General features: G+C 65.9%; 209 protein-coding genes and 7 tRNA genes (2 of these 216 running past the window's edge). 135 read left to right on the plus strand and 81 right to left on the minus strand.

From position 1 onward, the window contains the following. The 5 genes from AC24R4_RS21775 to AC24R4_RS21795 form a co-directional block, all read left to right on the plus strand. Positions 1–1,218: the 3' portion of a DNA topoisomerase IV subunit B gene (locus tag AC24R4_RS21775; protein WP_400394467.1), read on the plus strand. It extends 777 nt beyond the left edge of the window; the window shows 1,218 of its 1,995 coding nt (coding positions 778–1,995); its start codon lies off the left edge, out of view; its stop codon occupies positions 1,216–1,218. Positions 1,219–1,244: 26 nt separating this feature from the next. Next, positions 1,245–2,054, plus strand: a complete 810-nt coding sequence (locus AC24R4_RS21780) for a lytic transglycosylase domain-containing protein (RefSeq protein ID WP_400394466.1) — start codon at positions 1,245–1,247, stop codon at positions 2,052–2,054. A gap of 129 nt (positions 2,055–2,183) precedes the next feature. Further along, positions 2,184–4,514, plus strand: a complete 2,331-nt coding sequence (parC, locus tag AC24R4_RS21785) for a DNA topoisomerase IV subunit A (protein ID WP_400394465.1) — start codon at positions 2,184–2,186, stop codon at positions 4,512–4,514. 332 nt (positions 4,515–4,846) lie between these two features. After that, positions 4,847–5,425, plus strand: a complete 579-nt coding sequence (locus AC24R4_RS21790; RefSeq protein ID WP_400393439.1) for a chromate transporter — start codon at positions 4,847–4,849, stop codon at positions 5,423–5,425. Continuing rightward, entirely contained in the window at positions 5,425–5,955 is a 531-nt protein-coding gene (locus AC24R4_RS21795; protein ID WP_092594577.1) for a chromate transporter, read from the plus strand. The genes AC24R4_RS21790 and AC24R4_RS21795 overlap by 1 nt, the downstream gene beginning before the upstream one ends. Positions 5,956–6,027: 72 nt before the next feature. Here AC24R4_RS21795 and AC24R4_RS21800 read toward each other — a convergent pair whose 3' ends face one another. The 7 genes from AC24R4_RS21800 to AC24R4_RS21830 all read right to left on the minus strand — a co-directional run bounded on the left by AC24R4_RS21800 (position 6,028) and on the right by AC24R4_RS21830 (position 11,531). After that, the gene (locus AC24R4_RS21800) at positions 6,028–6,672 is read right to left on the minus strand and encodes a glutathione S-transferase family protein (RefSeq protein ID WP_400393441.1); all 645 of its coding nucleotides are present in this window, start codon (positions 6,670–6,672) and stop codon (positions 6,028–6,030) included. A gap of 38 nt (positions 6,673–6,710) precedes the next feature. Then, the gene (locus AC24R4_RS21805) at positions 6,711–7,898 is read right to left on the minus strand and encodes an aminotransferase-like domain-containing protein (RefSeq protein ID WP_400393437.1); all 1,188 of its coding nucleotides are present in this window, start codon (positions 7,896–7,898) and stop codon (positions 6,711–6,713) included. Between the two features lie 113 nt (positions 7,899–8,011). Beyond that, positions 8,012–8,464: a RidA family protein gene (locus AC24R4_RS21810; RefSeq protein ID WP_153945478.1), complete on the minus strand. Its 453-nt coding sequence runs from the start codon at positions 8,462–8,464 to the stop codon at positions 8,012–8,014. Between the two features lie 13 nt (positions 8,465–8,477). Next, positions 8,478–9,449: a DMT family transporter gene (locus AC24R4_RS21815; protein WP_400393435.1), complete on the minus strand. Its 972-nt coding sequence runs from the start codon at positions 9,447–9,449 to the stop codon at positions 8,478–8,480. Between the two features lie 16 nt (positions 9,450–9,465). Continuing rightward, positions 9,466–10,107, minus strand: a complete 642-nt coding sequence (locus tag AC24R4_RS21820) for a LysE family translocator (RefSeq protein WP_400393433.1) — start codon at positions 10,105–10,107, stop codon at positions 9,466–9,468. Next, complete coding sequence (locus AC24R4_RS21825; protein ID WP_400393431.1) at positions 10,104–10,820, minus strand: alanyl-tRNA editing protein; 717 nt, start codon at positions 10,818–10,820, stop codon at positions 10,104–10,106. The genes AC24R4_RS21820 and AC24R4_RS21825 overlap by 4 nt, the downstream gene beginning before the upstream one ends. 33 nt (positions 10,821–10,853) lie before the next feature. After that, a complete protein-coding gene (locus tag AC24R4_RS21830; protein ID WP_400393429.1) occupies positions 10,854–11,531 on the minus strand; it encodes a VOC family protein in 678 nt (225 codons plus the stop codon). Positions 11,532–11,615: 84 nt separating this feature from the next. Here AC24R4_RS21830 and AC24R4_RS21835 point away from each other — a divergent pair, with 84 nt between their 5' ends. From AC24R4_RS21835 to AC24R4_RS21845, 3 genes are all read left to right on the plus strand, one after another. Further along, the gene (locus AC24R4_RS21835) at positions 11,616–13,157 is read left to right on the plus strand and encodes an aminotransferase-like domain-containing protein (protein ID WP_400393427.1); all 1,542 of its coding nucleotides are present in this window, start codon (positions 11,616–11,618) and stop codon (positions 13,155–13,157) included. A gap of 118 nt (positions 13,158–13,275) precedes the next feature. Continuing rightward, entirely contained in the window at positions 13,276–15,177 is a 1,902-nt protein-coding gene (htpG, locus tag AC24R4_RS21840) for a molecular chaperone HtpG (RefSeq protein WP_400393425.1), read from the plus strand. Positions 15,178–15,356: 179 nt separating this feature from the next. Then, positions 15,357–15,851, plus strand: coding sequence for a DNA-deoxyinosine glycosylase (locus tag AC24R4_RS21845; RefSeq protein ID WP_487523972.1), 495 nt, complete (start codon positions 15,357–15,359; stop codon positions 15,849–15,851). Positions 15,852–15,863: 12 nt separating this feature from the next. Here the strand turns inward: AC24R4_RS21845 and AC24R4_RS21850 are convergent, their stop codons facing one another. The 3 genes from AC24R4_RS21850 to AC24R4_RS21860 all read right to left on the minus strand — a co-directional run bounded on the left by AC24R4_RS21850 (position 15,864) and on the right by AC24R4_RS21860 (position 18,012). Next, the gene (locus AC24R4_RS21850) at positions 15,864–16,949 is read right to left on the minus strand and encodes an SRPBCC domain-containing protein (protein ID WP_400396742.1); all 1,086 of its coding nucleotides are present in this window, start codon (positions 16,947–16,949) and stop codon (positions 15,864–15,866) included. Further along, entirely contained in the window at positions 16,946–17,311 is a 366-nt protein-coding gene (locus AC24R4_RS21855) for an ArsR/SmtB family transcription factor (RefSeq protein WP_400396745.1), read from the minus strand. Before AC24R4_RS21855 ends, AC24R4_RS21850 begins: the two co-directional genes overlap by 4 nt. 191 nt (positions 17,312–17,502) lie before the next feature. Further along, complete coding sequence (locus tag AC24R4_RS21860) at positions 17,503–18,012, minus strand: hypothetical protein (protein ID WP_487523608.1); 510 nt, start codon at positions 18,010–18,012, stop codon at positions 17,503–17,505. Positions 18,013–18,159: 147 nt separating this feature from the next. Between AC24R4_RS21860 and AC24R4_RS21865 the strand changes: the two genes are divergently transcribed. Next, positions 18,160–18,933, plus strand: a complete 774-nt coding sequence (locus tag AC24R4_RS21865) for a tetratricopeptide repeat protein (protein WP_400395872.1) — start codon at positions 18,160–18,162, stop codon at positions 18,931–18,933. Positions 18,934–18,962: 29 nt separating this feature from the next. Continuing rightward, a complete protein-coding gene (locus tag AC24R4_RS21870; RefSeq protein ID WP_400395871.1) occupies positions 18,963–19,844 on the plus strand; it encodes a class I SAM-dependent methyltransferase in 882 nt (293 codons plus the stop codon). Between the two features lie 136 nt (positions 19,845–19,980). Here AC24R4_RS21870 and AC24R4_RS21875 read toward each other — a convergent pair whose 3' ends face one another. After that, a complete protein-coding gene (locus AC24R4_RS21875; protein ID WP_400395869.1) occupies positions 19,981–21,567 on the minus strand; it encodes an ABC transporter substrate-binding protein in 1,587 nt (528 codons plus the stop codon). A gap of 124 nt (positions 21,568–21,691) precedes the next feature. Here AC24R4_RS21875 and trmB point away from each other — a divergent pair, with 124 nt between their 5' ends. Then, on the plus strand, positions 21,692–22,363 hold the full coding sequence (gene trmB, locus AC24R4_RS21880) for a tRNA (guanine(46)-N(7))-methyltransferase TrmB (RefSeq protein WP_487523609.1): 672 nt from the start codon (positions 21,692–21,694) through the stop codon (positions 22,361–22,363). A gap of 47 nt (positions 22,364–22,410) precedes the next feature. Here trmB and AC24R4_RS21885 read toward each other — a convergent pair whose 3' ends face one another. The 6 genes from AC24R4_RS21885 to AC24R4_RS21910 form a co-directional block, all read right to left on the minus strand. After that, positions 22,411–23,613: a DUF2863 family protein gene (locus AC24R4_RS21885; protein ID WP_400391633.1), complete on the minus strand. Its 1,203-nt coding sequence runs from the start codon at positions 23,611–23,613 to the stop codon at positions 22,411–22,413. 86 nt (positions 23,614–23,699) lie between these two features. Further along, a complete protein-coding gene (locus AC24R4_RS21890; protein ID WP_400391630.1) occupies positions 23,700–23,834 on the minus strand; it encodes a hypothetical protein in 135 nt (44 codons plus the stop codon). Between the two features lie 253 nt (positions 23,835–24,087). Continuing rightward, positions 24,088–26,793, minus strand: a complete 2,706-nt coding sequence (gene acnA, locus AC24R4_RS21895) for an aconitate hydratase AcnA (protein ID WP_400391627.1) — start codon at positions 26,791–26,793, stop codon at positions 24,088–24,090. A gap of 200 nt (positions 26,794–26,993) precedes the next feature. Further along, entirely contained in the window at positions 26,994–27,545 is a 552-nt protein-coding gene (locus AC24R4_RS21900; protein ID WP_092594312.1) for a hypothetical protein, read from the minus strand. Between the two features lie 237 nt (positions 27,546–27,782). Further along, positions 27,783–28,763 carry an HpcH/HpaI aldolase/citrate lyase family protein gene (locus AC24R4_RS21905; protein ID WP_400391625.1) on the minus strand — a complete coding sequence of 327 codons (981 nt, stop codon included), beginning with the start codon at positions 28,761–28,763 and terminating at the stop codon, positions 27,783–27,785. 129 nt (positions 28,764–28,892) lie between these two features. Continuing rightward, on the minus strand, positions 28,893–29,876 hold the full coding sequence (locus AC24R4_RS21910; RefSeq protein ID WP_061959458.1) for a malate dehydrogenase: 984 nt from the start codon (positions 29,874–29,876) through the stop codon (positions 28,893–28,895). Between the two features lie 413 nt (positions 29,877–30,289). On the opposite strand from AC24R4_RS21910, the gene AC24R4_RS21915 reads away from it, so the two are divergent. From AC24R4_RS21915 to purF, 28 genes are all read left to right on the plus strand, one after another. Beyond that, positions 30,290–31,135, plus strand: coding sequence for a GntR family transcriptional regulator (locus AC24R4_RS21915; RefSeq protein WP_153945462.1), 846 nt, complete (start codon positions 30,290–30,292; stop codon positions 31,133–31,135). A gap of 372 nt (positions 31,136–31,507) precedes the next feature. Next, positions 31,508–31,918: a succinate dehydrogenase, cytochrome b556 subunit gene (sdhC, locus tag AC24R4_RS21920; protein ID WP_400391620.1), complete on the plus strand. Its 411-nt coding sequence runs from the start codon at positions 31,508–31,510 to the stop codon at positions 31,916–31,918. Between the two features lie 10 nt (positions 31,919–31,928). Beyond that, a complete protein-coding gene (sdhD, locus tag AC24R4_RS21925) occupies positions 31,929–32,294 on the plus strand; it encodes a succinate dehydrogenase, hydrophobic membrane anchor protein (RefSeq protein ID WP_066733321.1) in 366 nt (121 codons plus the stop codon). A 3-nt stretch (positions 32,295–32,297) separates the two neighbouring features. Then, entirely contained in the window at positions 32,298–34,076 is a 1,779-nt protein-coding gene (sdhA, locus tag AC24R4_RS21930) for a succinate dehydrogenase flavoprotein subunit (protein ID WP_092594308.1), read from the plus strand. Positions 34,077–34,110: 34 nt separating this feature from the next. Then, a complete protein-coding gene (locus AC24R4_RS21935) occupies positions 34,111–34,812 on the plus strand; it encodes a succinate dehydrogenase iron-sulfur subunit (RefSeq protein ID WP_092594307.1) in 702 nt (233 codons plus the stop codon). 142 nt (positions 34,813–34,954) lie between these two features. Then, the gene (locus AC24R4_RS21940; RefSeq protein WP_400391615.1) at positions 34,955–35,236 is read left to right on the plus strand and encodes an FAD assembly factor SdhE; all 282 of its coding nucleotides are present in this window, start codon (positions 34,955–34,957) and stop codon (positions 35,234–35,236) included. 42 nt (positions 35,237–35,278) lie between these two features. Next, entirely contained in the window at positions 35,279–36,580 is a 1,302-nt protein-coding gene (gene gltA / locus AC24R4_RS21945) for a citrate synthase (protein ID WP_153945460.1), read from the plus strand. A 591-nt stretch (positions 36,581–37,171) separates the two neighbouring features. After that, the gene (locus AC24R4_RS21950) at positions 37,172–38,299 is read left to right on the plus strand and encodes a branched-chain amino acid ABC transporter substrate-binding protein (RefSeq protein ID WP_400391612.1); all 1,128 of its coding nucleotides are present in this window, start codon (positions 37,172–37,174) and stop codon (positions 38,297–38,299) included. Positions 38,300–38,437: 138 nt separating this feature from the next. Then, positions 38,438–39,364: a high-affinity branched-chain amino acid ABC transporter permease LivH gene (livH, locus tag AC24R4_RS21955; protein WP_092594303.1), complete on the plus strand. Its 927-nt coding sequence runs from the start codon at positions 38,438–38,440 to the stop codon at positions 39,362–39,364. Between the two features lie 12 nt (positions 39,365–39,376). Continuing rightward, on the plus strand, positions 39,377–40,651 hold the full coding sequence (locus AC24R4_RS21960; protein WP_400391608.1) for a high-affinity branched-chain amino acid ABC transporter permease LivM: 1,275 nt from the start codon (positions 39,377–39,379) through the stop codon (positions 40,649–40,651). After that, positions 40,648–41,415, plus strand: coding sequence for a high-affinity branched-chain amino acid ABC transporter ATP-binding protein LivG (gene livG, locus AC24R4_RS21965; protein ID WP_153945457.1), 768 nt, complete (start codon positions 40,648–40,650; stop codon positions 41,413–41,415). Before AC24R4_RS21960 ends, livG begins: the two co-directional genes overlap by 4 nt. Next, positions 41,415–42,116 (plus strand): ABC transporter ATP-binding protein, encoded by a 702-nt coding sequence (locus AC24R4_RS21970; protein ID WP_400391605.1) that lies wholly within the window; start codon positions 41,415–41,417, stop codon positions 42,114–42,116. The genes livG and AC24R4_RS21970 overlap by 1 nt, the downstream gene beginning before the upstream one ends. A gap of 305 nt (positions 42,117–42,421) precedes the next feature. After that, positions 42,422–43,831, plus strand: a complete 1,410-nt coding sequence (leuC, locus tag AC24R4_RS21975) for a 3-isopropylmalate dehydratase large subunit (RefSeq protein WP_400391602.1) — start codon at positions 42,422–42,424, stop codon at positions 43,829–43,831. Between the two features lie 50 nt (positions 43,832–43,881). Then, a complete protein-coding gene (locus tag AC24R4_RS21980; protein ID WP_153945455.1) occupies positions 43,882–44,013 on the plus strand; it encodes an entericidin A/B family lipoprotein in 132 nt (43 codons plus the stop codon). A 9-nt stretch (positions 44,014–44,022) separates the two neighbouring features. Further along, positions 44,023–44,673 carry a 3-isopropylmalate dehydratase small subunit gene (gene leuD, locus AC24R4_RS21985; RefSeq protein WP_400391599.1) on the plus strand — a complete coding sequence of 217 codons (651 nt, stop codon included), beginning with the start codon at positions 44,023–44,025 and terminating at the stop codon, positions 44,671–44,673. A gap of 36 nt (positions 44,674–44,709) precedes the next feature. Beyond that, the gene (gene leuB, locus AC24R4_RS21990; RefSeq protein WP_400391596.1) at positions 44,710–45,777 is read left to right on the plus strand and encodes a 3-isopropylmalate dehydrogenase; all 1,068 of its coding nucleotides are present in this window, start codon (positions 44,710–44,712) and stop codon (positions 45,775–45,777) included. A 442-nt stretch (positions 45,778–46,219) separates the two neighbouring features. Then, positions 46,220–47,356 (plus strand): aspartate-semialdehyde dehydrogenase, encoded by a 1,137-nt coding sequence (gene asd / locus AC24R4_RS21995; RefSeq protein WP_400396066.1) that lies wholly within the window; start codon positions 46,220–46,222, stop codon positions 47,354–47,356. Between the two features lie 304 nt (positions 47,357–47,660). After that, positions 47,661–50,474 carry a motility hub landmark protein FimV gene (locus tag AC24R4_RS22000; RefSeq protein ID WP_487523610.1) on the plus strand — a complete coding sequence of 938 codons (2,814 nt, stop codon included), beginning with the start codon at positions 47,661–47,663 and terminating at the stop codon, positions 50,472–50,474. A gap of 143 nt (positions 50,475–50,617) precedes the next feature. Next, positions 50,618–51,448, plus strand: a complete 831-nt coding sequence (gene truA, locus AC24R4_RS22005) for a tRNA pseudouridine(38-40) synthase TruA (protein ID WP_400392612.1) — start codon at positions 50,618–50,620, stop codon at positions 51,446–51,448. Next, positions 51,426–52,148: a phosphoribosylanthranilate isomerase gene (locus AC24R4_RS22010; RefSeq protein WP_400392615.1), complete on the plus strand. Its 723-nt coding sequence runs from the start codon at positions 51,426–51,428 to the stop codon at positions 52,146–52,148. Before truA ends, AC24R4_RS22010 begins: the two co-directional genes overlap by 23 nt. A 119-nt stretch (positions 52,149–52,267) precedes the next feature. Continuing rightward, positions 52,268–53,461 carry a tryptophan synthase subunit beta gene (gene trpB, locus AC24R4_RS22015; protein ID WP_092594295.1) on the plus strand — a complete coding sequence of 398 codons (1,194 nt, stop codon included), beginning with the start codon at positions 52,268–52,270 and terminating at the stop codon, positions 53,459–53,461. Further along, the gene (locus AC24R4_RS22020; RefSeq protein ID WP_400392618.1) at positions 53,461–54,408 is read left to right on the plus strand and encodes a DNA-methyltransferase; all 948 of its coding nucleotides are present in this window, start codon (positions 53,461–53,463) and stop codon (positions 54,406–54,408) included. Before trpB ends, AC24R4_RS22020 begins: the two co-directional genes overlap by 1 nt. 17 nt (positions 54,409–54,425) lie before the next feature. Then, positions 54,426–55,223 (plus strand): tryptophan synthase subunit alpha, encoded by a 798-nt coding sequence (gene trpA / locus AC24R4_RS22025; protein WP_400392621.1) that lies wholly within the window; start codon positions 54,426–54,428, stop codon positions 55,221–55,223. A gap of 215 nt (positions 55,224–55,438) precedes the next feature. Continuing rightward, entirely contained in the window at positions 55,439–56,311 is an 873-nt protein-coding gene (gene accD, locus AC24R4_RS22030; RefSeq protein ID WP_400392624.1) for an acetyl-CoA carboxylase, carboxyltransferase subunit beta, read from the plus strand. 78 nt (positions 56,312–56,389) lie between these two features. After that, a complete protein-coding gene (gene folC, locus AC24R4_RS22035) occupies positions 56,390–57,700 on the plus strand; it encodes a bifunctional tetrahydrofolate synthase/dihydrofolate synthase (RefSeq protein ID WP_400392626.1) in 1,311 nt (436 codons plus the stop codon). A 73-nt stretch (positions 57,701–57,773) separates the two neighbouring features. After that, on the plus strand, positions 57,774–58,505 hold the full coding sequence (locus tag AC24R4_RS22040; RefSeq protein WP_400392629.1) for an SPOR domain-containing protein: 732 nt from the start codon (positions 57,774–57,776) through the stop codon (positions 58,503–58,505). A 95-nt stretch (positions 58,506–58,600) separates the two neighbouring features. Then, positions 58,601–59,098, plus strand: coding sequence for a CvpA family protein (locus tag AC24R4_RS22045; protein ID WP_400392632.1), 498 nt, complete (start codon positions 58,601–58,603; stop codon positions 59,096–59,098). A 117-nt stretch (positions 59,099–59,215) separates the two neighbouring features. Continuing rightward, positions 59,216–60,748: an amidophosphoribosyltransferase gene (gene purF / locus AC24R4_RS22050; RefSeq protein WP_400392635.1), complete on the plus strand. Its 1,533-nt coding sequence runs from the start codon at positions 59,216–59,218 to the stop codon at positions 60,746–60,748. 60 nt (positions 60,749–60,808) lie between these two features. Here the strand turns inward: purF and AC24R4_RS22055 are convergent, their stop codons facing one another. Together AC24R4_RS22055 and nodI are read right to left on the minus strand one after the other, a co-directional pair. Beyond that, positions 60,809–61,663 (minus strand): ABC transporter permease, encoded by an 855-nt coding sequence (locus tag AC24R4_RS22055; RefSeq protein WP_400392641.1) that lies wholly within the window; start codon positions 61,661–61,663, stop codon positions 60,809–60,811. Positions 61,664–61,679: 16 nt separating this feature from the next. Beyond that, positions 61,680–62,573 (minus strand): nodulation factor ABC transporter ATP-binding protein NodI, encoded by an 894-nt coding sequence (gene nodI, locus AC24R4_RS22060; RefSeq protein ID WP_400392644.1) that lies wholly within the window; start codon positions 62,571–62,573, stop codon positions 61,680–61,682. Between the two features lie 195 nt (positions 62,574–62,768). On the opposite strand from nodI, the gene AC24R4_RS22065 reads away from it, so the two are divergent. Beyond that, positions 62,769–63,386 carry a LysE family translocator gene (locus tag AC24R4_RS22065; protein WP_400392638.1) on the plus strand — a complete coding sequence of 206 codons (618 nt, stop codon included), beginning with the start codon at positions 62,769–62,771 and terminating at the stop codon, positions 63,384–63,386. Positions 63,387–63,479: 93 nt separating this feature from the next. Here AC24R4_RS22065 and rpsU read toward each other — a convergent pair whose 3' ends face one another. From rpsU to fdxA, 6 genes are all read right to left on the minus strand, one after another. Then, positions 63,480–63,692, minus strand: coding sequence for a 30S ribosomal protein S21 (rpsU, locus tag AC24R4_RS22070; protein ID WP_066731027.1), 213 nt, complete (start codon positions 63,690–63,692; stop codon positions 63,480–63,482). Positions 63,693–64,043: 351 nt separating this feature from the next. Continuing rightward, the gene (locus tag AC24R4_RS22075; protein WP_487523612.1) at positions 64,044–64,658 is read right to left on the minus strand and encodes a LysE family translocator; all 615 of its coding nucleotides are present in this window, start codon (positions 64,656–64,658) and stop codon (positions 64,044–64,046) included. Between the two features lie 25 nt (positions 64,659–64,683). Beyond that, complete coding sequence (locus AC24R4_RS22080; RefSeq protein WP_487523613.1) at positions 64,684–65,523, minus strand: AraC family transcriptional regulator; 840 nt, start codon at positions 65,521–65,523, stop codon at positions 64,684–64,686. Positions 65,524–65,695: 172 nt separating this feature from the next. Beyond that, positions 65,696–65,771: transfer RNA gene (locus AC24R4_RS22085), tRNA-Asn, on the minus strand. Between the two features lie 242 nt (positions 65,772–66,013). Then, the gene (locus AC24R4_RS22090; protein ID WP_092594285.1) at positions 66,014–67,117 is read right to left on the minus strand and encodes an NAD(P)/FAD-dependent oxidoreductase; all 1,104 of its coding nucleotides are present in this window, start codon (positions 67,115–67,117) and stop codon (positions 66,014–66,016) included. A gap of 138 nt (positions 67,118–67,255) precedes the next feature. Next, positions 67,256–67,579, minus strand: a complete 324-nt coding sequence (gene fdxA / locus AC24R4_RS22095; protein ID WP_066731019.1) for a ferredoxin FdxA — start codon at positions 67,577–67,579, stop codon at positions 67,256–67,258. A 503-nt stretch (positions 67,580–68,082) separates the two neighbouring features. On the opposite strand from fdxA, the gene AC24R4_RS22100 reads away from it, so the two are divergent. The 6 genes from AC24R4_RS22100 to AC24R4_RS22125 all read left to right on the plus strand — a co-directional run bounded on the left by AC24R4_RS22100 (position 68,083) and on the right by AC24R4_RS22125 (position 74,631). Beyond that, positions 68,083–68,568, plus strand: a complete 486-nt coding sequence (locus AC24R4_RS22100) for a hypothetical protein (protein ID WP_487523614.1) — start codon at positions 68,083–68,085, stop codon at positions 68,566–68,568. 92 nt (positions 68,569–68,660) lie between these two features. Further along, positions 68,661–69,839, plus strand: coding sequence for a nicotinate phosphoribosyltransferase (pncB, locus tag AC24R4_RS22105; RefSeq protein ID WP_487523615.1), 1,179 nt, complete (start codon positions 68,661–68,663; stop codon positions 69,837–69,839). Between the two features lie 69 nt (positions 69,840–69,908). Next, entirely contained in the window at positions 69,909–70,595 is a 687-nt protein-coding gene (locus AC24R4_RS22110; protein WP_487523616.1) for a LutC/YkgG family protein, read from the plus strand. A gap of 206 nt (positions 70,596–70,801) precedes the next feature. Next, on the plus strand, positions 70,802–72,232 hold the full coding sequence (locus AC24R4_RS22115) for a sodium:proton antiporter (protein WP_400396163.1): 1,431 nt from the start codon (positions 70,802–70,804) through the stop codon (positions 72,230–72,232). A 5-nt stretch (positions 72,233–72,237) separates the two neighbouring features. Then, complete coding sequence (locus AC24R4_RS22120; protein ID WP_487523617.1) at positions 72,238–73,233, plus strand: 2-hydroxyacid dehydrogenase; 996 nt, start codon at positions 72,238–72,240, stop codon at positions 73,231–73,233. Between the two features lie 30 nt (positions 73,234–73,263). Further along, a complete protein-coding gene (locus tag AC24R4_RS22125) occupies positions 73,264–74,631 on the plus strand; it encodes a DNA recombination protein RmuC (RefSeq protein WP_487523618.1) in 1,368 nt (455 codons plus the stop codon). A 35-nt stretch (positions 74,632–74,666) separates the two neighbouring features. On the opposite strand, the gene AC24R4_RS22130 is transcribed toward AC24R4_RS22125, so the two are convergent. The 5 genes from AC24R4_RS22130 to AC24R4_RS22150 all read right to left on the minus strand — a co-directional run bounded on the left by AC24R4_RS22130 (position 74,667) and on the right by AC24R4_RS22150 (position 81,696). After that, positions 74,667–74,948: a hypothetical protein gene (locus AC24R4_RS22130; protein WP_092594280.1), complete on the minus strand. Its 282-nt coding sequence runs from the start codon at positions 74,946–74,948 to the stop codon at positions 74,667–74,669. Between the two features lie 276 nt (positions 74,949–75,224). Beyond that, a complete protein-coding gene (moeA, locus tag AC24R4_RS22135) occupies positions 75,225–76,511 on the minus strand; it encodes a molybdopterin molybdotransferase MoeA (RefSeq protein ID WP_487523619.1) in 1,287 nt (428 codons plus the stop codon). 54 nt (positions 76,512–76,565) lie between these two features. After that, positions 76,566–77,177, minus strand: coding sequence for a molybdenum cofactor guanylyltransferase MobA (gene mobA, locus AC24R4_RS22140; protein ID WP_400396182.1), 612 nt, complete (start codon positions 77,175–77,177; stop codon positions 76,566–76,568). Beyond that, positions 77,177–78,301 (minus strand): GTP 3',8-cyclase MoaA, encoded by a 1,125-nt coding sequence (gene moaA, locus AC24R4_RS22145; protein ID WP_400396180.1) that lies wholly within the window; start codon positions 78,299–78,301, stop codon positions 77,177–77,179. Before moaA ends, mobA begins: the two co-directional genes overlap by 1 nt. A gap of 251 nt (positions 78,302–78,552) precedes the next feature. Next, positions 78,553–81,696: an Rne/Rng family ribonuclease gene (locus AC24R4_RS22150; protein WP_487523620.1), complete on the minus strand. Its 3,144-nt coding sequence runs from the start codon at positions 81,694–81,696 to the stop codon at positions 78,553–78,555. A gap of 988 nt (positions 81,697–82,684) precedes the next feature. Between AC24R4_RS22150 and AC24R4_RS22155 the strand changes: the two genes are divergently transcribed. From AC24R4_RS22155 to AC24R4_RS22170, 4 genes are read left to right on the plus strand one after another with little or no spacing between them, the layout of a single operon-like run. Beyond that, entirely contained in the window at positions 82,685–83,683 is a 999-nt protein-coding gene (locus tag AC24R4_RS22155) for an RluA family pseudouridine synthase (protein WP_400394534.1), read from the plus strand. Between the two features lie 60 nt (positions 83,684–83,743). Continuing rightward, positions 83,744–84,403, plus strand: a complete 660-nt coding sequence (locus tag AC24R4_RS22160; protein ID WP_400394529.1) for an HAD-IA family hydrolase — start codon at positions 83,744–83,746, stop codon at positions 84,401–84,403. Continuing rightward, positions 84,396–84,779, plus strand: coding sequence for a Rieske (2Fe-2S) protein (locus tag AC24R4_RS22165; protein WP_400394531.1), 384 nt, complete (start codon positions 84,396–84,398; stop codon positions 84,777–84,779). Before AC24R4_RS22160 ends, AC24R4_RS22165 begins: the two co-directional genes overlap by 8 nt. Positions 84,780–84,818: 39 nt before the next feature. Continuing rightward, positions 84,819–85,979, plus strand: coding sequence for a S49 family peptidase (locus tag AC24R4_RS22170; RefSeq protein ID WP_400394532.1), 1,161 nt, complete (start codon positions 84,819–84,821; stop codon positions 85,977–85,979). A gap of 121 nt (positions 85,980–86,100) precedes the next feature. On the opposite strand, the gene AC24R4_RS22175 is transcribed toward AC24R4_RS22170, so the two are convergent. Together AC24R4_RS22175 and AC24R4_RS22180 are read right to left on the minus strand one after the other, a co-directional pair. Continuing rightward, positions 86,101–86,832, minus strand: a complete 732-nt coding sequence (locus AC24R4_RS22175) for an SAM-dependent methyltransferase (RefSeq protein ID WP_487523621.1) — start codon at positions 86,830–86,832, stop codon at positions 86,101–86,103. 3 nt (positions 86,833–86,835) lie between these two features. After that, on the minus strand, positions 86,836–87,435 hold the full coding sequence (locus tag AC24R4_RS22180) for a Maf-like protein (protein WP_400397081.1): 600 nt from the start codon (positions 87,433–87,435) through the stop codon (positions 86,836–86,838). A 156-nt stretch (positions 87,436–87,591) separates the two neighbouring features. Here AC24R4_RS22180 and AC24R4_RS22185 point away from each other — a divergent pair, with 156 nt between their 5' ends. From AC24R4_RS22185 to nagZ, 21 genes are all read left to right on the plus strand, one after another. Continuing rightward, positions 87,592–88,209 (plus strand): DUF177 domain-containing protein, encoded by a 618-nt coding sequence (locus AC24R4_RS22185; protein WP_487523622.1) that lies wholly within the window; start codon positions 87,592–87,594, stop codon positions 88,207–88,209. Between the two features lie 121 nt (positions 88,210–88,330). After that, positions 88,331–88,510: a 50S ribosomal protein L32 gene (gene rpmF, locus AC24R4_RS22190; RefSeq protein WP_008644820.1), complete on the plus strand. Its 180-nt coding sequence runs from the start codon at positions 88,331–88,333 to the stop codon at positions 88,508–88,510. 192 nt (positions 88,511–88,702) lie between these two features. Continuing rightward, on the plus strand, positions 88,703–89,782 hold the full coding sequence (gene plsX, locus AC24R4_RS22195; protein ID WP_153945421.1) for a phosphate acyltransferase PlsX: 1,080 nt from the start codon (positions 88,703–88,705) through the stop codon (positions 89,780–89,782). A 90-nt stretch (positions 89,783–89,872) separates the two neighbouring features. Beyond that, the gene (locus AC24R4_RS22200; RefSeq protein WP_400393875.1) at positions 89,873–90,853 is read left to right on the plus strand and encodes a beta-ketoacyl-ACP synthase III; all 981 of its coding nucleotides are present in this window, start codon (positions 89,873–89,875) and stop codon (positions 90,851–90,853) included. A 69-nt stretch (positions 90,854–90,922) separates the two neighbouring features. Continuing rightward, positions 90,923–91,858, plus strand: coding sequence for an ACP S-malonyltransferase (fabD, locus tag AC24R4_RS22205; protein ID WP_153945419.1), 936 nt, complete (start codon positions 90,923–90,925; stop codon positions 91,856–91,858). Between the two features lie 20 nt (positions 91,859–91,878). Continuing rightward, positions 91,879–92,628: a 3-oxoacyl-ACP reductase FabG gene (gene fabG, locus AC24R4_RS22210; RefSeq protein ID WP_066730987.1), complete on the plus strand. Its 750-nt coding sequence runs from the start codon at positions 91,879–91,881 to the stop codon at positions 92,626–92,628. Between the two features lie 170 nt (positions 92,629–92,798). Next, positions 92,799–93,038 carry an acyl carrier protein gene (gene acpP / locus AC24R4_RS22215; protein ID WP_008644813.1) on the plus strand — a complete coding sequence of 80 codons (240 nt, stop codon included), beginning with the start codon at positions 92,799–92,801 and terminating at the stop codon, positions 93,036–93,038. A gap of 205 nt (positions 93,039–93,243) precedes the next feature. Next, entirely contained in the window at positions 93,244–94,476 is a 1,233-nt protein-coding gene (fabF, locus tag AC24R4_RS22220) for a beta-ketoacyl-ACP synthase II (protein WP_400393877.1), read from the plus strand. Between the two features lie 273 nt (positions 94,477–94,749). Further along, positions 94,750–95,349, plus strand: coding sequence for an RNA polymerase sigma factor RpoE (gene rpoE / locus AC24R4_RS22225; RefSeq protein WP_092594264.1), 600 nt, complete (start codon positions 94,750–94,752; stop codon positions 95,347–95,349). Between the two features lie 106 nt (positions 95,350–95,455). Next, on the plus strand, positions 95,456–96,112 hold the full coding sequence (locus tag AC24R4_RS22230; protein ID WP_153945708.1) for a sigma-E factor negative regulatory protein: 657 nt from the start codon (positions 95,456–95,458) through the stop codon (positions 96,110–96,112). Between the two features lie 8 nt (positions 96,113–96,120). Then, positions 96,121–97,200 (plus strand): MucB/RseB C-terminal domain-containing protein, encoded by a 1,080-nt coding sequence (locus AC24R4_RS22235; RefSeq protein WP_487523623.1) that lies wholly within the window; start codon positions 96,121–96,123, stop codon positions 97,198–97,200. Between the two features lie 133 nt (positions 97,201–97,333). Then, positions 97,334–98,827 (plus strand): DegQ family serine endoprotease, encoded by a 1,494-nt coding sequence (locus AC24R4_RS22240; protein WP_487523624.1) that lies wholly within the window; start codon positions 97,334–97,336, stop codon positions 98,825–98,827. A gap of 303 nt (positions 98,828–99,130) precedes the next feature. Beyond that, positions 99,131–100,924 carry a translation elongation factor 4 gene (gene lepA / locus AC24R4_RS22245; protein ID WP_400393644.1) on the plus strand — a complete coding sequence of 598 codons (1,794 nt, stop codon included), beginning with the start codon at positions 99,131–99,133 and terminating at the stop codon, positions 100,922–100,924. A 64-nt stretch (positions 100,925–100,988) separates the two neighbouring features. Beyond that, positions 100,989–101,888 (plus strand): signal peptidase I, encoded by a 900-nt coding sequence (gene lepB / locus AC24R4_RS22250; RefSeq protein WP_400393646.1) that lies wholly within the window; start codon positions 100,989–100,991, stop codon positions 101,886–101,888. Between the two features lie 132 nt (positions 101,889–102,020). Beyond that, entirely contained in the window at positions 102,021–102,332 is a 312-nt protein-coding gene (locus tag AC24R4_RS22255) for a DUF4845 domain-containing protein (RefSeq protein WP_400393659.1), read from the plus strand. Between the two features lie 4 nt (positions 102,333–102,336). After that, positions 102,337–103,107 carry a ribonuclease III gene (gene rnc, locus AC24R4_RS22260; RefSeq protein ID WP_092594258.1) on the plus strand — a complete coding sequence of 257 codons (771 nt, stop codon included), beginning with the start codon at positions 102,337–102,339 and terminating at the stop codon, positions 103,105–103,107. Continuing rightward, positions 103,104–104,042, plus strand: a complete 939-nt coding sequence (era, locus tag AC24R4_RS22265; RefSeq protein ID WP_153945413.1) for a GTPase Era — start codon at positions 103,104–103,106, stop codon at positions 104,040–104,042. Before rnc ends, era begins: the two co-directional genes overlap by 4 nt. Positions 104,043–104,047: 5 nt before the next feature. Further along, entirely contained in the window at positions 104,048–104,929 is an 882-nt protein-coding gene (recO, locus tag AC24R4_RS22270; RefSeq protein WP_400393648.1) for a DNA repair protein RecO, read from the plus strand. Between the two features lie 27 nt (positions 104,930–104,956). Next, entirely contained in the window at positions 104,957–105,739 is a 783-nt protein-coding gene (pdxJ, locus tag AC24R4_RS22275) for a pyridoxine 5'-phosphate synthase (protein WP_400393650.1), read from the plus strand. Beyond that, complete coding sequence (gene acpS, locus AC24R4_RS22280) at positions 105,736–106,164, plus strand: holo-ACP synthase (protein ID WP_400393651.1); 429 nt, start codon at positions 105,736–105,738, stop codon at positions 106,162–106,164. Before pdxJ ends, acpS begins: the two co-directional genes overlap by 4 nt. A gap of 6 nt (positions 106,165–106,170) precedes the next feature. Then, complete coding sequence (nagZ, locus tag AC24R4_RS22285) at positions 106,171–107,220, plus strand: beta-N-acetylhexosaminidase (protein WP_400393653.1); 1,050 nt, start codon at positions 106,171–106,173, stop codon at positions 107,218–107,220. 84 nt (positions 107,221–107,304) lie between these two features. Here nagZ and efp read toward each other — a convergent pair whose 3' ends face one another. Together efp and earP are read right to left on the minus strand one after the other, a co-directional pair. Continuing rightward, positions 107,305–107,865, minus strand: coding sequence for an elongation factor P (efp, locus tag AC24R4_RS22290; RefSeq protein ID WP_400393655.1), 561 nt, complete (start codon positions 107,863–107,865; stop codon positions 107,305–107,307). Positions 107,866–107,999: 134 nt separating this feature from the next. Next, a complete protein-coding gene (gene earP / locus AC24R4_RS22295) occupies positions 108,000–109,151 on the minus strand; it encodes an elongation factor P maturation arginine rhamnosyltransferase EarP (protein WP_487523625.1) in 1,152 nt (383 codons plus the stop codon). A 177-nt stretch (positions 109,152–109,328) separates the two neighbouring features. On the opposite strand from earP, the gene uvrC reads away from it, so the two are divergent. The 6 genes from uvrC to AC24R4_RS22325 all read left to right on the plus strand — a co-directional run bounded on the left by uvrC (position 109,329) and on the right by AC24R4_RS22325 (position 114,384). Next, positions 109,329–111,407 (plus strand): excinuclease ABC subunit UvrC, encoded by a 2,079-nt coding sequence (gene uvrC, locus AC24R4_RS22300; RefSeq protein WP_400395637.1) that lies wholly within the window; start codon positions 109,329–109,331, stop codon positions 111,405–111,407. Between the two features lie 137 nt (positions 111,408–111,544). Then, positions 111,545–112,144, plus strand: a complete 600-nt coding sequence (pgsA, locus tag AC24R4_RS22305; protein WP_066730959.1) for a CDP-diacylglycerol--glycerol-3-phosphate 3-phosphatidyltransferase — start codon at positions 111,545–111,547, stop codon at positions 112,142–112,144. A 179-nt stretch (positions 112,145–112,323) separates the two neighbouring features. Continuing rightward, positions 112,324–112,399 (plus strand) — tRNA-Gly (locus tag AC24R4_RS22310). Between the two features lie 91 nt (positions 112,400–112,490). Then, positions 112,491–112,566, plus strand: a tRNA-Gly gene (locus AC24R4_RS22315). 113 nt (positions 112,567–112,679) lie between these two features. After that, positions 112,680–112,753: transfer RNA gene (locus AC24R4_RS22320), tRNA-Cys, on the plus strand. A 386-nt stretch (positions 112,754–113,139) separates the two neighbouring features. After that, positions 113,140–114,384: a cation:proton antiporter domain-containing protein gene (locus tag AC24R4_RS22325; RefSeq protein WP_400396289.1), complete on the plus strand. Its 1,245-nt coding sequence runs from the start codon at positions 113,140–113,142 to the stop codon at positions 114,382–114,384. Here the strand turns inward: AC24R4_RS22325 and AC24R4_RS22330 are convergent. Then, positions 114,372–115,301 (minus strand): LysR family transcriptional regulator, encoded by a 930-nt coding sequence (locus AC24R4_RS22330; RefSeq protein WP_400396290.1) that lies wholly within the window; start codon positions 115,299–115,301, stop codon positions 114,372–114,374. The genes AC24R4_RS22325 and AC24R4_RS22330 overlap by 13 nt on opposite strands. Before the next feature lie 103 nt (positions 115,302–115,404). Here AC24R4_RS22330 and AC24R4_RS22335 point away from each other — a divergent pair, with 103 nt between their 5' ends. After that, on the plus strand, positions 115,405–116,496 hold the full coding sequence (locus tag AC24R4_RS22335; protein WP_487523626.1) for a YeiH family protein: 1,092 nt from the start codon (positions 115,405–115,407) through the stop codon (positions 116,494–116,496). Between the two features lie 42 nt (positions 116,497–116,538). On the opposite strand, the gene AC24R4_RS22340 is transcribed toward AC24R4_RS22335, so the two are convergent. After that, a tRNA-Leu gene (locus AC24R4_RS22340) sits at positions 116,539–116,625 on the minus strand. A 181-nt stretch (positions 116,626–116,806) separates the two neighbouring features. Here AC24R4_RS22340 and AC24R4_RS22345 point away from each other — a divergent pair. From AC24R4_RS22345 to AC24R4_RS22360, 4 genes are all read left to right on the plus strand, one after another. Further along, positions 116,807–117,151 (plus strand): hypothetical protein, encoded by a 345-nt coding sequence (locus AC24R4_RS22345; RefSeq protein ID WP_400397241.1) that lies wholly within the window; start codon positions 116,807–116,809, stop codon positions 117,149–117,151. Between the two features lie 83 nt (positions 117,152–117,234). Further along, positions 117,235–117,360: a hypothetical protein gene (locus tag AC24R4_RS22350; protein WP_487523627.1), complete on the plus strand. Its 126-nt coding sequence runs from the start codon at positions 117,235–117,237 to the stop codon at positions 117,358–117,360. Positions 117,361–117,468: 108 nt separating this feature from the next. Continuing rightward, entirely contained in the window at positions 117,469–117,735 is a 267-nt protein-coding gene (locus tag AC24R4_RS22355; RefSeq protein WP_153945404.1) for a hypothetical protein, read from the plus strand. A 214-nt stretch (positions 117,736–117,949) separates the two neighbouring features. Further along, complete coding sequence (locus AC24R4_RS22360; protein ID WP_066730950.1) at positions 117,950–118,357, plus strand: heme-binding protein; 408 nt, start codon at positions 117,950–117,952, stop codon at positions 118,355–118,357. Positions 118,358–118,598: 241 nt separating this feature from the next. Here the strand turns inward: AC24R4_RS22360 and AC24R4_RS22365 are convergent, their stop codons facing one another. The 4 genes from AC24R4_RS22365 to AC24R4_RS22380 all read right to left on the minus strand — a co-directional run bounded on the left by AC24R4_RS22365 (position 118,599) and on the right by AC24R4_RS22380 (position 121,123). Beyond that, complete coding sequence (locus tag AC24R4_RS22365) at positions 118,599–118,958, minus strand: hemin uptake protein HemP (protein ID WP_400396769.1); 360 nt, start codon at positions 118,956–118,958, stop codon at positions 118,599–118,601. A gap of 281 nt (positions 118,959–119,239) precedes the next feature. Continuing rightward, positions 119,240–119,653: an ExbD/TolR family protein gene (locus AC24R4_RS22370; RefSeq protein WP_400396772.1), complete on the minus strand. Its 414-nt coding sequence runs from the start codon at positions 119,651–119,653 to the stop codon at positions 119,240–119,242. Positions 119,654–119,684: 31 nt separating this feature from the next. Continuing rightward, a complete protein-coding gene (locus AC24R4_RS22375) occupies positions 119,685–120,416 on the minus strand; it encodes a MotA/TolQ/ExbB proton channel family protein (protein ID WP_400396775.1) in 732 nt (243 codons plus the stop codon). Between the two features lie 50 nt (positions 120,417–120,466). Next, on the minus strand, positions 120,467–121,123 hold the full coding sequence (locus AC24R4_RS22380; protein ID WP_487523628.1) for an energy transducer TonB: 657 nt from the start codon (positions 121,121–121,123) through the stop codon (positions 120,467–120,469). A 454-nt stretch (positions 121,124–121,577) separates the two neighbouring features. On the opposite strand from AC24R4_RS22380, the gene AC24R4_RS22385 reads away from it, so the two are divergent. Continuing rightward, positions 121,578–123,893, plus strand: coding sequence for an AAA family ATPase (locus AC24R4_RS22385; RefSeq protein ID WP_400395888.1), 2,316 nt, complete (start codon positions 121,578–121,580; stop codon positions 123,891–123,893). Here the strand turns inward: AC24R4_RS22385 and murI are convergent. The 3 genes from murI to AC24R4_RS22400 all read right to left on the minus strand — a co-directional run bounded on the left by murI (position 123,887) and on the right by AC24R4_RS22400 (position 127,038). Continuing rightward, entirely contained in the window at positions 123,887–124,711 is an 825-nt protein-coding gene (murI, locus tag AC24R4_RS22390; RefSeq protein ID WP_487523629.1) for a glutamate racemase, read from the minus strand. The two genes, AC24R4_RS22385 and murI, sit on opposite strands and share 7 nt — an antisense overlap. A gap of 73 nt (positions 124,712–124,784) precedes the next feature. Next, the gene (locus tag AC24R4_RS22395; RefSeq protein WP_153945398.1) at positions 124,785–126,308 is read right to left on the minus strand and encodes a fumarate hydratase; all 1,524 of its coding nucleotides are present in this window, start codon (positions 126,306–126,308) and stop codon (positions 124,785–124,787) included. A 142-nt stretch (positions 126,309–126,450) separates the two neighbouring features. Continuing rightward, a complete protein-coding gene (locus AC24R4_RS22400) occupies positions 126,451–127,038 on the minus strand; it encodes a TIGR00645 family protein (RefSeq protein ID WP_400394377.1) in 588 nt (195 codons plus the stop codon). A gap of 374 nt (positions 127,039–127,412) precedes the next feature. On the opposite strand from AC24R4_RS22400, the gene acs reads away from it, so the two are divergent. From acs to AC24R4_RS22415, 3 genes are all read left to right on the plus strand, one after another. After that, a complete protein-coding gene (gene acs, locus AC24R4_RS22405; protein WP_400394379.1) occupies positions 127,413–129,395 on the plus strand; it encodes an acetate--CoA ligase in 1,983 nt (660 codons plus the stop codon). Positions 129,396–129,512: 117 nt separating this feature from the next. Further along, a complete protein-coding gene (locus tag AC24R4_RS22410; protein ID WP_400394381.1) occupies positions 129,513–131,564 on the plus strand; it encodes a VC_2705 family sodium/solute symporter in 2,052 nt (683 codons plus the stop codon). Positions 131,565–131,701: 137 nt separating this feature from the next. Further along, positions 131,702–132,607 (plus strand): hypothetical protein, encoded by a 906-nt coding sequence (locus AC24R4_RS22415; RefSeq protein WP_487523630.1) that lies wholly within the window; start codon positions 131,702–131,704, stop codon positions 132,605–132,607. A 197-nt stretch (positions 132,608–132,804) separates the two neighbouring features. Here AC24R4_RS22415 and AC24R4_RS22420 read toward each other — a convergent pair. Together AC24R4_RS22420 and AC24R4_RS22425 are read right to left on the minus strand one after the other, a co-directional pair. Then, positions 132,805–132,895: transfer RNA gene (locus AC24R4_RS22420), tRNA-Ser, on the minus strand. Positions 132,896–133,058: 163 nt separating this feature from the next. Further along, the gene (locus AC24R4_RS22425; RefSeq protein ID WP_487523631.1) at positions 133,059–134,036 is read right to left on the minus strand and encodes a hypothetical protein; all 978 of its coding nucleotides are present in this window, start codon (positions 134,034–134,036) and stop codon (positions 133,059–133,061) included. Between the two features lie 100 nt (positions 134,037–134,136). Between AC24R4_RS22425 and AC24R4_RS22430 the strand changes: the two genes are divergently transcribed. Then, the gene (locus AC24R4_RS22430) at positions 134,137–134,292 is read left to right on the plus strand and encodes a hypothetical protein (RefSeq protein WP_487523632.1); all 156 of its coding nucleotides are present in this window, start codon (positions 134,137–134,139) and stop codon (positions 134,290–134,292) included. Between the two features lie 53 nt (positions 134,293–134,345). Here the strand turns inward: AC24R4_RS22430 and AC24R4_RS22435 are convergent, their stop codons facing one another. The 13 genes from AC24R4_RS22435 to bcsB all read right to left on the minus strand — a co-directional run bounded on the left by AC24R4_RS22435 (position 134,346) and on the right by bcsB (position 151,983). Next, positions 134,346–135,062 carry a GGDEF domain-containing protein gene (locus AC24R4_RS22435; RefSeq protein ID WP_400392267.1) on the minus strand — a complete coding sequence of 239 codons (717 nt, stop codon included), beginning with the start codon at positions 135,060–135,062 and terminating at the stop codon, positions 134,346–134,348. Between the two features lie 32 nt (positions 135,063–135,094). Further along, the gene (locus AC24R4_RS22440; RefSeq protein WP_066735760.1) at positions 135,095–135,484 is read right to left on the minus strand and encodes a DUF1987 domain-containing protein; all 390 of its coding nucleotides are present in this window, start codon (positions 135,482–135,484) and stop codon (positions 135,095–135,097) included. Positions 135,485–135,509: 25 nt separating this feature from the next. Further along, on the minus strand, positions 135,510–136,082 hold the full coding sequence (locus AC24R4_RS22445) for a SiaB family protein kinase (RefSeq protein ID WP_400392239.1): 573 nt from the start codon (positions 136,080–136,082) through the stop codon (positions 135,510–135,512). Positions 136,083–136,112: 30 nt separating this feature from the next. Beyond that, a complete protein-coding gene (locus AC24R4_RS22450) occupies positions 136,113–137,360 on the minus strand; it encodes a SpoIIE family protein phosphatase (protein ID WP_400392241.1) in 1,248 nt (415 codons plus the stop codon). Positions 137,361–137,509: 149 nt separating this feature from the next. Continuing rightward, a complete protein-coding gene (gene bcsR / locus AC24R4_RS22455; protein WP_400392244.1) occupies positions 137,510–137,758 on the minus strand; it encodes a BcsR/BcsP family cellulose biosynthesis protein in 249 nt (82 codons plus the stop codon). Further along, positions 137,755–139,311, minus strand: coding sequence for a cellulose biosynthesis protein BcsG (bcsG, locus tag AC24R4_RS22460; protein ID WP_400392246.1), 1,557 nt, complete (start codon positions 139,309–139,311; stop codon positions 137,755–137,757). The genes bcsR and bcsG overlap by 4 nt, the downstream gene beginning before the upstream one ends. Before the next feature lie 10 nt (positions 139,312–139,321). Further along, entirely contained in the window at positions 139,322–141,907 is a 2,586-nt protein-coding gene (gene bcsA, locus AC24R4_RS22465; protein ID WP_400392249.1) for a UDP-forming cellulose synthase catalytic subunit, read from the minus strand. Beyond that, positions 141,904–142,722: a cellulose biosynthesis protein BcsQ gene (gene bcsQ / locus AC24R4_RS22470; RefSeq protein ID WP_400392252.1), complete on the minus strand. Its 819-nt coding sequence runs from the start codon at positions 142,720–142,722 to the stop codon at positions 141,904–141,906. The genes bcsA and bcsQ overlap by 4 nt, the downstream gene beginning before the upstream one ends. Then, on the minus strand, positions 142,719–142,916 hold the full coding sequence (locus AC24R4_RS22475) for a hypothetical protein (protein ID WP_400392254.1): 198 nt from the start codon (positions 142,914–142,916) through the stop codon (positions 142,719–142,721). The genes bcsQ and AC24R4_RS22475 overlap by 4 nt, the downstream gene beginning before the upstream one ends. Before the next feature lie 2 nt (positions 142,917–142,918). After that, positions 142,919–144,754: a cellulose biosynthesis protein BcsE gene (bcsE, locus tag AC24R4_RS22480; protein WP_487523633.1), complete on the minus strand. Its 1,836-nt coding sequence runs from the start codon at positions 144,752–144,754 to the stop codon at positions 142,919–142,921. An 8-nt stretch (positions 144,755–144,762) separates the two neighbouring features. Continuing rightward, positions 144,763–148,557, minus strand: a complete 3,795-nt coding sequence (locus AC24R4_RS22485; protein WP_400392259.1) for a cellulose synthase subunit BcsC-related outer membrane protein — start codon at positions 148,555–148,557, stop codon at positions 144,763–144,765. Further along, positions 148,539–149,717: a cellulose synthase complex periplasmic endoglucanase BcsZ gene (gene bcsZ / locus AC24R4_RS22490; RefSeq protein ID WP_400392262.1), complete on the minus strand. Its 1,179-nt coding sequence runs from the start codon at positions 149,715–149,717 to the stop codon at positions 148,539–148,541. The genes AC24R4_RS22485 and bcsZ overlap by 19 nt, the downstream gene beginning before the upstream one ends. Position 149,718: 1 nt before the next feature. Further along, a complete protein-coding gene (gene bcsB / locus AC24R4_RS22495; RefSeq protein WP_487523973.1) occupies positions 149,719–151,983 on the minus strand; it encodes a cellulose biosynthesis cyclic di-GMP-binding regulatory protein BcsB in 2,265 nt (754 codons plus the stop codon). Between the two features lie 333 nt (positions 151,984–152,316). Here bcsB and AC24R4_RS22500 point away from each other — a divergent pair, with 333 nt between their 5' ends. Then, positions 152,317–153,165 carry a D-amino acid aminotransferase gene (locus AC24R4_RS22500; RefSeq protein ID WP_487523634.1) on the plus strand — a complete coding sequence of 283 codons (849 nt, stop codon included), beginning with the start codon at positions 152,317–152,319 and terminating at the stop codon, positions 153,163–153,165. 71 nt (positions 153,166–153,236) lie between these two features. After that, on the plus strand, positions 153,237–153,512 hold the full coding sequence (locus AC24R4_RS22505) for a hypothetical protein (protein WP_400397459.1): 276 nt from the start codon (positions 153,237–153,239) through the stop codon (positions 153,510–153,512). A gap of 18 nt (positions 153,513–153,530) precedes the next feature. Here the strand turns inward: AC24R4_RS22505 and AC24R4_RS22510 are convergent, their stop codons facing one another. From AC24R4_RS22510 to yfiR, 4 genes are all read right to left on the minus strand, one after another. Then, positions 153,531–156,077: an EAL domain-containing protein gene (locus tag AC24R4_RS22510; protein ID WP_487523635.1), complete on the minus strand. Its 2,547-nt coding sequence runs from the start codon at positions 156,075–156,077 to the stop codon at positions 153,531–153,533. 226 nt (positions 156,078–156,303) lie between these two features. Then, positions 156,304–156,825 carry an outer membrane lipoprotein YfiB gene (gene yfiB, locus AC24R4_RS22515; RefSeq protein ID WP_487523636.1) on the minus strand — a complete coding sequence of 174 codons (522 nt, stop codon included), beginning with the start codon at positions 156,823–156,825 and terminating at the stop codon, positions 156,304–156,306. Positions 156,826–156,840: 15 nt separating this feature from the next. Continuing rightward, positions 156,841–158,160, minus strand: a complete 1,320-nt coding sequence (gene dgcN, locus AC24R4_RS22520) for a diguanylate cyclase DgcN/YfiN (protein ID WP_400396897.1) — start codon at positions 158,158–158,160, stop codon at positions 156,841–156,843. After that, complete coding sequence (gene yfiR / locus AC24R4_RS22525; RefSeq protein WP_487523637.1) at positions 158,157–158,615, minus strand: regulatory sequestration protein YfiR; 459 nt, start codon at positions 158,613–158,615, stop codon at positions 158,157–158,159. The genes dgcN and yfiR overlap by 4 nt, the downstream gene beginning before the upstream one ends. Positions 158,616–159,053: 438 nt before the next feature. Here yfiR and AC24R4_RS22530 point away from each other — a divergent pair, with 438 nt between their 5' ends. The 3 genes from AC24R4_RS22530 (at position 159,054) to AC24R4_RS22540 (ending at position 160,195) form a co-directional block, all read left to right on the plus strand. Then, positions 159,054–159,257 (plus strand): hypothetical protein, encoded by a 204-nt coding sequence (locus AC24R4_RS22530; protein WP_092594216.1) that lies wholly within the window; start codon positions 159,054–159,056, stop codon positions 159,255–159,257. A gap of 166 nt (positions 159,258–159,423) precedes the next feature. Further along, positions 159,424–159,867 carry a hypothetical protein gene (locus AC24R4_RS22535; RefSeq protein ID WP_400392815.1) on the plus strand — a complete coding sequence of 148 codons (444 nt, stop codon included), beginning with the start codon at positions 159,424–159,426 and terminating at the stop codon, positions 159,865–159,867. Between the two features lie 103 nt (positions 159,868–159,970). Beyond that, on the plus strand, positions 159,971–160,195 hold the full coding sequence (locus AC24R4_RS22540) for a hypothetical protein (RefSeq protein ID WP_400392817.1): 225 nt from the start codon (positions 159,971–159,973) through the stop codon (positions 160,193–160,195). Positions 160,196–160,253: 58 nt separating this feature from the next. Here the strand turns inward: AC24R4_RS22540 and AC24R4_RS22545 are convergent, their stop codons facing one another. The 3 genes from AC24R4_RS22545 to glpK all read right to left on the minus strand — a co-directional run bounded on the left by AC24R4_RS22545 (position 160,254) and on the right by glpK (position 163,907). After that, on the minus strand, positions 160,254–160,637 hold the full coding sequence (locus AC24R4_RS22545; RefSeq protein ID WP_194946436.1) for a hypothetical protein: 384 nt from the start codon (positions 160,635–160,637) through the stop codon (positions 160,254–160,256). Between the two features lie 109 nt (positions 160,638–160,746). Then, a complete protein-coding gene (locus AC24R4_RS22550; RefSeq protein ID WP_153945377.1) occupies positions 160,747–162,351 on the minus strand; it encodes a glycerol-3-phosphate dehydrogenase/oxidase in 1,605 nt (534 codons plus the stop codon). Between the two features lie 20 nt (positions 162,352–162,371). Further along, the gene (glpK, locus tag AC24R4_RS22555; RefSeq protein WP_487523638.1) at positions 162,372–163,907 is read right to left on the minus strand and encodes a glycerol kinase GlpK; all 1,536 of its coding nucleotides are present in this window, start codon (positions 163,905–163,907) and stop codon (positions 162,372–162,374) included. Positions 163,908–163,940: 33 nt separating this feature from the next. Between glpK and AC24R4_RS22560 the strand changes: the two genes are divergently transcribed. Together AC24R4_RS22560 and purU are read left to right on the plus strand one after the other, a co-directional pair. Then, on the plus strand, positions 163,941–164,762 hold the full coding sequence (locus tag AC24R4_RS22560) for an NUDIX hydrolase (protein ID WP_400392821.1): 822 nt from the start codon (positions 163,941–163,943) through the stop codon (positions 164,760–164,762). Between the two features lie 47 nt (positions 164,763–164,809). Beyond that, positions 164,810–165,676, plus strand: a complete 867-nt coding sequence (purU, locus tag AC24R4_RS22565) for a formyltetrahydrofolate deformylase (protein WP_400392823.1) — start codon at positions 164,810–164,812, stop codon at positions 165,674–165,676. A gap of 84 nt (positions 165,677–165,760) precedes the next feature. On the opposite strand, the gene AC24R4_RS22570 is transcribed toward purU, so the two are convergent. Continuing rightward, positions 165,761–166,531, minus strand: coding sequence for a DeoR/GlpR family DNA-binding transcription regulator (locus tag AC24R4_RS22570; RefSeq protein ID WP_194946428.1), 771 nt, complete (start codon positions 166,529–166,531; stop codon positions 165,761–165,763). Between the two features lie 158 nt (positions 166,532–166,689). Between AC24R4_RS22570 and AC24R4_RS22575 the strand changes: the two genes are divergently transcribed. The 7 genes from AC24R4_RS22575 to AC24R4_RS22605 all read left to right on the plus strand — a co-directional run bounded on the left by AC24R4_RS22575 (position 166,690) and on the right by AC24R4_RS22605 (position 174,267). Next, positions 166,690–167,808: an ABC transporter ATP-binding protein gene (locus tag AC24R4_RS22575; protein WP_400392825.1), complete on the plus strand. Its 1,119-nt coding sequence runs from the start codon at positions 166,690–166,692 to the stop codon at positions 167,806–167,808. Position 167,809: 1 nt separating this feature from the next. Next, complete coding sequence (locus AC24R4_RS22580) at positions 167,810–168,910, plus strand: ABC transporter ATP-binding protein (RefSeq protein ID WP_400392827.1); 1,101 nt, start codon at positions 167,810–167,812, stop codon at positions 168,908–168,910. Continuing rightward, entirely contained in the window at positions 168,907–169,791 is an 885-nt protein-coding gene (locus tag AC24R4_RS22585) for a carbohydrate ABC transporter permease (RefSeq protein ID WP_400392829.1), read from the plus strand. The genes AC24R4_RS22580 and AC24R4_RS22585 overlap by 4 nt, the downstream gene beginning before the upstream one ends. Next, positions 169,784–170,614: a carbohydrate ABC transporter permease gene (locus AC24R4_RS22590; protein WP_153945369.1), complete on the plus strand. Its 831-nt coding sequence runs from the start codon at positions 169,784–169,786 to the stop codon at positions 170,612–170,614. Before AC24R4_RS22585 ends, AC24R4_RS22590 begins: the two co-directional genes overlap by 8 nt. 10 nt (positions 170,615–170,624) lie before the next feature. Further along, positions 170,625–170,933 (plus strand): DUF2160 domain-containing protein, encoded by a 309-nt coding sequence (locus tag AC24R4_RS22595; protein WP_153945368.1) that lies wholly within the window; start codon positions 170,625–170,627, stop codon positions 170,931–170,933. 140 nt (positions 170,934–171,073) lie between these two features. Continuing rightward, positions 171,074–172,804 (plus strand): ABC transporter substrate-binding protein, encoded by a 1,731-nt coding sequence (locus tag AC24R4_RS22600; protein ID WP_249641110.1) that lies wholly within the window; start codon positions 171,074–171,076, stop codon positions 172,802–172,804. A gap of 182 nt (positions 172,805–172,986) precedes the next feature. Continuing rightward, positions 172,987–174,267: an AAA family ATPase gene (locus AC24R4_RS22605; protein WP_487523639.1), complete on the plus strand. Its 1,281-nt coding sequence runs from the start codon at positions 172,987–172,989 to the stop codon at positions 174,265–174,267. On the opposite strand, the gene AC24R4_RS22610 is transcribed toward AC24R4_RS22605, so the two are convergent. Together AC24R4_RS22610 and AC24R4_RS22615 are read right to left on the minus strand one after the other, a co-directional pair. Continuing rightward, positions 174,216–176,180, minus strand: a complete 1,965-nt coding sequence (locus tag AC24R4_RS22610; RefSeq protein WP_487523640.1) for a sensor domain-containing diguanylate cyclase — start codon at positions 176,178–176,180, stop codon at positions 174,216–174,218. The two genes, AC24R4_RS22605 and AC24R4_RS22610, sit on opposite strands and share 52 nt — an antisense overlap. Positions 176,181–176,443: 263 nt before the next feature. Next, positions 176,444–177,304 carry a LysR family transcriptional regulator gene (locus AC24R4_RS22615; protein ID WP_400396176.1) on the minus strand — a complete coding sequence of 287 codons (861 nt, stop codon included), beginning with the start codon at positions 177,302–177,304 and terminating at the stop codon, positions 176,444–176,446. Positions 177,305–177,392: 88 nt separating this feature from the next. On the opposite strand from AC24R4_RS22615, the gene AC24R4_RS22620 reads away from it, so the two are divergent. Together AC24R4_RS22620 and waaC are read left to right on the plus strand one after the other, a co-directional pair. Next, a complete protein-coding gene (locus AC24R4_RS22620) occupies positions 177,393–178,010 on the plus strand; it encodes a cysteine hydrolase family protein (RefSeq protein WP_400396177.1) in 618 nt (205 codons plus the stop codon). A gap of 163 nt (positions 178,011–178,173) precedes the next feature. Continuing rightward, positions 178,174–179,190, plus strand: coding sequence for a lipopolysaccharide heptosyltransferase I (gene waaC, locus AC24R4_RS22625; RefSeq protein WP_400396179.1), 1,017 nt, complete (start codon positions 178,174–178,176; stop codon positions 179,188–179,190). Here the strand turns inward: waaC and AC24R4_RS22630 are convergent. The 6 genes from AC24R4_RS22630 to AC24R4_RS22655 form a co-directional block, all read right to left on the minus strand. Then, a complete protein-coding gene (locus tag AC24R4_RS22630; protein ID WP_487523974.1) occupies positions 179,163–179,840 on the minus strand; it encodes a hypothetical protein in 678 nt (225 codons plus the stop codon). The two genes, waaC and AC24R4_RS22630, sit on opposite strands and share 28 nt — an antisense overlap. A gap of 147 nt (positions 179,841–179,987) precedes the next feature. Then, on the minus strand, positions 179,988–181,190 hold the full coding sequence (locus tag AC24R4_RS22635) for a c-type cytochrome (protein ID WP_487523641.1): 1,203 nt from the start codon (positions 181,188–181,190) through the stop codon (positions 179,988–179,990). A gap of 21 nt (positions 181,191–181,211) precedes the next feature. Beyond that, a complete protein-coding gene (locus AC24R4_RS22640) occupies positions 181,212–181,994 on the minus strand; it encodes an ABC transporter ATP-binding protein (RefSeq protein ID WP_400394060.1) in 783 nt (260 codons plus the stop codon). Continuing rightward, positions 181,988–183,052: an ABC transporter permease gene (locus tag AC24R4_RS22645; protein ID WP_400394062.1), complete on the minus strand. Its 1,065-nt coding sequence runs from the start codon at positions 183,050–183,052 to the stop codon at positions 181,988–181,990. The genes AC24R4_RS22640 and AC24R4_RS22645 overlap by 7 nt, the downstream gene beginning before the upstream one ends. A 15-nt stretch (positions 183,053–183,067) precedes the next feature. Then, on the minus strand, positions 183,068–184,081 hold the full coding sequence (locus AC24R4_RS22650; protein WP_400394064.1) for an ABC transporter substrate-binding protein: 1,014 nt from the start codon (positions 184,079–184,081) through the stop codon (positions 183,068–183,070). A gap of 36 nt (positions 184,082–184,117) precedes the next feature. Beyond that, on the minus strand, positions 184,118–185,209 hold the full coding sequence (locus AC24R4_RS22655) for an LLM class flavin-dependent oxidoreductase (protein ID WP_400394066.1): 1,092 nt from the start codon (positions 185,207–185,209) through the stop codon (positions 184,118–184,120). Between the two features lie 210 nt (positions 185,210–185,419). Between AC24R4_RS22655 and AC24R4_RS22660 the strand changes: the two genes are divergently transcribed. The 5 genes from AC24R4_RS22660 (at position 185,420) to AC24R4_RS22680 (ending at position 189,929) form a co-directional block, all read left to right on the plus strand. After that, positions 185,420–186,628: an acyl-CoA dehydrogenase family protein gene (locus AC24R4_RS22660; protein ID WP_400394068.1), complete on the plus strand. Its 1,209-nt coding sequence runs from the start codon at positions 185,420–185,422 to the stop codon at positions 186,626–186,628. A gap of 87 nt (positions 186,629–186,715) precedes the next feature. Continuing rightward, on the plus strand, positions 186,716–187,336 hold the full coding sequence (locus AC24R4_RS22665; RefSeq protein WP_400394070.1) for a cysteine dioxygenase family protein: 621 nt from the start codon (positions 186,716–186,718) through the stop codon (positions 187,334–187,336). After that, entirely contained in the window at positions 187,333–188,934 is a 1,602-nt protein-coding gene (locus tag AC24R4_RS22670; RefSeq protein ID WP_400394072.1) for a rhodanese-related sulfurtransferase, read from the plus strand. The genes AC24R4_RS22665 and AC24R4_RS22670 overlap by 4 nt, the downstream gene beginning before the upstream one ends. Before the next feature lie 181 nt (positions 188,935–189,115). Then, a complete protein-coding gene (locus tag AC24R4_RS22675; protein ID WP_487523642.1) occupies positions 189,116–189,730 on the plus strand; it encodes a DUF6932 family protein in 615 nt (204 codons plus the stop codon). Next, positions 189,723–189,929 carry a hypothetical protein gene (locus AC24R4_RS22680; protein WP_487523643.1) on the plus strand — a complete coding sequence of 69 codons (207 nt, stop codon included), beginning with the start codon at positions 189,723–189,725 and terminating at the stop codon, positions 189,927–189,929. The genes AC24R4_RS22675 and AC24R4_RS22680 overlap by 8 nt, the downstream gene beginning before the upstream one ends. 76 nt (positions 189,930–190,005) lie before the next feature. Here AC24R4_RS22680 and AC24R4_RS22685 read toward each other — a convergent pair whose 3' ends face one another. Then, on the minus strand, positions 190,006–190,236 hold the full coding sequence (locus tag AC24R4_RS22685; protein WP_487523644.1) for a hypothetical protein: 231 nt from the start codon (positions 190,234–190,236) through the stop codon (positions 190,006–190,008). 305 nt (positions 190,237–190,541) lie between these two features. Here AC24R4_RS22685 and AC24R4_RS22690 point away from each other — a divergent pair, with 305 nt between their 5' ends. Continuing rightward, on the plus strand, positions 190,542–191,336 hold the full coding sequence (locus tag AC24R4_RS22690; RefSeq protein WP_487523975.1) for an AadA family aminoglycoside 3''-O-nucleotidyltransferase: 795 nt from the start codon (positions 190,542–190,544) through the stop codon (positions 191,334–191,336). 67 nt (positions 191,337–191,403) lie between these two features. Here AC24R4_RS22690 and AC24R4_RS22695 read toward each other — a convergent pair. The 4 genes from AC24R4_RS22695 to AC24R4_RS22710 all read right to left on the minus strand — a co-directional run bounded on the left by AC24R4_RS22695 (position 191,404) and on the right by AC24R4_RS22710 (position 193,643). Next, positions 191,404–191,478: transfer RNA gene (locus AC24R4_RS22695), tRNA-Val, on the minus strand. Between the two features lie 116 nt (positions 191,479–191,594). Further along, on the minus strand, positions 191,595–192,332 hold the full coding sequence (gene dnaQ, locus AC24R4_RS22700; protein ID WP_400394988.1) for a DNA polymerase III subunit epsilon: 738 nt from the start codon (positions 192,330–192,332) through the stop codon (positions 191,595–191,597). A 49-nt stretch (positions 192,333–192,381) separates the two neighbouring features. Beyond that, the gene (gene rnhA, locus AC24R4_RS22705; RefSeq protein ID WP_153945351.1) at positions 192,382–192,819 is read right to left on the minus strand and encodes a ribonuclease HI; all 438 of its coding nucleotides are present in this window, start codon (positions 192,817–192,819) and stop codon (positions 192,382–192,384) included. 23 nt (positions 192,820–192,842) lie between these two features. Beyond that, positions 192,843–193,643, minus strand: coding sequence for a class I SAM-dependent methyltransferase (locus tag AC24R4_RS22710; protein ID WP_400394990.1), 801 nt, complete (start codon positions 193,641–193,643; stop codon positions 192,843–192,845). Between the two features lie 10 nt (positions 193,644–193,653). Here AC24R4_RS22710 and gloB point away from each other — a divergent pair, with 10 nt between their 5' ends. The 15 genes from gloB to AC24R4_RS22785 all read left to right on the plus strand — a co-directional run bounded on the left by gloB (position 193,654) and on the right by AC24R4_RS22785 (position 213,350). Continuing rightward, positions 193,654–194,454: a hydroxyacylglutathione hydrolase gene (gene gloB / locus AC24R4_RS22715; RefSeq protein WP_400394991.1), complete on the plus strand. Its 801-nt coding sequence runs from the start codon at positions 193,654–193,656 to the stop codon at positions 194,452–194,454. 179 nt (positions 194,455–194,633) lie between these two features. Beyond that, entirely contained in the window at positions 194,634–196,346 is a 1,713-nt protein-coding gene (locus AC24R4_RS22720; protein ID WP_487523645.1) for a transglycosylase SLT domain-containing protein, read from the plus strand. Positions 196,347–196,588: 242 nt separating this feature from the next. Then, entirely contained in the window at positions 196,589–198,511 is a 1,923-nt protein-coding gene (locus tag AC24R4_RS22725; RefSeq protein ID WP_400395305.1) for a propionate--CoA ligase, read from the plus strand. A 176-nt stretch (positions 198,512–198,687) separates the two neighbouring features. Then, the gene (locus AC24R4_RS22730; RefSeq protein ID WP_400395304.1) at positions 198,688–201,063 is read left to right on the plus strand and encodes a bifunctional salicylyl-CoA 5-hydroxylase/oxidoreductase; all 2,376 of its coding nucleotides are present in this window, start codon (positions 198,688–198,690) and stop codon (positions 201,061–201,063) included. 2 nt (positions 201,064–201,065) lie between these two features. Beyond that, positions 201,066–201,860, plus strand: coding sequence for an SDR family NAD(P)-dependent oxidoreductase (locus AC24R4_RS22735; protein ID WP_487523646.1), 795 nt, complete (start codon positions 201,066–201,068; stop codon positions 201,858–201,860). A 91-nt stretch (positions 201,861–201,951) separates the two neighbouring features. Beyond that, a complete protein-coding gene (locus tag AC24R4_RS22740; protein ID WP_400391261.1) occupies positions 201,952–202,803 on the plus strand; it encodes an enoyl-CoA hydratase family protein in 852 nt (283 codons plus the stop codon). A gap of 9 nt (positions 202,804–202,812) precedes the next feature. After that, complete coding sequence (locus AC24R4_RS22745; RefSeq protein WP_400391264.1) at positions 202,813–203,985, plus strand: acyl-CoA dehydrogenase family protein; 1,173 nt, start codon at positions 202,813–202,815, stop codon at positions 203,983–203,985. Positions 203,986–204,017: 32 nt separating this feature from the next. After that, a complete protein-coding gene (locus tag AC24R4_RS22750; RefSeq protein WP_400391267.1) occupies positions 204,018–205,697 on the plus strand; it encodes an AMP-binding protein in 1,680 nt (559 codons plus the stop codon). A gap of 10 nt (positions 205,698–205,707) precedes the next feature. Then, positions 205,708–206,133 (plus strand): acyl-CoA thioesterase, encoded by a 426-nt coding sequence (locus tag AC24R4_RS22755; RefSeq protein ID WP_400391270.1) that lies wholly within the window; start codon positions 205,708–205,710, stop codon positions 206,131–206,133. 42 nt (positions 206,134–206,175) lie between these two features. Then, the gene (locus AC24R4_RS22760) at positions 206,176–206,589 is read left to right on the plus strand and encodes a RidA family protein (protein WP_400391273.1); all 414 of its coding nucleotides are present in this window, start codon (positions 206,176–206,178) and stop codon (positions 206,587–206,589) included. Between the two features lie 329 nt (positions 206,590–206,918). Continuing rightward, positions 206,919–208,067, plus strand: a complete 1,149-nt coding sequence (gene carA / locus AC24R4_RS22765) for a glutamine-hydrolyzing carbamoyl-phosphate synthase small subunit (RefSeq protein ID WP_400391276.1) — start codon at positions 206,919–206,921, stop codon at positions 208,065–208,067. A gap of 47 nt (positions 208,068–208,114) precedes the next feature. Continuing rightward, positions 208,115–208,792, plus strand: coding sequence for a leucine efflux protein LeuE (gene leuE, locus AC24R4_RS22770; protein ID WP_400391279.1), 678 nt, complete (start codon positions 208,115–208,117; stop codon positions 208,790–208,792). 68 nt (positions 208,793–208,860) lie between these two features. Further along, complete coding sequence (gene carB, locus AC24R4_RS22775; protein WP_400391281.1) at positions 208,861–212,109, plus strand: carbamoyl-phosphate synthase large subunit; 3,249 nt, start codon at positions 208,861–208,863, stop codon at positions 212,107–212,109. Positions 212,110–212,354: 245 nt separating this feature from the next. After that, a complete protein-coding gene (gene greA / locus AC24R4_RS22780) occupies positions 212,355–212,831 on the plus strand; it encodes a transcription elongation factor GreA (RefSeq protein WP_092594162.1) in 477 nt (158 codons plus the stop codon). A gap of 15 nt (positions 212,832–212,846) precedes the next feature. Next, entirely contained in the window at positions 212,847–213,350 is a 504-nt protein-coding gene (locus tag AC24R4_RS22785; RefSeq protein WP_249641092.1) for a DUF4149 domain-containing protein, read from the plus strand. A gap of 108 nt (positions 213,351–213,458) precedes the next feature. On the opposite strand, the gene AC24R4_RS22790 is transcribed toward AC24R4_RS22785, so the two are convergent. Next, positions 213,459–213,962 carry a YhbY family RNA-binding protein gene (locus AC24R4_RS22790; protein ID WP_092594160.1) on the minus strand — a complete coding sequence of 168 codons (504 nt, stop codon included), beginning with the start codon at positions 213,960–213,962 and terminating at the stop codon, positions 213,459–213,461. A 160-nt stretch (positions 213,963–214,122) separates the two neighbouring features. On the opposite strand from AC24R4_RS22790, the gene AC24R4_RS22795 reads away from it, so the two are divergent. The 11 genes from AC24R4_RS22795 to phoR all read left to right on the plus strand — a co-directional run bounded on the left by AC24R4_RS22795 (position 214,123) and on the right by phoR (position 226,409). Continuing rightward, positions 214,123–214,794 carry an RlmE family RNA methyltransferase gene (locus tag AC24R4_RS22795; protein WP_153945337.1) on the plus strand — a complete coding sequence of 224 codons (672 nt, stop codon included), beginning with the start codon at positions 214,123–214,125 and terminating at the stop codon, positions 214,792–214,794. A 198-nt stretch (positions 214,795–214,992) separates the two neighbouring features. After that, a complete protein-coding gene (gene ftsH, locus AC24R4_RS22800; protein WP_092594158.1) occupies positions 214,993–216,894 on the plus strand; it encodes an ATP-dependent zinc metalloprotease FtsH in 1,902 nt (633 codons plus the stop codon). A 115-nt stretch (positions 216,895–217,009) separates the two neighbouring features. Continuing rightward, a complete protein-coding gene (gene folP, locus AC24R4_RS22805; protein WP_400391288.1) occupies positions 217,010–217,879 on the plus strand; it encodes a dihydropteroate synthase in 870 nt (289 codons plus the stop codon). Positions 217,880–217,883: 4 nt separating this feature from the next. Continuing rightward, positions 217,884–219,230: a phosphoglucosamine mutase gene (gene glmM / locus AC24R4_RS22810; RefSeq protein ID WP_153945335.1), complete on the plus strand. Its 1,347-nt coding sequence runs from the start codon at positions 217,884–217,886 to the stop codon at positions 219,228–219,230. A 310-nt stretch (positions 219,231–219,540) separates the two neighbouring features. Beyond that, complete coding sequence (gene pstS / locus AC24R4_RS22815; protein ID WP_400391291.1) at positions 219,541–220,572, plus strand: phosphate ABC transporter substrate-binding protein PstS; 1,032 nt, start codon at positions 219,541–219,543, stop codon at positions 220,570–220,572. A gap of 130 nt (positions 220,573–220,702) precedes the next feature. Further along, the gene (gene pstC / locus AC24R4_RS22820) at positions 220,703–221,668 is read left to right on the plus strand and encodes a phosphate ABC transporter permease PstC (RefSeq protein ID WP_153945333.1); all 966 of its coding nucleotides are present in this window, start codon (positions 220,703–220,705) and stop codon (positions 221,666–221,668) included. Continuing rightward, on the plus strand, positions 221,665–222,567 hold the full coding sequence (pstA, locus tag AC24R4_RS22825; RefSeq protein WP_400391295.1) for a phosphate ABC transporter permease PstA: 903 nt from the start codon (positions 221,665–221,667) through the stop codon (positions 222,565–222,567). The genes pstC and pstA overlap by 4 nt, the downstream gene beginning before the upstream one ends. A gap of 54 nt (positions 222,568–222,621) precedes the next feature. Then, positions 222,622–223,410 (plus strand): phosphate ABC transporter ATP-binding protein PstB, encoded by a 789-nt coding sequence (gene pstB / locus AC24R4_RS22830; RefSeq protein WP_061959259.1) that lies wholly within the window; start codon positions 222,622–222,624, stop codon positions 223,408–223,410. 56 nt (positions 223,411–223,466) lie between these two features. Further along, positions 223,467–224,171, plus strand: a complete 705-nt coding sequence (gene phoU / locus AC24R4_RS22835) for a phosphate signaling complex protein PhoU (protein WP_153945331.1) — start codon at positions 223,467–223,469, stop codon at positions 224,169–224,171. A 36-nt stretch (positions 224,172–224,207) separates the two neighbouring features. Next, the gene (phoB, locus tag AC24R4_RS22840) at positions 224,208–224,915 is read left to right on the plus strand and encodes a phosphate regulon transcriptional regulator PhoB (protein WP_066735924.1); all 708 of its coding nucleotides are present in this window, start codon (positions 224,208–224,210) and stop codon (positions 224,913–224,915) included. A 141-nt stretch (positions 224,916–225,056) separates the two neighbouring features. Then, positions 225,057–226,409, plus strand: a complete 1,353-nt coding sequence (phoR, locus tag AC24R4_RS22845) for a phosphate regulon sensor histidine kinase PhoR (protein ID WP_400391301.1) — start codon at positions 225,057–225,059, stop codon at positions 226,407–226,409. A gap of 81 nt (positions 226,410–226,490) precedes the next feature. Here the strand turns inward: phoR and ppk1 are convergent, their stop codons facing one another. Continuing rightward, positions 226,491–227,527, minus strand: the end of a protein-coding gene (ppk1, locus tag AC24R4_RS22850) for a polyphosphate kinase 1 (protein ID WP_400391304.1). The gene runs 1,084 nt beyond the window's last position; the window shows 1,037 of its 2,121 coding nt (coding positions 1,085–2,121); the start codon falls outside the window, past its right edge — the gene reads right to left on this strand; the stop codon is at positions 226,491–226,493.

The following is a 227,527-nucleotide window of genomic DNA, read 5'->3' on the forward strand; positions in this document are numbered from 1 at the left end:
GCCGGCGAGGAAGGGTTTGCCGAAGGCGAGGGCGCCTCGTGGGTGGTCGCCTGGACCGAGGAAGGCGCGCCGGTGCGCGAGTCGTACGTGAACCTGATTCCCACGCCGGCCGGCGGCACGCACGAGTCCGGCCTGCGCGAAGGCCTGTTCCTGGCCGTGAAGAGCTTCATCGAGATGCACTCGCTGCAGCCCAAGGGCGTCAAGCTGATGAGCGAGGACGTGTTCGCCCGCGCGTCGTTCGTGCTGTCGGCCAAGGTGCTGGACCCGCAATTCCAGGGCCAGATCAAGGAACGGCTGAACAGCCGCGACGCCGTGCGCCTGGTGTCCACCTTCAGCCGCCCGGCGCTGGAGCTCTGGCTGAATCACCATGTCGATTACGGCAAGAAGCTGGCCGAACTGGTGATCCGCCAGGCCCAGGCCCGCACGCGGGCCGCGCAGAAGGTGGAAAAGAAGAAGGGCTCCGGCGTGGCCGTGCTGCCCGGCAAGCTGACCGACTGCGAATCGACCGACGTCACCCGCAACGAAATCTTCCTGGTGGAGGGCGACTCGGCCGGCGGTTCGGCCAAGATGGGCCGCGACAAGGAATTCCAGGCCATCCTGCCGCTGCGCGGCAAGGTGCTGAACACCTGGGAAACCGAGCGCGACCGCCTGTTCGCCAACAACGAGGTGCACGACATCGCCGTGGCCATCGGCGTGGACCCGCACGGGGTGGACGACGAGCCCGACCTGTCGAACCTGCGCTACGGCAAGATCTGCATCCTGTCCGACGCGGACGTGGACGGCGCGCACATCCAGGTGCTGCTGCTGACGCTGTTCTTCCGCCACTTCCCGAAGCTGATCGACCTGGGCCATGTCTGCGTGGCGCGTCCGCCGCTGTTCCGGGTCGATGCACCGGCACGCGGCAAGAAGCCCGCGCAGAAGCTCTACGCGCTGGACGAGGGCGAACTGGAAGCCATCCAGGACAAGCTGCTCAAGGACGGCGTCAAGGACGGCGCGTGGCAGATCTCGCGCTTCAAGGGCCTGGGCGAGATGAGCGCCGAGCAGCTCTGGGAAACGACCATGAATCCGGACACCCGCCGGCTGCTGCCGGTGGCGCTGGGCGAATTCGATCTGCCGCAGACCGTCACCATGATGAACATGCTGATGGGCAAGGGCGAGGCGTCGCAGCGCCGGACGTGGCTCGAAGAAAAGGGCAACGAGGTGGTGGCCGACATCTGACGGCGCCCGGATCTGGAGGAACGGCGATGCAGGAACGCGCAGGGCAACAGCGGATCAGGCGGCTCCAGGCACAGGCGAAGCGCCTGGCCGGCACGCTGGCCGTGCTCGGCACGTTCGGCATCGCCGCGCCGGCCCATGCGGCGCTGTGGGGCTATATCGACGGCGAGGGCGTGGCCCATTTCGCCGATACCAGGCTCGACGACCGCTACAAGCTGTTCATGAAGGACGGCGGCCAGTTCGATTCGGGCAACCTGGGCCACCGGGGCGTGATCACGCTGCCGGACAAGACCGGCCCGTCGCGCGACAAGCTGTTCCAGTCCCTGCTCAACCACCCGAACCTGCGCACGGTCGATCCGATCATCGCGCAGGTGGCCGGGGCCCAGAACGTGGACCCGGCGCTGGTCAAGGCCGTGATGGCCGTGGAAAGCGGCTTCAACCCGGCGGCCGTATCGCCCAAGGGCGCCATCGGGCTGATGCAGGTCATTCCCGATACCGGCACGCGCTTCGGCATTGCCGCGGACGGCCGCCGGACGGTGGAGCAGAAGCTGGCCGACCCCAGGCTGAATATCTCGGCGGGCGTGCGCTACCTGCGCTTCCTGATGGAGCTGTTCCCGAACAACCTGGAACTGGTGCTGGCCGCGTACAACGCCGGCGAAGGCGCGGTGCAGCGTTACAACAACCAGATTCCGCCTTACCCCGAGACCCGCCAGTACGTGAGCACCGTGCTGGAGTTCTACCGTCTGTACCAGCCCGCGGCGGGCGGCGTGATCCGTACCGGCGCGGCGGCAGACCGCGTGCGCATGGTGATCGGCGGCGGTCGCCGGCCGATGCCCTGATGCCGTCTGGCCGGTTTCCGGGCGCTATTTCCGGCGGCATCGTCATCCACTTCCTTTAGAATCCCACGCTGACCGCAAACAAGCGGGATGTCCGGCGCCCGCGCCCGGCATGCCGAACCCTTGCCAACCATGGATCAAGCAGATACTACTTTTCGGCCCGAAGAGCCGGCCGATTCGCTGACGCTCGCGCGGTACGCCGAGCGCGCCTACCTGGATTACGCCGTGAGCGTGGTCAAGGGGCGCGCCCTGCCCGAAGTGGCGGACGGCCAGAAGCCCGTGCAGCGCCGCATTCTCTATGCGATGGCGGCCATGGGGCTGCGCGCCGACGCCAAGCCCGTGAAGTCGGCCCGCGTGGTCGGCGAGGTGCTCGGTAAATTCCACCCCCACGGCGACCAGTCGGCCTATGACGCGCTGGTGCGCCTGGCGCAGGACTTCTCGCTGCGCTATCCGCTGATCGACGGCCAGGGCAACTTTGGCTCGCGCGACGGCGACGGCGCGGCGGCCATGCGCTACACCGAAGCCCGCCTGACCCCGATCTCGCGCCTGCTGCTCGACGAGATCGACATGGGCACGGTGGACTTCCTGCCCAACTACGACGGTTCGGAAGAAGAGCCCAAGCTGTTGCCCGCGCGCCTGCCGTTCGTGCTGCTGAACGGCGCATCGGGCATTGCCGTGGGCATGGCGACCGAAATCCCGCCGCACAACCTGCGCGAGGTGGCTGGCGCGGCCGTGGCGATGATCCGCAACCCGAACATCTCGCTGGCCGAACTGCTGGCGATCCTGCCGGGCCCCGACTATCCGGGCGGCGGTCAGATCATCTCGCCCGCGTCGGAAATCGCCCAGATCTACGAGAACGGCCGCGGCAGCCTGAAGGTGCGCGCGCGCTGGACCATCGAGGAGATGGCGCGCGGCCAGTGGCAGCTGGTGGTGACCGAACTGCCGCCGAACACGTCGGCGCAGAAGGTGCTCGAGGAAATCGAGGAAATCACCAACCCGAAGATCCGCGCCGGCAAGAAGGCGCTGACGCCCGAGCAGACCCAGCTCAAGACCACGATGCTGGCCGTGCTGGACGCCGTGCGCGACGAATCGGGCAAGGACGCCCCGGTGCGCCTGGTGTTCGAGCCCAAGAGCAAGAACACCGACCAGCAGGAATTCATCCAGACGCTGCTGGCGCATACCAGCCTGGAGTCGGGCGCGCCGATCAACCTGGTGATGATCGGCACCGATGGGCGTCCGCGCCAGAAGGGCCTGCAGGAAATCCTGCGCGAGTGGATCGAATTCCGCTTCGCCACCGTCACGCGCCGCACGCGCTTCCAGCTGAACAAGGTGGAAGACCGCATCCATATCCTGGAAGGGCGGATGCTGGTGCTGCTGAACATCGACGAGGTGATCCGCATCATCCGCGAAAGCGACGACCCCAAGCCGGCGCTGATCGAGGCGTTCCGCCTGAGCGACCGGCAGGCCGAGGACATCCTGGAAATCCGCCTGCGCCAGCTGGCACGGCTGGAAGCGATCAAGATCGAACAGGAACTGGCGAAACTGCGAGACGAACAGGCCGAGCTGGACGTGCTGCTGAAGTCCGAGACCATGATGCGTCGCAAGATCATCAAGGAGATCGAGCAGGACGCCAAGCAGTACAGCCCCGAAGACAAGGACCCGCGCCGCACGCTGATCCAGGAAGCCACCCGCGCCGCGGCCGAAATGAAGGTGATCGACGAGCCGGTGACGGTGATCATGTCGGGCAAGGGCTGGGTGCGCACGCGCCAGGGCCACGGCCACGATCCGTCGCAGTTCACGTTCAAGGCGGGCGACAGCCTCTACGCCACGTTCGAGTGCCGCACGGTCGATACCATGCTGGCGTTCGGCAGCAATGGCCGGGTCTACTCGGTGGCCGTCTCCAGCCTGCCGGGCGGGCGCGGCGATGGCGTGCCGGTGACCACGCTGATCGACCTGGCCGCAGGCTCGCAGATCGCCCACACGTTCGCGGGCGGCGCCGAGCAGCGCATGCTGATTGCCACGGCCGGCGGCAATGGCTTTGTCACGAAGGTCGGCGACATGATCAGCCGCCAGAAGGGCGGCAAGGCGTTCATCACACTCGACGACGGCGACGCCATCCTGCAGCCGGCGCCGGTTGGCGACGAAGCCACGCATGTCGCGTGCTTCTCGGCCAATGGCCGCCTGCTGCTGGTGGGGCTGGACGAGGTCAAGGTGCTGTCGGCCGGCGGCCGCGGCGTGATCCTCATGGAACTGGAACCGAAGGAAGCCCTGGAACAGGCCGTGCCGGTGGGCGCGCCTGGCCTGATGATCTCGGGCACCGGCGTGCGCGGCGGCAAGCTGCCGCCTCAGAAGCTGGCCGGCAAGACGCTGCTGCCGTACGTGGGCAAGCGCGCCCGCAAGGGCAAGGCCATCGAGCCGCGCCTGAAGGATGTGAAGCTGGAGCCGGTGAAGGCGCCCGAGTAAGCGGACGCGCAAGGACTATCCCGGTCCGAACCCCCCCGGTCCGAACCCCTGCGGGTTCGCTCCCCTCTCCCGCACGCGGGAGAGGGGCCGGGGGAGAGGGCAGGCGGTTCAACTTGCCACGGGTCGGCAAGCAGAACCTCGACGCCCTCTCCCCCAACCCCTCTCCCATACATGGGCGAGGGGAGCCGGTCACCGGTCATCCAGGCTGCCATCGCCAACCGCGACCCCCTCTTGCCGTTTCGTGATGCCTCGGGCCCGCCCGGCGGCCAGTATCTGCCGTACCATGTCGGCACCCTGCCCATTCCGCACGGCAGGCGATCACCGTCACGGTCATGTCCTCCACGCCCCTGCTTGTCGAGCCGACGCTCGCCCCGCCTCCCAGCGCCCGTACCCTGTTTTTCGAGTTTGCCCGCATGGGGCTGTCCGGCTTCGGCGGCGTGCTGCCGTTCGTGCGGCGCTCGGTGGTGGAGCGCAACCGCTGGCTCGATGATCGCGATTTCGTCGAAATACTCAGTCTGGGACAGGTGCTGCCGGGGCCGAACGTCATCAATCTGGCGTTGATGCTAGGCCTGCGCTTCGCCGGCCTGCGCGGCGCCCTGGCGGCGTTCAGCGGGCTGGTGTTCGTGCCGATGGTGGTGGTGCTGTGCGCGATGGGCCTGTACCTGCGCTACCAGGACGTGCCGCAGGTGCGGCAGATGCTGGCCGGCATGACGGCCGTGGCGGCCGGGCTGGTGTTGTCGACGGGCGTGAAGCTGGCGCAGAGCCAGTCGCGTTCGGTGCGCGCCCTCGTTGTGGGCGTGGCCGCGTTCCTGGCCATCGGCTGGCTGCGCTGGCCGCTGCTGCCGGTCATGGCCGTGCTGGTGCCCGTGGCGCTGGTGCTGGAATACCGCGCCATGCGCAAGGGGGCATGATGGCATCGCCCGACATCCTGCGCGACCTGCTGGGCCACTTCGGCATGCTGTCGCTGCTGGCCGTGGGCGGCGGCGGCACGGTGATCCCCGACATGCACCGGTATCTGGTGGAAGCCAACCACTGGATGACCGACGAGCAGTTCGCCGCGCTCTACGCCATCTCGCAGGCATCGCCGGGGCCGAACATCCTGTTCGTGGCGCTGTTCGGCTGGCAGGTGGCCGGCGCGGGTGGCGCGTTCGCGTCGATGCTCGGCATCTGCGGCCCGTCCAGCGTGATCGCGCTGGGCTTCGAATACTTCGCCGGACGCGCGCCGCACGCGGTCTGGCCGGTGCTGATCAAGCGCGGCCTGTCGGCGCTGACCATCGGCCTGCTGATGTCCACGGGATGGGTGCTGGCCACCAGCGTCGACCATACCTGGACGGCCGTGGCGGTGACGCTGCTGACAGTGGGCCTGATGCTGAAGACGAAGATCCACCCGCTGCTGCTGGTGGCCCTCGGTGCGGGGGCGGGATTGCTGGGGCTGGTGTAGTGGTATGGCTCCCCGTTCCCGCGGTGTGGGAGAGGGGAGCGCATCACCACGGCGACAAGCAGGCGCAATGATCTACTTCAGCGGCAGCACCAGGATGCTCAGGGCCGCCGGGCGGGCACGCATGGCGGCAAGCCAGCGTTCCAGGTTGGGCCGTGGCGCATGCGGGACGGGCGTGCCCAACCAGCGATGCGCGGCGCAGGCCAGCGAGATGTCGGCCATCGTGAAACGGTCGCCGCCGATGAACTCGCGGTCCGCCAGCGCGGCGTCCAGCATCTGCGCCAGCGGCTCGGTGCGCTCGCACGACTTGTCGATCACGGCCTGGTCGCGCTGGTCTTCGGGCATGCGGACCATCTGCAGGAAGGCCTGCACCATGGCCGGGCTGAAGGTGGTGGTCTGCCAGTCCATCCAGCGGTCGGCCGACGCGCGCGCCTTGACGTCCGACGGCCACAGCGTGTCTTCGCCATAGCGAGCGCACAGGTAGCGCACGATCGCATTCGACTCCCACAGCACGAACGGCTCGCCGGCCACGTCGGTGTCGCGGAAATCCTCGATCACCGGGATCAGCCGGTTCGGATTCAGGCGGACGTATGCCTCGGCGTCAAGTTCGCCCTTGTGGTTGCCGATGTCGATGCGTTCGTGGTCCAGGTGCAGCTCGCGCGCGCACCAGACCACCTTCTGCACGTTGATCGACGACAGGCGGCCCCAGATGCGCAGCATGGTTTGCGGCTCTTCCAGATCCATGTCGACCATCATCCTCAGGCCGCGCGCGGTTGCGGGGCAGCCTTGGCGATGGCTTCGCGGAACAGCTCGCCCAGGATCGACACGCCCTGTTCGATGCGCTCAGGCGGCACCGTCACGAAGGCCAGGCGCAGCGTGTTCATGCGCGGGTTGCCGGCGTAGAACGGCGCCCCCGGCACATAGGCCACGTTGCGGCGCACGGCGTCTTCCAGGATGGCCATGCTGTTCAGGCCGTCCGGCAGTTCCACCCAGATGAACATGCCGCCTTCGGGCGCATTCCACGTCACGCCGGCCGGCATGTGGCGCTTGAGCGCGTCCAGCATGCAGGCGCACTGCTTGCCGTAGAGCGCGCGGATGGTCGGGATGTGGGTGTCCAGCAGGCCGTCCTTGACCGTCTCGTAGGCAATGCGCTGCGTGAAGGTCGGCGTGTGCAGGTCAGAGGCCTGCTTGGCCTGGCACAGCTTGAAGTGCAGGTCGGGCGGGGCGATCACGAAGCCCAGGCGCATGCCCGGCGCCAGGATCTTCGAGAACGAGCCCATGTAGATCACGCCGTCCGGGTTCATCGACAGCAGCGTCGGCAGCGTGTTGCCGGTGTAGCTCAGTTCACCGTACGGATCGTCTTCCACCAGCAGGATGCCCAGTTCCTGCGCGCGCTTGACCAGCGCCTGGCGGCGCTCCAGCGGCAGGCGGCGGCCCGTGGGGTTCTGGAAGTTCGGCAGCGCGTACAGGAAGCGCGCGTTGGCGGTCAGTTCGGCCGTCAGCGCCTCGGGGATCAGGCCGCGGTCGTCGGACGGGATCGACACGAATTCCGGCTCGAACAGCGAGAACGCCTGCAGCGCGCCCAGGTAGCTGGGCGTTTCCACCAGCACCGGGCTGCCCGGGTCGATCATGATCTTGGCGATCAGGTCCAGCGCCTGCTGCGAACCGGTGGTGATCAGCACACGCTCGACCCCCACGTTGTAGCGCCTGGCCACGAATTCGCGCAGCGGCAGGTAGCCTTCGGTGGCCGCGTACTGCAAGGCAGCCTGGGGGTTATCGGCGAATACACGGGCCACCGCCGCTTCCATGGCCGCTACCGGGAACGACGCCGGAGAGGGCAAGCCGCCGGCGAACGAAATGACTTCCGGACGCTCGGTGACTTTCAGGATTTCGCGGATGGCCGAGCTGGTCAGTTGCTGCGCCCGGCGGGAGATGGCCCATTTCATGATTGATCTCGTGGTGGGGGAATTCAGGCGCCGGGCCCGTGGGCCCGGCCATGTTTCTGGTCGTTCTGGTCAGTCTGGTCGGTCTGGTACGTCAGGTCAGGCAGGGGGCTGCCTCAGATCTCCACGATCATCTCGATCTCGACGCAGGCGCCCAGCGGAATCTGCGCCACGCCGAAGGCGCTGCGGGCGTGCTTGCCCTTCTCGCCGAACACTTCGACCAGGAATTCGGAGCAGCCGTTGGTGACCAGGTGCTGTTCGGTGAATTCCGGCGTGGAGTTCACCAGGCTCATCACCTTGACGACGCGCTTCACCTTGTTCAGGTCGCCGATATGGCCGTGCAGCGTAGCCAGCAGGTCGATGGCGATGCTGCGCGCGGCCTGCTGGCCGGCGGCGGTATCGATATCCTTGCCAAGCTTGCCAGCCCAGGGCTTGCCGTCGCGGCGGGCGATATGGCCCGACAGGAAGACGGTGTTGCCGGTGGTCGCGGCCATCACATAGGCAGCGGCCGGGGCGCCGGCGGTGGGCAGTTCCACGCCGAGTTTGGCAAGGGTGTCGTAGACGGACATGCGGTGACTCCTGTCAGTGAATGCGTCCTGGAAGAACGGGGGGCGTTTCTCCGGCCACGGCGGCCGGTGGCGCGGCGGGTGCGGTGTTGCGCACGGCGGCGCGTCGGCCCAGGGCCACCACGGCGATCACCGCGACTGCAAAAGCGACGGTGGCGGCATCGAGGGGCTCGGCCAGGATCACGGCGCCGCCCGCCAGCGTGAGGAACGGCTGGAGCAATTGTATCTGGCCTACGCGGGCCACGCCGCCTTTTGCAAGCCCGGCGTACCAGAACAGAAATCCGATGAACATCGAGAACACCGACACATAGGCCATGCCGGCCCACGCGCGCGGCGACGCGGCGGCAATGTCGTCCGCGTGCCCAACTGTCAGCCACGCCACCACCGGTACCAGCACCGGCAGCGACACCACCAGCGCCCAGGAAATCGTCTCCAGCCCGCCCAGTTCGCGCGACAGCTTGCCGCCTTCGGCATAGCCGAGTGCGCCCAGCACCACAGCCAGAAACAGGAACCAGTCGGCGTGCTGCAGCCCGCCCGCGCCCTGCCACAGGGCAAAGCCGACCACCAGCGCGCTGCCGGCCAGCGCCGACAGCCAGAAGCCGGCGGACGGGCGCTCGTTGCCGAACCAGGCCGCGAACACGGCCGTGGCCAGCGGCAGCAGGCCGATCACGATGGCGCCGTGCGCGGCCGGCACTTCGCGCATGGCCAGCGACGAAAACACCGGAAAGCCGACCACCACGCCCAGCGCGGTTACCGCCAGCCGCAGCCACTGGCGCCCGCGCGGGCGCTTCGACGGCGCCAGCGCGCCGCGCGCCGCCAGCAAGGCCAGGGCCAGCGCGGCCGCGACCACGGCCCGGGCCAGCGCCACGAACGTGGCATCCAGCTCGGCCACGGCCATGCGCGTGAACGGCAGCGTCTGGCTGAAGATGGCCACGCCGATAAAGCCCAGCAGCATGCCGCCGGAATGAGGGGAGGGGTTCTGGCTCATGGCAATCCCGGGAGCATCAGTGTGGGTGTGCGGCGGCCACGGCCATCCACAGGGCGGTCAGCGCCAGTGCCAGCCCCATCGCACCGTTGAACCAGCGCACGCGGTTGCCCTGCATCAGCCACTGCCGCAGGGACGCGCCCAGCACGCCATAGGCGCCGTTGCTGAAGAAGCCGAAGGTGGCGAACAGCGTGCTGACCAGCAGCACGCGCTGGCCCAGCGATGGCGCGTTATCCATATAGGACGCGGCCACGGCCAGCGCCATCATCCACGCCTTGATGTTGGCGAATTGCATGGCGATCGATTGCCAGACGTTCATCGGCTTGAGCACGTTCTTTTCGGTCAGCGACGTGCTGCGCGCGATACGCAGCGCCAGCCAGAGCAGGTACAGCACGCCCACCACGCGGATGGCCGCCGCCAGCATCGGGCTGGCCAGGATCAGCGCGCCCACGCCGGTGGCGCACAGCGCGATGATGCTGGCGAAGCCCACCGACACGCCGATGCAATGCGGCAAGGTGGCGCGCAGGCCGAAATTGGCGCCGGTCACGGCCGCCACGGTGGTGTTCGGGCCGGGCGTGAAGGCGCCCACGGCCAGCAGCGTCACCAAGGCCAGGAACTGGGCCATCGACAGGCCCGTGAGCCAGGTTTCCACGCCGGTCATGCGAAATTGACGACCACGCGCCGGTTGGTGCGGCTTTTCTTCTCGATCTTGGTCACCACCATCGCGCCAATCTCGCCGGTGTTGGCCACGTGCGTGCCGCCGCAGGGCTGGCGGTCCACGCCGGGGATGTCGACGATGCGGATGGTCGACGTGCCGGCCGGCGGCGCGGCACCGATGGTGCGCACCAGGTCGGGCTGGGCGGCCAGTTGCTCGGGCGTGATGCGGTCGATGTTGACCGGCGTCTTCGCGTCGATCAGCGCATTGAGCTGTGCGGTCAGCGCCGCCTTGTCGAGCGTCGATTCGGGCAGGTCGAAGTCGATGCGCGCCGAATCGGGCGAGATGCTGCAGCCGGTGACCGGCACCGGGATCAGTGACCCCAGCAGGTGCAGGCAGGTATGCAGGCGCATGAGCCGGTGGCGGCGCGCCCAGTCGATCCTGACCTCCACGCGGTCGCCCACGGCCAGCGCGGGCGCATCCGGGGCGGGCACGTGCAGGATGCGGGTGCGGTCATCGGCGTAGACCGTATCGGCCAGCGCCACCACCGGGCCGTCGGCGGTATGCAGCGTGCCGGTGTCGCCGGCCTGCCCGCCGCTGCGTGCGTAGCACACGGTCTGGTCCAGTTCGATGCCCGCGTCGCTCACCGCCACCACGGTGGCCTGGCAGTGATCGAGATACGCGTCGTCGTCGAAACGCTTGGCGGTGGTGGCGGACATCGGGGGCTCCTTGGGTGTGTCTTGTCTTGGGGTTCAGCGCAGGGTCTTGATGCCCGCTGGGGTGTCGATGTCGGCCGTCAGCAGCGGCGGCCCATCGGTCTGGTCGATCTCGATCAGGTGCGCGGCGCCAAGCCACGCCAGCCCCTGCCGCAGCAGTTCCGCATGCGGATGCTGGCCGCGCAGCCGGCGCAGAGCCAGGTCCTGGCGCGGCAGGCTGACGCCGGGGTGGTTGGTCACGTCCCACTGGATCAGCGTCGGGAACAGGCCATCGCCGGCGCTGGCGGCCTCGCCATGCCACGCGGGCAGGCTGCCGTCGTCGGGCACGGTCAGGCGCCAGTGCAGCGCGCCGCGATCCATCGGGATGGCCGGGGCGATGCGGTCCGGGTACTGCGATTGCCAGCGCGACAGGTCGGTGGGGCGCTCCACGCGGGCCGCCCAGTGCGCCAGGAACGGGCCGTCGCGCAGCCGTTGCTGGATCAGGTCGCTGTCCAGCCCGAACCAGCGCGGGCGGTGGGGGGCCGGCGCGGCCGGGTCGATCGCGATCACTTCGAGGTACATCCCGCCACACAGCCCCAGCACGCGGTTGTGCGTGCCCATGCGCGGATGGGCGCCGCCGCCTTGCGGGGCGATGCCAAGCAGGTTGGCGACATGCTCGGCGCCCGACGCCAGGTCGGGGGCGGCAATCACGAGGTGGTCAATGGCGAGTTTCATCGTTGGTTGATGGTAGTCAAGCTTGTCGGTACAGTACCGATACAGTTCAGCAAATCGTCTTCAGTACAGTTGCGGAAGCGCCACATGGAAGGCAGCCAGAAGAATCGCCAGGGCGGCAATGATAGTGCCTCGAATGTCACTTCGGGCGGCGGTACGCGCCCGCTGCGGCTGGTGATGCCGGCCGCCGGCCATCCCCAACTGCCCGATCCCATACCGTCCGCCCAGATGACGCTGGTGGAGCAGCTGACCGAATGGGCGCGGCTGCGCATCGACGAGCGGGTGTTCCGGGCGGGCATGCGGATGCCGTCGATCCGCCAGCTGGCGTCGGAAAAAGGCATCTCGCGCTTTACCGTGGTGGAAGCCTACGAGCGTCTGGTGGCCCTGGGCTACCTGGAATCGCGCCGGGGGTCGGGGTTCTATGTGCGCGACCGCGTGCCGCATCCGGCGGCGGCGCCGCTGGCGTCCCCGTCCATCCGCAATGTGGACGTCACCTGGCTGCTGCGCAGCATGTTCCACTCGGCCGAGAGCCACAAGGCACCGGGCTGGGGGTTTCTGCCCACCGAATGGCTCGATGGCGAGCTGCTGTCCGGCGCCATGCGCAGCCTGGGGCGCCAGCCGGGCGGCCATTTCCTGTCCAGCGGCACCCCGATGGGCTTCCTGCCGCTGCGGCAGCAACTGCGCACCCGGCTGGAGGAACTGGAAATCGGCGTCACGCCGGACCAGATCGTGATGACCTCGGGCATCACGCAGGCCTTCGACCTGATCGCGCGTCAGTTCCTGCATCCGGGCGATACCGTGGTGGTCGGCGACCCGGCCTGGTTCGTGATGTTTGCCCGCTTTGCCACGCAGGGCGCCAATGTGATCGGCGTGCCCTACACGGCCGATGGCCCCGACCTGGAGGCGCTGGAGCGCATCGCACAGGCGCACCAGCCCAAGCTGGTGGTGGTCAATTCGGTGCTGCACAACCCCACGGGCACGTCGCTGTCCGCCGCGCGGGCGTTCCGGCTGCTGCAACTGGCCGAGCAGTACGGCTTCACGATCGTCGAGGACGACATCTATTGCGACCTGTGCCCGCCCGGCCATGCGGCCACGCGGCTGGCCAGCCTGGACCAGCTCCGGCGGGTGATCTACCTGGGCAGTTTTTCCAAGACGCTGGCCGCCAACCTGCGCGTGGGCTTTATTGCCGCCAGCCCGGAACTGGCCGTGACCCTGACCGACAGCAAACTGGTGACGGGCATGGCCACGCCCGAAATCAACGAGCGTGTGGTCTACAAGGTGCTGACCGAGGGGCACTACCGCAAGCACACCGAGCGCGTGCGGGTGCGGCTGGACCGTGCCCGCGACGCGACGCGCGAGCAGCTCGAGCGGCTGGGCCTGCGCATCTTCCCGGGCCAGGTGGCCGGCATGTACCTGTGGGCCGATACCGGCGTGGATACCAATGTCATTGCGACGGCTGGCCACGAGGAAGGCTACCTGTTCGCGCCGGGCAGCCTGTTTTCGCCGTCGCAGATGCCGTCCACCTGGACCCGCTTCAATGTGGCCAGCAGCACCGATCCGGGCATGCTGCGCTTCCTGGCCGGCCAGATGGAGCGCCTGTCCGGTCTGCCGGCCGGCTCCGGCGCCTGATCCACCGGGCGGGGGCTTGAAATCGCCCCCTCCCGTCCCTATTTCCTGCGCCATCGACCCGCTCCGGATACACGGGGCTGGGCACCTTGCTCATAGATCCGTTTTCAAGAGGAGAACCATGACCGCACCGCACGAGACGATGAGCTTCCAGGCGGAAGTGAAGCAGTTGCTGCACCTGATGATCCACTCGCTGTACAGCAACAAGGAAATCTTCCTGCGCGAGCTGATATCGAACGCTTCGGACGCCACCGACAAGCTGCGCTTCGAGGCGATTGCGAATCCGGCCCTGCTGGAAAACGACGCCGACCTGGCGATCCGCATCGAAGCCGACCCGGCCGCCCGCACGCTGAAGATCACCGACAACGGCATCGGCATGAGCCGTGACGAGGCGATCCGCAACCTGGGCACCATCGCCCGTTCGGGCACCAAGGAATTCTTCCAGCAACTGTCGGGCGACCAGCAGAAGGACGCCGCGCTGATCGGTCAGTTCGGCGTGGGCTTCTACTCGGCCTTTATCGTCGCGGACAAGGTCACCGTGGAAACGCGCCGCGCCGGCCTGGCCGCCAACGAAGCCGTGCGCTGGGAAAGCGCCGGCGATGGCGAATTTACGATCGATGCGATCGACCGCGCCGAGCGCGGCACCACGATCACGCTGCATCTGCGCGAAGGCGAGGACGATTTCCTGTCGTCGTACCGCCTGCAACACATCATCCGCAAATATTCGGACCACATCTCGCTGCCGATCCGCATGCCCAAGGAGCAGTGGGATGCCGAGGCCCAGCAGCAGAAGCCCACGGGCGAGTGGGAAAGCGTGAACCAGGCCAGCGCGCTGTGGACCCGCAACAAGTCCGATATTTCCGACGAGCAGTACCAGGCGTTCTACCAGCACATTGCGCACGATCACGAGGCGCCGCTGGCCTGGACGCACAACCGCGTGGAAGGCCGCAGCGAGTACACCCAGCTGCTGTACATCCCGGCCCGCGCGCCGTTCGACCTGTGGGACCGCAACCGCAAGGCCGGCCTGAAGCTGTACGTGAAGCGCGTGTTCATCATGGACGACGCCGACCAGCTGCTGCCGTCGTACTTGCGCTGGGTCAAGGGCGTGGTGGATTCGGCCGACCTGCCGCTGAACGTGTCGCGCGAACTGCTGCAGGAAAGCCGCGACGTGAAGGCCATCCGCGAAGGCTGCACCAAGCGCGTGCTGTCGATGCTGGAGGCCCTGGCCGACAGCGAGGACGAAGCCGATCGCGCCAAGTACAAGACGTTCTGGGAACAGTTCGGCCAGGTGCTCAAGGAGGGTATGGGCGAGGACCACGCCAACGCCGAGCGCATCGCCAGGCTGCTGCGCTTTGCCACGACCCACAACGGCACGGCCGAGCAGTCGGTGTCGCTGGGTGACTACGTGGGCCGCATGAAGGAAGGCCAGGACAAGATCTACTACGTCACGGCCGATACGTGGGCCGCGGCCAAGTCGAGCCCGCATCTGGAAGTGTTCCGCAAGAAGGGCATCGAGGTCGTGCTGCTGACCGAACGCGTGGACGAATGGATGCTGTCGTACCTGCACGAGTTCGACGGCAAGGAACTGGTGTCCGTGGCCCGCGGCGACCTGGACCTGGGCGCGCTGGCCGACGAGGCCGAGAAGGCCGAGCAGGAAAAGGCGGCCACCGAATGGAAGGACGTGGTGGAACGCGCGAAGGCCGTGCTGGAAGGCAAGGCCAAGGACGTGCGCGTGACGCTGCGCCTGACCGATTCGGCGTCGTGCCTGGTGTCCGACGAGGGCGACATGAGCGGCTATCTGCAACGCCTGCTGAAGCAGGCCGGCCAGAAGGCGCCCGATGCGCAGCCGATCCTGGAACTGAACCCCGAGCACGCGCTGGTGAAGAAGCTGCGCGACCTGCCCGAAGGCGATGGCTTCACCGACCGCGTGTTCGTGCTGTTCGACCAGGCCCTGCTGGCCGAGGGCGGCATGCTCGACGACGCGGCAGCCTATGTGCAGCGGGTGAACCGCCTGCTGGCCTGATCCCTGCGCGGTCGTGGTTTGACGCGCTGGCCCTCTCCCCCGGCCCCTCTCCCGCAGGCGGGAGAGGGGAGCACACCGAAGGCATCCTCAAGTGCTCGTGGTGGTTTTCTCCCCTCTCCCGCGAGCGGGAGAGGGGCGGGGGAGAGGGCGGGCCGCTCCATGTCTCACCACGCTGAATGATGACCACCAAACGCTGCTTCCCTCCGGTCGTCGACCCGCACACCCGCGTGCTGGTGCTCGGCAGCCTGCCGGGCGAAGTCTCCCTGGCTCAATCCCAGTACTACGCCCACAAGCAGAACCGCTTCTGGCACCTGATGAGCGACGTGCTGGGCGTGGACCTGGTCAGCCTGGATTACGACAGCCGGCTGGCCACGCTACGCCGGCACCGCGTGGGCCTGTGGGACGTGGTGGCCGAGGCGCGCCGCGAAGGCAGCCTCGACAGCAGCATCCGCGATCACCAGGGCAACGACCTGATCGGCCTGATCGCCACCCTGCCGAATCTGCGGGCGATTGCCTTCAACGGCGGCACCGCGGCAAAGATCGGCGAAAAGGCGCTGGCCGGACATGGCGACCCGCACGCCATCGTCAAACTGCCATCCAGCAGCCCCGCCTACACGCTGGCGTATGCGCAGAAGCTGATTGCGTGGCAGGCGCTGCGCGAGTGGCTGGCCTAGTGCGCTAGGCGGTTATTCAAACTTTGGCTGCGTCGCCGCATAGCTGGGCCGCGCACGCATGACGGCATGGCCGCGCCGGATATTCGGTCGCGTCTCCAGCAGCGCCTGGCTTTCCGGAAACATCCCCAGATACTCGACGATCGGCGCGAAGAACAGGTCGGCCATCGACAACGCATTGCCTACCAGGAAATCCCGGCCACCGTAAGCCTGTTCCAGCGCATCTAGCTGTTTGGCCATTTCCGGCACGGCGGCGTCGATGGTCTGGCGGTCGGGCTGGCCGTTTTCACCCTTTGGAAACACGTACTGCAGCACGTAGCGGCGCACCATCGTGTCGTAGGCGTGGCAGTTGATCAGGCTGATCCATTGCTCGCAGCGCGCGCGGGCGGTGGGGCCGGTCTGCGGAATCAGGTTGGTGCCGCCGAAGACCTCGTTGATATAGCTCAGGATGGCCCGGGTTTCGTAGAACGCGATCGGGCCGTCGGCGAAGGCCGGAATGCGGCCGAACGGGTTATGGGCCAGCAACGCCTCGTCGCGCGGCGTGACCGGGTCCAGCTTGTAACGCAGCCCCTTCTCTTCCAGCGCCAGGCGCACGGTGCGCACATAGGTGCTGCGGGCGTCGCCGTAGACGGTCAGCGTGCCGGCGCTGCCCTCCGGGTCCAGGTAATCGACGAGGTTGTTGAACACCGACTGCCAGCCGCTGACATGGGCATCGCGCATCGCCGTATCGGGGAAGCCGCTGTGCCGCATATGCATGTGGGTGCCGCCGTCCCTGTCGGTCAGCGTCACCTCGATCAGCGTGCGCAGGCCGGCCGGCAGTTCGGCGCCGCCTTCCCATTCCCACGTGTACGCCAGGAAGTTGGCCCGGTCGAGCGTCTGGTACTGGCCGTTGACGATGTGCTGCTCGCCGTCCCGGGCGCCGATCACCAGCCGGTATGCCCCGCCTACCCGGGCATCGGCACGCGCTTCGAGCACGGTCATGCCGCGCGGGCAATGCCAGGTGGCCAGCGCGGCCTGGTCGGTGAAGGCATCGAACACGCGCTCGCGCGGGGCGCGGATCTGACGGGTCATTTCCAGATGAAAGGTCGCGGCTTCGCTCATGACTTGTTCCCCTGCTTCGTTGTGACATCGGTGTCGGATTGCGCCTGCTCGACAAAAGCCACCAGCCTGTCGAGGTTGTCTTCCCAGTGCCGCCGGTAGGTCTCCAGCCAGCCGTGCGCATCGCGCAGCGCGCCCGGCCGCAGATGGCAGATGCGCCAGCGTGCATTGACCTCACGCTCGATCAGCCCGGCATCGGCCAGCACGCGCAGATGCCGGGAAATGGCCGGCGCCGACATGTCGAACGGCCGCGCCAATTCGCTGACAGGCGCCTCGCCTTGCGCCAGCCGCGCCAGAATCGCGCGCCGCGTGGGATCGGCCAGCGCGGCAAACACGGATGAAAGGGGATCGGTCACATTGGGCATGTGGTCATTTAACGCATTGGTTAAATGAAGATCAAGCGGTGTTACAACTCGGTTTGCCGGGCAAGCGGCGGTGCGCGGGCGGCCGGAACGGCGAGGGATCGGGGGAGGGAGAGGGAGGGAAAAGCGTCCGGCCGGAACACCAGTTCCGGCCGGAACGTCGGGCCTCTCGAAGAGAGAAAAGATGCGGCCGTTCAGGCCGTCGTATTGACGTTGTTGCCGGTGCTGGTGCCCGTGGCTTGCTTGTAGGCCTCGGTCAGCTTGGCCATGGCTTCGGACAGGGCGGCCTGGGTGGCCGTCGCGCCGGCTTGCAGCGTGGCCACCGTGGTGGCCTTGGTCTGGTCGTCGGTCGGGGCGGCCTGGGCGGCCTGAATTTGGGCCATCTGGGCGGCCAGTTGCTTCTGCAGGGCTTCGATCTGCTGCTTCAGGGCCTTGATCACGGCCGATTCGCTGTCGTCGCTGCTGCCTTGCGCGTCGGCTGCGCCGCCGGGCTTGCCCGCGCCAGCCGGGCCCGCGATGCGGCCGCCGGCGTTGGACGACGAGGCGGAGCCCGAAGCCGATGCGCCCTGGGAGGCGCCGGTGGCCTGGCCGTCGCCAGTCTGCGCGGCGGTGTCTTCGGTGGGTTGCGTGAAGCGGCGGGTGTTGGTGACCGTCGCGTCACTGGCCACCATGACCTGAGGGGTAACGCTGCTGATGGTTGTCATTGTTGGAGTCCGATCGAAGAGAGAGCCCACATCCTTCTTCGGCCATTCATCGTGAAAACTTTAGCGATGCGGGCGCGGTCTGATCGGCATCTGTCACAATCGCGGCTGTCCGGCGTATCGGACGCCCCCGCACCTTACTGGATTCCCATGTTGTCTTCGCTCGGTTTCGGCGGTATTGGCGGCATCGGCCTGCATGTCATCGTGGCGATCTTCTTTGCCGTGCATGCCGTCCGCACCCACCAGAACATGTACTGGCTGCTGTTGCTGTTCCTCTTCCCGGGGCTCGGCAGCGTTGTCTATTTCTTTGCGATCTACCTGCCGGGCCTGCGCCAGACCCGCGGTGCGCAGGTGGCCAGGCGCGCCATCGGCCAGATCGTCGACCCGGGCCGCGCCGTGCGGGAGGCCCGCCAGGCGTTCGACCGCGCGCCGACTGTCGACCATCGCATGCGCCTGGGGGCTGCGCTGCTCAATGCAGGCCATCCGGCCGAGGCGCTGGAGCACTACGAAGCCGCGGCCAATGGCCCGTTTGCCTCCGACCCGGCGCTGCTGGAAGGGCTGGCCCGCGCGCAACTGGCCACGGGCCGTCATGCCGAGGCCCAGGTCACGCTGGAAAAGCTGTTCGCGGGCAATCCCCGTGCGCGCGAACAAGCCGATCCGTCGCTGCTCTACGCCCAGGCACTGGCCGCGCAGGGTGCGCCCGGCACGCGCGATGCCTTCGAGCGCGCGCTGACCAATGCCAGCGACGTGGCCGCGCGCTGCCTGTTCGCCGACTGGCTGGCGAAGCAGCCCGATGCGGCCGACCGCGAGCGCGCGAAGTCGCTGTATTCCGAAATCGTTCATGACGCGCGCCACTGGCCGCGTCATGCCCGCGAACACAATCGCGAATGGCTGCAGCGTGCGCAAGCCGCGCTGGGCCAATGATCCGCGCCCTGGGCGCAATTCTTTCTTCCATGACGCTTCTGAAACGCAAATCGATCGAGGCGGTGGCCTCGCGCCGCCCCGCACGCGGCAACCGTGAGTCCTCGCGCAAGAACCTTTCCAAGGACGCCGACGAAAAGCGCATGACGCCGCGCTTTGCGCCGGTGACGTTTTCCGAGATGGACGGGGTGCGCTACCTGCATTTCGGTACCGAGTGGGTGCAGGGCGCCATGCGCCTGCGCAAGCCCGAAGCCATCGAACTGGAATACGCGCAGCAGATGATGGCCTGGCTGCTGTTCCAGTCGCCGTCGTCGGCCGATTTCCATGTGGCGCAGCTGGGCCTGGGCGCGGCGGCGCTGACCAAGTTCTGCCATCGCCATTTCGCCAAGGCAAAGGTGACGGCTGTCGAACTGAACCCGGCCGTGATCGTGGCGGGCCGGAGCATGTTCGGCCTGCGCGAGGACGATGCGCGGCTGACCGTGCGCGAGCAGGACGCCTGGGATTTCGTGATGGATGGCGCCAATACCGCCGCCATCGACGCGCTGCAGGTGGACCTGTACGACGCCACGGCACGTGGGCCGGTGCTGGACACCACGGCGTTCTACCGTGCCTGCCGCCGTGTGCTGAAGGCGCCCGGCGTGATGACCATCAACCTGTTCGGCGACCACGACAGCTTCCCGAAGAACATCGAACGGATTTGCGACGCCTTCGACAATCGCGTGCTGGTGTTCCCGGAGGTGCACGACGGCAACATCATCGCGCTGGCGTTCAACGGCCCGCCAATCGATGTGTCATGGCAAACGCTGGAAGCCAGGGCCGATGTGGTCGAGGCTTCGACCCGCCTGCCGGCCCGGGATTGGGTCAGGAAACTGCGCGCGGCGAATGCGCGGCAGGAAGAACGGCTGGTGATCTGAGGGAAGGCTGCGCTCTCCCACGTTGGGTCGGGGGAGAGGGCCGGCGGTTCAATCTACGACAAGTCGCAACGTGACCCTCAACGCCCTCTCCCCCAGCCCCTCTCCCGCCAGGCTGGAGAGGGGAGCAAAGCGTCTCTCACTCCTTGTGGAAGAACTGCGCCAGCGACCATTCGTCGGTGCGCGCCTCGTACTTCAGGCCCTTGCGCATGGCCCACATCGCCAGCTGGCTGTGCGACGGGATGATCGCGTGGTCTTCCAGCGCGAATTTCGCGGCCGTGCGGGCGTTCTGCTCGCGGTCCTTGTCGCTCGACACCGTGGTCAGCGATTTCTCGATCAGCTGATCCAGCTTCGGATTGCTGTACTTGCCCCAGTTCCACGTGCCATAGCCGGTCTTCGGGTTTGGCGTGCCGGTGATCGAGCGTAGCGCGACGTCGGCGGCGGCCGAGCCCCAGCCCAGCATCTCGAACGCGAAATCCCCCTGGCGCGCGCGCGTGAAGTAGGCGGCCACGGGCAGCGTTTCGACCTTGGTCTGGATGCCGATGCGCGTCAGCATGCCGGCGGTGGCCTGCGCCACCTGGGCGTCGTTCAGGTAGCGATTGTTGGTGGCGTGCAGCGTCAGCGCGAAGCCATCCGGATAGCCGGCCTCGGCCAGCAGCTTCTTCGCGCCTTCCACGTCATAGGCGTCGGGCCTGGTGCCCGGATGGCCGAAGATCTGCGGCGAGACGATCGACGACGCCGGCACCGCCAAGCCTTCCATGATGCGGCTGACGATGGCATCGCGGTTTAGCGCCTTGCTGATCGCGGCGCGCACACGGACATCCTTGAACGGGTTCTTGCCCAGCGGCTTGCCGGCCTTGTCGGTGACGAACGGCGGGTTGTCGCGCGACTGGTCCATCTGCCAGAAGATGGTGCGCCACGACGTGGTCTGCTCAATCTTGAACTTCGGATTTTGCTTAAGTTTGGCGACGTCCGCGGCCGGAATGCTCTCGATGACATCGACATCGCCCGCCAGCAGCGCGGCGGTGCGCGCGCCGTTGTCGGTCAGGATGCGGAAGATGGCGCGGTCGAATTCCGGCTTCGGGCCCCAGTAGTCGGGGTTGCGCTGCATCACGATTTCTTGGCCCCGCGCGAAGCGCACGAACTTGTACGGCCCGGTGCCGATCATGGCCTTGCCCGAGTCGAAGTCGGCCTGGCTCAGATCCGCGGCCATCTTCTTCGGCATGATCGGCACGCTGTTCAGATCGTTGGCCAGATTGGCGTAGTTCGGCACATTCATCGTCAGGCGCACCGTCAGCGCGTCGGGCGTGTCGATGCGGGCAATCGGCTTGGTGTAGCTGGTGAACGAGCCCGGGGCGTTGGTCAGCTTCTCGGGGCGTTCCAGCGACGCCTTGACGTCTTCGCTCGTGAACGGCGAACCGTCGTGCCACTTCACGTTGGGACGCAGCTTGATTTCCCAGGTGATGGCGTTGACCGGCTTCCAGGACAGCGCCAGGCCGGGAATGTAGCGGGCGTTCTTGTCCATGAACACCAGCGACTCGAAGATATGAAGCGCGATGGCGTTGTTGGGGCCCGCGTTGTTCCAGTGGGGGTCCATCGACGTGACGTCGGCGGCCAGGCCGATGCGCAGGTCTTCCGCGTGGGCGGCGTGGATGGGGACCAGCGTCAGCGCGGCGGCGCTCAGCGCCATCGAAAGGGATGCTTGCAGCAGCGTGCGGCGGATCATGAGTGGGCTCCTCGTACGGTGTTGGCCGCTATTGTGCCGTCAAATGTACTTCCATGTCCGATCCCTCCGCGACGGGTGCGGTGCGGATGCCGGGCGGGGCAGGGCGCCCGGTACAATCGCGACCATGTTTGCCAATTCCCGCACCATTTCATCGGCGCAGACCGATATTCATGAGCATCTGGCGGCGCGCGTCCAGCGTCATCTGGCCGAGCCGTTCCGCAAGCCCATCGGCGCACCGAGCCAACAGGCGTTTGATGCGGCCATGGAAGCCTGGCAGCATGCCGGCGGCAAGCCGCTGATCATCGATGCCGGCTGCGGCATCGGCGAGAGCACGCTGCGGCTGGCCACGGCGTTTCCCGACCACTACGTGATCGGCATCGACCAGTCGGAAAAGCGATTAACCGCGGGCAAGGACTGGTGGGATGCCGAGATGCCGGTGAATTATCACTGGGCGCGTGCCGATCTGGTCGATTTCTGGCGCCTGCTGCAGCAGGGCGGCGTGCAGGTGGCGCGGCACTATGTGCTGTATCCGAACCCATGGCCGAAGATTGGCCACCTGGGCCGGCGCTGGCAGGGGCACGCGGTGTTTCCCGCGCTGGCCGCCTGCGGCGACTACCTGGAGTGCCGCAGCAACTGGAAGATCTATATCGACGAATTCGCGGCGGCGCTGACGCTGGTCGGACGCCCGGCCCAGACCGAAGCCTGGCAGCCGGAAACCCCGATGACCCCGTTCGAGCGCAAGTATGGTGCGTCGGGGCATGGACTCTGGCGCTGCACCAGCTTGCGGCCGGCATGAAAAAAACCCGCCGTTACTGGCGGGTTTTTTCGTTGAAGTGCGATGCCTTAGTGGAACAGCGGCTGCTGGGTCGGGGCATCCTCGGGCAGTTCGGCGTGGACGATCTCGCCGGAACGGTCCGCATAGAGCGGCGTACCGCAATCCTCGCAGTATTCCGGATCGAACAGCGCGGCGTGGCGGAAGATGTCCTCGACGCCGGCGTTGCGCAATTCCTCGCAGATCTGCTCGACCGGGTTGCCTTTTTCCTCGGCGTCGATCTCGCCGGACTCCCGGCCGTACACCGGCCAGACAATGCCGTAGATCACGTCCTTCTCGCCGCGCATCGTGAAGCCCACGCGGTATTCCTCGACCACTTCCTCGCCAAAGCCGGCCACCACGGCGGCCAGCTGGCCAGCCGGAATGTCGAGCGTGCCGCACAGATAGTTGACGGCGGCGCGCACGGTCAGCGGACGGATGCTCTTGTCCGATTCCCGGCACGACAGGAAGAAGGCGTCGGGCAGCAGCAGTTCGAACTCGCAGCCCGGCAGCAGCAGGGCCACGGTCGGCTGCACCTGGTTGCGCCATTGCTCCAGGCAGACCGAACGCTCGGCGTGGTGCTCCTTGGCGTCTTCCTGCCAGCGGAACAGGGCGCCCTCGTGCGGTGCCACCACCACGGCCAGCAGGTAGCGCGGATCGGCCAGGATCGGGGCGGTCTCGGGCAGGTCCTTCAGGTCCACCTTGGGCATCGATCCGGCCAGCGCGGCCGACGCCAGCTTGTGCGTCAGCGCGAACGTGTCGCTATGGCTGCGCGGCAGCTGGTCGATGCTGTAGAGGTAGGGCGACAGGGCCACCTTGGTACTGTTGGCCAGCACGTGGGCCTGCAGGTGTACCGCCAGCGTCTGCGCCAGTTCGGGCTTGAGCGCGCCGGACGGGATGGCGTAGCGGGTATGGGCCAGGATCGGGGCGGCGATCAGCAGGGCGTCATGCTTGACGCCGTCGATCTCGATCGTTGCCGATTCGGCCAGCGTCTCGGCCTGTTCGGCCAGCACGTCGGACGCGTCGGCATTGTGCTTGAACAGGTGTTCGAGCGCCGCGTCGAGGGCGGTCTGGCTGCCGTTCTTCAGCAGGCGATAGAGCCGCTGGGACAGCCGCCGCTCCCAGTATCCGTCCTCCATGCGGCTGCCCGAGGCGTCCAGGGCCAGTGCATCGGCCACCAGTCGCTCGGCGTCGGGCGAGAGTCGGGTAGAAGACTTGGGGCGAAAACCTGCCATAGATAGAAAGCGTCCGTTTTTTCGTAAAACGGTATTCTACCCGCTGCGTTGACAGCCGCAGTTGTCGCGAACCCTTGTTTGGCCGCTTACTTCTGCGCGGCCGGCGCGTGCGATTCGGTGCTGTGCGATTCGCCGCCCATCGACACGTCGCCGCCGCCCTTGGTCAGCAGGTACAGGGCCGCGCCGGCAATGACGACGAATGCGATCAGGATCTTGGCCATCTGTTGTCTCCTAGTCTGTAGGTATCAGTTACGCCGCAAGGCATGCCGACCAGTCTGGCAGCGCAGGCTTGCGCGGAACTTACGCGCCGGGGTGGGGATTACCCGAAAGCCACCCGCCCCATTGCCGGCCCCATTGCCCCCATCACCCGCGACTTCCCCCGGCGACATCCCCGGGCTGCCGGACAACAAAAAACCGCCGCCCCGCGTGAGCGGAAGCGGCGGTTCGGGCCGCCGGCGGAGCCGGCAGCGCAGGTTACGCCACCAGCAGTTGACGCAGCACAAACGGCAGGATGCCGCCGTGGTTGTAGTAGTCGACTTCGATCGGCGTATCGATGCGCAGCAGTACCGGCACGCGCTGGGTGTCGCCGTTGGCGCGGTGGATCACCAGCACCACATCCTGCTGTGGCTTCAGTTCACCCTCGATGCCTTCCACGTCGAAGGTCTCGTTGCCGATGATGCCCAGCGACTGCACGCTGTCGCTGCCCTTGAACTGCAGCGGCAGCACGCCCATGCCGACCAGGTTCGACCGGTGGATCCGCTCGAAGCTGCGCGCGATCACGGCCTTCACGCCCAGCAGCTGGGTGCCCTTGGCCGCCCAGTCGCGCGACGAGCCGGTGCCGTATTCCTCGCCGCCGAACACCACGGTGGGCGTGCCTTCGGCGATGTACTTCATCGCGGCGTCGTAGATCGACATCTCGTCGCCGGTCGGCTGGTGCAGCGTGATGCCGCCTTCCACGCGCGACCCGTCGGCCTTCGGCGGGATCATCAGGTTCTTGATGCGCACGTTGGCGAACGTGCCACGCATCATCACCTCATGGTTGCCGCGGCGCGAACCGTAGCTGTTGAAGTCGGCCTTGAGCACGCCGTGCGACAGCAGGTACTTGCCCGCTGGCGAGGTGTCCTTGATCGAGCCGGCCGGCGAGATATGGTCGGTCGTCACCGAATCGCCAAAAACGCCCAGTGCGCGGGCGCCGCGGATCGTCACGGCCTCGTTGTCCGGCTCCAGCGTGAAGTCCTGGAAGAACGGGGGTTCGGCGATATACGTCGAGGTCGGCCAGTCGTACACCTGGCCCTTGGTGCCCTTGATGTTCGCCCAGAGCTTGCTCGGCTTCTTCACCTGCTCGTAATTGCCCTTGAACGTCTTGGCGTCCATGGCGTACTTCAGCAGCGCGTGGATTTCTTCCGAGGTCGGCCAGATATCGCCCAGCCAGATGTCGCGGCCATCGCGGCCCTTGCCGACCGGCTCGGTCATCAGGTCGCGCGTGACCGTGCCGGCGATGGCGTAAGCCACCACCAGCGGCGGCGAGGCCAGGAAGTTGGCGCGGATGTTCGGGTGGATACGGGCTTCGAAGTTGCGGTTGCCCGACAGCACGGCGGCGGCCACGATGTCGTTCTGGACGATGGTCTCGTTCAGGGCCGGCGTCAGGTCGCCCGCGTTGCCGATACAGGTCGTGCAGCCATAGGCGGTCACGCCGAAGCCCAGCTTTTCCAGGTAGGGCAGCAGGCCGGCGGCGGTCAGGTATTCGGTCACCACGCGGCTGCCCGGCGCCAGCGACGTCTTGATGTGCGGCGCCACGTTCAGGCCGGCTTCCACGGCCTTCTTGGCCAGCAGGCCGGCAGCCAGCAGCACGCTCGGATTCGACGTGTTCGTGCACGACGTGATGGCGGCGATCAGCACATCGCCGTTCCTGACCTTGACGCCGTCGGCATTGACGAATTCGCGGCCCAGCTCGGCGGCATCCTTGTTGAAGCCGTTTTCGGCCACCGGCTTCGAGAACAGCGACGCGAAGGTGCTCTTCACGTTACCAATCTCGATGCGGTCCTGCGGACGCTTCGGGCCGGCCAGCGACGGTGCCACGGTGGCCAGGTCCAGCGTCAGGGTCTTGGTGTAGTCGATGTCGCCGGCGCGCGGCACGCCGAACAGTTCCTGGGCGCGGAAGTAGCCTTCGAACGCGGCGATTTCCTCCTCGGTGCGGGCCGTGCCCCGGAAGTACTCGATGGTCTTTTCATCGACCGGGAAGAAGCCCATCGTGGCGCCGTATTCGGGGGCCATGTTGCCGATGGTGGCGCGGTCCGGCGTCGACAGGCTGGCCGTGCCTTCGCCGAAGAATTCCACAAACTTGCCCACGACTTTCTCGCGGCGCAGCATCTCGGTGATCGTCAGCACCAGGTCGGTGGCGGTCACGCCTTCGCGCAGGCGGCCCTTCAGTTCCACGCCCACCACGTCGGGCGTCAGGAAGTACACGGGCTGGCCCAGCATGCCGGCTTCGGCCTCGATGCCGCCCACGCCCCAGCCCACCACGCCGATGCCGTTGATCATCGTGGTGTGGGAATCCGTGCCGACGAGCGTGTCCGGATAGTAGACGCCGTCCTTGTTGTGGACGCCGCGCGCCAGGTATTCCAGGTTCACCTGGTGGACGATGCCAAAGCCCGGCTGCACCACGCCGAACGTGTCGAACGCCTGCATGCCCCACTTCATGAACTGGTAGCGTTCGTTGTTGCGCTGGAATTCCAGCTGCATGTTCAGGTCCAGCGCCTTCTTCTCGCGGAAGTGATCGATCTGCACCGAGTGGTCGACCACCAGGTCCACCGGCACCAGCGGCTCGATCTTCTTGGGGTTCTTGCCCATCTTCTCGGCCACGTTGCGCATGGCGGCCAGGTCGGCCAGCAGCGGCACGCCCGTGAAGTCCTGCAGCACCACACGCGCCACCACGAACGGGATCTCGTCCACGCGGTCGGCGGTGGGCTTCCAGTTGGCGAGCTGCCTGACGTGTTCCTCGGTGACCTTCTTGCCGTCGCAGTTGCGCAGCACCGATTCCAGCACCAGGCGGATGGAGACCGGCAGACGCTCGATCTTCACGCCCAGCGCGCGGCCCAGCTGGGGCAGCGAGTAATACTGACCCGAGCCGCCCGTGGCGAGTTTGAATTCCTGGAGGGTGTTATTGAGATTGTGGGGCATTGCCTGACTCCAATCGAGGGATGACGCGGGACTCTGCTTGTGGATGCTTGTTCTTCAGACCCCGGTGCGCGGAAGGGTTCCGCCGCCATGCATGCGGCGCGGCCGGCAGGACCCGGACGCGCACCGTTACAACGATTCAGTGCAGCTGATACCCGCGCGGCGCCAGAGCGGCGCCGCGCAGGGTAAGGCAAGGTGAGACTTTACTGCTTCGGCGCGGCTTGTGCAGCAGGCTGGGCGGCGTCGGCCGGCTGGGCCGCCGGTTGGGCCGGCGCCATCAGCAGCGGCGTGGACACCGGCGCGCGCAGTGCGCCGGCCTGCGTCGGGGCCGCCCCGCCGGCCTGCATGTCGGCGTTCTGGCATTCGTCGGCCAGGCGCTGGCCCAGGTTCTTGTTGAACAGCATGGCCTTGCTCGGGATCACGACCAGATCCAGACCCGAGGCCTGATCGAAGTAGCGATCGGCGCCGGTGACGGTGCTCTGGCGCGGCAGGCGGTAGTTGCGGCCGTCCCAATGCACGGTGATCACTTCATCGCGCTGCATGTTGCCGCTGATCCAGATGGCATGGCCCAGTTCGCACTGCCACTTTTCGCCCGTGGGCTGCACGGCGGCGGGTGCGGCGGCAGCGGCCTTCGTCGACTTCTTGGCGGGCGCCTTCTTGGTGGCGGCCGGCTTCTTGGCCGGTTCCTGGGCCATTGCGGCGCCGGTGGTCAGGGTCAGGGCGCCAATGCAGGCTGCCAGCACGAGTTGTTTCATGTGGGTTCCTTCCGGATTGCTTGGGTAGTCAAAGGGGCTCGTTGTGGTGAACAGTCCGGGGGGCGCCACGCAGTGTCACGCGGCGCCCCGGCAACTTTCCGCCGCTATTCTCTACGATTTGTCTGACGGGGCGAAGCCCGTCGGACATTGGTTACACAATCGCACGCGGATGGTTTGTCATCGGCCACTTGCAGGCAAAAATGAGCAGTTTTCGTGTGTGATCGCGTGGTGTTGCGCTCAATCAAAGAACAGATCGCGCACGGGCGGCGGCAGCCGCGTGCCCGTGGCGTGGGCCCGCTGCAACAGCGACCAGTAATAGCGGTAGCTGGCGCGGTCGTGTAGCTGCCCGTCGTGGCGGATCGGTGCCCAGTTGTTCTCATGCGCGGCCAGCAGGATCTGGCTGGCCGCCCCGATCTCGCGGTCGCTGGGCCGGAACGCGGCCACGATCGGCTCGATCTGGCCCGGGTGAATGCTCCACTTGCGCAGGTAGCCGAATTCGGCGCGGGCACGCAGCGCGTCGTCGCCGGCGCGCTCCGGGTGCTGCACGTCGGTGCTGACGTTGTGCGACGGCACCTTGCCGTGGCGGTGGCAGGCGGCGGAAATCTCCAGCATGGCGCGACGGATCAGCGGATGTTCGAACTGCTCCGGCGATCGCATCGCGTCCCCCGGAATGGCGCCGTGGTGCGCCGAGACGAAATCCATCAGCCCGAAGCTCAGGCATTCCACCTGGACCAGCGATGCAATGTCGAAGGCCTGTTCCAGTGCAGAATGTGTCTCAATAAGCACATGAATCGGGATATGGCGGGCGATGCCGGCCGCACGGGCCACCTGGTTCACGTGGTCGGTCACGCGTGCCACTTCCACCACGTCGGTGACCTTGGGCACCACCACATAGGCCAGGCGCGCGCCGGCGGTGCCCACCAGGATATCCACATCTTCACGCCACCCCGGGTGCGCCGGGTCGTGGATGCGCACGCCCACGCGGTTGTGCGCGTTGTCGGCGCTATTGACCAGTTGGGCGCAGAGCAGGGCGTGCTCGCGCTCCAGCCCGACGGCGGCGCCGTCCTCGCAATCGAACGTAATGTCGAACACGGGGCCAAGCGCCTGCTGCAGGGCAAGCGATTTGCGCATGAGCTTTTCGCTGCCCGCATAGTGGTCGCAGACCGGCAGTTGCACCGGAATGGCTTCGCCCTGGAACAAGACCTCGGATGGATGCACGTTGATATACGTATGGAGCGGGGGGTTATTGTGAAGACAAAACGGCTGCCCAAATGAAAAACCGGGGTCCGCGCCGATTTTCAGATCGATGCGGACCCCGGTTTCATGAGCGGGAGGCTCTGGCGAAGATCAGCCCAGCAGATGCTGCACGCCGGCACGCTCTTCTTCCAGTTCCTTGAGCGTGATGTTGATCTTTTCCTGGCTGTAGGCGTCGATTTCCAGGCCTTGCACGATTTCGTACTTGCCGTTGGCCGTGGTCACCGGGTAGCCGAACATGACGTCCTTCGGAATGCCGTATTCGCCGTTCGACGGGATACCCATCGTGACGACCTTGCCGTTCGAGCCCAGCACCCAGTCGTGCACGTGGTCGATGGCGGCGTTGGCGGCCGAGGCGGCCGACGACAGGCCACGGGCCTCGATGATGGCGGCGCCGCGCTTGCCCACGGTCGGCAGGAACACGTCGTTGTTCCACACCGGATCGTTGATCAGGTCCTTGACGCTCTTGCCGTCGACGGTGGCGTAGCGGTAGTCGGCGTACATCGTCGGGCTGTGGTTGCCCCAGACGAACATCTTCTCGATCGACGACACCGGCTTGCCGGTCTTGGCGGCGATTTGCGACAGGGCACGGTTGTGGTCCAGGCGCAGCATGGCCGTGAAGTTCTCGCGCTTCAGGTTCGGCGCCGACTTCATGGCGATGTAGGCGTTGGTGTTGGCCGGGTTGCCGACCACCAGCACCTTGACGTCACGGCTGGCCACTTCGTCCAGGGCCTTGCCCTGCACCGTGAAGATCTGGGCGTTGGCTTCGAGCAGGTCCTTGCGCTCCATGCCCTTGCTACGCGGACGGGCACCCACCAGCAGGGCGACGTCGGCGTCCTTGAAGGCAACCTTGGGGTCGTCGGTGATGACCACGCCGGCCAGCAGCGGGAACGCGCAGTCTTCCAGCTCCATCACCACGCCCTTGACGGCGGCCTGGGCTTGCGGGAGGTCGAGCAGTTGGAGGATGACCGGCTGGTCTTTGCCGAGCATGTCGCCGTTGGCGATGCGGAACAGCAGGGAATAGCCGATCTGGCCAGCGGCGCCGGTGACTGCGACGCGCATTGGGGCTTTAGCCATGAGTAAGTCTCCAAACGAAAAGAGGGGGTAACCGGTCGGTGGCAACGGGCCATCCAGGGTATGGAGCGGGCCGGCGCATCACCGGAAGCTGGTTCGCGTGTCGCCACGGGGCAGGCGGGCGTCCGCCGGGAGCCCGCGGCCGGCCGTGCGGCCGCGACGAGGAGCGCGCGGGCCGTGGGCAGGCGTCGAGGGCGACAAGGCGTAAGTCTACTACTGCTGTGTGGTGCGCCGCATCCGCAAGGCTTCAAAAGGTGGGCAGGTAGCCCGGAAGAGACCTGGCGGAGGCGGTGGCGCGGACCTGCGCGAGTGTAGGGGGAGCCCTCATTGATGTCAATTCATATGTCTTATATAAGACATAAGACATTTCATAGTGCGCTGGACGCGATTCTCGCTTTTGTGGTTGAATCCGGGCTATGTCTTCCCTGCCTACGTCCCCGCTCGCCGCCGCCGCCAATGGTGCGCCGGAATCTGGCGCCCCACAGAGCGGTGCCGGGACGCAGCCGTCCACGCCCGCATCGGCCAATACGCCAGCCGCGGCGCCGTCCCCAACGTTCAGCCCACTCTACCAGCAGATCAAGGCCCTGATCATGCAGAGCCTGCAGACCGGCGAGTGGAAGCCCGGCGAAATGATCCCGAGCGAGATGGACCTGGCGGCCCGCTACAAGGTCAGCCAGGGCACGGTGCGCAAGGCCATCGACGAACTCGCCGCGGACAACCTCGTGGCGCGCCGCCAGGGCAAGGGCACGTTTGTGACGACCCATCACGAGGATGTGGTCAAGTTCCGCTTCCTCCGCCTGGTACCCGACGAGGGTGAACCCCATTACGGCGCCAGCCGCGTGCTCGAATGCAAGCGGCTGCGCGCCCCGGCCGAAATCGCCCGGCTGCTCGATATTCGCACCGGCGACAGCGTCGTGCAGATCCGCCGCGTGCTGACCTTTTCCAACGAAGCCACGGTGCTGGACGAAATCTGGCTGCTCGGCGCGAACTTCAAGGGCCTCACGGCCGAGAAGCTCAACGAGTGGAAGGGCCCGATGTACGCGCTCTTCGAGGCCGAGTTCGGCACCCGGATGATTCGCGCCACGGAAAAGATTCGGGCCGTTGCTGCCGATAACACGGCTGCCGAGCTGTTGTCCGTGGCACCCGGTTCGCCGCTGCTGTCGGTGGAACGTGTGTCGTTCACCTACGGCGACCGCCCGGTGGAAGTTCGCCGTGGGCTTTATGTCACGACGCGCCACTATTATCAGAACGATCTGAGCTGAAGGGCCATGACCATGGAAAGTCTGTTCCGCACGCTGACTATTGTCACGCGTGTATGGGACGTGCGCCGACCATTGTCATTCATGAATGCAATGCTCGGACAAAGCGTGTCTGGAGTGGTGCGCACATTGTCGCGTGCGATTGTCGGGCACGCCGCGCTGGTGCGTGATAGGCGAAAATTATTGGTGCGGCGCGCAACAAAGGCGCTAAAATCACGTGGATTTGCTCCCCTGCATCCATTTGCATCCAGCGGACCCACACGCTTGATGCAATCCGGTGCATTCACGGTAACCGCTGTGCGGCGCCAATGCAATCGGGGGTAATGGCAGTGTCGTTCTTTTGCAGTTTTCTTTTCATCGCAAATGGGGTCTCGCATGGCTGAAGCCGCCAAACAAGCCAGGCCGGAGTTCCGGAACATCGGTATCGCGCAAATCTCGCGCTACCGGTTGCCCTGGGCCGGCAAGGTATCCATCCTGCATCGCGTAAGCGGTGGCTTGATGTTCCTCCTCCTCCCTTTCATTCTGTACCTGTTCGAACTGAGCGTCACCTCCGAACTGAGCTTCGCCAGGTTCTCGGCCCTGCTGTCCAACGGCTTCGTCAAGCTGGTGATCCTGGCCCTGATCTGGGGTTACCTGCATCACTTCTGCGCCGGTATCCGCTTCCTGCTGCTGGACGTTCACGTCGGCGTCTCGAAGCCCGCCTCGGCCACGTCGGCCAAGGCCGTGCTGGTGGTCAGCCTGCTGCTCACCCTGGTTTTCGGGCTGAAGCTTTTCGGCCTGTTCTGAGGAGAGTCACGTGGCAAATAACAATATCGGTCCCAAGCGTCTTGTCGTCGGTGCGCATTACGGTCTGAAAGACTGGCTCGCGCAACGCGTTACCGCAGTCATCATGGTGGTCTTCACCGTGGTGCTCGCCGTGGTGTATCTCGCCTTCGGCAACCCTTCTTATGAAGGCTGGTCGGGTCTCTTCGCCAATCAATGGATGAAGCTCCTGACGTTCCTGACCATCCTGTCGCTGCTGTTCCATGCATGGATCGGCATTCGTGACATCTGGATGGACTATGTGAAGCCGATGGCCGTGCGCCTCGTGCTGCAAGTTCTAACGATTCTGTGGCTCGTCGGTTGCGCGGGCTACGCTGCTCAGATTCTCTGGAGGGTGTAATAAATGGTCGCAGTCAAGACTGGATTGCCGCGTCGCAAATTTGACGTGGTCATCGTCGGGGCGGGCGGCGCCGGGATGCGCGCATCCCTCCAGCTCGCGGAAGCCGGCCTGAGCGTGGCCGTGCTGTCGAAGGTTTTCCCGACCCGCTCGCACACCGTGGCGGCGCAGGGCGGTATCGGTGCCTCGCTGGGCAACATGAGCGAGGACAACTGGCACTATCACTTCTACGACACCATCAAGGGCTCGGACTGGCTGGGTGACCAGGACGCCATCGAGTTCATGTGCCGTGAAGCCCCGAAGGTCGTGTACGAGCTCGAACACTTCGGCATGCCGTTCGACCGTAACGCCGATGGCACGATTTACCAGCGTCCGTTCGGCGGCCACACCGCCAACTACGGCGAGAAGCCGGTGCAACGCGCTTGCGCCGCCGCTGACCGTACGGGCCACGCGCTGCTGCACACGCTGTATCAGCGCAATGTGCGCGCCAAGACGCATTTCTTCGTCGAATGGATGGCGCTGGACCTGATCCGCGACGAAGAAGGCGACGTGCTGGGCGTAACCGCGCTGGAAATGGAAACCGGCGAAGTCTATATCCTCGAAGCCAAGACCACGCTGTTCGCGACCGGCGGTGCCGGCCGGATCTACGCGGCTTCCACCAATGCCTTCATCAATACCGGTGACGGCCTGGGCATGGCGGCGCGTGCCGGCATCCCGCTGGAAGACATGGAATTCTGGCAGTTCCACCCGACCGGCGTGGCCGGCGCGGGCGTGCTGATCACGGAAGGCGTGCGTGGCGAGGGCGGCATCCTGCGTAACAAGGACGGCGAGCGCTTCATGGAACGCTATGCCCCGACGCTCAAGGATCTGGCGCCGCGCGACTTCGTGTCGCGCTCGATGGACCAGGAAATCAAGGAAGGCCGTGGTTGCGGCCCGAACGGCGACTACGTGCTGCTCGACCTGACCCACGTCGGCGCCGAGACCATCATGAAGCGCCTGCCGTCGATCCGCGAAATCGGCATGAAGTTCGCCAACGTCGACGCGATCAAGGAACCGATCCCCGTCGTGCCGACCATCCATTACCAGATGGGTGGTATTCCGACGAATTTCCACGGTCAGGTCGTGGTGCCGAAGAACGGCAACCCGAACGAAGTGGTCAACGGTTTCTACGCGATCGGCGAATGCTCCTGCGTGTCGGTGCACGGCGCCAACCGCCTGGGTACCAACTCGCTGCTCGATCTGGTGGTGTTCGGCCGTGCCGCCGGCAACCACATCGTGGCCAACGCCAGCAAGCAGAAGGAACACAAGCCGCTGCCGGCCGATGCCGCCGACCGCGCCATGGCCCGTCTGGCCAAGCTGCAGGCAACGACCTCGGGCGAATACACCCAGGACGTGGCCAACGACATCCGCCGCAACATGCAGTCGCATGCCGGCGTGTTCCGTACGCAGAAGCTGATGGACGAAGGCGTCGAGCGCATTCTGGAAGTGGCCGAGCGTGCCGACAACATCCACCTGAAGGACAAGTCCAAGGTCTTCAACACCGCACTGGTGGAAGCCCTGGAAGTGGCCAACCTGGTGGAAGTGGCCAAGGCCACGATGATCTCGGCCGCGGCCCGCAAGGAATCGCGTGGCGCCCACGCCCACAGCGACTTCCCGAACCGCGACGACGACAACTGGCTCAAGCACACGCTGTTCTACAGCGAAGGCAACCGCCTCGACTACAAGCCGGTGAAGATGCAGCCGCTGACGGTGGAATCGGTTCCGCCCAAGGCTCGTACGTTCTGATACCCGCCTCGTAGAGAAAACAGGACCCCCAGAAATGAAGCGTATTTTCGAAGTCTACCGCTACGATCCGGACAAGGACGCCGCCCCCCGCATGCAGACCTACGAGGTCGAGCTCGACGGTCACGAGCGCATGCTGCTGGACGCACTGGTCAAGCTGAAGAAGCTGGACGAAACCATCTCGTTCCGCCGTTCGTGCCGTGAAGGCGTGTGCGGCTCGGACGCGATGAACATCAACGGCAAGAACGGCCTGGCCTGCCTGACGAACATGCGCGAGCTGCCGGACCGCATCGTGCTGCGTCCGCTGCCCGGCCTGCCGGTGGTGCGCGACCTGATCGTCGACATGACGAACTTCTTCAAGCAGTACCACTCGATCAAGCCGTTCCTGATCAACGACGAGCCGCCGCCCGAGAAGGAGCGTCTGCAGTCGCCGCAGGAACGCGACGAGCTGGATGGCCTGTACGAGTGCATTCTGTGCGCCAGCTGCTCCACGTCGTGCCCGTCGTTCTGGTGGAACCCGGACAAGTTCGTCGGCCCGGCCGGCCTGCTGCAAGCCTACCGCTTCATCGCGGACAGCCGCGACCAGGCCACCAGCGAGCGTCTGGACAACCTGAACGACCCGTACCGGCTGTTCCGTTGCCATAGCATCATGAACTGCGTCGACGTGTGCCCGAAGGGCCTCAATCCGACCAAGGCGATTGGCAAGATCAAGGAACTGATGGTTCGCCGCGCTGTTTAATTGCCCGGTATAAACTGCCTTCTGCGCCCCCGCCGTTCGCGGTGCAGACAGGCAGTCTGCAGTAATGCAAGTTGATGTAAGCGGCGCGTCAGCCCGATGCGGTATCAAGTCGGGCTGGAGCGCCGGTCAATGAAGGCTGACCATGAGTCATTCCACCACTTTCTCCCATCAGGCCGACCCGCACAAACGTGCCCGTCTTCGCTGGCGCGCCCGCCGCGGCCTCCTGGAGAACGACATCATCGTCGAACGTTTCTTCAACCGTTACGAGGAGAGCCTGTCCGATCAGGACGTGGCTTCGCTGGGCGAGCTGTTCGAGCTTAGCGACAACGAGTTGATGGACCTGCTGCTTGTCCGCAAGGAGCTTGACGGTGAGCTCGACACGCCCCCGATGCAACGGGTACTCAGCCTGCTGCGTTCGGTCTGAGTTTGGTCAACACTATTATTCACAGTATTTGAAGGAACCGACATGACGCCGTCCGATGTGAAAGCCACGCTATCGTTTTCCGATGGTTCCCCCAGCGTTGAGCTGCCGATCTACAAGGGCACCGTTGGCCCGGATGTGATCGACATTCGCAAGCTGTACGGTCAAACCGGCAAGTTCACCTATGACCCGGGGTTCATGTCGACCGCTTCGTGCAACTCGAAGATCACTTACATCGACGGCGACAAGGGCGAGCTGCTGTACCGCGGCTACCCGATCGAGCAACTCGCCGAGAAGTGCGATCACCTCGAAACCTGCTACCTGCTGCTGAAGGGCGAGCTGCCCAACGCCAAGCAGAAGGAAGATTTCGTGAACTCGGTGATGAACCACACGATGGTTCACGAGCAACTGCAGTTCTTCCTGCGCGGTTTCCGCCGCGACGCGCACCCGATGGCCGTGCTGACGGGCCTGGTGGGTGCGATGAGCGCGTTCTACCATGACGCGATGGACATCGATGATCCGCACCAGCGCGAGATCTCGGCCATCCGCCTGATTGCCAAGATGCCGACCCTGGTCGCCATGGCGTACAAGTACAACATCGGCCAGCCGTACATCTATCCGCAGAACGATCTGTCCTACTCGGGCAACTTCATGCGCATGATGTTCGGTACGCCGTGCGCCCCGTACACCGTGAACCCGGTGCTGGAGCGCGCGCTGGACCGCATCTTCATCCTGCACGCCGACCACGAGCAGAACGCATCGACCTCGACCGTGCGCCTGGCCGGCTCGTCGGGCACGAACCCGTTCGCGGCCATCGCCGCCGGCGTGGCCTGCCTGTGGGGTCCGGCCCACGGCGGCGCGAACGAAGCCGCGCTCAAGATGCTGGAAGAAATCGGCAGCGTCGACCACATCGGCGAGTTCATCAAGCAGGTCAAGGACAAGAACTCGGGCGTGCGCCTGATGGGCTTTGGCCACCGCGTGTACAAGAACTACGATCCGCGCGCCAAGCTGATGCGCGAAACCTGCCATGAAGTGCTGAACGAACTGGGTCTGCACAACGACCCGCTGTTCAAGCTGGCCATGGAACTGGAAAAGATCGCGCTGGAAGACGAATATTTCGTGAGCCGCAAGCTGTACCCGAACGTGGACTTCTACTCGGGTATCGTGCAGCGCGCGCTGGGCATCCCGACCTCGCTGTTCACCTGCATCTTCGCCCTGGCACGTACGCCGGGCTGGATCTCGCAGTGGGAAGAGATGATCACCGATCCGGAGTACAAGATCGGCCGTCCGCGTCAGCTGTTCAACGGCAACGCCGCCCGCAACGTGCCGGACATGGCAAAGCGCTAAGCCGCGTCCCGTGCTGCAAGAAACGCCCCGGCCCGCCGGGGCGTTTTTTTGCGTTCGATACGGCCTGGCCTGCAGGCGGCCGGGTTGCGCAAGGTGGCGAAAAGCATCGCATACGCCACAAATGCGGCTATGCACAATTGTTGTGAAACACGATTTTGACGACGATTCCTGCCTTGGCAAGGTTGCAACGGCATGCATTAGTTGTCAGATTTTCTCCAAAACCGAATATCTCTACTTCATCAGGGTGCAACTTTCCCCCTATAATGCGGGCTGCTTTGCCGACCGGCAGCCGGGCCACCCTTCCGGCCAGCCGCGTTGGAGAAGCGGGGCAGGCGAAAGGCTTGCGCAATAGAGAACGCATCAACGTTGTCTTTCCGAACTTACGGCGGCCGCGGCATCCCCGAGATGTGCGTACGCCGACACATGCCGGGCCCCGCATTCGCTTCACTATCTTCATCGCAGGCCCGGTTTCCGCTCATGGGCCGTACGTTCGCCTCGTCAGGCGGCGCTTCTTCCTCGCGGGTGTTGTTCGATTGCGCCAGTCATGCCGACTCTGCCCGGAATGACCCATACATAATCGAGGAGCTCCTGATGACGCTGTCCCGTCTCACGTCCACTGCCATGGCCGCCGTGCTTGCCACTGCCGGTCTCGCTGCCTTCACCTCGGCCAACGCCGAAACCGTCAAGATTGCCATCGCCGGCCCCATGAGCGGCTCGGTCGCCCAGTACGGCGACATGGTCAAGGCCGGTGCCCTGACCGCGATCGAACAGATCAACGCGGCGGGCGGCGCCAACGGCAACAAGTTCGAAGCCGTGCTGATGGATGACGCTTGCGAACCGAAGCAGGCCGTGGCCGTGGCCAACAAGATCGTCAGCCAGGGTATCCATTACGTGATCGGTCACGTGTGCTCGGGTTCGACGATTCCGGCCTCGGATATCTACGAAAACGAAGGCATCGTGATGGTGACGCCGTCGGCCACCGCGCCGCAGCTGACCGAAACGAAGAAGCGCAACTTCATCTTCCGCACGATCGGCCGCGACGACCAGCAAGGCCCGGCCGCCGCCCAGTACATCATCGGCAAGGTCAAGCCGAAGAAGGTTGCCGTGCTGCATGACAAGCAGTCGTACGGCCAGGGCATCGCCAGCTCGGTGAAGAAGGACCTGGAAGCGGCCAAGATCCCCGTGGCAGTCTTCGAAGGCGTCAACGCCGGCGATTCCGACTACTCGGCCGTGATCACCAAGCTGAAGTCCCAGGGCGTGGATTTCGTGTACTTCGGCGGCTACCACCCGGAAATGGGCCTGCTGCTGCGCCAGGCGCGCGAGCAGGGCGTGAAGGCCACGTTCATGGGCCCCGAAGGCGTGGGCAACAAGGACGTGACGGCGATTGCCGGCCCGGCTTCGGAAGGCATGCTCGTGACGCTGCCGGCCGACTTCTCGGCCGACCCGGCCAACGCCGCGCTGGTGAAGGCCTTTGCCGACAAGAAGCGTGACGCCAACGGTCCGTTCCAGATGCCTGCCTATGCCGCCGTCAAGATCATCGGCGACGCCATCGCCGGCGCCAAGAGCACGGACCCGACGAAGGTGGCCGCTTACATGCACAAGAACGCGTTCACCACGCCGATCGGCAAGGTCGAATACGACGCCAAGGGCGACCTGAAGTCGTTCAAGTTCGTCGTCTACACGTGGCACAAGGACGCCACGAAGACCGCCGCAAACTAAACCCGGCGCCATCCTGGCGAAACGCCCCGCGGCCAACCGGCCTGCGGGGCGTTTTGGTATCGGTTCGATGTCGGTTAGCCGCCACATAAGGGCGGTCGGCATCGCGCATCGGACTCATCCGATCCACAAGGTCCCCGCATGAACGAATTCCTTCCTCAGTTCACCCAGCAGCTGGTCAACGGCCTGACGCTGGGTGCGATCTATGCGCTGATCGCCATCGGCTACACGATGGTCTACGGCATCATCGGCATGATCAACTTTGCCCACGGCGAGATCTACATGATCGGCGCCTACGTGGGTCTGGTGACGCTGACCGCCATTGGCGCGCAAGCCGGCTATCCGCTGCCGCTGGTGCTGGGCGCGGCGCTGCTCGTTGCCGTTGTGGTGACTGGCTGCTACGGCTTTGCCGTGGAGCGCGTGGCATACCGTCCCCTGCGTGGCGGCCCGCGCCTGGTGCCGCTGATCTCGGCCATCGGCATGTCCATCTTCCTGCAGAACTATGTCCAGATCGGGCAGGGCGCGCGTGACGTGTCGGTGCCGATCCTGATCTCGGGCGCCATCGAATTCCAGATGGGCGGCGACTTCACGGTGACCGTGCCGTATTCGCGCCTGCTGATCGTCGGCGTGACGCTGGTGCTGATGATCGCGCTGACGCTGTTCATCGGGCATTCGCGCATGGGCCGCGCCTGCCGCGCCTGCGCCGAAGACATGCGCATGGCCAATCTGCTGGGCATCGACACGAACCGCGTGATCTCGTTCACGTTCGTGCTCGGCGCCATGCTGGCCGCCGTGGGTGGCGTGCTGATCGGGCTGACGATTGGCAAGCTCAATCCCTTTATCGGCTTCATCGCCGGCATCAAGGCCTTTACGGCCGCGGTGCTGGGCGGCATCGGCAGCATTCCGGGCGCGATGCTGGGCGGTGTGCTGCTGGGGCTGGCCGAGACGTTCGCGTCGGGCTACATGCCGTCCGAGTACAAGGACGTGGTGGCATTCGGCCTGCTGGTGCTGGTGCTGCTGTTCCGTCCCACGGGCCTGCTTGGCAAGCCCGATGTGGAAAAGGTCTGAGGGGAGGGCGACATGACACAAGCGACTTCGATTTCGCGGGCGTCGATCCCGCAAACGTCGGTCTCGGACACGTTGAAGAATGCCGTGACCGCCGCCGTGCTGACGGCCATCCTGACCATCCCCGTGCTGGGCCTGCAGCTCAAGCTCGACGGCTACAAGGTGGTGCTGGAGCCGCACTGGCGTCCGGTGTGGATCGCCGTGGGCCTGGTGTTCCTGTTCCAGCTGTGCAAGCCGTTCCTGCTGCGTGCCCGCAACGCGGTCAAGCTGCCGTCGGTGCCCGCGATGGGCGCCCGGCAGCAGCGCTCGGCCATCTGGGTGCTGCTGGTGGTGGGCCTGGTGTTCCCGTTCTTCGGCTCGCGCGGCGCGGTGGACGTGGCCACGCTGGCGTTGATCTACGTGATCCTGGGCCTGGGCCTGAACATCGTGGTGGGCTATGCCGGCCTGCTCGATCTGGGCTACGTGGGCTTCTACGCGGTCGGCGGCTATACCTATGCGCTGCTGAACCAGTATTTCGGCCTGACATTCTGGGAATGCCTGCCGCTGTCGGCCGGCCTGGCGGCCACGTTCGGCTTCATCCTCGGCTTCCCGGTGCTGCGCCTGCGTGGCGACTACCTGGCCATCGTGACGCTGGGCTTCGGTGAAATCATCCGCCTGCTGCTGAACAACCTGACCAGCCTGACCGGCGGACCGGACGGCGTGTCGGGCATTCCGAAGCCGACCGTGTTCGGTATCGAAATGGCACGCAGTGCCAGCGTGGAAGGCGCGAAGACGTTCCATGACCTGATCGGCATCCCGTATGCCGGCCAGCACATGGTGATCTGGCTATACCTGCTGGCGCTGCTGCTGGTGGGCTTCACGCTGTTCGTCACGAGCCGCCTGATCCGCATGCCGATGGGGCGTGCGTGGGAGGCACTGCGCGAGGACGAGATCGCCTGCCGGTCGCTGGGCCTGAACCCGACGCGCATCAAGCTGTCGGCGTTCACGCTGGGCGCATCGTTCGCCGGCCTGGCCGGTGCGTTCTTTGCCGCGCGCCAGGGCCTGGTCAACCCGGAATCGTTCACGTTCATCGAGTCGGCGCTGATCCTGGCCGTGGTGGTGCTGGGCGGCATGGGTTCGCAGCTGGGCGTGATCCTGGCGGCGATCCTGCTGACCATCCTGCCCGAAGTGGCGCGCGACTTTGCCGAATACCGCATGCTGATCTTCGGCCTGGTGATGGTGTTGATGATGATGTGGCGTCCGCAGGGCCTGCTGCCCGCTAGCCGTCCCCACGTGGAGCTGCCGCGATGAGCACTGAAATGCTGAAAGTATCGGGCCTGCAGATGCGCTTTGGCGGTCTGCTGGCCGTGGACGGCATCGAGTTCGATGTGCGCCGCGACGAGGTCTTCGCCATCATCGGCCCGAACGGCGCCGGCAAGACCACCGTGTTCAACTGCGTGGGCGGCTTCTACAAGCCCACCGCCGGCGAGGTGACGCTGGACGGCCATTCGATCGCGCGCAAGCCCAGCCACGTGGTGGCACGCCACGGCCTGGTGCGCACGTTCCAGAACATCCGCCTGTTCAAGCAGCTGACCGTCGTGGAAAACCTGATGGTTGCGCAGCACCTGCAGGTCAAGGCCGGGCTGCTGCGCGGCCTGCTGGCCACGCCGGCCTACCGCCGCGCCGAGCGGGAGGCGCTGGAGCGCGCCGCCGAATGGCTGGAGCGCATGGGCCTGACGAGCGTGGCCAACCGCGAGGCGGGCACGCTGTCGTACGGCCACCAGCGCCGGCTGGAGATCGCGCGCTGCATGATCACCAGGCCGCGCCTGCTGATGCTGGACGAACCGGCGGCGGGTCTGAACCCGCAGGAAAAGATCGAACTGCAGCAGCTGATCGATCGCCTGCGCCGTGAATTCAATATCTCGGTGCTGCTGATCGAGCACGACATGAGCCTGGTGATGGGCGTGTCGGACCGCATCCTGGTGATGGAGCACGGCAAGCCGATCATGATTGGCAAGCCCGAAGCGGTGCGCAACGACCCGCGTGTGATCAAGGCCTACCTGGGAGAGGACTGATGCTGAAGCTGGAAAACGTCCATACCCACTACGGCGCCGTCGAGGCGCTGTCGGGCGTATCGATCGAAGTCAACAAGGGCGAGATCGTCACCCTGATCGGCAGTAACGGCGCCGGCAAGACCACGCTGATGATGACCGTATGCGGCACGCCGCGCGCGTCCAGCGGCCGCGTGCTGTTCGAAGGCCAGGACATCACCCGCCGCAACACGCACGAGATCATGCGCATGGGCATGGCAATTTCGCCAGAAGGCCGGCGCGTGTTCCCGAGCCTGACCGTGCTCGAAAACCTCAAGATGGGTGGCTTCTTTGCCAGCCGTCATGACATCGAGGCCGGCATCGAGCACGTGTTCAAGCTGTTCCCGCGCCTGAACCAGCGCGCGAGCCAGCGGGCGGGCACGATGAGCGGCGGCGAGCAGCAGATGCTGGCCATCGGCCGCGCGCTGATGAGCAAGCCCCGCCTGCTGCTGCTGGACGAGCCCACGCTCGGTCTGGCGCCCCTGATCATCGCGCAGATCTTCGACATCATCCGCACGATCCGGGAAGAAGGCGTCACGGTGTTCCTGGTGGAGCAGAACGCCAACAAGGCGCTGCAGGTGGCCGACCGCGGCTACGTGCTGGAAACCGGCAAGGTGGTGCTGGCCGATACCGGCGCCAACCTGCTGGCCAACGACCGCATCAGGGCAGCTTACCTGGGCGGTTGAAGTCACGGCTCCCTCTCCCACAACGTGGGAGAGGGGAGCACCCAGGCCAGCGCGGGTCCCTTCGCCATCCGCGAAATCCCCCTTTCGCCAATGACCGCCGCCCAGGCGGTCCGGCCTGCCCTTCGGCGGGGGCGCCACATGGCATAATCGCTTGCGATGTCAAGCAATTACCGGCTGCGCCGGAAAAGCAGCAAAATAGCCTGCTTGCCCGCGAGGCATCCGGAAAACATTCCCCTGCAAACAATGCGCGGATTCGCGCCGTTCGCATCCCCCGGGATACGGACGGACGGTCTGCCCCCCGCATCATGGCCAAGACGCTCTACGACAAACTCTGGGATGACCACACCGTCCACGTCGAGGAAGACGGCACGACGCTGCTCTACATCGACCGTCATCTGCTGCATGAAGTGACCAGCCCGCAGGCCTTCGAAGGCCTGAAGCTGGCGGAGCGCCCGGTGTGGCGTATCAGCGCGAACCTGGCCGTGTCGGACCACAACGTGCCGACCACCGACCGCACCCAGGGGATCGCCGACCCGATCTCGAAGCTCCAGGTCGATACGCTGGATGCCAACTGCGACGCCTACGGCATCACGCAGTTCAAGATGAACGACCACCGCCAGGGCATCGTCCACGTGATCGGGCCCGAGCAGGGCGCCACGCTGCCCGGCATGACCGTGGTCTGCGGCGATTCGCACACCAGCACGCACGGGGCGTTCGGCGCGCTGGCGCACGGCATCGGCACGTCGGAAGTGGAGCACGTGCTGGCCACCCAGACGCTGCTGGGCAAGAAGGCCAGGAACATGCTGATCAAGGTGGAAGGCAAGCTGCCGCGCGGCTGCACCGCCAAGGACATCGTGCTGGCCATTATCGGCAAGATCGGCACGGCCGGCGGCACGGGCTACACGATGGAATTCGCCGGCTCGGCGATCCGCGACCTGACCATGGAAGGCCGCATGACGGTCTGCAACATGGCCATCGAAGCGGGGGCGCGTGCCGGCCTGGTGGCCGTGGACGACGTTACGCTCGAATACGTGAAGAACCGCCCGTTCGCGCCGCAGGGCGTGGAATGGGACCAGGCCGTGGCCTACTGGCGCACGCTGCATTCGGATGCCGGCGCCCACTTCGACAAGGTGGTGGAGCTGCGCGCCGAGGACATCCGTCCGCAGGTCACCTGGGGTACGTCGCCCGAAATGGTCGTCAGCATCGAAGACCGCGTGCCGGATCCCGAGAAGGAAAAGGACTCGAACAAGCGTAACGCCATGGAGCGGGCGCTGGAGTACATGAACCTGAAGCCGAACACGCCGATGGAGTCGATCAATATCGACAAGGTGTTCATTGGTTCGTGCACCAACAGCCGCATCGAGGACATGCGTGCCGCCGCGGCGGTGGTGCAGAAGCTGGGCCGCAAGGTGGCGTCCAACGTGAAGCTGGCGATGGTGGTGCCGGGCTCGGGCCTGGTCAAGGAACAGGCCGAGCGCGAAGGGCTGGACAAGGTCTTCAAGGCCGCCGGCTTCGAATGGCGCGAACCGGGCTGCTCGATGTGCCTGGCGATGAACGCCGACCGCCTGGAACCGGGCGAGCGATGCGCGTCCACGTCGAACCGCAACTTCGAAGGCCGTCAGGGCGCCGGTGGCCGTACGCACCTGGTCAGCCCGGCCATGGCCGCGGCGGCCGCGATCGAAGGGCATTTCGTCGACATCCGCAAACTCGGCTGAACGGCCGCGACGGGTCAACGGGTCAACCACGGCTTTCGAATAGAGAAAACATGAAAAAGATCGTGATCACACTGCTGGCATGCCTGGGCATGCTGCAACTGGCTGGCTGCAACACGATGGCCGGCCTTGGCAAGGACACGCAGGCGGCCGGGCAGGCGCTCGAGAACGCTGCCCGGAAGTAAGGACACATCATGGACAAGTTCACCGTACACAGCGGCCTCGCGGCGCCGCTCGATCGCGAAAACGTCGATACTGACGCGATCATCCCGAAGCAGTTCCTGAAGTCGATCAAGCGCACGGGCTTTGGTCCGAACCTGTTCGACGAATGGCGCTACAAGGACGTGGGCCAGCCCGGCCAGGACAACAGCAAGCGTCCGCTGAACCCGGATTTCGTGCTGAACCAGCCGCGCTACCAGGGCGCATCGATCCTGCTGGCCCGCAACAACTTCGGCTGCGGCAGTTCGCGCGAGCACGCACCGTGGGCGCTCACGCAGTACGGCTTCCGCGCGGTCATCGCGCCGAGCTTTGCCGATATCTTCTTCAACAACTGCTACAAGAACGGCCTGCTGCCCGTGGCGCTGACCGACCTGCAGGTCGATCACCTGTTCAACGAGACGCTGGCGTTCCCGGGCTACAAGCTGACCATCGACCTCGACAAGCAGGTGGTGATCACGCCGGGCGGCGACAGCTATCCGTTCGACATCGCCCCGTTCCGCAAGTACTGCATGCTGAACGGTTTCGACGATATCGGCCTGACGCTGCGCCAGAAGGACAAGATCAAGTCCTACGAAGCCGAGCGCCTGACCAAGATGCCTTGGCTGGGCAACCGCGTGGTCGGCTGAGGCGGGCCGGGTTCACCTATCTATCTAGGAAGACAAATGAAGATTGCAGTCCTGCCGGGCGACGGCATCGGTCCCGAGATCGTTGCCGAAGCCGTCAAGGTGCTGAACGCCCTTGGCGAGAAGTTCGAAATGGAAACCGCCCCGGTGGGCGGCGCCGGCTACGAGGCCGAAGGGCACCCGCTGCCGGAGAACACGCTGAAGCTGGCCAAGGAAGCCGACGCCATCCTGTTCGGCGCCGTGGGCGACTGGAAGTACGACAGCCTGGAGCGTCCGCTGCGCCCGGAGCAGGCCATCCTGGGCCTGCGCAAGCATCTGCAGCTGTTTGCCAACTTCCGCCCGGCGATTTGCTACCCGGAACTGACCGGCGCATCGAGCCTGAAGCCCGAACTGGTGGCCGGCCTGGACATCCTGATCGTGCGCGAACTGAACGGCGACATCTACTTCGGCCAGCCGCGCGGCGTGCGCGAGGCGCCGGACGGCCTGTTCAAGGGCGCCCGCGAAGGCTTCGACACGATGCGCTACAGCGAGCCCGAAATCCGCCGCATCGCCCATGTGGCGTTCCAGGCCGCCGCCAAGCGCGGCAAGAAGCTGTGCAGCGTGGACAAGGCCAACGTGCTGGAAACGTTCCAGTTCTGGAAGGACATCGTGATCGATGTCAGCAAGGAATATCCGGACGTCGCGCTGTCGCACATGTACGTGGACAACGCCGCGATGCAGCTGGTGAAGGCGCCGAAGAGCTTCGACGTGATCGTCACCGGCAACATGTTCGGCGACATCCTGTCGGACGAGGCCGCCATGCTGACGGGCTCGATCGGCATGCTGCCGTCGGCGTCGCTCGATGCCAACAACAAGGGCCTGTACGAACCGTCGCACGGTTCGGCACCCGATATCGCCGGCAAGGGCGTGGCCAATCCGCTGGCCACGATCCTGTCAGCCGCGATGATGCTGCGCTACTCGCTGAACCGCGCCGAACAGGCCGACCGCATCGAGAACGCCGTCAAGAAGGTGCTGGCCCAGGGCTACCGGACCGGCGATATCCTGACGCCGGGCTGCAAGCAGGTTGGCACCCGCGAAATGGGCGAGGCAGTGCTGGCTGCGCTGTAAGGCATCCATTGCCCATGGTTTGGCTCCCCTCTCCCGCAAGGCGGGAGAGGGGCCGGGGGTGAGGGAAAAGCGGTGCAAGGTGCGAAATCGCAATTTTTAGCCTCTTGCCCTCTCCCCCGACCCCTCTCCCACACGTGGGAGAGGGGAGAGAACCGCCGGCGAGCAACAAATCACTCCGCATTTCCCCTGCGGCGGCGCCGCAAATTCGTGTAGACTCTCCCGTCATGGCCCGATTCCACCAGTCCCTTCTGACTGCCTCCGCTGCTCGCACCGCTATCCGCGGCACGATCGGCGCGGATTCGCTCGGCCTGACCGCAACGACGATTAAAACCATTACCAAAACGATCCCCTAGATCGTTCGTCGTGCCTGCCCGTCTTCCCCGCGCAGCCACGCCGGGCGAGGAAAATGGCGGGGAAGTTCACATCACATCCGAGGTAAGTCATGATTGTAGGTCTCGTCGGTTGGCGAGGAATGGTCGGCAGCGTCCTGATGCAGCGCATGCAGGAAGAGGGCGATTTCGACCATATCGAGCCCGTTTTCTTCAGCACGTCCAACGCTGGCGGCAAGGCCCCGGCCATGGCCAGGAATGAAACCACGCTGAAAGATGCGAACGACATCGAAGCACTGAAGAAGTGCGACGTCGTGCTCACCGCCCAGGGCGGCGACTACACGAACGATGTGTTCCCGCGCCTGCGCGCCGCCGGCTGGAACGGCTACTGGATCGACGCCGCCTCGTCGCTGCGCATGAAGGACGACGCCATCATCGTCCTGGATCCGGTGAACCTCGGTGTGATCAAGGACGCGCTGGCCAAGGGCGTGAAGAACTTCATCGGCGGCAACTGCACGGTCAGCTGCATGATGATGGGCCTGGGCGGGCTGTTCGAGCACGACCTGATCGAGTGGATGACATCGATGACGTACCAGGCCGCGTCGGGCGGCGGTGCGCAGCACATGCGCGAGCTGCTGACGCAGTTCGGCACGCTGAACGCCGCGGTCAAGCCGCTGCTGGACAACCCGGCATCGGCCATCCTGGAAATCGACCGCCAGATCCTGGCGACCCAGCACGGCCTGTCGGCTGACGAAACCAGGCAGTTTGGCGTGCCGCTGGCCGGCAACCTGATTCCCTGGATCGACAAGGACCTGGGCAACGGCGTTTCCAAGGAAGAATGGAAGGGCGGCGCCGAGACCAACAAGATCCTGGGTCGTGGCGAAGGCTTCGTCGGTGCCACCGGCGCGAGCCCGATCGCCGTGGACGGCCTGTGCGTGCGGATTGGCGCGATGCGCTGCCACTCGCAGGCGCTCACGATCAAGCTGCGCCGCGATGTGCCGCTGGACGAGATCGAAGGCATGCTGGCCGCCAACAACCAGTGGGCCAAGGTCGTGCCGAACACGCGCGAAGCCAGCATGAAGGACCTGACGCCGGCCGCCGTCACGGGCACGCTGACGATTCCGGTTGGCCGTCTGCGCAAGATGCAGATGGGCGGCGAGTACCTGTCCGCGTTCACCGTGGGCGACCAGCTGCTGTGGGGCGCCGCCGAGCCGCTGCGGCGTATGCTGCGCATTCTGATCGAGGGTTGACCCCCGGATTGCCTCGCTGCTTTCGTTGCGGGGAGGCAACAGAATCTGCCGCTTTCCGAGCAACGCCGCGCCTCTGCGCGGCGTTGTCGCATCCGGAACGCTTTTTTTCGCAGGCTTGCGTCACAATACAGCCGGCATGCGCTTGGCCACGGGGTCATCGCCACCATGCATCGGGGATGCAGGGCAGCGACATTGGGCGCGCAGCAGGGCAGGTATCGAGCCTGTCCGTTTCGTCGCCCGCCAGCCAGCCATTTGTTGGGATCGGGTTAATTTCTGCTACTAAAAACCATAAATGGAGCACGAGGTGAGTGTGAGCCTACATCGCCGGAAAGATGCGCCTACTGTCCGTCAGCGCTGGTCAACGCTGGCCATCACGGCTGCCGGTCTGCTGCTTGCGCAGCCTGCCGCGTACGCCGCGGGGTTCGGACAATTAAGGGTTCAATCCAATCTGGGGCAGCCGCTCCAGGCTGAAATCGATATTACCGGCGTGACGCCCGAGGAAGCTGACAGCCTGGCCGTCAAGCTGGCCGCGCCGTCCGCCTATTCACGCGCCGGGCTGACCTATCTGTCGGCCATTTCGACCGTGAAGCTCGACGTGCAGAAGCGTCCGAACGGTACCTATGTGGCCACCGTCCGGTCCAACCAGCCGCTCAGCGAACCGTTCGTCGACATCCTGGTCGACATGAGCTGGTCCAGCGGCAAGATCACGCGCGCCTATACCTTCCTGCTGGACCCGGCTGGCGCCCAGCCGTCGAACCAGGCGTTCTCGCCGACCACGGTGGTGCAGGCCGCCACGCCCGACGTGTCGCCTGCTCCGGCCCCGGCCGCCAATGCGCCGGCGGCTGCGGCCCCGGCGCCGACGGCGGCTCCGGCCCCCGCGCCGACCGCAACGCCGGCCCCGGCCCCGGCCCGCCAGCCGCGCCGCGCCGCCGCGCCGGCCGCCGTGGCCGATGGCACGGCCGCCCATGGCAGCTACACGGTCCAGCAAGGCGATACGCTGTATGCCATCGCCGGCGAAGCCTCGCAGGGCGTTGATTCGGTGTCGCTGGAGCAGATGCTGCTCGCGCTCTACCGCAACAACCCGAATGCCTTCATCGGCGGGAACATCAACCGGATCAAGTCCGGTGCCGTGCTGAAGGTGCCGAGCGCCCAGCAGGCCCAGTCGGTGAGCCCGCGCGAAGCGCGCCGCGAAGTGGTGGCGCGTACGCAGGGCTTCGACAGCTACCGCAGCCGCCTGGCCGCGGCCGCCGCCGCCAAGTCGGTGGAAGCCGGCTCGGGCCGCGAGCAGTCGGGCAACGTGACGGCGCGTGTGCAGGACACCACGGTGCCGAACGCGGGGCCGCGTGACGAACTGAAGCTGTCGAAGGCCGAGAAGGGCGCGCAGGCCAAGGCGGAAGCCGACGTGGCCAGCCAGCGCAAGCTGAAGGACGCCGAATCGCGGGTCGCCGATCTGGAGAAGAACATCTCCGACATGCAGCGCCTGATGGAGCTGAAGAACTCGGAGATCGCCAAGCTCAACCAGAACAACCAGGGCGCCAAGGCTGCCTCGGCGGCTGCCGCTGCCACCGCTGCCGCACCGGCCGCGCCGGCGGCTGGCAAGGCCGCCGATACTGCCGCGCCTGCGCCCACCGTGGTGCCGGCCGAGCCGGCCAAGGCTGCGGAAGCCCCGAGCACCGCCACGCCGGAACCCGCACCGGCCGCGGCAGCCTCGGCACCGCAAGCTGCCGCGGCGGCGTCCGCCCCGCAAGCCGGCGCTTCTGCACCGGCAGCCGCCGCCTCGGCGCCGGCCGTGGCGAACAAGAAGCCGCCGGTCATCCAGCCGGTGCCCCAGCCGTCGTTCCTTGACGAACTGCTCGCCAACCCGATGTTGCTGCCGGGCGCTGGTGTGCTGGTTGCGTTGCTTGGCGGATATGCGTACTATCGCCGCCGCCAGAAGCAGAAGGCGAGCGAAAACACCGGGTTCGGTGACAGCATCCTGTCCCAGGAAAGCACGGTCATGGCGGGCGGACACTCGTTGTTCGGCACCGCTGGTGGCCAGAGCGTCGACACGTCGCAGCACAGCGTGTTCGGCGCCGACTTCCGCATCGGCAACAACTCGCCCGAAGCGACGGAAGTCGACCCGATTGCCGAGGCCGAGGTGTACATCGCGTACGGACGCGACGTGCAGGCCGAGGAAATCCTGCGCGAAGCGTTGCAACAGAATCCGGAGCGCCAGGCCATCCGCCTGAAGCTGCTGGAGATTTACAACACTCGTCAGGATGTGGAAGGTTTCCGAGTGATCGCAGAAGAAATGTTCGCCCAGGTAGGCGGACAAGGCGCGGACTGGCAACAGGTCGCGGAAATGGGTCGCAGGCTCGATCCGGGCAATGCGCTGTACCTGTCGGTGGCGCCCGACGTGACGGGGGAAGCCGATACCACGACGCCGGTGGCCGACCAGTGGCGCACGCAGGATCCCGCCCAGTCGATGCAGCAGGCACCGCAGGCCCCGGCCATGCCGGACCTGGCCCTGCCGCTGGACGCCTTCCCGGCGCCCGCGCCGGGGGAGCCCATCGTGGCACCGGAGTCGGCCTCGCTGGTATTCGGTAACGAGCACCTGGCGGAACCGGTGGCGCGTCTGGACGACGTGCTGGACGAAAGCCACGACGCCGGCCAGGATCTGCCGGCAGGCGGGGTGCCGGCGCTCGATACGCCGACGCGCTCGCGTCCGCTGGAATTCGACATGTCCGGCCTGTCGCTGGACCTGAATGCCGCGAACCCGGGCGCCGCGGCGGCCGAGCCGGCTTCGGTGGCCACGTTCGAGGCGCCGTCGCTGGCGGAATCGACCGTGCCGCTGCCCGCGCCGACGATGCTCCAGAACGGCAAGCTGGTCGAGCCGATCGACCTGACCCGTGTCACGTCCGAAGGCAATGGCGACGCCACGCATGGCGTGTCGGCCAGCACGCTGTCGGCCACCGGCATGGACGGCAGCCGCGACATGCAGATCAAGCTCGACCTGGCGCGCGCCTACATCGAGATCGGTGACAAGGAAGGTGCCCGCGAACTGCTGCAGGAAGTGGTGGAGCAGTCGGAAGACCCGCTGCAGACCGAAGCCCGCACGCTGCTGCGCGACGTGGCCTGATGCGGGGAGGCCTGCGGGTTCGGACCCAAAGGCCGGTATGATGCAGGGTTTGCGGCACGCCGTTCCGACGGGTGCCGCAGCCCGAAGCGATGCGCCGGAAGCGTCCCTTCCGGCGCATTTTGTTTTTGGGCATCGCTACATCCATGAATCGCATCGCCATCGGACTCCACTACGACGGTTCGGCCTTTTCCGGCTGGCAGTCGCAGCCCCACCGCAACACCGTGCAGGACCACCTGGAAGACGCCATCGAGCGTTTTGCCGGAACGCGCCTACTGACCACGGTGGCGGGGCGGACCGATACCGGCGTGCATGCGCTGGGCCAGGTCATCCACCTCGATACCGAGCTGGACCGCGACAAGTTCTCATGGGTGCGCGGCGTCAACGCGTTCCTGCCGCCGTCCATCGCGCTGCAATGGGCGGAGCCGGTCGATGACGGCTTCCATGCGCGCTTCCTGGCTTACGAGCGGATGTATTACTACGCGCTCTACACAGGCCCGCACCGCGTGCCGATGATCCACGGTCGCGCCGGCTACCAGATGCTGCCGCCGGGCCAGCGGCTCGATGTCGATGCCATGCGCGCGGCAGCCGCCTGCCTGCTGGGCGAGCATGACTTCTCGGCGTTCCGGGCGGCCGAGTGCCAGGCCAAGTCGCCGGTCAAGACGATGTACGACGTGACGATCCGGGACGACGGCAACTGGGTGTTCCTGCGGTTCCGGGCCAGCGCCTTCCTGCACCACATGGTGCGCAACCTGATGGGCTGCCTGGTGGCGGTGGGGCGGGGGCGTTACCCGGCCGAATGGATGGCCGAGGTGCTGGCCGGCCGCAACCGGCAGAAGGCCGCCCCGACGTTCATGCCCGACGGGCTGTACCTGGTCGACGTGAAGTATCCTGAGCCGTATCAGCTCCCCGCGGCGGACGCGTCCGCCAGCTTCTTCCACGGAGTATTTGCCGATGGTCCCGACAATAGCGCCTGAATCCGGCCGCGTGCCGCCCCGCACCCGCATCAAGATCTGCGGGCTGACGCGTCCGGAGGAAGTGCGTGCGGCCGTTGACGCCGGCGCCGATGCCATCGGCCTGGTGTTCTACGACAAGAGCCCGCGCTTCGTGGATGTGGCGCGCGCGGCCGCACTGGCCGAGCAGGTGCCGCCGTTCGTCACCGTGACCGGCCTGTTCGTCAACGCCGATGCCGAGGAAGTGGCGCATGTCACCGAGCGTGTGCCGCTGACGCTACTCCAGTTCCATGGCGACGAAACGGCGCAGCAATGCACGGACATCGCACGCCGCTGCCGGCTGCCGTATATGCGTGCCGCCCGTGTCCAGCCGGGGCTTGATTTGGTAGAATTCGCCGATCAATACCGTGACGCCGCCGGCCTGTTGCTCGACGCCTTCGTGGAAGGCTATGGCGGTGGCGGCCACGTCTTCGACTGGACCCTGATTCCTGCTCAATGGCTTCCGCCCATTCCGACCAGCCCGCCCGCAAGCGACGCTCCTCGCATCGTTTTGAGTGGTGGGTTGAACGCGCAAAACGTCGCTGGTGCGATTGAACGCGTGCGCCCCTATGCCGTCGATGTCAGCAGCGGCGTGGAGGCGTCGAAGGGTGTGAAGGACCACGCCCGCATTGCCGCGTTCGTGCGCGCCGTGCGCACTGCGGATGCAGGACAGGCCGGCCAGTAACGCCACGCCAGCACTGTTGCGCTGCCATCCCCGCTTGCCCCCGGCGCGCCGATCGCCCGATACCGAATTTGATGCGCTTCGCCACGATTGTGCGCCAAGCGCCACCTGAGAGCCTGGACATGTACGACTTGCCCGATTCCCGAGGCCATTTCGGCCCCTATGGCGGTAGCTTCGTTTCCGAAACGTTGGTCCACGCGCTGGACGAGTTGCGCGACGCCTATGCGCACTACCAGCAGGACGCGGACTTCAACGCCGAATTCCAGCGCGAGCTGAAGCACTTTGTCGGCCGCCCGTCGCCGATCTACCACGCACAGCGTTGGAGCGAGACGCTCGGCGGTGCCCAGCTGTTCTTCAAGCGCGAAGACCTGAACCACACTGGCGCCCACAAGATCAACAACGTGATCGGCCAGGCGCTGCTGGCCAGGCGCATGGGCAAGAAGCGCGTGATTGCCGAGACCGGCGCCGGCCAGCACGGCGTGGCCACGGCGACCATCGCCGCGCGCTTCGGCATGGAGTGCGTGGTGTACATGGGCTCGGAGGACGTGCGCCGCCAGGCGGCCAACGTCTATCGCATGAAGCTGCTGGGCGCCACGGTGGTGCCGGTGGAAAGCGGTTCAAAGACGCTCAAGGACGCGCTCAACGAGGCCATGCGCGACTGGGTGACCAACGTCGAGACCACGTTCTACATCATCGGCACGGTAGCCGGCCCGCACCCGTATCCGATGATGGTGCGCGACTTCCAGTGCGTGATCGGCGAGGAGTCGAAGGTGCAGATGCCCGAACTGACCGGCCGCCAGCCGGACGCCGTGATCGCTTGCGTGGGCGGCGGCTCGAACGCCATGGGTATTTTCTACCCGTACATCGAGCACAAGGACGTGCAGCTGATCGGCGTGGAAGCGGCCGGCGACGGCCTGGACACGGGCCGCCACGCGGCATCGCTGACCGGCGGGTCGCCGGGCGTGCTGCACGGCAATCGTACCTACCTGCTGCAGGACGAGAACGGCCAGATCATCGAGACCCATTCGGTGTCGGCCGGCCTGGACTACCCGGGCGTGGGGCCGGAACACGCGTGGCTCAAGGACATCGGCCGCGCGCAGTATGTGCCGATTACCGATGACGAGGCATTGAAGGCGTTCCACGATTGCTGCCGCATCGAAGGCATCATCCCGGCGCTGGAATCGAGCCATGCCATCGCGTACGCGTGCAAGCTGGCGCCGACGCTGCCCAAGGACAAGCTGCTGCTCGTGAACCTGTCCGGCCGAGGCGACAAGGACATGCACACCGTGGCCGAACGTGCGGGGTTGAAGCTGTAATGCGTGCGCTGCCCCCCGACACCACGACCCAGGCGGAAGAGGGCGGCGCCGCGGCGCCGTTCGACATCCTCGACACCGAAGCCGTCCGCCTGTACCAGGAAGACGCGCTTGAAGGCATCCAGCGCATCGCGGACGGATCGGTCGACCTGATCGTCGCCGATCCGCCCTATGGCCTGGGCAAGGACTATGGCAACGATTCCGACCTGCTGTCGGGCGACGCCTACCTGGAATGGTCCGAACGCTGGATGGATGCCATCATCCCCAAGCTGGCCCCCAAGGGCACCCTGTACCTGTTCTGCACGTGGCAGTACTCGCCCGAGCTGTTCGTGATGCTCAAGAAGCGGCTGACGATGATCAACGAGATCATCTGGGATCGCCGCGTGCCGAGCATGGGCGGCACCACGCGCAAGTTCTCGTCGGTGCATGACAACATCGGCTTCTTTGCCCGTCAGCGCGACTACTACTTCGACCTCGATCCGGTGCGCATTCCGTACGATGCCGAGACCAAGAAGGCCCGCAGCCGGCCGCGTTTCGAGGGCAAGAAGTGGCTCGAGGTGGGCTACAACCCGAAGGACCTGTGGAGCGTGCCGCGCATCCACCGGCAGGACCCCGAGCGCGCCGATCACCCCACGCAGAAGCCGCTGGAGATCGTCGAACGCATGGTGCTGTCGAGCTGCCCGCCGGGCGGCGTGGTGCTGGACCCGTTCACGGGCAGCGGCACCACGGCGGTGGCCTGCGTGCGCCACGGCCGGCGCTTTGTCGGCTTCGAGATGAATCCGCAATATGCCTCGCTGGTGCGCGATCGCGTGCGGGCCGCGCAGCCCGTGTACGCACCGATCCAGCCCGACAGCGTGGCCGACGGCCTGCCCGCGGGCACCGAAACGACCCCGGCCGCTGCCAACGACGATGCCAATGACGTGGCATCGCCGGTGCAGCGCCTTATCTGATTCCGATGGCCAACGACATGTCCCGTATCCAGAAGACTTTCGCGGCACTGGCCGCGCAGCAGAAGAAGGGCCTGATCCCGTTCATTACCGCCGGCGACCCGGCGCCCGCGCTGACCGTGCCGCTGATGCACGCGCTGGTGGCAGGCGGGGCCGACGTGATCGAGCTTGGCGTGCCGTTTTCCGACCCGATGGCGGACGGCCCGGTCATCCAGCGCGCCTCGGAGCGCGCGCTGGCGCAAGGCGTCTCGCTGACGCAGGTGCTGGCCTGGGTCAAGGAATTCCGCCAGACCAACGACACCACGCCCGTGGTGCTGATGGGCTATGCGAACCCGATCGAACGCATGGGCGAGGAAACGTTCGCCAAAGCCGCCTCGGCTGCCGGCGTGGACGGCGTGCTCGTGGTGGACTACCCGCCCGAGGAATGCGAGTCGTTTGCCGGCCTGATGCGCGCCAACCAGATGGATCCGATCTTCCTGCTGGCGCCGACGTCTACCGACGACCGCATTGCCGCCGTGGCCAGGGTCGCCAGCGGCTATCTGTATTACGTGTCGCTCAAGGGCGTGACCGGTTCGGCCACGCTCGACCTCGACAGCGTGGCCGCGCGGCTGCCATTGATCAAACAGCACGCCAACCTGCCGGTGGGCGTGGGCTTTGGCATTCGCGATGCGCAAACGGCGCGCGCCATCGGCAGCGTGGCGGACGCCGTGGTGATCGGCAGCCGTCTGGTGCAGCTGCTCGAAGATGCCCCGCGCGACCAGGCCGTGGAAGCGCTGCGTGCGTTTATCGCCGACATCCGCCAGGCACTGGACGCCTGAAAAGGTGTCCAAAGCGTGACGATTGCCGGAAAGGCGCCGCAAAAACGTCGCCGATTGCCGCAGTTTGAGGCTTATGCGGCACAATCGGCGCGTTTTGCTTAGGCGAGATGTGCCGGGCGTGGTAAATTCGCGGCCTGATTCCCTGCCGTCCCTGTGTCCGCCCCCTGAAAACGGGGCGTCGATGCGCGGGCGGCAGTTATCCGAAAGGAGCTTTCATGAGCTGGTTGGATAAACTCCTGCCTCCCAAGATTCAACAGACCGACCCCTCCACCCGCAAGGGCATTCCGGAAGGGTTGTGGGTCAAGTGCCCGTCGTGCGAGTCGACGCTGTACCGCACCGACGTGGAAGCCAATCTGCACGTCTGCCCGAAGTGCGACCACCACATGCGCATCCGGTCGCGCGAGCGCCTGGACAAGCTGCTGGACGCCGAAGGCCGCTTCGAGATCGGCCAGGAAATCGTGCCGGTGGACGCCCTGAAGTTCAAGGACACGAAAAAGTACCCGGACCGCATCAAGGCCGCCATGGATGACACCGGCGAGACCGACGCGATGGTGGTCGTTGGCGGTGCGATCCACACCATTCCGGTGGTCGTGGCCTGCTTCGAGTTCGAGTTCATGGGCGGTTCGATGGGCTCGGTGGTGGGCGAGCGTTTCGCGCGTGGCGCGCAGGCCGCGCTGGAGCAGAAGGTCCCGTTCATCTGCGTGACCGCCACGGGCGGCGCGCGCATGCAGGAAAGCCTGCTGTCGCTGATGCAGATGGCCAAGACCACGGCCATGCTGAACCAGCTGTCGAACGCCAGGCTGCCGTTCATCAGCGTGCTGACGGACCCGACCATGGGTGGCGTGTCGGCATCGTTTGCGTTCCTGGGCGATGTGGTGATCGCCGAGCCGAAGGCGCTGATCGGCTTTGCCGGCCCGCGCGTGATCGAGCAGACCGTGCGCGAAAAGCTGCCGGAAGGCTTCCAGCGCGCCGAATTCCTGCTGCAGAAGGGGGCCATCGACATGATCGTCGACCGTCGCCGCCTGCGTGCGGAAATTGCCCAGCTGCTGGCGCTGCTGCAGAAGCAGCCGGCCGATGCGGTGGCCTGACGCGGTAGCGTGATTTGCAGGACAATGGCGCGGGTACCCACCCGCGCCATTTTGTTTTTAGTCGTGTCGTAACTCAGCATGCCCATCTTCCACACACTCCCCGACTGGCTCCAACACCTGGAAACCGCCCATCCTGTGGGCATCGACATGGGTCTGACGCGTATCACGCGCGTCAAGGAAGCACTGGGGCTGCGCATCGACGCCGTGGTGTTCACCGTCGGCGGCACCAATGGCAAGGGATCGACCTGCGCGATGCTCGAACGCATCCTGCTGGAGGCCGGCTACAAGGTGGGCCTGCATACGTCGCCGCACCTGATCCGGTTCAACGAGCGCGCCCGCCTGAACGGCGAGCAGGCCACCGACGCGCAGCTGCTGCCGCACTTCGAGGCCGTGGAGCGCGCCCGCACCAGTTTTGCCGATCCGGTCAGCCTGACGTATTTCGAATTCACGACGCTGGCCATCATCCATATGTTTGCGTCGGCCGGGCTCGACGCGATCATCCTCGAAGTGGGCCTGGGTGGCCGGCTCGACGCCGTCAATGTGATCGATACGGACTGCGCCGTCATCACCAGTGTCGATATCGACCACACCCAGTACCTGGGCGATACGCGCGAGAAGATCGGCTACGAGAAGGCCGGCATCTTCCGTCCGAACGTGCCGGCCATCTGCGGCGACCCGATGCCGCCGCAATCGCTGATCGACCATGCCGAGGCCATCGGCGCCGACTTGTGGCTGGTGGGCCGCGATTTCCGCCACCAGGCCGCGGCGGGCCAGGAGCGCCAGCAATGGGACTGGACCGGTCGCGACCGCAAGCTCAATGGCTTGGGATATCCGGCGCTGCGTGGCGCCAACCAGCTGCTGAATGCGTCGGCGGCGTTGGCTGCGCTGCAGGCCATGCGCCCGCGCCTGCCGGTCAGTGCCCAGGAAGTGCGCAACGGGCTGGCGTTCGTGGAGCTGCCGGGTCGCTTCCAGGTGATGCCGGGGCGTCCGGCTGTGATCCTGGATGTGGCGCATAATCCCCATGCTGCGGCCACGCTGGGCCAGAACATGGAGAACATGGGGTTTTTTCGCTACACCTATGCGGTGTTCGGCGCCATGGCGGACAAGGACATCGCCGGCGTGCTGCGCCACGTGGTCGACAAGGTCGATCACTGGTGCCTGTGCGACCTGCCCACCGAGCGCGCTGCCACGGCAAGTGACCTGCGCGAGGCACTGGACGCCACGGGCTTCCGGGAAGGGCCGGATAACACGGCGGCGTGCTTCTCGAGTCCGGAACTGGCGTATCGCGATGCTGTCGAGCGTGCAACCGAGAATGATAGAATCCTGGTCTTCGGATCGTTCTACACCGTGGCTGGCGTGATGGCATATCGCGCCACGCAGGCCAACTGAATGCCAGTCGGCCTGTCTGGCTGAACTCCCGGGCCGGAACGACATCACACCGAACACCACTCTTTGGGCATTTATGGGCCTGCTTTCGCTGTTCTCGTCCCGCAAGGGCACTGACCCGGCACCCGAACGCGGTCGCCGCACGCGTGCGGAAACCGGCGCCGGCATCGGCGCGTCGCGCCGTACGGCCGACGAATACGCGGACGATACCCTCGATCCCGACTTTCCTCAGAAACAACGTGCGCGCCGCCGGCTGATCGGCGCCGTGGTGCTGCTTGCGGCGGCGGTCATCGTGCTGCCGATCGTGTTCGAGCACAAGCCACGGCCCGTGTCCGACGACGTGGCCGTCAGCGTGGCCAACGGCCAGGGCGCGCAGAAACCCAAGGTCGAGGCGCGCAAGGCCCAGGCGCTGCCGCCGTCGGCCAACGCCGGCCGCAACGACGCCGCGCTCGATGCGGGCGAGGAAATCGTCACCGCGCCGGCCGTGGACAAGCCCAAGGCCGACGCCAAGGTCGAGACCAAAGTGGCCGAGACCAAGCCCGCCGAGGCCAAGCCGGCCGACAAGCCTGCCGCCGCCAATACCAAATACCTGATCCTGATCGGCGCGTTCTCCTCGGAAGAGCGCGCGAAGAACTGGCTGGCCAAGCTCAAGGAGAGCAAGGTGCCGGCGTTCGTCGAAAAGAAGGCGCTGGCCGACGGCGACCGCATCCTGCTGCGCGCGGGCCCGTTCGCCAGCCGCGATGCGGCCGATGCGGCCGACAAGAAGGTGCGGGCCATCGGCCTGACCTCGAAGGTGGTGGAGCAGTAACGTCCCGGGCAGCGACGTAGCCGATAACGTCCCGATTACGTACCGATTGCAGGGCGGCAGTTTGCCCCCATCTGACAGGAACCCGCATCGCACGCATGGCTTTTACCTTTTTTGACTATGGCGTGGCCTTCATTCTGGTGGCGTCTGCGCTGATTGGCGTGCTGCGCGGCCTGGTGCGCGAGATGCTGGCGCTGGTGGGCTGGGTCGTGGCGTTCTTGCTGGCGTATCACTTTGGCGGCATGGCCGCGAAATGGATGCCGGAGTCGCTGCCGGGCGGCGAACTGACGCGCAGTGCGCTGGGCTTCCTGGCCGTGTTCTTCGGCACGTGGATTGTGTCGGCGCTGGCCGGGGCCATCCTCGGCCAGTTGCTGGAAACCACCGGCCTGAAGCCGGCGGACCGTGGCCTGGGCCTGGTGTTCGGCCTGGCGCGGGGCGTGCTGATCGTGATGCTGATCGTCGTGCTGGCGGGGCTCACGAAGCTGCCCGAGGAGCCGTTCTGGCGTGACGCGGTGTCGCGCCCGTATGTGATCCAGGCGATGGGGGAGCTGCGCCAATGGCTGCCACCCGACCTGGCCAGGTACGTCAAGACCTGAATCGAAGACGCGAGTGCTTGAACCTTGGGCGCTCGCGGCGCAGTATCAACGCAGTTCCGTCGCGTACATGACGGAACGGCGCCCCCTGAATCAATTTGCCTTTCCTGGGAGTTCGGCATGTGCGGTATCGTCGGCGTGGTTTCCACCAGCCCTGTCAACCAACTCATCTATGACAGCCTGCTGCTGTTGCAACACCGCGGACAGGATGCAGCCGGCATCGCCACGGCCAATGGCAGCACCTTCCACATGCACAAGGCCAACGGCCTGGTGCGCGACGTGTTCCGCACGCGCAACATGCGCGGCCTGCCGGGCACGTCCGGTATCGGCCAGGTGCGTTACCCGACCGCCGGCTCCGCGTCGAGCGAGGAAGAAGCCCAGCCGTTCTACGTGAACGCGCCGTACGGCATCATCCTGGCCCACAACGGCAACCTGACCAATTCGGATCAGCTGCGCGAGGAGATGTTCCGCCGCGACCGTCGCCACATCAACACGCATTCGGATTCCGAAGTGCTGCTGAACGTGCTGGCCGACGAACTGCAGCGCGCCAGCAATGGCAAGTCGCTGGAGCCGGAGACCATCTTCACGGCGGTCAGCGGCATGCATCGCCGCGTGAAGGGCGCCTATGCCATCACGGCACAGATCTCGGGCTATGGCCTGCTGGCCGTGCGCGATCCGTTCGGCATCCGCCCGCTGTGCATCGGCAGCGTCGATACGCCGACCGGCAAGGAATACCTGATTGCGTCGGAATCGGTGGCGCTCGAAGGCATGGGCTACACCATGGAGCGCGACGTGGCGCCGGGCGAGGCGATCTTCATCGACCTGGACGGCAAGTTCCACAGCAAGCAGTGCGCCGACAATCCGCAACTGACGCCCTGCATTTTCGAATTCGTGTACCTGGCCCGCCCGGACTCGTGCATCGACGGCGTGCCGGTCTACGATGCCCGCCTGCGCATGGGTGACTACCTGGCCGAGAAGATCCGCCGCGAAGTGCCGGCCGGCGAGATCGACGTGGTCATGCCGATTCCCGATTCGAGCCGCCCGGCCGCCATGCAGGTGGCCAACGCGCTCGGCGTGCCGTACCGCGAGGGCTTCTTCAAGAACCGCTACGTGGGCCGCACATTCATCATGCCGGGCCAGGCAGTGCGCAAGAAGTCGGTCCGCCAGAAGCTCAACGCCATGGGCGTGGAGTTCAAGGACAAGAACGTGCTGATCGTCGACGATTCGATCGTGCGCGGCACCACGTCGTTCGAGATCGTGCAGATGGCCCGCGACGCCGGCGCCAAGAAGGTGATCTTCGCTTCGGCCGCGCCGCCCGTGAAGTTCCCGAACGTGTACGGCATCGACATGCCCACGCGCGCCGAACTGGTGGCCCACGGCCGCACCGACGAGGAAGTGGCGCGCATGATCGGCGCCGACCAGCTCGTGTATCAGGACGTGGAATCGATGAAGCAGGCCGTGCGCGACATCAACCCGAACCTGCGTGACTTCGACGCGTCGTGCTTCGATGGCAAGTACATCACCGGCGATATCGACGAGGCCTACCTGGATCGCCTGGAAACGGCGCGCAGCCAGGCCGACCGCGAAGGCAGCAACGGTGGCGATACCGAACGTTCGCAACTGCACCTGCAACGATCGGGCGGCAACGAATAACGACAATCGATCGGACCGCGCGGCCCTGCTGCGCGGTTTCCCTCCGTGCCCTCAGCGCCCTCAGCGCAGCAGTCGCCTGCGCAGCAGTACCAAGGCCACCACCAGCGCCACGATGGCATAGGCCGCCAGCACGGCCAGATGCAGCGCGGCATTCTCCACCGGCCTTCCCAGCATCAACGGACGTATCAGTGCCACCGCGTGCGCCAGCGGCAGGACCATCGTCGCTTTCTGCGCGCCCTCGGGTAGCTGTTCCAGCGGGAAGAACACGCCCGACAGCAGCAGCATCGGCGTCATCACCAGCGTCTGGTAGAACATGAAGAAGTCGTAGCTCGGCGCCAGCGCCGTGATGATCATCGCCAGGCTCGCAAACGCAATGCCGGCCAGCACGATCACCGGCAGGGCGGCCAGCGCGCCCGGGAACTGCGCGTAGCCAAGCAGCCCCGCCACGATCATGATCGCGGCGCCCGACAGCACCGCCTTGCTGGCGGCCCATAGCACTTCTCCGAGTACCACGTCGCCCAGCGTCAGCGGCGCATGCATGATGGCTTCCCACGTGCGTTGCACGTGCATGCGCGAGAAGGCCGAATACATCGACTCGAAGCTGGCCGACATCATCACGCTGGACGCCGTGGTGCCGGCCGCCAGGAAGGCGATGTACGACACGCCATGCACCTGGCCCACCAGCAGGCCCAGGCCAAGGCCCAGGCCGAACAGGTAGATCATCGGATCGGCCAGGTTGCCGATCATCGACGGGATGGCCAGCTTCTTCCAGACCATGTAGTTGCGATACCAGACCATCATCCAGTTGCGCCCGTTGCGTGGCAGCAGGGGCTGGGGATAGTGCTGGGGGGCTGTCGACGCCGCAGATCCTGGCGAAATTGCGATGTCGGGATTGCGGGGGTCCTGTTCGCTCATCTCGGTCATCCGTGTCTCAATCTCTCATCTCGCGGCCGGTCAGCTTGAGGAACACGTCCTCGAGGTTGGCGGGCCGGTGCAGGTAACGTACGCCGCCCTTGCCGTGCAGGGCGGCCAGCAGCGGATCGGGCTGGCGCACGTAGCAGAACAGCGTCTCGCCGCGCATTTCGCAGCGGTCGGCCAGCGGCGTCAGCGTGTCGCGCAGGGGTTCGAGCTCGTCGCCGTAGACCTCCACCACATCGCAGCCGATTTCGCGATCGATCAGCTCGTGCGGCTTGCCCTCGGCGATCTTGCGCCCGGCATCGATCACGCACAGGTGATTGCAGAGCCGTTCGGCTTCTTCCATGAAGTGCGTGGTCAGCAGAATGGTCTTGCCGGCGGCAAGCAGCGACTTGAGGCGCTCCCAGATCAGATGGCGTGCCTGCGGGTCCAGGCCGGTCGTGGGCTCGTCCATCACGAGCAGGTCGGGATCGTTGATCAGCGCGCGCGCCACGGTCAGGCGTCGGCGCATGCCGCCGGACAGGTCGCGCACCTGCGCATTGGCCTTGTTCTCGAGCCGCGCGAATTCCAGCAGCCGGGGCACCTGTTCGGCAATCCGGGCGGACGACAGCCCGAAGTAGCGGCCGAAGATGCGCAGGTTTTCGATCACCGAGAAGTCGGGGTCGAGATTGTCGAACTGCGGCACCACGCCCACGCGCATGCGGGCCTGCGGGGCGCGCAGCGGGATGGGTTCGCCACACAGCGTCAGCGTGCCCGATTCTGGCGTGGTCAGCCCCAGCAGCATGCGCAGCGTGGTGGTCTTGCCGGCGCCGTTGGGGCCCAGCAGCCCAAAGCACTGGCCGGGCTGGACTTCCAGGTCGAGGTTGTCGACGACGAGCTGGTCGCCGTAGCGTTTGCGCACATTGCGCATCTGGAGGATGGCGGTCAAGGCGAGGTCCTTGCGAGCGATATCCGCCATTATGCCGGCCATCGCGTGACGCATTGTTGGCGCATCGCAGCAAGACAATTCCATTCGCCAAGGCATATCGGCACGCTGGCGGGGCGGAGCGGACAGGCGTACGCTTGGCGTCTTCAGAACAAAAACGACGACGCAACAGGAGAACCCATGTCCTTCGAACACTGGATCACATTCGTATTGACCAGCGTGGTGGTGCTGATCATTCCCGGTCCGACCATCCTGCTGGTGATTGGCGATGCGCTCGCGCACCGCGGCCGCAGTGCCTATGCCACGGTGGGCGGGGTGGCCGCCGGCGACCTTACCGCCTTCACGCTGTCGATGGCGGGCCTGGGCGCCGTCCTGGCGGCCTCTGCCACGCTGTTTACGGGCCTGAAATGGGCAGGCGCGGCCTATCTGGTCTATCTGGGCGTGCAGGCGCTGCGCACGGCTGGCCGGGCGCGCGCGCTCGATGTGGCGGCGCAGTCGGGCAGCGGACGCCAGCGATTTGCCAAGGCCTGGCTGGTGACGGCGCTGAATCCGAAGAGCATCGTGTTCTTCGTGGCCTTCGTGCCGCAGTTCATCGACGCCAAGCTGGCATTCTGGCCGCAGGCGGTGGTCCTGATCCCCACGTTCGTGGTGCTGGCCACGGCCAACGCCATGGTCTACGCGCTGCTGGCGCGCTCGCTGGCCACGCGTCTGACCTCGCAGCGCGCACAGGCCAATGTGCAGCGCGCGGGCGGCATCACGCTGATCGGTGCCGGCGCGCTGATCGCCACGCGCACCTGAGCGCCCGCCATCGCGTTCCCGGCCCGGCAGGCGGGAATGCGGACGAAAAAAAACCGCCAGCGAACTGGCGGTTTTTCTTTTGGCAAGCCCGAATCAGTAGAGCTTCTTCGGCAGCATTTGCATGCGCAGACGCTTGCGCAGACGGGCCTCGGCAGCCTTCTTCTTGCGCTTGCGCTCGGTCGTCGGCTTTTCGTAGGCGGTGCGGCTCTTCAGTTCCACGATCAGTCCAGTCTGCAGAATGGAGCGACGGAAACGACGCATTGCAACTTCAACGGGCTCGCCCGGTTTCAGAACGATCTTAGTCAATTCAGTCCTTCAGGAATAACCGCCAGAGGCGGTGGGTTCATAGGAGGGAAACGTGTCGCGTCGGGCTCCGGAGCCTTCCGAGACGTTGGTATCGCACGCTGCGGCGAATGCCGTGGTGCGCCCCCTAGAACCTGCTACGGACCGAAATCCATACTGCCTGTGTCAGGGGTGACGGGCCAAATTTTCCTAGCTAGGTAAAAACTTGGCGACTACCTGTTTCCGTGGATATTGCGCAAGAAATACGCCGGTAAGCTTTTACAGGTATACCGGACGGGAGTCAAGCTATTCAGGGCAATCCAAGACTATACCCCAGAAAATGTGCGTGAGAGCGCCTTTTCAGTGGATTTTGCGTCAAGGCAACAGACTGCCCCAGGCCGACGCCAGCAACACCAGCGCCATGAGGCGTTCGAACCGCTTTAGCCGCGCAGGCGATCGAATGAAACGCGCGGCCCCGGCGCCCAGCACTGCCCACGCCCCCATGCAAGGCAGGGACACGACAAAGAAGATCAGTGACAGCCGCATCACCTGATGCGTCTGGTCGGCGCCATGGCCGGCAAAGACGCTGACGACGGCCAGCGCCATCATCCATGTCTTGGGGTTCACCAGCTGCAGGCCGGCGGCGCCTGCAAGCCCGAGCGGCTTGCGGGGTGCCTCGGCGCCGTCCATTGCAATGGACGATGCCGGGCTGCGCCAGATCTGCCAGGCCAGCCACGACAGCCAAAGCACGCCGGTCCACGCCATGGCGCGCTGCAGGAGCGGGTGGGTGGCCAGTGCGTCGCCGACGCCGATGCCGACGCTCAGCACCAGCAGCGCGGCGCCGCCGCAGCCGCCAACGATGATCGGCAGCGTAGCCGCCACGCCACGGCGCGCGCTGTGGCTCAGCACGAGGACGTTGGTGGGGCCAGGCGTGATCGACGCCACGACGGCAAACATCAGAAAGGGGAGAAAGGGCAGGGTATCGCTCATGCGGCCATTGTTGCGTCCGCGCCGCCTAGGCGTCTGGAAGATTTGAGCAGCGTTTGCGATAGTGGGCCGGCGTCAGGCCATAGGCCCGGCGGAACCATCGGCCCAGATGGCTCTGGTCGGCGAATCCCAGCGCCGTGGCCACGTCGGCGGGCGTGGCGCCGCGTGCCAGCATATGGCGGGCGCGCGCCAGCCGCAGTTGCACCAGGTAGGCGTGTGGCGCAATGCCGAACGCGGCCTTGAATGCGCGGGTCAGCCGATAGCGGTCCACGCCGCCGGCGGCGGCCAGGTCGTCCAGGCCGATGTCCTGGTCCACGTGGTCATGCAGGTAGTCGCGCGCGCGTCGGGCTGCCAGCGGCAGCCGCGGATCGATGGCGTGTGCCGTGCGCCAGCGCAGATTGGACGTCAGCCGGGCCAGCAGGGCGTCGAGCGCGGACTGCCGGACGATGCGCAGTTCGGGCTGTTGCAGCACCGTGAACGCATGGCCGATGGCTTCGATCAGTAGCGGGTCTTCGCTCAGCGTACGCGCGAAGGCGGGCTGGCAGTGCGCCGGGGCATCGTCGAACAGCGCACGGAGTTCGCGCGCCATCCACTGGGCGTCCAGATACAGCATCGAGTAGGTAAAGCCCTCGGGCGTCACGGCGTAGCCATCGTGGATTTCACCCGGCTCCAGCGTGAAGGCCTTGCCCGGCACGCTGCGCTGGACCTCGCGCCGGCAATGAAACTGCTGGATGCCCTGTTCGGTGTAGCCGACCAGGTAACTGTCATGCCAGTGAGGATCGTACGCATGGCCCTCGAAATGGGCGCGAATCGTCTCGATGCCGGTGTCGGCATCCTGCTTGAGGTCGATCCAGCTCTGGGGGCTCACTGCGGGGTCCTGGTTTGGCGTATGCGGCTGTTCATCATAGCCACATCGGCCAGGGCTTTCTGGAACGTTTGTGCGGGGGAGGGGATTGCCGTTGCGACGGCGCGCGATTGGGATGCGCGGCGGAAAAAGAAAAAGGCCGATGCTTTCGCATCGGCCTTCCTCTTCTATCGGTTGGCTCCCCGACCTGGGCTCGAACCAGGGACCTACGGATTAACAGTCCGGCGCTCTACCGACTGAGCTATCGGGGAACAGCTGAGAAAGAAATTATAACCAGCTTCTCTTCGTTTCGTCAACAACTTTTTAACGTTTTGTTTTCGTCAGAAGTTGTCGTCGGCACTCTGGTTCGCCTCGAAACCGGCCAGCACCGGGCGTTTCCGCCTTTTGCTGCATTGCCGTGTTCAACAGCGAGGCCGCATTATAGCCAGCTTTTTAAATTGTGCAAACAAAAAAATCGCCCGGAGGCGATTTTTTTGCATTGGCCTTCGACAGATCAATCGAACACCGGCGATTCGACGCCCAGCACCTTGTGCAGCTTCGGCGAGGTCGTCGTGTATTGCATGTGGATCTTCTTGTCCGGGAAGATGTACGGCGCGGCGCCGAACGCTGCCAGCGCGGCTTCGTGGAAGCCCGACAGGATCAGCTTCTTCTTGCCCGGGTAGGTGTTGATGTCACCCACGGCGAAGATGCCCGGAATGTTCGTCTCGAACTTCTCGGTATCCACCTTGATCTGCTTGCGCTCCAGGTCCAGGCCCCACTCGGCGATCGGGCCGAGCTTCGGCGACAGGCCGAAGAACACCAGCAGGTCGTCCAGCGGCATGCGGCGCGTCACGCCGTCGCCACCGGTCACCTTGATCTCGGTGAGCACGCCGTCCTTCTCTTCATAGCCGCCGATCTGGCCGACCATGAATTGCATTTCCATCTGCTCGCACAGGTCGCGCATCTTGGCCACCGAGGCCGGCGCGGCACGGAAACCGTCGCGGCGGTGGATCAGCACGATCGACTCGGCCTTGCCGTGGAGGTCCAGCGCCCAGTCCAGCGCCGAATCGCCACCGCCCACGATCACCAGGTTGCGGCCATGGAAGCGGCTCGGATCCTTCACGCGGTAGAACAGCTGCTTGCCTTCGAACTTGTCGATGCCTTCCACCTTGACCGTACGCGGCTGGAACGAGCCCACGCCGGCGGCGATGAAGATGGTCTTGGTGATGAAGCGGGTGCCGAGCGACGTCTCGACGAAGAAGCGGCCGTCTTCACGGCGCTCGACGACGCTGACTTCCTGGCCCAGGTGGAACGTGGGCGAGAACGGCTCGATCTGCTTGAGCAGGTTGTCAGTCAATTCCTGGCCCGTGCAGATGGGCACGGCCGGGATGTCGTAGATCGGCTTGTCCGGATACAGCTCCACGCACTGGCCGCCCACTACCTTGAGCGAGTCGATCACGTGCGCCTTGATTTCGAGCAGGCCGAGTTCGAATACCTGGAACAGGCCCACGGGGCCGGCGCCAACGATCAGCGCGTCGATTTCCAGCGGCTGGCCGCCGTTGTTGCCGCCAGCCTGCTGGGTCGCGTCGGCCACGGGATTTGGAATGCTCAAGTCCATATTCGTCCTGATACGTTGTGGGCACGGCAGGTGCCCGGTATTACGGGAAAGCGCGTGGGGACGGCTTTCTGCGACGCCGGGCAGGCAGATCCGGCGTGCCGCCGGCAGGTATCCGCCACCCGTCGCGTCTGTCTTCTCTTAGCGCTGCAGGTATTGCAGCTTGTCGGTGGCGTCCTTCCATTCCTCGGCCTCGGCCAGCGGGGCCTTGGTCTTGGTGATGGACGGCCAGTTGCGGGCCAGCTCGGCGTTCAGGTCAATGAACTGCTGCTGGTCGCCGGGCACATCTTCCTCGGCGTAAATCGCGTTCACCGGGCACTCGGCCACGCACACGGCGCAGTCGATGCATTCGTCGGGATCGATGGCCAGGAAGTTCGGGCCCTCGCGGAAACAATCGACCGGACACACATCAACGCAGTCGGTGTAACGGCAACGGATGCAGGCTTCGGTGACAACGTGAGTCATTTCGGTTCCAGAAAAACGGATCGGTCTTCGATGGGGAGTTTGTCCAAGGCCGGATTCTTGCCGGTCGTTCTTGCGAGTTGTCCGGGTACGCGCCAAACACCGCGCGTGTCAATCGGGATAACTTGGGGCGAGCGAGGGCCGAGGCCTTTCAAAGACCGATATTGTAGCTGAGCCTTCTCGCAAGGATAGTGAGTCTATATAGCCGGGTCAGATAGTTTTCTTATTTCTTTATGTATTTTTGGTGCGAAATCGGCCGCTGAGGCGCGTCTGGCGCAGGTTTGCGGGCGGATCGATCTCCCGCTCGGCGGCCTCTCCGGCTAGTATTTCCCTGTGTTTTGCGTGGCTTTTCGGCCAGCGGGTGCCCCCGCAGGCGCTTTTCATTCCGTTTCCGTGCGTTGCACTCAAGTTGATCGAAGGCAAACTTGCAAGGGGATTTGCTTATGGCAGCCAGCCTGATAGGGCGCGGCAGGGGGCGTCGGACGGTCTTTCTGACCGGGGTCGCCGTGCTTTTTTGCGCCATGGTGGGCATGGAGGCAGCCGCCCAGCCCGCGCCGCCCCGGCAGGGCGAGATGGCCGACAGCGTGGTGTCGCGCCTGGTGGCGTGGCGTGCGCGTACCGACCAGCCCGTGACCTTGTCTGCCCTGACCGCCTTCGACTGGGACAGCTTCAGCGTGATCCGGACCCCGGCGGGGATGGCCATGGCGAACTGCAATCGCGAAGGCTTCCTGCCGTGCGACAAGGATCTCCAGCCTTCGGCGGACACCTTGATCCAGGTGCTGCGCTTCGACCGGGCGGGGCAGTCGGTCTACCAGGAGCGCATCATGGCGGCTTCCGCCAATTTCGCCGATCCGCTACCCGCGGCCGTGCCGCGCAGCCAGGCCACGCTGGTCAGCTGCGATGGCGACCAGGGGCAGCGGCTCTGGTGCCTGCAATCGAAGCGGCCGGGTCGCCAGATTCCGCCCGCGCTGCGCGGGCTCGACGGCGGCTGACCCCGCGCCAGCGCCGGCCATCTCCATGCCGCGCGTGACTTTCGGTTAGCATGGTGGCCTGACTTCGCCGCGCCCCAAGCCTTGGCTTCGCTATGATCATCCGTTCCCTGCTCGACACCGACCTGTACAAGTTCACGATGATGCAGGTGGTGCTGCACCACTTTCCGCAGGCCGAGGTCGAATACCGCTTCAAGTGCCGCAACGCCGGGGTTGACCTGACGCCGTATGTCGACGACATCCGCGACGAGATCCGCCAGCTCTGCAAACTGCGTTTTACCGACGACGAACTGCTCTATCTGCGCGGCATGCGCTTTATCAAGAGCGATTTCGTCGATTTCCTCGCGCTGTTCCACCTGAACGAGAAGTACGTGGTCGTGCAGCCGTCCGCCCAGGGCAACGGCGAGATCGACATCACCATCCGCGGGCCGTGGCTGCATACCATCCTGTTCGAGATCCCGCTGCTGGCCATCGTCAACGAGGTGTACTTCCGCCGGACGCAGCCGCAGGCCGATCTGGCCGAAGGACGACGCCGGCTGGAGGCCAAGCTCGCCCTGCTGAAGTCGTCGAAATACGAGGACTGCGTGATCGCGGATTACGGCACCCGCCGGCGCTTCTCGCGCGACTGGCAGGAAGAGGTGCTGCTGTCGATGCGAGACATCCTGGGGCCGCAACTGGCCGGCACCAGCAACGTCCATTTTGCGCGGATGCACAATATGACGCCGCTGGGCACGATGGCGCATGAATACCTGCAGGCCTGCCAGGCGCTGGGCCCGCGCCTGCGCGATTCGCAGGTCTACGCGCTGGAGAACTGGGCCCGCGAGTATCGCGGCGACCTGGGCATCGCGCTGTCGGATACCTACGGTTTCGACGCGTTCCTGCGCGACTTCGACCTGTATTTCTGCAAGCTGTTCGATGGCGTGCGGCACGACTCCGGCGACCCGTTCGAATGGGGTGAGCGCATGCTCGCGCACTACGCCGCCAACCGCGTGGACCCGCGCGGCAAGACGCTGATCTTCAGCGATGCACTGAACATTCCGAAGGTCATCGAGCTCTACGAGCGTTTCCATGGCCGCTGCAAGCTGGCGTTCGGCGTGGGCACGAACCTGACCAACGACCTGGGCTACACGCCGCTGCAGATCGTCATCAAGATGGTTCGCTGCAACGGCCAGCCCGTGGCCAAGCTGTCGGATACGCCCGAGAAGACCATGTGCGACGATCCGGGCTACCTGTCTTACCTGCGGCAGGTGTTCGAGGTTCAGCCAGCCGCTTGACCGGATTCATCCACCGCCATCGCCGTTTTCTTATCATCGCCGAGCCCCGCAACCGATCAGGCCCATACCATGGAAACGAACGCCGCCCGTGACCGCATCTTCGCCCGCATTCGTGCCGCCCAGGGCAGGGGGGCAACGGTGACCCAGGGCGAGCGCGACGCCGTGGCCGATTACCTGGCGCGTCATCCGCAGGGGCCGCAGCCCGAGGTGGCCGAAGACCGCGCCGCCGCGTTCAGCGTGCAGGCGCAGAAGATGGCGTCCACGGTGGACCGCGTGGCCACGTTGGCCGAGGTGCCTGGCGCCGTGCTGCACTATCTGGATGGTCTGAAGCTGACGCGGCGCGCCGTGGCCTGGAACAGCCTGGCCGACCTGCCGTGGGCGGCGCAGGGTCTTGAGGTCGAGTGCCGCCCGCCGGTGCGCGAGCCCCAGGCGGACCGCGAACATGGCGACCTCGTCGGCATTACCGGCTGCTTCGTGGCGATTGCCGAGACCGGCTCGCTGATGCTGCTGTCGGGCCCCGATACCTTCGCATCGGCCGCGCTGCTGCCGGAAACCCATATCGCCGTGGTGCCGGTCTCGCGCATCGTCGCCAATCTGGAAGAGGCGTTCGCGCGCATGCGTGCCGAACACGGCCAGCTGCCGCGCGCCACCAATATCATCAGCGGCCCGTCGCGCACGGGCGATATCGAGCAGACCATCGTGCTGGGTGCCCACGGCCCGTATCGGGTACACGTGATCCTGGTCGATGGGCAATGACCGGCGCGCCTTGCGGCGCTGCATATCGAGGCACTTTCAGACCATTCTCAAAAGGGTTTGCTTTACACTGAGCCCTTCGCCGCGTGCTGCCGTCCCACCGCCCTGGTCACCAATCCGGACGCGTGCGCCTTGTCGTCTGTCTCACACGCGAAGCCGTGCCCCGCACCTGTCCCGGCGTGTGTTGCGATAAAGGAGATTGCTGTCTGATGCGTCGTGTCGCCACGCTGCTTCCTCAATATTTGCTTGCCACGTTGCTGCTGTCGCCAGCCCTGGCATCGGCCGCCGATGTCGATGGCGCCGCGCTGTCGCCCGTCTGGGGCGTGCCGTTCGCCGGCATCCTGCTGTCGATCGCGCTGTTTCCGCTGGTTGCGCCGAAATTCTGGCATCACCACTACGGCAAGATCGCCGCGGCCTGGGCGGCGCTGTTCCTCGTGCCGTTTGCCGCGCAGTTCGGCCTGCACGCGGCCGCGGCCAACGCCGTGCATGCGCTGCTGGCCGAGTACATTCCGTTCATCGTCCTGCTGACCGCGCTTTACGTGGTGGCGGGCGGCATCTGCGTGCGGGGCAACCTGCATGCCACCCCGCGGCTGAACACGGGCATCCTGGCGCTGGGTACGGTGCTGGCCAGCCTGATGGGCACCACGGGCGCCGCGATGCTGCTGATCCGGCCGCTGCTGCGCGCCAATGACAACCGGCGCCACGTGGCCCACGTGGTGGTGTTCTTCATCTTCCTGGTGGCCAATGCCGGCGGTGCGCTGACGCCGCTTGGCGATCCGCCGCTGTTCCTGGGCTTCCTCAAGGGCGTGGAGTTCTCCTGGACGCTGCGCAATATCCTGCCCGAGACGATCTTTATCTGGGTGGTGCTGCTGGCGCTGTTCTACGCCATCGACCGGTACTACTTTCTAAAACGCGAAGAGGAACTGCCGCAGGCGCAGGACCCCACGCCGGACTCGGCCGATATCCGGCTCGACGGCAAGATCAATTTCCTGCTGCTGGCAGCGGTGGTGGGCCTGGTACTGATGAGCGGGCTCTGGAAGCCGGGCATTGCGTTCGACGTGATGGGCACGGAGGTGCCGCTGCCGGCGCTGGTGCGCGACGGGCTGCTGGTGGGGGTGACGCTGGTGTCGCTGGTGGCGACGCCGCATGCCGCGCGCAGCGGCAACGAATTCAACTGGGAACCGATGCTCGAAGTGGGCAAGCTGTTTGCCGGCATCTTCCTGACGATCATTCCGGTGATCGCCATGCTCAAGGCCGGCACCGATGGCGCCTTTTCCGGCGTGATCCGGGCGGTCAGTGACAGCAACGGGCAGCCGATCGACAGCATGTACTTCTGGGCCACCGGCATCCTGTCGTCCTTCCTGGACAACGCGCCAACCTACCTGGTGTTCTTCAATACCGCCGGCGGCGACGCGGCCACGCTCATGACGCGCGATGCCTCGACGCTGGCCGCCATCTCGGCGGGCGCCGTGTTCATGGGCGCCAATACCTATATCGGCAATGCGCCCAACCTGATGGTCAAGGCGATTGCCGAAAGCCGTGGCGTGCGCATGCCGAGCTTCTTCGGCTACATGGCGTGGTCCTGTGCCGTGCTGGTGCCGCTGTTCCTGGTGATGACGTTCCTCTTCTTCCACGTATGACTGCCATGAAGCCCCCTGTCCTTGTCACGCGCGCCATCTTCCCCGACGTGATCGAGCGTCTTTCGCAATATTTCGATGTCGATGCCAACCAGGAGGACGTGGTCCTCGACGCCGCGGCGTTGCGGGCGCGGCTGGCCGGCAAGGCCGGCGTGCTGGCCAATGCGGCGGACAGGATCGATGGCGACCTGATTGCCGCGCTGCCGCAGCTGCGGGCGGTCTGCAACATGGCGGTGGGCTACAACAACCTCGACGTGTCGGCGCTGACCGCCGCGGGCATCGTGGCGACGAACACGCCCGACGTGCTGACCGAGACCACTGCGGATTTTGGCTGGGCGCTGCTGATGGCCACCGCGCGCCGCGTGACCGAGAGCGAGCACTACCTGCGCGCCGGCAAGTGGGAACGTTGGAGTTACGACATGCTGGTGGGCATGGACGTGTACGGCAGCACGCTGGGCATCCTGGGCATGGGCCGCATCGGGCAGGGGCTGGCGCGCCGCGCGGCCGGCTTTGGCATGCAGGTGCTGTATCACAACCGCAGCCAGTTGCCGGCCGATGTCGAGCAATCGCTCAATGCGCGCTATGTCAGCAAGGACGAACTGCTGAAGCAGTCGGATCACCTGATCCTGGTGCTGCCGTACAGTACCGAGAGCCACCATGCGATCGGCACGGCGGAGCTGGCGCTGATGAAGCCCACGGCCACGCTGATCAATCTGGCGCGCGGCGGCATCGTCGATGACAGCGCGCTGGCCGCCGCGCTGCGCGATCGCAAGATCTTTGCCGCAGGGCTCGATGTGTTCGAGGGCGAGCCGAGCGTGCATCCCGACCTGCTGACCGTGCCGAACGTCGTGCTGACGCCGCACATTGCCAGCGCGTCGGAAAAGACCCGCCGTGCCATGGCCAATCTGGCGGCCGACAACCTGATCGCCGCCCTGGACGCCGGCCCGCAGGCCGGCAAGCCCCAGACCGTGATCAATCCCGAGGTCATGCCGCGCCGCCGTTGATCGGCGCGGATCGCCAGCTTTTCTATTGCCATGTCGCTGATGCCCTTGCTGACCCTGGCCGCCGCGGTGGCGGCCGTGATCCTGCTGATCGTGCTGTTGATGCGCCAGTCGCGCACCGGCGCCGGCGAACTGTTGCCGATGCTCGGCGACCTGCGCGACGACGTGCGCGAGGACACCGCGCGCGGGCTGGAGCGCCTGGAGCGCGAACTGCGCACCGAACTGGCCGAAACGGCGCGCGGCAGTCGCAACGAGTCGGGACAGCACATGCTGCGGTTCCAGCAACAGTTGTCGACCCAGTTGACCAGCATCGCCACGGTGCAGCAGCAACAGCTTGCGCAGATGTCGGAGGCCAACGAGCGGCGGCTGGCTGACGTGCGGGCGACGCTGGAGCAGAAGCTGCGTGATATCGAGGCCAATAACGCCGCCAAACTGGAGGAAATGCGACGCACCGTGGACGAAAAGCTGCACGCCACGCTGGAGCAACGGCTGGGCGAATCGTTCAAGCTGGTGTCGGACCGGCTGGAGCAGGTGCATCGCGGGCTGGGCGAAATGCAGATGCTGGCCCAGGGGGTAGGCGATCTCAAGCGCGTGCTGACCAACGTCAAGTCGCGCGGCACCTGGGGTGAGGTGCAGCTGGCCATGCTGCTCGAGCAGATCCTGACGCCGGATCAGTACGGCAAGAACGTGGAGACCGTGCGCAATTCCGGGGCGCGGGTGGAGTTTGCGATCCGCCTGCCCGGCCGCGAGGCGGGCGGCAGCCCGGTCTGGCTACCGATCGACGCCAAGTTCCCCAAGGAACAGTACGAGCGGCTGATCGACGCGCAGGAGCGCGGCGACGTGGACGGGGTGAACGCGTCCAGCCGCGAGCTGGAAGTGGCGGTGCGCCGCGAGGCGCAGACCATCGCCGAGAAATACCTGGCGCCGCCGGCCACCACCGACTTCGCCATCCTGTTCCTGCCGACCGAAGGCCTCTATGCGGAAGTCTTGCGGCGGCCGGGCCTGACCGACATGCTCCAGCGCGATTTCCGCGTGACCGTGGCCGGCCCCACCACGCTGACGGCGCTGCTCAACAGCCTGCAGATGGGATTCCGGACGCTGGCGCTGGAAAAGCGGTCGAGCGAAGTCTGGGAAGTGCTGGGTGCCGTGAAGACGGAATTCGGCAAATTTGGCGAAGTTCTGGCGAAAACGCGCGATACGCTGGTGCGTGCGGCACGCAATATCGAACAGGCGGAAGTCCGTACCCGGCAGATGGAGCGCAAGCTGCGCACCGTGGAGGCGCTGCCCGGCGAGATCGCGGAGCAGCTGCTGGGAACGTCGGGGATGATCGGCGCGGAGACGGCTGCCGATACCGCCCCGGCTGACGAGAGCGCGGGGCAGCCAGAGGATCGGCAGGCCTAGCGGCTGGCAGGGTCCGGCCCGGGCGAGGCGGAAGATTACTGGCGATCTTCCGGGCTCAGTTCACGGATGTGAACCTCGATGCCGCCGAAGCGCGCGGCCACCCAGTTGTAGGCGCGGCAGCCCAGCCAGAGCAGGCCAAAGCCGATCAGTGCGTTGAGGATCAGGGCGGTGAAGACGGCAATGCCGGGCAGATCGCCATAGCGCACGAAGGCGACGAACAGGCCCATGGCCACGATCGGTACCGAAAAGCACAGATAGACCAGCACAAGTGCCCGGGCAGTCTTGACGGGATGGAGGTACGCGATCTCCTGGTGCATGACGACAGACAAGATATTGGGGGATTCGGATTTTCGTGCTGCAAGTGTAGCGATTGGGGCTTGCGACGCCTAGAGCGCCCGGCTGCCGGATGAGTCATTTCAGACGGCAACGGTGCTTTCCGGCAATGTATGCAGCACAAAAACGACACCGCCCGCAGTGACCGGCTTCAGGCCTTGCAAGTGACGCATGAATCGGATGGATTCATGCCGCCGGGCCGTGTTCCGCTTGGCGGGACCGCGCCCGATGCGCAGCCCCATAGCCAAAGGTGGGCGCCGTCAGACCAGGCCGTCGAACAGCATGACCTGCACGGTGTCGCCGGCCGCCACCGAGCCCTGGTCGTGATCGAGCACGACAAAGCAATTGGCTTCGCTCATCGATCGCAGCACGCCCGAGCCTTGCTGGCCGGTCAGCCGCACCTCCAGATTGCCGTCGGCGCCCGGCGCCAGGATGCCGCGCTGGAATTCGGTGCGGCCCGGCTTCTTGCGAATCGGCGTGGTGGTGCGCACGCGTACGCGCGGTAGCGGCGCCACATTGGCACCCATCAGCCGATGCAGGGCGCCGCGCACGAAATGATAGAAGGTGACCATCACGGCCACGGGATTGCCCGGCAGGCCGAACAGCACGGCATCATGGCCGTTCGACGAAATACGCCCGAACGCCATCGGACGCCCCGGACGCATGGCGATCTTCCAGAACGTGACGTCGCCCAGTTTTTCCATGATCTGCTTCGTATAGTCGGCATCGCCGACCGATACGCCGCCTGACGTAATGATGGCATCGGCATTCTCGCAGGCGCTGCGGAATGCCGCTTCCATGACGTCGGGGTCGTCGCGCACCACGCCCATGTCGATCAGTTCCACATTGAGCCGGCGCAGCATGCCGTGCAGCGTGTAGCGATTCGAGTCGTAGACGCAGCCCGGATCGAGTGTCTCGCCGATCGATCGCAGTTCGTCGCCAGTCGAGAAAAACGCCACCCGCAGACGTCGGCGAACCTTTACCTCGGCCACGCCCAGCGATGCCAGCATGCCCAGATCGGCCGGCGTCAGGACCCGCCCCGCGTGCAACGCGGCCTGGCCGCGCGCCAGGTCTTCACCGCACAGCCGCCGGTTGTCGCCCGCCCGCACGGCGTCGGGCGCAAAGCGCACCAGATTGCCACCGGCCTGGATCTCGACGAATTCCTGCGGAATCACGGTGTCGCAGCCGGCCGGCATGATGGCCCCGGTCATGATGCGAACCGCCTGCCCCGCCTGCGCCTCGCCGGCAAAGGCGTTGCCGGCGTAAGCGGTGCCGATGACCTCCAGCGCGATACTGGCGTCGCCCTGGGTCAGCGCCCGGCTGGAGAACGCGTAGCCGTCCATGGCCGAGTTGTCGTGAGCGGGGACGTCGATGGGCGAAATCACGTCAACGGCCAGCACGCGGTCCAGCGCGCTACGAATCGCCAGCTGCTCGATGCCACGGACCGGTTCCACCACATCGGCAATGATGGCGTTGGCCTGGTCCACCGGCAGGGCGGTGGGGTCGTAGTCGGACTGGCAGGAGATGACGGATTGCAGCGAAGGCATGGTCTGGGTCGTGACACGCGCACGCGTCGGCGATATGGGAATTTGGGTGAGAGTCTAGCCGGATCGGCCAGCGGCCTCGTGCTCGCGCAGTTCGTCCAGCGTATTGATGTTTGCAAAGGCCCGCGCGTCGCCGAACACGACCTGTGCCAGCCGCTGGCCCGTGACCCAGCTTTCGATCTTGCGATGGCCGGCATCCACGTAAGCCTGCAGCCCGGCAGCGGCGGTGACCGGCATCAGGCAGAACACGGGCTGCAAGCGGCGGCGGCCGTCGGCGTCCACGGTGACGGGCACGGCAAGGTCGGCGTCTTCGTCCTCGATACCCTGGGCCAGGCGCGCCACCAGGTCGGCCGGCAGGAAAGGGGTGTCGCAGGGGGCCGTGACCAGCCATGGCGTCCGGCACTGCGCCAGCCCGGCCAGCATGCCGGCCAGGGGGCCCGCGAAATCGGCGAGGGTGTCGGCAATCACCGGCGCACCAAAGCTGGCGTAGCGTTCGGGGTTGCGATTGGCATTGATCAGCAGCGGTCCGGTCTGCGGGGCCAGGCGCCGCAGCGTGTGCTGCACCATCGGCGCTCCCTGGAACGGCTGCAGGCCCTTGTCGGTGCCGCCCATCCGGCTGCCGCGGCCGCCGGCCAGGATCAGGCCCGTGATGTCGTCGCGCGCAATCATCACCCGCCGATATACGACATTTCGATCTTGCTTTCGGCGCGTGCGGCGCGTACGGCGGGATCGCTGCGCTGCTCGGAATAGTTGTCGGTGCGGGCCTGCCATACCTGCGCGATGGCGTTGCCGATTTCCAGGTCGCTATGCCCGCCGCGCAGCAGCGCGCGCAGGTCGTACCCTTCGGTGGCAAACAGGCACAGATAGAGCCGGCCTTCGGTAGACAGCCGGATCCGGCTGCAATCGCCGCAGAACGCGTGCGTCACGCTGGAAATCACCCCGATTTCACCGCCGCCGTCGCGATAACGCCACCGCTCGGCGGTCTCGCCCGCGTAGTTGGCCTGCACGGCTTCCAGCGGGAACGCCGCGTCGATACGGCGGACGACATCGGCCGACGACAGCACTTCGTTCATCTGCCAGTGGTTGCTGGCGCCGACATCCATGAATTCGATAAAGCGGACGATGATGCCGCTGTTGCGGAAGTGACGTGCCATCGGCACGATTTCCTGATCGTTGGTGCCGCGCTTGACCACCATGTTGACCTTGATCGGGGCCAGCCCGACGGCCTGGGCGACCTCGATGCCATGCAGCACGTCGCGCACGGCGAAATCCACGTCGTTCATCTTGCGGAACGTGACATCGTCGATGGCATCCAGGCTGACCGTCACACGGGTCAGGCCGGCATCGCGCAGCGATTGCGCCTTGCGCGCCAGCAGCGACGCATTGGTGGTCAGCGTCAGGTCCAGTGGCTTGCCCGATGCCGTTTCGATGCGCGCCAGCATTTCCACCAGGCGCTCGATGTTCTTGCGCAGCAGCGGCTCGCCGCCGGTCAGCCGGATTTTTTCCACACCCTGCGCCGCGAACAGGCGCGCGACCCGCTCGATTTCCTCGAAGCTCAGCAGCTCGGAGTGGGGCAGGAAGGTGTAGTCCTTGTCGAACACTTCCTTCGGCATGCAGTAGACGCAGCGGAAGTTGCAGCGATCGGTGACGGAGATGCGCAGGTCATGCAGCGGCCGGCCCCGGGTATCGGCCACGAGCCCGGTCGGCGCCAGCAGGCGCGACGGAATGCTCGGCACCATCGATCGGTATCGATGGTCGCGCAGGTCAAGAATCGGAATGACAGTATCGGTCATGGCAGAGTGGGGCCGCGGCTCGCCGGATGCGTGGCGCGCCCGGGTGGCCGTTCTGCCTGCCATTCTAGCCGAGGGCGGCTTCGCGTCGCGGGCAACACTGTCGTGACAACAGCACAGTTGATGGCGGGGTACAGCAGTACAGCTGGCGGCCTTGCGCCATGTCGCGTTGGCGGCACCGCCGCGCCGATAAAAAAAGGGACGGCGGTTGCCGTCCCTTTCTTCAGCTCAGCTTGCAGCGGCGAGGTATCGCCTTATTGCTGCTGCTGTTGTTGCTGGGCTTCGCGCTGTTGGCCGCCCGTTTCGACGAGGACCATCGGGCCTTCCGGCAGCGGCGGCAGCGGCTTGCGCTCGCGCGGCAGGCGCGGGGCCGGCACGATGCGTGCGGCGGCTTCCTGCGCGGCGGCCAGCTTGGCGCTGTCGGTACGTACCCACTCCAGACCGGCGGTCGAGAGCATCGACTCCAGGGCCGGCGTGCTGGTGCTTGCCGGAGCCGGGGCGGCCACCACAGGGGCCGCGGCAGCCGGGGCAGGCGCTTCCACGGCGGGAACCGGTGCCGGCATCACTTCCGGGGTCACGGCGACCGGCTCAGGCACTACCGGAGCGGTGGCGACCTGTGCCGGGGCCTGCTCGGCCGGGGCTGCGGCAGCCACGGTTTCGATGGCCTGATAAGCCGGGGCGGGCGTCACGACCGGCGCCGGTTGCGGTTCGGCCACGGCGGCGAAGACCGGCTCGGCTGCCGGGGCTGCCGGGACGACCGGAGCCACCGGAGCAGCCGGCTCGCGGACCGCTGCCACGGCTTCCACCGGAGCGACGGCCACGGGGGCCTGCACCACCGGTGCCGGGGTAGCCTGTTCGGCAGCCGGCTGGCCCTGGGCCGTCACCGACGCCGACTCTTCTTCCGATTCCGTCACGCCGGCGCTGACTTCGGCCAGGTTGCCTTCATTGACTTCCAGGCTGCCGTCCTCGCGCTCGCGGCGGTAGCGGTTGCGGCCACGACGATTGCGGCGGCGGCGCTCTTCGCCTTCACCGGCTTCCGTTGCGGCGGCTTCGGCGCCCAGTGCGTCTTCCGGCACATCCACGGTGGCGATGACAGCCGGTGCGGCCTGGGCCGCCTCGAATGCCGACTGGGGTGCCGTGCCTGCAACGTTCAGCGGTTCGTCGGTCTCACGGGCCTCGGCGCGCTCGCGCTGGCGTTCGCGTTGACGCTCGCGGCGTTCCTGGTTGCGTTCGCGGCGCGCTTCGGTGCGCTCGCCCTGAGCGATGGCCGGCGTGGCGGGCTGTGCTTCGCGCGGTTGACGATCGCCACGGGGCTGGCGCTCGCCGCGCGGCTCGCGTGCTTCGCGCGGTTCACGCTGCTCACGCGGCTCGCCGCGTTGTGCCTCGGCGCGTTCGCCACGTTCGGTGCGCTCGGTGCGCTCGGCACGTTCGGTGCGCTCGCCGCGCTGGCCGCGACCCTGACGGTCGCCACGTTCGCCGCGTTCGCCACGTTCGCCGCGCTGTTCGCCACGGCCCTGGCGGCCTTCGCCGCGCTCGCCGCGTTCACCACGCTGGCCGCGTTCGCCACGACCCTGGCGGCCTTCGCCGCGTGCCTGGGCTTCAGCGGCCGGCTTGACCGGCTCGGCCACGGGCGCCGGTGCCGGCTTGACGCCGAACAGACCCTTGAGCCAGGCGACGAAACCGCCGCTGGCCACCGGCTGGGTAGCCGGCACGGGACGTGCCGCCGCCGTGGCCTCGGGCTTCGGTGCGCGCTCGGGGCGCGGCACCGATACCGGGGCGGGGGCGTCGGGCGTAATGCCCTTGACGGCCGCTTCCTGGCGCGGACGCGCGTCTTCCTTCTTGCGGCTGCTGTAGCTCGTGTCGGCTTCCAGTTCCTTGGCGGCCGCCTCGGCCATGCGGTAGCTGGCGGTCGCGTCTTCCAGGCGCGGATCGTCGTGACGCAGGCGCTCGAGCTTGTAGTGCGGCGTTTCCAGATGCTTGTTCGGGATCAGCAGCACATTGACCTTGAAGCGCAGTTCGATCAGGTTGATGTCCTGACGCTTCTCGTTGAGCAGGAAAGCGGCCACTTCCACCGGCACCTGGCAGTGGATGGCGGCCGTGTTTTCCTTCATCGCCTCTTCCTGGATGATGCGCAGCACCTGCAGGGCGGACGATTCGGTATCGCGGATATGACCTGTTCCATTGCAACGCGGGCAGGTGATGTGCGAGCCTTCCGACAACGACGGACGCAGGCGCTGGCGCGACAGCTCCATCAGGCCGAAGCGGCTGATCTTGCCCATCTGCACGCGGGCGCGGTCGTGGCGCAGCGCGTCCTTCAGGCGCGTTTCCACGTCCTTCTGGGCCTTGCCGGACTCCATGTCGATGAAGTCGATGACGATCAGGCCGCCCAGGTCGCGCAGGCGCAGCTGGCGGGCGATTTCGTCGGCGGCTTCCAGGTTCGTGCGCAGCGCCGTTTCCTCGATGTCCGCACCCTTGGTGGCGCGGGCCGAGTTCACGTCAACCGACACGAGGGCTTCGGTATGGTCGATCACGATGGCACCGCCGGACGGCAGCATCACCATGCGCGAGTACGCCGATTCGATCTGGTGCTCGATCTGGAAACGCGAGAAGAGCGGCACGTCGTCGCGGTATTTCTTCACGCGGCTCATGTTGTCGGGCATGACCACGCTCATGAAGGCGCGGGCCTGCTCGTAGATCTCGTCGGTATCGATCAGGATCTCGCCGATATCGGGCTGGAAGTAATCGCGGATGGCGCGGATCACCAGGCTCGATTCCAGATAGATCAGCAGCGGGGCCTTGTTGTCGCCGGCGGCGCCGTCGATGGCCTTCCACAGTTGCAGCAGGTAGTTCAGGTCCCACTGCAGTTCCTCGGCGGCACGGCCGATGCCGGCGGTGCGGGCGATGATGCTCATGCCTTCCGGCACCTGCAGCTGCGCCATGGTCTCGCGCAGTTCCTGGCGGTCTTCGCCCTCGATGCGGCGCGACACGCCGCCGCCACGCGGGTTGTTCGGCATCAGGACCAGGTAGCGGCCGGCCAGCGAGATGAACGTGGTCAGGGCGGCGCCCTTGTTGCCACGTTCTTCCTTTTCGACCTGAACGATCAGTTCCTGGCCTTCGTGCAGGGCGTCCTGGATGCGCGCGTTGCGCACGTCCACGCCGTCCTTGAAGAAGGCCCGGGCCACTTCCTTGAACGGCAGGAAGCCGTGGCGCTCTTCGCCGTAATTGACGAAGCAGGCTTCCAGCGACGGTTCGATGCGGGTGATGACACCCTTGTAGATGTTGCCCTTGCGCTGTTCGCGCCCGGCGGTTTCGATGTCGATGTCGATCAGTTTCTGGCCATCGACGATCGCGACGCGCAACTCCTCCTGTTGCGTCGCGTTAAACAGCATGCGTTTCATCGCAATACCTCACTCCAGTGTCGCGGGAGCCCAATGGGTCATGAGTGGGTCATGCCCGCGACGGTCCAGGGAGCACGCGAGGAAAGAGAGCGAGGGCGGGAGAATTGCCGGAGTTGCCGGCGCGTTCTGCTATGCGGCCGGCTGGGCGCGGGTGAAAGGAGAGGGTGTCGGCGTCCCGCCATCCGCAAAAAACTTGCGGGCGATCCGCTGCCGGGTCGGGAGAGGGCAAATGGGCCTGCTCCTGATGCAGCGATGTCTGGCGGATGCCGGCGGCCGGGGGCGAGGGCGGCTGTCGGCCGTGCCATCGGCACGGGCAATGCTGCCTATCGCAGCCGGGCCGGGATGGCCAGGACGCGTCAAAGAGCAAGTCATCCGGACGCAGCAGTTGCATGCCATTGCCAAACCGACCTGTCCGCTGGCGGGCGCGCCGCTGGTTCTTCGCGTTCTGCGCTCGGGCGCCGCTGCCGGATCGTCGAACTACGACGACCACCGGCAAGTCGCGGCGGGTACTGCAGGTCGGTTGGCTGGGTGTCACCTGCCGGGCCGGCACCGGTTCCCGGTGCGGGCGGTCTTCTCTCACCGATGCGGATGCCCTTGGCTGGCACCCGCATTGAATTCTTTTCTACCTGAACACTCTGTTTCCACGTGTCGGCCGGCTGGTTGCCGAAGCCGCCTCTGGGCGACTTCCTGCGCGCCGGCGCGGCGCGTGCGTGCTGCTGATTGCCACCATTTGCCTGTCTGGCGCCTTGCGGGGTACGCAACATGCGGGAGACGGGCCGGGCTGGCGGCAACCCGAAGTGTAAAATGCGAGATCTCGCGCGGATACTGGTGGGACTACCCAAGACAACTGCCTGGATGCCCTGCATATTCCGTTCCGGTTTGCCGCAAAAATGGCAGGCATTCCGGTTGGGGTTCGCGCCAAACATCGCTTACACAGGTCGCACATTCCCGGCATTTGGCCGGGTACGGCCGGGAAATTATATTGAAAATGAATGAGTTACGCCATCAAATTGAAACGGAGCCGCGCTCCCGCGCAAGCGGCCTCCAGGTGGCGTATGTCACGATCGACGAGAGCGCCGAAGGCCAGCGCATCGACAACTTCCTGCTGAAGGTTGCCAAGGGGGTGCCCAAGAGCCACATCTACCGGGTCTTGCGCTCGGGCGAGGTGCGCGTCAACAAGGGCCGGATCGATGCGACTTACCGGCTGAAGCTGGGCGATGTCGTCCGTATCCCGCCAATTCGGATCGCGGAAAAAGCCGCCGAAGGCACTTTCGTGCCGGCCGGCGAGTTTCCGGTCCTGTTCGAGGACACGCACCTTTTGGTGATCGACAAGCCGGCCGGCGTGGCCGTCCACGGCGGGTCCGGCGTGGCGTTCGGCGTGATCGAGCAGTTGCGCCAGGCGCGGCCCGAGGCCAAATTCCTGGAACTGGTGCATCGATTGGATCGCGAAACCTCCGGCATTCTGGTGCTGGCCAAGAAGCGGTCGGCCCTGGTGCACCTGCATGAGCAGATTCGCGGCAGCGACATGGACAAGCGTTACTTCGCCTGCGTGGCCGGGGAATTTCCCAATGCGCGCCAGCACGTGAAGCTGCCGCTATATAAGTACAGCACGCCCGATGGCGAGCGCCGCGTGCGGGTACAGGCCGATGGCCTGGCGTCCCATACCGTCTTCAATCGCGTGAAGGCATTCGAGGGCTACACGCTGCTGGAGGCAGAACTGAAGACCGGCCGCACGCACCAGATCCGCGTGCATCTGCAGTCCACGGGCTTTCCTATTGTCGGCGACGAAAAGTACGGCGATTTTGCGCTCAACAAGGCACTTTCGCGGAGTGGCGCGACGCCCGGGATCAAACGGATGTTCCTGCACGCCCACAAGCTGACGTTCCTGCACCCGAATACCGGTGAGCCCCTCACCGTGTCGGCGCCGTTGCCACCCGAATGTGTCGATTTTTTGCAACAATTGACCCCGACTGGCACGCCGTCGTAACGCCTGGCGCACGCGCCACCCTCATATCTGCAACACTTTCCGCATCGACCAAGGACCGCAATGGCCAGGCAGCGATTTGACCTGATCGTTTTCGACTGGGATGGAACCCTGATGGATTCCACCCCGACCATCGCCAAGTGCATTCAGCTGGCCAGCCGCGACCTGGGCTTGCCGGTGCCCGACGACAGCGCCGCCAGCCACGTGATCGGGCTGGGCCTCAAGGACGCGCTGTCCTACGCCGTGCCCACGCTCGATCCGGCCGACTACCCCCGGCTGGCCGAGCGATATCGCTATCACTTCCTCACCCGCGACGCCGATCTCGTGCTGTTCCCGGGCGTGCGCGAGATGCTGGAGGCGCTGCACGCCGAGCACTATTTCCTGGGCGTGGCCACCGGCAAGACGCGGGTGGGCCTGGAACGTGCGCTGGCCAGCACTGGCCTGGGCAAGCTGTTCGATGCCACGCGTTGCGCGGACGAGACCTTCTCGAAGCCGCACCCGGCCATGCTGCATGAACTCACACGCGAACTGGGCCAGGACATCGGGCGCACGGTCATGATCGGCGATACCACGCACGATCTGCAGATGGCCATGAACGCGGGCGCGCAGGGCTTAGGTGTGTGCTATGGTGCACATCCGGCCGATTCGCTGCGTGCGATGTTGCCGGTCCATTGCGCCACGTCGATTGCCGATCTGCAGCAGTGGCTGCTCGCTCATGCCTGATGACAGCCTGACGCCACGCCGTCTGTGCTCGGCGGCCGAGCTGACCGATGGCGGCACGGGAGTGCGATTCACCGTTCGCGTGGCGTCGCGTGAGATCGGCGCGTTCGCCGTCCGCTACGACGGCGTGGCCTACGGCTACCTGAACCAGTGCGCCCATGTGCCCATGGAGCTCGACTGGCAGGAAGGCCAGTTTTTCGATAGTGCAGGCCTATACTTGATGTGTGCGACACATGGCGCGACTTACGCGCCAGACACCGGCCTGTGCGTGGGCGGCCCTTGCCGGGGCGCCGCGCTGGCCAAGCTCCGCATCGAGGAACGTGACGGCGCTGTCTTCTGGCAGCCCGAAGCCCCTTTTTTTGCGCCCGACGCCAGCTGAGCGGAGCCGGGTCTTCGTTTGACGCCTGAGTCCATCTGCATGACAGAACAGCAAAAACCGCCATCATCCGAACAACCGGGTCAACCTGAGCAGCGTCCTGACGAGCACGCGCCCGCCAGTGAAACGCTGGAAACGGCGCAGCATGCGGACTATCCGCTGGAACGCGATCTGAAGGCCGGCGACGATGCCGCGCGGCGCGAGGCCGACGAACGCCGCGCGCGCATGGCCGGCAAGGCGACCGCGCCAGTCGGCGGCGCCAGCGGCGGCTGGGAACGCGACGTGCTGGAAAAGGTGCTGATGGCCAGCCTCCGCGAGCAACGCGCGGCGCGCCGCTGGAAGATCTTCTTCCGGCTGGTGGGCCTGGGCATCCTGGTCCTGATCCTGTTCGCCGTGATCGATTTCAAGGGCGAGAGCCTGACCAGCACCAGCGGTCGGCATACGGCCATGGTCACGCTGGAGGGCGAGATCGCCGCCGGTACGCCGGCCAGCGCCGAATCGATCAATGCATCGCTGCAGGCCGCGTTTGCCGACACCACGGCCGCGGGCGTGATCCTGAAGATCAACTCGCCGGGCGGTTCGCCGGTGCAGGCCGGCATCATCAACGACGAGATCCATCGCCTGCGCAAGATCTATCCGGACAAGCCGTTCTACGTGGTGGTGGAGGAAATCTGCGCGTCGGGTGGCTACTACGTGGCGGCGGCGGCCGACAAGATCTATGTCGACAAGGCCAGTATCGTCGGCTCGATCGGCGTGCTGATGGACGGTTTCGGCTTCACGGGCCTGATGGACAAGCTCGGCGTCCAGCGCCGGCTGTACACGTCCGGTGCCAACAAGGGCATGCTCGATCCGTTCTCGCCCGAGGTGCCGCGCCAGAAGGCGTTCGCCGAGTCCATGCTCAAGCAGATCCACCAGCAGTTCATCGACGTGGTCAAGCAAGGTCGGGGCGACCGGCTCAAGAGCGATCCCGACCTGTTCTCGGGCCTGTTCTGGTCGGGCGAGCGCGCTGTGGAACTGGGCCTGGCCGATGGCCTGGGCAGCGCCGACTACGTGGCGCGCGACCTGTTCAAGGCCGAAGACATCGTCGACTACACGGTCAAGGAGAATATCGCCGAGCGCGTGGCCAAGCGGTTTGGCGCGGCCGTGGGTTCCGCGGCGATGAAGATGATGCTGATGAACACTTCGGCGCCGGCCGTGCGCTGACCGTCTGGAAACTGGCGTGTTTCCGGTCCTCTTCCGGATGGGAGGCAGCAGGGAGGGGCAGCAGGTTCCTGCCGCCCCTGCTAGTTAACGAAGTCCCGTATCTATGAGTGGCAGGTGCCGGCTACTGCGCCAGCAGCGAAAAGATCGCCGGACGCTTGTGGAGTTCGAGGCGATCCGGCCGCCAGGCGGAAATCGGCAGCGTGACGATGGTCTCCGTTGGCAGCGTCAGGTCCACGGCGATCGACAGCAGCGTGGTGCCCGAGCAATGCTGGCGCAGCGCGTCGAGCAGCGCGCCGTTGCGGTACGGGGTCTCGATCCAGACCTGGGTTTGCTGTGCCTTGCGCGACCGCTGTTCCAGGTCGCGCAACTTCTTTGCGCGCTCGTCGGCGTCCACGGGCAGGTAGCCGTTGAACGCGAAGCTCTGGCCGTTCAGGCCCGAACCCATCACCGCCAGCAGGATCGAACTGGGGCCGACCAGCGGGCGCACCGTGATGCCGCGCGTGTGGGCCAGCCGCACCAGATCGGCGCCCGGATCGGCCACGGCGGGCACGCCCGCTTCGGACAGCAGGCCGCCGTCGCGCCCGCCCGCGATGGGGTCGAGCAAGGCATCGAGCGCACTGGCCTTGGTATTGACGTTCAGTTCGCGGATCTCGATCTGCTGGATGGCGTGCGCCAGCGGTGCGGTCTCCGCCAGCTTCTTCAGAAAGGCGCGTGCCGTCTTGGCGTTCTCGGCCACCAGATAGTCAAGGCGCGCCGCGATCTGCTGCACGCCGGCGGGAATCACATCCATCACCGGATCGGATTCGTCGCGCTTGCCGAGCGTGTTGGGAATCAGGAATAGTGTGCCGGCCATGGTTCAGGCTCCAAAGAAGGGGTAGCCGGCCTGGCGCAGCATGCCGGTCAGTGCCACCAGCGGCAGGCCGATCAGCGCGGTAGGGTCGTCCGATTCCACGCGTGACAGCAGGGCGATGCCCAGGCCTTCCGCCTTGGCGCTGCCGGCGCAGTCGTAGGGCGTTTCGGCGCGCAGATACGCATCCAGTTCTGCATCGCCCAGGTTGCGGAACGTGACCAGCGTCTGCACGTCGGCCAGCTGCGCCACGCCGGTACGGCTGTCCAGCAGGCACAGGGCCGAATGGAAAGTGACGGTCCGGCCACGCATCCGCTGCAACTGGGCCAGCGCCTTGTCGTGCGTACCGGGTTTGCCGATCTGCAGGTCGTCGAGCGTGCAGACCTGGTCGGCGCCGATCACCAGCGCGCCGGGATGGCGTGCCGCGATCGCTTCGGCCTTCAGGCGCGCCAGGCGCAGTGCCGTGGCGTCGGGGCGCTCGCCGGGCAGGGGCGTTTCATCGATATCGGGGGTGGCCACCTCGAACGGAATCCGCAGGCGCGCCAGCAGTTCGCGGCGGTACGGAGAGCTCGACCCGAGGATCAGCGCAGGACGGGAGTCGGAAGACATATAGGAATGGCGCCAGAAAACGGTGAGGAACGGTTTTCGGCTTGTATACTTTGACCGTTCCGGGAAATACCACGTATAATCGCGCGTTTAGCTGCACAGGCACATGCGTTGCCTGCAACGTGTGGCAAACAAGGCATTTATTGCGATTCAGCCTGTATGAGTCAGCCGACCCAGCCAGCGGCGTCCGCCGTGGCCTTCGATCTGCGTGAAACCGATCTCTTCGTCTTCTGCCGCAAAGGCGGCAATGTGGCGGGAGAGGTGCCGGTGCGCGATTTGCCGCGCATCTTAGCCGAGACGGCTGCCGATGCGCCAGCGTCCGCCGCGGACGAAGTGTTCTCGTACACCTTGAGCGGCTTTGTGCGCGAAGAGGCGGCGGAACCCGGTGCGGCGGTGTCGCAGCGCCTGTTTGTCGACGTGACGGTCAATGGTCGTGTCTGGCTGAACTGCCAGCGTTGCCTGGGGGTCTACCCCGAGCCGATCGCAACGAAGATGCGTTTCGAAGTGGTGGCCAGCGAAGCGGCTGCCGACGAGGCGTCGATGGATGACGACGAGATCGACGTGATCGTCGGCTCGAAGAAGTTTTCGGCGCTGGAACTGATTGAAGATGAAGTGCTGCTGGCATTGCCTTCGGCACCCAAGCATGAAGTCTGTCCAACGGTACACGAGTCGCTCGTGACCGGGGCAGACGGCGAGGTGGAGCCCGAGGCGCCACCCGCGGAAGAAAAGCGGCCATCGCCCTTTGCGGCGCTGGCCGGCCTGAAGACCAAGCACTGACGCCGCGCGGAGCGCGGCCTGGCAGGTCTTCACGGTAGCAGGTCAAGCATCCGGCCGGGCCCCGGCTACGCCTTGCGCAGGATGCGTGTGTTAATATCGCAAAATTCTCGAAGGAGTCATCATGGCTGTTCAACAGAACAAGAAGTCGCCGTCCAAGCGCGGCATGCACCGTTCGCACGACCATCTGTCGGTCGCCCCCCTGGCCGTTGAGCCGACCACGGGCGAAACCCACCTGCGCCACCACGTCAGCCCGAACGGCTACTACCGTGGTCGCAAGGTCATCAAGACCAAGAACGACTGACCAGGTCGTCTGGCGTGACCCTGTGTCTCGCTCGCGCACGTTGTCAGGTGTAAAACAGGAAAGCGGCAAGCTCGTTGCCGCTTTTTTGTTGGGCGCTCGGCGCCCGCACGACAGCGTATCCGCGCGTCCGGCTGGTTGCGTCCCCGCGAACCGATGCGGCGGGTGCCGGCGCGCTTTCCGTATCAGGAAACAATGACGATCAAGCTCGCTATCGACTGCATGGGCGGCGATCACGGAGTCTCCGTGACGGTGCCGGCAGCGATCAGTTTTCTTTCCCGTCACGACGACGCCGAGATGATCCTCGTCGGCCTGCCCGACGCCATCGGCGCGCAGCTGAAAAAGCTGCATGCAAGCGATCATCCGCGCGTGACCATCGTGCCCGCGACCGAAGTCATCACCATGGATGACCCGGTGGAAGTGGCGCTGCGCAAGAAGAAAGACTCTTCGATGCGTGTTGCCGTGACGCAAGTCAAGGAAGGCAAGGCTGGCGCCTGTATTTCCGCTGGCAATACCGGCGCGTTGATGGCGGTTTCACGCTATGTGCTGAAGACGCTCGAAGGCATCGAGCGGCCGGCCATCGCCACCACGATTCCCAACGAACAAGGCTGGGGCACCACGGTGCTCGACCTCGGTGCCAACGCGGACTGCGAGCCCGAGCACCTGCTGCAGTTCGCGCGCATGGCCGAGGCCATGGTGGCGGTGGTGGATCACAAGGACCACCCGACGGTGGGCCTGCTCAATATTGGCGAGGAAGTGATCAAGGGCAACGAGGTGGTCAAGGCCGCCGGCGAGCTGTTGCGCGCTTCCGAGCTCAACTTCTACGGCAACGTGGAAGGCAACGACATCTTCAAGGGCACGACCGACATCGTCGTTTGCGACGGCTTCGTCGGCAACGTGGCGCTCAAGAGCACCGAAGGCCTGGCCAAGATGATCGGCAGCATGATCAAGGAAGAGTTCACGCGCTCGTGGTTCACCAAGCTGCTGGCCGCCGTGGCGATGCCGGTGCTGTCGCGCCTGGCGCGCCGGCTCGACCCCGCCCGCTACAACGGCGCTTCGTTGCTGGGGCTGCGCGGGCTGGTGATCAAGAGCCATGGTTCGGCCGATGCCCATTCTTTTGAGTGGGCGATCAAACGCGGGTATGATGCGGCCAGAAATGGCGTCATCGAGCGCATTGCCAAGGCCTTTGCCAACAAGTCCGGTGCCGCTGGCGCCGCGACCGGCGGCCCGGAGACAGACTCGCCGGACCCACATTCCGATACCCGTGCCGCCTGAGGCCGCGCGCCCGTCACGGGCGGGTAGCCCGACACTCCGCCCGAAGGCCTGGCCTGGGCGGGCCGGTGAGCACCACGATCCGACATACTCATGACCAAGTACGCAAAAATCATCGGCACGGGGAGCTATCTGCCCCCGCGGCGCGTCACGAATCACGACCTCGCCGTGCAGCTTGCCGAAAAGGGTATCGAGACCAGCGACGAGTGGATCGTCTCGCGCAGCGGCATTTCGGCGCGCCACTGGGCCGAGCCCGACGTCACGTCGAGCGACCTGGCCGTCAAGGCTGCCGAGCAGGCGATTGCCGCCGCCGGTATCGACCGCCAGGACATCGACCTGATCATCGTCGCCACGTCGACCCCCGATTTCGTGTTCCCGAGCACCGCCTGCCTGGTGCAGCAGAAGCTCGGCATCACCAATCACTGCGCGGCGTTCGATCTGCAGGCCGTGTGCTCGGGCTTTGTCTATGCGATGTCGACGGCTGACAAGTTCATCCGCAGCGGCTCGCACAAGAACGTGCTCGTGATCGGTTCCGAAGTGTTCTCGCGCATCCTCGACTTCAATGACCGCACCACCTGCGTGCTGTTCGGCGATGGCGCGGGCGCCGTGGTGCTGAGCGCCGCGGACGAGCCGGGCATCCTGTCGTCGGCCATGCATTCGGACGGCAACCACGTGGACATCCTGTGCGTGCCGGGCAATGTGTCGGGCGGTGCCATCACCGGCAATGCCTTCCTGCACATGGACGGCCAGGCCGTGTTCAAGCTGGCCGTGACCGTGCTGGACAAGGTGGCGCGCGAGGCCATCGCCGCGGCTGAAATGCAGGCCGACGAGATCGACTGGCTGATTCCGCACCAGGCCAATATCCGCATCATGCAAGGCACGGCCAAGAAGCTGGGCCTGCCGGCCGAGCGCATGGTGGCCACGGTGCACGAGCACGGCAACACGTCGGCCGCATCGATTCCGCTGGCGCTGGACGTCGCCGTGCGCGACGGCCGCATCAAGCCCGGCCAGACCGTGCTGATGGAAGGCGTGGGCGGCGGCTTCACCTGGGGTGCGGTGCTGCTGCGCATGTAACATGCGGCCGGTGCGGCGTGCCGCACCGTTCGAAACGTTGAAACGTTGTATAGCTAGACTGGATTTCCGATGAAATTCGCATTCGTTTTTCCCGGACAGGGTTCGCAGTCGGTTGGCATGCTGAACGCGTTTGCCGACAACCCCGTGGTGCGTGCCACGCTCGAGGAAGCCTCGACCGCGCTGGGCCAGGACATCGGCAAGCTGATTGCCGAAGGCCCCGCGGAAGACCTGAACCTGACGACCAACACGCAGCCCGTGATGCTGACGGCGGCGGTGGCCGTGTACCGCGCCTGGCTCGATGCCGGCGGTCCGGCGCCTGCCCTGGTGGCGGGCCACAGCCTTGGCGAATATTCGGCGCTGGTGGCCGCGGGGGTGATTCCGTTCGCGGACGCCGTGCCGCTGGTGCGTTTCCGCGCGCAGGCCATGCAGGAAGCCGTGCCGGTGGGCGAGGGCGGCATGGCCGCCATCCTCGGCCTGTCCGATGACGACGTGCGTGCGGCGTGCGCCGAAGCGGCAGCGGCGGGTGCCGGTGTGGTGGAGGCCGTGAACTTCAACGCCCCGGCACAGGTGGTGATCGCCGGCAACAAGGGCGCAGTGGAAAAGGCCTGCGAAATCGCCAAGGCCAAGGGTGCCAAGCGCGCGCTGCCGCTGCCGGTTTCGGCGCCGTTCCACTCGTCGCTGCTCAAGCCTGCGTCGGACCGCCTGCGCGAGCGCATGGCCGGGCTGGCGTTTTCGGCGCCGGCGATTCCGCTGGTGAACAACGTCGACGTGGCCATCGTCAACGATCCGGCGCAGATCAAGGACGCGCTGGTGCGCCAGGCCGCCGCGCCGGTGCGCTGGGTCGAGTGCGTGCAGAAGATGGCTGCCGAAGGCGTGACCCATGTGATCGAATGCGGTCCGGGCAAAGTTCTGGCCGGCATGACCAAACGCATCGACGGCAACCTCGTCGGTGGTGCAATCTTTGATCCGGCGTCGCTGCAGGAAACGCTGGCGCTGCTGAAATAAGAGCAAGGAACGAACGCAACATGAGCAAGACTCTGGAAAATCAGGTCGCGCTGGTAACCGGTGCCTCGCGCGGCATCGGCCGGGCCATCGCGCTGGAACTCGCACGCCAGGGCGCCACCGTGATCGGTACGGCCACGAGCGAATCGGGCGCGGCCGGCATCAGCGAATACCTGTCGGCCGAAGGGCTGAAGGGCAACGGCGTGGTGCTGAACGTGAACGACGCCGCGCGCTGCGACGCCGTGATCGACGAGATCGTGAAGACCCACGGCGGCCTGGCAGTGCTGGTGAACAACGCGGGCATCACGCAGGACCAGCTGGCCATGCGCATGAAGGACGACGACTGGACGGCCGTCATCGACACGAACCTGACGGCGGTGTTCCGCCTGGCGCGTGCCGTGCTGCGCCCGATGATGAAGGCCCGTGGCGGCCGTATCATCAACATCACGTCGGTGGTGGGCTCGACGGGCAACCCGGGCCAGATGAACTACGCGGCGGCCAAGGCCGGCGTGGAAGGCATGACCCGCGCGCTGGCCGCCGAGATCGGCAGCCGCAACGTCACGGTGAACTGCGTCGCGCCGGGCTTCATCGATACGGACATGACGAAGGTGTTGTCGGAAGAGCAGCATGCTGCCCTCAAGACGCGCATTCCGCTGGGCCGTCTGGGCCAGCCGGAAGACATCGCCAATGCGGTGGCATTCCTGGCGGGTCCGCAGGCCGCCTACATCACGGGCACTACGCTGCACGTGAACGGTGGCATGTACATGAACTAAGGATTTGGACCGGCTTCGGTTTCGAGGGAGAAGCCGAAAGAAGCCGGTTGAAGCAGTAGTTTTTCAAACCAATCGGGCGCGAATCTTGCAAAGCTTGGCAGGCGGATTTTTTGTGGTCCAAACCTGCTAAAATGCGCCCACTTTTTGTCGAACATTCCCTGGAGGGTTACATGGACAATATCGAACAACGCGTCAAGAAAATCGTGGCTGAACAGCTTGGCGTGGCCGAGGCAGACATCAAGAACGAATCGTCGTTCGTGAATGATCTCGGTGCGGACTCGCTGGACACGGTGGAACTCGTGATGGCGTTGGAAGATGAATTCGGCATGGAAATTCCGGATGAGGAAGCCGAAAAGATCACGACCGTGCAACAAGCCATCGACTACGCCACCGCGCACGTCAAGGCCTAAGCCGTCGTCATCATATTCCGAGCCACAGAAGGCGCATGGACGGGGCCGTCACGGTCCTGTCATGCCGTTTTCTGTGGCTTTCGTCTGTTCGAAGAAGCTGAACCGGATCGATCCCAAGCAGTGCGCCCCATGCCAGGTTTGTCGGCAGGCGCGGCGGGATCCTGAAGTCATCCGATTCCACTTCACGCACTCGTAGGAAAATATAGTGAGCCGTCGTCGCGTCGTCGTCACTGGGCTTGGCCTTGTGTCTCCGGTCGGAAACACGGTTGCCGAAGGCTGGGCCAACCTGGTTGCCGGCAAGTCCGGCATCGCCACCATTACCAAATTCGATCACTCCGCCCTGGCTGTGCATTTCGCCGGCGAAGTGAAGGGCTTCAACGCCGAGGAATACATCCCGGCCAAGGAAGCCCGCAACATGGATACGTTTATCCATTTCGGCATCGCCGCCGGTACCCAGGCGCTGAAGGACAGCGGCCTGGAAATCACCGACGCCAATGCCGAGCGCGTGGGCGTGCTGGTCGGTTCCGGCATCGGCGGCCTGCCGATGATCGAAGACACGCAGATGACGCTGGCCAACCGTGGCCCGCGCCGCATCTCGCCGTTCTTCGTGCCGGGCTCGATCATCAACATGATCTCGGGTCACCTGTCGATCATCCACGGCCTGAAGGGGCCGAACCTGGCCGCCGTGACGGCCTGCACCACCGGCCTGCACAGCATCGGCCTGGCCGCCCGCCTGATCCAGGCTGGCGACGCCGATGTGATGGTTGCCGGCGGTGCCGAATCGACGGTGTCGCCGCTGGGCATCGGCGGTTTTGCCGCGGCCCGCGCGCTGTCGACCCGCAATGATGACCCTGCCGCCGCTTCGCGTCCGTGGGACAAGGATCGCGACGGCTTCGTGCTGGGCGAAGGCGCCGGCGTGATGGTGCTGGAAGAGTACGAATCGGCCAAGGCGCGCGGTGCGCGCATCTACGCCGAGCTGGTGGGCTTCGGCATGAGCGGCGACGCGTACCACATGACCGCGCCGAACACCGATGGCCCGCGCCGCTGCATGGTCGCCGCGCTCAAGGACGCCGGTGTGAACCCGGACGAGGTCAACTACCTCAATGCCCATGGCACGTCGACGCCGCTTGGCGACAAGAACGAGTCGGACGCCATCAAGCTGGCCCTCGGCGACGCAGCCTACAAGGTTGCCGTCAACTCGACCAAGTCGATGACTGGCCATTTGCTGGGCGGTGCCGGCGGGCTGGAATCGGTCTTCACCGTGCTGGCGATCCATCACCAGATCTCGCCGCCGACCATCAACATCCTCAACCAGGACCCCGAGTGCGACCTGGACTACGTGGCCAACACGGCACGTGAAATGAAGATCGATGTGGCCGTGAAGAACAACTTCGGCTTTGGCGGCACCAACGGCACGCTGGTTTTCCGCCGTCTCTGAGCCGTATGACGCGCCCGTCCGTGGCGCGTCGCCGGGGCCCCGCCAGCAGCACGGCGCGCCCCGGCTTCTTCCGAGTATTCTCCCGATCGTCCCGCCGCAGCGCCGCCGGGTTGCACACGGTGCAACCGAAGTGTGCCGGTCAAGGAACCAAATTGCGAAGCCACGGTCACAGAATGCGCTTTGCGACGCCGGAGGGCGCACGGATCGTAGGTAAAATACAACGCTTGTCGTGACGACAAAACCAAGAGATACACTGCAGCAGGTGAACCATTCGTGAGCGAACGCGAAGCCGATCAGCTTCTAGTTGAACGCGTCCAGCAGGGCGACAAGAAGGCCTTTGAACTGCTGGTGGTCAAGTACCACCGCAAGATCATTCGCCTGATCTCGCGCCTTGTCCGTGACCCCGCAGAAGTGGAGGATGTGGCGCAGGATGCCTTTATCAAGGCATATCGCGCCTTGCCCCAGTTCCGGGGGGAATCCGCCTTCTACACCTGGCTGTATCGGATCGCGGTGAACACCGCCAAGAACTACCTGGCAACCCAGGGGCGCCGTCCGGAAGCGTCCAGCGATATCGATGCCGAAGAGGCTGAAACTTTTGCGGATGGTGAGCAACTAAGGGATATCAATACGCCGGAGTCCATGCTTCACACGCGCCAGGTTGCCGATACGGTGAACCGCGCCATGGAAGCATTGCCGGAAGAATTACGCACCGCCATCACGCTGCGCGAGATCGAAGGCCTCAGTTATGAGGAGATCGCGGAGGCAATGGGGTGTCCGATCGGTACGGTGCGCTCGCGGATTTTCCGGGCGCGCGAAGCGATCGCAGAAAAATTGCGGCCCCTGCTGGGAACGGCAGAGGGCAAGCGATGGTAAGTGAGAATGTCGTGCAGCCAGCGTTGCAGCCTATTCCTGCATCGATAAACGACAAGCGGTAGTGACGGGATTTATCGGTGTTCAATGGAATTTCTTGGGGTTGGAAATGGGTCAGGCTCATAAGCAGTCGGTTCATGTAATGGAAGCAGCGGAGCAGATCTCGATCCTGATGGATGGCGAGCTGCAGGCGCACGAAATCGACGCGGCACTGGATATCGCCAAGGGCGAGACCGGGATGGCCGAATGGTCGATGTATCAACTGATCGGTGACACGCTGCGTTCGGAAGAACTGACGCACGCGGGGTCGACCTCCGATTTTCTTTCCCGCTTCTCCGCGCAACTCGAATCCGAGCCGCACGTGCTCGTGCCGGCCGTGGCCGCCGCGGGCCGTCAGCGCCTGCTGGTGCGTCCGTCGTGGGTGCGCCGCGTCATGCCCGGCACCGCAATTGCCGCCGCCGTCGCGGCCGTCAGCTGGGTGGTCGTGCCGCAGATGCGCGGGCCGGGCGATGCCGGCGCGCCGGATGCCATCGTGGCGCGCGTGGAACAGCAGCCGGGTAGCGCGATGAAGGCGGCTGCCTCGATCGCGCCCGCAGCGGGGGGCATCGTGACCGTGTCTGCCGACAACGCGCAGATGATCCGCGATCCGCGTCTCGACGAGTACCTGCGTGCGCACCGCACGTCTGTAGCCACGGACGCCTTTGTGCCGACCATGCGTACAGTGGCCAACGGTGCCAACTTCTCCCAGGATAATTCGCAGGAATAATGCCGGACATGCATAGAGGACGGTCGCTCGCCGATATCGCGGGCGTACACGGAAAGAAGGGCCTGCGCAGGTCCTTTTTTCTGGCCTTGTGTCTGACCGCTGCCGCAGCCACCGCGCAGCCGTCTGACAGCGCGCTGAGTCGACGCGATGCCACCGCGTGGCTCAACAAGATCCATCGCGCCGCGCAGCGCGAAAACTACGTCGGCACGCTGATCTATCAGCGCGGCAGCGTCATGCATGCCTCGCGTATCCAGCACTACAGCGACCTCGCCAACAACGAGTACGAACGGCTGGAAACGCTCGACGGCAAGCCGCGCGAGGTACTGCGCCAGAACGACGTAGTCCACAGCCTGATCCCGGAAGCGAAGCTCGTCGTGATCGAGAAGCAGGAAGCGAAGGACCGCTTCCCCGCGCTGCTCGCCACGAACAAGAGTGATGTGCTGGATCTCTACGACATGCGCAAGCTGCCCGCCGAACGCGTGGCGGGCGTCGAGTGCGAAGTCTTCGCGCTGGAGCCGCACGATGCGGCGCGCTATGCGGTGCGTCTATGGGCGGACAAGAATTCCGGGCTGCTGATGCGCGCGCAGACGATCGGCGAGGGCGGCAAGGTGCTCGAACAGGTGGCGTTCTCGCAAGTCGACATTGGCGTGCCGTCCGACAAGCAGCGCATCCTGAACGCGATCAAGGGCGCGAATTCGTGGAATCACTACGAAGTTAGCTATCAGCCGGCCAATATCGCCGACGAGGGGTGGACGATCAACGCCCCGATCAAAGGCTTCCAGAAGATCCGCGAGGTGCGCCGCCCGCTCGGCGAGCTGCGTGCGCCGACCCAGGGTGCCAAGCCCGCCGGCGTCTTCGAAGTGCTGCAGGTCGTCTACAGCGACGGCCTGACCGGACTGTCGGTGTTTATCGAGCCGGTGTCCGAACAACGCGCCCGCCGCGAAGGCGTGGCTTCACTGGGCGCCACCCAGGTGGTGGTGCGACGGGTGTCCGACTACTGGATCACGGTGGTCGGCGAGGTGCCTGCCGCAACCGTGAAGCAGTTCGCGGCCGGCGTGGAGTACCGCCCGCCCAAGGCGGTACACTGAGCGAATCTCGGCGTGGCGGCGACGGGGCAGCAGATCCCGCGCCGGACCACCAGGCAGTGCGCTTCGCAGGCGCCCCGGCCTTGGCCTTGCCGCGAAGCATCCGTTTCTCGCAGATTCTCACGGGAGTTCGTCGATGATTTCCAGTTCCCCCGCCCTGGCGCGGGCCGTGGTCATGGTGGCCATGCTCGTGCTTGGTCCGGCCGTTTCCGAAGTGGGCCACGCCCAGGCGGCGGCCTCGAATTACAACCTGCCCGACTTTACTGACCTCGTCGAGAAGGCCAGTCCGGCCGTGGTCAATATCCGCACCACCGAACGGGTCAGGTCGCGGGGCGGCAATTCCCCCGAAGATGACGAGATGGCGGAGTTTTTCCGTCGGTTCTTCGGCGTGCCGATGCCCGGCCAGCCGACGCCGCCGCGCCGTGGCCAGCCGCAGACCCCGCCGCAGGGCGAGGAGCAGAGCCGTGGCGTGGGGTCGGGGTTTATCATCAGCCAGGATGGCTACGTGATGACCAACGCTCACGTGGTGGCTGACGCCGAGACGATCTATGTCACGCTGCCCGACAAGCGCGAATTCAAGGCCAAGCTGATCGGGTCCGACAAGCGTACCGACGTGGCGCTGCTCAAGATTGAAGCCACGGGCCTGCCGCGTCTGGCACTGGGCGATTCCGACAAGATTCGCCCCGGCGAATGGGTGCTGGCCATCGGCTCGCCGTTCGGCCTGGACAACAGCGTGACCGCCGGCATCGTATCGGCCAAGGGCCGTGATACGGGCGACTATCTGCCGTTCATCCAGACCGATGTGGCGGTGAACCCCGGCAATTCGGGCGGCCCGCTGATCAACCTGCGCGGCGAGGTCATCGGCATCAACTCGCAGATCTACAGCCGCAGCGGTGGCTACATGGGCATTTCGTTCGCGATTCCGATCGACGAGGCGATGCGCGTGACGGACCAGCTCAAGGCGAACGGCAAGGTCACGCGTGGCCGTATTGCCGTGGCGATCAGCGACGTTTCGAAGGAAGCGGCCGATTCGCTGGGCCTGGGTCGGGCGCGGGGCGCGTTGGTGGGCAGCGTCGAGCCGGGCGGTCCGGCCGAAAAGGCGGGCATCGAGGCCGGCGACATCATCCTGAAGTTCAACGGTCGCGATATCGAAAAGGCCTCCGATCTGCCGCGCATGGTTGGCGATACCAAACCGGGCACGCGCGTGCCGTTGCAGGTGTGGCGCAAGGGCCAGACCCGCGAGGTGCAGATCATGGTTGCGGAGCTGGAACCCGACAATGCCAAGGTTGCGGCACGCAAGGGCGACCGGAAGGGCAATAGCGGCGGTGAAGACCAGCCGGCAGCCAAGCCCAATGCGCTGGGCCTGGTCGTCAACGACATCCCCGAAGCGCGCCTGCGCGAGCTCAAGGTCAAGTCCGGCGTGGAAGTGGATACGGCGGACGGTCCGGCGGCGCGTGCCGGTATCCGCCCCGGCGACATCATTCTGCGACTGGGCGACACGGATGTGACGGGGGCGCGTCAGTTCAACGATCTGGTCAAGTCGCTGGACAAGAACCGCATGGCCGCGGTGTTCGTGCGGCGCGGCGATGCCACCCAGGTGCTGACCCTGCGTCCGAGCCAGAGCCGCTAAGCCGTTGCATGGCCATCAGGGCCGCCCGAAGGCCGCCTGAAGGTCAACTGAAGGTCAACTGATGGCCAACTGACGGTCGACTGATCGCGCCGGATGCCCTCCGGCGCGATCGTTTTCTGGCAAGGTGCAGGATCCGGCATGCCGAACTGCCCGGATTCCCGGCGCGCAAAGGCATTTCGCGCGACGGAAGTCCTTGAAAATCCGGTAAAATCGCGGATTGGCGCAAAACCGTGCGCCCCACTTTTTGCCGCGCCCGCACCGTCCTGGTATGCCGGGCCGCGCTGGCGTTTTCCAGATCACTAGATGGACCATATTCGTAATTTCTCGATCATTGCCCACATCGACCACGGCAAATCCACCCTGGCCGACCGGATCATTCAGCGCTGCGGTGGGCTGTCGGATCGGGAAATGGAAGCGCAGGTGCTCGATTCGATGGACATCGAGAAAGAGCGCGGCATCACCATCAAGGCCCAGACCGCGGCGCTGAGCTACAAGGCGCGCGACGGCAAGGTCTACAACCTGAACCTGATCGACACCCCGGGACACGTGGACTTCAGCTACGAAGTCAGCCGGTCGCTGTCGGCCTGCGAAGGCGCGCTGCTGGTCGTGGATGCGTCGCAGGGCGTGGAAGCGCAGACCGTGGCCAACTGCTACACCGCCATCGAACTCGGTGTGGAAGTGGTGCCGGTGCTCAACAAGATCGACCTGCCGCAGGCCGATCCGGACAACGCCAAGCAGGAAATCGAGGAAGTCATCGGCATCGACGCCAGCGACGCCACGCCGTGCTCGGCCAAGACCGGGCAGGGCGTGGAAGACGTGATCGAGGCGCTGATCGCCAAGGTGCCGCCGCCCAACGGCGATGCCGACGCGCCGCTGCAGGCCCTGATCATCGATTCGTGGTTCGATAACTACGTCGGCGTCGTGATGCTGGTGCGCGTGGTCAACGGCACGCTGCGTCCCAAGGACAAGGTGCTGCTGATGGCTACGGGCTCGCAGCATCTGGTGGAACAGGTGGGCGTGTTTTCGCCGAAGTCGGTCCAGCGCGACGCGCTGACTGCCGGCGAAGTGGGCTTTGTGATCGCCGGCATCAAGGAACTGAAGGCTGCCAAGGTGGGCGATACGATCACCACCCTGGCCAAGCGTGCCCCCGAGCCGCTGCCCGGCTTCAAGGAAGTCAAGCCGCAGGTGTTCGCCGGCCTGTATCCGGTGGAAGCCAACCAGTACGAGGCGCTGCGCGAATCGCTGGAAAAGCTGCGCCTGAACGACGCATCGCTGCAATTCGAGCCGGAAGTGTCCCAGGCGCTGGGCTTCGGCTTCCGCTGCGGCTTCCTGGGCCTGCTGCACATGGAAATCGTGCAGGAGCGCCTGGAACGCGAATTCGACATGGACCTGATCACGACCGCGCCGACCGTGGTCTACCAGGTGCAGCAGCGCGACGGCACGATGGTCACCGTCGAGAATCCGGCCAAGATGCCCGATCCGAGCAAGATCGAGGCAATCCTGGAGCCGATTGTCACGGTGAACCTGTATATGCCCCAGGATTATGTGGGCTCGGTGATCACGCTGTGCACGCAGAAGCGCGGCTCGCAGATCAACATGAGCTATCACGGCAAGCAGGTGCAGCTCACGTATGAAATTCCGATGGCGGAAATCGTCATGGATTTCTTCGACCGCCTGAAATCGGTGTCGCGCGGTTACGCGTCGATGGATTACGAGTTCAAGGAATATCGTCCGTCGGACGTGGTCAAGGTGGATATCCTGATCAACGGCGACAAGGTGGACGCGCTGTCGGTGATCGTTCACCGCTCGAATTCGCAATATCGCGGACGCGAGGTGGCCGCCAAGATGCGCGAAATCATTCCGCGCCAGATGTACGACGTGGCCATCCAGGCCGCGATCGGCGCGAATATCATCGCGCGCGAAAACGTCAAGGCGCTGCGCAAGAACGTGCTGGCAAAGTGCTACGGCGGCGATATTTCGCGGAAAAAGAAGCTGCTCGAAAAGCAGAAGGCGGGCAAGAAGCGCATGAAGCAGGTGGGCACCGTGGAAATCCCGCAGGAGGCATTCCTGGCGATTCTGCAGGTGGACGAAAAGTAAGTCCCTGCGCCCTGGCGATAGCAAGCCGGCGATACCAACAAAATCGACATCACTCCAAGCCGTCATGAATTTCGCACTGATCCTTTTTGTGCTGGTGGTCATTACGGGCATTGCCTGGGTCGCGGACAAGCTCGTATTCGAGCGTCAACGCCGCAGCGTGACGCAACTGGCGCTGGCCGAATTCGACGCCCAGCGCCAGCACATGCAGGCCGTGCCGGCCGGCACGGAGCTGGACCGCTCGCGCGCGAAGCTGGCCGAAGAGAAAATGCGCCAGCCGTGGTGGCTCGAATATTCGGCGAGTTTCTTCCCGGTGATCCTGGCGGTATTCGTACTGCGGTCGTTTGTCGTGGAGCCGTTCAAGATCCCGTCCGGGTCGATGATTCCCACGCTGCTGATCGGCGACTTCATCCTGGTGAACAAGTACGACTACGGTATTCGCCTGCCGGTGGTGAACAAGAAAATCGTCGACGTGGGCGAGCCGCAACGCGGCGATGTCATGGTGTTCCGCTATCCGAAGGACGAGTCGCTTGACTACATCAAGCGCGTGATCGGCGTGCCGGGCGACGTGGTGCGTTACGAAAACAAGAAACTGACCATCAATGGCAAGCCGGCCGAATACAGCGCACTGCCCGACTATCTCGACGAGGAGCGTCTGGCATATTCGAAGCATTTCACCGAAAAGCTGCCGGGCGGCCCCGAACATGGCATTCTGAACGACACGGACCGGCCTGCCTTCGTGGCCGGCGCCGATCCGGATTTTCCGTTCCGCGAGAACTGCACTTACAATCAGCAGGGACTGACATGTAAAGTGCCGGACGGTCACTATTTCGTCATGGGGGATAACCGTGACAACAGCCTGGATTCCCGATACTGGGGCTTCGTGCCCGACAAGAATATCGTCGGCAAAGCCTTCATGATCTGGATGAATCTGGGCAATTTCGGGCGCGTAGGGTCGTTCAAATAAGCCGTTCACGGCACTACGCAGCGCAAAACACTCAATATAGAGGGCAGCGCGATGGGTCAGATGGATTTGGGTAAAAGGGGGAAAGTCCGCGTATTTGTGATTCATAAATCACGCGGATTTTCGTTGGGATCGATGCTTGTGGTGGTGGCGCTGGTGTTGGCGATTGCGTTGCCGGCATTGAAGTCGATTCCCAGCATGCTGGAATATTTCTCGGTCAAGCGGGCGACCAGCTACGCCAAGGACCGATCGAGCAACCGCAAGGACGTAGCGGCCAACTTCGACAAGCAGGCCCAGATCGACAATATCAGTTCGATCCGCGGCGAGGATCTGGACGTGAACGAGGACGAAACCGGGCGTATTCGCTCGATCGGCTTCGAATACCGGACCGAAGTGAAGATCTATGGTCCGTTGAGTTTTTTGATTACCTATTCGGGAACGCAGTAAAGACATGACCCTCGACGCCTTGCAGCAACGTCTCGGCTACCGATTCAGCAAGCCCGAATTGCTGCAGCAGGCGCTCACGCATCGCAGTCATAGCGCACAGCACAACGAACGCCTGGAATTTCTTGGCGATTCGGTGCTGAACTGTGCGGTGGCGGACATGCTGTATGGCATGTTCGGCAAGCTGGACGAAGGCGATCTGTCGCGGGTACGCGCCAATCTGGTCAAGCAGCAGGCGCTGTACGAGATCGCCCAGATGCTGCAGTTGTCGGACGCGTTGCGCCTGGGCGAAGGCGAACTCAAGAGCGGCGGATTCCGCCGCCCGTCGATTCTGGCGGACGCGCTCGAGGCCATCGTCGGTGCCGTATTCCTCGATAGCGGGTTCGACGCCGCCCGGGCGTTGATCCGCAAGCTGTATATCCCGATTCTGGAGCAGGTGGACCCGCGCACGCTGGGCAAGGATGCCAAGACGCTGCTCCAGGAGTACCTGCAGGGTCACAAGATTGCCCTGCCGCAGTACAACGTCATTGCCACGCACGGTGCGGCGCACAGCCAGCAATTTGAAGTCGAATGCATCGTGCCTAAACTGGAGGTGCGCGTGTTCGGCACCGGCGCGTCGCGCCGTGCGGCCGAACAGGCGGCGGCCAAGCTCGCGCTGGACGAAGTCCAGAAGCTCGTGCCCCAGTTGCTCAAGCGCAGCCGTGCCGAGCGAACAGGCAAGACGCGCAAGCAGCCGGTGCCACCGGATCCCCAGTTGTCTCTCAGGTTGAAGGAATGACCGATTCTCTCCCTCCGCAGCAGGCTGCGGCGGAACCCTCTGGTGCCACGGCATTTCGCTGCGGCACCGTGGCCATCGTTGGCCGTCCGAACGTGGGCAAGTCCACGCTGATGAACGCGCTGGTCGGCCAGAAGATCAGCATCACGTCCCGCAAGGCGCAGACCACGCGGCATCGGATCGTCGGTATTCAGACCACCGATGATGCGCAGTACGTGTTCGCCGATACCCCGGGTTTCCAGACGCGCCATGCCAGCGCCTTGAACCGTTCGCTGAACCGCGCGGTGACTTCGACGTTGTCGTCGGTGGATGTGGTGCTGTTCGTCGTAGAAGCCGGCTACTTCGGCCCTGATGACGAAAAGGTGCTGGCGTTGCTGCCGAAGAACGTGCCGGTGCTGCTGGTGTGCAACAAGCTCGACCGCATCGGCGAAGGCCGGTCGGAAGTGATGATGCCGTTCCTGGAGCAGATGGGGCAGCGGTTTCCGTTCACGGAAGTGGTGCCGATGTCCGCCAAGACGCGCGACCACATCGACCGCCTGCTGGCCATCATCCGGCCCTACCTGCCGGAAGGCGAGCCGATGTACGACGTGGATGCGATGACCGACCGCAGCGAGCGGTTCCTGGCATCGGAAATCATCCGCGAGAAGGTGTTCCGCTGGACCGGCGACGAGCTGCCGTACACGAGCACCGTCGTCATCGACAAGTTCGAGACGGAAGGGCGGTTGCGCCGCATTTTCGCCACGATCCTGGTTGAGCGTGACGCGCACAAGGCCATGATCATCGGCAACAAGGGCAGCAAGCTCAAGCAGATCTCCACCGAGGCGCGCCTCGACATGGAGAAGCTGTTCGACGGCAAGGTCTACCTGGAAATGTGGATCAAGGTCAAGAGCGGCTGGGCCGACAACGAAGCCGGATTGCGCGCCTACGGCTACGAGTGAGCAAGATGCCTGACGTGCGCCGCGGCGCGCCGCGTGCGCGCAGTGCCGATCCGATTGCCGAGGAGGCCGCCGAGGTGCTGGAGTCGGGCGCCATTCCCGCGCTGAGCCCGGCGGTGGCCGCCGGGCGCGAAATGATGGACCGCGCGATGCGCATCGTGCCGGCGCGCTCGGAGTTGCGCGTCACCAACGAGGCGGGGTTCGTGCTGCATGCCTATCCCTATCGCGAAACCAGCCTGATCCTCGACGTCTTCACCCGCGATCACGGGCGCATGGCGATGGTCGCCAAGGGCGCCAAGCGCCCGCATTCGGCGTTGCGCGCCGTGCTGCAGCATTTCCATCCCATTTCGTTGTCGTGGACGGGGCGCGGCGAGGTCAAGACGCTGACCAAGGCCGAGTACATGGGCGGCATGCTGCCGCTGGCCGGCGATGGGCTGCTGTCGGGCTTCTATTTAAATGAATTGCTATTGCGATTCTGCCCGCGCGAGGATGCGCATCCCGCGCTGTTCAAGCACTACATGATCACGCTGACGCGGCTGGCGCATGGCGAGCCGGCCAGCCTGGTGCTGCGCGGCTTCGAGCGCGTGCTGCTGCAGGAAACCGGCTTCGCGGTGGCGTTCGATCAATGCATCAAGACGGGCGAGCGCGTGCAGCCGGGCCTTGATTACGTCTACCAGCCGGAGCGTGGCGTACGGCGCGCGCATGCCAGCGATCCGTCGACCTGGCCCGTGGTGTCGGGGCAGACGCTGCTGGACATGGCGCAGGACGACTACGGGCGCGCACAAACCGTTACGCAAAGCCGCGCGCTGATGCGGTTCCTGCTGCATTATTATCTACAGGGCGAGCCGCTGAAAACGCGCCAGATCCTGATCGATCTGCAGTACCTTTGATTCCCCATTCCCTCTGAGCAAGCCGGCATGATCTTCCACGCGAATCCCGGGGTCATCGACCTCGGCGTCAACATCGATCACGTTGCCACGCTGCGCAATGCGCGCGGCACTGTCTATCCCGACCCGATCCAGGCCGCGCTGCAGGCCGAGGAAGCCGGCGCCGACCTGATTACGCTGCACCTGCGCGAAGACCGCCGCCATATCCGCGATGCCGACGTGCGTGCGCTGCGTCCGAAGCTGGCCACGCGCATGAACCTCGAGTGCGCCATTACTGCCGAAATGCTGGACATCGCGTGCGAGATTCAGCCGCAGGACGTGTGCCTGGTGCCGGAAAAGCGCGAGGAAGTGACCACCGAAGGCGGCCTCGACGTGGCCGGCCATTTCGAGCAGGTCAGCGCGGCGTGCCGCCAGCTGGCCGACGCTGGCATCCGCGTGTCGCTGTTCATCGACGCGGACCCCGACCAGATTGCCGCCGCCGCCGCGTGCAAGGCGCCGGTCATCGAGATCCATACCGGCGCCTATGCCGATGCCCACACGGCCGATGCGCAGGAAGCGGAGTTCCAGCGCGTGGCGCAGGGCGTGACGGCTGGCCAGAAGCACGGCCTGATCGTCAACGCCGGCCACGGCCTGCATTACACGAACGTGCAACGCATCGCGGCACTGCCGGGCATCAAGGAGCTGAACATCGGCCACGCCATCGTGGCGCACGCGGTGTTCGTCGGCTGGCAGAATGCCGTGCGCGAGATGAAGGCCATCATGGTGGCGGCGCGGCTGGGCACCCGTTATCCCGTGCCGGGGCAGGCGGCGTGATCTACGGCGTCGGCACCGACATCATCCAGATTGATCGCGTGCAAGGCGTGATGGATCGCACGCGCGGCCGGTTTGCCGAAAAGGTGCTGGGCCCGCGCGAACTGAAGATCTACCACGCGCGCAAGGTGCGCTCCGAAAAGCGTGGTCTGGCGTTCCTTGCCACGCGCTTTGCCGCCAAGGAAGCCTTCTCGAAGGCCATCGGGCTCGGCATGCGCTGGCCGATGACCTGGCGCGCGATGGAATTGCTGAACCTGCCGTCTGGCGAGCCCACCCCGCAATGCACGGGCGAGCTGGCCGAGTGGGTTCGGGAACGCGGCCTGACCATTCGGGTCAGTGTCAGCGATGAACATGAGTATGCGGTCGCCTTCGCGATCGCGGAGCGGACGGGGCAGCCCGGTCCGCTGCCTGAACCAGCCTCGAACTGAACCGATATGAACAATAAAGTGTCCGGCAAGCGTCCGGGTCCCGTGGTGCTCGACGTGGTGGGCAAGCAGCTCAATGCCGAAGACGAGCGCCGCATCGCGCATCCCCTGACCGGTGGCGTGATCCTGTTCGCGCGCAATTTCGAGTCGCGCGCGCAGCTGGTGTCGTTGACGCGTGCGATCCGCAATGTGCGCGACGATGTGCTGATCTGCATCGACCATGAAGGCGGCCGCGTGCAGCGCGCCAAGACCGACGGCTTCACGCACCTGCCGGCGATGGCCAGACTGGGCCAGCTGTGGGACCGCGATGTGCTGATGGCCACCAAGGCGGCCATCGCCTGCGGCTATGTGCTGGCGGCCGAACTGCGCGCCTGCGATATCGACCTGAGCTTCACGCCGGTGCTCGACCTGGACTTCGGCCGCAGCGGCGTGATCGGCGACCGCGCCTTCCATGCCGACCCGCGCGTGGTCACGATGCTGGCCAACCACCTGACGCACGGCCTGCTGCTGGCCGGCATGGCCAACTGCGGCAAGCATTTTCCGGGTCATGGCTACGTGGAGGCCGATTCCCACGTGGCGGTGCCCGTCGACGAGCGCCCGCTCGACGAGATCCTGGCGCACGATGCGCGCCCGTATGACTGGATGGGGCCGGCGCTGGCCTCGGTGATGCCGGCACACGTGATCTATCCCAAGGTGGACCCGGCGCCGGCAGGGTTTTCGCGCTTCTGGCTCCAGGACGTGCTGCGCACGCAGCTGGGTTTCGAAGGCGTGATTTTCAGCGACGACCTCAGCATGGAGGGCGCCAGCGTTGCCGGTACCGTCACGCAGGGCGCCCAGGCTGCGCTCGACGCCGGTTGTGACATGGTCTTGATCTGCAACAACCCGGAAATGGCCGATCAGCTATTGTCGGAACTCGACACGTCGATTTCGAAGACGTCGCAGCGCCGTATTCGCAAGCTGTTTGGCCGCCGCAAGCCGCTGGACTGGAACAAGCTCCAGCAGGAGGGCGAGTACCGTGCCGCGCTGCGTCTGCTGAAGGACCTGGATCTGGTCAAGTAAGGATCGGGCCGGCCGCCGGCACGCGGCGGACGACAAAAAGGGCAGCCGAAGCTGCCCTATTTCTATCGCGTGGCGCCGTGAAGCTTAGTTGGCGCGGCTGCGGTATTCGCCGGTACGCGTGTCGATTTCGATCTTGTCGCCGATGTTGCAGAACAGCGGCACTTGCAGTTCGAAGCCGGTGTTGATCTTGGCGCCCTTGAGCACCTTGCCCGACGAGGTGTCGCCCTTGACGGCCGGTTCCGTGTAGATGATCTCGCGGACCAGCGTCGTCGGCATTTCCACCGAGATCGCCTTGTCGTTGTAGAACACCACTTCAACGGCCATGCCGTCTTCGAGGTAGTTCAGCGCGTCGCCCATGCTGTCCTTCTCGACTTCGTACTGGTTGAAGTCGCCGTCCATGAACACGTACATCGGGTCGGCGAAGTACGAGAACGTGCATTCGCGGCGCTCCAGCACCACCACTTCGAACTTGTCGTCGGCCTTGAACACCGACTCGCCCGGGGCGTCCGTCAGCAGGTTCTTGTACTTCATCTTGACAACAGCGGCGTTACGGCCCGACTTGTTGTACTCGGCCTTCTGAACCACCATCGGGTCGGAACCGATCATGAACACGTTGCCGACGCGGAGTTCCTGTGCGATTTTCATCTGAACTGTCTTCCTGAAAAAAATGGTCCGGGCGCAAGGTAGGGGGGAGCACCCGGAATTCGGTATGGCGAAGGCGCGCAGCCGGCAGTTTGTTCTTGGGCCTTGAAACTTGGCTCGCCATCAAAATCAACCGGCTATTTTACCTGATTTTCGCTAAAGGCCACGAGATTCGCTGCGAGGTCGCCCAAGTGCTGCAACTGCCGCTGCCAGCGGTCCATGCCGGCGGTCAGAGCGGGTAGATGTGCCTGCAGCGCCGCCCAGTCCGGCGCCGTGCCGTAGCCGTTCCACGCATGGGAGAAGGCGATCAGCGCGGCGGATGCCTCCGGCGCCACGCCAGCTCGCACAAAACGGGTCAGCCAGGCATCGAGCTTGTTGTGGTGCGCCTGGTCGTCCTGCGGGTAGATGTGCCAGATCATCGGGCGGGCGGCCCAGTGGGCGCGCACGCAGGAATCCTCGCCGCGCACGAAGTTGACGTCGCAAGCCCAGAGCAGTTCGTCATAGTGCTCCTGACGCACGAACGGGATGCCATGGACGACAAGATTGCCGCGATGGTGCGTGGTACCCGGCAGCGCCGCCGCGCCCAGCCATTGGCCAATCTGTGTCGCGGCCAGCCCCTGGGGCACGAAGCATTCGATCGGCGTGGCACCGTCGCGCCATTGGTCGAGCAGGGCGGGCATGGCCGGATTCTCATAGGCGAACAGGCTGACCCGCAGCGCCCCCGGCGTGGGCTGCACGCCGAGCCGGTGCCACAGCGTGGCCTGCGCGGCGGGACTGGTGCGGAAGGCATCGCGCGACGCACCGATCATCGATTCGCGCAACAGGCCGCCCGTACCGCGCGCAAAGCCCGGGAAGAAGAAATACTTGGTCAGCGGCAGGCGCGGATGGGGTGACGCCATCGCGTGGTGCTCGCTGACCCAGTCCTCGGCGCTCAGGTATTCCAGATTGATCCAGACCGGCTTGCGCGGCGCGGCGGCCATGGCGGTCAGGAACGACTCGGGCAGATGGCAGGCGAACGCCTCGATCACCACGTCGTGCGGCGCGGGGGCATCGAACGGGGCGTCGGGCTGCGGCGCCCAGCGCCGCACTTCCACACCGGCCAGGCGCTGATGCGTGGCGGCCGGGTCGATTTCCGGTGCCAGCCGCGCAAAGCTGGCCAGGTCATCCACCCAGAGCCGGACCGCATGGCCGTGCTCCTGTGCCAGCTGGCGCGCCAGCCGCCAGCAAACGCCGATGTCGCCGAAGTTGTCGATGATCGTGCAGAAAATGTCCCAGGAACGGATAGGCATGACGCGGAGGGTTTGGCGAAGATACGACGAGGACGCGACGAGGACGCGGCGGGGGCGGCCGGCGTCCCGGAAGTCTTCAGGGCGAATTGCTCTAAACTTGCGATTCTAGGCCAGCGCCCCGAGTGGGCGCATGGATGGCGCACCGATGGCGCCCCTTATTCGTTCAATCCGCCCGCGATGCCCGAGCAGGAACCCGTCCCCCAGACCGACCCCGTGATCCCTGAATCCGAAGCCGCGCCGACCGAGGTGCAGGCTCCGGAGCCCCCCGATGTGCCGGACTTCGATCCGCGTCCGATCCTGGCGCGGATGCCGGGGCTGCCGGGCGTCTATCGATATTTCGATGCCGATGGCAACGTGCTCTATGTGGGCAAGGCGCGCGACCTGAAGAAGCGGGTATCGAGCTATTTCAACAAGACGCTGTTGTCGCCGCGTATTGCCATGATGGTGGGCAAGATCGCGCGAATCGAGACGACCGTCGTGCGGACCGAAGCCGAGGCGCTGCTGCTTGAGAACAATCTCATCAAGGCGCTGGCGCCGCGCTACAACATCCTGTTTCGCGACGACAAGTCGTATCCGTTCCTGAAGCTGACCGGCCACAAGTTTCCGCGCATGGCGTATTACCGGGGCGCGACCGACCGCAAGCACCAGTACTTCGGTCCGTTCCCGAGTGCGCATGCCGTGCGCGAGAGCATGCAGATCCTGCAGAAGGTGTTTCAGTTGCGCACCTGCGAGGACACGGTGTTCAACAATCGCACGCGGCCGTGCCTGCTGCATCAGATCCATCGTTGCACCGCGCCGTGTGTGAACGCGATTTCGCAGGAAGACTATGCCCGGGACGTGGGCAACGCCGCGAGCTTCCTGCAGGGCCGCGAGACCGAGGTGCTCGAGGGGCTGCAGCGGAAGATGGAGTCGCACGCGATGCAGTTGCAGTTCGAGCAGGCCGCCGCCGTGCGTGACCAGATTGGCGCGTTGTCGACGGTACTGAAGCGGCAAGCCGTGGAAGAAGTCGGCCAGGCGCGCGATATCGACGTGCTGGCCGTGGCCGTGCAGGGCGGCCGCGCCTGCGTGAACCTGGCCATGGTGCGCGGCGGGCGGCATCTGGGTGACAAGGCCTACTTTCCGGCCCATGCCGATGAGGCGGCAATGATCGTCGAAGAGAGCGACGACACCGGCGAGGCATCGGAAATATCCGAGACGCCCGCCGGTGAGGCCGCAGCCGGCGCCGCGCCTGCGGCCGACGTGGGCCCGTTGTCGGTCGATCGCATTGCCGCGCGCGTGCTGTCCGCCTTCATGATCCAGCACTATCTCGATCAGGCGCCGCCGCCGATCATCGTGGTCAGCCATCTGCCGGCCGATGGCGCGGTGGTCGAGGCGCTGTCGATGCAGGCCGGCCGCAAGGTGGCGCTGGTGCGGCAGCCCCAGGGGCAGCGCAAGGTATGGCTGGAGATGGCCGCGCAGGGCGCCGGCCTGGCGCTGGCCAGACGCCTGGCCGAGCAGGGCAGCCAGGAGGCCCGCACGCGAGCGCTGGCCGAGACCATCGGCCTGGACATGGAGGACCTGGCCATGCTGCGTATCGAGTGCTTCGATATCAGCCACACGGCAGGCGAGGCCACGCAGGCGTCGTGCGTGGTGTTTCATCACCATGAGATGCAGAACAGCGAGTACCGGCGCTTCAATATCACCGACATCACGCCCGGCGACGACTACGCCGCCATGCGCCAGGTGCTGACGCGCCGCTACCAGAAGCTGGTCGAGCAGATTCAGGAGGATGGCGGCGATCCGAACGCCGCCGGCGCCGAGGGCGTGCCCCGCATGCCGCGCGTGGTGCTGATCGATGGCGGCAAAGGCCAGGTCGAGGTGGCGCGGCAGGTGTTCGAGGAACTGGGGCTCGATATTGGCCTGCTGGTCGGGGTGGCCAAGGGCGAAGGGCGCAAGGTGGGTCTGGAGACGCTGGTATTTGCCGACGGGCGTCCGTCGCTGGAACTGGGGCAGGGTAGCGCGGCCCTGATGCTGGTGGCGCAGATTCGCGACGAGGCCCACCGCTTTGCCATCACCGGCATGCGCGCCAAGCGGGCCAAGGCGCGCACCACGTCGCGGCTCGAAGAGATCGAAGGCGTGGGCGCGCGCCGCCGCCAGAAGCTGCTGACGCGTTTTGGCGGCCTGCGCGGCGTGATGGCGGCCAGCATCGACGAGCTTGCCAGCGTGGAAGGCATTTCTCGCACGCTGGCCGAGGAGATCTACCGGCAACTGCACTGAGACCCGTCCCTGGCAGGTATTGGGCGGCTTTCGGCCCGAAATTAGCGGGTTGGGGTCGAAATCGGCGACAATCGCGCAATCCGCCTTGGCGACCACATCGCAGACCAGCCAGATTCTGGCGCACGAACGCACCGCCCATGCCACTGAATATTCCCATCCTGCTGACCTGGCTTCGCGTGGCCATGATCCCGCTTGTCGTCGGGGTCTATTACCTGCCCGAGGCCTGGCTGCCGATGCATACCAAGAACGTGACGGCGGCGTCGTTCTTCATCATTGCGGCGGTGACGGACTGGCTGGACGGCTTTCTGGCGCGGCGCTGGAACCAGACCTCGGCCTTCGGCGCCTTCCTGGACCCGGTGGCCGACAAGCTGATGGTCACCGCGGCGCTGCTGTCGCTGCTGGCCCTGGGCCGCGTGGCCGACCTGATCGCACTGGTCATCATTGGCCGCGAGATCACGATTTCGGCCCTGCGTGAATGGATGGCGCAGATCGGGGCGTCGAAGAGCGTGGCCGTGAACTTCCTGGGCAAGCTGAAGACCACCGTGCAGATGATCGCCATCCCGCTGCTGCTGTTCAACGACACGCTGTTCGGCCTGGATGCATCGCTGCTAGGTACGCTGATGATCTACGTGGCGGCTGTGCTGACGCTGTGGTCGATGATCTACTACATGAAGCTCGCGTGGCCCCAGATACGCGAGCGCAGCGATGCGTTGAGCGGGGCGCGGACACAAAAATGAAATTCCATGCAAAAAGTTGTTGACGAGCCGGTTCTCTCTTTGCAATAATCTCGTTCTCGCTGCTGACGACGCAAACGAAAGCAGCAAGATAAGCGGTACTTAGCGCGATTGCCAGCATAAAGCTGCGTAGTTAAAAGAAGTTGCGCGATAGTCTGCTTTTCGGTATGATGCAGGGCCCTGCGGGAGTAGCTCAGTTGGTAGAGCGCAACCTTGCCAAGGTTGAGGTCGCGAGTTCGAGACTCGTCTCCCGCTCCAGGTTAATGGCATCCGGTGACATGGCGATGTTGGTCAGGTCGGCGGAACGGCAGCGCAAGCTGCCACGGCAGTAAAAGTTGTACGGTTGTACGCGGGAGTAGCTCAGTTGGTAGAGCGCAACCTTGCCAAGGTTGAGGTCGCGAGTTCGAGACTCGTCTCCCGCTCCAATCCCAAAGGGAAGCAACGCTTCCCTTTTTCTTTAGCGGGGTTGCATCCCCGTCGCGGTGTCGGCAGTCACGACGCTCGCGGCGAATCCGGATACAATCCAGCATCGTCACCTGGCGGGGTGGCAGAGTGGTTATGCAGCGGCCTGCAAAGCCGTGTACGCCGGTTCGATTCCGACCTCCGCCTCCAGTTGCAAGCCGACGGCGCCCATGTGGCGCCGTTGTGTTTTCAGCGTCGGCATTCGCCGAACTTCCCCAGTTTTTTGCGATTCCTCTCATCTTGAGCCGGGTGCCTCGCGTGATACATTACGTCATGCCGTACGCATCCGGGACGGCGCCTGGCGTGGCAAGCCACCTCGCGTAGTCGTATTCCGATGCACTCCCTCCCGCCGCGGCGCATGGCGATATTGCGATGCACCCGCGGTCTGCGGCCGCTCTTCCCGTACCACCAGCAACGATCCAGGTGCTTCCCTGTCCGCGACATGCCGCTGCGCACGATGCGCCGGCGGGATGGCGCGTTGGCGCGACGGTGGTGCATCCAGATGATCGAGACAACCAGAAAGGAACCCCAGACGCATGCATCACGCCACCCCGCTTATCAGCACCATCGTCGGCGGTATCGTGCTGGCCTTCATTCTGGGCGCCATCGCCAACAGGTTCCGGCTGCCGCCGCTGATCGGCTACCTGTGCGCGGGCATCGTGGTGGGGCCGCACACGCCTGGCTACACGGCCGACCAGGCGCTGGCGCCCGAACTGGCGGAACTGGGCGTGATCCTGCTGATGTTCGGCGTGGGCCTGCATTTCTCGGTCAAGGACCTGATGGCCGTGAAGAAGATCGCAATTCCGGGTGCGATCGTCCAGATCGGCATTGCGACGGCGCTGGGCATGCTGGTCGCCTGGGGGTTCGACTGGCACTGGGGCCAGGGTCTTGTCTATGGGCTGGCGCTATCGGTGGCCAGTACCGTGGTGCTGCTGCGCGCGCTGCAGGAGCGTGATCTGATCGAATCGCAGCAGGGGCGCATCGCGGTGGGCTGGCTGATCGTGGAAGACCTGGCGATGGTGCTGACGCTGGTGTTGCTGCCGGCCATGGCCGGCCTGCTCGGCGGTGGCGCCGAAGGTGAGGCCGCCGGGGCATCGGCGCCAACCACGATGGATGTACTGGTCGAAATTTTCTCGACCCTGGGCAAGGTGGCGGCGTTCGTGGCCGTGATGATGGTCATCGGCCGGCGCTTTATCCCGTGGATGCTCGAACGCATCGTGTGGACGGGCAGCCGGGAACTGTTCCGCCTGGGCGTGCTGGCCGTGGCGCTCGGCGTGGCGTTTGGCGCCTATTCGCTGTTCGGTGTCTCGTTTGCGCTCGGCGCCTTCTTTGCCGGCATGGTGATGGCCGAATCGGAATTCAGCCATCGGGCGGCTGAAGAGTCGCTACCGCTGCGCGACGCCTTTGCGGTGCTGTTCTTTGTCTCGGTGGGCATGCTGTTCGATCCGATGGTGCTGGTGAACGATCCCTGGGGCGTGCTGGCGACGCTGCTGATCATCCTGGTGGGCAAGTCACTGGCCGCGCTAGGCATCGTGCGGGCGTTTGGCCACGATACGCGCGTCGGCCTGACGATTGCCGTAAGCCTGGCGCAGATCGGAGAGTTCTCGTTCATTCTGGCCAGCCTGGGTGTCTATCTCAATATCCTGCCCGAGCGTGGCCAGGCGCTGATCCTCGCGGGCGCGCTGCTGTCGATCCTGCTCAATCCCGTCATGTTCCATCTGCTTGACCGCTACACGGCGCGCGCGGACGGCGACGGGCAGGGCGATCCTCAGCCGGCCTGAGGGGATGGGAGCACGGGCGCGGCCCCACGCAGGTATTCGGTAAAGGCCAGCAGGCCCTGCGTCGGAAACTTGTCCTGATGGACGACCAGTTGCAGCGGCCGGATCACGCGCGGCAGGCCGCTGCGCAGCGCCACCAGCAGACCACGCTCGATTTCGTCGCGAACGACGTGCAGGGACAGACAACTGACGCCGAAGCCGCTCATGACGGCGCGCTTGATGGCTTCCGCGTTGCCAAGCTCCAGCGCGAAACGTAGCGCGCCGAGTTCCGGCACCAGACGGGCTTCGATGATTTCGCGGGTGCCCGAGCCGGGCTCGCGCACGATCCAGTCGGCTTCGCGCAGCATGTCGTGCAGGGTGTCCGGGCGGTCGGCCGCCGTCGCCAGGGGATGCGACGGGCCGGCCACCACCACCATCTCATCGTCGCACCAGTGCATGCTGCGCAGGTCGCGCTCGTGGCTGGTGCCTTCGATCAGCCCGATATCGACTTCGAACTTCACCAGCGCCTGCAGCACGTCATGGGTGTTGCCGATGCGCAGGTCAAGGGCGCACGGACCGGTCTGGGCGTTACGAAAGCCCGCCAGCAGCGCCGGCAGGATATAGCTGCCGATGGTGTTGCTGGCCGCGATGCGCAGTTGCACGCCCCCTTCGGACGCAAATCGCTCCAGTTCATGGGCCTGATCCAGCAGCGACAGCGCGCGCGGAAAGAACTGGCGTCCGGCTTCGTTGATGGCCAGCCGGCGTGCCACACGGTCGAAAAGTGCGCCATTGAGCGCCCGTTCGAGTTCGGCCAGCGACGCGCTGACTGCCGATTGCGACATCGCCAGCGAATCCGAAGCCGCAATCGTGCTGCCGTGCTGGGCGACGGCAACAAACACCTGCAACTGGCGCAGGGTCAGGCGGAGCGGGCGCTGTTCCATGTTCTATCGATATATCCGGTTACGCATAACGATATTACCCGTTTTACTGGTTAGCAACCGGTGCGTACGCTGCAAGGCATTGCACAAGACCTTGTTCGCTGCCATGTCTACGGCTCCTGCCCCCCATTCGATTTCCGTTGCCATCGCCCCGTCCACGCTGACGCTGTGGCGCAAGCGCATCCTGACGCTGCTGCCGCTGGGCGCGATTGCCTGGCTTGCCCAGGTGCTGGCCGATCATCCGGCCATCTCGCAATATGGCTTGTCGGCCCTGACGCTGGCGATGTTTGCCGGCATGATCGCGGCCAACACCATGCCCAGGCACTGGCTGACGCCGCTGGCCCCGGGCATGCAGTTCGCGCGTCATCACATGCTTCGTCTGGGGGTGGCGCTGTATGGCCTGCGCCTGACGTTTGGTGCCATCGCGGCGTTGGGCGTCGGCGGCATCGTCGTGCCGCTGCTGATGCTGGTGGCCACGCTGCTGTTCGGTACCTGGGTGGGCTCGTCGTTCTTCGGCCTGAGCCGGCGCGAAGCCATCCTGGTGAGCGCGGGCAGTGCGGTCTGTGGCGCCGCAGCGGCCATCGCCGTGTCTTCGGTGGTGCGCACGGACGATCGCCAGACGGCTGTCGCCGTGGCGACCGTGGTGCTGTTCGGTACGGCCGGCATGCTGCTGTATCCGTGGATGTACGAACTGGCTACGCAACACTGGCACCTGGCGGTGAGCGAGCGCGCCTTCGGTATCTTTACCGGTGCCACGCTGCACGAAGTGGCGCAGGTGATCGCGTCGGGCAAGATGGTCAGCGATACCACGGCCGATGCGGCCGTGGTGGCAAAGATGGTCCGCGTGCTGGCGCTGGGACCGCTGCTGCTGATCATGGCCCTGTGGCCGCGCACGAGCTGGTCGCAGGAATCGGGTGCCGCGCGCAACCTGAAGGGCCTGCTGCGCTCGGTGCCCTGGTTTGCGGTCGGCTTTGTCGCGGTGATGGCGCTGAACTCGGCGGCACTCGTGCCCGGCGAATGGAAGCCTGCCCTGACGGCCCTGGACAACTGGCTGCTGGCCTGCGCGATGCTCGCCATCGGTCTGCATACGCGGATTGGCGACCTGCTGCGCGCTGGCCGCAAGCCGCTGGCACTGGCTGGCCTGCTGTTTATCTTCCTGATGGTGGTGGGCGCCGGTCTTTGCGCGGTGCTGGTGTGAACGGCAAGGGGCGCCGAGCACCTGGAGGAGAGCGGGAGAGGCTGGTGCGGCCGACGGGACTCGAACCCGTAAGCCCGGAAAGGCGGCAGATTTTAAGTCTGCTGAGTCTACCAATTTCTCCACGGCCGCACGGCAAGCCCGGTATTGTCGTGGCTTAGCCCCCAGGAAGCAAGCTGGACACGTCACCCCCGAGATGTGATCCGGCTGTTACCGGCGGTAACAATGTCGCTACCACCGTTTCACCTGCAAGTTCGTGACCTCGTACAATAGCGAGTATCGGGATTCGTCCTAACTCATAGAGAGCACGATCATGAAACGTTGGTTGTTCGCAGCATTCGGTGTGGCCGCCGCACTGGCGTCGGGCGCTGCCATGGCGCGTGTGAACGTCGACGTGGCGATCGGTGTTCCGGGCGTTGTCGTGGGCGGTCCCGCGTACTATGCGCCGGCCCCGGCCTACTACGCGCCGCCTCCGCCCGTGGTCGTGGCGCCGGCCCCTGTCTATTACGGCCCGCCGCCTGTCGTGGTGCGTCCGGCCCCGGTCTACTATGGCGCACCGCGCTATTACGGCTATGGTGGCCCGCGTTATTACTATGGCCCCGGCTGGCACGGCCGCGGCTACTACGGTGGCGGTCATGGCCACGGACATCACCACTGACCCGTGTGCCTTGCCGAAGCCATTGAAAGCTGTTTGTCAGGAAAAGCCCCGATTCGGGGCTTTTTCTTTTGCCGAGGCGATCGATGGCGATCATTGCGGCAGATTTTTCCGGAACGCTTTGGTGGAAGATTGCGCGTGTTGGTTCCCCTCGATTTTCGTCGCTCAAAGTTTTTGATGCGCAGCGTCAAGCGATCTGGATATTCGGCTAGGGGTTTCCCCCTAAACTGGCTCACGTGACGCCGCTCCCACAGCAACGCTCCCAGGGATCACCTGCTGATGGCGCGGCGCCCGTCGTCAAACAGAACAAGGGGATTCACATGGCACTCAGGAAACGTCTGGCGGCAGCTGCCGCGATTGGCGCGCTGGCCGCGCTCTCGACATCGGTTTTCGCCGCACCGGTCAAATACGACATCTACAGCGGCGGCCAACGCGCGGTGGATACGCGTGACGTCTATACCGATGGCGCGCGCATCAGCAATCGCGACGTGTACACGGACGGTGCGCGCGTGACCGGATCGCGCGATGTGTATTCGGACGGCGCGCGGGTAACCGACCGCCGCGACGCATTCAGCGACGGCGCCTGACCGCCGCGCAGACACCCGGACAAGCAGGGCCCGCGATATCGGGAAGATATCGCGGGCCTTTTCGTTTTCCGCGCCGGGTGGGAGCGGCGCCAACCCGACCGTCAAGCCTTGCGTAGGTGAAGCAGTTTTGCCTTCGAGACGGCGCGGATGACGTCATGTCGCGTGGGAGGGGCGCGATATACTGCAGCCTCAACCCTGAACGATGGAGAGAGGTATGCAGCAAAAGACCGTACTGACGGCTGACGACGTGAAGAAGGTGCTGGTCGCCGCCGAGGCCGAAGCCACGGCAAACAACTGGGCTGTCACGATTGTGGTCGTCGACGACGGCGGTCATCCGCTCGGCTCGATTCGCCTGGACGGCGTCGCGCCGATCTCGGCCTACATCGCCACGGAAAAGGCGCGTACGGCGTCGCTGGGCCGCCGCGAATCGAAGATCTACGAAGACATGATCAATAACGGCCGCTACTCGTTCATGACGGCCCCCGTGCTGCAAGGCATGCTGGAAGGCGGCGTGCCCATCGTCGTGAACAACCAGGTGGTGGGTGCCGTCGGCGTGTCCGGCGTGAAGTCGACCGAAGACGCGCAGATTGCGCGCGCCGGCATCGCGGCCCTGGGCATCTGATGCCTGGTAGCTCGCCGGCGGCGCTGCGCTGACCGGAAGCAAAAGCCCCGCAGGCGCAATGCCTGCGGGGCGGTATAAAAAGGTGGCATGGCTGGCATCGGCCGGTCAGGCAAAGGGTCTGGATTGTTTGCCTGGCAGGGAAGTCCGATCGTCTGGCTACTGCCCAACACCCGTTGGACGGGTGGTCCCCACAAAAGTCTTTACAGAGAAATCCGGTTGCCGTGTTGCAGCTGTCTGCCCGTTATTTGGTCAGGATCAGCTTGCCGTAGCGGGTGACGCGCAGCGTATAAACGTCGCCGTTGTGCAGGATCGGCAGCGTCGTGGCGCCTTGCATGATCGCCTCGAGCGGCACGGCAGGGGTGTCGGTATGGCTGGCAGGCGTCTGGCGCATCAGTGCTTCCAGGCGGGCGGGCAGGGCGGCGACGGCCGACTTGACCGACTCCAGCGCCGACGAGGCTGTCGACGAAGCTGTCGACGAAGCGCCTGACGGCGCAGCGGCCGTGTCGCGGCGCGACTGCGGGGCGACCTCCACGCGGCGCAGGGACAGGCGGCGGCGCGTGACTTCACGCGGTTGCGACAGCGGCAGGCTCAGGGTGCTCATGGTCTTCTCCGTTCGAAGTTCCGGTGTTCCGTCTGCAAGACGGACGGTGGATGTCTGCTCGATCCGCACGCTGCGAATCACGATGAAAAGATCTTAAATGAGAACCGTTATCATTACAAGCGTCTTCGCATGAAGTTACATCTGTGACGCAATCGTTGCTGTGAGGGATGGTGGCGGGACCGTCAAGGCGGGCGTTGCGGGCTTGGCGCCCCATGCAAAAGGGCACCCGAAGGTGCCCTTGCGGCGAAAACGAAGCGGCTCCGAGCGCCCGCAAAGGCGGGTCAGTGCTTCGGTTCGGTGATAAAGCCGATCTTGCCCAGCCCGCCGTGCTGCGCGGCGGCCATGACTTCGGCCACGCGCTCGTAGCGCACGTCGCGGTCGGCGCGCAGGTGCAGTTCAGGCTGCGGCTGCAATTGCGCGGCGCTCGCAATGCGCTGTTCCAACTGCGCCTGATCCACTTCTTCCTGGTTCCAGAACACCTGGCCCTGGGCATCGACGGACACGTTGATGCTTTGCGGCTTGGCGTCGTTGGGCTGGTTGGTCGCACGCGGCAAGTCGATCTTGACCGCATGGTTGATGACGGGAATCGTGATGATGAAGATGATCAGGAGTACCAGCATGACGTCCACCAGCGGGGTCATGTTGATCTCGCTCATCACCTCGTCATCGTCGCCGTCGAGGGTGCCGAATGCCATGATGCTTTCCTTCAGGCGCTAGGAGTCGCGCTCAGTTCTTGACGGCCAGGCGCATCGACGCATCGTCGGTAGCGCGGTTGGCGGAGGTCGGACGCACACGGGCGCCGGTCACGAAGTAGGCGTGCAGGTCGTGCGCAAAACGGTTCAGCTTGCTGATCACGCCCTTGTTGCCACGGCTCAGGGCGTTGTAGCCCAGCACGGCGGGGATGGCCACGGCCAGGCCGAAGGCCGTCATGATCAGGGCCTCGCCCACGGGGCCGGCGACCTTGTCGATGGTCGGCACGCCCGAGGCGCCGATGCCGATCAGCGCGTGATAAATGCCCCACACGGTGCCGAACAGCCCCACGAACGGTGCCGTGGAGCCCACCGAGGCCAGCACGGCCAGGCCCGACTGCATGCGGGCAACCGCTTCGTCGATCGAGCTCTTGAGCGAGCGGGTCAGCCAGTCGGAGATGTCCAGCGCGTCATGCAGCTGCGGCTGGCTCGCGCGATGGTGCTGGGCGGCTTCCTTGCCGGTCACGGCCAGCGTGCGGAACGGGTTGGCGTCGCTGGCACCCAGGGTGTCGAGCGCGTGGTCGAAGTCGTCCGAGTGCCAGAAGCGTTTTTCCGCGCCCTGCGCCATCTTCTTGAGGCGAACCAGATCCCACGCCTTGGTGAGAATCACGATCCACGACAGCAGCGACATGATCAGCAGAATGATGGCGGTCGCGCGCATGACGAAATCGCCTTGCGACCAGAGGTGGGAGAGTCCGAGGTCCTGCATGGTGGTTCCTGAAAGTGTCAGTGTTTAGGGTATCGGAAAATTCCGGGAAATCAGTTCAGTTCGAATTTGATCGGTTGCTGCGCGGTGGCGGCCATGGCGCGCCCGTTCTCCATGTACGGCTTGCAGCGGATCGCCTTGGCGGCGGTCAGCGCGGCTTCGTCCAGGCGGTCGGACCCGCTGGTCTTCGACACCACGGCCTTCACGACCTTGCCGGTCTCGTCGAAATTCAACCGGATCACGGCCTCGCCGGTCTCGCCCATGCGCTGCGACTGGCGCGGATACACCGGCGCGGGTTGCGAGCACGCCATTTCGCCGATGCCCACCGCACGCGGTGCGGCATTGGTGGCGGCCGGCGGCGGTGCGGGCGGCTCAGGTGCCGGCGGAGCAGGCGGCGCGGGCGGCGCCTCGATGGCGTTCGGCGTCGGCGGCAGATTGGCGACCGGGGTCGGCGTCGGCTGCGGCTTGGGCGGCGTCGGACGCGGTGTTACCACTTTGACCTGTTTTGGCGGCGTAGGTTGTGCCTTGGGAGGTTCGGGGGCGGGCGGCTCGGGCTTCGGCTGCTCCATCGGGATGATGCGGGCGATGATCTCCGGGGTGATGACGGCCTCCGTCATCTTGCGGGCCAGCCCGCTCTGGATCAAATACAGCAGCCCCACATGGAACAGCAGGACCGCAACGGTGATCTTTAAAAATCGTTGATCGAACATGAGAGGAACGACAGGTGTCCGCCTGGCGGCACAATCACTTGCGGTAGAACAGGATCAGCGAGATTCCACATCCGACCAGCAGGCTCAATAGCAATTCCATGATGATAACGCTCCAGAGAAACACAGCTGTCTAATAACCGGTTACAGGGGGAGCGCCACTCTTGGGTAGCGTATCAGCGAGATAGTATAAACGATAATGATTCTTATTTGTTGCGCATTGTGCAATGCGTGACGTAATTCTGCGGCCGCTTCATGGCGGTCGCCGCAGCAATGCCGCGGGGCATGTCGATCTGGCGCTACGTGGGGCAGGTCGCGCCGCGGCATGCCGCCGATGCCCCACCCGCGGAAATCCGCGCTACGATTATTAGAAATCCCCAGTTAGCGGCAGACACGGCACAGGCCAGGCGTTCCCCGCGGTCCGGACGCCCCGCGCCCCGTGCGAAGGGAACCAGCCATGGATTTCACCCGTTTTGCTGAAGACGACCGCATGATGGACGACCGCAGCACGTTGTTGCGCGCGTCGACCGGCACGGTGGGCACTTCGGCGCTCGACTGGATGTGCGCCCAGTTTGCGTTGCGCGTGGTCTGCGCGCTTGGGCCGCGTTTCAATCTGCGCAGCAATATCAATGACGTGCTGACCGTCAGCGCGCAGGAAATGGTGTGGCCGTACGGCGTGGTGCTGCGCGTGCAACGCTTCCTGTCCGCGCGTTGCGCCGACATGCCCGCGTGGAAAGGCGCCTCGCGCCTGTCGCCCGAGGAATTCCTGGAACGCCACGGCCAGTGGAACAGTGCTTTCGACGAAAGCGCGCTGTTTTACTATCTGGACGAGTACGTCAAGCACCACGCCAAGGACATGTTCGCGGTCTTCGCCGCGTCGTCGGCCGCGATTGCGTCGCGGCTCGATGGCGAGCGCGTGCTGCTGGTGCGCAATATCGACATGCTCAGCCACGTGCTGAACCTGCCCGACCACGAGCGCAAGCTGCTGCTCTACGCGGCGCTGGCCAAGTACAAGCGCGACCTGCGCGCGGTGATGGTCGACTGCAAGGTGGCCCACAGCCAGGAAGCGTTCCAGATCCTGGGTGGCCTGACCGCGGCCAGCCCGGCCGATATCGCGTCGTCGCTGCGGCCGGGGTCACGGCTGGAGACGCTGAACCTGATCGAACAGCCGCTGCCGGAAAACAGCGTGACCGATCTTGGCGACCTGATGCGCCTGTCGGACCGCCTGCTGCACGTGCTGCTGGGCAATTACGCGAGCGAGGCCGAGATGATGGCGGTCTTCACGCGGCCCGCGGCGCCGCCCACGCTGGGCACCACCGACTATCCGCACGTCGAGACCGATGCCCGCTATCTGACCGCCTTGCTCGGCAATGCCACGCGCCAGAATGCCAGTGGCGTCAACGTGCTGATCTATGGCCCGCCTGGCACGGGCAAGACCGAATTCGCGCGGCTGGTGGCGCGCGAGGCCGGGTGCGAACTCTACGAGGTGGACTGCTTCGACCGCGATGGCAACAGTCTGTCGGGCAAGGATCGATACCGGTCGTTGCAGGTGTCGCAGGCCTTTCTGAGGGGGCGTCCGCGCACGGCACTGCTGTTCGACGAGGTCGAGGATGTGTTCCCGGGCAGTGCGCGCGAACTGATGAGCCTGTTCGGCCAGGAGGACACGCGCGCGTCCGTCAACGGCAAGGCGTGGGTCAACCAGACGCTGGAGCAGAACCCGGTGCCGGTGATCTGGATTTCCAATTCGATCCGGCAGATCGACCCGGCCTATCTGCGGCGCTTCCAGTTCCATCTCGAATTAAAGATTCCGCCACCCCAGGTACGGGAGAACATTATTCGCAAGCACCTTGGCAACCTGGCGGTCAGCGATGCCTTCGTGGCGACCCTGGCGGCGCGCAAGACGCTGACGCCGGCGCAGGTGCAGTCGGCCGCACGGTTCGTCGAACTGGCGCGGCCCGATGTCGATGAACCCGTCGAGGCGCTGATCCTGCGCCAGCTCGAGCATGCCGACCGCGCGATGGGCCTGCGCCCCGAGGCCGAGGCGCGCCCGGTAGTGACCCACTACCGGCTCGACAACCTGAACCTGGAAACGCGCTACGCCGTGGAGAAGATCGTGCAGGCGCTGGGGGCGCGCCGGCGCGGCACGCTGTGCTTCTATGGGCCGCCCGGTACCGGCAAGACGGCGCTGGCCGAGCACATCGCGGCGGCGCTGGACCTGCCGCTGATGATCCGGCGTGCCTCGGACCTGATGAGCAAGTATGTGGGCGAGACCGAGCAGCAGATCGCCGCCATGTTCGCGCGCGCCGAGGAAGACGGCGCGGTGTTGCTGCTCGACGAGGCCGACAGCTTCATGCAGAGCCGCCAGCAGGCGGTGCGCAACTACGAGGTGTCCGAGGTCAACGAGATGTTGCAGGGCATGGAACGCTTCAACGGCATCTTTGTCTGCACCACGAACCTGTTCGATCGTATCGACGAGGCCGCGCTGCGGCGCTTCTCGTTCAAGATCCGCTTTCTGCCGCTCAAGCCCGCGCAGCGCGAGGCGATGTTTGTCGACGAGGCGCTCGATGGCGATGCCGGGCGCATGACCGATGCCATCCGCCGCGATCTCGACAGCATGGATTGCCTGACGCCTGGCGATTTTGCGACGGTGAAGCGCCAGTCAGTGGTGCTGGGCGAGGCGCTGACGGCCGACGAATTCCTGGCCCAGCTGCGCCAGGAGCACTCCGTGAAGCCCGAGGTGCGGCATCACAAGCCGGTCGGCTTTATTCAGTAGCCCGAAGCGTCGATGGCGGGCGCCGGTTCGATGGCCACCGTCTCGGCGCTGGCTTCCACGTTGAGCAGCGCCCATGCCATTTCGCGCAGGTGCGCGGCGTCCTTGGTCGACAGGTAGCGTATGGCCGGGGTCGCGTCGGGGCAGGCCGCCAGGCCGAACTCGGCCAGCTTGCGGGCCAGCTGGCGCGCGATGGCCGTGCCGGTATCGATCAGCACCAGGCGGTTGCCCACCATCTCGCGAATCGTTTCCGACAGGAAAGGGTAGTGCGTGCAGCCCAGTACCAGGGTGTCGGCGCCGGCATCGAGCATGGGCCGCAGGTACGTGTCGAGCTTCTCGCGAATCGCCGGGCCCGATACGTCGCCCTGTTCGATCAGCGAGACCAGCCCATGGCCGGCGGCGCACAGGTACTGGCTGTCGTGCGCCAGCGACGCCAGCAGGCGGTTGAACTTGGCGCTCTTGAGCGTATTGGCCGTGGCCAGTACGCCCACCACCTTGCTTTGGCTCAGCGACGCCGCGGGTTTGAGCCCCGGTTCCACGCCGATGATCGGCACGTCCAGGCGCTCGCGCAGTGTCTGCACGGCATGCATGGTCGCCGTGTTGCAGGCGATCACCAGCGCCTTGCAGCCCTGTGCCACCAGCCATTGGCAGACCTGCAGCGTGCGGGCTTCGACAAATCGTTCGGGCTTGTCGCCATACGGCGCGTAGCGCGAGTCGGCGAAGTAGATCAGCGACTCGTGCGGCAGCATGGCGCGCACTTCGCGGAGGACGGACAAGCCGCCAAGGCCGGAATCGAAGATGCCGATGGGGGAGGGGTTCACGCCTTTGACTCGGGAATGAAAAAAGCCGGACAGCAATTGTCCGGCTTTGCACTGTAATTGACCAGTCTGGCGATCAGGCCGCTGCGACCGGAATCTTGCCGATCTTGGCCTGCCATTCGGCGGGGCCGGTCTTGTGGACCGACGTGCCCGAGCTGTCCACGGCCACCGTCACCGGCATGTCCTTGACGTCGAACTCGTAGATCGCTTCCATGCCCAGGTCTTCGAAGGCCAGCACCTTCGCGCCGCGAATCGCCTTCGACACCAGGTAGGCGGCACCGCCCACGGCCATCAGGTAGGCCGACTTGTGCTTCTGGATCGATTCGATCGCCACCGGGCCGCGCTCGGCCTTGCCGATCATGGCGATCAGGCCGGTCTGCGACAGCATGGTCTCGGTGAACTTGTCCATGCGGGTGGCCGTCGTCGGGCCGGCCGGGCCAACCACTTCGTCGCGCACCGGGTCCACCGGGCCCACGTAGTAGATCACGCGGTTCGTGAAGTCCAGGGGCAGCTTCTCGCCCTTGGCCAGCATGTCGGCGATGCGCTTGTGCGCGGCGTCGCGGCCGGTCAGCATCTTGCCGTTCAGCAGCAGCGTCTGGCCCGGCTTCCACGACGCCACTTCTTCCGGCGTCAGCGTGTTCAGGTCGACGCGCTTCGACGTTTCGGTGTTCGGCGCCCACTCCACCTGCGGCCAGGCCGACAGGTCGGGGGCTTCCAGCCTGGCCGGGCCGCTGCCGTCCAGCGTGAAGTGCACGTGGCGGGTGGCCGCGCAGTTCGGGATCATGGCCACCGGCTTCGATGCCGCGTGCGTCGGCGATGCCATGATCTTGACGTCCAGCACGGTGGCCAGGCCGCCCAGGCCCTGTGCGCCGATGCCCAGCGCGTTGACCTTCTCGTACAGCTCGACGCGCATTTCCTCGATCCAGTCCTTCGGACCGCGGGCGATGATGTCCTGGATGTCGATGGATTCCATCAGCGATTCCTTGGCCATCACCATCGCCTTCTCGGCAGTGCCGCCGATGCCGATGCCGAGCATGCCCGGCGGGCACCAGCCGGCGCCCATCGTCGGCACGGTCTTCAGCACCCAGTCCACGATCGAGTCGGACGGGTTCAGCATCACGAACTTCGACTTGTTTTCCGAGCCACCGCCCTTGGCGGCCACCTGGATGTCGACGGTATTGCCCGGCACCACTTCATAGTGGATCACGGCCGGGGTGTTGTCCTTGGTGTTCTTGCGGGCGCCTTCGGGCGGGCTGACGATCGACGCACGCAGCACATTGTCCGGGTGCGTGTAACCGCGGCGCACGCCTTCGTTGATCATCTCGGTCAGGCCCATGGTGGCGCCGTCCCAGCGCACGTCCATCCCCACCTTGACGAAGATCGTCACGATGCCGGTGTCCTGGCACAGCGGGCGCTTGCCTTCGGCGCACATGCGGCTGTTGGTCAGGATCTGGGCAATCGCGTCCTTGGCGGCCGGACTCTGTTCCAGCTCATAGGCGCGGCCCAGGCTGGTGATGTAGTCCATCGGGTGGTAGTAGCTGATGTACTGCAGCGAGTCGGCGACGCTCTGGATGAGGTCTTCTTGCTTGATGACTGTCATTTTGTGGGGGAGGGCAGCGGTGAAACACAGCCCGGGATGATACACCGTGGCGGCGACGGCTGTCCGGGTTGCATACAGCCGTCGACACCTTTGGTCGGGTATTGCTGCGAGGCGAATGAATCACCTCGGCGGGGAGAGCCGTCTAGTGTGCCTGTTGCGCCGCACCATCGGTGCCGGCGGCGCCATGGCCGGCGGCCGGGTGCGGATGCGACACCATGCGGTCCACCCAGGCCATGGCCAGCGCGGATGCCAGGAATGCCACGTGGATGATCACCTGCCACATGATCGTGTGTGTGCTGCGCTGCTCCGCGTCGATAAAGGTCTTCAGCAGGTGGATCGACGAGATGCCGATCAGCGCCATGGACAGCTTGACCTTCAATACGCCGGCGTTGACGTGGTCCAGCCATTCGGGCTCGTCGGGATGATTGTCGATGCCCAGGCGCGACACGAAGGTCTCGTAGCCGCCCACGATCACCATGATCAGCAGGTTCGAGATCATCACCACGTCGATCAGGCCCAGCACCACCAGCATGATCTTGGTTTCGTCATAGGTGGTGACGTGTGCCAGCAGGTGCCAGACCTCGGCCAGGAAGTGGTAGACGTAGACGCCCTGCGCGACGATCAGGCCCAGGTACAGCGGCAGTTGCAGCCAGCGCGAGGCAAAGATGATGCGGGGAATCGGACGAAGCGGACGAAGCGGAGCGGGGTGTAGCGGGGTGTGTTGAGCCATGGCGATGCCGGAAGAAGATGTCAATGTCAGCAGACAATCGAAACGGGGGTCGATTGTACCGTGCAGCCCATGACGCCTGACAGCGCGGCCGGGTAACGATTCGTTAGTGTCGGGAGCGGCCATGGCCCGGGCGCGACGGCAAGGCTTGCACGCCGATGGAAAGGGGAGGCGCGGCGTTCAGGTATTTGGGTCCGGCGCCATATAGCTGTGCTAACTTAGTAGAGCCGACTGCACTTGTGCCCCCAAGTCTCCCGTGCCGTGCCTTGCCAGAGCTGCTGCATCGCAGCATCGCCCAGAGCGGAAAGTCAGGTTTAAGTAAGGCGCCGGGCGTACCTTGCACCCAAAGCAGTCAAAGCCAAACCAGGAGACAACCCATGTCCGCCATCGAGTCGGTAATGCAGGAGCATCGCGTTTTCAATCCCCCGGAGTCGTTCGCGAAGAACGCCGCGATTCCGAGCATGGAGGCGTACAACGCCCTGTGCGCCGAGGCGGAGCGCGACTACGAAGGCTTCTGGGCGCGCCACGCCCGCGAACTGCTGCACTGGCACAAGCCGTTCACCAAGGTGCTGGACGAAAGCCATGCGCCGTTCTACAAGTGGTTCGAGGACGGCCAGCTCAATGCGTCGTACAACTGCCTCGAGCGCAATATCGAGAAGGGCAATGGCGACAAGACCGCCATCGTCTTCGAAGCGGACGACGGCGCCGTCGCGCGCGTCAGCTACAAGGAACTGCTGGCGAAGGTCAGCCGCTTCGCCAATGGCCTGAAGGCGCTGGGCATCAAGAAGGGTGACCGCGTGGTCATCTACATGCCGATGTCGGTGGAAGGCGTGGTGGCCATGCAGGCCTGCGCGCGCATCGGCGCCACGCATTCGGTGGTGTTTGGCGGTTTCTCGGCCAAGTCGCTGCAGGAACGCCTGGTGGACGTGGGCGCCGTGGCGCTGATCACCGCCGACGAACAGATGCGCGGCGGCAAGGCGCTGCCGCTCAAGGCGATTGCCGACGAGGCGCTGGCGCTGGGCGGCTGCGAAGCGGTCAAGCATGTGGTGGTCTATCGCCGCACCGGCGGCAAGGTGGCCTGGACCGAAGGCCGCGACCGCTATATGGAAGACGTGTCGGCCGGCCAGCCCGATCAATGCGAAGCCGAGCCGGTCAGCGCCGAGCATCCGCTGTTCGTGCTCTATACATCGGGCTCCACCGGCAAGCCGAAGGGCGTGCAGCACAGCACCGGCGGCTACCTGCTGTGGGCGCTGATGACGATGCGCTGGACCTTCGACGTCAAGCCCGAAGACATGTTCTGGTGTACCGCCGATATCGGCTGGGTCACCGGCCATACCTATATTGCCTACGGCCCGCTGGCCGCGGGCGCCACGCAGGTCGTGTTCGAAGGCGTGCCGACCTTCCCGAACGCCGGGCGTTTCTGGGAGATGATCCAGCGCCACAAGGTCAGCATCTTCTACACGGCGCCTACCGCGATCCGTTCGCTGATCAAGGCGGCCGAGGCCGACGAGAAGATCCACCCGAAGCAGTACGACCTGTCGAGCCTGCGCCTGCTCGGCACCGTTGGCGAGCCGATCAATCCCGAGGCGTGGATGTGGTACTACAAGAACATCGGCCAGGAACGCTGCCCGATCGTCGACACGTTCTGGCAGACCGAAACCGGCGGCCACGTGATCACGCCGCTGCCGGGGGCCACGCCGCTGGTGCCGGGTTCGTGCACGCTGCCGCTGCCGGGCATCATGGCGGCCATCGTCGATGAAACGGGGCAGGACGTGCCGAACGGCAGCGGTGGCATCCTGGTGATCAAGCGTCCGTGGCCGTCGATGATCCGCACGATCTGGGGCGATCCGGAACGCTTCAAGAAGAGCTACTTCCCCGAGGAACTGGGCGGCACGCTGTACCTGGCCGGTGACGGATCGATCCGCGACAAGGACACCGGCTACTTCACGATCATGGGCCGCATCGACGACGTGCTGAACGTGTCGGGGCACCGCATGGGCACGATGGAGATCGAATCGGCGCTGGTGTCGAACCCGATCGTGGCCGAGGCCGCCGTGGTGGGCCGCCCCGACGACACCACGGGCGAGGCCATCTGCGCGTTCGTGGTGCTCAAGCGGTCGCGTCCGACCGGCGACGAAGCCACGAAGATCGCCGCCGAACTGCGCAACTGGGTGGGCAAGGAAATCGGCCCGATCGCCAAGCCCAAGGACATCCGCTTTGGCGACAACCTGCCCAAGACGCGCTCCGGCAAGATCATGCGACGCCTGCTGCGGTCGCTGGCCAAGGGCGAGGAAATCACGCAGGACACCTCGACGCTGGAAAACCCGGCTATCCTGGACCAACTGAAGCAGGCGCAGTAACGCCACGGGTTCATGCACGCTATCCGGCTGCGTGACCCACGTTGTGCCCGCCCCGGCGCCGCCCGGGGCGGGCACAATGCTTTTTTTCCACACTGATTCCCACTTATCGTTGCGCTGATGCCAGACACCCAGTCGCGCTTTCGCCGCCGGCTGATGCTGTACTACGGCCTGTTCACGCTCGGCCTGTTCGGCTTCGTCGGCATGATGGGCCTGCTCGAACATTCGAACGCCGATGCGCTCTGGCTGGGCTACGTGTTCCTGTTCGTCACGATCGCGATCTATGCGTGCATCGGCCTGATCTGCCGCACCTCGGATCTCAACGAATACTATGTGGCCGGTCGGCGCGTGCCAGCCATGTTCAACGGCATGGCTATCGCGGCGGACTGGATGAGCGCCGCCTCGTTCATCGGCCTGGCCGGCATCATTTTCGCGTCGGGCTACGAGGGGCTGGCCTATGTGATGGGCTGGACCGGCGGCTACTGCCTGGTGGCATTCCTGCTGGCGCCGTATCTCCGCAAATATGGCGGATATACGATTCCCGATTTTCTGGCGGCGCGCTATGGCAATGGCAAGCCGGGCGGCAATATCCCCGTGCGGGCGATTGCCGTACTGGCGGCATCGCTATGTTCGTTCGTCTACCTGGTGGCCCAGATCCAGGGCGTGGGGCTGATCGTCACGCGCTTTATCGGCGTGGAATTCGCGGTGGGCGTGTTCTTCGGCCTGGCCGGCATCCTGGTATGTTCGTTCCTGGGCGGCATGCGCGCGGTGACGTGGACGCAGGTGGCGCAGTACATCATGCTGATCGTGGCCTTCCTGCTGGCGGTGTCGCTGATTGCCTGGAAGCACCACCACCAGGTGTTGCCGCAGGTCAGCTATGGCGGCCTGCTCCAGCAGATCGACGCTGCGGAGAAGCGGCTCGATCGCGATCCCGCGGAACAGCAGGTGCGCGAGATCTTCCGCCAGCAGGCCATCGACCTGCAGGAGCGCATTGCCCGGCTGCCGATGTCATTCAACGAGGAGCGGCAACTGCTCGATGCGCGCCTGCTGGAGCTACGCGCCCGCAATGCGCCGCTGCGCGAGATCAAGACGGTGGAGCGCGAACGGCAGGCGTTTCCCGACGACGCCGCGGCCGCCCTGCAGCAGTGGACGCAGCAGCGGGAAGAAGCCCTGGCGCGCAGCCAGCCTTCCACGCCATCGACCGAGCCGTATCCCGCGGCGTCGGAGCAGGAACGCAAGACGCGGCGGCTCAATTTCGTGCTGCTGGTGTTTTGCCTGATGGTCGGCACGGCCAGCCTGCCCCATATCCTGACGCGGCTCTACACGACGCCATCGGTCAAGGAAAGCCGCAATTCCGTGGCGTGGGCCGTGTTCTGCATCGCGCTGCTCTATGTGTCGGCGCCGACGCTGGCGGCGCTGGTCAAGGTCGAGTTTTTTCAGCACCTGGTGGGCACGCCGTACGCGGAACTGCCACAGTGGGTGGTGCAATGGCGCAAGGTCGATCCGCCGGTATTGGGCATCCGCGACATGAATGGCGACGGCATCGTGCAATGGGCCGAGATACTGATCCAGCCCGACATGATCGTGCTGGCCGCGCCGGAAATCGCCGGCCTGCCCTATGTGATTTCCGGCCTGGTCGCCGCCGGCGCACTGGCCGCGGCACTGTCGACGGCGGATGGACTGCTGCTGACCATCGCCAACGCGCTGTCCCACGATGTCTATTACCACATGATCGACCGCCAGGCGACCCACCAGCGCCGCGTGACCACGGCCAAGGTGGTGTTGCTGGGCGTGGCGCTGTTCGCGTCGTACGTCACGTCGCTACGGCCCGGCAATATCCTGTTCCTGGTCGGCGCGGCTTTCTCGCTCGCGGCATCGAGCTTCTTCCCGGTGCTGGTGCTGGCCATCTTCTGGCGCCGTACCACGGCCGCCGGTGCCGTCGCCGGCATGGCGACCGGCCTTGCCGTGGCGGTGTACTACATCTTCGTGAACTACCCGTTCTTCACCCGCATGACCGGCATTTTCGGCAACCGATGGTTCGGCGTGGACCCGATCGCGTCCGGAGCATTCGGCGTCCCGGCCGGCTTCGCGGCCGCCATACTGGTCAGCCTGATCACGCCCAGGAATGCGCCGGTGATCGATCGGCTGGTGAATTATTTGAGGAAGGGGTAGGGCGTTATTTCTCTTGCTTTTTAGGATTCCAGCGATTGCGATCCGCCTATCGCGTCGGGCAAACTGCTGCCCCGGAGTGTCGCACCACACGTGTCATTGAATGGCGGCGGCACGTCAGCAACCTCGAATCCTCATCCATGTCACACATGCAAGCGCGCCACTTCTTTCTGGCAACTTCCCTGGCAATGATTGCGAGTTTCGCTTGTGCGGCGGGCACTGCCACGTCCATCGACAAGGTGCCCGGCAAGCTGACCACGCCAGAAGGCCGCGCAGTGTTCGATCGCCAAATCCGAGGCACGCCACAGCCAGATGGCTTCGGTACACAATTGCCCGAAGGCTTCTCGACAACATCGCTTGTACACCAGCTGGCGCCGGAAGCGGATCCAAACGCATTGATCCTGGCGGGCGCAAAGCCATGGCCGGGTAATCCTGACAAGTATGTGGCCATGGTCTGCATGGCGGATTCGCCGGAAGATGCTTCCCGCGAACGCAGATACTGGGCGGACGAGTGCCGGACAGAATCAGGAACTGCGTGGTTTGGTGTATTCGAGCGCCATGCGGGCGGCGACGCCAGGCTGCTGGCACGGACGCAGGAACCCGTTACCGTACCGACGAACTGGAGCGGCTCCAATCTCGATTCGCCAGAGGATCTGAGCGACGCGGGATTGCCCAGCACCTGGCTACGTTTCGATCCGGCGCCTTACCATCTCAATGACAGCCACGCCACCTTCGGCGTCCGGGCTAGCTGGAGCGAAGGCTATTCAGGTGGGGGCGCTTCGTTCGAGGCACTGTACCTGTTCATGCAGGACGGCGAGGCACTGCACGTCGTCTTTGCCGCACCGATGATGTACATGAAGATGATCGCCGGCGATTGGAACAAGGACGGCACCCGCAATCGTGATGTCTACGATGGCAGCAATGTGCTGGTGATTTCGGGACGAGCCACCGCCGGCTTCAAGGACATCCAGTTGCGCGAACGAAACGGAAAATGGCGCAAATCTTACCGGTGGTCAGAGAAGGACGGGGCGTACACACCCAATTGACGCGCACCTGATCGCCATATCGATAGGCGTATTGATCGGTCTTGCGTATGGCTTCGTGGCGACCGACTACGTACTACCGGCCGGCGAACGAAGTTCGGCGGCCAGTGTGGCGAGTGGTCAGAAGGTAGAAGAGCAGAGATTGAACCAAAAAGCCGTCCAATTGGACGGCTTTTTGGTTTGTGCTTCGAACGGAATTCTGGCGGAGAGAGGGGGATTCGAACCCCCGATAGGCTATTAACCTATACACGCTTTCCAGGCGTGCGACTTAAACCACTCATCCATCTCTCCGGGAAGTCCGCGATTATAGCAGAGCCGGTGAAGGTGTCCAGCAGCGATGCGTGGATGCTGCCGAAGGGGGCGGAGGTGAGTGGCCGGCGACCTTGGGCGGCTGACCCAAAAAAATGCCCGCTGCGCGGGGGCGAGCGGGCCGGGTGAAATGTCATGGGGTCAATCATGACTGAGACCGATTGTCTTTTAATGTATCTCCGGCGTCTTCCCTACGGTGGAGGGGCGTGTGAGTGCTAACGTCCGACGATGCGGCTGGCTTCTGGGTGTTACCGGATGACAGATTTGTCATGTTCGTGGGGCTGGGCGGCGTTGCGGGCGGCGTTGCGGGCGGCGTTGCGCGCCGGGCAACGGCCGCCGACGCGCTGCGTCCTGACTCGAACGCGCTGATGATGACCGAGTTCATCGCAGACATCGCGCCCGCCACGCCCAGGACTGTCGTGCAGGCAGCGATCCAGATATTCCATCGCAGCAGTTTCGATTCCCTGCGGATTTCGACGACGTCCTCGCGTATCGCCATCGTCTGGGCCGTGAATTGCTCCTTCATGTCGTCGATGCGTTTGTCCATGCTGCGCAAATTGACGGCCATCATTTCGCGGAAGTTATTCAGCTCGATGGAGAGCCGCTGCTCCAGGCTTCGGGACTGCGCGGCGAAGCGTTCATCCATGCCCTTCAACAGCGCGTCGGTCCGCCGGTTGGATTCTTCAATGCGCCTCTCGGCTTCCCTTCTGTCCCGTTCGTTTTGTTCTTTGCACTGCTTTTCATATTCTTGTTTCCGCTTTTCGCGTTCCTTGCTGAGCCGCTCGTCTTGTTCCTCGCGTTCCTTCCTGAGCCGCTCGTCATATTCCTCGCGTTCCTTCCTGCGCTGCGCGTCCTGTGCTTCGCGCTCCTTCCTGCGCTGCTCGTCTTGTTCTTGCAACTCCTTCCTGCGCTGCGCGTCTCGCTCTTGCCACTCCTTCCTGAGCCGCTCGTCGCGCGCTTCGCACTCCTTTCTGTACCGTTCGTCGCTTTTGGCGAACATGCGATTCATGCGTTCGTCGAGCCGTCGAACGTTGGCATCAAATTCGCCGCGCAGGATCCCACCGTCGCGGACGTTGCGGTGTCTTTTGGAGCGTGAGCGGTGTCTTTGCTGTTTGGGCGTCATGCCTGAGGCCTCCGGTTGAAAAATGTTCAACCTCGACTGTCGGCCATCGCGCGGGCAATCGCTATAAGACAGTTCGCAAAGTGGGGCGAGGACGCCTACCATGCAAGAACGTCCATTCCAGGAGGTTCGCATGTCGAAGGAAAGCCGGGGTTTTGCCATGCCGACGTTGATTGCCTTTGCCGTGGCTGGCATGGCGTTCACCGCATCGCTGGTGCTGGCGTACTACGCCACGCACCCGGAGCGGATCAGGCAATAGAAATCGGGCGGGCGGCGGCGGCGGGCGCCGGGCCGGCGGGCCGGCAGATCGGCTCAGGCCGTGATGGCGCAGGCCACGCGGTTGCGCCCGCTGCGTTTGGCTTCGTACAGGGCCTCGTCGGCGCGGCCGTAGGCGTGTTCGAATGTGCGGCCCTGGGCGGACCAGCTCACGCCGAAGCTGGCCGTCACCTGGCGGTTCACGGGTGACGGAAATCCGTGGCCGGCGATGGCGCAGCGCATCCGCTCGGCCAGCTCCAGCGCATCGTCCATCGAGACATCGGGCAGCAGCGCGGCAAATTCCTCGCCGCCCACGCGGCCGATCGCGCCTTCGGCCCGGACCGTGTCCTTCAGGCAGGCCGTGACGCCGCAGATCACCGTGTCGCCGGCCGGATGGCCGAAATCGTCGTTGAGCCGCTTGAAGTGGTCGATGTCGAGCACGATCAGCGCCAGGCTGCCGCGCGCCAGCGCCGCGGTGGCGCGGTCGATCACGGCGCCGCGGTTCAGGGCGCCGGTCAGCGTATCGTGCGTGGCGCGGTACTCCAGTTCCTGGGCCAGTTCCTGCAGCCGGTGGTTCAGCCGGTTCATTTCCAGCTCCTCGCGGTCGCTGCGGCGGATCAGGCGGCGCGTCTCGCGCATCAGCCGTTCGTAATAGCTGATCAGCTGGCCCAGCGTATGGCGATAGGCTTCCTCCCCGGCGTCCACGTCGCAGAACACGGCCTTGGCATGGGCCAGGGCGCTGTTCTCCGATTCGAACAGGTCGGGTTCCGACATGGCTGCGGCGGGGGGCATGTCGCGCGGCGCGTTCAACTGCTGGTGGTCACTTCGTCGATGAAGTCGATGGCGGGGAAGTCGTCGTGCAGTTCCTGGCCAAATTCCAGGATGGTGTCGTCGTCTTCGTCGTGGAACCAGTGCAGCGTCACGTGGTTGCCGCGCTCGGCTGCCTCATTGAGCGCGTCGAACATGCTGAACAGCATCTTGGTGCTCGAGCTGTTGAAGTACGTCAGGGCCACGTTCACGGTCACGTCCGTGTCGTCGCAGTCGGCCAGGTACTTGCGCAGGCGGCTGATCGCCTCGCCGTAGAACACGGCGGCATTCTCGGGGTAGGACTCGCCCTTGAGCGAGAGCGTGTGCCGCGCGAAGTCGAAGCTCACTTCGGGCGAGCTTGGCGTGGCGGCGATGAACAGGTTTTCCATGGCGGTTCGGTGCGATCGGTCGGGGTCAGATGGTGGCGACGAGCTGGAACATCGTCGAGACCGGGTCCGTGTCGATCGGCTGAAAGTTGTACTCCAGGGGTGCGCTCGCGTCGCGCGCCATCGTCAGGATGCCAAGCCCGGCACCCTTGCTGCCTTCGGGGGCATCGGCGCGCAGCGTTTCCTTGTAGGCGCGCTTGATTTCTTCCAGGGTCATGGTGCGCACCTTGTCCAGCGTGCCGCGCAGTTGCTCGACGCGGGCCGAGGATACCGGATTCGAACACATCAGGCGGTAGTGCTCGTCCACCATGCTGATGCAGACCGAGCCGTGGCGCAGCTGCCCGTCCGGCTGCGACGGCGACGTCAGCGCGTCGGACGAATAGTGGACGATGTTCTGCGCCATCTCCACGAACGACGAGAACAGCTTGCGCCGCGTGGTGCCGTCCACGCCGCTCACGGTAAGCTGCAGTCGCACCGCATCGGACATGGCGGCGATGATGTTCTGCGAAAAATAGCCGACGTAGTAGAAAATCACGTTGCGTTCCCGAGCCATCTGGAAGAACGGCTCATATTCCTTGTCAATCGATTGTGCGGCGGTCATGGGCGAGCGGTTGGGTGCGCAGGTCGGATGTCATTGCGCACGGAAGCAGAAGAATGTCAGGTCGTCGCGGCGGCGTTGTTCGCCTTGCCACGCGCGATGCGCGTCCAGTACGGCGTCGCTGATCCGCGTGGCCGATGCGTCGCGCTGCGCGCAGATCGCCTCGCGCATGCGGCGCTTGCCGAATGCAATTTCCCTGGGGCCGCCGATCTGGTCGATCAGCCCGTCGGTGGTCACGAAGACCAGCGTGCCCGTCTGCGTCTGCACGGCGCTGTTGTGCCAGACGTAGTCCATGGCCGTGTCCACGTAGCCCACGCCCATGCGGGCGCCGTTGATCATGGCCCCCTCGGTGTCGCCGGGCTGCAGCACGAACAGCGCCGACTTCGCGCCCGCAAATGTCAGTTGCCGCGTGGCGTTGTCGAACCAGAAGAATGCGGCGTCCAGGCCATCGTCCGATTCGGATGCGTCCGGCGTCTGCCGTGGTTCCCGATCGGTCTGGGCCAGCATCTGCTTGATGCCGCGGTTCACGGCCATCAGCAGCGCGCCAGGGTCGCGCGGCCCCAGTTGCTCCAGGGCCTGGCTCAGCAGCGACGACGCGATCAGCGTCATGAAGGCGCCCGGCACGCCGTGCCCCGTGCAGTCGGCCAGCGCGGCAAACCAGCCGTCCTTGAAGGCGGCAAAGTGGTAGAAGTCGCCGCCCACCACGTCGCGCGGCTCCCAGACCAGCGCGGCATCGGCCAGCGTGGCGGCCAGGGTCTCGCGCGACGTGCGCAGCATGGCCCGCTGGATGGTGCTGGCGTAGTCGATGCTGTGCATGATCTGGCGGTTGCGCTCGGCCTGCATGTCGGCCACCACGCGCATCAGTTGCAGGCCGTGGCCCAGGCCCAGGTACTGGCCAGCGCGGGCCACGATGAAGCCATCGGCCAGCGCCTTTTCGCCGTATTCCACCGTGCGGAACGTCAGGGCGTCGATACTCATCTCGGCGTCGACGACCAGAGGCTCCTTGTCCATGAACGCGATACAGCTCTTGCGGTTGTAGAGCTCGCGGTGGTACGGCTTGCTCATCTGGGACAGGAAGATCGACCGGTTGATCAGGCCGATGGGCCGGCCTTGCTCGGTGACGGGCAGGCAGGCCAGTTCCCGGTGCAGCGCAAAGACTTCCAGCACGTCCTGGTTCGTATGGTCAGTGGTGACGGACGGCGTGGACACGGCCAGATCCTCCGCGCACGGCTGCCGGAAGCGCGGTCGCGCAGCAGGAGAATCCACCAGAAAGCCGGACATGACGAAGCGAGCGGGGAATTGGAAAATGGCCCCGAGTCTAGGCGGCCATTATGTCGAATCCGTGACGAAAAGCCTTTCAAATCAAGGCTTAAGGCCCTACTCGCGAGGGGTGGCGGCATTAGCGGTTTTAAACGGCGCGCAATGCAGTATCAAGTGCCGTCGTTTCGCGATGCGCAAAGCGCGGGGGCGGCGGCGCGGCGGGGCAGCGATGACAGCCCCAACACCCGCGCCAGCAGCGGCCAGCGTTGCGCGGCTTCGGCCGTTTCCACCTCGCCTTGCTGGTCGAAGTAGTGGCGGCCGTCAAAGCCGTCCACCTTCTGGGCCAGCGCGTCGATGTCGTTGTAGGCGATGGCCGCCTTGCGCGAGGTGATGGGTTTGGTAATCGGACGCGCGCTCATTTCTGCTCCACCCAGACGCCGTCGGGCGTATGCACCACGTAGCCGTCGGTGCGCTTCATCGTGATCGTTCCCTCGTTCTCGCCGACCATCTGGGTTTGCGGCAGGTCGTCGGAATAGTGCGACAGCGCCGGCGCGCCCTGCCGGAACGGGCTGTCCGCCACGAGATTGAACACCAGTTGCGACAGCCCCAGAAAGCTCATCGGCGCGTCGATGGTCACCGGCTGGGGTGTCTCCGTGCCGGGCAGGCCCACCAGCTTGACGCCGACCGGCACGTGGATGATGTTCGGCGTGGGAATCTCGCGCAGGCCCGAGATCTGGTTCTTGTCGCCGCGCAGCGCCGCGCCGTGCTCGGGCACGAACACCACCACGGCCTTGCGGCCCGATTTGGCGATGGTGTCGAGGATCCTGTCCACGTCGTCCAGCAGCGCCTTGAGCCGCAGCGGATACGATTCCAGGCTGGTCAGCCGCTTGCCCGGCAGCCGGTTGCCGTCGTGCAGCGTCACGGTGTTGTAGTACAGCGCCACCGGCTTCCTGTCCCGCGTCAGGCGCTGCCTGTACCAGTGGTCGAACGTGTCGAAGTCGCCCAGTACCGGCGAGTCGTCGAACGCGCGCATGGCCACCGGCACGCCGTCGGTGGCTTCCGGCTGCACGCCCGGCATGCCGATCTCCTTGTCGACAAAGCCGCGGAAATTGTCGAAGCGGCCGTCGTGGTTCATCAGCACGTGAGGCGTAAAACCGGCCTGCGCCAGATCGGCAAAGATATGGCACTCGGCCGGGGCGGGGTCGTACAGGTTCTTGTGCGGCGTCTGGCCGCACGCGCCGCGCAGCACGCGGATGGCCGCCGGGCCGCTGTAGCTGGCCGCCGAGCTGAAGTTCTTGAACAGGTAGTCGAAGCGCGACAGCAGCGGGTGGTTCAGGCTCCTGGCCGCATCCAGGTCGTCCCACGACAGCGAACAGATATGCAGCACGATGACGTCGAACTGCGCGTCGGGGCTGGCCGTCAGCGGCGACACCGTGGCCGTGCGCTGCGCCTCCTGCTCGCGGAATGCGGTCAGGATGGCGTCGTAGTTGTTGGTGGCGTTGATGTCCGCGCGCGGGCTGTTGGCCGCCTGCGCCACGGCCGCGCCCCGGCCCGGCAGCGTCACGCCCGGGCCGTACCAGAACGGCATCGCGAACAGGGCGATCAGCACGAACGTGGTGGTGCGCAGCCAGCGGTTGAGCAGCAGGAAGATGACCAGGGCCAGCAGCACGGCCACCACCATCTGGATCGTCACCAGCCGCTGCAGCAGTTCCATCAGATAGGCGGGCGTGAAGGCGCGGATGTTCGCGAACTGCGAGATCACGCGCTCGAACGGCGGCAGCGTCGATTCGCGCCATGCCAGCGCCGCTCCCACCGCGATGGCCAGCACCTGCCGGATCACCCGCAGCGGGCGCGACTCCATCGGCATGACCAGCAGCAGCGCGAACAGGAGGTTCAGCAGCCATATCGGCTTCATCTGCCCGGTGTGGAACAGGTAGAGCTTGGCGAGGAAGTAGAGGTTCCAGAGTCCCATGTTGTCTCGATCAGGGCTGGCGCGAACGGCGTCGCGCCATGACCAGGTCCACGGCATCGACCAGGGCGTCGTAGAGCCGCAGCAGGCCCTGGTAGCCCATCTCCATGACTTCCTTGAGGCTGCGCAGCGGCGCGTCCACGCGCTCGTCGTCCAGCCAGTCGACCCACGCATCGGCGCGGCCGAACGTGCACTGGATCAGCTGCGTTTCGCGGGCCATCGTCAGGTCTTCCATCCGTACGCCCAGATGCCGGTTTACGTTACGCGTGACCACGGCCGGAAAATGATAGGTGCGGGGGCCGCGCGACAGGCACACGCCCACCCGCGCGCCTGCCTGCAGCGGCACGTCGATGGGCAGCACCACGCCCAGCCCGCCAATCGAATAGTTCTCGGTCTTGCAGGCCAGCGTGCGGCCATCGGGCAGCAGCAGCGTGGCGGGCACGCGCATCGGAATGCGGTGCGACACACGCACCTGGCGCGCCTCGCGCGCCACGCCAATGGCGGCGCCCAGCATCATCAGGTTGAACAGGGCCCACGCCATGTTCATCAACACCGTGGCGGGTTCCTCGGTGCCCCAGAACAGCAGCCGGGCAATGCCCGCGCCCAGGCCGATCACGTTCAGCGCCAGCAGGAACAGATACGGCTTGGAGATCGTCCAGTCCAGGTAGTCGTCGGCAATCTGGCCGCCCTTGGCCGTCACGTTGAACTTGCCCGCGCGCGGGTTGATGAAGGCCACCGTGGTGGGCAGCACGATGTACCACGCCAGCACCGACTCGTAGACCTCGGCCCAGAACGAATGCCGGAAGCGCCCCTGCAGGCGGGAGTTGGTAATGTTGGCGATCAGCAGGTACGGCAGCACATAGGCCATGATCAGCAGCGCCGACGTATTGATCACGTGCAGGCCGAAGTACAGGTAGGCAATCGGCATGGTCAGGAAGATCAGCCGCGGGATGCCGTAGAAGAAGTGCAGCATCGCGTTGCTGTAGCACAGCCGCTGGAAGAACTTCAGGCCACGGCCCAGCATCGGGTTGTCCAGCCGGAAGATCTGCGCCATGCCGCGCGCCCAGCGGATGCGCTGGCCGATATGGCCCGACAGGCTTTCGGTGGCCAGCCCCGCCGCCTGCACGGTGCGCAGGTAGGCGCTGTTGTAGCCGCGCCGGTGCAGCTTCAGCGCCGTGTGCGCGTCCTCGGTCACGGTCTCCACGGCAATGCCGCCGATCTCCAGCAACGGGCCGCGCTTGATCACCGCGCACGACCCGCAAAAGAACGTGGCGTTCCAGAAATCGTTGCCGTCCTGGATCAGGCCATAGAACAGGCTGCCTTCGTTGGGCACGCGGCGGAACGTGTCGAAGTTGCGCTCGAACGGATCGGGCGAGAAGAAGTGATGGGGCGTCTGCACCAGTGCGCAGTTCGGATCGGACAGGAACTCGCCCATGGTCATCTGCAGGAACGAGCGCGTGGGGATGTGATCGCAGTCGAAGATGGCGATGTAGTCGCCGTCGGTCTTCGGCAGCGCCGCGTTGATGTTGCCGGCCTTGGCGTGGCGGTTGTCGGTGCGCGTCAGGTAACCGACGCCGGCGGCCTCGGCAAAGGCCCGGATCTGCGGCCGGCGGCCATCGTCGAGGATGAAGACCTGCAGCTTGTCCGCCGGCCAGTCCATGCTGCGCGCGGCGTAGACGGTCGGCTGGATCACGCTCAGCGACTCGTTGTAGGTCGGGATGAAGACATCCACGGTCGGCCACTGGCCGGGGTCGGCCGGCAGGGCCTTCGGCTTGCGGTGGAGCGGCCAGGCCGTCTGCAGATAGCCAAGCGCCAGCACGATCCACGTATAGATCTCGGCCGCATACAGCACGTAGCCGACTGCGGCCTCGATGGCGCTGGCAAACTGCAGCGTCTGGGTGGATCGCCACCAGATGTAGCGGCCCGCCATCAGCGTGGAGATGGCGATCATCGTGATGGTGGCCAGATGCCCCGGTACGCGCCGCACCACGCTCAGCACGAGCCAGACCACGGCGAACAGCAGAACCTGGTCCTCCAGGCGCAGCGGCGTGGTGCTGACGGCGAGCGCGGCGATGGCGGCCAGCACCAGCGACACCGGCAGCACGAACGGAATGCGGCCCACGCGCGCCGACACGGCCTCCGTGACATAGGCCACGCGATTCCAGTCGGGGCGCGGCAGGTGCGTCAGCACCTTGTGCCGCAGCCGCGACGCGGCATGCCACAGCGGTTCCAGCACGCGGTCCATCCATCGGCGCAGCCAGCCGGTGCGTTCGGGCGCCACGGGGGCGCGCTGCTTGCGCGGGTCGGCGGCAAGCCGCACGCGCGGCTTGGGCGGACGAACGAACAGGCGCCACACCCAGGTGCCGGCGGATGGGCGTTTGCCGATGCCGAGCCGCGCCACCGAACGCCGGTAGATCAGCGTGGCCCACTCGGCAGGAATGTCGGGCTTGCCGGGACGCGGCGGGCGGAAGAACAGGCGCAGCAGCCAGTCGCCGGCATGGGGCAACGGATGGGTACCAGTGCCCACGCCGAGTTCGCGTGCCAGCCGCTGGCGGGCCGACGCCATCCACTGTCGGAGCCGTGGCAGGCGCGTGGTCATGCGTGGCTCCCGGCCGCCGCATTCGATTCGATCCACGCCGACAGCCACGATGCCAGCCCATTCAGGTCGTGCGCGGCCTGCGAATGGGGCGTGCTGCGGCTGAAGCACTCGCTGCGCGCCAGCGCTTCGGGCACGCTGCTGTCTTCATGCACGTGGTAGGGCAGCATGGCCTGGCCCAGCGTTGCCTGCAGCATGGCCACGATATCGACATGCAGCTGCCGCGCCGGCTGGAGCCGCGTGGCCACGTAGTGCGCGGTCTTGCCGCGCGCCTCCAGGCTGTCCGTCAGGCGGCGCAGCGTCAGGCAGGTTTCCGGCTGGGCCGGCACCAGTACCAGCACCAGGTCGGCGGCGTCGATGGCCTGGTTGGCATACGCCGATGGCCACGGCGCGGTGTCGATCAAGATGGCGCTGCCGGGCGGCAAGTCCACCTGTTCGATCTGGCGCGCCAGCCAGTTGGCGGCCAACCGCTCGATCGCGCCCAGCTCCGCGCTGTCGCCCCATGGCACGAACAGCACGCCGTCGTCGCTGCGTTGTCCGCTGGCCGCCCAGGCCGAGGGCGAGGCATCGTGCAGGTGCGCGCCGATGCCGTCGGCCGGGATATCGCGCATGCCGAAGTGGAAACCCAGCACGTTGCGCGGATCGCACTCCACGGCCAGCACGGGATGCTTGCGCCAGGTCAGCAGCGACGCCAGTTCGGCGGTCAGCGTGCTGCGGCCCGCGCCGCCGGTGGTGGAGACGATGGCGATGGTGGCGGCATCGGTGCGAACCGGCGCGGTTGCCGGTGCGTCGAAGGGTGCCTGCGTCGACGGATTCATCGGCGTCCTCCGCCGGACTGGCGCTTGCCGCGGATCACCAGCGCATCGAGTTGCGGCGGCAGCCGAACGGCCCGGCGCGGACGTGGCGCGCTCCAGCGCGGCAGCCAGCGCAGCAGGTCGAAACGCCAGGTCAGCCAGGCCAGCGGCGCGGCCAGGATCAGTCCCCAGATGAAATAGCCGAGAAAGGTAGCCATGATCAGTCCTGACGTTTGAGGGGCACCGGATGATGTTCCGGCAGCGCACGGGGGGCGGCGCCCGGGCTGGCGCGCCGAGGCGCCATCAAGGGCAGCGTGACCGGTGCGGCTTCCGTCGCCGGCGCGATGGCGAGGGCCGTGGCGTCCGCCGCGGCGGGGTCCGCCGGCGCCGGTTGCCCCGACGCGCCGGGCGAGGCGTCTTCGGCCTGGCCTCGCGGCATGGGTTGCGCCGGCAGCCAGCTGCTGTAGTCGGGCGGAGGCAGTGCCGCAATCTCGGCCTCGAACCGGGCCAGCTCGGCGGCAATCGATTCGTTGTCGCCGCTGCGCAGGTCGCCCTGGAACAGATCGGCCATCGGGCGCTTGAACACGCGCTGGCAAACCGCGTCCACATCGTCCATGCGGCAGGCAAAGAAGAAGGCATAGACGCTGTCGCTGCCGGCCGTGCACAGGTCGCCGGCCCGGCTCATCTGACAGGCACGCAGCGCGTCGATATGCGCCACCTCGGGCAGTAGCGGCAACTCCAGCAGCACGTGCGGCAGCCGGATCATGCGGCTGCGCTCGACGGCGTCGCGCACCAGCGCGATAAACGTCGACGCGGTGACGTAGCCGCTGGCCGTGGTGGTCAGCACGGCGGACAGCGCATTGTGATAGTCCGCCAGGATCGGCCGCGAGAACACCTGGCCTTGCAGGCCGTCGATCATGGCCTGCATGCGTGCGAACGGCGTGCGCTGCGCCACCACGGCGTTGGCGCCCAGGTTCAGCATCAGCAGCTCATAGTGCTGGCGCATGGCTTCGCGGTCCTCGCGGATCACGATCTTGAGGGCGCGTCCGGCGCTGCGGCGCAGCCGGTGCACCTGGCCGGCCAGATTCTCCAGGTCGCGCATGCCGGCGTAGTGCAGGACCACCGTGGCCGCCACCGATTTGCCGGCGGTGGCCACGGCGGCCTCGTTGCTGTCCACCACGCGCCAGTCCTCGGGGATATACCGCTCGCGCAGCACCGCCTCGCGGCTGACGATCACCCGTTGCTCGTCGGGCGCCAGCATGCCGGCTTCCTCGATTGCGTCGCTGTAGGTGTCCGATGCCACCATCAGGCGGTGCTCGTTGGGCGCGAAGCGCAGGCGCAGCACCTCGCCGGCCACCACCGCCTGGTTGTCGCGCCAGAAGGCCACTTCCCACGTGTACTGGCCTTGCTGCTGCGACAGCTGCACCGCGCCGGCAAAGCGGCCATGAAATCCGTGCAGGTCTGGCGCCGGCTGGCCTTCGGCCGCGGCCGGCGGCGCCATCACCAGCAGCAGCGCGCAGCGTTCATCGGCGCACCATTCGCAAAGCCGCACGCCTTCATGGGCCAGGGCGGCGGCGTCGTGCCAGTTGAAAAACGCTTCCGCGCCTTCCAGCAGGAAGGTCGTGCCGCGCGCGCCGCACTGCTCGACAAGCGCGTCCAGGGCTTCGATCAGCGCGTCGATGCCGGTACGGCCGGCGGCCGGGCGCAGCGCGCACAGGTTGGCGCGCGCGTGGAGGGCGCGGTTCACCTCGATATCCAGGCCATGCTCGCGCAGCGCACCGGCAATGTTGCCGGCGTCGCGGGTGGACAGCACGCAGGCGGGGCCGCGCAGCGCCGCGGCGGCGGTCTGCCAGAACAGCGCATCGCGTGCCGGCGACGGGCGCGCGTAGACCACGTGCGCGCGGCCTGGCGCCAGCGTGGCCAGGGCAGGGGCCAGCCCCTCGATGGCCAGCGTTGCCCGGGCGTGCAGCCGCGCGGTCAGCGGCGTGCGCGGCGGGGCGGTGCGCGGTGGGGCGGAGGTGCGTACGGCGTCGTTCATTGCGGGTCCCTGGCTCATGGTGCCGCTCAATAGGCCGAATATGGCCGCACCGGCGTTGGCGGGAATGGTACCGGCAGCTGTCGCTTGTCGAACAGGTAGCGCAGCCAGGCCATGGCGCGATTCGGCGCGTAGTCGCGCGAGCGGTCGATCGAGAAGCCGGCGCCCACCACCCAGTGCGGCGCCACCGTGTATTCGATCGTCGCGCCCAGCGTGTAGCTGAACCCGCCGCCCGATCCCCCGCCATAGGTGGCGTTGCCGCTCAGCGCCTGCAGGTCGGGCCGCGTCGGGAAGAACGGGGCCGCATCCTCATAGGTCCATGACCAGCCGGCGGAGCCCAGCAGGCGCCACGACCACCTGGCGTAGCGGCCGGTCCAGTCCAGCGGCACGCCGACCGACACATAACGCTGGGGGCTGTAGTAGCCACCGTGGCCAAACGTGTAGAACCGCTGGTTCTCCGAGTAGTGCCACCAGTTGAAGACCAGGCCGCTGGTCACGCGCTGGTCCCGCTTCGCGTAGACGGGCACATCGAAGCCTGTCCGCAGCGTCACTTCACGGTTGGTATTGACGTTGTCACCAGTGTAGAGGCCGGCGCCGACGTCGGCAAACAGCCCCAGGCGGCCCACGTCGCGCGCGTAGCGCAGGTGGACGCCATTGCGCACGATGCCGCCCCAATGCTCGCCGGTGACCGGATCGCGCGCGCCGGCGTACGAGATCAGCGAACTGGTCTGCGCGCGGCGCGAGACATCGACGCTCACCGACTGCACGCCCAGGTCGGCCCGGTACCGGAAGCCGCCGACCACCGTGCTTTCGAGGAAGCCGAGCGGCGTGGTGCCGATATCGGCGCGCCAGCTGTTGTAGGCCCCGTCGTATTCGTAGCCGGCCGCCAGCGCCACGCCCTTGTCGGTCTGTCCGATATTGCCCAGCCCGGCGTTGCCGAGCGCGGGAATCTTGCCGAACGCCAGGCTGCTGGCCGGCGCGCCGCCGCGCAGCGTGCCGGCATCCAGCAGCACGGTGTCCGCATGAAAGAACGCGTGGCCCGCATACCCGTGCGGAACGCGCACGTAGAGCGGAATCTCGGTGGCATGCAGCCGCGAGATGCCGTCGTCGCCCGATTTGTTCGATTGCATGACGGCCGTCGCCACTTCGCCCTGGCGACGCGCCTCCAGCCCGGCCAGCGCGCGCTGGGCCGGCGTGCCTTCGGGGCCGGGCAGCACGCTGTCGCGTTGCTCCAGCGGCAGCGCGGCGCGATAGATGCCGGCGGCCGCGTCGAAGTCGCCGCGCGACTGGGCGATGCGGCCGCGCTGCACGGTGATGTCCGCGCGGCCCGGGTAGCGCGCGTCCAGATCGTCCACCACCTGCGCGGCTTCGTCCTCGTGGCGCATCGCGGTGAAGCGGCGCGCGATCGACAGCCTTGTGTCGATGTCGTCTTCCGGGGTTTCGGCCAGCACCGTACGCACGATATCGAGCGCCTGGGCCGTCTGGCCCATGCCTTCGTACTGCCGGGCCAGCGTGAGTTTGGCGCCGGCGTCGTGCGGCTGCGTGGCCAGCACCTGGCGTGCGGCGTCGGCCGCGCCCTTGTAGTCGCCACCGGCCTGGCGCAGGTCCGCCAGTTCCAGCAGCCAGCGGCGGTCGGCCTGCTGTTCGGCCGGCACCGCGTACAGCACCTGCTGCGCGCGCCGCAGGTCGCCGGCTTCGATCTGGCGATCGGTCTCGCGCAGCGCCAGCCGCAACGACTGGTCGGCAAAGTCCGCACGCTGCTCGGCCGTGATGCCGGGCAGGGCGGTCGAGTCGGCGATCCATTGGCGCAGGGCGTCGTCCCGGTCGGCAGCCGCCAGCAGTTCGCCATAGCGCAGGCGGATATCGAGATGGGGCGCCTCCGGATGGGCAGCCAGCCAGTCGCTGACCAGGCGCAGGCCCTTGTCGGCATCGCCCAGCGCAATCCATTCCCGGCCGATCGAGGCCAGCATATGCGGATCGTCCCGGGCTTCCACGGCCGCCTGGTCGAGCAGCCGGCGCGCCTCGTCGTCGCGCCCCTCGGCCACGCGCTGGCGCGCATCGCGCAGCATCTGCTGGGCGGCCAGGTTGTGCGCCAGGTTGCGCATGCCTTCCGAGCGGCTGGCTTCGGGCACGGCGGCCAGCGTCGCGGCCGCCGCGTCGATGTCATCGACACTGTTCAGATAGAGCGCGCTGGCATAGCGCATCTCGTGGCCGGGGGCGGCGCGCATGCCGTCGTCCATGACGCTGCGGCCCAACGCGGGCAGGCCCAGGTCGCGATAGACGCGCGCCAGCGTAAAGCGCATCCAGGGGTCGTCGGGCCGCAGGCGGATGGCCGCCTCCAGGTCGCGGATGGCCGGGCTGCGCTGCTGCCGGGCCAGCGCCTGATCCGCGCGCACCGACAGCAGGTCTGCCCGCATGGCGCGCAGTTCGGCTTCCGAGCCCTTCATGCGCGATGCCTGGCTGGCGATCAGCGGCGCCACCTCGGCATCGCGGCCTTCCCTCTGCAGGATGCCCACCAGCGTGCGCAGCGCGCCGACGTCCGGTCTGGGCCGCGCCAGCATCTGGCGCAGCAGCGTTTCCGCCTCGCGGTTCTTGTTCTGCGCGACCAGGGCTTCGGCCAGGATGTTCTGCGCGTCCTCGTTGTCCGGCTGCTGGGCCAGGGCCTGGCGCGCCAGTTGCTCGGCCTCGGCGGGCTTGCCTTGCCGGTTCGCCTCGCGCGCCTTGGCCACCGTGCCCCAGAACGTGGCCGTGGCGATCAGGCTGCGCCATTTGTTGCCGGGATCGATCTGGTTGGCGCGCGTGAACAGTTCGCGGGCTTCGTCGTGGCGGCCCTCGCGCAGGCGCACCAGTCCCAGGCCGCCCACCACTTCGGCATCGTTGCGGCGCTTCTGGTAGGCCTGCTGCAGCGCGATGTCGGCCTCCTTGAGCTGGCCACGCTCCAGTTGTGCCAGCCCGCGCTGCCTGGCCCGGTAGGCCGGGTCGGCCTCGAGCTGCTTCTGTGCCGCCACCTTCTTGCCCAGCGCGGCCAGCGTGTCCTGCGCGGCCTTGTCGTCGGGCGCCTCTTTCAGGTATCGCTCGAACCAGACGTAGTAGGCAGGGTCCTCGTTGACGCGGTACAGCGTACGCCGCCAGATATCGAGCGCCGTGGCACGGTCGCCTTCGGGGCGTTGCGTCACCTCGTACAGCAGCGCGATCCCTTCCTGGCGCGTGGCCTCGCGATCGGTCAGCAGGTCGCCCAGCGCCAGCTTCAGCTGCATGTCGTTCGGGTTGGCGCGCGAGCGTTGGCGCAGTTCGGCGATGGCCCGCGTGCGCCCGGCCGGCGTGCCGGCCAGAATGCGATAGTAGTCGCGCGCCAGGCTGCCGGCCGGGGCGCCGCGCGGGAACAGCTTCTGCAGCCGCTGCACCGCCTCGTCGTCCTGGCCACTACGCGACAGCAGCCGGACATTCGCCATTTCGCGCTTGTCGCGCGTGGCGATGCGGTAGGCGTCGTCAAGCTCCTGCGTCTCCGGGCTGTCGGGCGCCACGGTGCGCAGCTTCCTGAGCAGTTTCTCGGCTTCCGCCGGCCGGTTCGAGCGGATCTCGATCAGGCCCAGCAGCTTCAAGGCCTCGGGTTGGTTCGGGTCGATCAGCAGGGCCTTGTCGAGGATGCCGCGCGCCATGTCGGCCCGGTTCCTGGATTCCCACATTCGCGCCGATGCCAGCAGTTGCGCCATCTGGGGCGAAGGCGCGGCACGCGTGGCGGGGACGGGGTCTGCGGCAAGGGCAGGCATGGCGGAACTGGCCAGCAACAGCGCCAGCGTGGAGGCTAGCGCGTTGCGGGGCATGTGGCTTTCCATGCCGGCACCAGCGTGCCGTCCGCTTCGAAGCGGAAATGTCCGTCGAGATGGCCCAGGCCGAACAGCGCCAGCACCTGGCTGTAATAGCCGAACGAGGGCTGCGCGGCCAGCGTGCGGGCGCGGCTGGCCTGGGCGCGGGCGGCATCGCTCATCCCCAGCGCGGCCAGGTACGGTGCCACGGCGGCGGAGAAGCCCGCATTGCCGGCATTGGGGCCGAAGGTGCCGGCCTGCGTGTCGACGTGCTCGGGTGGATGGCCGTGGGCCACCACGTAGTCGGCCATCGGGCGGAAAGCGTGCAGGACCGACGTCCGCGATGGATCGCGCACAGCGGTCATGCCGGCCCACAGATAGACGCGGATCGCGTTGTACGAGCCATCTGCCCTGGTCTCGGCATCGGGCTGGAAGCCATGGCCCTTGCGGTAGAGAACCCAGTCCGGCGAGAAGCCCTTCGGTGCCGTATCGACGATCAGCCGTGCCGAGGTGTCGGCCATCGTTTTCCAGGCGCCGTCCTCGGCGCCCAGCACGGCCGCCAGCCGGCGCATCACGGGCAGCGGCACATAGCTTGGATTCAGCCGCCAGATATCGGGCGCGGGATGAAAGCCGGTCGGGCCGGGCAGCAGCGTGCGGCCCAGGCCCGGCAGGACGGCCGTTTCCTCGCGCAGCACGCGCCGCGCTACCAATGTGCCCAGCGCGGTATAGCGCCGCTCGTTCCAGAGCCGGCCGGCTTCCAGTAGCGCGTAGGCAATCCACAGGTCGGCATCCGACGCGGGATTCGGGTCGATCACACCCCATGTGCCGGCCTGTTCGCCCTGGGTGCGCTTGCCCCAGATCCATGCTGGCAGGTGGGCCGTCAGGTCGCCCTGGGCGAGGTTGTTTTCGGTCCAGGCCAGCAGCTTGTCGAAGGTGGCGCGGTCGTTGGCCACCAGCGCGAAGAACAGCCCGTAGGATTGCCCTTCGGACACCGTGGCCTGCTGGCTGGTGCTGGCATCGATCACGCGGCCATCCTGGCTGATGGTGTCGCGCCGAAAGGCGTCCCAGTCGGTCCACTGGCACTGGGCCGCCACGGCGGACAGGGCCGCGCCGCCCATCGCCAAGGCGATGGCGCAGCGTAGGGAGGCGCGCCGCAGCCAGGCCCGTGCCCGCCGCATGTCAGCCTCCGTTGCGGCGTGCCGCCAGCCGGCTCAGCGCCCAGAACAGGGTCAGCGCCACCAGCAACCCGGCCAGAATGCCGGCAATCGCCAGCAGGGCGGGGTGCGCCGACATCTGCATCCACAGGCGCGCGTACCACGGCAGGTTGCCGACGTAGTAGGTATCGCCCAGGCGCAGGCCTTCCAGGTCGCGCTGGCGGATCACGGTCAGGTCGCCGCGGATCTGCGCCACCTTGCCCGGGTCTTCCAGCACGTCGAGCACATCGCGCACACGGTCGTCGGTGGAGGCGGTCAGCGCCACCACGCTGCGGCGTTCCGCATAGGGCGACTCGAAGCCGATCAGCGCGGCCAGCGGCCCGTCGGCGGTCAGGATCGCGCGCCCGGCCGGCGAGATGTTCTCGTTGTCCACGCCGCTCAGCCAGTTCGACCAGGCGTGCGCGCGCTGGTCGCGCAGCGCAATCTCGGTCTTGCCGCGCTCGATCAGCAGCGGCAGCGACTTGCCCCACTGCTGCAGCACCTGCGCCGCGCTGCCGGTGCCGATGATGACCAGATCGCGATCCTTGACCGAATCGATGGCCTTGGCCGGCGTCACGGTCACGCGCAGCGCCGGCAGGCCGGTCCACTTGCCCATGTGGCCCAGCACGGTCAGCAGGGCCTCCTGGTCGATGGCGCCCGGCGCGTCGGGGATCACCACGGCGGTATCGGCCAGGTCGGCCATGCGCGTGAACGGGTAGCCGCTGTTGGCGAAGAACGCCAGGTTCGGCAGCTGGGCGTAGTGCAGGAATCCGCTGAAGTCGATCGAAGAGTCGGGGTCCACCGCGGCGCGCGCCACGTTGGCGGCGCTGGACGAGCACAACCCGGTCTTCTGGGAGTCGATGTGGAAGCGGAACTGCATCTGGTTGTTGCTGCCCACGCGGAACGCCGGGATCAGGATCTCGTTGCTGACGCTGGCGCTGCCGCCCGACAGCAGCGGCACGCTGACGAGGTTCTCGTCGGTCTGCACGGTGAGCGGCTTGAGCCGGTACGACCGCACGAGCTGGTCGTTCACGTCGATGCTGAGCACCGAGTCGTTGTAGGTGGAAGGCGCCGTGTAGCGGTACTTCATGTTCATCGGCACCGCGCGGTCGTTCCAGCCGAACAGGTCGGCGGGCACCTTCAGGTTCACGCGGATCGCGTCGGGGCTGGCGCCCGCCACCTGCAGCTGCTGCGGGTCGGTCACCAGTTCCTTGAACATGACCGGACGATCCACGGGCGCCCAGGCCGGCGCGTCATAGGGCCGGCGCGGCTTGCCCAGGTCCACGGTCTTCACCAGGGCGCTGGCGCCGGCCATGCCGGCCTTGCCCAGCACCACCGCATTGGCCGCCACTTCCAGTTCCTGCGGCGTGCGGCCGGCCAGCACCAGCAGCTTGCGGGCCGGGTTGGCGGGGTTGGGCAGCACGCTGACGGTGGGGCCTTCGATCTTGTCGATGCGGACGCCGTCAGGCTGGGCGTTGGGCAGTACCATGGCGATGGCGTGGGCATCGGCCGGGGCGGCGCGCGCCACCGGGAAGCGCAACTCGCGATAGCTGGCCAGCGCGCCCAGCCACGATGCCACCACCCCCGCGGCGCGCAGCGTCACCGGATTGGCATTGGCCGGCAGCACGAACGGCACGGTGACGCGACGGTTGTCGCGGCGGTCGAAGAAGGGCGCCGGCAGCAGCGCCAGGTTGTCGGGCAGCGTGACGGTGGACTTGGTCAGCGTCAGCGTGCTGGTGGGGCTGATGTCGGTCCACAGGCTGGAGTGGTACGGATCTTCGCAATGATCGAGCGTGTAGTGCGCGATCATCTGCACGTTGATGCGGTTGAAGTCGGTGAAAAAGCGCGGATCGAGATCGATTTCGCGCGAAATCTGCTGGCCAGCATGCTGCGGGTCGAGCGGCAGCGTGGCCACCACTTCGTCATTGAGCCGGATCTTCAGGTGCGACAGCGGATAGACCAGCGACGGCGAATACGTGAAGACCAGCTTCAGTCTGGCCGCCGTCACCACCTCGTCGAGCCGGACGCCAACGTTGACGGTGCGGTCGGGATCGACCCCGCGCAGCGGAATCGTGTAGTTGGCGCCCATCTGGGCAAAGGTCAGGGTCTGGGCCTTTCCGGGAGGCGCCGCCGCCACATCCGGCGTTGCCGAAGCGGCCGGTGCTTGGGTAGCCGTGGCGGCCGATGCTGCAGCCTGGGCGGCAGCTTCCTGGGGAAGCACGGCTGGAAGGAAGGCCGCCAGGAAGGCCATTGGCATCACGACTCTTCGCATGCAGCCTCGAAGCCGGCCAGACACGGTTTCCGTCATATCGGGGCGCCCTGTATGAATGTCGCGCAGCAATGACTGCGTTCTGGGAATACTGCGTGGCGAATATAGCACGCCGATTTCGGCCCGCAGCAAGGGTTTGCAGGAAGCCGCAGGTGAATTAAGAAAGATTCACTTCATACGGCTGACCGCATCTAAAAACTTTTAATAGCCGGGCGTCGGAAGGCCTGACTGTACGACATGCCGAATTTGCATAAAGGCAGCGTCGGCCATGTGGAAAAATGCCGTTCATCCTCCTTTCCTGCCAAGAGAACCACCATGTCCGAAGCCGTCGTCCTGCTCAACGGGGATCTTCTCCCGCTGTCCGAAGCCCGCATTCCCGTACTCGACCGTGGCTTCATCTTCGGCGATGGCATCTATGAAGTGATTCCGATGTACAACGGCAAGCCGTTCCGGGGCGCGCAGCACCTGGCACGCCTGGCGCGCAGCCTGGCCGCGATCGGCATTCCGAACCCCCATACCGAATCGGAATGGCTGGCACAGATCGACCGCGTGGTGCAGGCCAATGGCATGTCCGACCAGATGATCTACATGCAGGTCACGCGCGGCGTGGCGAAGCGGGCACATGCGTTCCCGAAGGAAGTCACCCCGACCGTGCTGATCATGACCAACCCGATGGCGCTGCCGCCGGCGGCGTCGGTGGCGCAGGGCGTGGCGTGCGTGACGATGGAAGACCGCCGCTGGCTCAACTGCCAGATCAAGTCCACGTCGCTGCTGGGCAACGTGCTGGCCGCCCAGGTGGCCGCCGAGGCGGGTGTGACCGAGGCCATCCAGTTCCGCGACGGCATGCTGACCGAGGCATCGGCATCGAATGTCTGGGTCGTGAAACAGGGCCGCGTGGCCGCGCCGCCCAAGGACAACCTGATCCTGGAAGGCATCCGTTACGGCCTGATGGAGGAGTTGTGCGCCGCGATGGAGATCTCGTTCGAAGCCCGCCGCATCACGCGCGACGAGGTGTTCGGCGCCGATGAAGTGATGATCTCGTCGGCCAGCAAGGAACTGCTGCCAGTGGTGACCCTCGACGGCACCCCCATCGGCACCGGCAAGCCGGGCCCGGTTTTCCAGCGGCTGTATGCGGCGTACCAGGCTGCCAAGGCGGCGCTGTAATCACATCCGCGCCGCGCCGGGGGTGCGTGCTAGCATGGCCGCTGCGGGAGACCACCGATAGGAGGCTGCTCATGGCCAAGCGCGAACGCAGCCGGCGTGTCATCAAGGAAGAGGTGAGCCGGCGGATCCAGAACATCGATGAGATCGCGGACGACGGTGCAAGGGTCCGGGTACCGGACCCGGAGCCGCACGCGCGCGATACCCGCGGGCGCAACTGGGACATGGCGCGCTTTGGCAATGCGCGGGGCTACGAGGCGTCCATCCGCGCGGTGGTCGATGAAGTGCGCGACGAATTCGATCTCGTCGACGATCCGGCCAGCACCGTGCCCAATCCGTTCGGCGACTGACGCGTCCCGGCGGGCCCGTCAGGACGCCAGCCCCGTGGCAACCGGCAAGGGTTGCCACCCCTCGATGGCCTTGGCCGGCAACGGCTGGGCGAACAGGAATCCCTGCCCGACGTGGCACCCCTGGTCCAGCAGGAACTGGCGCTGATACGCGCTGGTCACCCCTTCGGCCACCACATTGAGCTGCCGCGCCCGGCCGATGCGGATCACGGCCTCCACCAGTGTGCGCGTGGCCTCGCTGGTTTCCAGATCCAGCAGGAAGCTGCGATCGAGCTTGATTTCCTCCACCGGCAGGCGCGTGAGCTGGCTCAGGCTCGAAAACCCCGTTCCGAAATCGTCGATCGACAGCCGCACGCCCAGCCCGCGCAGCGCGGCGATGGTGGCTTCCGCCTCGGGCGTCTGTTCCAGAAAGACCCCTTCCGTGATTTCGATGGTCAGGGCGCCGGGCGGCAAGCCGTTTGTCCCCAGCGCCTGGGCCACCACATCGGCCAGGCCGGGGTCGCGAATGCAGATCGGCGACAGGTTGACCGATACCGCCGGCACGGCTGCACCGGCGTCGTGCCACAGTGCCAGCTGGGCGCAGGCCTCGCGCACGGCCCAGTAGCCGAGCGCCACGATCAGTCCCGATTCCTCGGCCAGCGGCACGAAGACCGACGGCGACACATCGCCGCGGCGCGGGTGCGGCCAGCGGGCCAGCGCCTCCACGGCCCACAGGTGGCCGGTGCCCAGGTGAATCTGCGGCTGGTAGTGCATGCGCAGCCGGCCATCGGCGATGGCTTCGCGCAGTTCGCCTTCCAGCGTGCGCCGGTCGCCCAGGCGCCGGGCCAGTGCCGCGTCGTAGAGGCAGACCTGGTTGCCGGGGTCCCGCAGGCGCTGGCGCTTGGCCTGGTACACGGCCAGGTCGGCGTGATGCAGCAGCGTTTCGCGGTCGCGGGCCTGCTCGGTCAGCAGGCTGATGCCAATGCTGGCCGATGGCGACAGGCTGAGCCCATGGCCGATGCCGACCGGGGCGCCCAGCGCCTGCAGCAGGTGCCGGGCGGCGGCCAGCGCGGCATCGCGCGCGTGGCCTGGGAGCAGCACGGCGAATTCATCGCCGGACAGCCGGCCCACCGTCGCATCGGCATGGTGATCGTGTGCCACATGCTGCAGCCGCGTGGCCACCTCGATCAGGAAGCGGTCTCCCGCCACGTGGCCCTGGACGTCGTTGACGCGCTTGAAGTCGTTGAGATCGATGAACAGCAGCGCCAGCGGCGTGCCGTCGGCGTTGGCGTGGGCCACGGCGTCGTCGGTGCGCGCCAGCAGCAACTGGCGGTTGGGCAGGCCGGTCAGGGCATCGTAGTAGGCCAGCCGGTGGATGCGTTCCTGCGCCAGGTCGCGCGACAGCGCCAGCGCACACAGGTCGGCGGCCACCGCCGCCAGGTTCTCGTGGAAGGCATCGGGCAGGCGCGGCGCCGTAAACCACAGGCCGAACGTGCCCAGCACCCGGCCGTCGGCGGCCCGTACCGGTGTGGACCAGCTTGCGGCCAGGCCGGCGGCCTGCGCCACGCCGCGCAGCGTTTCCCAGCGCGGATCGCGCGCGATGTCGTCGACGGCCACGGGCTTGCCCAGGAAGGCCGCCGCGCCGCACGAGCCCGCTTGCAGGCCGATCGGCATGTTGTCGAAGGCGGCCATGGCATCGGCATCGGCGGACGGCATGGCCACGGGCTTCAGGCGTCCTTCGGACACCCGCATCACGGCGGCGATGACGCCCGGCGCCATGCGCTCCACCCGGCGGCACAGGTCGGCCATGATGTCGGCGGTGGGCAGGTCGCGCGCCAAGGCCTCCAGCGTGCGGTGCTGGATCGACTCGCGCACCTTGGTGGCGGTGATGTCCGTGAGCACGCTGACCGTGTTCGTCATGGCAGCGGACGGCGACGGGGCCATGATCGGACTCACGGCCACCGACAGCCAGCGCGGCTGGCCGGCCTTGTCGGCCACCAGCGACTCGTGCTGGAGCGGCTTGCCCTGGGTCAGCGGGGCCAGCAGGGCGTCGATCACGTCGGCGCGCGCGTTGAGCGGCTTCAGCAGTTCATGCCACGGCCGGCCCACCGCCTGGTGCCGGGCGTAACCGAGCAGCCGCGCGAAGCCACCATTGACGTGGCAGATGATGCCGCGCCCGTCGGTGATCATGACCGGGTTTTCGGCGTGATCGAGGCACAGCGACAACATGCGCAGGCCGGCCGGGCTCAGCGTTTCGCCCCGTTCATCTGGGTGATCGCACAGGAAGGCGGCGAACTGCACCTCCGGGCTGGCATCGCCATCCAGCGGCGCGTAGACCGTGGTGTGGGCCCATACATGACGCACCGTGCCGTCGGGCCGGGAGATGGCGATCTGGCGCGCGGACTTGGGCTGGCCAGTGTCCGGCTCACTCAGCGTGCCAAGCGACAGGGTGCTGGCGCATCGTCCGAGCACGGCCGATCGCTGGAGACCCCACAATGCCTCGGCTGCGGCATTGAACAGGGTGACCTGGTTGCGCGCGTTGACGGCGACCACGGCATCGATCGCCTGTTCCAGCGCCTGGGTACGCATGCTGTCTGTTTCTCGTTATCTTGGGGAATTCGTGGCGCGCTACCGGCAAGCTCCCTCGATTGCCGTCCATCCGCGCGCACCCCGGGAGTGTAAGGCCGATCCCTACTGCCGAAGGGCAGGGTTTGCCCGGCTTTTTGTAGACATTGCAGCCGGGCCGATCCGCGGGGGTGGGGGAAGCCGGAATTAGAGGTTTTCCTCGGAAAATGCCGCTGAAACGCCGGCTGCGTCAGTCCACCGACACGATGATGGCGACCCGCCGGTTCTCGGCGCGTCCGGCGGCGGTGCGGTTGTCGGCGATCGGATGCCCCTTGCCCATGCCACGGATTTCCAGGCGTTCCCGCGGAAAGCCGCAGCCTGCCAGTACGCGGGCCACGGCCTCGGCACGCCGGCGGGAGAGCAGCAGGTTGTATTCGACCGTGCCGGCGTCGTCGGTATGCCCGTCGATGCGCAGCGATTCGATACCGGCGTCGTGCAGCATGTGGCCCATGCGCTGCAGCGCGGCCTGGCGCTCCGGGGCGATCACGTCATCGTCGAAGCGGAACAGCACCTTGTGCGGCAGTCCAAGTTCCCAGCCACTGTCGGTCAGCGTGAATCCCTGGTGTTTCAGGACGGCGACCTGCGCGGGGGTCAACTTGCCCGGCGGGGGCAGGGTGCCGCAGCCCGGAAGGACCAGATACGCCGCCACCGCCAGCGCCGCCGCTGCGGCGTGGCGCAGGTGCAGGCGGCGGGCGGCGTGGAAGTCCGGCATACCGGGTCGGGTCGGCTAGACGCGGGATTCCGGTGGAGCGGCCTCGGCACTGCGCCAGGTGGCGCCAGACTGGCGCTTGGCGCCGTACATCGCGGCGTCGGCCGCATGCAGCAGGGCCGTGCCGTTGCGGGCGTGAAGCGGATACACGGCCAGGCCGATGCTCAGCGGCGCGACGATCGAGCCGCCGTCGGGCAGCCCCATCGGGCTGGTCATGGCGTCCAGGATGCCTTCGGCGATATGGACGGCATCGTCGGGCTGGCGCAGCCCGGCAATCAGCACCGCGAATTCGTCGCCGCCCAGGCGGGCCACGCAGTCGCTGTCGCGCAGGCAGGCGCGGATGCGCTGGGCGATGCCGACCAGCACCGCGTCGCCGGCGGCGTGGCCATGGCGGTCGTTGATGCCCTTGAAGTCGTCACTGTCCAGATAGAGCACGGCGGCATACTGGTTGCGGGCCGCCGCGGCGCGGACGGCCAGGTCAAGCGCCTCGGTAAACGCGGCGCGGTTGAGCAATCCTGTCAGGCTGTCATGGGTCGCGCGGTGCGCCAGCGAACGGTTCTCGTGCTGCAGCTGCTTCTGCCAGGCCTCCAGTTCGTCGAGCAGCACATTGAAGTCCTCGGACAGCGCGTTCAGTTCCTCGATGCGGGCCGGCGGCATGCGCTGGCCAAACGCGCGTTCGGAACGCACGGCGTGGGCCACGCGCATCAGGTTGCGTAGCGGATCGACGATATTGGCCAGCATCCGGCTGGACATATAGTGCGCGCCCACGGCCGTCAGCAGCAGGCAGGCCACCAGCCCGAGCACCCCCTGCAGCAGGAAATGCAGCAGGGCGATGGGGTCGCCGGTCACGCGCACGCTGCCGACCTGCTGCGATTCGTGAATGACGGGCTGGTTCACCGGGCCCGATGTCAGCAGGTCGCCCGCCATCGCGCGCAACGCCGGCAAGCGGTCCTGGCCGGGGCGCTGCCACGTTGCCAGCGGCTGGTCGTCGCGATCGAAGACGGCGACGGCGGCGAGGTCTTCGGCGGCGGCGATGGCCGACAGTGTGTCGGCGGCCGCCGCTTCGTCGCGGAATACCACCGGCGCCTCGACCGTGTAGGCAATCGATCGCGCCACCAGCCGCAGGTTGTGATCGGCATAGGCGCGCAGCGCGGTCAGCCCCAGGAACGTCAGCGAAATGCCGACCGTGAGCACGGCGATCAGCGCCACTCCCATGTGGATGCGGCGCAGCGCGCCATAGAGCGTTGGCCGCGCGTGGGCGCCCGGGGCGGGGCGGGCGCGCCGGGCCGGCAGGCCAGGCGGAGGTCGAACGGAGGCGCGGCGGCCGGGCAGGTTCATGATGCCGGTGCCTTGCGGCGTCCCAGTTGCAGGACGCCCGGGTGCACATGGATGCCGCTGCGCGCGATGGCGTCGAGATTGATGCGGAACGACACCTGGTGTTCGCGGATGCTCAGGCAGAACATGCTGCCGCCCTCACACTCGAAATCCTCTTCGGTCATCACCAGCACGGGTTTGCCGACGAAATAGGCGGTCAGCGCCCGGCGGCGGGCATCGTTCATGGCCCCCAGGTACAGGGCGTCGCACTGGGATGCCAGCGATTCCGGCAGCCCGTCTACCCGGCGCGTCTCGACGAGCCGGCCGGTGGACAGCGTGCCCCCTTCCATCAGCTTGCCCGCAAATCGTGCCGAACCATCGACGCACAGCCGCACGGTTTCGCGCTCGCCCGGCCAGCGCGCGTAGCTGAGCAGGCTCATGACCACGCGGGCGACGGCATCGGGGCGCGATACGGGCATGGCCGGCACGGACGGACCGGAGGAGCCGGAGGGACTGGACGGCGCCATCGCCGGCATGGCGGCGGATGCGGGGGCCGGCGGCGCCGACGCCCGGGCGGGTATCGGCCGATGCGCAACCACTAGCAACGCCAGCATCGCCAGAAACGCCGGCGGGGCCAGGCGGACACGGCGGCGCACGGCGCGCGAGCAGGGAGATGGGCGTAACGCGGAGCGCGGCAATTGGGCTGCGGGCGAAAGTACGGTCGGGCCGGTGGAACTGGCGGGTGGGAGACTCCATGTAGGTTTCGGCGGGATCTGCAAAAACTGTAGCCACAAACGCCTGCGTCCGCATCCGGGCCAGATGCCCTAGGCCGGCCGGCGGAATGGATGTGCTAGAGTTTTTGGCAACGCGCGCGCCTGCCAGCGTCTTGTCCTGTCGTGTTCCCACGGAGATACATCATGACGAGTGAATCCAGACCGCAGTTGAAGGCTTTTGTGCAGACCGCGCCCCAGGCCGGGCGCTACGTATGGGTCATCGCGCTGGTGGACTTCGGCGCGCAGCAGATCCGGCGCACCATGGTGTCGGACGACACCTTCACCACGGCCGACGCCGCCCGCGTGGCCGGCGAGGCCGAACTGAAAGCCATGGCCGCCGACCACTGAAGCCGGCGGCCGCCCCCCTCGCTGCCGAAACCCCTGGCGCCCCCATCGCCGGGGCGGTAACGCCCAGACACGCTTTCTTACATCACACCGGGTGCGCGGTGGGTAAACTGCTGTTCGTTCGTTTACATTTGTCTATGGCATTGTTCCTAAAAGAAGAGGGATCACCTTGAATCGCCATGCTTTCCTGCGCGCCGCCGCCGGCGCCGCGCTGCTCTGGTCGGCTGCGGCCTTCGCGCCCGCTGCGCTGGCCCAGGTCAATATCAATATCGGTATCGGCACCCCGCCGCCGGCGCCGATCTACGAAGTCGTGCCGGCACCCCGGGCGGGCTATGTCTGGGCGCCCGGCTACTGGGACTGGGACGACCACTATCGCAAGCACGCATGGAAGCAGGGCCACTGGGTGGCCGCTCGCCCGGGCTATATCTATGAGCAGCCGCGCTGGGTGCGTGCCAGCAACGGCTGGGTGATGCAGCCCGAGCGCTGGAATCGCGGGCCCGACTACGATCGCTATCACGGCCACGATCGCGATGACTACGACGGTGACCGCCCCCGTGGCGGCCCGCGCGGCTACCACTGCCCGCCGGGCCACGCCAAGAAGGGCGAGTGCTAGCCTGAGTAGCGTGCCCGATACCGGCAATCTCACGATGCGGTGCCGGGCGGCGGTGAGGCCATGCTAGGATTTCCGGGCTCAGCCGATCTTCCGGAGACTCGACATGGCCAAGCAGGTCTTTACGCGATCGCAGTATCTAGACATTCTCAATGACAGTCTGCGCCGGCATCCTGGCTTCCAGCCCGGCATGGCCTTTGTGTTCCTGCCGCCGGGCGCCCCAGCCAGCCAGGCGTCGGGCGTGGGCTGCACGGGGCCCCTGGAGGCGTTGCCCGTGTATTGCGAGATCGAGCGCGTGGCGTCCGGCCTGATCGAGGTAAAGGACAGCTAGGCCGCCAGGGCGGCCCGGCAAGAAAAAAGCACCCGCGGGTGCTTTTTTCGTATTGGCTTCAGCCTTCGTCTTCCTCGTCGTCGAGGAATTCGCGCCGCAGCATCCAGTTCTTGATGGCTTCGTCGCAGACCTTCTTGAGCCGGCTCTTTTCGGGCAGCTTGTCGAACATCTGGAAGTTGACCAGCGCCATGCCGGCATCGGTGATGTAGAACAGGCGGTCCGGCTCGTCGTAGTGGACAAGCCGTCCGTCGATACCCGACTCCTCGCTGTCGGCGGGCATGTCCTCCAGCTCCACGACGCGGCACGAGAAGCGCGGATTGTGGGTGTGGGTCAGGTATTCGAATTCGTCGTGACTGACTTCACCGCCCTTGCTGGCGGTGATGGCGAAGCCCCAGATGAACCGGGGCATCGGCAGATCGGACAGATCATCGATCTCGTCCATGTCATCCATGTCGTCCATGGTGTTCTCCCTGATGCAATAGCCGGCATTATCGCCGAAGTCTCGCACCAAGGCAGCCCATTTGCTGCCTGCCAGGGACATTGCCGGCAATTCAGCCGAGCATGTAGCCGCGGGCCAGCGCGCCGAAGTCCTCCAGCTCCCTGGCCTGCCAGGCGGCATCGTGACCGAGTTCCTCGGCCAGGATCTGCGCCACGCGTGGCGCGCCGGCCAGCGCGGCCCCCGCATCCAGGAACAGCGCGCGATTGCGCCGGCCCAGCACGTCTTCGACCCGGCGGGCCAGTTCGTGGCGCGCGGCGAAGCGGACGTGGGCCTCGGTCAGGCCCGATGCGGCCACGACCATGGTGTCCGCGCCCGGCAGCGCCCGCACCAGCGGCAGGTCCGCGCCATAGTAGCGGTCGGGCGAGCCCGAGTTGGCGGGCGGCAGGTCGGACGGCATGCCCACCGCGCCATGCAGCGGCAGATCGGCGGTGCGGCAGGGGGCCGCGCGCAGCATCTGGCGCTGGATCGCGGTCTCGATCACGTCCTCGGCCATCTTGCGATAGGTGGTCCACTTGCCGCCGGTGACCGTGATCAGGCCGGCCCGGGACACCACGATCGTATGTTCGCGCGACAGCGACGCCGTGGACGATTCTCCCGTGGCCTTGACCAGCGGCCGCAGCCCGGCCCAGACGCTGGTGACATCTTCCCGCGACGGATCGCGCGCCAGATAGCGGGCGGCGGTTTCCAGGATGAAGTCGATGTCGTCGCCCGTGGCGCGCGGCTCCAGCGGCAGGTCCTTGCGCGGGGTGTCGGTGGTGCCGACGATCACGTGCCCGTTCCAGGGCACCAGGAACAGCACCCGGCCATCGTCGGTCTTGGGGATCAGGATGGCGCGGTCGCCGGGCAGGAAGCTGCGCGGAATGGTCAGGTGCACGCCCTGGCTGGGCGCCACCATCGTGCGGGCCTGGTCGTCTTCCATCTGGCGGACCGCATCGACCCACACGCCGGTGGCGTTGATCACGCAGTCGGCGCACAGGTGGAACGTGCCGGCGCCGAGCGCATCCTCGGCGGTGACGCCGGTGATCACGCCGTTGCGCTGCGTCAGGCCCGACACGCGCATGTAGTTCACGGCCGTGCCGCCCACGTCGAACAGCGTGCGCATCAGCGCCATGGCCAGGCGCGCATCGTCGAACTGGCCATCGAAATACAGGTTGCCGCCGCGCAGCGGGCGGCCGCCCACGTGCTCGGCCAGGGTAGGCGCGGCTTCCAGAGTTTCGCGGTGGCTCAGCCAGCGGCTGCCCGACAGGTTCAGCCCGCCGGCCAGCATGTCGTAGACCTTCAGGCCGATGCCGTAGAACGGCTGGTCGAACATCTGGTAGGCCGGCACGACGAATCCGAGCGGCCACACCACGTGCGGCGCGTTGCGGGCCAGCAGGCCGCGTTCGTGCAGCGCCTCGCGCACCAGGCTGATATTGCCCTGGGCCAGATAGCGCACGCCGCCGTGCACGAGCTTGGTGGCCTTGCTCGACGTGCCCTTGGCAAAGTCGGCCGCTTCGAGCAGCAGCGTGCGGTAGCCGCGCGCGGCGGCGTCGAGCGCGGTGCCCAGGCCAGTGGCGCCCCCGCCGATGACGATGACGTCCCAGCGGGCCGTGCGCGACAGCGTATCGAGCAGTTCGGGGCGGGTGGGCGGCTGGACCGCCGGTACGGAAATTGGCATGGCTTGTTCGGCAGTCGGATTCAGTGTGCGGCGGCAGTGTCGTCACGGGCCCAATCGCGGGCCCGGTCCACGGCGCGGTGCCAGCGGGCGATGCGGTGGTCGCGTTCGTCGGCCGACAGCTTCGGCTCGAAACGCTGTTCCACCTGCCACTGGCCGGTGATTTCCTCGGGATCGGTCCAGTAGCCGGTGGCCAGTCCGGCCAGGTAGGCGGCGCCCAGCGCGGTGGTCTCGGTCACGCGGGGCCGCACGACCGGCGTGCCAAGCAGGTCGGCCTGCATCTGCATCAGCAGGTCGCTGCGCGATGCGCCACCGTCGACCCGCAGTTCGGCCAGCGAGATGCCGGCGTCCTTCTGCATGGCGTCGAGCACGTCCACGCTCTGCAGGGCAATCGACTCCAGCGCGGCGCGCGCGATATGCGGGCCGCCGGTGCCGCGCGTGATGCCCACCATCGTGCCGCGCGCGAAGGGGTCCCAGTGCGGCGCGCCCAGGCCGGCGAACGCCGGTACCAGCACCACGCCGCCGGTGTCTTCGCACTGGCGCGCCAGCGGGTCCACCTCGGGGGCGCTGTGGATCAGCCTGAGCCCGTCGCGCAGCCACTGGATCGTGGCGCCGCCCATGAACACGCCGCCTTCCAGGCAGTACTGGGTGTCCTGGCCGATCTGCCAGCCGATGGTGGTGATCAGGCGGTTGCGCGACGTCACGGGCTTGTCGCCGGTATTCATCAGGATGAAGCAGCCGGTGCCGTAGGTGTTCTTGGCCATGCCGGGGCGCAGGCAGGCCTGGCCGAACGTGGCCGCCTGCTGGTCGCCGGCGATCCCGGCGATGGGCACCTCCACGCCGAACAGGCGCGTCGCGGTGCGCGCCACCTCGCCGCTGGACGGCGCGACGTCGGGCAGCAGGCTGCGCGGGATATCGAGGATGCCCAGCAGTTCGTCGTCCCAGCGGAAATCGTGGATGTTGAACAGCAGCGTGCGCGACGCGTTGGACACATCGGTCACATGCCGCTGGCCGTCGGTCAGTTGCCAGATCAGCCAGCTGTCCACCGTGCCGAACGCCAGTTCGCCCCGCTCGGCACGTTCGCGCGCGCCGTCGTAGTTGTCCAGCATCCAGCGCAGCTTGGTGCCCGAGAAGTAGGCGTCGATGATCAGGCCGGTCTTCTGCTGGAAGGTATCGCCATGGCCGGCCGCCTGCAGGTCCTCGCACATCGGCGCGGTGCGGCGGTCCTGCCAGACCAGCGCGCGGCCCACGGGCTCGCCGGTCTTGCGGTCCCACAGCACCGTGGTCTCGCGCTGGTTGGTGATGCCGATGGCGCGCAGCTGCGAGCCGCTGACATTGGCGTCGCCCAGCACCTCGTGGGCCACGGCCAGTTGCGACTGCCAGATTTCGTAGGGGTCGTGCTCGACGTGCCCGGGATGCGGATAATATTGCCGGAATTCGCGCTGGGCGATCCGCACCACATTGCCGGCGTGATCGAACAGGATGGCGCGCGAGCTGCTGGTGCCCTGGTCCAGGGCCAGAACGTACTGCGGCGCTTGCGTGGAATGCGTGGGTGTCATGCGGTCCATCCGTAACGGTGAATGTGTTTGCCCATGTCCGATATCGTTAGCGTTGTCATTACCGGCGTTGCCGCGCGCAGCCCCTTCGATCCCGCCGCGCACCTGCGGCTGCTGGTGGACGGCGTGCAGGTGGGCTGGCTGCCCCGGCGCCATGCCGGCATCCTTCGCGCGATGGGCGATGTGCTGGGGCCCGAGCAGGGGGAGGGCGCCGTGACGCTGCTGCCCGGCTGCGCCACGGTGGCGGCGCGCACCGCCGCGCTGGCCACGCTGGCCCGGCAACTGGCCGATGCGGGCCACGTGCGCGGCTGGCGCAACGAGCTGTTTGCCGTCACGCCAGCGCTCGACGCGGCGCCGTTCGCGGTGATCGAGCGGGCTGCGGCCCGTTTCCTCGGGCTGCTGACCTTTGCGTCGCACATGAATGGCATCGTGGCCGGGCAGCGGGCGCTGTGGATCTCGCGTCGCAGCCCGTCCAAGGCGGTCGATCCCGGCATGTGGGACAACCTCGTGGCCGGCGGCATGCCGGCGGGCAGTGATCCGCTGGAGACGCTGGTGCGCGAATGCGACGAGGAATCGGGCATTCCGCCCGCGCTGGCCAGCCAGGCCGAGGCCCACGGCGTGATCGATGTGCTGCGCGAAATCCCCGAAGGCGTGCAGTGGGAACGCGTGTATGTATACGACCTGGTGCTGCCGCCGGACTTCGTGCCGCATAACCGCGATGGCGAAGTGGCCGAGCATCGCCATATCGACCCGGCGGCATTGCTTGCTATCATGGCGGCCCGTGCCATGACCGTCGATGCCACGCTGGTGACGCTGGATGCCCTCCGCAGACGCGGCTGGGCTGCCGTCCAGCCCTGAACACCACGCATCGCGGCCCAGGCTTGCCTAACCCCGATTTGCCCAAGATGAGCACCACCGGATTTATTCTGACGCTTTCCTGCCCGGACCAGCCGGGCATCGTGCATGCCGTTTCCGGCCTGCTGTTCCAGCACGGCTGCAATATTGTCGATTCTGACCAGTACGGCGATGCGTTCACCGGCCGGTTCTTCATGCGCGTGCATTTCAACACGTCCGCCGGCGGCCCGGATCTGGCCGAACTGCGGTCCGCCTTCGCGCCCGTGGGCGACCAGTTCGGCATGCAGTGGGAAGTGTTCGACGCCACCGTGAAGCCGCGCGTGATGATCATGGTGTCGAAGATCGGCCACTGCCTGAACGACCTGCTGTTCCGGGCCAAGGTGGGCGGCCTGCCGGTCGAGATTGCCGCGATCGTGTCGAACCATCGCGACTTCTATCAGCTGGCCGCGTCGTACGACGTGCCGTTCTTCCACCTGCCGCTGATGAACGCGTCGGCCGAGCAGAAGGCCGCGCAGGAAGCGCGCGTCTTTGAAGTGGTGCGCGACCAGAACATCGACCTCGTGGTGCTGGCGCGCTACATGCAGGTGCTGTCGGACGACCTGTGCCGCAAGCTGCAAGGCCGCGCCATCAACATCCACCACTCGTTCCTGCCCAGCTTCAAGGGCGCCAAGCCTTACTACCAGGCGCACGATCGCGGCGTGAAGCTGATCGGCGCGACCGCGCACTACGTGACGGCCGACCTGGACGAAGGCCCGATCATCGAGCAGGAAATCGAGCGCGTGGATCACAGCATGGACCCCGAGCAGCTGACCGCCGTCGGCCGCGACGTCGAATGCGTGGCCCTGGCCCGTGCGGTCAAGTGGCACGCCGAGCATCGTATTTTGCTGAACGGCCACAAGACGGTCGTCTTCAAGTAAAAAACACGGAAAACCGCGATGGTTTTCTGCCCTCTCCCGCCTGCGGGAGAGGGGTGCAACGGGCGCAACGGGCGCAATGCCCGATCATTCCTGATCCGCGACCACACATTTCACTCCGCTTTCCGCCAGCATCGTGTCGAACGGCGCGCGTAGCGGTTCGTCCGTAAACAGCCGGTCGATACTGGTCAGGGGCGCCAGCTCCACCATGGCGCGGCGGTTGAACTTGCTGGCATCCGCGGCTAGCCATATCTCGCGCGAATGTTCCATGATCGTGCGCGCCACCTTGACTTCCCGAAAATCGTAGTCGCGCAGCGTGCCGTCGGTCTCGATGCCCGAGATGCCGATCAGGCCGATATCCACCTTGAACTGCCGGATGAATTCCACCGTGGCCTCGCCGATGATGCCGCGGTCGCGCGAGCGCAGCACCCCGCCTGCCACGATGACCTCGCAGTCGGGGTTGTCGGCCAGGATATGGGCCACGTGCAGGTTGTTGGTGATGACGCGCAGACCCCGGTGATGGATCAGTGCGCGTGCCACTTCTTCCACCGTCGTGCCGATGTTCAGGATCAGCGAACAACCCTCGGGCACCGCCGCGGCCACGGCGCGCGCAATGCGCACCTTGCCCTCGGCGTTGAGCGCCTGCCGCTGCCGGTAGGCGATGTTCTCGGTGGTCGATCCCTCCATGCGCACCCCGCCATGAAAGCGGGCCAGCATGCCGTTTTCGGCCAGCAGGTTCACGTCGCGCCGCACGGTCTGCAAGGTCACGCCGAACTTGCGCGCGAGTTCGTCGATGGAGGCAAAGCCCTGGCTGCGGACTTCCTCGAGAAGAGCGGTCTGGCGGGGATTAAGCGTCATGCCCGGCATTCTAGTTCAAACAGAAACGAAAACAAATGACGCACCGCAGTATTGTTTTATGTTCGTTTTTGAGCTAAAACGAGCGGGTTGACTTGAAAAGTGCGTCTTTGCCGCGGTTTTCGGAGTGGCTGAGCAAGCACAGGAACATTGGAGACTGGATGCAGCTGAGCCTGGAAGGCATTGCGCAGCAAGTGGGATCGCAAGCCTATCTTTACCCGATGACGCTGGCCCCCGTGCCGGGCGCCGTGACCATCCTGCTGGGGACCACCCAGGCTGGCAAGACGTCGCTGATGCGGGTCATGGCCGGGCTCGACAAGCCCACGGCCGGCCGTGTGCGCGTGGACGGCGTGGACGTGACCGGCGTGCCGGTGCGCGAACGCAACGTGTCGATGGTGTACCAGCAGTTCATCAACTACCCGTCGCTGACCGTCTTCGACAACATTGCGTCGCCGCTGCGGCTGCGCCGCGACAGCCGCGAGGCGATCGCCGACCGCGTGCGCAGCCTGGCGGGCCGCCTGCATATCGAACATCTGCTGGACCGCTACCCGTCGGAACTGTCCGGCGGCCAGCAGCAGCGCGTGGCCCTGGCGCGTGCCCTGGCCAAGAATGCGCCGCTGATGCTGCTGGACGAGCCGCTGGTCAACCTGGACTACAAGCTGCGCGAGGAATTGCGCGAAGAGCTGACCCACCTGTTCGCGCAAGGCGACGCCACCGTGATCTACGCCACCACGGAGCCCGCCGAGGCGCTGCTGCTGGGCGGTCACACCGCCGTGCTCGATGCCGGCGAACTGTTGCAATACGGCCCGACGCCCGAAGTCTTCCACTATCCGGCCTCGCTGCGGGTGGCGCGCGCATTCAGCGACCCGCCGATGAACCTGGTGGAAGGCGTGCTGGAGGGCGGCCGCGTGACACTGCCCGGCGGGATCGTGATCCCGCTGCCCGATGTGAATGCCCCGGGCGGCCCGGTGACGGTGGGCGTACGCGCCGCCGCGCTGCGCCTGAAGGCGGTGCCGGGGGCGGTGGAAGTGCCGGGCAAGGTAGCGCTGGCCGAGCTGTCGGGCTCCGATACATTCGTGCACATCGACACGGCCGCCGGCAACCTGGTGGCGCAGTTTGCCGGCGTGCTGGACCTGCAGCTCGGGGTGCCGCTGTCGTTCCATGTCGAACCGGCCCAGCTCTATCTGTTCAACGCCGCCGGCGACCGCATCCACGCGCCGCGCCGCCCGGGCGCCCTGGCCGATGTGGTCAGCACGCCCGTCACCGAGTCGGGGGCCTGACATGGCGCGCATCGATCTCGAACTCGCCCACTCGTACGTGGCCGACCCGCGGAAGGACGAAGACTACGCGCTGCTGCCGTTGAACTTCACGTTCGAGGACGGCGGCGCCTATGCGCTGCTCGGTCCGTCCGGCTGTGGCAAGACCACGCTGCTGAACTGCATCTCGGGGCTGCTGCGTCCGTCGCAGGGCACCATCCGCTTCGACGGCAACGATGTGACCGACGCGTCACCGCAGGCCCGGAACATCGCGCAGGTGTTCCAGTTCCCGGTGATCTACGACACGATGACGGTCGGCGAGAACCTTGCCTTCCCGCTGCGCAACCGGGGCGTGCCCGCCGCGCAGGTCAGGGAGCGGGTCGGCAAAGTGGCCGAAATGCTAGACCTGTCGGCCTCGCTCGACCGCCGCGCCAGCGGGCTGGCCGCCGATGCCAAGCAGAAGATCTCGCTGGGGCGCGGGCTGGTGCGCCAGGACGTGTCGGCCATTCTGTTCGACGAGCCGCTGACCGTGATCGATCCGCATCTGAAATGGCAACTGCGGCGCAAGCTCAAGGAAATCCATCATGAATTCCGGCTGACGCTGATCTACGTGACGCACGACCAGACCGAGGCGCTGACCTTTGCCGACCAGGTGGTGGTGATGTCGCGCGGCAAGGCCGTGCAGGTAGGGTCGGCGGACGCGCTGTTCGAGCGGCCCGCGCACACCTTCGTGGGGCACTTCATCGGCTCGCCGGGCATGAACTTCCTGCCCGGGCAGTGGCGCGACGGTGCGGTGGAAGTGGCAGGGCGCCGCTACCTGCCCGAGTTGCCGCCCCAGACGCTGTCGGCACTGCAGGCCGCCGGCAGCTTCAAGATCGGCGTGCGGCCCGAATACCTGCAACTGGCGCCCGAGGGCGACCCGCAGGCCATGCCGGTGCGGGTGGCGCGGGCGCAGGACATCGGCACCTACTGGCTGATGACCTCGACGGTCGATCATGGCGAAGCTGCCACGATCCGGGCCCGCCTGGGCACCGAGGCCGCCGCGCTGCGGCCCGGCGATACCGCGTGGCTGTCGGTGTTCAACCGCCATACCTGCTTCTACATCAACGAGGAACTGGTCCCATGAAGCCCGTCAACCAGAAAGCCTGGCTGCTGGTCCTGCCCGTGGTGATCTGCGTGGCGTTCTCGGCCATCCTGCCGCTGATGACCATCGTCAACTACTCGGTGCAGGACATCATCTCGCCCGAACGCCGCGTGTTCGTGGGCACCGAATGGTTCGCCACGGTGCTGCGCGACGCCGAGCTGCACGATGCGCTGCTGCGCCAGCTTGGCTTTTCGCTGGCGGTGCTGTGCGTGGAGATCCCGCTCGGCATCCTGCTGGCGCTGGCCATGCCGGCCAAGGGCTGGCAGGCGTCGGCCGTGCTGGTCATCATCGCGCTGTCGCTGCTGATTCCGTGGAACGTGGTGGGCACGATCTGGCAGATCTTTGGCCGGACCGACATTGGCCTGCTGGGGGCGGCGCTCGATGGCATGGGATTCGACTATAACTACACCGGCAGTGCGCTGGATGCCTGGGTGACGGTGCTGGTGATGGACGTCTGGCACTGGACGCCGCTGGTGGCGCTGCTGTGCTACGCGGGCCTGCGCGCGATTCCCGATGCCTACTACCAGGCGGCGCAGATCGACGGGGCGTCGCGTTTCGCGGTGTTCCGCTTCATCCAGCTGCCCAAGCTGCGCGGCGTGCTGATGATCGCCGTCCTGCTGCGCTTCATGGACAGCTTCATGATCTACACCGAACCGTTCGTGCTGACCGGCGGCGGCCCCGGCAACGCCACCACATTCCTGTCGCAGTACCTGACGCAGAAGGCCGTGGGGCAGTTCGACCTGGGCCCGGCCGCCGCGTTTTCGATCGTCTACTTCCTGATCATCCTGCTGACCTGTTTCGTGCTCTATAACTGGATGCAGCGCGCCGGCACGGCCGGCACCGAGGAGGTCCCCAATGGCTGATCGCAAGCTTCCCGGCCAGCGTCCGGGCTGGTGGCGTCCGGTCTTCCTGACGCTGTACCTGCTGTTCGCCATCGTCCCGATCTACTGGATGGTGAACATGTCGTTCAAGACCAACGAGGAGATCGTGTCGTCGCTGTCGCTGTGGCCGGCGGCGGTCACGCTGGAACACTATGTGACGATCTTCACCGATGCGTCGTGGTATTCCGGCTATATCAATTCGCTGATCTACGTGCTGCTGAACACGGTGATCTCGATCTCCGTGGCGCTGCCGGCGGCCTATGCGTTCTCGCGCTACCAGTTCATCGGCGACAAGCACGTGTTCTTCTGGCTGCTGACCAACCGCATGACCCCGCCAGCGGTGTTCCTGCTGCCATTTTTTCAGCTTTATACGACGATCGGGCTGATGGACACCCACCTGGGCGTGGCGCTGGCCCATCTGGTATTCAACGTGCCGCTGGCGGTGTGGATCCTGGAAGGCTTCATGTCCGGCGTGCCGCGCGAGATCGACGAGACCGCCTATGTGGATGGCTATTCGTTCCCGCGCTTCTTCCTGACGATCTTCCTGCCGCTGATCAAGGCCGGCGTGGGCGTGGCCGCGTTCTTCTGCTTCATGTTCAGCTGGGTGGAACTGCTGCTGGCGCGCACGCTGACATCGGTCAATGCCAAGCCGATCGTGGCGACGATGACGCGCACGGTATCGGCGTCGGGCATGGATTGGGGCGTGCTGGCCGCGGCCGGCGTGCTGACCATCGTGCCGGGCGCCATCGTGATCTGGTTCGTCCGGCACTACATCGCGAAGGGATTCGCGATGGGCCGCGTGTAAGGAGTCGGCGATGCTGAGCTGGATGGTATGGACGACCCCGGTGGCGGTATTTTTTACCCTGGTGGTGGTGATGCTGATCGGCATGACGATCTGGGAGGTGCGCGCGCCGACCGTGGAGCGCAAGGGTTTCCTGCCGATCGCCACCACCCGGGGCGACCGCCTGTTTATCGGGCTGATGTGCGCCGCGTGGATCAACCTGGCCTGGGTAGGCCTGGGCGAGAAGATGCAAGGCTGGTTCCAGCTGGCGGAAGCGCCGTCGGTGTGGATCAGCGCGGCCATTTCGGCCGTGGTGCTGGTGATCGTCATGCGCCGGGGCTAAAGGCGCCTGGAAGGTGGCCACAGGGGTTTCGACTGGTATTGCTGTGCATGGGCTGCGAGATCTTGTCCCCTTCCCCGGGGCCGCAACCCTGTGACAGAACCGGGGAAGGGTACCTGAGGAGACAACGAATGAAAGAGCGCGTGAAGTTGGGGATGTCGGCCCTGGCCTTTGCGGCCGCACTGACATGCGGGCATGCCGCCTGGGCCGACGAGGCCGCGGCAAAGAAGTGGATCGACAGCGAATTCCAGCCGTCGTCGCTGGCCAAGGACAAGCAGCAGGCCGAAATGAAGTGGTTCATCGACGCCGCCGCCAAGCTCAAGGCCAAGGGCGTGACGCAGATCAATGTGGTGTCCGAGACGATCACCACGCACGAGTACGAATCGAAGACGCTGGCCAAGGCCTTCGAGGAAATCACCGGCATCAAGGTCAACCATGACCTGATCCAGGAAGGCGACGTCGTCGAGAAGCTGCAGACGTCGATGCAGTCCGGCAAGTCGATCTACGACGGCTGGATTTCGGATTCCGACCTGATCGGCACGCACTACCGGTACGGCGCCATCCTGCCGCTGTCCGACTACATGAACGGCGCCGGCAAGGAGTTCACCAACCCCGGCATCGACGTCAAGGACTTCATCGGCACCAAGTTCACCACGGCGCCGGACGGCAAGCTCTACCAGCTGCCCGACCAGCAGTTTGCCAACCTGTACTGGTTCCGCGCCGACTGGTTCGCGCGCAAGGACCTGCAGGACAAGTTCAAGGCCAAGTACGGCTATGACCTGGGCGTGCCGACCAACTGGTCGGCCTACGAGGACATCGCCAACTTCTTCACCAACGACGTGAAGGAGCTGGACGGCAAGAAGGTCTTCGGCCACATGGATTACGGCAAGAAGGACCCGTCGCTGGGCTGGCGTTTTACCGATGCCTGGCTGTCGATGGCCGGTTCGGCCGACAAGGGCCTGCCCAACGGCATGCCCGTGGACGAGTGGGGCATCCGCGTGGCCGACGACAAGTGCACGCCGGTGGGCGCGTCGGTGTCGCGCGGCGGCGCCACCAACAGCCCGGCGGCCGTCTACGCGCTGACCAAGTACATCGACTGGATGAAGAAGTACGCCCCGCCGCAGGCCATGGGCATGACGTTCTCCGAGGCCGGCCCGGTGCCGGCCCAGGGCCAGGTGGCCCAGCAGATCTTCTGGTACACGGCCTTCACCGCCGACATGACCAAGAAGGGCCTGCCGGTGGTCAACGCCGACGGATCGCCGAAGTGGCGCATGGCGCCCTCGCCATACGGCCCGTACTGGAAGCAGGGCATGCAGAACGGCTACCAGGACGTGGGCTCGTGGACGTTCTTCAAGAACACCGACCCGAACCGCCTGGCCGCGGCGTGGCTCTACGCCCAGTTCGTGACCTCCAAGACGGTGTCGCTGAAGAAGTCGCTGACGGGCCTGACCTTTATCCGCGACAGCGACATCCACCACGAGTACCTGACCAAGAACGCGGCCAAGTACGGTGGCCTGATCGAGTTCTACCGCAGCCCGGCCCGCGTGGCCTGGACGCCGACCGGCAACAACGTGCCCGACTATCCGAAGCTGGCCCAGCTCTGGTGGAAGAACGTGGCAACGGCGGTGACGGGCGAGAAGACGCCGCAGGCCGCCATGGACAACCTGGCCGAGGAAATGGACCAGGTGATGGGCCGGCTGCAGCGCGCGGGCATGGCCCAGTGCGCGCCGAAGCTGAATCCGAAGAGCGATCCGTCGAAGTGGCTGTCGTCGGAGCATGCGCCGTGGAAGAAGCTCGATAACGAAAAGCCGAAGGGCGAAACCATCGCCTACGACAAGCTGCTGCAGGCGTGGAAGGAAGGGCGAGTCCGCTGATCCTTCTCTGAACGGGGTGTTCAGTCTGCAGTGTGAAGCGGTGGCGCGTGTTGCGTCACCGCTTCATTTTTTTGTGGATCTGTTAAGGATTGGAACATTGCTGTTGCAGTCGGGGTTGAGGGGTGGACTGTGGAGGTGGACTGCCTAGAATCGCTCGCGGGTCTTGATAAACGAGGAGCGATATGGATTTGTCGGATCATTTCGAACGCCCCAGGCTGGCCGCGGATATCGCGCAGAAGCTGTTGCATGGGCCGGCCAGCAAGGTCATCGCGCTGATCGGATCGCGTGGCATCGGCAAGAGCACGTTCCTGCGGCAGGAGGTGGCGCCTGCCATCCGCAGGCTTGGCGGCCTGGTGGTGATGGCGGATCTGTGGGGCGAGACAGACAGGGACCCGGCCGACGTGGTGGTCGGTGCGGTCCAGAACGCGCTGGATGCCAACGAGAGCATCGCCGCCAGATTCGCGCAGGCGGTGGGGCTGAAGGGGGTCGGATTCGGCAGCCTGTCGCTGGCCTTCGGTCACGGCGAGACACCCGAGAAGCGCGGGGGTCTGTGGGTCTACCGCTCGATGGAGGCGTTGTCGGCCAGGATGCGTCGTCCGATCATCCTGATCATCGACGAAGCGCAGCAGATGCTGGCAACCGAGCGTGGGGACAGCATGCTGTACACGCTGAAAGCCACGCGGGACCTGCTCAACAACGAGCGGGGACTGTATGGCGTACGGACCGTGTTCACGGGCTCCGACCGTACGAAGCTGCTGATGATGCTGGGCGGGCGGCACACGATGTACAGCGCATCGCAGTTTGCGTTTCCGGAACTCGGCGCCGACTTCCTGCAGTGGGTACGGCGCAAGTATGAACTGCCGCCCTCGGCCGACGATGCGCTGCTCGAACGGATGTTCCAGCGCGCGGAAAGTCGCCCCGAAGTCCTGATGGACGCCGCGTTGCGGGTGGCGCTCTACGGCCAGTTCCAGGGGGTGAGCGTCAGGCACGCATTCGAACGCGCCGTAGACCTCCGCCTGGCCAAGGTTCACCAGCCTTTCCTGAAAGCCATGGATCCGCTGGACCCGATCGACGATGCGGTGCTGCGCGTGGTGGCCGCCACGCCGTCCACGATTGCCGGGTTCGACACCCGGACGATGGGGCTGTACCGGACGGTCGTGCAGGAACTGGACCCTGACTGGAGCCGGGCGCCGGAGCGGCGCGATATCGAACAGTCCTTGAAGCGGCTGACTGCGCTGAAACTGATGTGGGGCTCGGTACTGGGCATCCATATGCTCGCGGACCCGACGCTGGCAGGCGCCATGCGGCGGGCGGGGCTGCTCGATATCGTGCCCGCGATGCCGGGCGGGCGACGGTCGGACGGCGACGAGGACCTGGACCCGTTCATCGTGCCGACGTCCGGGGCCGGGCTTCAGACGTCCGAGGATGCGTCCTCCGGCCACCTGGCCCCCGTCGACGCATAGCAGGCCTTGCCATGCCGCTTGGCATCGTACAGCGCCATGTCGGCGCGCATGAACAGTTCGCTGACCGACGTGCCCTGGTCCGGGCGATGCATCGCGCTGCCCACGCTGGCCGTGGACACCAGCCGGTGCCCGTCGATATCGAACGGCCGCATCGCTGCATGCACCACCGTCTGGGCAATCCGTTCGACCGTATTGGGATGGCCTACGTTGTCGAGCACGATGGCGAATTCGTCGCCGCCAATCCGCGCCACGGCGTCGCCGGCCCGCACGCAGGCGCGCAGGCGTTCCGCGAAGGCAACCAGCAACTGGTCGCCGATCGGGTGCCCGTAGTTGTCGTTGACGGCCTTGAAGTCGTCGAGGTCCACCAGCAGCAGCGCGGTGCGGTAGCCACCCGCGTCGGCGCGGGCCATGGTTTCCTGCAGGCGGCGGTCGAAACCCTTGCGGTTGAGCAGGCCGGTCAGGTGATCGGACAGTGTCTGGGCTTCCAGCGAGCGCAGCTTCTGGCGTTCGCCGGTGATGTCGCGGGCGAACATGTGCAGCCCGGTGACGGCGTCCTTCGTATCGTTCCAGGCCGGCTGGAAGGTCATTTCCCAGGCCCGGCCTTCGGCGTCCTCGCGGCTGTAGGTAACGGGCTCGCCCGCGCAGGCCTGTTCCAGGTACGGCTTGTTGGCGACGTACTCGGGCGTGCCCCAGAGCTCGCGCAGCGAGAGGCCCGTGATCTGGCTGGCCGGCAAGCCGAAATGGCATGCGTAGGCCTGGTTGACGAACACGAATCGCTCGCCGGCATCGACGAAGGCCACCAGATCCGGAACATGGTTGGCGATGGCCTCCAGGCGCTTCTCGCTGGCCGCTGCCTTGCTGTTGGCGGCCTTGAGTGCGGCTTCCCGCTCGATCAGCTGGGTCATGACCTCCGAGAACGCCCCGGCCAGTTCGCCGATTTCGTCGTCGCGGCGCACGGGCAGTTCTGCCATGGCGGCGGGCTGTTCGCAAAGACGTCGCACGGTCCGGTGCAGGCGCTCCAGCGGCGCCAGCAGGTGCCGGATCACGGCCCACATCAGAATCGCGGCCGCCAGCAACGTCACGATGCCCAGGATGACGGCCCGCTGGCGCACTTCGACCAGCGGTGCGTAGGCTTCGGCGGCGGGCAGGACCGAGATGACTTCCCAGCCATTCGACTCCAGCAGGAAGCGGGCTACCACGGGCTGCTCCGGCCAGATCGACTCCAGTGTCGATTCGGGGGCTTCGGCGCCGCAGGATTCGCCAACCGCCTGCGCAGGGGTCAGAACCTTTGCCGCATCGGGATGCATCGCGTAGCGCGGATTCGGCCCGGCCGACACCAGACAGTAAAAACCGGTGACCCCTACGCGGTGATGCGCCAGTTCGCCCAGAAAGTTTTCTGCCGACAGGTTCAGCACGCCGCCCACCACACCCCGCAACTGGCCATGGCTGTCGTGCAACGGCACGGCCAGGATGACGCCGGGGGCGCTCGAGTGCTTGCCTTGCAGCAGGTCGGAGACGGCAAAGTCCGCGCCGTTGACGATGGCCTTGAAGTAATCGCGATCGCCTACGGTCATCTTGACGCTATCGGGCACGGCGGTGCTGAAGACGAGCGTGCCATCGGTCGCGGCCAGGAAGGTGGCATTGAAGTGCGCGGGCATGTCGACCGTGTCGATGGCCATCTGGCGCAGTTGGCCGGCGGGACGATCGAGGACGGGCGCGAGCGTGCGCGCGAGCCGTCGCAAAACGATAGCGCGCGACTCGAGCTTCTCGTCGAGTTGATCGGCGACCAGCTTGACCAGGGTGTCCTGCTGGGCCTGAACGACTTCCTTCAGGCGTGTGTATGCGTAGACCTGGGAAAACCCAACCCGCACGACAAATACCAGCGTAACAACCGTCGCGGCCGCGATTGCCATTCGATACTTCAATGAGTGCCGCATGAATCTCTTTTTGTTCTGCGCACTGACCCGTTCTCCGGCTGCCTGGGCTTCCATGCAACGACCCTGCCCATTTCTTGAACGCATCTTGACGATGCAACGTTGGCAACCCGGTCAGAGCGTAGCAGAACTGCTGTTTTTTTCGGTGAGAGCAGCGATGGAAACACGTGCGGCTTCCCACATGGGGTGGCGTATGCGCCGCTTCGGGGTGGCGGCGCGACAACGGGACGGCCCCATTAGCTTCACGGGCACGTAGCCAGTGCCTCGGCGAGCCAGTCGATGACGGGCCGGAATCGCGATGCCCCCCGGAACTCCGGCGGATAGGCGAGCCAGATTTCGCGGAAGACCTCGGGGACCTCCCGGACAAGCGCCAGGCCGGGCTCGCCGGCAGCCAGGTAGTGGGGCAGCAATGCCACGCCGAGGCCTGCGCGCACGCCTTCGCGCACGGCCACGAAGCTGTTGGACTGGAACGAGAAGCGCCGTCCCTGCTCCTGTGGCCAAGCGACTTCAGGCAGTGAGAAGCCTTCGTCGAGCAGCCCGCACAGCGGTGTGTCGCGCGACTCCGCCACGGCGGCGGACATGACGGCCGGCGCATAGAGCCCGAACTGGACCGTGCCGGCGCGCTGCGCGATCAGCGAGTCTTCCTGCGGCCGAGCCAGGCGTACCGCAATATGCGCGCGGCGCCGGGCCAGGCTGGTGACACGGTTATCCACCTCGAGCCGCACTTCCACGTCGGGATTGCGCACGTAGAAGGCGGGCAGGCGTGGCGTCAGGAAATGGCTGCCGAGCGAGGCGGTCGCGGCGACCCGCACCACGCCCGACACGCCCGCGCTTGAGCCTTCGATCTCGCGCAGCAGACGGTCGGCGGATTGTTCCATCTCGCGCGCGGCGGCCAGCGCGTTGCGTCCGGCGGCAGTCAGTACGAACGTCCCGTCCGTGCGCGTGGCCACGGGTTTGCCGAGCGCGGTTTCGAGCCGCCGGATGCGCCGGATGGCGGTGGCATGCGTGATATCGAGTTCACGGGCGCATGCCGAATAGCTGCCGACCCGCATCAGCGTGGACAGGGTCAGCAGGTCATCCCAGGTGATTGTGCTTTTTTGCACAGTATGTGTGATCTCGTGGCTAATTGGCGTACAGCTTACCGGCCTCTACGATGCCTGCATAGCCACTTTTTACTGTACGGAGACCGTCATGACCGCAACGCCTGCCGCCAAGCCTTTCACCCTGCTCGATGCCGCCGGTGCCAGCCGCCAGCCGTCCGCGTGGTCGGACGCCGTGCTGGTGCTGGTCGATCACCAGCGCGAATACGTCGATGGAAAGCTGCCGCTGACCGGCATGCCGGAAGCCGTGGCCGAGTGCGCCGCGCTGCTTGCGCAGGCGCGCCAGCACGGCACGCCGGTCATCCATGTGGTTCACCACGGCAAGCCTGGCGGTGCGTTCGACCCGACCGGCCCGTTCGCGGCCATCATCGAGGGTCTGACCCCCGCCGAAGGCGAGCAGACGGTCATCAAGAATCTGCCAAACAGCTTTGCGGGCACCAATCTGGCCGCGCTGCTTGGCGCGCTCGGCCGCAAGGAACTGATCGTGGCGGGCTTTCAGACCCATATGTGCATCAGCGCGACCGTGCGGTCCGCGCTCGATCATGGCTATCGCGTCACGCTGGTCGCAGCGGGCTGTGCCACGCGCGATCTGCCCGATCCGCTTGGCGGCGACCCGTTGCGCGCCGCAGAACTGCACCGCGTGACACTGGCCGCGCTGAACGACAGGTTTGCGACGATCGTGGCGGATGCTTCGGCGTTGACGCACTGACGTCGATCGACCGCCGTGCGGCTGGCTGGGGGCGGGTGGCGAAATTGTGATGTGTTCAATTCATTACATTTGCGTCACGCGCTGGGGCTGGCGGTCTGGGGCATACTAGCGCCTTTCCAACGCGGCCAATCCGGCCGCGTTTGCTCAAACAAGCCGCCCCCGCATGAAGCGCATCCTGCTTATCAAGATCACCTCGCTTGGCGACATGGTGCATACCCTGCCGCTGTTGTACGACCTGCGCCGTGCCTATCCGGACGCCAAAATCGACTGGATTGCCGACGCGTCGTGCGCGGATATTCCGAGCTGGGCGGTCGGCGTTGACCGTGTCATCGCGCCGCCTCTGCGCCAGTTCAAGAAGAATGGCCGCAAATGGCGCGACCTGCGCGGCATCATCGGCGCACTGATGTCGCTGCGCCGCGAACGCTATGACGTGGCCATCGACGTTCACGGCGTTTACAAGAGTGCCATCGCCGCCCGGCTGGCACGGACCCCGCGGCGCCTTGGCTATGCCGCCGAATTTCTCGGCGAAGCAAAGGCCGTGTTCGCCTACACCGAGATTTTTGGTCCGCACGGCGATGCCAACTGCCGCCAGAAGATGCGCATGGTGGTGGCCAACGCGCTGGGATACGACATCGAGCCGCACGAAACCGCCGAACTTCGGGTGCCGGCACCGGCCACGCCGCTGAACGCCGATGGCGTGCCACGTGCGCTGCTGTTCCACGCGACGTCGCTCGACATCAAGAAGTGGCCGCAGGCCAATTGGGTCGAGATCGGGCACCAGCTGGCCCGGCGCGGCTATCGCGTGCAGCTGCCATGGGGCTCGCCGAAGGAGCAGCAGGAAGCCCAGGCGCTGGCCGCGGCCATCCCCGGCGCCGAGGTGCTGCCGCGCATGTCGATCACCGAGTGCGCGCAGCGCGTCGATGCCGCCGCTCTGGTCGTCGGCATGGACACCGGCTTCGTGCATCTGGCCGATGCGCTGGGCAAGCCGACCGTCATGCTGTTCACCGCGACGTCGCGGCCGCATTTTGGCGTGAACAAGCCTGGACAGTCGGTGTCGGTCGGCGATAACGGCGCGCCGCCGTCGGTCGACGAGGTGCTGCGCGCCATCGATCACGTCACGCATGCAAGCCCGGCGCCGGCGGGCGTGCCGGCTCACGCGGCCGGCAGCGCATCGGCGTAACGCCAGTACTCGAAGTCCACGATCGTCGTATTGCCGTTCGCAGTCACCACGTCGAGCATGAACGGCTGGCGGCGGATCAGCATGGAGGCCAGGTAGCGCGACGCCCGGGTGAGTCCCGGCGGCGGGGCCACGGATTCGCCGTGACGCATCGCCAGCCGCAGGATATGCACCGGCACGAATCGCTGCGGATCGTCCATGCGCGCCAGGGCCGCGGCCCGGTAAAGCAGCGATGACTGCGCCAGGCGGGCAAAACGGGTGCGCAACTGGGCCAGCGTGCCGGTCGCCAGTGTGGCGCCGGTGCCGGTCAGGCCCACGGCGGTCACGCCGCGCACGTTAGCGCGCCAGAGCCCACCCACCACCACCAGCGGGTCGCGCTTTTCGGGCGGCGGCAGGTTCGACAGGTCTTCCGCCACCGAAAACATGTCGCCATTGAGATCGTAGAGATGGCTGCGCAGCCCAAAACGGCGGTGGTAGCCGATGATGCAGTCGAGGTCATCGTCGAGGATGGGGCGCGCGTCGCGCGGCAGATAGCGAGGCCTGACTTCGAACAGACCGGCCGACGCGGCATAGCGGCCCGTCCAGGTTTTCAGCGCGGCAGCGTCGGATTCGGCGCCGGTCTCGGCATGGGCGGGTGTCAGTTCCAGCGACATCGTCTTCAAGGCTTGGCGTTGGGGGAGAGCTCTCAACGCTACTTGCCGTGCCGCTCGACGTCGTTAGGACATTTCTAATTGTGGGCGCGGAATTTTCTCGTCCTGCCAGCGAGTTGACGCAACGCAAATGCCCTCATGGCGAGGGCATCAGTGAATGCCCCCCCCTTGCACAAGGCGCACCGGCTCCGCGTCGATGCGCAGCAGCAGCGCGGTCAGGCCATCGAGCGGCTGGCGCTGGCCGGCACCCCGGCCGCCCGGCGCGCCCTGCGCCGGCTGTCCCGCCGTGCAAACCAGGCTGGCGTCGCTCCAGCCATTGCCCCCGGGGGCAGCCTGCGCGCGCAGCCAGCCGTTGCGGTCGGCCAGCCACGTGGTGCCGGGCAACCGTGCTGGATCGACCCCCGCGATCCGCGCGAACACGGGCCAGGCCTGCGCGGACGCGGCCACGCAACCGGCGCGGAAATCCGGAATCGTGGCTGGCGGGCGGCCGTCGGGCGTGACCAGCAACGTGAGAAAGCGTGGATCGTCGAGCGGTAACGTGGCAGGCGCGCCGTCGAACGCCACGACGCGCACCCGCTGGCGCCCGCGCCAGTCGTCCAGCGCACGCGGCGGCGCCGCGCCGCAGCGCACCGTCACATCGGGCAGTCGCAGCGGCACCGGCCAACTGCCTTGCGTAGAGCCGCCGGTGCCGGCGGCCAGCGTCTTGAGGTAGTCGATCACGGCCCATGCCTGGGTATCATCAAGCTGATCGCCGAAGGCCGGCATTGTCGTGTGCCCATTGCCGTCGCGCATGCCGGCCACGATGTGCCAGAACAGTTCGCCTTCGGCGCGCCGGCCCAGCAGCGGACTCAGGAAGGTCGGCGGCCAGCGTGACAGCGTGGCCGCCTGCGGACCTTCGCCCCGGCCATCGGTGCCATGGCACGCCACGCAATGCTGCGCGTAGACCTGCGCGCCAGTGGCGATGGCATCCACGGCGAATCGGGTCGGGCTCTGGTGAAAGCTGGTCGGGGCCGCGGGCGTGACGAGCAGCACCGGCGAAGGCCAGGGCGCCGCCACCAGCGCCAGCGCGCCGATCCCCAGCCACACCATGCGCCGCCGGCGCCAGCCCAGCGCCACGACCAGGCAGGTCAGCGCCAGCACGATGGCCAGCACCGACAGGCCCAGCTGGCGCGCCAGCCCCAGATCGATCAGCAGGGTGTCCCCGGCAATGCGGTGCGACCAGGGCCACGCCGGCTGGCCGTGCAGATCGCCAGACCAGCCCAGCGCGTGCCAGAGTTGCCACAGCGCGAGCTGGACTTCCTGTACCAGGCGCAGCAGCGCATCGAGCCACGCCGGCGGTGGCGGGGCGCTCATGCGGCGCCCCGGACGACGGACTTACCAGCTGGCATCGAGACCCAGATGGCGCAGTGCTTCGTGCCGCAGCGCGGTCAGCCGCGGATCGCCGCGATGGCGGGGATAGGGCAGGTCGACGTGGATCTCGGCCGTGATGCGCGCCGGCCGCTGGCTGAACACGATCACGCGTTGCGCCAGGAACAGCGCCTCTTCCACATCGTGCGTGACGAGCAGGGCGGAAAAGCCCGCGCGTTGCCACAGTTCGACCAGGTCGCTCTGCATCGCCAGGCGCGTCAGCGAATCGAGCTTGCCAAGCGGTTCGTCGAGGACAAGCAGCCGGGGGTCGTTGACCAGCGCGCGGGCCAGTGCCACGCGCTGGGCCATGCCGCCCGACAGCTGATGCGGAAACGCGCGGGCGAAGGCTTCGAGCCCCACGCGCTTGAGCGCCGCATCGACGCGATGGCCTTCGCGGCGCAGCAGGCCGCGCGCCTGCAGGCCCAGCGCCACGTTGTCGCGCACGCGGCGCCAAGGGTAGAGCGTGGGGTCCTGGAAGACGACGATGCGCGAGGGGTCGGGGCGGTCGATCGGCGTGTCGTCCTGCAGGATCTGGCCCTGCGAGGGACTGTCGAGGCCCGCCACCAGCCGCAGCAGCGTGGACTTGCCGCAGCCGCTGGGACCGAGCAGCGCGACGAACTCGCCGGGCGCCACCTTCAGGTTGACGCTGTCGAGCACCGGCAGCTGCGTGTCGCCATCGCCAAAGGCATGGCTGACGGCGCGGATATCGATGCGGGCGCCACGCGAGGATTCGGATGCGGCCACTACCATTTGACGGTTCCTTTCTGCCACGACAGCGCGCGGTCGCGCACGGCAAACAGCAATGTGATGACGCCCGAGAACAGCAGGGCCATGACGATCAGCGCCGCGTACATGTTCACGTACGAGGCCCAGCCCTGCGCCCAGGTCAGATACCAGCCCAGCCCCGACTTCACGCCCATCATCTCGGCCGTGACCAGCACCGAGAACGACGCGCCGAGCCCCATGAACAGCCCCACGAAGACCTGGGGCAGCGCCGCCGGGATGGCCACGCGCAGCACCAGGAACGCCTCTGACGCGCCCATCGTACGGGCCACGTCGTAGTAGCTCTTGTTGACGCTGGCCACGCCGGACCAGGTCAGCACCGCCACCGGAAAGGCAGTGGCCAGCGCGATCAGGAAGACGGCCGCCGAATAGCTCGACGGGAAGAAATAGAACGTCAGCGGCAGCAGCGCGGTGGAGGGCAACGGCCCCAGCACACGCAGCACCGGATGCACCCAGTAGCCGATGCGGCGCGACCATCCGATCGACACGCCGATCAGGAAGCCCACCACACCGCCGTAGGCCACGCCGAAGCCGAGCAGCTTCAGCGTGTTCAGCGCGCTGTCGCCCAGCCGGCGCCAGTCGTCGATGTAGACCTCGATCAGCGCCTGCGGGGGCGCAAAGAAGGGCGTGGGCAGCAGCGCCGTTTTCGCGGTCAGGATTTCCCAGCCCGCCAAGACCAGCGGCAGGGCCACCAGCCACGGGCCGGCATGGCGTATCGCCTGGCGCAGGCGGCGCAGCGGACCCGCGTAGCCGCCCGCCACGGCCACCGCCAGCAGCGCGGCGGCCGCCACGAGTACCGCGATGCCGAGTTCGTCGGTATAGGCCCAGTCCGAAAAGCCGGCCACCTTGTTCGGCCAGCGCCAGGTGAGCGCGCCGAAGGCGCCCCACGCCAGCGCGGCGACGATGCCGGTGGGCCAGACACCGGCTGGCGTGCCGGTCGATTTGGACGGTTTGGCCGGTCGGGCCGGTTTGGCCGATCCGTCCAGCGGCAGCGTGGCGTCAAGCGTTTGTTGCGGCGTAGCCATGTGGGCGCTCCCGGGTTAGCCGAGGACGTTGGCGTAGACGTGCTGCGCCAGCTTCTTCGTGTCGGTCGATTTCTTGAGCACGCCAATGCGCTGGAAATCGCCGGCATAGAACGCGATTTCCTCCTGCAGGTCCACGCCGGTCGGGTGATGGGTGTAGGTCAGCGACGCATAGAGCTTGCGCAGGTCGTCGGTACTGATCTTGGGCGAGTATTTGGCAAAGACCTTGGCCGCCTCGTTGGGGTTCTCGTTGACGTAGTCGGTGGCCTGCACGATCGACCGGGCCAGCGCGGACGCGGCCGGCCGGTCGTTGCGGACCAGTTCGCCACGGGCGCCGATCACGCAGCAGACCTTGCGCGCATACTCGCCGGTCAGGTTGGTGGCCAGTTCCACATAGGCGCCGTTGGTGCGCTTTTCCAGCAGGTAGAGGTTGGGATCGCCGTCGGCAATCGCCTGGATCTCGCCCTTGTCCACGGCCACGCCAAGCAGGTCGGCCGGGTACTGGCGCCAGGTGATGTCGCGGTCCGGGTCGATGCCGTTCTTGGCCAGCAGGATCGTGAAGAAGTGCTTGCCCGGCGCGGCCAGGTCGCTGACGCCGACGGTCTTGCCCTTGAGCGCCTGCAGGTTCGTCACGCCGGCGGCCTTGGCGCCCACCAGCCGCACGCAGCCGCCATGCGAGCTGCCGATGATCTTGACGTCGAAGCCTGCTTCCAGCGGCTTGAGCCAGCGGTGGATCATGCCCACGGCGGCGTCGGCCTTGCCGGTGGCGATCGATTCCAGCAGCTGGTCGGTGGACCCGCTGTAGTTGATCAGGTCCACCTGCAGCCCGTTTTTCTCGAAGAAGCCCTTTTCCTGGGCCACCACGATCGGTGTCAGGCAGAACGAATTCTGGTTCCACGCAAAGGTCAGCTTGCGCGGTGCGGACCACGCCTGGCGGCCCAGGATCAGGGCCGGCGCGGCGATGGCTGCGGTGCCGGCGAGCCGCAGGACGCTGCGGCGGCGTGCATCAGGCTGGAAGGTGTTCTGGCTCATGGTTTCCCGCTCCCCGTTGTTGTTGGTGTGGGTGGTTCAGGCGGCGCGGCGGCGCTGTTCGGCGTCGCGCTGTGCGACCAGCGCGCGCACGCGCGGAATCAGCTCGCGGCCGTAGTCGACGGCGTCTTCAAGGGGATCGAAGCCGCGGATCAGGAACGTGGTCACGCCCAGGTCGTAGTAGGCCAGCAGGGCATCGGCCACCTGTTCCGGCGTGCCGACCAGCCCGGTGGAATTCGAACGGCCGCCCGTTTCGCGTGCAATGGCCGTCCACAGACGCTGGTCAACGCGATCGCCTTGTTCGGCCGCCGTCAGCAGCCGGCGCGCGCCTTCGCTCTGTTGCGGCCCGCCCCGGCTGTAGCCGGCCTGCACGCGCAACGCGCGGGTGCGTTCGAGGATGTCGTCGGCGCGCTGCCAGGCTTTTTCCTCGGTATCGGCCAGCACCGGCCGGAACGACACCGAAAAGTGGATCTCGCGGCCGTGTCTGGCCGCTTCGGCCCGCACGCGCGTGGTCAGTTCGCGCACCTGGTCGAGCGATTCGCCCCACAGCGCATAGACGTCGGCGTGCTTGCCGGCGACGGCAATGGCCGCCTCGGACGCGCCGCCGAAGTAGATCGGCACATGCGGCTGCTGCGCCGGCTTGACTTCGGAGAAGCCGCGCGCGAAGCGGTAGAACGTGCCGTCGTGGTCGAACGGCTGCGTCTCCGTCCAGATGCGCCGCAGGATGCCCAGATATTCGTCGGTGCGGGCGTAACGCTGGTCGTGGTCCAGGTAGTCGCCATCGCGCTTCTGCTCGTCGTCCGACCCGCCGGAGATGAAGTGCACGCCGAGCCGGCCGCCGCTGAACTGGTCCAGCGTGGCGATCTGGCGCGCGGCCAGCGTGGGCGACGTGAAGCCCGGCCGGTGGGCCAGCATGAAGTGGATGCGCTCGGTGACGGCGGCCGCGTACGAGATGGTCAGCGTGGCGGACGGGCCGGTGGAGTGGTGCGGCACCAGGATGCGGTCGAAGCCGGCCTGCTCGTGGGCCTGCGCGAAGGCGCGCACATAGTCGCGGTCGACCACGGGCCCGGTAGGCGGATGGATTTCCGATTGCTTCTGGCTCTGGATCATGCCGATGAAGTTGACGCTCATGCGTGATGCTCCTGGTTTGCCTGGATGGGGTACGGGTATGGACGAGAACCGTACGCCCGCGCGGCGGCAGACCCAACGAATAAAAACGCCGCTCCATATGCAGCAAAAACCGCCGGTCGATATGCGATATGCGTCGTTATCAAGGCCGGGCCTGCGGCGGTACGCTATGTGGCGCCTGATCCTGTTCCCCCGACGCCCGAAGGAAACCGCATGTCTTCGTCATCCCTGCATCGCCTGCCGACCCCGGCGGCACGGCTGGACGACGTGCTGGCCGAACTGGCCGCGCGCTTCGCCACCACCGCTGCCGCCCACGACGCCGATGGCACGTTCCCGCACGACAATTTCGCGCAGCTGCACGGCTACGGCCTGATCGCACAGGTCGTGCCGGCCGCGCACGGCGGTGCTGGCGCGGGGCTGGTCCAGGCGCGGCGCATCATCGCGGCCGTGGCGGGCGGCGACGCGGCCACGGCGCTGGTGCTGACGATGACCTACCTGCAGCATCGCGCGATCGGTCGCGCCGATTCGCGCTGGCCCGACGCGGTGCGCCAGCAGGTATTCCGCAGTGCCGTGGAGCAGGGCGGCCTGATCAACTCGCTGCGCGTGGAGCCGGAGCTTGGCTCGCCGGCACGCGGCGGCCTGCCGGGCACGGTGGCCACCCGCGTGGGCGACCGCTGGCGGCTGCGCGGCCACAAGCTGTACACCACCGGCATCCCGGCCCTGCGCTGGCTGGCCGTATGGGCGCGCACGCACGAGCCCGAGCCGCGCGTCGGCATCTTTCTGGTGCCCAAGCCGGACGCCGAGACGCCCGGCATCCGGGTGATCGAAAGCTGGGACCATCTGGGGCTGCGTGCATCGGGCAGCCACGAAACCGTGTTCGAGGATGTCTGGATTCCGCTGGAAAACGCCGTGGACATCCGCCCCCCCGCGGCCTGGGCGCCGGCGGGCGGCAGCCAGGCGGACATCGACGCCAACGCTGACCAGCAGGCGTGGATGGTGACCCTGCTGGGCAGCCTCTACGACGCCGTGGCGCGTGCCGGCTTCGACTGGATCCGCCAGTTCGTGCACGAGCGGGCCCCGGGCAGCCTGGGCAAGCCGCTGGCCACCTTGCCGCGCGTGCAGGAGTCGATTGGCGAGATCGCCGCGCTGCTGCGCGTGAACCAGGTCTTGCTCGACGACATTGCCGTGCGCTGCGATGCCGGCGCGCCGCCGCTGCCGGCCGACAGCGGGCTGCTCAAGTACACCGTGACATCGAACGCGATTCGCGCCGTGGAACTGGCGCTGCAACTGTCAGGCAATCACGGTCTGAGCCGGCACAACCCGCTGCAACGGCACTATCGCGACGTGCTCTGCAGCCGCATCCATACGCCCCAGAACGACGCCATCCTGACCGCCGCCGGTCGCGCGGCGCTGGGTATCTGACCCGGGGCGCAGACGACAGCCCGCCGTGCTATGGTTGTGTGCGATGTGCCGCAGCCTCGACGGCACACGTGAATCTGGAGACAAGCCATGGCCGGGACGCTACCTGGCGCGCACGCGCTGGCGCCGCTGCGCGACTTCATCACCGCCTTTTCCGCCTTGCTGGACCAGCAGCCGGACGAGCCGCGCATCCTCGACGAAGGCGGCGCGCTGCTGGCAAAGCTGGTGGCGCGCGACGACTGGCTGCCCGAGGCCTATGCGCAGCCCCATCCCGAGTTCTACCAGCAGATGCTGCTGCACTGCGATTCCGCCGAGCGGTTCTCGATCGTCAGCTTCGTCTGGGGGCCGGGACAGCGCACGCCGATCCACGACCATACGGTGTGGGGCCTGATCGGCATGCTGCGCGGCGCCGAGTACGCCCAGCCTTACGCGATACACGGTGACGGCGTGCCCCGGCCGGAAGGCACGGCCGTGCGGCTGGAGCCGGGCCAGGTGGAGGCGGTGTCGCCCACGGTTGGCGATATCCACCGCGTTCACAATGCCTTCGACGACCGCGTATCGATCAGCATCCACGTCTACGGCGCCAATATCGGCGCGGTAAGCCGCCATGTCTATCCGGAAGCCGGCGGCAGCAAGACCTTTATCTCCGGCTACTCCAATACCACCTTGCCCAATCCCTGGGACCGCTCGAAGGAATCCGTCGCACCATGACCGCAGCCAGCCATCCGTTTCCCGTCACGACCAGCCAGGCAGTGCGCCAGGCGTTGCTGGACCGCGCCGAGATTGCGCTGGTGGATGTGCGCGAGGAAGACCCGTTCGCGCAGCAGCATCCGCTATGGGCGGCCAACTTCCCGCTGTCGAAGCTCGAACTCGAAGCCTGGACGCGCATCCCGCGGCGCGATACCCGTATCGTGATCTACGGCGGGCATGACGGCGAAGACCTGGCGCCGCGTGCCGCAAGCGTGCTGCGCAGGCTGGGCTATACCGATGTGTCGCTGCTCGACGGCTGCCTGGAAGCATGGATCGCCGGTGGCGGCGAAGTGTTCCGCGACGTCAACGTGCCCAGCAAGTCGTTTGGCGAACTGGTCGAGGCCAAGCGGCACACGCCCTCGCTGAGCGCCACGGAGGTGCAGGCGCTGATCGACCGCAAGGCCGATGTGGTGATCGTCGACGCGCGCCGCTTCGACGAATACCAGACCATGAACATTCCCACGTCGACCAGCGTGCCCGGCGCGGAGCTGGTGCTACGTGTGCGCGAACTGGCGCCCGACCCCGCCACGCAAGTCGTCGTCAACTGCGCGGGCCGTACCCGCAGCATCATCGGCACGCAGTCGCTGATCAATGCCGGCATTCCGAACCCTGTGGCGGCGCTGCGCAATGGAACGATCGGCTGGACCCTGGCCGGGCAGACGTTGTCGCACGGCGCCAGCCGCCGCGCACCGGCGCAGGTGGGCGCGGCCAACCTGGAACAGGCCCGCGCAGGCGCCCGGGCCATTGCGGACAGGGCGGGCGTCAAGCGCATTGCGCATGACGCGCTGGCATCGCTGGAGACCCCGGGCCGCACCGTGTACCGCTTCGACGTGCGCACGCCCGAGGAATACGCCGACGGCCATCTGCCTGGCTTCGCCAGTGCGCCGGGCGGCCAGCTGGTGCAGGAAACGGATCACAACGCACCGGTGCGTGGCGCGCGCATCGTGCTGGCGGACGATGACGCCGTGCGCGCCAACATGAGCGCGTCATGGCTGGCCCAGATGGGATGGGAGGTCTATGTGGTGGAGCCGGTCGGCGATGCCCTGCGCAGCGAGCGCGGCACCCCGGCGGCGAATCGTCCCGCCGCACCGGACGTGCCAACGATCGCGCCGGCAACGCTGTCCGGGTGGCTGGAAACCGGCGACGTGGCGGTCATTGACGTGACGGCCAGCGCCAACTACGTCAAGCGTCATATCCCCGGTGCGTGGTTCACGATCCGGGCGCAGCTAACCCAGGCGCTGCGCGCTATCCCGCCGGCCCGCCGCTATGTGCTGACCTGCGGGTCAAGCCTGCTGGCCCGGTTTGCGGCCGTGGACCTGCAGGCGCTGACCACGTCGGAGGTCTTTGTGCTGGAAGGCGGCAACGCGGCGTGGTTCGACGCGGGCCTGCCAGCCGAGCAGGGCGAAACCCGTCTGGCCGTGCCGCGCACGGATCGCTATCGCCGCCCGTACGAGGGCACCGACAACGCAGCGGCTGCCATGCAGGCGTACCTCGATTGGGAATTCGGCCTGATCGCACAACTCGACCGCGACGGCACGCATTTCTTTGAGGTGGCTTGAGCTAACCGAATTGCGCCAAGGCAAGGCCCCTGCGCAACGCAGTGGGCCATCCCAAAATGCAACAGCAATGTTCCATTTGGGCACAGAAGTTTACGCCAATGCGTGTGAAGATTCCCCATCGATAACGCGGCCCGCCTTTCTTGCCTGAAAGGCAGGCGCCGCACAAACTGGGGGTCAATTCATGAATGTTGTACCGATACCAGCGTGGAATGATGCGCGGGTGCTTCCGCCGGTGACCGGGCCCCACCCGGGCAGTATGGAGCGGTCGCCTTACCACGTATCACTGATTGCCCTGGTGGAGCGGTTTGCCACGTCATCGCATCGCTGCAGGCTGTTGCAAGGATTGCTGGCGTTCAGAAAGGCGCTGCACGAAGCCGGCATCTGCAACGGCTTCCAATGGATCGACGGAAGTTTTTCAGAGGACATCGAATCGCTGGAATGGCGTCCGCCGCGCGACATCGACGTTGTGACATTCCTGGAAGACCACGCTCAGGTCCACGGAAAGATACCGGGACATCTTCTCGATCAGCAGTTCGTGAAGAGGCACTTCATGGTCGACGGGTATTGGGTGGATTCGTCGATATCCATGCGGGATCTGATCTGCCTGTCTACCTATTGGTACAGCCTCTGGTCACATCGTCGGAGCTTGCAGTGGAAGGGCTTTCTGGAGATAGACCTTGATCCTGCGCTGGATGAGGCGGCAGGTGTCTGTCTTGCGGCTGCCACGCGTCGGCTGGCACAGCATGCCGGGTCCCTCAACATCAAACTATGCAACGAAGGACTGGCCAATGTCTGAATACCAGATCGACCGGCTGCATGCGGACCGGAATTTTCTCATGAGGATGATCACGACGCTGCCGGACGGGATCACGCGATCCAGTCTTGAGTATCGACTCAGGCAAGTGCTTGAGGAGCTGGGGATGGCCGAAGCGAAGGTGCCGTCGCCGCGCTCACAAATCCTGTGTCCGCCGAATGATCACGGCCTGTCCGTGTAGCAGGCCGTCAGCATCGAACATCTGCCACAGCGGTCGCTGTAACGGGGAAGCAAGGCGACAAACCTCCGGCTGGTGATCAGACAGCCCCGGAGGCGCTGCCGAACGCGGCGAACACGCGCGCCTGCACGGCCTCCATGACCTTCAGTTGCTGCGGATTGGCCGCATCGCTGGCGGTCACGCCGGTGGCGTCCTTGGGCTTGGCGCCGAGCGGATAGAACACAAAGCTCGACCCGAAATCCTTGCCAGCTTCCTTTTTCAGGCTCCGGTTCAGGGCCTTGAGGTACTTTTTCTTCGAGGTCTTCGACATTGGCATGTTTCCTGGCGCTCCTGTCTAGTGATGAGCCTGATTCCCGCGTTGCGCCTGGACAGCCTTGCGCCCCGTCACGCGCGGCCTGCGTTGGCAGCGCATGGCGGATACCCTGTTCTGAGTGATTCGATAGGCACTTTCACGCGAATCGGTGTGAGGCTATGGTAGACGGGCTATCTCGCTCGAATCAAATACTGATTCCCATTGTCTCTAATGTTTATCCGACGCGCGCGTGACGCCTTGTGTTCGATGGCCGTATGCTTGCCGGGTGAAATCTGACCAGAAAGAGTCTGTCGATGACCGAGATGGCACGCACGATCGTTCCCGTAGATATTACAGAGCAGACCTTGCTGGCATGCGCGGTGATCGCGCGACACCTTGGCGGCACGCTGATGGGCGTCCACCTGTTCGGATCGGCGGTCGAAGGCGGATTGAAGCCGTGCAGCGATATCGATCTGCTGGTGATCGTGCGGGCGCGGCTTGAAGAATCGGCCAGGCGCGCATTGATGCGCGATCTCTTGACGATCTCTGTCCCGCCGGGCAGTGAGGGGCGGTGGCGGGCGCTGGAAGTCACCGTGGTGGCGTGCGATGAGGTGGTACCCTGGCGCTACCCGGCCAGGCGCGAGCTCCAGTTCGGCGAATGGCTCCGCACCGATTTGCAGGCCGGCATCGTCGAATCGCCAGTTCTTGATCACGACCTGGCCATCTTGCTGACGAAGGCGCGCCAGCACAGCGTGGCACTGGTGGGGCCTTCGGCCGAGACGCTGCTCGATGCCGTCCCCCTTCACGATTTCCACCGCGCGCTGCGCGATACCGCCGCGCAGTGGAATGCCGACGCAGATTGGAAGGACGACGAACGCAACGTCGTGCTGGCACTGGCCCGCATCTGGTACAGCGCGGCCACCGGAAAGATTGCCCCCAAGGACGTGGCCGCGACGTGGGCGCTGGAGCGGCTGCCCGAGACATTCCGCCCAGTCATGATCGCGGCGAGGGCAGGGTATCTGGAGGATGGGCCGGCATCGGCCCTCGCCGACGCGCGGCAGGTGGAAGCGTTCATCCGCTTCGCACAGACCGCCATTGATGAAATTCTGGTGCCGTAACTGACGGCGCCGATTCCCGGCGCCAAAACAAAAAGCCCAGCATCGCTGCTGGGCTTTTTGACGAATCTGGTGGGTGGTACAGGGATTGAACCTGTGACCCCTGCCGTGTGAAGGCAGTGCTCTACCGCTGAGCTAACCACCCCTTGCTGCTTCGTCGCCGTTGTTGCTGGCGTCGTGCAGTGGAGAAACGAGATTATGCCGATGGGCCAGTATCTTGTAAAGCCCTTTTTTGGACTTTCTTTAAAAAAGTGGTGAGGGCTACTGCACGGTGGCGTCGGCGGGCACTTCGGCCGGGACTTCGATCTTCCAGACGGTCTTGCCGCCGCTGGCCTTGTCCAGTTCCTTGAGCACGCTCTGGTGGGCCGACAGTTCGGCCTCGGTGGCCAGCAGCACCGGCAGGGTCAGGGCCGACAGGTCGGCCGTGGCGCGGGTTTCGCCCTGGGCGGCGCCGGCGTCGAGCATGTCGATGACCAGCGAATTCTGGCCGCGGGTCATGGCCAGGTAGACCTCGGCCAGCAGTTCGGCATCGAGCAACGCGCCGTGCAGCGTGCGGTGCGCGTTGCTGACGCCCAGGCGATCGCACAGGGCATCCAGCGAATTGCGCTTGCCGGGGAACATCTGGCGGGCTTCGCGCAGGGTGTCGATCACATTGGCCACGTGGTCGCGGAACGGGGGCAGTTTGTGGAGCTTGAACTCCATCTCCAGGAAGCCCATGTCGAACGCGGCGTTGTGGATGATCAGTTCGGCGTCGCGTACGAACTCCCGGATCTCGTGCATGACCTCGGCAAACTTCGGCTTGTCGGCCAGGAATTCAGCGGTCAGGCCGTGGATGGCCACGGCGTCTTCGGGGACGTCGCGTTCCGGGTTGATGTAGAAGTGCAGGTTGCGGCCGGTCAGGCGGCGGTTGACCAGTTCCACGCAGCCAATTTCGATCAGGCGATCGCCGGTGGCGTGGTTCAGGCCGGTGGTTTCGGTATCGAGAACGATCTGTCGCATGGGGCAGGATTGTAATCGCCCGGCACGGCTGGGCGACGGATTGCGGAGGTCAGGCGCTGATCGATTCCACGCCGCGGTTGGCCAGGCGGTCCGCCCGTTCGTTGCCGGGATGGCCGGCATGGCCGCGCACCCAGTGCCATTCAATCACGTGCGGCTGGCGGGCTTCGTCCAGGATCTGCCACAGGTCGGCGTTCTTGACCGGCTTCTTGTCGGCCGTCATCCAGCCGCGTTTTTTCCAGCCGGTGATCCATTCGCTGATGCCCTTCTGGACGTACTGCGAATCGGTATAGATATTGATGACGCAAGGCCGCTTGAGCGCGCGCAGCGCCTCGATCACGGCCATCAGCTCCATGCGGTTGTTGGTGGTGGGGTTCTCGCCGCCGAACAGCTCTTTCTCGTGGCCGCCGGATACCAGCACGGCACCCCAGCCGCCAGGGCCGGGATTGCCCTTGCAGGCGCCGTCGGAATAAATCGTGACTTCTTGCATGGATAAATGGAGGATGGCCCGGCTCAGGCGTCGGGCGTGGTCTTTTGATGTTTGCCGTGCGTGCCCGTGGGGGTGGCCACCGGGGCCGCCACAGGCGCCAGCGTGGGCTTGGCGGTCTTCCACGCCGGGCCCACCAGGCGGATATTCTTGACCCGCTTGACCGCGGAGATCATGTAGACCGAGCCGAAGATCGGCCACCAGCGGTCGCCCGCCTTTTCCATGAAGGCGGCGCGCTGCAGCCAGCGGTCGGTGCGATACGGCGGACAATAGCAGCCAAAGCGGCCGCGGATGATCTCGAAGCCCAGCAGCTTGAGCCAGTCCTTGATCCGCACGAAGCCGATGGTCTGCGCGTCGCTGGGCAGGAAGGGCGTGGCGCCCAGCCGGTTCAGGCCCTGGCGCGCGCCCCACAGGCTCATCGGGTTGAAGCAGGTCACTACCACGCGGCCCTCGGGCATCAGCACGCGCGATACCTCGCGCAGCACTTCGTGCGGGTCCTCGGAAAACTCCAGGATATGGGGCAGGGTGACCAGGTCGATGCTCTGCGTATCGAACGGCAGTTCGTCGAACCGGCACAGCAGCTGGCGTGCGTCGGGGTGCGTCTCGCGCGGCCCGTGCGGGCCGGCGCGGCCATCGAGCGCCAGCGCCGAGAACGGCATGCGGTTCTCGCGCAGCGTGTCGATCTGGGGCAGCCCCAGCTGCACCGCGTGGTAGCCGAAGATGTCCGTTACCGTCCGGTCATACTGCTGCGATTCCCACCGGAGCATGTACTGCCCGGGTGGCGACGCCAGCCATTCTTCCCAATCTATAATCGGTCGGTTGGACATAGGAGCACACATGTTGAAAGTGGAGCCGATCCCCGCCTTTCAGGACAACTATATCTGGGCCATCCACGACGGCGAAAGTGCCGCGGTGGTGGATCCAGGCGAGGCCCAGCCGGTGGAGCGATTTCTGGCGCAACGCGGATTGGCACTGGGCGCTATTGTAATCACCCATCACCATGGCGATCATCAGGGCGGCGTGGCCGACTTGCTGGAACGTCATCCGGCCCGCCCCGACGGGGCCCCGATCCCGGTGATCGGGCCTGCCGGCGAGCGCATCGGGCATCGCACCCAGGCCGTGCGCGAGGGGGATACGGTGACGCTGGCCCACCCGGCCGCGACCTTCCGCGTGCTGGATGTCCCCGGCCATACCGCCGGCCACGTGGCCTACGTGGGCGACCTGCCGGGCGCGGGCCGTGTCGTCTTCTGCGGCGACACCCTGTTTGCCAGCGGGTGCGGGCGGCTGTTCGAGGGGTCGCCGGCGCAGATGCTGGCGTCGCTGGACAAGCTGGCCGCCTTGCCCGGCGATACCCGGGTGTACTGCGCCCACGAATACACGCGCAGCAATGTCCGCTTTGCGCAGGCCGTGGAGCCAGGCAATGCCGATCTGTCGGCATGGTCGGCGCGGGTGGATGCGCTGCGTCAGGCCGAGACCCCCACGCTACCCACCACGGTGGCCCATGAGCGCGCGGTCAATCCGTTCCTGCGCTCCCGGGAGCCGGCGGTGCGCCGGGCCGTGCAGGCGCAGGGCGGCGACGTCAGCAACGATGCCGCGGCGTTCAGCGCGCTGCGGGGATGGAAGGACAATTTCCGCTAATACATTCCAGACGTTTGCGGGCGGGCGCAGGGGTGTGCCGGACCCGCCCGGACGGCCCCGGCCTGCATTTCAGGTATCGCAAGATGTCCAAATTGCATCTTCGGGAAAATCTCATTGACGCCAACCGGCCTTTTCCATAGGATCAGGCGAAATTTTTGGCGTCACTTTCAGAGAACTTAATGCGATTTGGTCGATTTCTGGCGGTAGTTGCGTGTGCCGCGCTGCTTGCAGCCTGCGCCAGCACACCCACTCCGCCTGCCGGCGAGATGGCCGGCACGCCGACCGCCCTGGAATCCGGTCCGCCCAAGGACCCGCTCAACACGCTGAACAGCACCGGCCGCGCCGGCTCGCTTGCCAGTACCAACGTCGCCAAGGTAGACCAGTCCAGCGTGGACTGGCTGCGCGGGCCGTCGTCCGATATCTGGGGCCGCATCCGCAAGGGCTTTGCGATGCCGGACCTGGAAGGCACGCTGGTCGATGACCGCACGCAGTGGTACGCCGCCCGGCCCGACTACATGGAGCGGATGGTGGGCCGGTCGAGCCGCTACCTCTACCACATCGTGGAAGAGCTCGAGCGCCGCAACATGCCGACCGAGCTGGCGTTGCTGCCGTTCGTCGAGAGCGCGTTCAATCCCCAGGCGGAATCCACGGCCAAGGCGGCCGGGATGTGGCAGTTCATCCCCAGCACGGGCAAGACGTACAACCTCAAGCAGAACATGTTCCGCGACGAGCGGCGCGATGTGCTGGCGTCCACCGACGCGGCGCTCGACTACCTGTCGCGGCTCTATGACATGTTCGGCGACTGGCACCTGGCGCTGGCCGCGTACAACTGGGGCGAGGGTGCCGTGTCGCGGGCCATCGCCCGCAACCAGGCGCGCGGGCTGCCCACGGACTACGCCAGCCTGACCATGCCGAACGAGACGCGGTACTACGTGCCGAAGCTGCAGGCGGTGAAGAACATCATCGCCAATCCGGCCGCCTATGGGGTCAAGCTGCCCGATATTCCCGATCATCCGTACTTCGTGACGGTGACCACGTCGCGCGATATCGATGTGGCGCTGGCGGCCAAGCTGGCCAACATGCCGCTGGACGAGTTCAAGGCGCTCAATCCGTCGTTCAACCGCCCGGTGATTCTGGGGGCGGCCAACCCGCAGATCCTGCTGCCGTTCGATAACGCCGAACGGTTCCAGTACAACCTCAATACCTATCGGGGCGGCCTGTCCACCTGGACCGCCATTTCGGTGGACAGCCGCGAGCGCGTGGAATCGCTGGCGGCGCGGCTCAACGTCGATGCCGACACGCTGCGCGAGATCAACCGCATTCCCAAGGGCATGCGGCTGAAGGCCGGCTCGACGGTGATGATTCCGCGTACCGATCGCCATGACCAGGACATCAGCGCGTCGCTGGTGGACACCGCGATGCTGGCCGTCGAGCCTGATGTGCCCGATGCGCGCCGCGTGGTGGTCAAGGCCGGCCGCAAGGACACGGTGTCGTCGGTGGCCCATCGCTACGGGGTGTCTGCGCGGCAGGTGCAGTCGTGGAACAAGCTGTCGGGCAGCAAGCTGGTGGCCGGCCAGAGCCTGGTGCTGATGGTCCGCCCGAACTCGCCGGCTGCGGCACGCGCCGAGCGCGGCGACGATGGCGACGATACGCCGGTCCGTGGCAAGGCTGCGCACGGCAGGACCGTTGCGGCGAAATCGGAAAAAACCGAGAAGGTCGAAAAGGCATCGGTTTCCAGATCGGCGAAAGCTGAAAAGGCCGAGCCGCGCAAGCGCGTGGTGGTGGAAGCCGCGCCGCGCAAGGGCGCCACCAAGTCGGCCAGCCAGCCGGTGCCGGCCGCGCCCGCCAAGCCGACGCCGTCGGCAAAGTCCGCCAAGGGTCACGCTCGCTGATTGGCGATATCCGACTGTCTGATCCGTCCCCCCGCGCCGCGCGACATCGCAGGCCGCGGGGGGATCGGCACCCACGGTGAGGCCAAACGTCTGGGCCGCCGCGCCGTCATGGTAGATTCTTTAAAAAAAGATGGCCGTATCCGTGCCCAAGGGGACGGCGCCGCAAGCCGCTGCGCGATGCTGCGGACAGGCGCCGCGCGATAGCCCATCCCACTCGGGCCCGGCCGGGCCATCCGCACCGCATTACGACAAACGACAAGCGGAGGAGACACATCATGACGGCAAGCCGTGCCCTGCACGCGCGTTCCCTGTCCGACAAGGCCGGATTCTGGGCCGAACAGGCCGCGCGCATCGATTGGGAAACCCCGTTCGAGCGCGTGCTCGACGACAGCCATCCGCCATTCGCGCGCTGGTTCGTGGGCGGGCGGACCAATCTCTGCCACAACGCCATCGATCGCCACCTGGCCGAGCGGGCCGACCAGCGCGCGCTGGTCTATGTGTCCACCGAGACCGATTCCGAGCGCGTCTACACCTATCGCCAGCTGCACGACGAGGTGAACCGGATGGCCGCCACGCTGCAGGCGCTGGGCGTGCAGCGCGGAGACCGGGTGCTGGTCTACATGCCGATGATCCCCGAAGCGATGTTCGCGATGCTGGCCTGTGCCCGCATCGGGGCCGTGCATTCGGTGGTGTTCGGCGGGTTTGCCTCGGTCAGCCTGGCCGCGCGTATCGACGATGCGAAGCCCAAGGTGATCGTCAGTGCCGATGCGGGGTCGCGCGCCGGCAAGGTGGTGCCGTACAAGCCGCTGCTGGACGAGGCGATCCGGCTGGCCGGCCATCATCCGGACAAGGTGCTGCTGGTGGACCGCCAGCTGGCCGACATGCCGCGCACCGCCGGCCGTGACGAGGACTACGCCGCGTGGCGCGACAGGATGGCGGGCCGGCAGGTGCCGTGCGTATGGCTGGAGTCGAGCGAGCCATCGTACGTGCTGTACACCTCGGGCACCACGGGCAAGCCCAAGGGCGTGCAGCGCGATACGGGCGGCTATGCGGTGGCGCTGGCCACGTCGATGGAGTACATCTTCTGCGGCAAGCCCGGCGACACGATGTTCACGGCGTCCGACGTGGGCTGGGTGGTGGGGCACAGCTATATCGTCTATGCGCCGCTGCTGGCCGGCATGACGACGGTGATGTACGAAGGCACGCCGATCCGTCCCGACGGCGGCATTCTCTGGAAGATCGTCGAGCGGCATGGCGTGAACATCATGTTCAGCGCGCCCACGGCCATCCGCGTGCTCAAGAAGCAGGACCCGGCGCTGCTGCGCCAGTACGACCTGTCCAGCCTGCGGCTGCTGTTCCTGGCGGGCGAGCCGCTGGACGAGCCCACGGCGCGCTGGATTCAGGACGGCATCGGCAAGCCGGTGGTCGATAACTACTGGCAGACCGAATCGGGCTGGCCGATCATCGCGATCCAGCGCGGCGTCGAGGCGTTGCCGGCCAAGCTGGGCTCGCCCGGCGTGCCGGCCTATGGCTATGACCTGCGGATCGTCGACGAGAGTACCGGCGAGGAATGTCTGCCGAACCAGAAGGGCGTGGTGGCCATCGACTATCCGCTGCCGCCCGGCTGCATGACCACCGTCTGGGGCGACGACGACCGCTTTGTACGCACCTACTGGTCGGCGGTGCCGAACCGGCAGTGCTATTCGACGTTCGACTGGGGCGTGCGCGATGACGATGGCTACATCTTCATCCTTGGGCGCACCGACGATGTGATCAACGTGGCCGGGCATCGGCTGGGCACGCGCGAGATCGAGGAAAGCCTGTCGTCCCACCCGGGCGTGGCCGAGGTGGCCGTGGTGGGTGTGCAGGACGCGCTGAAAGGGCAGGTGGCGCTGGGCTTCTGTATCGCCCGCGATGCCAGCCGCACCGGCACCGATGACGACCGCCTGATCTTTGAAGGCGAACTGATGAAGACCGTCGAGCAGCAACTGGGTGCGGTGGCGCGGCCGGCGCGCGTGTTCTTTGTCAACGCGCTGCCGAAGACCCGCTCGGGCAAGTTGCTACGCCGGGCCATCCAGGCCGTGGCGGAGGGGCGCGATCCGGGCGACCTGACGACGATCGAGGACCCGACGGCACTCGACCAGGTAAAAGACGCCCTGGGCTGATGGATATGGCGAAGGCTCCTCTTTTCTGCGTGGGCAGAAGAGGGGCCTTGTCGGACGCGACCTGAAATTCTTCTTGCCAGCGATCGTCAGGCGCCCTAATATTTTAAGCATAAAATATTTAACCCTGATGTAGAGCGCCATTGGCCCGATGCCGGCGGCGTGCAGGAGACTGACAGATGCGAGTGCTCTGTATTGGTGGCGGCCCGGCGGGCTTGTACTTCGGGCTGCTGATGAAGCTGCAGGACCCGGCCAACGAGGTGGTGGTGGTCGAGCGCAACCGGCCGTACGACACGTTCGGCTGGGGCGTGGTGTTTTCCGACGCCACGCTCGAAAACCTGAAGCAGGCCGATCCGGTGAGCGCGGCCGACATCAACGCGGCGTTCAATCACTGGGACGACATTGACATTCATATCGGCGGCCGCACGATCCGCTCGGGCGGGCACGGGTTCATCGGCATTGGCCGCAAGCGCCTGCTCAACATCCTGCAGGCCCGCTGCGAGGCGCGGGGCGTGAAGCTGGTGTTCGAGACCGACGCCACCGACGACCAGGCGCTGGCCCGGCAGTACAACGCCGACCTGGTGATTGCGTCCGATGGCATCAACAGCCGCATCCGCACCCGCTACGCCGAGACCTTCGCGCCCGATATCGACACGCGCCAGTGCCGCTTTGTCTGGCTGGGCACCCACAAGCTGTTCGACGCGTTCACGTTTGCGTTCGAGAAGACCGAGCATGGCTGGTTCCAGGCCCATGCCTACCGCTTCGATGACGACACATCGACGTTCATCGTCGAAGCCCCGGAGCCCGTGTGGCGCGCCGCCGGCATCGAACAGATGAGCCAGGAAGAGGGTGTGGCATTCTGCGAACGGCTCTTCGCCCGCCATCTGGACGGCCACCGGCTCATCAGCAACGCCACGCACCTGCGCGGTTCGGCCAACTGGATCCGCTTCCCGCGCGTGATCTGCCACCGCTGGGTGCACTGGAACACACTGGCCGACGGCCGTCGCGTGCCGGTGGTGCTGATGGGCGATGCCGCGCACACCGCGCATTTCTCGATTGGGTCAGGCACCAAGCTGGCGCTGGAAGACGCGATCGACCTGGCCAACGAGATCGGCGCGCACCGCGCCGCCGGCGTGGATGGGGTGCCCGAGGCGCTGACGCGCTACGAGGCCACGCGCAGCGTGGAGGTGCTGAAGATCCAGAACGCCGCGCGCAATTCCACCGAATGGTTCGAGAATGTCGAACGCTACGCGGGCATGGCGCCCGAGCAGTTCGCCTATTCGCTGCTGACGCGATCGCAGCGGATTTCCCACGAGAACCTGCGCGTGCGCGATGCCGGCTACGTCGCCGGGTTCGAGCAATGGCTGGCCGCCCAGGCCGGCGTGCCGCAGGAAACGCTGAAGCTGCGCGCCGCCGCCGGCGACGCGGGCCTGCCGCCGATGTTCACGCCGTTCACGGTGCGCGGCGTCACGCTGAAGAACCGGGTGGTGGTGAGCCCGATGGCGATGTATTCGTCGGTGGACGGCGTGCCGGGCGATTTCCACCTGGTGCATCTGGGGTCGCGCGCCATGGGCGGCGCCGGCATGGTGGTGGCCGAGATGACCTGCGTGTCGCCCGATGCGCGTATCACGCCGGGCTGCCCAGGGCTGTGGAACGACGCCCAGCGCGACGCCTGGAAGCGCATCGTCGATTTCGTACACGCCAACAGCGACGCCCGCATCGCCATGCAGCTGGGTCATGCCGGCCGCAAGGGTTCGACGCAGCTGGGCTGGGAGAAGATGGACTATCCGCTGGCCGAGGGCAACTGGCCGCTGGAATCGGCATCGGCGCTGCCCTACCTGCCGGGCGTGTCGCAGGTGCCGCGCGAGATGACCCGCGCCGACATGGATCGCGTGCGCGACGACTTCGTGGCCAACGCCCGCCGCGCGGCGGAGGCCGGCTTCGACTGGCTGGAACTGCACTGCGCGCATGGCTATCTGCTGTCGAGCTTCATCTCGCCGCTGACCAATGTACGTACCGACGACTACGGCGGCTCGCTGGCCAACCGGCTGCGCTTTCCGCTGGAGGTCTTTGCCGCGGTGCGCGCCGTCTGGCCGCAGGACAAGCCGATGTCGGTGCGGATTTCGGCGCACGACTGGGTGGAAGGCGGCATCACGGGCGACGATGCCGTGGACATCGCGCGCGCATTCAAGGCGGCCGGCGCCGACATGATCGACTGTTCGTCCGGCCAGGTCAGCCCCGACCAGACCCCGGTCTACGGCCGGATGTACCAGACACCGTTCGCCGACCGCATCCGCAACGAGGCGGGCATCCCGACGATTGCCGTCGGCGCCATCTTCGAGGCCGACCACGTGGACAGCATCGTGGCGGCGGGCCGCGCCGACCTGTGCGCGATTGCCCGCCCGCACCTGGCCGATCCGGCCTGGACGCTGCACGAAGCCGCACGGCTGGGCTTCCGCGATGTCACCTGGCCCAGGCAATACGTGGCCGGCAAGCGGCAGCTCGAAACCAACCTGGCGCGGGCGGCTTCGTACGCGCAGCAACCGGGGAAGTGATCATGGCGATGGCGTTGCAGGGCCACCATGCGCTGGTTACCGGCGGCGGACGCGGCATTGGCGCGGCGATTGCCCGCCGGCTGCTGGAAGAGGGCGCGAGCGTGACGCTGGTGGGCCGCGACTGCACGGTGCTGGACGCGGCCATGCAGGCGCTCGAGCCGCTGGCCGTCGATGGCGCGGCGCTGGGCGCGGCGGCGGCCGACATCACCGATGCCGACGAGGTGGCCGGTGCCTTTGCCCAGGCCGCCAGCGAACGCGGCCCGATCACGGTGCTGATCAACAACGCGGGCCAGGCCCATAGCGCACCGTTCGCCAGGACCGACCTGGCGCTGTGGCAGCGCATGCTCGACGTCAACCTGACCGGCACCTTCCTGTGTACGCAAGCCGCGCTGCCCGCGATGCTGGAGCAGGGCTGGGGCCGCATCGTCAACGTGGCGAGCACGGCCGGGCTGATCGGCTACGGCTACGTCAGCGCCTACTGCGCGGCCAAGCACGGTGTGATCGGCCTGACCCGCGCGCTGGCCCTGGAACTGGCCCCGAAGGGCATCACCGTGAACGCGGTGTGCCCGGGCTATACCGAGACCGACATCGTGTGCGATGCGGTAGCCAATATCGTCGGCAAGACCGGCCGCACGGAAGCGCAGGCGCGCGCCGAGCTGGCCGCGCGCAATCCGCAGCGCCGGCTGGTGCAGCCCGACGAGGTGGCCGATGCCGTGGCGTGGCTGTGCCGTCCATCGGCATCCGCCATCACCGGGCAGGCCGTGCCGGTGGCGGGCGGCGAGGTGATGGCGGGGTGAAGAACCTGGGTGTTACGCCCCGCTTCCAGGTCGCGGCAGCGGGGCGGCAACCCAACCAAATGCAGGTCACGAATTCAAAGCGAGACTAACGATGAGCGATGTAGCACTGGACATGCGCCACCACAAGCGCGCCTTTGCCGACTACCAGCCGAAGCACTTCCTGTGGTCGGTGTCGGCCGACGGCAAGGTGGCCACGATCACGCTGAACCGGCCGGAGCGCAAGAACCCGCTGACGTTCGATTCCTACGCCGAGCTGCGCGACCTGTTCCGCGCGCTGAGCTATGCCACGGACATCAAGGCCGTGGTGATAACCGGCGCGGGCGGCAACTATTGCTCGGGCGGCGACGTGCACGAGATCATCGGGCCGCTGACGCGCATGTCGATGCCGGAACTGCTCGACTTCACGCGCATGACGGGCGACCTGGTCAAGGCCATGCGCGCCTGCCCGCAGCCGGTGATCAGTGCGATTGACGGCATCTGCGCCGGCGCTGGCGCCATGATGGCGCTGGCATCCGATATGCGGCTGGGCACGGCGCAGGCCAAGACGGCCTTCCTGTTCGTCCGCGTGGGCCTGGCCGGGGCGGACATGGGCGCCTGCACGCTGCTGCCGCGCATGATCGGGCAGGGCCGGGCCAGCGAACTGCTCTACACGGGCCGCGCGATGACGGCCGACGAAGGCCTGCAGTGGGGCTTTTTCAATGCGCTGCATGCCTCGGAATCCGTGCTGGCCGAGGCGCAGGCGCTGGCCGCCCAGATCGCGGCGGGCCCCACCTTCGCGCACGGCGTGACCAAGAAGCTGCTGCACCAGGAGTGGAATATGGGCGTGGACGAGGCCATCGAGGCCGAGGCCGAAGCCCAGGCCATCTGCATGCAGACGCGCGACTTCCGCCGTGCCTACGATGCATTCGTGGCCAAGCGGAAGCCCGTCTTCGAAGGCGATTGAGGAGCCGGCATGAGCGACAAGACCTATCTCGACCTGCCGTTCTTCGACGACATGCATCGCCAGCTGGAACGCGAGCTGGACGGCTGGTGCGGCCAGCACCTGCGCCATATCGACCATCACGACGCCGATGCCGCATGCCGGGGGCTGGTGCGCCAGCTGGGCCAGGCGGGCTGGCTGCGCTACTGCGTGCCGGCAGCCTTCGGCGGCGCGCTGCCGGCGCTGGATTCACGCGCGCTGTGCCTGCTGCGCGAAACGCTGGCGCGTCACGACGGCCTGGCCGACTTCGCCTTCGCCATGCAGGGGCTGGGCTCCGGTGCGATCACGCTGGCCGGCAGCGACGCCGTGCGCGAACGCTACCTGCCGCGCGTGGCCCGGGGCGAGGCGATTGCGGCCTTTGCGCTGTCGGAGCCCGAGGCCGGGTCCGATGTGGCGGCGATGCAGTGCAGCGCGCGGCTGTCCGACGACGGCAGCCACTACGTGCTGGACGGCGCCAAGACCTGGATTTCGAACGGCGGCATCGCCGACTTCTACTGCGTGTTCGCCCGCACCGGCGAAGCGCCGGGCGCGCGCGGCATCACGGCCTTCGTGGTCGATGCCGATGCGCCGGGCCTGTCGATTGCCGAGCGGATCGACGTCATCGCGCCGCATCCGCTGGCCACGCTGCGCTTCGACCACTGCCGCGTACCGGTGGGCAACCGGCTGGGCGAGGCGGGGCAGGGCTTCAAGGTGGCGATGATGACGCTGGACATCTTCCGCGCGTCGGTGGCGGCGGCGGCGCTGGGCTTTGGCCGCGCCGCGCTGGACGACGCACTGGCGCGCGCCACGTCGCGGCCGATGTTCGGCGGCGTGCTGGCCGACCTGCAGCTGACGCAGGCCGCGATTGGCGAGATGGCCACGGCCATCGACTCGGCCGCGCTGCTGACCTACCGTGCCGCCTGGCTGCGTGACGTGCGCCAGCAGCGCACCACGCGCGAGGCGGCCATGGCCAAGATGGTGGCCACCGAGCACGCGCAGCAGGTGATCGACCGCGCCGTGCAGATCTTTGGCGGCCTGGGCGTCAAGGTGGGCACGCGCGTGGAGCGCCTGTACCGCGAGATCCGCTCGCTGCGGATTTACGAAGGCGCCACCGAGGTGCAGAAGCTGATCATCGCGCGCGAGACACTGGCTGCGCGCCCGGCCTGACGCATCGCATCCGAACCGAACAGGAGACAAGCATGGTCGCCCCCACCATCGTCCCGAATGCCGCCACGGCGCACGTCGACACCTTCGCCCGCGATCGCCTGCCGCCGCCCGATACCTGGCCGGTATTCCAGTTCAACGACGACACGCGCTACCCGGCACGGCTCAATGCGGCCGTGGAGCTGGTGGACCGCCATGTGTCCGACGGCAATGGCCAGCGCGTGGCGGTGCGCCACGAGCGCGCCGGGCGCATCGAAACGGTGACTTACGCGCAACTGTCGGCGCTGGTCAGCCGCATCGCCCGTGTCCTGGTGGAAGACATGAAGCTGGTGCCGGGCAACCGCGTGCTGCTGCGCGGGCCGAACAACCTGATGATGGCGGCCAGCTGGCTGGCCACGGTCAAGGCGGGCCTGATCGCGGTGCCGACGATGCCGCTGCTGCGCGCCAAGGAACTGCGCCAGATCATCGACAAGGCGCAGGTCTCGGCCGCGCTGTGCGACGCCCGCCTGCGCGAAGAACTCGACGCCAACCAGCGCGCCGACGGCGAGCACTTCTGCCCGACGCTGACCACGGTACGGTACTTCAACGGCACCGGCCCGGGGTCGCTGGAAGCCGCGATGGACGGCAAGCCGGATACCTTTGCCGCCTGCGACACCGCCACCGACGACATCTGCCTGATCGCCTTCACGAGCGGCACCACGGGCCAGCCCAAGGGCACCGTGCATTTCCACCGCGATGTATTGGCGATGTGCGACCTGTTCCCGCGCCACGTGCTGAAGCCCACGCCGGACGACGTGTTCTGCGGCACGCCGCCGATCGCGTTCACGTTCGGGCTGGGCGGCATGCTGTGTTTCCCGCTGCGCATCGGCGCCAGCACGGCGCTGGCCGAGAAGCTCACGCCCGAAACGCTGCTCAAGCTGATCCAGGACCACCGCGCCACCGTGGTGTTCACGGCGCCCACCTTCTACCGGCAGATGGCCACGCTGGCCGGGAATTTCGACATCGGCAGCCTGAAGAAGAGCGTGTCGGCCGGCGAGGCGCTGCCCGACGCCACGCGCCAGGCCTGGAAGGCGGCCACCGGCATCGAGATGATCGACGGGCTGGGCGGGACCGAGATGATGCATATCTTCGTGTCCAGCGCCGGGGCCGATGTGCGGCCCGGCGCCGTGGGCCGCGTGGTGCCCGGCTACGAGGCGCGCATCGTGGACGACAACATGCAGCCGCTGCCGCCCGGCACCGTGGGCAAGCTCGCGGTGCGCGGCCCCACCGGCTGCCGCTATCTCGACGACCCGCGCCAGGAAGTCTATGTGCGCGAAGGCTGGAACCTGCCCGGCGACACCTTCATGGCCGACGAGGACGGCTACTACTTCTACCAGGCCCGCTCGGACGACATGATCATCTCGGCCGGCTACAACATCGCCGGCCCCGAGGTGGAAGGCACGCTGATGAAGCACGCGTTCGTGGCCGAGTGCGGCGTGGTGGGCGCAGCCGACGCCGAGCGCGGCCAGGTGGTGACGGCCTACGTGGTGCTGCGCCCCGGCGTGGCGGCCGACGCGGCCACGTGTGCCGCCCTGCAGGACTACTGCAAGCGCGAGATCGCGCCCTACAAGTATCCGCGCCGCATCGAGTTCGTGGCCGCGCTGCCGCGCACCGAGACGGGCAAGCTGCAACGCTTCCGGCTACGGCAAATGGCCAACGAGGGCGGACAGCCGTGAGCGAACCGTCATGAGCGAGATATTCCGCAACCACGTGCGCATCCGCTTCAAGCATTGCGACGCCGCCGGCATCGTGTTCTATCCGCGCTATTTCGAGATGCTGAACGACTTGATCGAAGACTGGTTCGCCGAGGCGCTGGACTGGCCGTTCGACGCCATGCACGGGGCGTCGCACGCGGGCATTCCGACGGCGGAACTGCAGTGCCGCTTCGAGGCGCCGAGCCGCCTGGGCGAACTGCTCACGCGCGAACTGCGCGTGACACACATCGGCCGCAGCAGCTTTGCCGTGCAGATCCGCTTCGCCGGCCCGGACGGCGACACGCGCATGGCCATCACCCAGCGCCTGGTCTGCGTGGACACGCGCCAGATGGCCCCGCAGCCGCTGCCTGACCCCGTGCGCACCGCGATGGGGCGCTTCCTGGCGCCCGCCGCGTAAGCCCGAACAAACCAGACGATGGCAACACCGAAAGGACCCAACATGCTGAAGACATTGCAACCGCCCGACTGGGCAGCGCCGAAAGGCTACGCCAACGGCATCCTGGCCGACATGCAGGTGGGCAGCCGCCTGATATTCGTGGGCGGCCAGATTGGCTGGAACGGCCAGTGCGAGTTCGAGACCGACGACTTCGCGCTGCAGGTGGCGCAGGCGCTGCGCAATATCGTGGCGGTGCTGGAGCAGGGCGGGGCGCGGCCCGAGCACATCGCGCGCATGACCTGGTACGTGAAGGACAAGGCCGAATACGTGGGCGCCTACAAGGCCATCGGCCAGCACTATCGCGATATCGTCGGCCGGCATTTCCCGGCCATGACGGCCGTCGAAGTGGCCGACCTGGTGGAGCCGCGGGCCAAGGTGGAAATCGAAGTCACGGCGGTGGTGCCGCCGACGGTGTAAATCCCACGCGATGCCGGCGGAGCGCGGGGGTGCGGCCGCCTGTCATGCCGATGACAGGTAAGCCGGCCGCCGCGTCTGTCCATCGTAAGTTGTTGAATACTTGAGAAATTGGGTGCGGCGGGATATAATTCGAAAGTTTCGCTTTCAGAACCCTTCACCCTAGCGCCTACCGTATTCCACCTTCCGCCGCCCCGCTTGCGCGCGTTTTTCATGCACTGCAAAAATGTGATGAAAAAGCCATGCGCCAGCCGGTCCCTTTGTTGGGCCGCCTACGGGGCACGAGGCGTTGAGCAGGTCGGTCACGGGGTGAGTCCAGCAGGAGCCTACCCGTGTTACCGTCTTTTCCGTCCGCCATCCTCGCGCTTGCAGACGGCACGGTCTTTCGTGGCTATTCCATCGGCGCTTCCGGCCATACGATCGGCGAAGTGGTGTTCAACACCGCCATCACCGGTTATCAGGAAATCCTCACCGACCCCAGCTATTCCCGGCAGATCGTCACGCTGACGTATCCGCATATCGGCAATTACGGCGTCAATCCTGAGGATGTAGAAGCCACGAAAGTCCATGCCGCCGGCCTGATCATCAAGGATCTGCCGCTTCTGGCCTCCAACTTCCGCAAGGAACACACGCTCGCCCACTACCTGAAGCAGGAAAAGGTCGTGGCGATTGCCGGCATCGACACCCGCAAGCTGACCCGTATCCTCCGCGAGAAGGGCGCCCAGAACGGCTGCATCCTGGCGGGCGAGGACAACGTGCAGAAGGCCATCGACCTGGCGCGCTCGTTCCCGGGCCTGTCGGGCATGGACCTGGCCAAGGTCGTGTCGGTCAAGGAACCGTACGCGTGGACCCAGACCGAATGGAAGCTGGGCGAAGGCTATGGCAAGCAGGACAAGCCGCAGTTCCACGTGGTGGCCTATGACTACGGCGTCAAGTTCAACATCCTGCGCATGCTGGCCGAGCGCGGCTGCAAGGTGACGGTGCTGCCGGCGCAGGCCAGCGCGGCCGACGCCCTGGCGCTGAATCCGGACGGCATTTTCCTGTCGAACGGCCCCGGCGACCCCGAGCCGTGCGACTACGCCATCGCCGCCACGCGCGAGTTCATCGCCCGCGGCATCCCCACGTTCGGCATCTGCCTGGGTCACCAGATCATGGCGCTGGCCGTGGGCGCGAAGACGCTGAAGATGAGCACGGGTCACCACGGCGCCAACCATCCGGTCAAGGATCACGACGATGGTCGTGTGGTGATTACGTCTCAAAACCATGGCTTTGCCGTGGATGCGGCGACGCTGCCGGCCAATGCGCGGGTCACGCACACGTCGCTGTTCGACGGCACGCTGCAGGGCTTCGCACTGACCGACAAGCCTGCTTTCTGCTTCCAGGGTCACCCTGAAGCGTCGCCGGGTCCGCATGACATCGCGTACCTGTTCGACCGCTTCACGAAGCTGATGCAGGACGCCCGCGCCAAGGCTGCCGCCTGACGCGGCGCGTTGGATGCAACGAGAGACCTGAACGGAATCCACCTGCCATGACCGCTTTCATGCACGCCAGCTTCGGCATCACCGATTTCTGGACCTATGTGCTCGGCACGATCTTCATCGTGCTGCTGCCGGGGCCGAACTCGATGTATGTGCTGTCGGTGGCCGCCCAGCGCGGCGTGCGTGCCGGCTACAAGGGTGCGTGCGGCGTGTTCCTCGGCGATGCCATCCTGATGGTGCTGTCGGCCGCGGGCGTGGCTTCGCTGCTCAAGGCCAGCCCGGCGTTGTTCCACGTGATCAAGTACGTGGGCGCCGGCTACCTGGGGTGGATCGGCTTCCAGATGTTGCGCGGCGCAGTGCGCAACTGGGCCAGGCCGGCCGACCCCGCTGCCGCGCAGGCGGCGGCCGTGCCGGTGGACAGGTCTTCGAACCCGTTCACCAAGGCGCTGGTCATCAGCCTGCTGAACCCGAAGGCCATCCTGTTCTTCATCTCGTTCTTCATCCAGTTCGTGGATCCGCAGTTCGCGTATCCGGCGCTGTCGTTCGTGGCGCTGGGCCTGGTCTGCCAGATCTGCAGTCTTGCGTACCTGACGACGATCATCTTCGTGGGCGCGCGGCTGGCCGATGCGTTCCGCCGCCGCCGGCGCCTGTCCGCGGGCATGTCGAGCGGCGTCGGCGCGATGTTCATCGGCTTCGGTGCCAAGCTGGCCACGGCCACCCTGGGCTGACGATCCAAAACCTGATATCCGGTACGGCCCGCGGGAACTTGCGGACCGGCCAATAAAGAGAGCGTGCAATGCCAAAGCGCACAGACATCAAGAGCATCCTAATCATCGGCGCAGGCCCGATCATCATCGGCCAGGCGTGCGAATTCGACTACTCCGGCGCACAGGCCTGCAAGGCGCTGCGCGAAGAGGGCTTCAAGGTCATCCTGGTCAACTCGAACCCGGCGACCATCATGACGGACCCGAACACGGCCGACGTGACGTACATCGAGCCCATCACCTGGGAAGTGGTCGAGCGCATCATCGAGAAGGAGCGCCCGGACGCCATCCTGCCGACCATGGGCGGCCAGACCGCGCTGAACTGCGCCCTGGACCTGCATCGCCATGGCGTGCTGGACAAGTACAAGGTGGAGCTGATCGGCGCATCGCCGGAAGCCATCGACAAGGCCGAAGACCGCCAGAAGTTCAAGGACGCGATGACCAAGATCGGTCTCGGTTCGGCCAAGTCGGGCATCGCCCACTCGATGGACGAGGCCGTGGCCGTGCAGTCGCGCATCGCCCAGGAAACCGGTTCCACCGGCTACCCGATCGTGATCCGCCCGTCGTTCACGCTGGGCGGCACCGGCGGCGGCATCGCCTACAACCGCGAAGAGTTCGAAGAGATCTGCAAGCGCGGCCTGGACCTGTCGCCCACGCGCGAGCTGCTGATCGAGGAATCGCTGCTCGGCTGGAAGGAATACGAGATGGAAGTGGTCCGCGACAAGGCGGACAACTGCATCATCATCTGCTCGATCGAAAACCTGGACCCGATGGGTATCCACACCGGTGACTCGATCACCGTGGCCCCGGCCCAGACGCTGACCGACAAGGAATACCAGATCCTGCGTAACGCGTCGCTGGCCGTGCTGCGCGAGATTGGCGTCGACACCGGCGGTTCGAACGTGCAGTTCTCGATCAACCCGGCGGACGGCCGGATGATCGTGATCGAGATGAACCCGCGTGTGTCGCGTTCGTCGGCGCTGGCCTCGAAGGCCACGGGCTTCCCGATCGCCAAGGTCGCGGCCAAGCTGGCCGTGGGCTACACGCTGGACGAGCTCAAGAACGAAATCACCGGCGGCCAGACCCCGGCGTCGTTCGAGCCGTCGATCGACTACGTGGTCACCAAGGTGCCGCGTTTCGCGTTCGAGAAATTCCCGGCCGCCGACAGCCACCTGACCACGCAGATGAAGTCGGTCGGGGAAGTGATGGCCATGGGCCGTACGTTCCAGGAATCGTTCCAGAAGGCGCTGCGCGGCCTGGAAGTGGGCGTGGACGGCCTGGACGAGAAGTCCACCGACCGCGACGAAGTGGTCGAGGAAATCGGCGAAGCCGGCCCGGACCGTATCTGGTACGTGGGCGACGCGTTCCGCCTGGGCATGTCGCTGGAAGAAGTGCACGCCGAGACCGATATCGATCCGTGGTTCCTGGCCCAGATCGAAGACATCGTGAAGACCGAAGGCCTGGTGCGCAACCGCACGCTGGAAAGCCTGTCGGCCGCCGAACTGCGCTTCCTGAAGCAGAAGGGCTTCTCGGACCGCCGCCTGGCCCGCCTGCTGAAGACCGACGCCAAGGCCGTGCGCGAGGCGCGCGTGGCGCAGAACGTGCGCCCGGTCTACAAGCGCGTGGACACCTGCGCGGCCGAGTTCGCCACCAACACGGCTTACATGTACGGCACGTATGAAGCCGAGCATGGCGAGTGCGAAGCGGACCCGACCGCCAACAAGAAGATCATGGTGCTGGGCGGTGGCCCGAACCGGATCGGCCAGGGTATCGAGTTCGACTACTGCTGCGTGCACGCCGCGCTGGCGCTGCGCGAAGACGGGTACGAGACCATCATGGTCAACTGCAACCCGGAAACCGTGTCGACCGACTATGACACGTCGGACCGCCTGTACTTCGAGCCGCTGACGCTGGAAGACGTGCTGGAAATCGTCGACAAGGAAAAGCCGGTCGGCGTGATCGTCCAGTACGGCGGCCAGACCCCGCTGAAGCTGGCGCTGGACCTGGAAGCCAACGGCGTGCCCATTATCGGCACGAGCCCGGACATGATCGACGCCGCGGAAGACCGCGAGCGTTTCCAGAAGCTGCTGCAGGACCTGGGCCTGCGCCAGCCGCCGAACCGCACGGCGCGCGCCGAGGACGAAGCCCTGCGCCTGGCCGAGGAAATCGGCTATCCGCTGGTGGTGCGCCCGTCGTACGTGCTGGGCGGCCGTGCGATGGAAATCGTGCATGAGCCGCGCGACCTGGAACGCTACATGCGCGAGGCCGTGAAGGTCTCGAACGATTCCCCGGTGCTGCTGGACCGCTTCCTGAACGACGCGATCGAGTGCGACGTCGACGCCCTGTGCGACGGCCAGCGCGTGTTTATCGGCGGCGTGATGGAGCACATCGAACAGGCTGGCGTGCACTCGGGCGATTCGGCCTGCTCGCTGCCGCCGTACTCGCTGTCGCAGGCAACGGTCGACGAACTGAAGCGCCAGACCGCCGCCATGGCCAAGGCACTGAACGTGGTCGGCCTGATGAACGTGCAGTTCGCGATCCAGCAGAAGAATGGCGAAGACGTCGTCTACGTGCTGGAAGTGAACCCGCGTGCGTCGCGTACGGTGCCGTACGTGTCGAAGGCCACCGGCCTGTCGCTGGCCAAGATCGCCGCGCGCTGCATGGCGGGCCAGTCGCTGGATTCGCAGGGTATCGGCGCCGAAGTGGTGCCGCCGTACTTCAGCGTCAAGGAAGCCGTGTTCCCGTTCAACAAGTTCCCGGGCGTGGATCCGGTCCTCGGACCTGAAATGCGTTCCACCGGCGAAGTGATGGGCGTGGGCAAGGTATTCGGCGAAGCCCTGTTCAAGAGCCAGCTGGCGGCCGGTTCGCGCCTGCCCGAAAAGGGCACCGTGCTGATTACGGTGAAGGACAGCGACAAGCCGCGCGCCGTCACCGTGGCCCGCATGCTGCACGACCTGGGTTACCCGATCGTTGCCACGCGCGGCACGGCTTCGGCCATCGAGGCCGCCGGCATTCCGGTCCGCGTGGTCAACAAGGTCAAGGACGGCCGTCCGCACATCGTGGACATGATCAAGAACGGCGAACTGGCCCTGGTCTTCACGACCGTGGACGAGACGCGCACGGCCATCGCCGATTCGCGCTCGATCCGGATCGCCGCGCTGGCCAACCGCGTGCCGTACTACACCACCATCGCCGGCGCCAACGCCGCGGTGGAAGGCCTGAAGCACATGCAAAGCCTGGAGGTCTACGACCTGCAGGGCCTGCACAAGCAACTGGCCTGATCCAGGCCCGTCAGTGCCGCCAATGCTGCGGTGCGGGGGGAACACCCCGTGCCGCGGCGCTGCCGCCGGGTTGAAACCGGCGGCAGTTCTGGCCTAAACTACGTCGAATTCGCTGATCGATCCGCACCCCGGTGCCGGTTCGATCCCATCTGAAAGCCGCGGTCGAGCGGAAGTGCTGACCGGCAGCATCGCTGCCGGAGCATGGTTCCAGCTCCGCTGCGGCTCATTTTTTTGTTGAACGAGACATGAGCACCATTCCGATTACCAAGCGTGGCGCTGAACTCCTGAAGGAAGAGCTGCAGCGCCTCAAGGCCGTCGAACGTCCCGCGGTGATCAACGCCATCTCCGAGGCGCGTGCGCAGGGCGACCTGTCGGAAAACGCCGAGTACGACGCCGCCAAGGAAAAGCAGGCCTTTATCGAAGGCCGTATCCAGGAGGTGGAGGCCAAGCTGTCCGCCGCCCAGGTTATCGACCCGACCCAGCTCGACACCGACGGCCGCATCGTCTTCGGCGCCACCGTGGACCTGGAAGACCTGGAATCGGGCAAGGCCGTGAGCTACCAGATCGTCGGCGACGACGAAGCCGACCTCGACAGCGGCAAGATTTCGGTCAGTTCCCCGATTGCCCGCGCCCTGATCGGCAAGTTCGAGGGCGATGTCGCCACCGTGCTGGCCCCGGGCGGCGAACGCGAATACGAAGTCATCACCGTCCGTTACATCTGACGCGGCGGGGCACGGGTGTTCTCGTCTTCGTACTCGAATCTGCCACCGCTGCCGCACCGCATCTTCCTGCTGCTGACCGTGGTCTGGGCAGGCAGCTTGTGGACGGTGGGCTACATGGTGGCGCCGACGCTGTTCGCCGTACTGCCCAGCCGTGAGACCGCGGGCATGATTGCCGGGCACCTGTTCCGCTATGAGGCGATCCTGGGGGTCACCGTCGGCGTGCTGCAACTGGTGCTGTGCAATGTGCTGATCCGCCGGGGCGCCGCGCGTTACCGGGCACTGCGCTGGATTGTGCTGGCCATGCTGGTGTGCGTGCTGGCGGGCTATTTCGGCCTGCAGCCGTTCATGGAAGGGCTCAAGGTCAAGGCGCAGGCGATGAACCTGGGCGTGTCCGATTCGCCGTACAAGAGCCAGTTCGGCATGCTGCATGGCGTGTCGAGCGTGTTCTACCTGCTGCAGAGCCTGCTGGCCCTGGTGCTGGTGTGGCGTGCCAGTGCGCCACGCGGGGCGGGAGAGTAAGGCGGCGAGAACGTCCCGGGCAGTGTCGGGGAATGAAAAAGGCGGCCATGGCCGCCTTCTTGCTGTGTCAGGGAACCGACTGACCCGTGGCCAATCTGATTCTGCCGGTCAACCCAGCGACTTCTTTTTCTGGCTGGTGGGCCGTGCGCGGGCGCGCTTGACGTTGCCGGCCTGCGTCACACGTTCATTGCCGAGCACCTTGACGGCGGTGCGGGGCGCGCGGCGCTGGGTCGAACCGGTGGCCTTGCGGACCATGACGGTACGCGGGGCGGCGCCGGTACCGAGGCGACGGCGGGCGGCGCCCATGTCGTCCGGCTGGTTTTCCTTGAGGCGGGCAGGGCCCGGACGCCAGATGACGAGCAGCTTGCCGATATGCTGGATCGGCGCGGCGTCCAGTTCGTCGCAAATGGCGTCGTAAATGGCGATGCGCGTATCGCGCTCGTCACCGAATACCCGGATCTTGATCAGGTCGTGTGCCGCGAGGCTGCGGTCGATTTCGGCCAGGACGGCGGGGGTCAGGCCTTCCGCGCCGATCATGACCACGGGATTGAGGCCGTGGGCGCGCGAGCGCAGTTCGGAACGTTGGGCGGAGATCAGTTGTAGAGCGGGCATTGGAGCAGCAAATTTCGGATTGGCGCGTATTATCCGTCAACCCTGCAAAAAAAGGTCGCCAGCAGGCGGCAAAGATCACCAAATCGGGAGAAATACTGCGTCCCGGCCCTGAATTGTGGCCGTGCAGCCGGATTTTCCCGCCAGAAGGCAAGTCTCATTCATGGCCAAGGGCAAGAACAAGTTCAACCAGTCGTGGCTCCACGACCACATTAACGATCCCTATGTGAAGCTGGCGCAGCGGGAGGGCTATCGGGCCCGTGCGGCCTACAAGCTCAAGGAGATCGACGACCAGGACAAGCTGATCCAGCCCGGCTCGGTCATTGTCGACCTGGGCGCGGCGCCGGGCAGCTGGAGCCAGTATGCCCGCAACAAGCTGGCGGCGTCGCCCCGTGCACGGGACGGCAAGCCGGACGGTGCCGTGGTGGCCATCGACATCCTGCCGATGGAGCCTGTGGCCGATGTGACCTTTATCCAGGGCGATTTCCGGGAGGAGGAAGTGTTCCGGGAACTCGAAAAGGTGGTGCTCGAGGCGTCCGGCGGGTCAAGAATCGACCTTGTTATCTCGGACATGGCCCCCAATTTGTCCGGTGTGGCGTCGGCGGATTCCGCGCGGATCGAGTATTTGTGTGATCTGGCGCTGGAATTTGCGCAGGCTCACCTGAAGCCCGAGGGGTCGTTGCTGGTCAAGTGTTTTCACGGGTCCGGCTACAGCCAGATCGTTGAGAAGTTCAAGCGTCAGTTCAAGGTTGTCGCCAAGCGCAAGCCCAAGGCGTCGCGCGACAAGTCTTCAGAAACCTTTATTCTTGGGCGTTACCTGAAATCAGTGGACTGACAGGATGCATGACGGTGTGCGGCCACCCCCACGAAAGCAGGGGTATCCGGGTTTGTGCCGGGCATTGCCCTGCTTGCCCGGATCGGACGGCTCGGGCACTATCAGGCTCATAGAATCAGATTTCCCTGTGGGGACGGGCGCTGCATTACAATGCAATGCAGCTATCCGTTGGCAAGGCAATTGCAAAGGAGTTCGGCCTTGAATAACAACCTGTTTCAAAAGGCGGCAATCTGGCTCGTGATCGCGCTGGTATTGTTCACCGTCTTCAAGCAGTTCGACAAACCGCGTGCCCAGGACGGTGTCACCTATTCGCAGTTCATGGATGACGCCAAGAACGGCAAGGTGTCGCGCGTCGACGTGCAGGGCCGTAACCTGGTGGTCTCCCCGAAGGAGGGCGCCAAGTACACCATCATCTCGCCGGGTGATATCTGGATGGTCGGCGACCTGATGAAGTACGGCGTCCAGGTGACCGGCAAGGCCGATGACGAGCCGAACGTTCTGGTCCAGGCGTTGTACTACCTGGGACCGACGTTGCTGATCATCGTCTTCTGGTTCTACATGATGCGGCAGATGCAGGGCGGCGGGAAAGGGGGTGCCTTCTCGTTCGGCAAGTCCCGTGCGCGGCTGATCGACGAGAACCAGAACGCGGTGACCTTTGCCGATGTGGCCGGTTGCGACGAGTCCAAAGAGGAAGTGGTCGAACTGGTCGACTTCCTGAAGGATCCGCAGAAATTCCAGAAGCTGGGCGGCCGCATTCCGCGTGGCGTGCTGCTGGTTGGCCCTCCGGGTACCGGCAAGACGCTGCTGGCGCGCGCCATCGCCGGCGAAGCCAAGGTGCCGTTCTTCAGCATTTCGGGTTCCGACTTCGTCGAAATGTTCGTTGGCGTGGGTGCTGCCCGCGTGCGCGACATGTTCGAGAACGCCAAGAAGCAGGCCCCCTGCATCGTGTTCATCGACGAAATCGACGCGGTCGGCCGCCATCGTGGCGCCGGCATGGGCGGCGGTAACGACGAGCGCGAGCAGACGCTGAACCAGATGCTGGTCGAGATGGACGGCTTCGAAGCCAACTCGGGCGTGATCGTGATCGCCGCGACCAACCGTGCCGATGTGCTGGACAAGGCACTGCTGCGTCCGGGACGTTTCGACCGTCAGGTCTACGTGGGGCTGCCGGACATCCGCGGCCGCGAGCAGATCCTGAAGGTGCATATGCGCAAGGTGCCGATTGGCAACGACGTGGATGCATCGGTGATCGCACGGGGTACGCCGGGCTTTTCGGGTGCCGACCTGGCCAACCTGGTCAATGAGGCTGCGCTGTTCGCCGCCCGCCGCAACAAGCGCGTGGTGGACATGCAGGACTTCGAGGACGCCAAGGACAAGATCTACATGGGTCCGGAGCGCAAGTCGACGGTCATGCGCGAAGAAGAGCGCAAGGCCACGGCTTACCACGAGTCCGGCCATGCGGTGGTTGCCAAGCTGCTGCCGAAGGCCGACCCGGTCCACAAGGTCACCATCATGCCGCGTGGCTGGGCGCTGGGCGTGACCTGGCAGCTGCCGGAGCACGACAAGTATTCGAAGTACAAGGACAACATGCTTGAGGAAATTGCGATCCTGTTCGGCGGCCGCGCTGCCGAAGAGGTCTTCCTCAACGCCATGAGCACCGGTGCCTCGAACGACTTCGAACGCGCCACCAAGATCGCCCGCGACATGGTGACCCGCTTCGGCATGAGCGATTCGCTGGGTGCCATGGTCTACGTGGATACCGAGCAGGACGGCATGTTCGGCAAGCTGTCGTCGAAGACTGTATCGGAAGCCACGCAGCAGAAGGTCGATCTGGAAATCCGCACCATCATCGACGAGCAATACGCGCTGGCCAAGCGCCTGCTCGAAGAGAACCGCGACAAGGTCGAAGCCATGACCAACGCGCTGATGGAGTGGGAAACGATCGACGCCGATCAGGTGAACGACATCATGGCCGGCAAGCCGCCGCGCCCGCCGCGTGGCCTGCAGGGCCCGAGCGGTGGCGGCAGCACGCCTCCGGGTGGTTCGCCCGTAGCCCCGACCAATGCGCCTGCCACGGCGCGCGTCGACGATACGGTGTAATTGGGCTGCATCGCCGCGTAACAGACCGTTTGCAACGGTTCCAAACGCGGCGGATTCTGATAGCCTCCAAAGCCGGTGCCTGGTGCGCCGGCTTTTTGTTTTTCAGGTGGACATCTTGCCGACCGAGTTCTTCCAGTGCGGGCGTTATCGATTTGCCCGCAATCGCCGCCCGCTGGTAATGGGCATCCTCAACGTGACCCCCGATTCGTTCTCGGATGGTGGCCAGCACGCCTCGCGCGACGCGGCGCTGCGCCATGCCGAGCAGATGATTGCCGAGGGTGTCGACCTGATCGACATCGGCGGGGAATCGAGCCGGCCGGGATCGGCGGCATTGCCCCTGGATCAGGAGCTCGACCGCGTCATGCCGATCGTCGAGGCGCTGGCCGGTTGCGGCAAACCGTTGTCCATCGACACATACAAGCCCGAGGTGATGCGGGCCGCACTGGCGGGCGGAGCCGATTTGATCAACGATATCTGGGGCTTCCGCATGCCCGGCGCCGTCGAGGCGGTGTCGGCGGGGCAGGCGGCCCTGTGCGTGATGCACATGCAGCGCGATCCCCAGACCATGCAGGAAGATCCGCAGTACGCCGATGTGGTGGCGGAAGTGGCGGATTTCCTGCGCGAGCGGGTGTCAACCCTGCGGGCGGCGGGCGTGGACGATTCGCGTATGTCGCTCGATCCGGGATTTGGATTTGGCAAGACGCCGGATCATAATCTGCGCCTGCTCGGGCAAATGCCAAGGCTGGCGATCGACGGGCTGCCGATCCTGGCCGGGCTGTCGCGCAAATCGACGCTGGGCGCCATCGTCGGCGGCAAGCCGCCGCAGGGCCGGATGGCGGCCAGCATTGCTGCGGCGGTCTGCGCCGCAGAGAAAGGCGCATATATCGTGCGCGTGCATGACGTAGAACAAACCGTGGACGCCCTCAAGGTCTGGTGGGCGATCCGCCATGAGTCAGTTGTCCCGCAGGGGCAGCAAGGAGAATGATCAAATGACACGCAAGTATTTCGGGACGGATGGCGTACGAGGCAGGGTTGGCGAGGTGCCGATCACGCCTGATGTGGTGATGCGGCTGGGCTATGCCGCCGGCAAGGTGCTGGCGCTGGGGCAAAAGACGTCGCAAGGCCGGCCGACCGTGCTGATCGGCAAGGACACGCGGGTCTCGGGCTATATGCTCGAAGCCGCGCTGGAGGCCGGTTTCACGGCCGCGGGCGTCAACGTGCGCCTGACGGGACCGTTGCCGACCCCTGCCATCGCCTACCTGACGCGCGCGCTGCGCCTGGCGGCCGGGGTGGTGATTTCGGCCAGCCACAATCCCTACTACGACAACGGCATCAAGTTCTTTTCGGCCTCGGGCGACAAGCTGCCCGATGAGGTGGAGGCGAAGATCGAGTCGCTGCTGGAAGAGCCGATGATGTGCGTGCGCTCGGAGGATCTGGGCCGCGCCAAGCGTATCGACGATGCTGCCGGCCGCTATATCGAGTTCTGCAAGAGCACGTTCCCGTATGAACAGGACCTGCACGGGCTGCGCGTCGTGGTGGACTGCGCGCATGGCGCGGCTTACCACATCGCACCGCATGTGTTCCATGAGCTCGGCGCCGAAGTGATTCCGATTGGCAATCAGCCGGATGGGCGCAACATCAACGCGGGCTATGGCGCGACCGCGCCCGAAAAGCTCGTGGAAGCGGTGCGCGCCCATCGTGCGGACGTCGGCCTGGCATTCGACGGTGATGCTGACCGCCTGCAGGTGGTGGACGCGCAGGGCCGGCTCTACAACGGCGACGAGCTGCTGTACCTGATCGTGCGCGACCGTCAGGCGTCCGGCCAGAAGGTCGAGGGCGCGGTGGGTACGCTGATGACCAATATGGCCGTGGAACTGGCGCTCAAGCGCCTGGGCGTCGATTTCGTTCGCGCGAAGGTCGGCGACCGCTACGTGCTGGAGGAACTGAAGAAGCGCGGCTGGCAACTTGGCGGCGAGGGGTCGGGCCACCTCTTGTGCCTGGATCGGCACACAACGGGCGACGGCATCGTGTCCGCCCTGCAGGTACTGGCCGCGCTGCGCCGTAGCGGCAAGACGCTGGCGGAACTGCTGGATGGCGTGCATCTGTTCCCGCAAACGCTGATCAACGTCCGTGTCGAGAAGGGCTTCGACTGGCAGAGCCACGCCGGCCTGAAGGCGGCGCGCGACCAGATCGAGCCTGAGCTCGAAGGCCGTGGCCGCGTGCTGATTCGCGCTTCGGGCACCGAGCCGGTGGTGCGGGTGATGGTGGAGGCCGAACAGGTGGAGACCGCCGAGCGCGCCGCGCAGACGCTGGCCGACGCATTGCGCGCCGCCTGATTCCTCACGCGGGGCCGGTCGGCCCTTGCACCTCTTCAACGCCACGGCCTTCGGTCCGTGGCGTTTGCTTTTGCTCCTTTTATGCAATTAACCGACATAGCGTTCGCCGCGACGTGACGCAGGCGTGACCGGCAGAGGAGTGGCGATTACAGCACGGCGAGAAGGCGGTTTCGTGACGGGTGGGGAATATCGGCCTGTTGGCGGGGTCTTTGAAGAAGATTTCGGGATGTCATGGAACTGTCATACAAGCAGCATACAGTTCGCCTTGTCAAAAATTTGTCATTCCCAACCAATGTTCTCTGGAGGACATATGAAGCTGGTCAAGACTGCCGTGGCAGGCATCGTGTCGATTGTGGTGGCGGGTACTGCGTTCGCGGCGGAAATTACCGGTGCAGGCGCTTCTTTCCCGGCGCCCGTGTATTCCAAGTGGGCTGACGCCTACCAAAAAGCGACGGGTAACAAGGTCAACTATCAATCCATCGGTTCGTCGGGCGGCATCAAGCAGATCAACGCCAAGACGGTCGATTTCGGCGCTTCGGATGCGCCCCTGAAGGACGACGAACTGGCCAAGGGCAACCTGATCCAGTTCCCGACCGTGATCGGCGGCGTGGTGCCCGTGATCAACCTGCAAGGCGTGAAGCCGGGCGAACTGACCATCACCGGCGACGTGCTGGCCAACATCTACCTGGGCAAGATCAAGAAGTGGGACGATCCCGCGATCAAGGCCCTGAACCCGAAGGCCAAGCTGCCGAGCCAGGACATCCTGCCGGTGCGCCGCGCTGACGGCTCGGGTACGACGTTCATCTTCACGAACTACCTGTCGAAGGTCAGCAATGACTGGAAGAGCTCGGTAGGCGAGGGCACGACCGTGAACTGGCCGGGTGGCGGCACGGGCGGCAAGGGCAACGAAGGCGTGGCCGCCTTCGTGCAGCGTCTGAACGGCGCGATCGGCTACGTCGAGTACGCCTATGCCAAGCAGAACAAGATGACGTACCTGACGATGAAGAACGCGGCAGGCGAAGTGGTGCAGCCGAGCGACGACGCCTTCAAGGCCGCCGCTGCGGGTGCCGACTGGAACAAGACGTTCTACCAGATCCTGACGAACCAGCCGGGCAAGGGCGCATGGCCGATCGCTGGCGCGACGTTCATCCTGGTCCACAAGAACCAGGAAAAGCCGGCCCAGGGCCAGGAAGTGCTGAAGTTCTTCGACTGGGCCTACAAGAGCGGCGGTGCCATGGCTTCGGACCTGGACTATGTGCCGCTGCCGGACGCCGTTGCCAACCAGATCCGCGCGACCTGGAAGCAGAGCATCAAGGACGGTTCGGGCAAGGCCCTGTACTAAGCTGTTGCTGTACTGAAGTACGGCCCGGCACGCAAGCGCGGACCGCCCCAGGGCGGAACGGGCGCGGCGTGACGGGGCCGCGGTGGCCCTGGCGCCACCGCGGCACATGTTCCACCTACCGATTCCCATTATGGCGACTACGTCCGATCTTCCAGCCGTCCGGCCTCCCAGCCGCCTTGGCGACATCCTGTTCGGTGGCCTGACCCGCGGCGCCGCCATCGTCACGCTGCTGCTGCTTGGCGGCATCATCGTGTCGCTCGCCATCAGCGCATGGCCCTCGATCAAGCAGTTCGGCCTGTCGTTCCTGTGGACCGCCGAATGGGATCCGCCCGCCGACGTGTACGGCGCGCTCGTGCCGATCTACGGCACGCTGGTGACCTCGCTGATCGCCCTTATCATTGCCGTGCCGGTCAGCTTCGGCATCGCCCTGTTTCTCACCGAGCTGTCGCCCGTGTGGCTGCGCCGGCCGCTCGGCACCGCCATCGAGCTGCTCGCCGCAGTGCCGTCCATCGTCTACGGCATGTGGGGCCTGCTCGTGTTCGCGCCGATCTTCGGCGAGTATTTCCAGAAGCCGCTCGCCAATACGGTGGGGCAGGTGCCGGTGATCGGCAAGCTGTTCCAGGGCGCACCGCTGGGGATCGGCCTGCTGTGCGCGGGCGTGATCCTGGCGATCATGATCATCCCTTACATTGCCTCGGTGATGCGCGACGTGTTCGAAGTCACGCCCGTGCTGCTCAAGGAGTCCGCCTACGGCATCGGCTGCACCACGTGGGAAGTGATGTGGCGCGTGGTGCTGCCCTATACGCGCGCCGGCGTGATCGGTGGCGTCATGCTGGGCCTGGGCCGCGCGCTGGGCGAGACCATGGCCGTCACGTTCGTGATCGGCAACACCAACCTGCTCGACAGCGCGTCGCTGTTCTCGCCCGGCAACAGCATCACCTCCGCGCTGGCGAACGAATTCGCCGAAGCCGGTGCCGGCCTGCACACTGCCGCGCTGATGGAACTGGGCCTGATCCTCTTCTTCATCACGTTCGTGGTGCTGGCCCTGTCCAAGATCCTGCTGCTGCGTCTTGCAAAGAATGAGGGTGGCAAATGAACCAAGTCAGTCAAGCCGTGTCCACGTCGTCGATTCCCGCCGTCCGCCCCGATTCCGAAGCGGTCCGCACCCGGCTCCAGAGTGCGCGCCGCCGCACCAACGCGCTCGCGCTGACGGCTTCTCTGGGCGCCATGGCGTTCGGCCTGTTCTGGCTCGCGTGGATTCTCTGGACCACCATCTCGCTGGGCGTGGGCGGCCTGTCGCTCGACCTGTTCACGCAGATGACGCCGGCGCCGAACACCGCCGGCGGTGGCCTGGCCAATGCCATCTTCGGCAGCTTCGTGCTGGTGGGCGTGGCGACGCTGGTCGGTACGCCGCTGGGCATCCTGGCCGGCATCTATCTGGCCGAATATGGCCAGAAGTCGCCCCTGGCCTCGTTCACCCGCTTTATCAACGACATCCTGCTGTCGGCGCCGTCGATCGTGATCGGCCTGTTCGTCTACGCGCTGGTGGTGACCCGCATGGGCCACTTCTCGGGCTGGGCCGGCGTGTGTGCGCTGGCACTGCTGCAGATCCCGATCGTGGTTCGCACCACCGAGAACATGCTGAACCTGGTGCCGAACGCGCTGCGTGAAGCGGCGGTGGCCCTGGGCACGCCGAAGTGGAAGATGGTCATGTCAATCACGGTCAAGTCGTCGTACGCGGGCATCGTGACCGGCGTGCTGCTGGCCGTGGCCCGTATCGCCGGCGAAACCGCGCCGCTGCTGTTCACCGCGCTGTCCAACCAGTTCTGGAGCGCCGACCTGAACAAGCCGATGGCCAACCTGCCCGTGACGATTTTCCGCTTCGCCATGAGCCCGTTCACCGAATGGCAGCAACTGGCCTGGGCCGGCGTGTTCCTGATTACCGTCGGGGTGCTGGCGCTGAACATCGTGGCACGCGTCCTGTTCAAGAAATAAGCGGCGCCACGCACAACGCCTGACCTGACTACCGAATTCAAGCGAGACATCAGCATGACCTCTACCGTCATCGATATTCCCGATACCGTGCGCGCCAAGATCGACGTGCGGAACCTGAACTTCTACTACAACCAGTTCCACGCGCTGAAGAACATCAACATGTCGATCCCGGACCGCAAGGTCACGGCGTTCATCGGCCCGTCGGGCTGCGGCAAGTCGACGCTGCTGCGCACGTTCAACAAGATGTTCGCGCTGTACCCGGAGCAACGCGCCGAGGGCGAGATCAACATGGACGGCGAGAACCTGCTGACGAGCAAGCAGGACATTTCGCTGCTGCGCGCCAAGGTGGGTATGGTGTTCCAGAAGCCGACGCCGTTCCCGATGTCGATCTATGACAATATCGCCTTTGGGGTGCGCCTGTTCGAAAAGCTGTCGCGCTCCGAAATGGACGACCGTGTGGAGTGGGCGCTGTCGAAGGCCGCACTGTGGAACGAAGCCAAGGACAAGCTGCACCAGTCGGGCTACGGCCTGTCGGGCGGCCAGCAGCAGCGCCTGTGCATCGCGCGCGGCATCGCCATCCGCCCCGAAGTGCTGCTGCTCGACGAGCCGTGCTCGGCGCTCGACCCGATTTCCACGGGCCGCATCGAGGAACTGATCGCCGAACTGAAGGACGAGTACACGGTGGTGATCGTCACCCACAACATGCAGCAGGCCGCGCGCTGCTCGGACTACACCGCCTACATGTACCTGGGCGAGCTGATCGAGTTCGGCGAGACCGAGAAGATCTTCATCAAGCCGCACCGCAAGGAAACGGAAGACTACATTACCGGCCGCTTCGGTTGATCCGCAACGGCATTGCAGGACAATCCAGCATACGGACAAGCGGCCAGGAGAACACCATGACTGACAAGCACCTGTCGACCCAGTTCGACGCCGACCTCAACGCGATCAACACCAAGCTGCTGCAGATGGGCGGCCTGGTGGAGTCGCAGATCGAACTGGCCATGCGCGCGCTGGCCGACTTCGACGGTGACCTGGCCGACCAGGTCATGGCCCGCGAGCAGCAGCTGAACGCGCTCGAAGTGGAGATCGATGCGGACTGCGGCAACATCATCGCGCGCCGCCAGCCCACCGCCCGCGACCTGCGCCTGGTGATGGCGATCTCCAAGACGATCACCAACCTCGAACGCGCCGGCGACGAGGCCGAGAAGATCGCCAAGCGGACCAAGCACATCATGGAAGACGCGGCCGCGCACAACATCAACTACGCCGAAGTGAAGCTGTCCGGCGAGATGGCCATCAACCTGCTGCGCCAGGCGCTGGACGCGTTCGCGCGCCTGGACACCGTGGCGGCGGCCCGCATCGTCAAGGACGACAAGGCCATCGACGAGGAATTCCGCGCCTTCGTGCGCAAGCTGATCACCTACATGATGGAAGACCCGCGCACGATCTCCGTGGCGCTGGACTTCCTGTTCATCGCCAAGGCCGTCGAGCGGATCGGCGACCACGCGAAGAACATTGCAGAATTCATCATCTACATCGTGAAGGGCACGGACGTACGCCATGTCTCACGCGAAGACATGGAGCGCGAAGCGTTGAGCTGAATGACGCGCCAGCACTGATAAGCGGAGAACTATTACATGCCGAGCAGTATTCTCGTTGTCGAAGACGAACCGGCGATTGCTGAACTGATCGCCGTCAATCTCCAGCACGCGGGGCACTATCCGATTCGTGCGTACAACGCCGAGCAGGCGTTGTCGCTGATGAGCGATGTCCTGCCGGACCTCGTGTTGCTGGACTGGATGCTCCCGGGCAAGTCGGGTGCCACCTTCGCCAAGGAGCTGCGGACCAACGACCGCACCAAGCAGATCCCGATCATCATGCTCACCGCCCGCAGCGAAGAGCAGGACAAGGTCATGGGGCTGGAAGCCGGTGCGGACGACTATGTGACCAAGCCCTTTTCGCCGAAGGAACTCTTGGCCCGCATCAAGGCCGTGCTGCGCCGCCGCGCGCCGCAGCTGACCGACGACGTGGTGGCCATCAATGGCCTGCGGCTCGATCCGGCCACGCATCGGGTGACCGGTCAGGATGACAGCGGCCCGATCAAGCTGGACCTGGGCCCCACGGAGTTCCGTCTGCTTCACTTCTTGATGACGCACCCGGAACGTGTGCACAGCCGGTCACAATTGCTCGATCAGGTCTGGGGCGACCACGTGTTCGTGGAAGAGCGTACCGTGGACGTGCATATCAAGCGTCTGCGTGCCGCGCTGACCCCGGGCGGATACAGCAATATGATCGAGACGGTTCGGGGCAGCGGCTACCGCCTGGCGCGGTCGCCCAGCCACTGACCGGAACCGGCCGGCGGCGGAGCAGCGGGGGGCCGCGCCGGCCGATGTCGGATAATGCCGGCTGAATGCCACGCTGCGATGCCTTGTTGTGGCAGACTTTGTCGCAGTGCGAACGCAGTCTGAATCTCTTCTACTCCGCGCATGAATGTCATCTGGGCCCGCTCCGCGGCCATCCTTGCCGGTCTCGTGCTGATAGCTGCGGGGCTGTATGCCGTGGCCGGCGCCGTGCCCGGCCTGCTTTTCCTTTCCATTTCGCTGTTCCTGCTGCTCGCGTACTACCTGTTCCAGATCAACCGTCTGTGGCGGGTGCTGGACGCCCCGGCCTACGGCGAGATCCCCAGCGCACTCGGGCTGTGGGGCGAGGTGTATTACCGCCTGCACCGGCTGGTCAAGCGATGGCGCACCCAGGTGCTGCAGGTGGAACAGCAGCACACCCGGTTTATCCAGGCCATCCAGGCGTCGCCCTATGGCGTGCTGATGCTTGACGATGCCGACCAGATCGAATGGTGCAACGGCGTGGCCGAGCAGCACTTCGGGCTGAACGCGCGGCGCGACGTGCGCCAGCGCATCACCCACCTGATCCGCCGGCCCGAGTTCGTCCACTACCTGACGCGCGAACGCTATGACGAACCGCTGGTGATGCGCGACATGGGGGAACACAAGCGCGGTATCACGTCGGTGCAGATCCTGCCGTATGGCGAGAACCGCAAGCTCGTATTGACGCAGGACATTACCAAGGTCGAAAGCACCGAGGCCATGCGCCGCGACTTCGTGGCCAATGTCTCGCACGAACTGAAGACGCCGCTGACGGTGCTGACGGGCTTCCTCGAGACCGTGCGCGACCTGCCGGTCTCCGAGGAAGACCGCAAACGCTACATCGATCTGATGCTGGTGCAGTCGATGCGGATGCAGCACATCGTCGAAGACCTGCTGGCGCTGGCCAAGCTGGAATCCGACGCGCAGCCGCCGTCGCACGACCGTGTCAACGTGGCCGCACTGGCCGCGCACATGGTGCACGACGCCGAGGCGTTGTCCCAAGGCCGGCACGACATCGAGACCGATATCGATACCGCCGTGGTGCTGCGTGGTGCGGAAGGCGAGCTGCTGTCGGCACTGGGCAACCTGGTGTCGAACGCGGTGCGCTACACGCCCGACGGCGGACGCATCGCCATCCGCATGACCTTTACCGATGGACACTCGGTGTTCTCGGTCAGCGACACGGGCCTGGGCATCGCGCCCGAGCATATTCCCCGCCTGACCGAGCGGTTCTACCGGGTGGATCGCAGCCGGTCGCGCGATACGGGCGGTACCGGTCTGGGGCTGGCCATCGTCAAGCACGTGCTGTCGCGCCACCATGCCGATCTGCGTGTGACCAGCGAAGTGGGGCGCGGCAGTACGTTCCGCATCGTGTTCCCCGTGGACCGCAGCGGCTACGAGCCGGACGCCGCGCAACCGCTGTCCCGGCCGAGCGACGCCTCGCGCCACGCGGCCTGAGCCCGGGCGCGCCCACGCCATGAAAAAAAGGCCGCTGCCCGGTGCGGGAGCGGCCTGTTTCATTCCGAAACCCGGCGGCGATCAGGTGCCGAACTTCAGCAGCAGTTCCTGCTGGCTGACGCGCTGGAGCTTGGCGCGCGACGGCTTGCGCACGTAATCGCCATTGGGCTCCATGATCCAGGCCGATGCGTTGTCGTGCAGATGCACCTGCAAGCCTTCCTTGATCACGCGGGCCTTGAGCGTACGATCCAGGATCGGGAAGGCCACCTCGACGCGCCGGAACAGGTTGCGGTCCATCCAGTCGGCGCTGGACAGGTACAGCACATCGTCGCCGGCCGCGTGGAAGTAATAGACACGATGGTGCTCCAGGAAGCGGCCAACGATCGAGCGCACCGAAATGTTCTCCGACAGCCCCGGCACGCCGGCGCGCAGCGCGCAGACGCCGCGCACGATCAGGTCGATCTTCACGCCCGCCCGCGACGCCTTGTAGAGCTCGTCGATGATGGTCGGCTCCAGCAGTGCGTTCATCTTGGCGATGATGCGCGCCCGCTTGCCCGCGCGCGCGTTGCGGGCCTCGGCGCGGATATGCTCCACGAGGTTGCTGTGCATCGTGAACGGCGACTGCCACAGGTGATTGAGCCGGATGGTGCCGGCCGTGCCGGTCAGCAGCTGGAACACATGGTGAACGTCCTCGCAGACCTGCTCGTTGGCGGTGAGCAGCCCAAAGTCGGTGTACAGGCGGGCGGTGCGCGGGTGATAGTTGCCGGTGCCCAGGTGGGCGTAGCGCCGCAGCACCGCGTTCTTGGCCTTCGGGCCCGCCGGCTCGCGCCGCACGATCAGCAGCATCTTGGCGTGGCATTTGTGTCCCACCACGCCGTACACGACATGGGCACCGGCCGATTCCAGCCGTTCGGCCCAGTTGATGTTGGTTTCCTCATCGAAGCGCGCCAGCAGTTCCACCACCACGGTCACTTCCTTGCCGTTGCGGGCCGCCGTCATCAGCGCCTCCATCACGGCCGATTCGTTGCCGGTGCGATAGACGGTCTGCTTGATCGCCACCACGTTCGGATCGCTGGCGGCCGCCTGCATCAGGTCCAGCACCGACGAAAAGCTCTCGT

Source organism: Cupriavidus sp. CER-90, from assembly GCF_057652055.1.

Excerpts from the sequence above, each read along its gene's own strand:
- AC24R4_RS21780 (WP_400394466.1), top strand. The coding sequence starts at position 1,245 with ATGCAGGAACGCGCAGGGCAACAGCGGATCAGGCGGCTCCAGGCACAG.
- parC (WP_400394465.1), top strand. The coding sequence starts at position 2,184 with ATGGATCAAGCAGATACTACTTTTCGGCCCGAAGAGCCGGCCGATTCG.
- AC24R4_RS21790 (WP_400393439.1), top strand. The coding sequence starts at position 4,847 with ATGTCCTCCACGCCCCTGCTTGTCGAGCCGACGCTCGCCCCGCCTCCC.
- AC24R4_RS21795 (WP_092594577.1), top strand. The coding sequence starts at position 5,425 with ATGGCATCGCCCGACATCCTGCGCGACCTGCTGGGCCACTTCGGCATG.
- AC24R4_RS21800 (WP_400393441.1), bottom strand. The coding sequence starts at position 6,672 with ATGCTGCGCATCTGGGGCCGCCTGTCGTCGATCAACGTGCAGAAGGTG.
- AC24R4_RS21805 (WP_400393437.1), bottom strand. The coding sequence starts at position 7,898 with ATGAAATGGGCCATCTCCCGCCGGGCGCAGCAACTGACCAGCTCGGCC.
- AC24R4_RS21810 (WP_153945478.1), bottom strand. The coding sequence starts at position 8,464 with ATGTCCGTCTACGACACCCTTGCCAAACTCGGCGTGGAACTGCCCACC.
- AC24R4_RS21815 (WP_400393435.1), bottom strand. The coding sequence starts at position 9,449 with ATGAGCCAGAACCCCTCCCCTCATTCCGGCGGCATGCTGCTGGGCTTT.
- AC24R4_RS21820 (WP_400393433.1), bottom strand. The coding sequence starts at position 10,107 with ATGACCGGCGTGGAAACCTGGCTCACGGGCCTGTCGATGGCCCAGTTC.
- AC24R4_RS21825 (WP_400393431.1), bottom strand. The coding sequence starts at position 10,820 with ATGTCCGCCACCACCGCCAAGCGTTTCGACGACGACGCGTATCTCGAT.
- AC24R4_RS21830 (WP_400393429.1), bottom strand. The coding sequence starts at position 11,531 with ATGAAACTCGCCATTGACCACCTCGTGATTGCCGCCCCCGACCTGGCG.
- AC24R4_RS21835 (WP_400393427.1), top strand. The coding sequence starts at position 11,616 with ATGGAAGGCAGCCAGAAGAATCGCCAGGGCGGCAATGATAGTGCCTCG.
- htpG (WP_400393425.1), top strand. The coding sequence starts at position 13,276 with ATGACCGCACCGCACGAGACGATGAGCTTCCAGGCGGAAGTGAAGCAG.
- AC24R4_RS21845 (WP_487523972.1), top strand. The coding sequence starts at position 15,357 with ATGACCACCAAACGCTGCTTCCCTCCGGTCGTCGACCCGCACACCCGC.
- AC24R4_RS21850 (WP_400396742.1), bottom strand. The coding sequence starts at position 16,949 with ATGAGCGAAGCCGCGACCTTTCATCTGGAAATGACCCGTCAGATCCGC.
- AC24R4_RS21855 (WP_400396745.1), bottom strand. The coding sequence starts at position 17,311 with ATGCCCAATGTGACCGATCCCCTTTCATCCGTGTTTGCCGCGCTGGCC.
- AC24R4_RS21860 (WP_487523608.1), bottom strand. The coding sequence starts at position 18,012 with ATGACAACCATCAGCAGCGTTACCCCTCAGGTCATGGTGGCCAGTGAC.
- AC24R4_RS21865 (WP_400395872.1), top strand. The coding sequence starts at position 18,160 with ATGTTGTCTTCGCTCGGTTTCGGCGGTATTGGCGGCATCGGCCTGCAT.
- AC24R4_RS21870 (WP_400395871.1), top strand. The coding sequence starts at position 18,963 with ATGACGCTTCTGAAACGCAAATCGATCGAGGCGGTGGCCTCGCGCCGC.
- AC24R4_RS21875 (WP_400395869.1), bottom strand. The coding sequence starts at position 21,567 with ATGATCCGCCGCACGCTGCTGCAAGCATCCCTTTCGATGGCGCTGAGC.
- trmB (WP_487523609.1), top strand. The coding sequence starts at position 21,692 with ATGTTTGCCAATTCCCGCACCATTTCATCGGCGCAGACCGATATTCAT.
- AC24R4_RS21885 (WP_400391633.1), bottom strand. The coding sequence starts at position 23,613 with ATGGCAGGTTTTCGCCCCAAGTCTTCTACCCGACTCTCGCCCGACGCC.
- AC24R4_RS21890 (WP_400391630.1), bottom strand. The coding sequence starts at position 23,834 with ATGGCCAAGATCCTGATCGCATTCGTCGTCATTGCCGGCGCGGCCCTG.
- acnA (WP_400391627.1), bottom strand. The coding sequence starts at position 26,793 with ATGCCCCACAATCTCAATAACACCCTCCAGGAATTCAAACTCGCCACG.
- AC24R4_RS21900 (WP_092594312.1), bottom strand. The coding sequence starts at position 27,545 with ATGAAACAACTCGTGCTGGCAGCCTGCATTGGCGCCCTGACCCTGACC.
- AC24R4_RS21910 (WP_061959458.1), bottom strand. The coding sequence starts at position 29,876 with ATGGCTAAAGCCCCAATGCGCGTCGCAGTCACCGGCGCCGCTGGCCAG.
- AC24R4_RS21915 (WP_153945462.1), top strand. The coding sequence starts at position 30,290 with ATGTCTTCCCTGCCTACGTCCCCGCTCGCCGCCGCCGCCAATGGTGCG.
- sdhC (WP_400391620.1), top strand. The coding sequence starts at position 31,508 with ATGGCTGAAGCCGCCAAACAAGCCAGGCCGGAGTTCCGGAACATCGGT.
- sdhA (WP_092594308.1), top strand. The coding sequence starts at position 32,298 with ATGGTCGCAGTCAAGACTGGATTGCCGCGTCGCAAATTTGACGTGGTC.
- AC24R4_RS21935 (WP_092594307.1), top strand. The coding sequence starts at position 34,111 with ATGAAGCGTATTTTCGAAGTCTACCGCTACGATCCGGACAAGGACGCC.
- AC24R4_RS21940 (WP_400391615.1), top strand. The coding sequence starts at position 34,955 with ATGAGTCATTCCACCACTTTCTCCCATCAGGCCGACCCGCACAAACGT.
- gltA (WP_153945460.1), top strand. The coding sequence starts at position 35,279 with ATGACGCCGTCCGATGTGAAAGCCACGCTATCGTTTTCCGATGGTTCC.
- AC24R4_RS21950 (WP_400391612.1), top strand. The coding sequence starts at position 37,172 with ATGACGCTGTCCCGTCTCACGTCCACTGCCATGGCCGCCGTGCTTGCC.
- livH (WP_092594303.1), top strand. The coding sequence starts at position 38,438 with ATGAACGAATTCCTTCCTCAGTTCACCCAGCAGCTGGTCAACGGCCTG.
- AC24R4_RS21960 (WP_400391608.1), top strand. The coding sequence starts at position 39,377 with ATGACACAAGCGACTTCGATTTCGCGGGCGTCGATCCCGCAAACGTCG.
- livG (WP_153945457.1), top strand. The coding sequence starts at position 40,648 with ATGAGCACTGAAATGCTGAAAGTATCGGGCCTGCAGATGCGCTTTGGC.
- AC24R4_RS21970 (WP_400391605.1), top strand. The coding sequence starts at position 41,415 with ATGCTGAAGCTGGAAAACGTCCATACCCACTACGGCGCCGTCGAGGCG.
- leuC (WP_400391602.1), top strand. The coding sequence starts at position 42,422 with ATGGCCAAGACGCTCTACGACAAACTCTGGGATGACCACACCGTCCAC.
- AC24R4_RS21980 (WP_153945455.1), top strand. The coding sequence starts at position 43,882 with ATGAAAAAGATCGTGATCACACTGCTGGCATGCCTGGGCATGCTGCAA.
- leuD (WP_400391599.1), top strand. The coding sequence starts at position 44,023 with ATGGACAAGTTCACCGTACACAGCGGCCTCGCGGCGCCGCTCGATCGC.
- leuB (WP_400391596.1), top strand. The coding sequence starts at position 44,710 with ATGAAGATTGCAGTCCTGCCGGGCGACGGCATCGGTCCCGAGATCGTT.
- asd (WP_400396066.1), top strand. The coding sequence starts at position 46,220 with ATGATTGTAGGTCTCGTCGGTTGGCGAGGAATGGTCGGCAGCGTCCTG.
- truA (WP_400392612.1), top strand. The coding sequence starts at position 50,618 with ATGAATCGCATCGCCATCGGACTCCACTACGACGGTTCGGCCTTTTCC.
- AC24R4_RS22010 (WP_400392615.1), top strand. The coding sequence starts at position 51,426 with ATGGTCCCGACAATAGCGCCTGAATCCGGCCGCGTGCCGCCCCGCACC.
- trpB (WP_092594295.1), top strand. The coding sequence starts at position 52,268 with ATGTACGACTTGCCCGATTCCCGAGGCCATTTCGGCCCCTATGGCGGT.
- AC24R4_RS22020 (WP_400392618.1), top strand. The coding sequence starts at position 53,461 with ATGCGTGCGCTGCCCCCCGACACCACGACCCAGGCGGAAGAGGGCGGC.
- trpA (WP_400392621.1), top strand. The coding sequence starts at position 54,426 with ATGTCCCGTATCCAGAAGACTTTCGCGGCACTGGCCGCGCAGCAGAAG.
- accD (WP_400392624.1), top strand. The coding sequence starts at position 55,439 with ATGAGCTGGTTGGATAAACTCCTGCCTCCCAAGATTCAACAGACCGAC.
- folC (WP_400392626.1), top strand. The coding sequence starts at position 56,390 with ATGCCCATCTTCCACACACTCCCCGACTGGCTCCAACACCTGGAAACC.
- AC24R4_RS22040 (WP_400392629.1), top strand. The coding sequence starts at position 57,774 with ATGGGCCTGCTTTCGCTGTTCTCGTCCCGCAAGGGCACTGACCCGGCA.
- AC24R4_RS22045 (WP_400392632.1), top strand. The coding sequence starts at position 58,601 with ATGGCTTTTACCTTTTTTGACTATGGCGTGGCCTTCATTCTGGTGGCG.
- purF (WP_400392635.1), top strand. The coding sequence starts at position 59,216 with ATGTGCGGTATCGTCGGCGTGGTTTCCACCAGCCCTGTCAACCAACTC.
- AC24R4_RS22055 (WP_400392641.1), bottom strand. The coding sequence starts at position 61,663 with ATGAGCGAACAGGACCCCCGCAATCCCGACATCGCAATTTCGCCAGGA.
- nodI (WP_400392644.1), bottom strand. The coding sequence starts at position 62,573 with ATGCGCAATGTGCGCAAACGCTACGGCGACCAGCTCGTCGTCGACAAC.
- AC24R4_RS22065 (WP_400392638.1), top strand. The coding sequence starts at position 62,769 with ATGTCCTTCGAACACTGGATCACATTCGTATTGACCAGCGTGGTGGTG.
- AC24R4_RS22075 (WP_487523612.1), bottom strand. The coding sequence starts at position 64,658 with ATGAGCGATACCCTGCCCTTTCTCCCCTTTCTGATGTTTGCCGTCGTG.
- AC24R4_RS22090 (WP_092594285.1), bottom strand. The coding sequence starts at position 67,117 with ATGGACTTGAGCATTCCAAATCCCGTGGCCGACGCGACCCAGCAGGCT.
- fdxA (WP_066731019.1), bottom strand. The coding sequence starts at position 67,579 with ATGACTCACGTTGTCACCGAAGCCTGCATCCGTTGCCGTTACACCGAC.
- pncB (WP_487523615.1), top strand. The coding sequence starts at position 68,661 with ATGATCATCCGTTCCCTGCTCGACACCGACCTGTACAAGTTCACGATG.
- AC24R4_RS22110 (WP_487523616.1), top strand. The coding sequence starts at position 69,909 with ATGGAAACGAACGCCGCCCGTGACCGCATCTTCGCCCGCATTCGTGCC.
- AC24R4_RS22115 (WP_400396163.1), top strand. The coding sequence starts at position 70,802 with ATGCGTCGTGTCGCCACGCTGCTTCCTCAATATTTGCTTGCCACGTTG.
- AC24R4_RS22120 (WP_487523617.1), top strand. The coding sequence starts at position 72,238 with ATGAAGCCCCCTGTCCTTGTCACGCGCGCCATCTTCCCCGACGTGATC.
- AC24R4_RS22125 (WP_487523618.1), top strand. The coding sequence starts at position 73,264 with ATGTCGCTGATGCCCTTGCTGACCCTGGCCGCCGCGGTGGCGGCCGTG.
- AC24R4_RS22130 (WP_092594280.1), bottom strand. The coding sequence starts at position 74,948 with ATGCACCAGGAGATCGCGTACCTCCATCCCGTCAAGACTGCCCGGGCA.
- moeA (WP_487523619.1), bottom strand. The coding sequence starts at position 76,511 with ATGCCTTCGCTGCAATCCGTCATCTCCTGCCAGTCCGACTACGACCCC.
- mobA (WP_400396182.1), bottom strand. The coding sequence starts at position 77,177 with ATGATTGCGCGCGACGACATCACGGGCCTGATCCTGGCCGGCGGCCGC.
- moaA (WP_400396180.1), bottom strand. The coding sequence starts at position 78,301 with ATGACCGATACTGTCATTCCGATTCTTGACCTGCGCGACCATCGATAC.
- AC24R4_RS22150 (WP_487523620.1), bottom strand. The coding sequence starts at position 81,696 with ATGAAACGCATGCTGTTTAACGCGACGCAACAGGAGGAGTTGCGCGTC.
- AC24R4_RS22155 (WP_400394534.1), top strand. The coding sequence starts at position 82,685 with ATGAATGAGTTACGCCATCAAATTGAAACGGAGCCGCGCTCCCGCGCA.
- AC24R4_RS22160 (WP_400394529.1), top strand. The coding sequence starts at position 83,744 with ATGGCCAGGCAGCGATTTGACCTGATCGTTTTCGACTGGGATGGAACC.
- AC24R4_RS22165 (WP_400394531.1), top strand. The coding sequence starts at position 84,396 with ATGCCTGATGACAGCCTGACGCCACGCCGTCTGTGCTCGGCGGCCGAG.
- AC24R4_RS22170 (WP_400394532.1), top strand. The coding sequence starts at position 84,819 with ATGACAGAACAGCAAAAACCGCCATCATCCGAACAACCGGGTCAACCT.
- AC24R4_RS22175 (WP_487523621.1), bottom strand. The coding sequence starts at position 86,832 with ATGGCCGGCACACTATTCCTGATTCCCAACACGCTCGGCAAGCGCGAC.
- AC24R4_RS22180 (WP_400397081.1), bottom strand. The coding sequence starts at position 87,435 with ATGTCTTCCGACTCCCGTCCTGCGCTGATCCTCGGGTCGAGCTCTCCG.
- AC24R4_RS22185 (WP_487523622.1), top strand. The coding sequence starts at position 87,592 with ATGAGTCAGCCGACCCAGCCAGCGGCGTCCGCCGTGGCCTTCGATCTG.
- rpmF (WP_008644820.1), top strand. The coding sequence starts at position 88,331 with ATGGCTGTTCAACAGAACAAGAAGTCGCCGTCCAAGCGCGGCATGCAC.
- plsX (WP_153945421.1), top strand. The coding sequence starts at position 88,703 with ATGACGATCAAGCTCGCTATCGACTGCATGGGCGGCGATCACGGAGTC.
- AC24R4_RS22200 (WP_400393875.1), top strand. The coding sequence starts at position 89,873 with ATGACCAAGTACGCAAAAATCATCGGCACGGGGAGCTATCTGCCCCCG.
- fabD (WP_153945419.1), top strand. The coding sequence starts at position 90,923 with ATGAAATTCGCATTCGTTTTTCCCGGACAGGGTTCGCAGTCGGTTGGC.
- fabG (WP_066730987.1), top strand. The coding sequence starts at position 91,879 with ATGAGCAAGACTCTGGAAAATCAGGTCGCGCTGGTAACCGGTGCCTCG.
- acpP (WP_008644813.1), top strand. The coding sequence starts at position 92,799 with ATGGACAATATCGAACAACGCGTCAAGAAAATCGTGGCTGAACAGCTT.
- AC24R4_RS22230 (WP_153945708.1), top strand. The coding sequence starts at position 95,456 with ATGGGTCAGGCTCATAAGCAGTCGGTTCATGTAATGGAAGCAGCGGAG.
- AC24R4_RS22235 (WP_487523623.1), top strand. The coding sequence starts at position 96,121 with ATGCATAGAGGACGGTCGCTCGCCGATATCGCGGGCGTACACGGAAAG.
- AC24R4_RS22240 (WP_487523624.1), top strand. The coding sequence starts at position 97,334 with ATGATTTCCAGTTCCCCCGCCCTGGCGCGGGCCGTGGTCATGGTGGCC.
- lepA (WP_400393644.1), top strand. The coding sequence starts at position 99,131 with ATGGACCATATTCGTAATTTCTCGATCATTGCCCACATCGACCACGGC.
- lepB (WP_400393646.1), top strand. The coding sequence starts at position 100,989 with ATGAATTTCGCACTGATCCTTTTTGTGCTGGTGGTCATTACGGGCATT.
- AC24R4_RS22255 (WP_400393659.1), top strand. The coding sequence starts at position 102,021 with ATGCTTGTGGTGGTGGCGCTGGTGTTGGCGATTGCGTTGCCGGCATTG.
- rnc (WP_092594258.1), top strand. The coding sequence starts at position 102,337 with ATGACCCTCGACGCCTTGCAGCAACGTCTCGGCTACCGATTCAGCAAG.
- era (WP_153945413.1), top strand. The coding sequence starts at position 103,104 with ATGACCGATTCTCTCCCTCCGCAGCAGGCTGCGGCGGAACCCTCTGGT.
- recO (WP_400393648.1), top strand. The coding sequence starts at position 104,048 with ATGCCTGACGTGCGCCGCGGCGCGCCGCGTGCGCGCAGTGCCGATCCG.
- pdxJ (WP_400393650.1), top strand. The coding sequence starts at position 104,957 with ATGATCTTCCACGCGAATCCCGGGGTCATCGACCTCGGCGTCAACATC.
- nagZ (WP_400393653.1), top strand. The coding sequence starts at position 106,171 with ATGAACAATAAAGTGTCCGGCAAGCGTCCGGGTCCCGTGGTGCTCGAC.
- efp (WP_400393655.1), bottom strand. The coding sequence starts at position 107,865 with ATGAAAATCGCACAGGAACTCCGCGTCGGCAACGTGTTCATGATCGGT.
- earP (WP_487523625.1), bottom strand. The coding sequence starts at position 109,151 with ATGCCTATCCGTTCCTGGGACATTTTCTGCACGATCATCGACAACTTC.
- uvrC (WP_400395637.1), top strand. The coding sequence starts at position 109,329 with ATGCCCGAGCAGGAACCCGTCCCCCAGACCGACCCCGTGATCCCTGAA.
- pgsA (WP_066730959.1), top strand. The coding sequence starts at position 111,545 with ATGCCACTGAATATTCCCATCCTGCTGACCTGGCTTCGCGTGGCCATG.
- AC24R4_RS22325 (WP_400396289.1), top strand. The coding sequence starts at position 113,140 with ATGCATCACGCCACCCCGCTTATCAGCACCATCGTCGGCGGTATCGTG.
- AC24R4_RS22330 (WP_400396290.1), bottom strand. The coding sequence starts at position 115,301 with ATGGAACAGCGCCCGCTCCGCCTGACCCTGCGCCAGTTGCAGGTGTTT.
- AC24R4_RS22335 (WP_487523626.1), top strand. The coding sequence starts at position 115,405 with ATGTCTACGGCTCCTGCCCCCCATTCGATTTCCGTTGCCATCGCCCCG.
- AC24R4_RS22345 (WP_400397241.1), top strand. The coding sequence starts at position 116,807 with ATGAAACGTTGGTTGTTCGCAGCATTCGGTGTGGCCGCCGCACTGGCG.
- AC24R4_RS22350 (WP_487523627.1), top strand. The coding sequence starts at position 117,235 with ATGGCGATCATTGCGGCAGATTTTTCCGGAACGCTTTGGTGGAAGATT.
- AC24R4_RS22355 (WP_153945404.1), top strand. The coding sequence starts at position 117,469 with ATGGCACTCAGGAAACGTCTGGCGGCAGCTGCCGCGATTGGCGCGCTG.
- AC24R4_RS22360 (WP_066730950.1), top strand. The coding sequence starts at position 117,950 with ATGCAGCAAAAGACCGTACTGACGGCTGACGACGTGAAGAAGGTGCTG.
- AC24R4_RS22365 (WP_400396769.1), bottom strand. The coding sequence starts at position 118,958 with ATGAGCACCCTGAGCCTGCCGCTGTCGCAACCGCGTGAAGTCACGCGC.
- AC24R4_RS22370 (WP_400396772.1), bottom strand. The coding sequence starts at position 119,653 with ATGGCATTCGGCACCCTCGACGGCGACGATGACGAGGTGATGAGCGAG.
- AC24R4_RS22375 (WP_400396775.1), bottom strand. The coding sequence starts at position 120,416 with ATGCAGGACCTCGGACTCTCCCACCTCTGGTCGCAAGGCGATTTCGTC.
- AC24R4_RS22380 (WP_487523628.1), bottom strand. The coding sequence starts at position 121,123 with ATGTTCGATCAACGATTTTTAAAGATCACCGTTGCGGTCCTGCTGTTC.
- AC24R4_RS22385 (WP_400395888.1), top strand. The coding sequence starts at position 121,578 with ATGGATTTCACCCGTTTTGCTGAAGACGACCGCATGATGGACGACCGC.
- AC24R4_RS22395 (WP_153945398.1), bottom strand. The coding sequence starts at position 126,308 with ATGACAGTCATCAAGCAAGAAGACCTCATCCAGAGCGTCGCCGACTCG.
- AC24R4_RS22400 (WP_400394377.1), bottom strand. The coding sequence starts at position 127,038 with ATGGCTCAACACACCCCGCTACACCCCGCTCCGCTTCGTCCGCTTCGT.
- acs (WP_400394379.1), top strand. The coding sequence starts at position 127,413 with ATGTCCGCCATCGAGTCGGTAATGCAGGAGCATCGCGTTTTCAATCCC.
- AC24R4_RS22410 (WP_400394381.1), top strand. The coding sequence starts at position 129,513 with ATGCCAGACACCCAGTCGCGCTTTCGCCGCCGGCTGATGCTGTACTAC.
- AC24R4_RS22415 (WP_487523630.1), top strand. The coding sequence starts at position 131,702 with ATGTCACACATGCAAGCGCGCCACTTCTTTCTGGCAACTTCCCTGGCA.
- AC24R4_RS22425 (WP_487523631.1), bottom strand. The coding sequence starts at position 134,036 with ATGACGCCCAAACAGCAAAGACACCGCTCACGCTCCAAAAGACACCGC.
- AC24R4_RS22430 (WP_487523632.1), top strand. The coding sequence starts at position 134,137 with ATGCAAGAACGTCCATTCCAGGAGGTTCGCATGTCGAAGGAAAGCCGG.
- AC24R4_RS22435 (WP_400392267.1), bottom strand. The coding sequence starts at position 135,062 with ATGTCGGAACCCGACCTGTTCGAATCGGAGAACAGCGCCCTGGCCCAT.
- AC24R4_RS22440 (WP_066735760.1), bottom strand. The coding sequence starts at position 135,484 with ATGGAAAACCTGTTCATCGCCGCCACGCCAAGCTCGCCCGAAGTGAGC.
- AC24R4_RS22445 (WP_400392239.1), bottom strand. The coding sequence starts at position 136,082 with ATGACCGCCGCACAATCGATTGACAAGGAATATGAGCCGTTCTTCCAG.
- AC24R4_RS22450 (WP_400392241.1), bottom strand. The coding sequence starts at position 137,360 with ATGTCCGGCTTTCTGGTGGATTCTCCTGCTGCGCGACCGCGCTTCCGG.
- bcsR (WP_400392244.1), bottom strand. The coding sequence starts at position 137,758 with ATGAGCGCGCGTCCGATTACCAAACCCATCACCTCGCGCAAGGCGGCC.
- bcsG (WP_400392246.1), bottom strand. The coding sequence starts at position 139,311 with ATGGGACTCTGGAACCTCTACTTCCTCGCCAAGCTCTACCTGTTCCAC.
- bcsA (WP_400392249.1), bottom strand. The coding sequence starts at position 141,907 with ATGACCACGCGCCTGCCACGGCTCCGACAGTGGATGGCGTCGGCCCGC.
- bcsQ (WP_400392252.1), bottom strand. The coding sequence starts at position 142,722 with ATGAATCCGTCGACGCAGGCACCCTTCGACGCACCGGCAACCGCGCCG.
- AC24R4_RS22475 (WP_400392254.1), bottom strand. The coding sequence starts at position 142,916 with ATGGCTACCTTTCTCGGCTATTTCATCTGGGGACTGATCCTGGCCGCG.
- bcsE (WP_487523633.1), bottom strand. The coding sequence starts at position 144,754 with ATGAGCCAGGGACCCGCAATGAACGACGCCGTACGCACCTCCGCCCCA.
- AC24R4_RS22485 (WP_400392259.1), bottom strand. The coding sequence starts at position 148,557 with ATGCCCCGCAACGCGCTAGCCTCCACGCTGGCGCTGTTGCTGGCCAGT.
- bcsZ (WP_400392262.1), bottom strand. The coding sequence starts at position 149,717 with ATGCGGCGGGCACGGGCCTGGCTGCGGCGCGCCTCCCTACGCTGCGCC.
- bcsB (WP_487523973.1), bottom strand. The coding sequence starts at position 151,983 with ATGGCCTTCCTGGCGGCCTTCCTTCCAGCCGTGCTTCCCCAGGAAGCT.
- AC24R4_RS22500 (WP_487523634.1), top strand. The coding sequence starts at position 152,317 with ATGTCCGAAGCCGTCGTCCTGCTCAACGGGGATCTTCTCCCGCTGTCC.
- AC24R4_RS22505 (WP_400397459.1), top strand. The coding sequence starts at position 153,237 with ATGGCCAAGCGCGAACGCAGCCGGCGTGTCATCAAGGAAGAGGTGAGC.
- AC24R4_RS22510 (WP_487523635.1), bottom strand. The coding sequence starts at position 156,077 with ATGCGTACCCAGGCGCTGGAACAGGCGATCGATGCCGTGGTCGCCGTC.
- yfiB (WP_487523636.1), bottom strand. The coding sequence starts at position 156,825 with ATGCCGGACTTCCACGCCGCCCGCCGCCTGCACCTGCGCCACGCCGCA.
- dgcN (WP_400396897.1), bottom strand. The coding sequence starts at position 158,160 with ATGAACCTGCCCGGCCGCCGCGCCTCCGTTCGACCTCCGCCTGGCCTG.
- yfiR (WP_487523637.1), bottom strand. The coding sequence starts at position 158,615 with ATGCCCGTATCGCGCCCCGATGCCGTCGCCCGCGTGGTCATGAGCCTG.
- AC24R4_RS22530 (WP_092594216.1), top strand. The coding sequence starts at position 159,054 with ATGACGAGTGAATCCAGACCGCAGTTGAAGGCTTTTGTGCAGACCGCG.
- AC24R4_RS22540 (WP_400392817.1), top strand. The coding sequence starts at position 159,971 with ATGGCCAAGCAGGTCTTTACGCGATCGCAGTATCTAGACATTCTCAAT.
- AC24R4_RS22545 (WP_194946436.1), bottom strand. The coding sequence starts at position 160,637 with ATGGACGAGATCGATGATCTGTCCGATCTGCCGATGCCCCGGTTCATC.
- AC24R4_RS22550 (WP_153945377.1), bottom strand. The coding sequence starts at position 162,351 with ATGCCAATTTCCGTACCGGCGGTCCAGCCGCCCACCCGCCCCGAACTG.
- glpK (WP_487523638.1), bottom strand. The coding sequence starts at position 163,907 with ATGACACCCACGCATTCCACGCAAGCGCCGCAGTACGTTCTGGCCCTG.
- AC24R4_RS22560 (WP_400392821.1), top strand. The coding sequence starts at position 163,941 with ATGTCCGATATCGTTAGCGTTGTCATTACCGGCGTTGCCGCGCGCAGC.
- purU (WP_400392823.1), top strand. The coding sequence starts at position 164,810 with ATGAGCACCACCGGATTTATTCTGACGCTTTCCTGCCCGGACCAGCCG.
- AC24R4_RS22570 (WP_194946428.1), bottom strand. The coding sequence starts at position 166,531 with ATGACGCTTAATCCCCGCCAGACCGCTCTTCTCGAGGAAGTCCGCAGC.
- AC24R4_RS22575 (WP_400392825.1), top strand. The coding sequence starts at position 166,690 with ATGCAGCTGAGCCTGGAAGGCATTGCGCAGCAAGTGGGATCGCAAGCC.
- AC24R4_RS22580 (WP_400392827.1), top strand. The coding sequence starts at position 167,810 with ATGGCGCGCATCGATCTCGAACTCGCCCACTCGTACGTGGCCGACCCG.
- AC24R4_RS22585 (WP_400392829.1), top strand. The coding sequence starts at position 168,907 with ATGAAGCCCGTCAACCAGAAAGCCTGGCTGCTGGTCCTGCCCGTGGTG.
- AC24R4_RS22590 (WP_153945369.1), top strand. The coding sequence starts at position 169,784 with ATGGCTGATCGCAAGCTTCCCGGCCAGCGTCCGGGCTGGTGGCGTCCG.
- AC24R4_RS22595 (WP_153945368.1), top strand. The coding sequence starts at position 170,625 with ATGCTGAGCTGGATGGTATGGACGACCCCGGTGGCGGTATTTTTTACC.
- AC24R4_RS22605 (WP_487523639.1), top strand. The coding sequence starts at position 172,987 with ATGGATTTGTCGGATCATTTCGAACGCCCCAGGCTGGCCGCGGATATC.
- AC24R4_RS22610 (WP_487523640.1), bottom strand. The coding sequence starts at position 176,180 with ATGGCAATCGCGGCCGCGACGGTTGTTACGCTGGTATTTGTCGTGCGG.
- AC24R4_RS22620 (WP_400396177.1), top strand. The coding sequence starts at position 177,393 with ATGACCGCAACGCCTGCCGCCAAGCCTTTCACCCTGCTCGATGCCGCC.
- waaC (WP_400396179.1), top strand. The coding sequence starts at position 178,174 with ATGAAGCGCATCCTGCTTATCAAGATCACCTCGCTTGGCGACATGGTG.
- AC24R4_RS22630 (WP_487523974.1), bottom strand. The coding sequence starts at position 179,840 with ATGTCGCTGGAACTGACACCCGCCCATGCCGAGACCGGCGCCGAATCC.
- AC24R4_RS22635 (WP_487523641.1), bottom strand. The coding sequence starts at position 181,190 with ATGAGCGCCCCGCCACCGCCGGCGTGGCTCGATGCGCTGCTGCGCCTG.
- AC24R4_RS22640 (WP_400394060.1), bottom strand. The coding sequence starts at position 181,994 with ATGGTAGTGGCCGCATCCGAATCCTCGCGTGGCGCCCGCATCGATATC.
- AC24R4_RS22645 (WP_400394062.1), bottom strand. The coding sequence starts at position 183,052 with ATGGCTACGCCGCAACAAACGCTTGACGCCACGCTGCCGCTGGACGGA.
- AC24R4_RS22650 (WP_400394064.1), bottom strand. The coding sequence starts at position 184,081 with ATGAGCCAGAACACCTTCCAGCCTGATGCACGCCGCCGCAGCGTCCTG.
- AC24R4_RS22655 (WP_400394066.1), bottom strand. The coding sequence starts at position 185,209 with ATGAGCGTCAACTTCATCGGCATGATCCAGAGCCAGAAGCAATCGGAA.
- AC24R4_RS22660 (WP_400394068.1), top strand. The coding sequence starts at position 185,420 with ATGTCTTCGTCATCCCTGCATCGCCTGCCGACCCCGGCGGCACGGCTG.
- AC24R4_RS22665 (WP_400394070.1), top strand. The coding sequence starts at position 186,716 with ATGGCCGGGACGCTACCTGGCGCGCACGCGCTGGCGCCGCTGCGCGAC.
- AC24R4_RS22670 (WP_400394072.1), top strand. The coding sequence starts at position 187,333 with ATGACCGCAGCCAGCCATCCGTTTCCCGTCACGACCAGCCAGGCAGTG.
- AC24R4_RS22675 (WP_487523642.1), top strand. The coding sequence starts at position 189,116 with ATGAATGTTGTACCGATACCAGCGTGGAATGATGCGCGGGTGCTTCCG.
- AC24R4_RS22680 (WP_487523643.1), top strand. The coding sequence starts at position 189,723 with ATGTCTGAATACCAGATCGACCGGCTGCATGCGGACCGGAATTTTCTC.
- AC24R4_RS22685 (WP_487523644.1), bottom strand. The coding sequence starts at position 190,236 with ATGTCGAAGACCTCGAAGAAAAAGTACCTCAAGGCCCTGAACCGGAGC.
- AC24R4_RS22690 (WP_487523975.1), top strand. The coding sequence starts at position 190,542 with ATGGCACGCACGATCGTTCCCGTAGATATTACAGAGCAGACCTTGCTG.
- dnaQ (WP_400394988.1), bottom strand. The coding sequence starts at position 192,332 with ATGCGACAGATCGTTCTCGATACCGAAACCACCGGCCTGAACCACGCC.
- rnhA (WP_153945351.1), bottom strand. The coding sequence starts at position 192,819 with ATGCAAGAAGTCACGATTTATTCCGACGGCGCCTGCAAGGGCAATCCC.
- AC24R4_RS22710 (WP_400394990.1), bottom strand. The coding sequence starts at position 193,643 with ATGTCCAACCGACCGATTATAGATTGGGAAGAATGGCTGGCGTCGCCA.
- gloB (WP_400394991.1), top strand. The coding sequence starts at position 193,654 with ATGTTGAAAGTGGAGCCGATCCCCGCCTTTCAGGACAACTATATCTGG.
- AC24R4_RS22720 (WP_487523645.1), top strand. The coding sequence starts at position 194,634 with ATGCGATTTGGTCGATTTCTGGCGGTAGTTGCGTGTGCCGCGCTGCTT.
- AC24R4_RS22730 (WP_400395304.1), top strand. The coding sequence starts at position 198,688 with ATGCGAGTGCTCTGTATTGGTGGCGGCCCGGCGGGCTTGTACTTCGGG.
- AC24R4_RS22735 (WP_487523646.1), top strand. The coding sequence starts at position 201,066 with ATGGCGATGGCGTTGCAGGGCCACCATGCGCTGGTTACCGGCGGCGGA.
- AC24R4_RS22740 (WP_400391261.1), top strand. The coding sequence starts at position 201,952 with ATGAGCGATGTAGCACTGGACATGCGCCACCACAAGCGCGCCTTTGCC.
- AC24R4_RS22745 (WP_400391264.1), top strand. The coding sequence starts at position 202,813 with ATGAGCGACAAGACCTATCTCGACCTGCCGTTCTTCGACGACATGCAT.
- AC24R4_RS22750 (WP_400391267.1), top strand. The coding sequence starts at position 204,018 with ATGGTCGCCCCCACCATCGTCCCGAATGCCGCCACGGCGCACGTCGAC.
- AC24R4_RS22755 (WP_400391270.1), top strand. The coding sequence starts at position 205,708 with ATGAGCGAGATATTCCGCAACCACGTGCGCATCCGCTTCAAGCATTGC.
- AC24R4_RS22760 (WP_400391273.1), top strand. The coding sequence starts at position 206,176 with ATGCTGAAGACATTGCAACCGCCCGACTGGGCAGCGCCGAAAGGCTAC.
- leuE (WP_400391279.1), top strand. The coding sequence starts at position 208,115 with ATGACCGCTTTCATGCACGCCAGCTTCGGCATCACCGATTTCTGGACC.
- carB (WP_400391281.1), top strand. The coding sequence starts at position 208,861 with ATGCCAAAGCGCACAGACATCAAGAGCATCCTAATCATCGGCGCAGGC.
- greA (WP_092594162.1), top strand. The coding sequence starts at position 212,355 with ATGAGCACCATTCCGATTACCAAGCGTGGCGCTGAACTCCTGAAGGAA.
- AC24R4_RS22790 (WP_092594160.1), bottom strand. The coding sequence starts at position 213,962 with ATGCCCGCTCTACAACTGATCTCCGCCCAACGTTCCGAACTGCGCTCG.
- AC24R4_RS22795 (WP_153945337.1), top strand. The coding sequence starts at position 214,123 with ATGGCCAAGGGCAAGAACAAGTTCAACCAGTCGTGGCTCCACGACCAC.
- glmM (WP_153945335.1), top strand. The coding sequence starts at position 217,884 with ATGACACGCAAGTATTTCGGGACGGATGGCGTACGAGGCAGGGTTGGC.
- pstS (WP_400391291.1), top strand. The coding sequence starts at position 219,541 with ATGAAGCTGGTCAAGACTGCCGTGGCAGGCATCGTGTCGATTGTGGTG.
- pstC (WP_153945333.1), top strand. The coding sequence starts at position 220,703 with ATGGCGACTACGTCCGATCTTCCAGCCGTCCGGCCTCCCAGCCGCCTT.
- pstA (WP_400391295.1), top strand. The coding sequence starts at position 221,665 with ATGAACCAAGTCAGTCAAGCCGTGTCCACGTCGTCGATTCCCGCCGTC.
- pstB (WP_061959259.1), top strand. The coding sequence starts at position 222,622 with ATGACCTCTACCGTCATCGATATTCCCGATACCGTGCGCGCCAAGATC.
- phoU (WP_153945331.1), top strand. The coding sequence starts at position 223,467 with ATGACTGACAAGCACCTGTCGACCCAGTTCGACGCCGACCTCAACGCG.
- phoB (WP_066735924.1), top strand. The coding sequence starts at position 224,208 with ATGCCGAGCAGTATTCTCGTTGTCGAAGACGAACCGGCGATTGCTGAA.
- phoR (WP_400391301.1), top strand. The coding sequence starts at position 225,057 with ATGAATGTCATCTGGGCCCGCTCCGCGGCCATCCTTGCCGGTCTCGTG.